This is a genomic window from Methyloversatilis thermotolerans, from assembly GCF_000372885.1.
Taxonomy (GTDB): domain Bacteria; phylum Pseudomonadota; class Gammaproteobacteria; order Burkholderiales; family Rhodocyclaceae; genus Methyloversatilis; species Methyloversatilis thermotolerans.
The window spans coordinates 287567-518252 of sequence record NZ_KB889967.1 but is presented as its reverse complement, the minus strand read 5'-3'; the positions used below and the strand labels follow the sequence as shown (position 1 = coordinate 518252).

The window sequence follows — 230686 nt, the reverse complement described above, 5'->3', positions numbered from 1 at the left end:
CGCGCACGGTTTCAAGCTGACCCGACATGGCATTGCTGCGATAGAACAGGATGCCCACCCAAGGAGCGCCTTCGATGCCGGGATGCAGTCGCCTGAATTCGTCGTGGCTTTCGGTCACCGTGCCGGTGCGCGGATCGAGGTAGGCCATGGCCGGCATCGGCCGGGGTGGCGCGGGCATGCGCCCCAGCTTCAGGTCGCGCGCCAGCGCATGCCGCACCATATTGGCGACGTTTTCCGGGCCACCCGCGAACATGTATTCGCGCAGCACGTCATCCTTGATCAGCCCGAAATTCCTGAAATCGTCGTCCCAGGTCGAGCCCACCGCATAGGCACGCTGCCCGCGCCGCGCCTGTGCGCTCAGGTCCGGTCCGAGCTGCGTCGCGAGGGAACGTCCCATGGTGAGCACGAACACGACGCGCGATGCACGCAGCTTCGCCAGATCCGCGCTCGCCAGATCGGTGCTCGGATACACCGCGTAATCGATGTCGCGCAGCGCGGCATCCCGCTTGAGCATGTCGATCGCCGTCAGCGCGGTGCGCGAATCGAGATCGCCCAGCACCAGGCTGACCGTGCTGCGCGCACCCCAGGCCACATTCACGCAGCAGGCAAGAAAAAGCAGGAGCAGTCTATTCAGGCACATAGACCACCCGCCCGTCGCCCAGACGGTATGCCGTCCCGAGCTTCTCGCCCTGTCCCGACAGCTTGCGGTCGGTCACCTTGTGCGCGGTGATTTCATTGCCCTTCTTGGTGATGACCTCGATCTCGCCATTGGCGCCCTTCTTGGTGATGGTCACTTCCGAATCCGGATTCACCAGGTCGATCATGTTGTAGGCCATGAACAGCGCGATCATCATCGACACGATGAACACCACCGAGGCGTCGAACAGATTCGCCACGCCCGAGATCGGATCCTCGAGCGCGTCGTCGCCGGCATCAAAGCGACGGCGTCGTTTCAGATAGCGCATGGCTCGCCTCGCTCGGTTGTGCGGCGCGGTCCCGGGCCGCCACCTCGGTCAGGAATTCCATTTCCCGGATGTCGGCCTGCAGCCATTTCTCGCGCGCCAGCGCGATCAGATAGGCCACCACGCCGCAGCCCAGACCGGCGACTGTCGCAGTGAAGGCGGTCACCATGCTGCCGGCCATCTTCGGAATATTGCCTTCGGCCAGCGCCGCCAGCGAAATGCCCATGGGAATGAGCGTGCCCATCAGCCCCAGCGCCGGACCCACCTTGATCACGAAGCGGATGCGATCGAGGCTGCGCGCGACATCCAGTTCGGCCCCCTGCAACAGGCGCTCCAGCCGTGCGTCCAGATGCGGGGTACGCGACGACAGTTCACGCTCCAGCGCAGCGCGGTAGGCAAGCACGGTCCGCGAATTGCGCCGCCGCTCCCAGGCCTCGTGCGCGAGGGCGCCCAGCGCCAGCACCACATAGACCACCAGCAGCGAAACCACGCCGATGACCGGCAGATAGAGTGCACTCGAAATTTCGAACAGGAAGCGCTCAAGCGCCAGAATCAGATTCATCAGAACTCTCCCGCCAGTTCGACGAAGAACGAACGGCCCGGCGCGCGGTAGGACGCGTAGTACTCGCGATCGGTCAGGTTGTCGATCGACACCGATGCCTTGAACTGGCGATTGATGCGGTAGCCGAGCCGCGCATCCACCAGAACGTAGCGGTCGTAGGCACTGGGCACGCCATCGACCACGTCGCTGTTCGCATCGGTGTTGTAGCGCCTGGCGACATAGCGCACCGAACCGGACGCCGACCAGTCGCCACGCGTCCAGTCGGCACCCAGCGACGCCATGCGACGCGGCACCTGCGTGAACTGCTTGCCCTCGGACGTCGGACTGGCCGCGTTGTCGGTCACTTCGGTGTCGTTGAAGGTGAAGGAGGCAAACGCGGCCCAGTTGTCATTGATGACCTGGCGCAGCGATGCTTCCACGCCGCGGCTTCTGGCGCGCCCGGCATTGATCCATGCCTGGCAGGCCAGCGTGGTCGTGCCGCACACGCTCAGCTTTTCCGCGCTGTCCGTTACGGTGCGGCGATAGATCATGTCCTTGAAGTCGTTGTGGAAATAGGTGAGCTTCAGATCGGCGCCCGGCCACGGCCTGAAATCGCCGCCGATGTCGTAACCGGTCATGGTTTCCGGTTCAAGCGCGGGGGTCCCGGCATAGACCGTGGTCGACGATTTCCAGGTGCGATACAGGTCGTAAATGCTGGGCGCGCGGAAGGCCTGGCCGGCACTCGCCCGCAGCGTGGCCGCCGGCGTCGCCTGCCACACGAGGCCCAGGCGCGGCGACAGCGCATCCGCCGTCTTGCCGGCATAGCGCTGGTTGAACCCGCCACTGGTCGCGTAATTGTCGGCATAGCCGTCACGGGCTTTCCAGCGGTCGTAGCGCATGCCGACATAGGCATGCAGTGCAGTCGCGACTTCGAGGTCGAGCTGGGCGAACGCACCCGTCGTATTGGCCCGCCCGCCGGAATCGGCCGCAAGCCGGGTGCGACTGCCGGGCGCGCGCCAGTCGGCCAGATCGTATTCGGACGTATCCGCCTTTTCCGCGCGCCAGGTCGCACCCCAGGTGAGCAGATGCCGTTCGAAAACCGGTGTATTGACCGCGGCTTCCAGTTGCGTGGTGCGCGACGGCGTCTGCGCGTAGCCGGACGCCGCCGCCCCGCCCGCGCGGGTGGCCGTGGTGGACGTCGAACTGATCGTGGTGTACCAGTTGGTGCCGACGTCGATCACCCCGCCCTGCAGCTTCAGCACTGACTCGCCGATGCGGGTTTCCAGACCGAGGCGGTAGATGTCGCGCACATACTCCCCCTGGCCCGGCAGAAAACTCGCTTCGCGCACCGACCCGTAGCTCCACACTTCCGCCCCGGCGGCATTGCGCAGATAGGTCGCGTAATCCTGGTAGTCGTAACGGTAGGAGGCCTTGGTGTAGCCGGCCGACAGCGTGGTGGCGTCGCTCACCTTGAGGCGGCCACGCAGCGAAATCTGCTGGTCGTTCCAGCCATTGTCACCGCGGTCGCCGATGATGTAGGTGCGCGCGCCGCTGGTCGTCGTGGTCGCGATGGCACCGGTGATGCCGCTGGTCGGCGCAGTCGTACTGGTCACGACATCCGACGCATAGCCCTCCGTCGTGGTGCCGCTGAACGAAACGATCAGGGACAGGCCGTTGTCCCAGGCATTGCCGGCCGACAGATAGCCGCGCAGCACATTGCCGGGCGCGCGATCGGTACCCAGACCGTTGCCATAGCCGAACTTGAAGCGGTACTCCTCCCGGGTCGGCATGCGGGTGGTGAAATTGACCACGCCGCCCATGGCACTGGAGCCGTAGAGGCTGGATCCGGCACCGAGCGCCACTTCCACGCGCTCGACATCCTCCGGTGCATAACCGCCGAGCTTGGCCGAATTTTCGTAAGCGTCATTCAGCGGCAGGCCGTCGATCATGATGAGCGAACGCTTGCCGCCGGGCACACCGCGCAGGCTGATTTCGCTCAAGACGTCCATAGAGCCCTTGCCGCGCCGCGCGAACACGCCCGGAATCAGGTTGATCGCGTCATCCAGTGTCTTGATGTTGCGCTTTTCCATGTCTTCGGCGGTCACCACGAAGCTGGCCACCGGCGTTTCGTCCACCGGCTTGGCCGTACGCGTCGCCGTCACCACCACATCGGGAAGTCGTGCCGTATCGGACGCTGCCGCGTCGAAGGCGATCAGGCTCAGCGCAAGAGCGGAAAACACCGGCCATCGATCCATGACCGCAGCGCAATCCACGGCACAATCATATGAACTATTTGAGATTCTTCTTACCACGGGTCAAAAAAAGTGCCGGTTTCCCGGCCTTTCCTTCATCGATCGGATCCAATACCGGCCGATGGAAACATCGGCCACTCCTGTCCGCGTACATCGCGGCTGCCACAGCGTCTCTCTCGCGCATCCGGTTCGTCAGCCAGCATCGCTGGCTGCGAAACTTTACGCGTACTGAAAATTTAGCGCGGAATTATTACTTCCGATGTATTGCGCACCCGGTTTGCAATCAGACACCGTTCCGGCAACGAGGCAGTGGGCGATCGCGTGTCAGGAAAAGCTGGTGCGACCGAAGGTGTTGCGCAGGAATTCGGTGAATACCTTCACGGTGCGCGACTGCTGGCGGTGCTGCGGATATACGGCATAGATGGTGAGTGGCGGCGGCGCGTGTTCGTCCAGCACGCTGACCAGGGTGCCGGCGCGCAGCGCGTCGCCGACGATGAAGGTCGGCAGCAGGGCAAGGCCCAGACCGGCGATCGCCGCCTCGCGGGCCAGTTCACCGTTGTTGGCGCGCAAGCGGCCGGTGATCGGCAGCGACAGGGGCCGCCCGTTATCGAGGAAAGGCCATTCCACCGAACGCGAGTGGCCGTAGAGAAGGCAATCGTGCCGCTTCAGGTCGCCCAGAACTTGCGGACGACCGCGGCGGGCAAGGTAGTCCGGGCTGGCGCATACCAGGAGCTGGGTGGGCGCGATCGCCCGCGCGATCAATGACGAATCGCCAAGCTGGCCGATGCGCACGGCCATGTCGTAGCCCTCGCCCACGACATCGATGAAGCGGTCGCTCAGATCCAGTTCGATCGTCACCTCCGGCCAGGTAGCCATGAAACGGGCGATGGCCGGCCCCAGATGCAGGGTGCCGAAGGACATGGGTGCCGACAGGCGCAAGGTGCCGCGCGGCGCGGCATTCTGGTTGGCCACCAGTTGTTCCGCCTCGTCGACGTCCTGCAGGATTTTCAGCGCGCGCTCGTAGAAACCGCGCCCGGTGTCGGTCACGCTGAGCCTGCGCGTGGTGCGTATCAGCAGCCGCGCGCCCAGCCTGTCTTCCAGCGCCATGATGCGGCGGCTGACGAGCTGTTTCGACAGCCCCAGCCGGTCGGCCGCTGCGGTAAAGCTCTGCGCATCGACCGTGGTCACGAAGATCTGCATGTCTTCGAGCTGGCTCACGGCTTCCACCCCTCTTGATTGTCCACCACCACATGACAGTGTTTCATGAACAAGGCGATTTATCAGATAAGGATGCGACAGTAAAGTACATCCATCGCCAGCGCCTCAGGCGAAGAACAACAGACCACACCACTTCATTCGACAAAAGGACTGCATCATGAACACCACTGCCCTCCCTCCCCCCCAGACCGGCTCGACCGACCGCACCGTCGCGGCGCGCAGCGTTGCCGCAGCCGCCGGTCGCGTGCTGCTGGCAGCCATCTTCCTGCTGTCGGGCTTCAGCAAGATCGCGCAGCCGGAAGGCACCATCGGCTACATCGCCTCGGCCGGCCTGCCCTTCCCCGAGCTGGCTTTTGCGGCAGCACTGTTCGTCGAGATCGGTCTGGCCGCGGCACTGGTGGTCGGCTACCGCACCCGCCTGGTCGCCGGCGCGATCGCCGCCTTCAGCCTGGCTACCGCGTTCGGCTTCCACTTCAACCTGGCCGACCAGAACCAGTTCATCCACTTCTTCAAGAACGTCGCGATCGCCGGCGGCCTGTTGCAGATCGTCGCCTTCGGCGGCGGCGCGCTGTCGCTCGACGCACGTCGCCAGGCCTGAGACCGGAATCGATACCGCCCGGGCGGTCGCAATGCGACGCCCGGCACGATCAAGGAGATTGCAATGAACACGACACTTGAAACCCGTCCCGCCGCCGAACGCGGCATTGCCGAACACGGCTGGCTCAGCTCGCGCCACACCTTCTCGTTCGCGCACTACGACGACCCGCAGCAGCGCGGCTTTTCCGACCTGCTGGTGATCAATGACGACACCGTGGCCCCGGGCGCCGGCTTCGGCATGCATCCGCACCGCGACATGGAAATCTTCTCCTACGTGCTCGAAGGCGTGCTGGAACACAAGGACACCATGGGCAACGGTTCGCAGATACGTCCGGGCGACGTGCAGATGATCAGCGCCGGGCGCGGCATCGCGCACAGCGAATTCAATGGTTCTCAAACCGCCCCGGTGAAGTTCCTGCAGATCTGGATCGTACCGGCCGAACGCGGCACGCCACCCGGCTACCAGCAGACCCATTTCCCTGCGGAAGAGAAGCGCGGCCGTCTGCGCCCCATCGTCACACCGGATGGCGCCGAAGGCAGCATCCGCATCCGCCAGGACGCGCGCGTCCATGCCGGCCTGTTCGATGGCGATGAAGCCGCTACCCTGCCCTTGCACGGAGACCGTCACGCCTATGTGCACGTGGCGCGCGGCACGATCACCGTCAACGGCGTCGCACTCGCCGCAGGCGACGGCCTGAAGCTGCGCCATGCGGAAGCGGTGTCGCTGCGTGCAGGTCATGCAGCCGAAGTGCTGGTGTTCGACCTGCGCGCCGTGGACACCGAGTACTGAGCGGACACAGCGCACGGGCCGCTCCCGCAAGGGCTCGCGCAAACCGGCATCGGGGCCGGGTGTGGTGGGAGCGGGCTTGCCCGCGATTCAGCCTCGAACGAAGCCCGCGGCCCGCATGCGTCGCATCGCGGCCAGAGGCCGCTCCCACAACAGCTCTCCCAAACCACGAACGGAGCCGGGGTTCGTGGGAGCGGGCTTGCCCGCGATTCAGCCTCGAACGAAGCCGGCGGCCCGCATGCACCGCATCGCGGCCAGAGGCCGCTCCCACAACAGCTCTCCCAAACCACGAACGGAGCCGGGGTTCGTGGGAGCGGGCTTGCCCGCGATTCAACCTCGAACGAAGCCGGCGGCCCGCATGCACCGCATCGCGGCCTGAGGCCGCTCCCACAAGGGCTCGCTCAAACCGGCATCGGAGCCGGGGTTTGGTGGGAGCGGGCTTGCCCGCGATACAGCTTCGAACGAAGCCGGCGGCCCGCATGCACCGCATCGCGGCCAGAGGCCGCTCCCACAACAGCTCTCCCAAACCACGAACGGAGTCGGAGTTTGGTGGGAGCGGGCTTGCCCGCGATTCAACCTCGCACGAAGCCAGCGGCCCGCATGCACCGCATCGCGGCCTGAGGCCGCTCCCACAACAGCTCTCCCAAACCACGAACGGAGCCGGGGTTCGTGGGAGCGGGCTTGCCCGCGATTCAACCTCGCACGAAGCCGGCGGCCCGCATGCACCGCATCGCGGCCAGAGGCCGCTTGTATGTTCTGCCGTGGCAAGCGTAGGAATAGCTTGTCGGGCGGAGGGACCCAGTCCGGATCTGACGGCAAGCACGTACAGACAGTGGGAGAGATGTCCCGCCCTCACCCCAAGCACCGATCAGGAATCCATCGGACCGTGACCGCGGTACCGTCCATACCCTGCAAGCCAGTGCTGTGGTGAATCCCGACAAGCCTTTTGAACCTTAGTCGGGAGGATCCCATCGTGACAAGTCAGAACGAGGGTAGTGTGCTTTGGCATCGACGTCTCCAAGCACTGGCTGGACATCGCCGAGCACCCCAGCGCGCAGGTAACGCGCGTCGACAACACCGCTGCGGCCATCCGCGGCTGGTTGCGCACGCTACCCAGAGGTGCCCAGCGCATCGCCTGCGAATCGACCGGCAGCTATCACTGCACGCTCGTCAAGTTGCTCATCAAGGCCGGACATCAGGTGTTTCTGATCGACGGCTTCAAGCTGTCCAGGTACCGCGACACCGTGGGCCAGCGCGCCAAGACGGATCGGCACGACGCACGCCTGATCGCCCGCTACCTCGCGCACGAGGGCACGGATCTGCGCCCGTTCTCGCTCCCGGCGCCCCGCGGTCACCGAACTGCGCAGCCTGCTGCGTCGTCGCGCAACCGTGGTACGCAGCCTGGGTCGCATCCGTCAGAGCATGGAAGATCTGCCCGGCTTTGCTCGCGAAGTGCGTGTGGCTCTCGCGCGGCTCACCGCCTTGATCAAACGGTTCGAACAGCGCATCGCCTCGCTGATCAACGAGAGCGGATGGACTGAACCGTACCGGCGCATCCTGAAGATCGAAGGCGTTGGCGCGCTCACCGCCGCCGGCCTGTGCGCGGTGTTCCATCGCGCTGCCTTCAGCGGTGCGGACGCCTTCATCGCCTTCCTTGGCATGGACGTCAGCGTGCGCGATTCGGGCAAGAAGACCGGACGCCGTGCGCTGAGCAAGAAGGGGGACTCGGAGATGCGCCGCCTGCTCTACAACGCCGCCATGGCGGCCAGCAGATCCACGACCTGGCAGCCGTTCTACCAGCGCATGCTCCAGCGCGGATTCAGCCGCACCCAGGCGCTGGTTGCGCTGGCAAGAAAACTCGCTCGCGTTGCCTTCTCTGTGATGAAGAACGCCGCCGACTATGTCCCGAAACAACACGAAAACGCTTGCGCCGGAACATAGAATCTCCCACAAGGGCTCGCTCAAACCGGCATCGGAGCAGGGGTTGGTGGGAGCGGGCTTGCCCGCGACAGGGCCTGGAACGAAGCTTGCCGCCTTCCGATCCGCAAACGGTCCGGACCTGCGCTCACCGCCTGTCGGGCACCACGGTCTTCATCCATTCGATGAAGGCCTTCACGCGCAGCGGCAGGTGCCGACGGTTGGCATAGACCAGGCTGATCGGCAGTGGCGGCGGACGATGTTCTGGCAATACTTCGACCAGTGCACCGTCATCGAGATACGCACCCACACGTGGCGCCTGGATGATGCCCAGGCCGGCGCGGCAGGCTTCGCGGTAGGCGTCGGAATTGTTGACCGTGATGACGCCCTGCATCGGCACGTTCAGCACCTCGCCGGTATCGGGCGACACATACTCGAAGCCGGAAGGACGCGTACCCAGCGTCTGCGCGTAATGGACCATTCGATGCATGGCGAGGTCCGCCAGCGTGAGCGGCATGCCGTGGCGTTCGACATACGCGCGACTCGCGCAGTTGATCTGCTCGAACTGCCCAAGCGGCACGGCGATCAGGCTGTGATCGCCGACGGGGCCGACACGCAGCACGCAGTCGAACCCTTCGCGCACCAGATCGACCCGCCGGTCGGTGCTGCTCACCTCGATTTCCAGTTGCGGATGGCGCTCCAGGAATTCCGGCAACCGCGGAATCACCAGATCGCGCGCGAAGGCAAGCGGCAAATCCACCCGCAGGCGCCCGCGCAGATCGGCCTGCCCGCCCACCGCGAACAGGGCGTTCAGTTCGTCGAAGTCGGCAATGAGATCGCGGCAGCGTTCGTAGTAGGCCTGCCCGTCCTGCGTGAGCTGCACCTTGCGCGTGGTGCGATGGAACAGACGGGCGCCCAGCGTGGCCTCGAGCTGCTGCACGGCATTGGATACCGTCGACTTGAGCAGCCCCAGGTTTTCCGCGGTGGCGGTGAAGCTGCCCAGTTCGGCCACCCGGGTGTAGATGCGCATCGCTTCGATCTGGTCCATGAGCAGCCTTATTGTCCAAATATTATGGACAGAGTAACAACTAATGCCGAGTTTATCTCCACAAATCTGATCAATAGACTGCATCCGTGCTGGCGACCTACCCGTCGCACACCTTCCGACCTCGCTACCAGGAGATATCCATGAGCACGAACGCAGACCGCAAGATCGCCCTCATCACCGGCAGCAGCCGCGGCCTGGGCCGCAACATGGCGCTGCACCTCGCCCGCCAGGACATGGACGTGGTGATCACCTGGCGCAGCCATCGCGACCAGGCGGAAGCCGCTGCCGCTGAGGTGATCGCCGAAGGCGCCCGTGCCGTCGTGCTGCAACTCGACGTGGCGGACAGCAGCAGCTTCCCGGCCTTCGCAGCGGAACTGAAATCGGCGCTGCAGCAGCAATGGCAGCGCGACAGCTTCGACTTCCTCGTGAACAACGCCGGCATCGGCATCCATGCCGCCTTTGCCGAAACAACCGAGGCGCAGTTCGACGAGCTCTACCGCATCCACCTGAAAGCGCCCTTCTTCCTCACCCAGGCGCTGCTGCCGCTGATCGCCGACGGCGGCCGCATCGTCAATGTGTCGTCCGGACTCGCCCGCTTCAGCATGGCAGGGTTTTCCGCCTACGCCGCGATGAAAGGCGGTGTGGAAGTGCTCACCCGCTACATGGCGCGCGAACTGGGTGCGCGCCGCATCGTCGTGAACACCCTGGCCCCGGGTGCCATCGAAACCGATTTCGCCGGCGGCCTGGTGCGCGATACACCGCAGGTGAACAACGCCCTCGCCGAACTCACCGCACTCGGTCGCGTGGGCGTGCCCGACGACATCGGTGCCGCCACCGCCGCGCTGCTGTCCGAGGGCGGCCGATGGATCAACGGGCAACGGATAGAGGTGGCGGGCGGCATCCATCTCTGACCTCGGACCGTCCGCAGGGCAAAAAAACCGGAAGGACTTCCGTCCTTCCGGCTTGCCTCAGGCAGCGGTTGTCAGACGCGCCGACGCGAGCGGGCGAGAGCGCCTATCAGTCCGAGGCCGGCGACGAACATCGCGTAGCTTTCCGGCTCCGGCACCGCAGTGATCGCGAAGTTGTCGATGTCGAGCCGGCTGCTGATCGCGTAATCGGCAACATCCGTGATCCCGATGCCCAACTTGATCTGGCCGCCGGACGCGAACACGTACTCGAAGCTCTTCCAGCCTGTGGTGGTGGCATACGGGCCGGAGCCCGGCAGCGACGCAGACGTCGCAGCGGCCAGATCGATGCGCACGCCATCGATCACGACAAACGCGAAGTCGAGGCCGAAACCGCTGCTTGCCGTATCCAGCGTGGACAACATCCAGTCGAAGCTCAGGCGGTCGCCGGCCGACACGGAGAAGGTGCGCACCAGGGCCGAACCTTCGGTTGCCTGAGACAGCACATCGCCGTCGAGGGCGCCTGGCGACAACCCCAGACCGTGTTCCAGACCGTCGGGGATACCGGCGGCGAGCGCTTCGTTACCCGACAGGTTCAACGCCAGCCCGATGTCATCCTCGAAAGACGCACTGGCAGTGGTCAGGGCAACCGCGCCGTCGACGATGGCGACGTCACCCAATGCGGTCCAGCCGGACAGGCCGCTGTCGAAAGTGTCGCCGAAGCTGGCGGCGGCGGCGAACGGCGCTGCGAACGAAAGTGCCAGCGCGGAGATCAGAGCTTTAAGTTTCATCATTCATTCCTTGGAGATCAGGTCCCTCGGGCGGGCCACGCAGCAGCCCGCCCTTCGGTCCTTAAGATCGGAGAGCGCAGCCTGGCTGCTCAGTTGGAGAAATTCACGGCGTTCGCGACCTGGGCCGCACTCAAACCACGCAACACGACAAGATTGCGGAAGGCGCCCGAGCCGGCGTCGACCTGCACCACGGCACCCGCCGCGCTGTCGATCACGCGCACCCGGCCATCGGCCAGTGCATCGCCACCGGTGTAGCCGACTGAAGAAAGCACGCCGCGCAGGTTGAGCTTGTCCTCGCCGGACACGAAGTCGGTGATGGTGTCCACACCGTCACGCAGCGAGCGATACACGAAGGTGTCCGCACCGCCCTTGCCGGTAATGGTGTCCGCCGCCGCATTGCCGACGATGAGATCGTCGCCGTCGGTGCCGGTGATGACCTGACGGCCGCCGGTGCCGCTGACACGCGTCTTGCGAGCGGTCAGCCACTGATCGGGCGTCAGCGCGCCTTCCGCGATGCGCACTTCATTGATGCACCCGAGGAAGCCATTGGCGCTTCCGCCCGCCGTGGCGTGCCCGCCGATCAGCCAGGGCGTACCGGCAAAGCCGGCAACGCCATCGGCGCTCTGGATATTGCGCAGAACCGGAGCGCCAGCGACATACATCGTGGTGTCGTGAGTGACCGGATCATTCACGATGGCCACGTGCTGCCAGGTGTCGATCATGATTTCGCCCGACCAGTTGGTCTTCGAATTGAAGGTGTTCTGCGTCAGGTAGGCGCACGACTTGCCGACACCGGAGATCGGGTCGCCGAATACATCGTTGCTGCACACGACGCTACCCGTGGCGGTACGGGTATTGAACTTTCCGTTGGCGCCGTAACGGACCTGCGTGGTACCGGGGAAGGAGCAGGTCTGACCCTCACTGCCGCAGCTCACCCACGCCGCGCCGCCGGTGTAGATGGTGGGCTCCCACTGGAATTCCCGCAGGTTGGACACCGCGAACTGCAGGGTGGAAGAGCCCTTCCACCCGCCGAGGAAGCCAAGCAGGTCGCCGCGCGTTCCGAAGCGGGACATCACGGTCATCCACTGGTTGCTAGCGGCGGTCCAGTCCTTCGAGAACTTCACGATGGCTTCCACCGTATAGCCATTGCGCAGCATGTCGTCGTTCAAGGGAGCGCCCTGCACGGTCTGGAAGAAGCTCTGGCGGACGCCCTGATTCGAATTGGCATCGAAACACACGCTGCCGCGGGCGGCGGACAGCGCGTGATGATCGTCCGACCACTTCGCGTCCTCGAGCAAGGCGCCACGCTCGAGCGGCACACGCACCAGCGGATTGCGGCCGGCAAGATCCTCGACCCGCCCACCGTCGGCGACCGGAGCGCCCGGCGTACCCACGAAGCGCCAGTGGGCAAGCGTGTTGGGGGCACGTGCGTAGTCGTCGGCATCGAACGGCTCGGCTACGACCGGCGGCTCTATGTCGTCGTAGTCGGCAAGAACGATTTCACGCACCGACTTGACGAGAGGCTCGTCCCGATTGTCCGGTCCGGCAGCAAACGTCGGATTGAAGCGACGGAACCGATCGGCAAAGTTCATCGCGACGGAGAACTCGTTGTTCTCGTCGGTCAGCACTGCGACGTCGAACTGGTTCAGCGTGTTCTTCGGCTTGAGCGGGACCCACGGCGAGAACGACAGGGCCTTGATCTGATTGGCGCCGAGATCGAACTCGTAGACGCGCATATAGCCATTGCCGCCCTGATAGGCCATCTGGTAATCGACCACGAACTGTTCGACCTTGTTGCCGAAATCGTTGACGCGGGTGGCGCGGGCTGCCCCATGGTTGTGACCGTTGATGACCATGAATATCTGGTCGTTGTCACGAATCAACCGGTCCCACAGAAGTTCGCTGTATGACGTCTGCTTCGCCGTCTTGCCATCGCTCTCGATCGCAAGGTTGTCATGCGTCGTGACGATGACCGGAAGCGTGGGATTCGAACGGATCACGTTGCGCGCCCACTCGAAGCCTGCATCCGACACGCGCCAGGACAAGGCCAGGACCAGAAAGCGCTGCCCCTGCGCCTCGAACACGTGATACTCGTGAAAGCCGCTGGCATCGCGCCCGCCGAAGGTGGCGTTCTGCTGCGCGCGAGTGGTCGGGAACCAGCGCAGATAGGGCTCGTTGGCCGGATTGCGCTGCGCGTCGGTGCAATCGCTCTGACTGCCGTTATAGCCGCAACCGTTGCTCACGTCGTGATTGCCGGCCAGTATGGAATACGGCACGCCGGCCTGCTCCAGCACCTTCATCGCGGTGTCGGCTACGCCCCACTCCGCCGTCTGGTTCACCTGGTCGACGATGTCGCCCAGATGGACCACAAAAGGAATGCCCAGCGACCGCGCGTGTTGCGCGAGCCACTGTGTCTGCGCGATGTACGGCTCGCTGCCGTACCGGCTCATGAACTGGTTGCCGGTAGCGGGCGTTGAATAGCGCGAATAGAACTGGGTATCGGGCAGGACGGCCAGCCCAAAGCTCGATACCGCGTTCGCGGGCCCACCGACCGAAAGCAGGCCGGCCGTGACCAATGAAGCCACGGTGATTTTCAGCAGAGACATGTACGCTCCAGGAATCCGTTTATGAAGAAAGTAGATGAGCCGCCAGGCTCACCGCGGTCGGATTCTCGAAAGCACAGATGACCTGAAGATTTTCCGGCGCGGGGGATTCGATGGGCCGTTCGGCCTATATATACGCGTACGAATCTCTTGCGCGAGCTCATATCGCCCGACACACAAGGGACTGCACCAGGGTCCGCGAGACACGCCATTGATCTGGCATGTGATCATCGGGGTGCAACTGTATGGCCTGCGCGTACGACACAGATGGAAGGCTGCGCGGTGCTCATGAACAGCCCTCCCCGGCGTCGCCATATCAGCCATGCAATCGCCGCCAGCCGGCATCCCGTCCGCGCACAGGCGCTCGACAGATGCCCTCGACATGATCCGTCATCGCCGCGGAGCCCGCGCTGCGGTGCTTCGAGACGCCCGACCTGAGCCGGAAGCGCATCCGGTTCGTCTTCGTCCATCAAAGCCGGTCTTGCCCGGTATCCTTCCATTGCGGCTCCCCATGCATCCATGTCCATCCAGGGGGACGAAACTTGAGAAAACTGCACAGGTCCGGCGCTCGCCGGAAGTGGCTTTCGTCGAGGTCCGACGTTGCAGCGCGGCGTCGGAAGCGCTCCCGCCGTGCGCCGGCACATGCGTCCGCAACACCCCACCAGGCGCCAAAACGCATCCTCGCAGCACTCCTGGGTGGCGCCCGGAATGTCCTCGCAGTGGTGGGGGCTCTTGCAATCTTTGTCGCGCTCCCTGGCGACCTCGAAAGTTTCCGGCCAAGCCTCATCCGGCTGGTCGACAAAGGCTTCCCGGGTTACCTGCTGGGCGACGCGGCGGCGTCGGTGTATGGATTCGAGGGCGTGTCCGCGGTGGAATCGAAAATCGTCCCCGTCAGCCGGTCAGGCAACCAGTACATGGTGTTCGGCCGCTACGCGACAAAGGACGCGGTCATCTATCGCGATGTGTACTTCATCGAACAGGGCGTATATCAGCCTTTGCTTCATGTCAGACATACGGACGAGAAATACGTGACCGCCGCGATCGCGCGCGACGAGGTCGGGGGGATCTACTACTTCGAAGCTTACACACAGGGCAGCGGCAGCTTCGATGCAGGTGCCGTGGCCTACCGGCTGGTCGACGGACGGTCGCTTCAGGAAATTCCTGTCCGATACCGGACCGGGAGCAGTGAAAAGCTGAGATGGGAAGCGGTCGGGAGCTCGGTCTACCTGTTCACGGAGCCGGATGGATCCAATGGCCGCGTGATCTTTGCACCAACGGGCGCCACGATTTCGGAATCCGCAGGTGCGCCAGGCATCGTGGGTGTGCCGGTCATCACGATCGACGATGCGGGCGGTGCGATGCTGGACGGACGCCCGGTCGACACGATCTCACTGGCGGTCGGCGAACACCTGATACTGGGCAAATCCGCTGTGCTGGGAGAAGTTTCCGGCCAAGCGCTCAAGCTGATCGACATCGGCGGTGAGTTCCTGTTGATCCGCGCGGAACGGCCGGGTGTCGCGCACATCCATCTGAATCTCGCCTACCGCGACGCTGAGGCGGAGTACGCCCTGGTCCAGGCCGGGCGTACCCTGGACATTTCCGTCACGCCAAACCGTAGCGCCGAGCCATGACGGACAGATCGCATCTTGCCGGGGCGCCGGCTCCCGCAGACGAGCCGTTTCCAGGCCGCCGCACCGACCACGGCAAGTTCATTGCGGGACGCTGTCGAGCAGCGCCTTCTTCGCTGCGGTAATGCGCAGGAACTGCTCGTGACTGCCGCCCATGTCCGGGTGCATTTTCTGTGCAAGGCGGCGGAAGGCTCGTTTGATCTGGCGGACGTCCAGTTCGCCATCGACGGGCAGTTGCAGTGTTTCGCGGTGCTGTCTGTCGTCGTAGCGCTGCAGGCTGTCGAAGCCGGCATTGAAGCGCGCGGCATCCTCCTCCATGCGCTGCCGAGCGGCGCGGCGCTTTTCGTAGGCCTCCTGTCTCAGCCCGGCCTGGTCCTCCTGCCAGCGCTGACGCGACATGACGACGCATGCGGCGAAGGCGATGCGGCCCTGCGTTTCGAGTTCGTCGAGGCTGAAAGGCCCGACCATGTGGAAAGGCCTGGCCAGCCAGGCCACGCGGCCCAAGGGTGAATGTTCCACCCGGCCCAGCGCCACCATGGCAAGGATGGCTGCGCCACCGTTCCAGATGACCCAATCCTCGGGGTACGGCTGTTGGCCCGACGGCGAGCTGTCGTGCATGAACGATCTCCAGGCGCGCTGCCACGCGGTGTGCATGCCCGCACTGCGCGCCGGACCAGGTCCGGCATGGGCGGGATTGATGCAAAGCCGACGGGAAATGGCCGGTGTGGATGATTTCGAAGGGCTGCATGGCCGGCAAGCAATTCGCACACCACCGGAAGCGGCCACCGCTGGCACGACGCGAAATTGCTGAAATCATCGAGAACGGGCACCCGTTTTTCATCTGGGCAATCGGCGTGCCCGACAACTAGGCTGTACACACCCTTGTCCGAGGGGCGGCTTCCGCACAGCCGCAGCCGGGCGCAGCCACGAGCTGCGTCTTCCTGACGTCGAACCCGCAAGGAGTTGTCATGAAACAGAACGAACTGAGCGCCGGCGCCAAATGCCCGGTCATGCATGGCAGCAATACCGAAACCGGCAACACGGTGATGGACTGGTGGCCCAAGGCGCTGAATCTCGACATCCTGCATCAGCACGACAGCAAGACCGATCCGCTGGGCAAGGATTTCAACTATCGCGAAGAGCTGAAGAAGCTCGATGTCGCCGCGCTGAAGAAGGACCTGCATGCATTGATGACCGACAGCCAGCCCTGGTGGCCGGCGGACTGGGGTCATTACGGCGGACTGATGATACGCATGGCGTGGCACGCGGCCGGTTCCTACCGCACGGCGGATGGCCGCGGCGGCGGCGGAACCGGCAACCAGCGCTTCGCGCCGCTCAACTCCTGGCCGGACAACGTGAACCTGGACAAGGCACGCCGCCTGCTGTGGCCGATCAAGAAGAAATACGGCAGCGCGGTGAGCTGGGCCGATCTCATCCTGCTGGCCGGCACCGTAGCGTATGAATCGATGGGCCTGAAAACCTTCGGCTTCGGCTTCGGCCGAGAGGACATCTGGCATCCGGAAAAGGACATCTACTGGGGCGCGGAGAAGGAGTGGCTGGCGCACAGCGACAATCCGCACAGCCGCTACTCGGGCGAACGCGTACTGGAAAATCCGCTGGCCGCGGTGATGATGGGCCTCATCTACGTGAATCCGGAGGGCGTCGATGGCCAGCCCGATCCGCAGAAAACCGCGCACGACATCCGCGTCACCTTCGCCCGCATGGCGATGAATGACGAAGAAACCGTCGCGCTCACCGCGGGCGGCCATACCGTGGGCAAATGCCACGGCAACGGTCGGGCCGCGGATCTCGGCCCGGAACCGGAAGCCGCCGACATCGAGGACCAGGGCATGGGCTGGATGAACAAGGTAGGCCGCGGCATCGGCCGCAACACGGTCACCAGCGGCCTCGAGGGGGCGTGGACCACGCATCCGACGCGCTGGGACAACGGCTATTTCGACATGCTGCTCGGCCATGAATGGACGCTCACCAAGAGCCCGGCCGGTGCCTGGCAGTGGGTGCCGATCGACATCAAGGAGGAGGACAAACCGGTCGATGTGGAAGACCCGAGCATTCGCTGCATGCCCATCATGACCGACGCCGACATGGCGATGAAGGTCGATCCGGCCTATCGCCGGATATCCGAGCGCTTCCACAAGGACCCGGCCTATTTCTCGGAAGTGTTCGCGCGCGCGTGGTTCAAGCTCACGCATCGCGACATGGGACCGAAGGTGCGCTATTTCGGACCTGACGTGCCGCAGGAAGACCTGATCTGGCAGGACCCGGTGCCGGTCGGCCCGACCGCTTACGACGTCGCGGCCCTGAAGGCGAAGATCGCGGCAAGCGGCCTGTCGGTCAGCGATCTGGTCTGTACCGCGTGGGACAGCGCGCGCACCTATCGCGGCTCGGATATGCGGGGCGGCGCCAACGGGGCGCGCATCCGGCTCGCGCCGCAGAAGGACTGGCCGGGCAACGAGCCGCCGCGTCTGGCACGCGTGCTCGGCGTTCTGGAACCGATCGCCCGCGCGGCCGGCGCCAGTCTGGCCGACACCATCGTGCTGGCGGGCAATGTCGGTATCGAACAGGCGGCGCGCGCGGCCGGCACCGAGTTGAGCGTGCCCTTCGCACCGGGTCGCGGCGACGCCACCGAAGCGCAGACCGACGCCGAATCCTTCGAGGCGCTGGAGCCGATACATGACGGCTATCGCAACTGGCTGAAGCAGGACTTCGCGGTCAGTGCCGAGGAACTGATGCTGGACCGCACCCAGCTCATGGGTCTGACCGCGGCGGAAATGACCGTGCTGGTGGGCGGCATGCGGGTGCTCGGCACCAACCACGGGGGCACCCGGCACGGTGTGTTCACCGATCGCGTCGGCACACTCACGAACGACTTCTTCGTGAACATCACGGACATGCGCTACGCCTGGGAACCCGCCGGCAAGGGCATCTACAACCTGCGCGAACGCGGTACCGGCGCGGTGAAATGGACGGCGACGCGGGTGGACCTGGTGTTCGGCTCCAATTCCTTGCTGCGCGCCTATGCCGAGGTGTATGCCCAGGACGACAGTCGCGATCGCTTCGTGCGCGACTTCGTCGCCGCCTGGACCAAGGTGATGAACGCGGACCGCTTCGACCTGAAAGCCTGAGTTCAGCAGCCGCACCGGCCCGTCACCGGGTCTGGTGCGGCACGAACCAGGGCGGGAGGCGGATACACGCGATCGTAGGCCCAGTTGTAGATGAAAGCGTATAGAACGTAGAACAGCACCAGACCGAGATCGATCATCAGCGCCTCGAGCAGGCTCACCGACAGCCACCACGCGATCAGCGGCAGCGTCATCGCCAGCAGCCCGGCCTCGAAACCGAGCGCGTGCCACACCCTCTCCCGCCAGGTCTTTTCCAGCCGCCCCAGCCAGCGCGCCATCGCGCCATCCACCATGCGGTTGTAGAGGATGTTCCAGACGGTGGCGACCAGCGACAGTCCCACCGTCAAGGCGCCCGCCTGGTGCATCTGCATGTCGAACACCTGGATGGCGAGCGGCGTGCTCAGCGCCAGCCCGATCAGTTCGAAGCCGGTCGCGTGGCGCACTCTGTCGGTTGTGGTCCTCATGATCTGCCCTGCCCCCTGTCGATGTGCGCACTGTATTGGATAAACACGATAGAATTAAATAAGCACCCATCTACAAAACAGATAGATGAATTTTTCGCTTGATCAGTTGCTGGCCTTTCAGGCCGCAGCGGAAAGCGGTTCCTTCTCGGCCGCTGCGCGACGCCTGGGCAAGGCACAGTCGGTGGTGAGCACGGCGATCGCTCACCTCGAGATCGACCTCGGACTGTCACTTTTCGATCGCGGCGGGCGTTATCCGCGGCTCACCGCCGAGGGCGAACGACTGCTGCGCGACGCGCAGCGCATCCTCGACGACTGCCGTCACCTGCAGGCGCTGGCCGGCGATCTGGTCGGCGGTACCGAAGCACGGCTCACGCTGGCGGTGGACGACGAATCCCACCTGCCCTGGCTGGATGGCCTGCTGGCCGACTTCGCACAGCAGTTTCCACGGGTCGAACTGGAACTGCTGTTCCCGCTGATGGACGACCTGGTGCACATGCTGCTCGAAGGCCGCGCGCAGGTCGGCATCGGCTATGAACAGATCGAACCGCAACGCGACATCACGCGCCATGTACTGGGCCGCGTCAGCGCGCCCATGGTGGTGGCGCCGGCGCATCCTCTTGCGCGCACATCGCCCGTCCGGCGCGAAGACCTGGCGCACGCGCGGCAGATCGCGCTCACCGCGCGCGGTCAGGGCACCGAAGGGCAGCCGTTCCAGGTGTCGAGCCAGGTATGGTGGGTGGAAGGCGATCCCGCCGTGCTTGAACTGGTCAGGCGCGGCCACGGCTGGGCCATGGTGCCGGACTTTCTCGCGCGCGGTCCGCTGGCGCGCGGCGAAATCGTCGAAATCCACTGCGAGGAGCCGCTGGCCTTGCGCTGTCACAGCCTGGAACTGCTGTGGCACCGCGGCCGCGCGCTCGGCCGTGCCGGTCAGTGGATGAAGGCGGCGCTGCTCGCACGCGGCGCGGCCCTGCTCGCCGCCTGAGCGCGGTCTGGCGCCTCGGGCTCGCGCCAGAGGGCGCGGAAAAGCGATGACCGACGCCGCGTGACGCGGATCCGAGACGGTGACGCAAGAACGGTTGACGCAGGGCCTGTCCTGCTCGTGCAAGACGGTCTCCGCCGCGCGGTCGACGGCATTTTCGTCCCTGCGCAAACCAGCCCGGACAGCTCGGCGACCTGCTCCGCTGCGCGCACCAGCACGGGCCGTTCGGCCGCTTCATCCGCGCCAACGACACAAATGCATCGGTGGCCTGCGCGCTCGCCGCAGGCCACCGGGTACATCGCACTAACCATGGGTGAGAGGGCGGCGGGCACGGCGGCCCACCGTTCGATCATGTTCCCGTGACCGCGGGACCGTCACTCAGCGGTGCAGGCGGCGTGACGCAGCCAGCAGGACGAGCATCCCGAACATCATGAGTGCCCATGCCGAGGGCTCCGGCACCGCCGGAAGCGCTGCGGCATACAGGCCGAAATTGTTGGCGTTGTAACGTTCGACGCGGCCACTCGGCTTGTTCAGCAGCACGGCATTGCCGTCGACATCGGCACGCACCATCGCGGTCGAGCCGCCGCCATCAAGGTTCAGGCCCTGAGTGGCACCGATCAGTTGCAGCCATTCGGCGGTTTCGTAGAGCGTGGCACCGTCGCTGTAGCCGGGCTGGCGTCCATCGACGGTGAGCAGATAGAGATAACGAGCATCGGCCGACAGGCCCACGGCCGTACGCGGATTGCTGTCATAGAAAGAATTCTGCGGTGCCTCGGCCACCAGTATCTGGCCGTCGCTCAGCAGCAGCGGACCGCCGGACACCGCGGTGTAAAGCATGCTCACGTCGGCGCCCGGCGCAAAATACTTGATCAGTGCTTCGTTGCCGGCAGTCAGCGCGAGCGAATAGGCGGAGCCGCCGGGCGGAATCGCGTTGTAGTCGGACGGCGACACCACGCTGCCATTGCTGATCGCCAGGCCCAGCACATCCTTGGGATCGGGGGACGCCGCGCAGCACGGGCTGAAGAAGTTGGCGTTGATCGCGACCTGCAGGTCATAGGCTTCCAGGAAGTCGCTGGTGGTCTGCGCATTCGTGTCACCGATGACGCTGCCATTGCCAGGCGTCGAGAAGAAGCGGATGTCCGGATCGCGCAGGTCGATGCGCATCGCGTTGATGGCGTGACTGCGCGGAGTGCTGTTGGTGGGGCTGGTGACGCCGGTGGCGAAGCCGGTGGTGTAATCGACGCCCTTGTACAGGGCGGTCCAGCCATTGAGCGAGGCGTTGTCGAGGGCGTGGGCCTGGGTGGTCAGGGCGAGCGCGAACAGCGGCAGGCTGCGCGCCAGTGAGAGCAGCGGTTTCATGTGTGTATCTCCGTGAGGATAGAGGGCTACCGGAATACCGGCCAGGAATGGGATGAAGGCCGGTCAGACCGGACGCCGACGACGCGCGGCAATACCCAGCAGTGCAAGGCCGGACATCAGCAGCAGGGCGGCCGACGGTTCCGGCACGGGTGCGGCGACAACCGACAGCGTCACGTTGTCGAAGCCCATCCAGCGGCCTTCGACGCCGCCCTCCAGACGCAGCAGGCGCACCGCAAGACTGCCGCTCTCGGCACCGGTGGCGGCATAGCTCACGCTCGCATGCTCGCTCACACCGTCACCGAAATGTCCTTGCCACACCGCGGTATCGTCGAATGCAGCAAGCCGGGTGAACTGGCCGCCGTCATCCAGCATGCCGATCTCGAGGCGATAGGGTGCGCTGCGACCGGCGGCGCGATAGGTGGTCATGAAGCCGATGTCGGCTTCCAGCGTGTAGATGGCATCCGCGGTGAAGCGCGCGCCGGTGTCATGCTGCAGGGTGTAGGCAGCGGTTGCGGCGTTCAGGTGGATGAACGCCGCATTGTCGATTTCGACCGCATCGCGGAAGGAGCGCGCATCGCCCAGTATCGCCTGCCAGGCGTATGCGCCCGAACTCAGCGGAATGGAGCCGCCGAACGCCGACGTGTCCTCGAAGGTGCTGGAGGTGGATGCGCCGTCCAGCGGTGCGATGTACTCGGTTGCCGAGGCGATCACCGGCACGAATGCCGTGGCGAGCGCGACGAGGGATATGCGGACCATGAGCTTCTCCTGGGGTGGGGCGACGATGCGTCGCCCGGGGAAGCCGCACTGTAGTCAGCGCCGATTGCATGTTGTCTGCTGCGGACCTCGCCGAAACGTCGTCCGATCAGACTAGACGGACTATGGTCGCGTCGATCGCGCGATAGTCCGCTCAGGCGCCCGAAGACAGCGCTCGTGCCCGCGCGCCGCGTACCGAATGGCGCAAGGCCGCCAGCGCGGCGGACAGAAAGAGAAGCGAACAGCACAGCGTGCCGGCATAGCCGAACACCGGGTAGACCCAGCCGGCGACGGCGGAACCGAAGCCGATGCCGCAGAACAGGAAGGACGCCGTGAGCGCGAGGCCGATGCCGCGCAGTTCGGGCTTCAGTTCGACCACACGCCGCTGCTGCGTGGGCCACAGGATGGCGGTGGCGACCGCCCACACGATGAGGGCACCGTACAGGAGGCCGATGCGCTGCGGCGCCAGCAGAAGGAACAGCAGGTCGGCGCCCAGCATGAGCAGACCGCTCAGCAGCAGTCCTTCCGCGCTGTAGCGGCGCGCGGCGCGTTCGACATACAGATTGCCGATCACGCCCGCCACCCCCGACACCAGCAGTGTCAGCGTCACCGTGTGTGCGTCGGCACCGTAATCGCGATGGATGATGGGCGCCAGGAATGCATAGGTGGCGAACACACCGGTGGCGATGAAGAACACCACGCACAATGCACTGAAGGTGACGCCGTCGCTCAGCAGCGCGGTGACGGTGGACAGCCGGATGCGCTCGCCTCCCGGCGCATCGGGCACGAAACGGGCGATCATGGCCGCGGTGAGCACGGTGGCGACAGCGACGCCGACGAACAGCCAGCGCGGCCCCCAGCCATCGGCGATCCAGGCGGCCGCCGGCATGCCCGCCAGGCTGGCCACGCTGAGGCCGAACAGCACGGTGGCCAGAGCGCTGCCCTGGTGTTCGCGGCTGACCAGGCCGGTACCGAGCGCACCCAGCACCGGGCTGATCAGTGCCGCGCCCAGCCCCATGAGCACGCGCGATGCAAGCAACACGCCGTAGCCGGGCGCGAAAGCGAATGCAAAACAGGACGCCGCGAATACCGCGAGTCCGATCAGCAACTGGCGGCGCCGCCCGAAATGCCCTATCCACACCTGCATGAGCGGTGCGGCAAGCGCAAACGTGACGCCGAAGGCGGAAATGAGATAGGCGGCCTCGGCGTCGGCCAGCGACCACTCATGTGCGATCGCGGCCAGACAGCCGACCACCGACAGCGCGCCGGTCACCTGCACGAAGTAGGCGAGACTCAGGATGCGCAAGGCGCGCTGGATGGGTTCAGGAACAGTCGATGTGGCGTGAGAGGTCATGTCCGGGCATGGGGCGACGGTCGCGATGACCGGCGATCCCATCTGTGAAGAAACGTGATTCCGGGCAAGCGACGCAGAAAGGATGGCGCCTGCCGCTTGGCGTGGTGACCGATGCAGCTCCTGCTCCTGACCTTCATTGCTGGGGCGCGACCTGCGCCTCGGCCAGGCGCTGCGCACAGCGTCTGGCCAGGAATTCGCGCAGCGACTGGACGACCGGCGTGACACGCCGGCGGTCGGAACAGACGAGATGAAGCGAAGCCATTTCGCCGAGCCAGTCGGTGCACAGGCGTACCAGCCGGCCCGCGCGCAGATCCGTGGCGACGTCGATTTCCGATTTGAAAGCGATGCCGCGGCCGTCCACCGCCCAGCGCCGCACCGCTTCGCCGTCGTCGGCGATGCGGTCGCCCTTCACCGACACCTGCATTTCGCCGCCGTCGCGATGGAAGGTCCAGCGGTCATGCACATAGCCATCCAGCATGAAGCACAGGCAGTTGTGGCGTGCCAGCGCCTTCGGCGAATCCGGCCTGCCGTGGCGCTCGATATAGGCCGGCGAGGCACACAGCACGCGCCGGTTGTCCGGCGCCACCGGCAGCGCGATCAGCGATGAATCCGGCAGAGGGCCATAGCGCAGCGTGAGATCCACCGGCTGCCGGTAGAGATCCACCGGACGATCGGACAGCAGCAGGCGCAACTGCAGTCGCGGGTGCTGGTCGAGGAAATCGTCCAGCCAGTGCAGCATCAGGTTGCGTCCGATGTCTGACGGCGCGGACAGGTGCACCACGCCGGAAAACGCGGCGCTGCCGGCCAGAGCCGCTTCGCGTCCGTCGTCCAGGGCCTGCAGCGCCTGCCGGCAATGGGTCAGATAGATCTGCCCTTCGTCGGTCAGCCGCAGACTGCGGGTCGAACGCACGAACAGGCGCACGCCCAGTTCCTCTTCCAGCCGCTTGATCGCCATGCTTGCGGCGGCAGGCGTGATGTCGAGCCGGCGTGCCGCGTCGGTGAGACTGCCGGAATCGGCGGTCTGGCGAAACACTTCCAAATCGCGCAGGGCTTTCATCGACATGATTCTAGGCGGTGCACCGCAGCAGGATTGATAAGCGATGCTTGAAAGTCAATCAAGCCACCGCCAGTGCAAGTGCCCGGCGCGGGCGTCCATCATGACGTTCAACGAAAACCGAAGGAGCGCCTGTCATGATCATTCCGCTTCTGGCCCGAAGCTCCGGCTGGCTGACCGCCTTGCGTCCGGCAATCCGGCCCCTGCTCGACACGTTTGATCTGCTGACGGCGATTGTCGCCAGCCGGCCGTCGTCGTCACTGTTGATCGCCACAGCGCCCACGCGTCACGACAGAGGGCGAACGTAGACGGCGGCGCCCCCTGCCCGGCACCGGTGCCGGCTTGTCCGGCAGGCCCAGCGCAGAGCGCGACAGACGGTCGGCATCGCGATTGCGATGGCGCGGCACCCAGCACAGCTCGAAGGATTCGAAGCGTGCGAGCGACATGCGCAAGGCCGCCAGCAGTGTGCGGAGCGGTTCGATCGCGGTGTGCTGCTCGCCGCGCAGATGGCGCACGACGAAATCGCTGTCGCCGGTGATCGCGATGTGGCGGGCGCCCTCGTCGTGAGCACGGTCGAGCGCGAGACGCAGCGCCTCGAGCTCCGCTTCATTGCTGCAACCGTGGCGTGACCCGGTCTGCGCCAGTTCGATGCGCCGGCCATCGGGCGCCACGATCAGAGCGCCCAGACCCAGCCGCCCGGGATTGGGCAGCGCGCAGCCATCGAACCACAGCCGCCACGGGGCGGCAAAACCGGAAAAACTCATGCGGACGGACGTGAAACGGTACCTGAGCCGCCATGGTGGCACAGAGCCGTCGCGCGCGACAGTCCGTATCGTCGCGCTCGTACCGGGCCGCCCTGTCCGTCCGCGGTCCCGCGAAATCGTGCCGGCGACTCGGCGCCACGGAGCCAAACGCCTATAATCCGCGCTCTTTTGATCCGGAGACGCATATGGGCTTTCTCGCCGGCAAGAAAATTCTGATCACCGGACTGCTGTCCAACCGCTCGATCGCCTACGGCATCGCCCAGGCCTGTCACCGCGAAGGTGCGGAACTGGCCTTCACCTATGTCAGCGACCGCTTTGCCGAGCGGGTGGCGAAAATGGCGGCCGAATTCGGCTCGGACATCGTGCTGCCGTGCGACGTGAGCGAGGATGCGCAGATCGCCGGCCTGTTCGACCAACTGGCGAACAAGTGGGACGGCCTGGACGGTCTCGTGCATTCGATCGCTTTCGCGCCCGGCGAGGCGCTGGAGGGCGACTTCCTGAACGGACTGTCGCGCGAAGCCTTCCGCACCGCGCACGAAGTGAGCGCCTACAGTTTCCCGGCGCTGGCCAAGGCGGCGCGACCGATGATGCAGGGCCGCAACGGCGCCGTGCTCACGCTGTCGTACCTGGGCGCGGTGCGTGCGCTGCCCAATTACAACGTGATGGGCCTGGCCAAAGCCAGCCTCGAAGCATCGGTGCGCTACCTTGCCGCCTGCCTGGGCCCGGAAGGCATACGCGCGAACGCCGTGTCGGCCGGCCCGATCAAGACGCTCGCCGCGTCCGGCATCGGCAATTTCGGCAAGCTGCTCGCCTACAACGAGAAGAACGCACCGCTGCGCCGCAATGTGACCATCCAGGAAGTCGGCAATGTGGCGGCCTTTCTGCTGTCCGACCTGGCCAGCGGCGTGACCGGCGAAGTGACCTATGTCGATGCCGGCTTCAGCCAGACCGCGCTGACCGCGGTCGAGTAAGCGCGCTGCACACTCCCGCCGGCCTCAGCGTGCCGCGTTGACACATGCGGCAACGGTGAGGCCGTACCGCTGTTCACAGCGGCCTGTATCCTGCTTGCATCCGGAGCGAACGTCCCCATCTTCATGCGGGTCGAAATCCGGTCAATGGAGACCTTCAATGCGCAGAGTGTGGATGTTCGTGCTGACCCTTTTTTCCGCCGCCCTGCTGTCCGGGTGCGGCTACAACAGCCTGCAGTCGGGCGATGAGCAGGTGAAGGCGGCCTGGGCCGAGGTGCTGAACCAGTATCAGCGCCGCGCCGACCTCATTCCGAATCTGGTCAATACGGTGAAGGGCTTCGCGGAGCAGGAAAAGGAAGTCCTCACCCGCGTCACCGAGGCGCGTGCGCGGGTAGGCGCACTGCAGGCCACGCCCGAACTGATCAACAACCCGCAGGCCTTCGAACAGTTCCAGGCGGCGCAAGGCGAACTGAGCGGCGCGCTGTCGCGCCTGCTGGTGGTGTCGGAAAACTATCCGCAACTGAAGTCGGACCAGAATTTCCGCGATCTGCAGGCGCAGCTCGAAGGCACGGAAAATCGCATTGCGGTCGCACGCAACCGCTACATCAAGGCGGTGCAGGACTACAACGTGACGGTACGCTCCTTCCCGACCAATCTGACCGCCATGATGTTCGGCCACACGGTGAAACCGGGCTTCACGGTCGAGAACGAAGCCGAGATCGCGCGCCCGCCCAAGGTGGACTTCGGCGGCGCCGCGCCCAGGCCGGCGCAGTAAGCGATGAACTGGATGCGCGTCCTGCGCGCGGCGGTCGGCGCACTGTTGCTCGGCGCGACGGCGGCATTCGCCCAGGTGGCGGTGCCCCCCGTGGCGCGCGTGACTGACCTGACCGGCACGCTCACCGCTCAGCAGACGGCTGCACTCGATCAGACACTGGCCGGCTTCGAGGCCAGCAAGGGGAGCCAGATCGCGGTGCTCATCGTGCCGACCACGCAGCCGGAAACGATCGAGCAGTACGCGCTGCGCGTGGCCGAAACCTGGAAGCTCGGACGCCAGGGCGTGGATGACGGTGCGCTGCTGCTGGTGGCGCGCGACGACCGCGCACTGCGCATCGAGGTGGGCTACGGACTGGAAGGGGTGCTCAGCGACATCGTCGCCAAGCGCATCGTGTCCGACGTGATCGCACCGCGCTTTCGCAAGGGCGACTTCGCCGGCGGCGTGAATGCCGGACTGGACGCCATGATGAAGGTGATAGACGGAGAACCGCTGCCGGCACCGCGACGCACCGCGGAAGCCACGGAAGGCGGACTGGAACAGTACGGCCCGGTGCTGTTCATCGTGGCACTCGGCCTGGGTGGCGTGCTGCGCGCGATGCTGGGTCGCCTGCCGGGCGCGCTGGTGACCGGAGGCATCGTCGGTGTCGTGGCCTGGATCATGGCCGGGCTGCTGTCGGTCGCGCTGTTCGCCGCCTTTGTGGCGGCCGCGCTCACGCTGTTCGGCGGCGGACGCGGAACCGGCGGCGCGGGCGGTTTTGGCGGCGGCGGTTTCGGTGGGGGCCGTGGCGGTTTCAGTGGCGGCGGTGGCGGCTTCGGAGGCGGTGGTGCCTCCGGCCGCTGGTAAGCGGGCGGAAATGCCATGATCGGACGACTTCTGAAGCACCTGTGCGCCCTGCCCTTCATGACCGCGCGCGCGCTGCCGGCTCATGTGCTGGCAGAGCTCGAGGCGGCCATCGCGTCCAGCGAGCGACACCATGCCGGCGAGTTGCGCCTGGTGGTCGAACATGCGCTGCATCCGCTCGCCATCATCCGCGGCCAGAGCGGCCGCGACCGCGCGGTGGACCTGTTCTCCTCGCTGCGCATCTGGGACACCGAACACAACAGCGGCGTGCTCATCTATCTGCTGATGGCCGATCACGACATCGAAATCGTGGTGGACCGCGGCGTACGCGCGCGCGTACCGGATGCGCGCTGGGCACAGTTGTGCCGTGAACTGGAAGTGGCGCTGCGTGAGCGGCGCTTCCATGAGGGCCTGCTGCAGGCGGTGGCCGCGGTCACCGCCGAGCTGTCTGCTCACTTCCCGGCGGACGACGCGAAGCACAACGAACTGCCGGACCGCGTTCTGTCGATCTGAAACTGCGACGCGCCTCGCTGCGTCAGCGGCAGAGCGACCGACCGCGTCCCGCGCTATCTCACACGGCCGGGGCATGTACTTTGCGTTGGACTATCATGCGCGCTGCTCGCGTGATGCACCGGTCGCGCGAACAACCGGCCGTCGCGACGGTCTGCTGGACATGTGTGCCCGCCGCGCCACCCGCACCCGAAACAGGAAATCCCTTGTTCAGATTTTTCGAGAACCGGATCGATCCCTACCCGGAAGGTCCGCCCCCCCAACCGCCAGCCGGCCTGTTCGCCTTCCTCTGGTCATGCACCCGCGGGATGCGCGGATACATCGCCGTGATGACCCTGTGTACTGCGCTCATCGGCGTGTTCGAGGCGGCGCTGTTCGCCATGCTGGGCAATATCGTGGACTGGCTGGCCAAGGTCGAACCTGCGCAGCTTTGGCATCAGGAGGGCAGCACCCTCAGATTGCTCGGCACCGTGCTGTTGCTGAGCCCGCTGGTCATCCTGCTGCAGACCCTGCTCAAACAGCAGGCGCTGGCGGGCAGCTTTCCGATGCGGCTGCGCTGGAACTTCCACCGGCACATGCTCGGCCAGAGCATGAGCTTCTACCAGGACGAATTCGCCGGGCGGGTCGCTGCCAAGGTGATGCAGACCGCGTTGGCGGTGCGCGACGCGTGGATGATCCTGGCCGACATCCTGGTGTTCATCATCATCTACTTTGCAACCATGGTGAGCCTGGTCGGCAGTTTCGACCTGTCGCTGCTGCTGCCTTTCGGTGCATGGCTCGCACTGTACGTCGGCGCAATGTGCTATTTCGTACCCCGCCTGGGCGTGGCCGCGCAGTCGCAGGCGGATGCGCGATCACTGATGACCGGACGCATCACCGATGCCTATACCAATATCGCGACCGTGAAGCTTTTTTCGCATACCGCGCGCGAAGCGGACTACGCACGCGAGGCGATGCGCGAATTCATGCGCCCGGTGCACGCGCAGTTCCGGCTGGTGAGCGGCTTCGAAGTGGTGAATCACATCCTGAGCATGGGTCTGATCGCGGCCACCGCCGGCATGTCGCTGTGGCTGTGGACACAGGGCAAGGTCGGTGTCGGCGCGGTGGCGGCATCGACCGCGATGGCCTTGCGCCTCAACGGCATTTCGCATTGGGTGATGTGGGAACTGGCGTCGCTGTTCGAGCAGATCGGCACCGTGCGTGACGGCATCAATACGCTGTCGCGCACGCACAGTGTGGTCGACCGCGCGGATGCGCGGCCACTGCGTGTGACGCGCGGCAACGTGGTGTTCGACGACGTGACCTTCGATTACGGAAGGGAAAGTGCCCGGTCAGGCGGCCGGCCGGTATTCGACCATCTGTCGCTGAACATCCGGCCAGGCGAAAAGATAGGCGTGGTCGGCCGCAGCGGTGCCGGCAAGTCTACGCTGATCAACCTGCTGCTGCGTTTCCATGACCTTCCGGCCGGGCGCATCCTGATCGACGGCCAGGATATTGCGCTTGCGACACAGGACAGTCTGCGCGCGCAGATCGGCATGGTGACGCAGGACACCTCGCTGCTGCACCGCTCGGTGCGCGACAACATCCTGTATGGCCGTCCCGACGCGAGCGACGAAGACATGATCGCCGCGGCAAGGCGGGCCGAGGCGCACGAATTCATCATAAGCCTGGTCGACCCCAAGGGCCGTCGTGGCTACGACGCCCATGTCGGCGAGCGCGGCGTGAAGCTGTCCGGCGGCCAGCGCCAGCGCATCGCCATCGCGCGTGTCATGCTCAAGGACGCGCCGATACTGCTGCTCGACGAAGCCACCAGCGCGCTTGATTCGGAAGTCGAGGCCGCCATCCAGGACAGCCTGTACCGGCTGATGGAAGGCAAGACCGTGGTGGCCATCGCGCACCGGCTGTCCACCATCGCGGCGATGGACCGGCTCATCGTGATGGATGGTGGCCGCATCGTCGAGGAAGGCGATCATCGCAGCCTGCTCGCGCGCGACGGCCTGTACGCGCGGCTGTGGGCGCATCAGAGCGGCGGCTTCCTGGCGGCCGACATCGATGAGGCGGATGCCGGTCAGCAAGCGAGCCGCGCGCGGGAACCGGCACAGCCCGCGTAAGCGATCCAGTCGTTGCGCCGTGCCTGCGTCGATCAGTCGATGCGGCGGTTGGGAAAATCGATGTCCAGCAAGCGGCGCCTGCGCTCGATGCGCGGCGGTACGGACGTGACCGAAGCACCATCATTGACTGCGTTGCCGCCGGCCGCCTGCCAGGCGGCCGCGACCGCAAGCTCATGTTCCCAGGACATCACGAAGTCGCGTGATGACACCAGTTCCAGCGGGGGCACGAATTCGGATTCGAAGGCATAAGGCAGAAAATCTGCGTGGGCTGCACGTGACATGTTCATCCCCTTCGTTGTGGATGCATGGACAAGGGCACCGGCTTTCAGGGACCCGGCCGGATCGTTCCAGTCGTTCCCGCCCCCTCCGGGACAGGCCTTGCTACCCGCTTTCGCGAGGTGTCTGGCCTTGGACGCCGGCTTTGCGGAAAGATTTCACTTTAGGCAGTCCTGACGGCAAAGTCCTGTCGCAGCGCAACGAAAACACGCCTTCGGGACGGTTTCCCCGCCTGCTTTCCGGGCAGCCCGCCGGGCCACCGTCTTCGCGTCACTTCACGCGGTTCTTGTACTCGCCGGTGCGGGTGTCGATTTCGATCTTGTCGCCGATTTCGCAGAACAGCGGCACCGACACTTCATAGCCGGTGTTGATCTTGGCCGGCTTGAGCACCTTGCCCGAGGTGTCGCCCTTGACGGCGGGTTCGGTGTAGGTGATTTCGCGCACCACCGAATTCGGCATTTCAACCGAGATCGCGCGGCCTTCGTAGAACACGACTTCGCACGCCATGCCATCTTCGATGTAGTTCAGAGAATCGCCCATGTTCTCGGCTTCGACCTCGAACTGGTTGTATTCGGCGTCCATGAACACATACATCGGATCGGCGAAATAGGAATAGGTGACTTCCCGGCGATCCAGGATGACCACATCGAACTTGTCGTCCGCCTTGTACACCGTCTCCTGACCGGAACCGGTCAGCAGGTTCTTCATCTTCATCTTGACGACGGCGGCGTTGCGGCCCGACTTGTTGTATTCGGCCTTGAGCACGACCATGGCGTCGTTGCCGATCTTCACGACGTTACCGGCGCGCAGTTCCTGAGCGGTTTTCATGCAGTATTCCTGGTGGGGTTGAGGCCGCGGTTCGAACCTTTGCAGGACTTTCGCAAGGCATCGCAGGCCCTGGATGCAGGTCTCGCGACACCTTGCCAAGCGCGGTTGCAACGCCCGCTGCGGCAAACCCGGCATTATATAGGTGTCTGATTAAACAAAACAAGCTGGGTAGCGAGGTCATCCTGCCGCGCCAGCTCGTCCGCCCAGCGCACGGCGTGCGCCTGCAGTTCGGCATGCACCGCGACGAGCAGGTGCCAGTCCTCCCCGACCACCGGATGAGCGGTATTCCAGCCGCGCCAGATGCGCTGCAGCAGCTTCCGGCAAGACGCGGAAAGCCTCGCTGCGTAGCGTTCGAAGAAGGCGTCCAGCTTGGCGATGTGAGCGTCCTCCTGCTGCGGGTAGATCTGCCAGACGAATGGACGCGCGGCCCATTGCGCGCGGACGAAGGAATCCTCTCCGCGCACCAGATTGAGGTCGCACCGCCACAGCAGCGCGTCGTAATCGTCCTGGTCCATGAAGGGCAGCGCACTGACCGTGAGCGTGCCGTGCGAAACGCAGTCGCCCGGGCTCAGCGCAAGGCCGCTCTGTGCGTTCAGCGAAGCCAGCGCGCGCCCTTCGGGTACCCACAGGTGCGAAGGATGAGGCGCCGTCCGGAGCGCCGTGAGCAAACCCGGAATCGACGGGTTCTCGTAAGCGAACAACGAAACATGAAATACGCCGGATGCGGCTGCGTGTGCGGCACGCCACGCATCGCGCCGGACGAACAGGTTGCGCTCGCGCAGCAGGCCACCGGTGCCCGGCGTGAAACCTGGAAAGAAGAAGTATTTTCGCAGACCGGTGGCCGGGTCGATCGAAGGCAGACGATGACAGCCGTCCACCCAGTCCTCGGCGCTGAGATACTCGAGATTGATCCAGCGCGGCGCAGGCTGCCGCTGCGCCATCGCGCTCACGAAGGCGGCCGGCGGCGAACAGCCGAACGCCTCGATCACGCAGCCTGCGGGAGGCGGCAGCGCGACATTGTCGGTCCAGTGCAGCACCGTGATCCCCGACTCGCTGGCGGCCTCCGGCGCGATCTTCGCGAGCGACTCCGGCGCGTCGACCCACAGCCTCACCGACCAGCCGTGTTCGCGTGCAAGACAGCGCGCCAGACGCCAGCACACACCGATGTCACCGAAGTTGTCGACCACGCGACAGAACAGGTCGCAATCCGGATGCCCGGCGGGCGGCTGTGAAAAATTGTCAGAACGCTTCGTATCCATGACTCAAGGCCGCACAGTCCAACGTCGTAATCGCTATCAATAGCGCTCGGCGCTCAATATTGTCGTCCGACTGACCGTTTCGTCTCAGGAGCCACATCATGTCCCTGTCGCGCCCGTCGTCCGAAGTCCTGGGTTTCCGTCATTCTCATCGTCCCCTCAAGTCAGGCGAAAGTATTCCGTCCATGCCCAGCCTGTTCGACCAGATCAGCCAGTTGAGCGCAACTGCCGCAGTCGTGGCGCCTGAAGGCGATGCCGACAACGACAGCTGGATCGACGACGAGAGCGAAGAGCTCTGACACCTTTGGTCACGTTGTGTCGCAGGGCAGCCCCTTCAGGCGCTGTCCGGTTCCGCCGTAAATGCGGGTATACGTACCGCGGAACGGAATCATGCGCGACGCTTCCAATGCCACTCTCGAAGGCTGGGTCGCTTACCTGGGCGACCGGCCCCTGCCCGTCCTCGCGCGCACGACGCGAGAACTGGCGTCGTTGCGTGAAGCGGAACAGACGGTCAGCGCGCGCACGATAGCCCAGGTCATCCTGCATGACCCGCTGATGACCTTGCGCGTGCTGGCCTACATCGAAGCCAACCGTCGGCGCAGCCAGCACACCGATATCACGACGATAGAGCGGGCGCTGATGATGATAGGCATCACGCCCTTCTTCAAGCACTTCGAATCGCTTCCCACGCTGGAAGATCACCTGCACGGCCAGTCGCAGGCGCTGCTCGGCGTCATGAAGGTGATCGCGCGTGCGCGCAAGGCGGCGATCTGGGCGCGCGAATGGGCCCTCATGCGGCACGATATCGATGTGGACGAGATCACCGTCGCCACGCTGCTGCACGATGTCGCGGAAATGCTGTGCTGGGTGTTCGCGCCCAGGCTGTCGTTGAAACTGCGCGATCTGTTGCGCGCCAACCCGACCATGCGCACGGCGCTGGCGCAGAAGGTGGTGTTCAACGTCACTGCGCAGGATCTGCAGCTTGCCCTGGCCCACGAATGGAAGCTGCCGGCGTTGCTGGTCGAACTGATGGGCGGCTCGCACAACCCGTCGCCGCGGGTGCGCAACGTCATGTATGCGGTCAATCTTGCACGGCACAGCGCCAAGGGCTGGGACGATCCGGCACTGCCCGACGACTTCAAGGATATCGAGGCGCTGCTTCACGTCAGCCACGAAACGCTGCTCGGCCGCCTCGGTCTGCCGATGGATGGCTCACCGCCACCGTCATTGCCCGATCACGCCGATCCCGAAAGCGACACCCCGACCGACCCGCAGTGAGCACGCCCGCTCGGGATGGCGTGCGCGTGAACCCGGGACGACGGCCGCCAACCAAGCTGCCGGAACGCCGATGCAGGCTCGGCGACAACTCATGTGCGGGTTTCGAGTTCTTCCCAGCGCTGCATCGCCGCGTCGATATCGCCGGCAAGCTGGCCAAGACGGGTTGCCAGCGCCGATGCATCGTTCCCGCTCACTGCCCCGGACGATAACTGTGCGGTAAGCCGGGCCTGTTCGTCCTCGAGTGCGGCGATTCGATCGGGCAGCGCATCCAGTTCCTTCTGTTCCTTGAAACTGAGCTTGTTCTTCGCCGGTACCGGTTTGTCCGTCCGGACCGGCGCGGGCGCCGGGGCGGGCCGGGGGGCCACCGCAGCCACCTGCGGCACGGTCGGCCGCTGCGCCACCCAGTCACTGTAGCCGCCGATGTACTCCTTCCAGCGCCCGTCGCCTTCGCAGGCGATGGTCTGCGTCACCACCGCATCGAGGAAGGCGCGGTCGTGCGACACCAGAAGGACCGTACCGTCATAGTCCTGCAGCAGTTGTTCGAGCAGGTCCAGGGTTTCCATGTCGAGGTCGTTGGTCGGCTCGTCGAGCACCAGCACATTGGCCGGACGCGCGAACAGGCGGGCCAGAAGCAGGCGGTTGCGCTCGCCACCCGACAGCGATTCGACCTTTGCACGCGCGCGCTGCGGCGGGAACAGGAAATCGCCAAGATAGCCGATCACATGCGTACGTCGCCCGCCGATCTCGACGAAGTCCGAGCCCGGGCTGATCACCTCGGCCAGCGTGGCGCTGTCATCGAGCTGGGTGCGGAACTGGTCGAAATAGGCGATCTGCAGCCGGCTGCCGGTGCGCACATGACCGGCGTCGGCTTCGAGCTGACCCAGGATGAGCTTGAGCAAGGTGGTCTTGCCCGCGCCATTCGGGCCGATCAGGCCCACCTTGTCGCCGCGCACGATGCGGGTGGAGAAATCGCGCACGATGGTGCGATCGCCATAGCGCTTGCTCACGCCCTCGAGCTCGGCCACCAGTTCGCCGGATGCCTCGCCACGCTCCAGCTCGATGCGCGCGCGTCCCATCTGTTCTCGCCTCGCCTCGCGCCGGGCGCGCAGTTCGTCCAGCCGTTTCACACGGAACTGGGCACGGGTGCGCCGTGCCTCGACCCCCTTGCGTATCCACACCTCCTCCTGCGCCAGCAGCTTGTCGGCGCGCGCCGACTCCAGCGCCTCGGCGGACAGTTCGTCCGCCTTGCGCGCCACGTACTGCGCATAGCGTCCGGGATAGCTGCGCAACTGGCCGCGGTCCAGTTCAATGATGCGGCTGGCGAAACTGTCGAGGAAACGGCGGTCATGCGTGATGACCAGGCTGGCGCCGCGGAAATCGTTGAGCAGCGATTCCAGCCATGCGATGCCATCGAGGTCGAGGTGATTGGTCGGCTCGTCCAGCAGCAGCATGTCCGGCTCCGACACCAGCGCGCGCGCCAGCGCCACGCGTTTGAGCATGCCGCCGGACAGCGCGTCGACGGCGGCGTCGCCGGGCAGGCTCAGCCGCACCAGCGCCTGTTCGATGCGCTGTTCGAAACGCCAGGCCTGATGGTGTTCGAGCGCATCCTGCAGTTCCGCCAGACGTTCCAGCCGGCTTTCGTCGCCGCGCGCCACCGCATCCGCCACATCGTGATAGTCGATCAGCAGACGCGACAGCTCGCCCAGTCCGTCGGCGATGGCATCGAACACGCGCGCGCCTGCGGCGAATTGCGGCTCCTGCTCGACATAGGCGATGCGCATGCCGGGCTGGCGCCACACGATGCCATCGTCGAGTGCCGCATCGCCGGCCAGGATGCGCAGCAGACTGGATTTGCCGGTGCCATTGCGGCCGATCAACGCAAGACGTTCGCCCGGTTCGACCACCAGTGCCGCATGATCGAGCAGGGGCAGATCGCCGAAGGCGAGGCTGGCGTTATCCAGGGTGATGAGAGGCATGGCGAGGGGCGGCGTGCGGACGGTGAGCGGCGCCGCAGTATACGCCGCGTGCGCCGGTGTCAGCCGGGCTGCCGGCCGGCGCCGGATCGCTGCATGAACAGCAGTCCGCCGGTGGCCGCCTGCACCAGACCGAAAAGGCCGTACAGCACGGACACGGCAGTCGCCTGGGCCGGCGCCACCCCGAACAACGCGAGTGTGGCGACCGCCGCAGCTTCCCGGCTCCCCCAGCCGCCCACGCTGACCGGCAGCGCCGCCATCACGAAGACAGGCGCTGCGACAAAGATCCATACCGCCGCCGGCAGTGGCAGTCCGATCGCCCGACCCGCTGCGGCCAGTGCGGCGATGGACAGCAGTTGCACCAGGACGGAAGAAAGCACCTGCCGGCGGTACAGCGACGGCATCCGCGGCACACGGCCGATGCGCTCACGCCACGCGGCCGGACAGCGCGCGACGACAGCGGGCAGCACCCGCGCTGGCATCACGAGCAGGCCGGCTGCGGCGAGCAGGCCAGACAGACGCAGCGGCAGATCCATGTCGCCCGCGTCGACGCCGGCTTCATGCAGCGCGTAGCCGGCGCTGGCGACGCTGATCGCAATCAGCACCCACAGGCCACCCACGCGGTCCAGCAGCACGGTCAGACCCGCGCTGCGCGCATCCATGCCCTCGCGGCGCGCCACCAGTGAGCGGAACAGATCGCCACCGACCACCGCTCCGGGCAGCAGGGCGTTGAGCGCCATCGCGCGAAAATAGACGAGCGTGGCGAATACGCCGCCCATGCGGCCGCCGAAACCGAGCACGAGCTGGCGCCAGCGCTGGGCAGACACGATATTGGACAGTACCGACAGCAGAAGGCCCGCCATCAGCCAGTGCGCATCGGCGGCGTCGAGCGATGCCGCCACGGAGGCCGGGTCGGCGAACCACAGCACCGCAGCGAACAGCGCCGCCGCCACACCCGCCTTCAGCCATGCGCAGAAACCGCTCATCCGGGATCGACATCCCGCAGGTGGTACTGCGCTCCGCCGCGTCCTTCGTGATAGATGCGGATGAGCAACTCGCCGATCAGACCGGCCACCACCAGTTGTACCCCCATCAGCAGCAGCATCACGCCGGCAATCAGCGCCGGGCGGCCGCCGATGTCGTGACCGAACAGCTTGAGCAGCCCCATCCACAACAGGATGCCGGCGCCAGGCGTCGCCAGCCAAAGCCCGAGCGCGCCGAACGCGTGCAGCGGACGCTGCCGGTAGCGCATGAAGAACACAATGAGCACGAGGTCGAGGATGACGCGGAAAGTGCGGTCCAGTCCGTATTTCGACACCCCGCGCGTGCGGGCGTGGTGGCGCACCGGCACCTCGGCGATGCGCGCGCCGGCGTCACAGGCAAGCGACGGAATGAAGCGGTGCAGTTCGCCGTACAGCCGGATGCGTTCGATGATGTCGCGCCGGTAGGCCTTCAGCGCGCAACCGTAGTCGTGCAGATGCACGCCGGTCATGCGTGAAATGAGCGCATTCGCGATGCGCGACGGCAGACGGCGCGACAGCGCCTTGTCCTGACGATCCACGCGCCAGCCGGACACCATATCGACATCTGCGTCCTGATCCAGGCGCTCGAGCATCGCGGGAATGTCCAGCGGGTCGTTCTGCAGATCGCCATCCAGCGTGACCACATAGCGCCCACGCACACGATCGAAGCCGGCCTGCAGTGCACTGGACTGCCCGTAGTTGCGCACCAGACGCACCGGCCGCAGCCAGGGGCGGTCGGCAGCCAGCCGCATCAGCAAGGCGCCGCTGCCGTCGCGCGAGCCATCGTCGATCACGATCAGTTCGAAACTGCGCCCGGCAGACGCCAGCGCCTGTTCGACCCGGTCGACCAGATCGCGCAGGTTGTCGACCTCGTTGAACACCGGTACGACGACCGATACCTCCGGAGCCGCCGGCAAGGGCGCGCTCGCGAACGCATCGGGCGCCGAAAACTCGAGTATCTGCGGCATCGGGCAAGGCCTTCGATATGGACGCCCGGAGCATGGAACATCACCGTTAACAGCAAATTAAGATGAGGCTGCGACACTGCGGCGATGCGCACCGACAAGATTCCCGCCCCGCTCCTGCTGCTGCTCATCTACTTCGGCTCCCATGTCCTGCTCCGGGTGCTGGCATCCGGTGCACTGGAACTGGATGAAGCCGAACAGGCGCTATGGACGCAGCATCTGGCCGCCGGCTACGGCAGCCAGCCTCCGCTCTACACATGGTTGCAATGGGCCGTGTTCCAGACGTTCGGCGTATCGGTGCTGTCGCTCGCCTTGCTGAAGAACCTGTTGCTCGCAGCCACCTATGGCTTCGTGTATGCAGCCGCCCGGCGCGTGATGCCCCCTGCCCCGGCCATCCTGTCGGCGGCCTGCATGCTGCTGATCCCGCAGATAGGCTGGGAATCGCAGCGCGACCTCACGCATTCGGTGCTTGTGACCGCCGTGGCGGCCGCCCACCTCTGCCTCATCGTGCGGCTGATCGAGCGTCCCCGCCCGGCGCTGTATGCGTGGCTCGGCCTGGCCATCGGCCTCGGCATGCTGTCCAAGTACAGCTTTGCCGTGCATGCCGCGGCAAGCGTTCTCGCCCTGATGGCTGCGCACGAAACCCGCCTGCGGGTGCTCTCGCCCTGGCTTGCGCTCAGCGCACTGGTGGCGGCGCTCGTCTTCCTGCCGCACGCCCTGTGGCTGACGGACAACTGGCAACTGGCCAGCACCCGCACGCTGGAAAAGCTCGACACCACCAGCGGTGGAGCGCCCGCAGCCATGCTGCGCGGGCTGCTCAGCCTGACCAGCGCGAGCGCGGCCACGCTGGGCCTGCTCGCGCTGGTATGCGCCCTGCTGTTCGGCCGCGCACTCTTGCGCGACCGCATGCCAGCCCGCACCTCGGTCGCGAGCGACACCTGTCGCTTCCTGCGGCGCTATTTCATTGCACTGTACGCGCTGCTGCTCGCGCTGATCGTGATCGGCGGGGCGACCCATTTCAAGGGACGCTGGTTGCAGCCGCTGCTGTTCCTCGCGCCGATGGCGCTGTTCTGCTGTCGGCCCGCGCTGGCGCAGCATCGACGCCTGCCCGCCCTGCGGGCCGTGCTGGTGGTGTTCGCGCTGTGCTTCCTGGCCCTGGCCGGCCTGCGCCCGGTACTCGATGGCTGGCGCAACCGTCCGGACGAACTGAACGAACCGATAGACCGGCTCGCCCGGACGCTCGCGGCGGAGGGCTTCGACGGCAGACAGGCCATCGTGACCGACGATCCGGTGCTGGGTGGCGTACTGCGCGTGCGCTATCCGGATGCCGAGGTCGCGGTGTGGAAAAGCGGCGCACCCAGCCCCGCGGCGCGGAACAGGCCGCACCTGCTGATCGGCAAGATCGACGGCGGTCTTCCGCTGTTCGAACGCGCAGGCGAAGCGCCACCCGCACCGCTGCGCCTGCCCTATCTGCACGCGCACCCGGGCCACGCGCCGGTCGAATACCGCTACGCGCGGCTGCCGGCTGCAGCCGCGAACCCGCCGCACGCCGCCGGCACGCGCTGAACTGGGCGCGCAGGCCGCGACGCGGTTACAATCGCGGCCCTGCGGCTCCATAGTTGAATGGATACAACAACCCCCTCCTAAGGGGTAGGTACAGGTTCGATTCCTGTTGGGGCCACCAGCTCCCCCTGCGCAAGACTCGTCCGGGCACGCTCGCGCTTCGTCCACGCCCCACCGTCAGCGCGGTCTTCACGCCCCGCCTCCGCTCACAGGGCGGTCATGCAGCGCGCGGCCGGATTCACTTATCCTATCGGCCACCCTGTCCCGGCGCGGAAACCGATGGCCAAACTGTCCGAGCGCGATATCTGTACCAAGTACATCACCCCCGCATTGGTCGATGCCGGATGGTATCTGCACACGCAGATCCGCGAAGAGGTGAGCCTCACCAAAGGCCGCATCGTCGCCAAGGTCGACGAGTTGATGGCCCTGTGCGACCTGTTGAAAGCGGACCTTGCGTTCGCCCGGGAGAATCGCGCACGACTTGCCGACGCGCTGGTGCACACGGCGCTTCAGGCAGCCTGATCGCAGCCCCTCCAAGGAGACGGTTCAGTGACCGTGACGATAGAGCAGATCCGGAGTCGTGCCGAACAGGGCATCACCAAACCTTTCCTGTGCCGCGGAGACGACGAACACTGGTATTACGTGAAAGGCCGGGGCATGGGCCTGCGCAACCTGCTGTGCGAGTGGACCGCCGGCCGGCTCGCGCTGGCTTTCGGTCTGCCGATCGCGCACTTCGAACAGGTGGTGGTGCCGCAGGCGCTCATCCAGACCGCGTTGCGGCCCGATCTGTCCGAACTCGGCGCCGGCCCTGCCTTTGGTTCACTGCGGCACGACTACGCGCAGGAACTCACCGTATCGCATATCGATCTGGTCGATCCGGCTGTGCAACAGGACGTGCTGGTTTTCGATTGGTGGGTCCATAATCAGGACCGAACCTTGACCGAAAAGGGCGGCAACCCCAATCTGCTGTGGAGTCAGGAACATAGCGGGCTGGTAGTGATCGATCACAATCAGGCCTTTGATCCCGATTTTGACAAGACGGCTTTTTTCGAACAGCACGTGTTCGCAGCGCAAGCACAGTGTGTATTCCATGATCTGGCCCATCGTGCCCGCTACGCAGCACGTATGGAGGCTGCGCTTGAGGCGTTCGACCGCGCCTGCGACGAAGTGCCTGACGAGTGGTGGCTGGTGGATGACGGAGTGCCGGCCAATTTCGACCGCATGGCCGTGAGGCGCCTGCTCGAAGGCTTCGATCAGGGTGATTTCTGGAGTGGAGTGCAATGAAGCAGGTCTGCCAGTACGCGGTCGTTCAGTTCATGCCCTATGCGGAAACGCGCGAATTTGCAAACGTGGGTGTTGTGCTGATGTGTCCGGAAGCCGGCTTCTTCGGCTTCAAGCTGCTGAAACGCTATGGTCGCGTCACCCGATTCTTCGAGGGCATGGAGCGCCGCATCTTTCTGGAGGGCAAGCAGCTTTTCCAGGAGGAACTGACCCGTGTCCGCGGCATGTTGAAACGGGGGCCGCTGGACCGGCTGCGTACGGTGGACACCGCGGTCGCCGTGCGACAGTTCGCCGAACTGGTGCGTCGCCGCGAAACCCTGTTCCGGTTTGACGAACCTGGTGTGGTGATGGCCGACGAACCGAAAGCATGTCTCGATGAACTCTATGGGTTCTATGTCGAGCGTGAATTCGCCACCAAGGAGTACCAGGAGCGCCTGCTGGATAAGGCCATCAGGCGCCTGCTGTTCGGTGCAAATCTCGGGGAGCGCTATCGGGAGGAAGTTGTTGGCGACGATATGTTCCACGCCCGCTTTCCATTTGTCGCGATCAAGGACGACACGCCGGTGCGGATCATCAAACCGCTGTTCCTTGCGCAGGACGACCCAGAACGAATCTACTCACACGGTGATCTATGGATCCGCAAGTTTCACCGCTTGCGCAGCCGTGACCTGCTGCCAGATGCGGTACTGCTGCCGCTCGACGCACCGCCCGACAATGACGAGAAGCGCTACAAGGCCTTCACGGACGTTGCGCAGGAACTGACTGAACTTAATATTGAAGTCGTCGCTGCGCCCAACACACAGCGCATTATCGATTTCGCAAGAGCCTGAATGCGGTACGAAGCAGGCAAACCGAACCGGCCGACGAAGTAGAAGCGGCGCCCTGCCCGACGACGTGCTGATGCCGGTGCGTGCCCCGGCACCCGACGCGCGCGCCTCGGCGGCATTTGCCGAAATTCGCGATGAGTTGCAGGAACAGCAGGTGACCGTCATCGCGGCAAACGACGAGCCAGCCATCCTGGAGTTCGCGACCCGATAACTCCGGGTCCGCCGAAATTTCGTCGGCGGGTCGGGTTGATTCCGGGTGCGCGCGAGTTCGCCCCTCCCCCGCGGGGTCCCTCCTCCTGCCGAGCCGTTCTCGGCCGCAGTCCGCCCCCGCTAAGCTGCCGGCGGTGTCCGTGTGGGCTGACACCTTTGTGGGCCAGCGACGATCCTTCGCAGACGCCCCGGACCGCTGCCAGTGCATCATGCTGAGCCGATGGCGCCGTCACGGACAACAATTCCGCTGCGCCTTGACTACACGCCGACCGCTTGCCAACAGCCTGTAACAGGCTGTTCCGTGCGGCCCGACGATGCGACGTCGCCGTAGATATTGAGGTGCTGGGGTGAAGCCAGCCACAGCGACAGCAATCACCCGCCCGTCCACTGGGCCTGTGCGGCAATAGGCGTATCTCTCCGCAATGTGGTGGCACGTTTGGTGGCACTTTTGAGAACCTGAACGCGAAGACCTTTTGTAGAGAATGGTTTTAGAGAAGTGTTCGATTCCTGTTGGGTCCATACGCGCGGGGATCGCGCACCCTTTCGCGCGCTTGCCGGCAGGCATATAGTTGCGGTGCACCGGACAACGCGAATCCGCCGCTCCTGATGAATATCCCTTCCCCCAGTCAGCGCAGCATTTCGACGCCCGGCGCGGCCACGGTCAGGCCGCGCCCGGTCACGCCGGTCGACGCGACCGACGCGCTGGAGGCGCTGGAGCGCGACGCACCATCGGCGCCGGAGCCAGGCGGCGCGGTGCAGCCAACGGGCGGCAATGACAGCCGGCGCGCGGAGAATCTGGCCGGGGCGCTGATGCTGTCGGCGATACGCGGTGATTTCCAGCAGTCCGACGGGGAGCAGGCGTCCACCTTGCCGGAACCGGGCAGCGAAGGCGACTATGCGCGGCTGGCGGCGCGACGGCAGGCGCTCGAGCAGCGCTACGCCGAGCCGGCTTCGCGCGCGCCGGCCAGCGCCGATCTATACGCCTGAGCGGCCCGGCGGCGTTCAGCCGCGGCGCGTTTCGACCACGCCATCGACCTCGCGTATCAGGCCCAGCACCTTCTGGATCTGGTTGACCCCGGCGATCTCGACCGTGAAGCTCATGCGCGCCATGCCCGCCTTGGACTGCGTGCTGACGGCGGTGACATTGATCTTCTCGCGTGACAGCACTTCCGATATGTCGCGCAGCAAGCCTTGGCGGTCGTGCGCCTCGACATGGATGTCGGCGGCGAAACGCGCATCGGGATCTCCGCTTGCCACTTCGCCCCACTGCACGTCGATCACCCGTTCCGGATGGCGCGCGACCATATTGATGTAGTTCGGGCAGTCGCTGCGGTGGATGGCCACGCCGCGGCCGCGCGTCACGAAGCCGGAGATCGGATCCGGCGGTGCCGGCTTGCAGCAGCGCCCGAGCTGGGTCAGCAGCTTGCCCACGCCCTGCACCAGCACACCCTTCTCGCCGCTGGCACGCGGGGCGCGCGGCTTGATTTCGGGTTCTTCGACCAGCGGCTCCTCGCCGCGCAGCGCGACATGGATGGCGCGCGGCCCGACCTCGCCGTGCGCGCACGCAATGTGCATCGCATCCACGCTGTTGAAGCCCAGCTTGTGCGCCAGCTCTTCCAGACCGGTCTGTGAGGCGCCTTCGCGCGCCAGTTCGCGCGCCAGCCAGGCGCGTCCCTGCGCCAGCGTTTCGCCCTCCTCGATCTGGGCGAACCAGCGCCTCACCTTCTGGCGCGCACCGTGCGTGGTGAGATAGCCCTGCTGCGGCACCAGCCAGTCGCGCGAAGGACCGCCCTGCTTGGCGGCGATGATTTCAACGCGCTGGCCGTTGTCCAGCGGCGTGTTGAGCGGCACGAGCTGGCCATTCACCCGCGCGCCGCGACAGCGGTGGCCGAGATCGGTGTGCAGCCGGTAGGCGAAATCCACCGGCGTCGCGCCGGCGGGCAGATCGATCACCTTGCCCTGGGGCGTGAGCACATAGATGGTGTCGTCGAGCGCGGCGCGCTTGAACTGTTCCACCCATTCCGAGTGGTCGGCGATTTCGTCGCGCCAGGACAGCAACTGGCGCAGCCAGGCGATCTTGTCGTCGTAATGCCTGTCCTGGCCCGACCCTTCCTTGTAGCGCCAGTGCGCCGCCACGCCCATTTCGGCGTGCCGGTGCATGTCCCAGGTGCGGATCTGCACCTCCAGCGACCGGCCGTCCGGCGCAATCACGGCGGTATGCAGCGACTGGTAGTTGTTGCCCTTGGGCTGGGCGATGTAATCGTCAAACTCGCGAGGCAGCGGATGCCAGAGCTGGTGCACCACGCCGAGTGCGGCATAGCAGTCGCGCACGCTGTCGACCAGCACACGCAAGGCGCGCACGTCGTACACCTCCGAGAACTCCAGCTTCTTCGCGCGCATCTTGTTCCAGATGCTGTAGATGTGTTTCGGGCGCCCCTGGATTTCCGCCTTGATGCCGGCCGCCTGCAGCTCGGCGCGCAGCTTTTCCATCGCGTCGGCGATGAAGGCCTCGCGCTCGACGCGCTTTTCGTCGAGCTGTTTCGCGATGCGCTTGTAGGTGTCGGGTTGGAGGAAGCGGAAGGACAGGTCTTCCAGTTCCCACTTCAGTTGCCACACCCCGAGACGGTTGGCGAGCGGCGCGTAGATGTCCAGCGATTCGCGCGCCAGCGCAAGCCGGTCCTCGTTCGGGTGCGCGGTGAGCCAGCGCAGGCTCTGCACACGCGAAGCCAGGCGCAGCATGACCACGCGCACATCGGCCACCATGGCCAGCACCATCTTGCGCAGCACCTCGGCCTGATTGCCGCCAGGGTCGTTGCCGGCCACCGTCTGCGAGGCGTGGGCACGGGTGATCAGGCGCAGGTTGTCCAGGCGATGCAGACCGCCCACCAGTTCGGCGACGGAAGGGCCGTACAGCGAGCGCACGCGCTCGTCGGCGTCGTCCTGCACCTCGTGCAGCGGAAACAGCAAGGCCGCCAGACGGGTTTCCAGGTCCAGGCGCAGCGACGCGCAGATCAGCGCCTGACCGAGCACATGCTCGCCCATCGGCTCACCGGTGCCCAGCGTGCGATCGGCATAGAGCGGCATGACCAGATCGTGCGCGCCGCGCAGTGTGTCGGCCTCTGCGCTGCCGAGGCCGTCGGCCAGCAGTTCGAGGGGCGTGCGCGCCGAATCGGCGCTTGTCAGCGAGTGGACAACGGAAACCATGGCGCGATTATCCCGGATTCACCGCATGCCCGCTTGCGGCGCAGCAACATTCCGCCGGAATGCGGTGCGCGAGTCTTCAAGTCGCGCGCACCATGGGGTAAGGTTCGTCGCAACTTGTCGATGGGAGTGTCCGATGCGTCTGCTGCTCGCGATTTTTCTGCCCTTCATGGTGTTCTTCACCATAGGCCGCCCCATCGCCGGCATCGTCTGCCTCATCCTGCAGCTCACGCTGATAGGCTGGTTGCCCGCCGCCCTGTGGGCGGTCTATGCGCTGAGCCAGTACAAGACCGACCGCAAGATCGAGGACGCTCTCGGCAAGCGCTGACGCGCCCCGCCGGGGCGGATGGCACAGGCTGGACTCAGCGGGTGCTGGCGACCGGCGCGCGCTGGACCGCCACCGACTGCGTGAAGGTGAGATCCCTCGAGTCGATCACGCGCGCCTGCAACTCGCCGCCGTCCTGCGGCCGGAAGTGGAAGCGCAGTTGCGGGTTTTCGCTCAGCGCGAAGTCGACATCGGCGGTCAACAGCGTCTGGCCGGCGTAGCTCACTTCGATGCGGCGCACGAAATGCGCCGGCGTGAAGAGGCGGGTCACCTGGTCCATCTGCATGCCGTTCAGGTTCGGATGGCTCACCATGACGGTCGCGCTGGCCGGGGTTTCCGCGGACGCGGCAGCGTCCACCTTGATCTTCATGCGACCCAGGCGCGCCATGGCCTCCTCGACATCCTTGCCCGCTGGCGCGGAACAGCCACCCGATGCGCGCACGAAGCGGCTGGACGCATGCAGCTTGCCGTCGCTGGTTTCCGCGATGGCCCGCATCCAGGTGTACTGCTCCACCCGCACACGCGTTTCGATGTCGGCCCGCCCCGCTTCCGGCGCAATCGTGATGGCGGCGGCAACCGGCGTCGGATTGCCGTCGATCACCAGCCACATGCGACGGATGTAGTAATCCGGCTTCTGGTCGATCTTCGCGCGCAGCACCACCGGCACCACCGCCGCGTCCTCGGCGCGGAACGGCGCCTCCAGTTCCACCACGTCGGTCGATTCGACGATGTCGCGCCCGTCGAACAGGCTGGCGCGGACATTCTTCCAGACCTCGGTGTCGGACGACGGGTCACTCGCCGCCGAAGCCGGCAGCAGCCAGGCAAGGGCGAGCGCGCACAGCAGCGCCCTCAGGATGTGGGTCAGCATGAAACTCTCCTCCGGTTGATTCTTTTGCATCGATTGGACACGCTGCCGCGCATTTCGATCTGCGACTTAGTCACACATTCCCGATTTTTGCAGGATACGATCCCGATTCAATCATGAAGAACGGGGAATTGCATGAGCCGACACGTCGGCGCACCGGGGCAGTGGCGCGACTGGATACGGCATTTTCCTGCGCTGCAGCATCTGGATGAACGCTCGCGCGAGTATCTGCTGGACAACAGTTTCGAGGTCCGGCTATCGGCCGGTGAAACCGGTTATCGCGAAGGCGACGCCTGCAACAACTTCATCCTGCGCATCGAAGGCTGGTCGCGCATCCGGCGCCTGTCCGCCAATGGTCGCGAGGTGCTGCTCTACCGCGTCGGTCCAGGCGATTCCTGCGTGCTCACGACATCCTGTCTGCTCGGCGTCGCGCGCTATCCTGCGGCCAGCATCGCGGAAACAGATCTGCGGGAGGTGGCGATATCCGGGCACGCATTCCGCGCCCTGCTGAATGGCTCGGAAGTGTTCCGCCAGTTCGTGTTCGAGCACTACGGCCGCCTGCTGTCCGACATGATCGGTCTGCTGGACCAACTGAAGTTCCGGCGGCTCGATGCGAGGCTGGCCGATCTGCTGCTGGCGCGCAGTGCCGACGGGCAGGCCATCGAGGTCACACAGAGTGGTCTGGCGACCGAACTGGGCAGCACGCGCGAGCCGGTGGGCCGCATACTGAAGCAGTGGGAGCGTCAGGCGTGGATCGCACTGTCCCGGGGTCGCATCGAAGTGCGGGACCGTGCCGCCCTCGCGCAACGGTGCTGAGTCATCGCGCCGTCGCCACCCCGGCCGTGAAACAGCACAACCTGGCGGCAGAAATTGCCGGCTGAAAGCCGGTCTATTCCCGGTCTGCGCGACGGCGCCGGCGCGCTAGCCTGACGCCATGAAAATCTTCTTCCTTCTCGTCTCCATCCTGCTGTGTGCGCCGCTGCGTGCAGCCGAAGACGCGGCCACGGCTGCACCCGCCGCGACCACATCGGGCGCTGGCGCTGTCATCCAGATGCTGGGCGCGCTGGCCGTGGTGCTGGCGGTGCTGTTCGCGGCGCTGTGGCTGCTGCGCAGGCTGTCCGGCGGGAAATTCGCGGGTGGCGGTGCGCCGATACGCACGGTGGGCGGCATCGCGGTCGGCTCGCGCGAACGCATCGTACTGCTGGAAATCGGCGAACACTGGCTGGTGGTGGGCGTTGCGCCGGGATCGGTCAATGGCATCGCCACGCTGCCGCGCGGCGAGCTGCCAGCCGCCGCACAGGGCGCATCGCCCCCGGATTTCGCTGCGCTGCTGGCGCGGCTCAGGAAGGGCGAACGCTGATGCGCCAACTGCTTGCTGCCGGCGGCGTGCTGCTCGCCGCGCTCGCACCCGAGGTATTCGCACAGTCCATGCCGGCGCTCACCAGCACGCCGGCACCGGGCGGCGGTACCAACTGGTCACTGTCGATACAGACCCTGCTGCTGCTCACCAGCCTGTCCTTCCTGCCGGCCGTGCTGCTCATGATGACCAGCTTCACCCGCATCATCATCGTGCTGTCCCTGCTGCGCCAGGCGCTGGGCACGCAGAGCAGCCCGCCCAACCAGGTGCTGATCGGCCTCGCCATGTTCCTGACTTTCTTCATCATGTCGCCGGTGGCGGAGAAGATCTACACCGACGCCTATGTGCCGCTGGCGGACAACCGCATCAGCTTCGAACAGGCGCTGGACATCGGTGGCAAGCCGCTGAAGACCTTCATGCTGAAGCAGGTGCGCGAACCCGATATCGAACTGTTCATGCGGCTGTCCGACACCCCGCCCGTGGCCAGCCAGGACGAGCTGCCGATGCGCGTGGTGGTACCCGCCTACGTCACGTCCGAACTGAAAACCGCGTTCCAGATCGGCTTCATCGTCTTCATTCCCTTCCTCATCATCGACATGGTGGTGGCTTCGGTGCTCATGTCCATGGGGATGATGATGATGTCGCCGGTCATCGTGTCCCTGCCCTTCAAGCTCATGCTGTTCGTGCTGGTCGATGGCTGGAATCTGCTTCTGGGCACGCTGGTGGCCACCTTCGGCCAGATCTGACGGAGTTGCATCATGACACCGAGCATTGTTGTCGACATCGGCCGTCACGCGGTCGAAATCCTGCTGCTGGTATCCGCCCCGGTACTCGGCGCGGCACTGCTGACCGGCCTGGTGATCAGCATCTTCCAGGCGGCGACCCAGGTGAATGAAATGACGCTTTCCTTCATTCCAAAACTGATCGCTGTGTTCATCGTGATCGTGATCGCCGGTCCGTGGATGATCACGCTGATGACCGACTACATCCGTCGCCTCTACTCATCCATCCCGTCGCTGCTGGGCTGACGTGATTTCGGTCACTGCGGCACAGCTCGACCTGTGGATGTCGGCCCTGCTGTTTCCGCTGGCACGGGTACTCGGCCTGATCGCCGCCGCGCCGCTGTTCAACAACCGTGCCTTCGTCGCGCGCGTGCGTCTGGGTCTGGGACTGGGCATCACGTTCGCGCTCATCCCGACACTGCCGCCATCCGGGCTGCAGGTCGGAAGCTGGCCGGGCCTGCTGGCCCTGACGCAACAGATGCTGATCGGCATCGCGCTCGGTTTTTCGATGCGCATCATTTTCGCGGCGATCGACCTCGCGGGCGAACTGATCGGCCTGCAGATGGGCCTGGGCTTTGCCATGTTCTACGACCCGGACAATGCCGCCCAGTCACCGGTGATCGCGGAGTTCATGGGGCTGCTGGCCATGCTGGTGTTCCTGGCCATCAATGGCCACCTGATGGTGCTGGCCGTGCTCGGCAACAGCTTCGAATGGTGGCCGGTCGGTGCCGACCTGTTTCCGGCGGGCGGCTGGCTGGCCATTGCGCGCTGGGGCGCTACCGTGTTCTCGGCCGGCCTGATGATCGCACTGCCGCTCATCGCTGCGCTGCTGGTGGTGAATATCGCACTGGCGGTGCTGACGCGGGCCGCACCGACACTGAATCTGTTCGCGATCGGCTTTCCGGTCACGCTGATCGCAGGCTTCGTGATGCTGATGCTGTCGCTGCCCTTCTTCACCCCGATGCTGCAGAACCTGTTCGAATACGGTCTGGAAACACTGGCCCGCCTCGCGATGGCGTGATGCACACGCTGCGGAACGCCTGCAGCGCGCTTACAGCAGCACGTCCCGCGATACGCCGGCACGGCGCAATATCTTGCGAAGCTGCGCCAGGGCCTCGAGCTGTATCTGGCGCACCCGCTCACGCGTCAGGCCCAGCCGCTCGGCCAGCTCTTCCAGCGTCGCGATCTCGCAGCCATTGATGCCGTAACGATGTTCGATCACGGTGCGCTGCTTGTCGCCGAGCTGGGAAATCCAGGAGTGAACCAGCGAGCCGATCTCGGCATTCTGGATCAGCACATCCGGTCCGTCCTGATCGTCGTCCGCCAGCGATTCGCCGATGGACAGCGAAGGGTCGATGTCCAGCGGCGCATCGAGCGAAGCGGTGTGTTCGTTCAGCGACAGGATGTGCCGCACGTCCTCGACCGGTTTGGCCAGCAAGAGCGCGATGTCCTCGGCGCAGCAATCGCCGCCGCTGCGCGACTCCAGGCTGCGCATCGCGCGCAGCACCTGGTTCAGCTCCTTCACCACGTGCACCGGCAGCCGTATCGTGCGCGACTGGTTCATGATGGCGCGCTCGATGTTCTGCCGAATCCACCAGGTCGCGTAGGTCGAGAAACGGAAGCCGCGCTCCGGATCGAATTTCTCGAGTGCATGCATCAGACCGAGATTGCCTTCCTCGACCAGATCGAGCAGGGGCATGCCGCGGTTCAGGTAGTGCTTGGCGATGTTCACGACCAGCCGCAGATTGCGTTCGATCATGATCTGGCGCGCGGCAAAGTCGCCCTGGCGTACCCGCCGCGACAGCGCCAGTTCCTCCTCCGGCGTGAGCAGCGGATTCGCGCCGATCTCGTTCAGGTAGAGCTGGGTGGCGTCGCCGAGGAATTCGGCCTCAGGTGGCTCGCCGATCTCCGCCGACGAATCGACCGTATCGATGTCACCGATGGACGCTTCTTCCTCGATCGGTTCGACGGGTTCGGCATCCTCGGGCAGCGACAGGTCGGACATGGCAGCTATCTCGGCGGCAGATACTTCAGCGGATCGACGGGTTTGCCCTGGCGTCGCACTTCGAAATGCAGCCTGGGCTTGCCGGTCTCGGTATCGGTGTCACCGAGATCGGCAATCCTTTGTCCGCGTTTCACGGTGTCGCGTTCCTGCACCAGGATGCGACTGTTGTGCGCGTACGCCGACAGATAGGTGTTGTCGTGCTTGATGATGACCAGTTTGCCATATCCGCGCATCGCCTCGCCCGCATAAACCACGCGACCGCCGGCGGCCGCCAGCACCGGCTCACCCTGCTTGCCCGCGATATCCACACCCTTGTTGGCCCCCTCACCGAAGCGACCGATGATGCGGCCGTTGGCGGGCCAGCTCCACTCTATGCCTTCCTCGCTGCGCACCGCGTCGGGCGCGCTCGCCACTGCGGCAGCCGGCGCCGCAGCCGTCGCACCTGGCGCTGCAGTGGGTTCGGCTGCGGACAGCCCGGCTGGATTGACGGCAGGCGCCGGGGTTGCCGGTGACTTCATGGCCGCGAATGTCTCTTCCGAATAGGCCTCGACGCCGCCGCGCGGCTCGCGTTTGAATGTCGGAGTATTGCCGGTTGCCGCCGCTGTGCCCGCGGGCGGTGCGGTATCAAGCGGTCGCGCCTGCACCGGCGACGTCGTGAGGATGGGTCGCGTCTCCACGCTGCCTTCCGGGGGCAGCACGCGGATTTCCTGGCCTATGCGAATCAGGTTGGGGTTTTCCAGCTTGTTCCAGACCACCAGATCGCGCCAGTCCTGCCCGTTCTCCAGCGCGATGCTGTACAGCGTTTCGCCCTTGGCCACCGTGTGAAAGCCGGCCCGGGCAGCAGGCGCCGGCGCGACCGTGGTGGCGGGTGCTTGTGCCGATGGCACAGCGCCGGCGGACGAAGGTATCGGACGCTCCTCGATCGGTGCCGGCCGGGAACCGGCACACGCGGCGATCATCACCGACACCCCTGCAATGGTCAGGCCACGCAGCGTACTGTTCATTCAACCCCCGGCAGGAGCGGCACGAAGCGCACCGCATCCAGTTTCGATTCGACAAAGCGATGCTGCGGCTGACGCTCGATCAGACGCAGCGACTGGTCCTGGGCGCCGACCGGAATGACGAGCCGGCCGCCCTCGGCCAGTTGTTCGAGCAGCGTGACCGGCACCGTGGTCGCGGCCGCCGCGACGATGATTGTATCGAAGGGCGCTTCCGCGGCGAGTCCGACCGTGCCATCAGCATGTTTCAACCTGACGTTGGGAAGCCGCAGCGGGCGCAGATTGCGCTTGGCCAGTTCGAGCAGCGGCGCCAGACGTTCGATCGCATACACATCCTTCGCCAGCCGCGACAGCACCGCCGCCTGGTAGCCGCAGCCAGCCCCGACCTCCAGCGTCTTGCCGAGCTGACGTCCACCGGCACGCAGAAGTTCAATCATGCGCGCAACGATGAAAGGCTGCGAAATCGTCTGCTGGTATCCGAGCGGCAGCGCCGTGTCCTCATAGGCGCGACTGCGCAGCGCCTCCTCGACGAACTGGTGGCGAGGGATGGCCTGCATCGCCGCGAGCACGCCCTCGTCGCGTATGCCGGACGTGCGCAGGCGATCCACCATGCGCGCACGCGCGCGGGTGAGCGCGAGATTCGGATCCGTCTTCATGCTGTCGGCCAGGCGCGCGAAGCAGGCGCGCGGCGGGTCGCGACGGGCGCGGTCATGCGCCCAGCCATTCCCGCAACTGCCCCATCTGGGCAACGTGGGTGAGATCGATCTGCAACGGCGTGATGGAGGCGTAGCCGTGCGCGGTCGCGTGGAAATCCGTGCCCTCGCCGGCATCCTGCGCGGCACCGGCGGCACCGACCCAGTACACCGTTTCGTTGCGCGGATTGACCGTGCGCACCACCGGCTCGGCCTTGTGCCGACGGCCCAGGCGGGTGACCTGCACGCCCTTGAGCTGGTCGCCGGACAGATCGGGCACGTTCACGTTCAGCAGCACCGGCGCGGCGAACGGACGCTCGGTCAGCCGGCGCACCAGGTCGCAGGCGATGCGCGCCGCGGTTTCGTAGTGAGCACTGCCCTTGCGCGTCATCGACATCGCGATTGCCGGCACGCCCAGCAGATAGCCTTCGGTGGCCGCGGCGACGGTGCCCGAGTAGATCGTGTCGTCGCCCATATTGGCGCCATCATTGATGCCGGACACCACGATGTCGGGAAGATGGTCCAGCATGCCGGTCACCGCGAGATGCACGCAGTCGGAGGGCGTGCCATTGACGTAGTAGAAGCCGTTGCGGGCGCGTCGCAGGATGAGCGGACGGTCCAGGGTGAGGGAATTGCTGGCCCCGCTGCGATCGGCTTCGGGGGCCACGACGGTCACGTCGCCGACTTCGGACAGGGCGCGCGCAAGCGCTTCGAGGCCGGGAGCGAAATAGCCGTCGTCATTGGACAACAGGATGCGCATGGAACAGAGCGGTGGTGAGGCCGGCCGCACAGGGCCGCGGATGGACGCGAAGGAAAGGCGCGGAACACGACTTTCCGGACGCTCCTGCAACAGCCCGCGAGTCTAGCACGAAGCCTCAGTGCTCCGCGGCGACCGGCGCCAGCGGCGGCGCGCGGCGTGCCCGGCCCGACCAGCGCCAGACCATGTAAGCGGTCTTGGCCGCTTCCTCGACCAGCATGGCGTACCACAGGCCCGCCACGCCCAGTTCCATCTTCACGCAGAACAGCCAGGCCAGGGGTACTGCAACGCACCACATGACGGCCTGGCTGAACAGCACCGGTGCATGCACATCGCCCAGCACCCGCAGCGAATGGAACAGTACCGTGTTCAAGCCGCTCAGCGGTTGCAGGAAGATGGTGAGCCACAGCAGCGTGCGCGCCTGCGCCAGCACCTCGGCGTCGTCGCTGAACAGTCCGACCAGCGGATCGGCGAACAACCAGATCGCCACACCGGCCAGCGTCGCCAGTGCGGCGGCGATGGCTCCGGACCGGAACACGCGCCGCCCCAGCCCGCCCAATTCCCCCGCGCCGTGGCGATAGCCGACGATCACCTCGTTCGCCTGGCTGATCGCCATGATGAGCACCGGCAGGAAGGCGGTGATCGCGATCACGTAGAAGCGGCTCACCACGGCCGCCACACCCAGGCCGGCGATGAAACTCACCAGCGTGAGCTGGTAGAAGCCGTAAGCCACGTTATCGAGCACGCTGGGCGACGACAGGCCTGCCAGCCGCCGCAAGCGGTCCCGCCAGAGCGCAGGGGCGAGCGGCGCACGCCAGTCCAGGCCGATGACGCGCACCAGCACGAACAGCAGCACCAGCACCGAAGCGACGCGCACCGCCAGCGTGGCGAGCGCCGAGCCAAGCACGCCGAGCCCCGGCACCGGTCCGGCGCCCAGCACCAGCAGATAGTCGAGCAACAGATAGGACGGAAAGGCGAACAGGCCGAGCAGCAGTATGGTGCGCGTATGGGCAAAGCCGCGCAGGCAGGACACGCCCGCCATAAGGAAACCGTTGAAGGGCATCGCGATCGCGATCACCCACACATAGGTGCGGACATCGGCCACCAGTTCCGGCGGCACGTTCAGGAAGCCGATGAGCACCGGCGACAGCAGCACCAGCGCGATGCCGATCAGCACGCCCAGCAGCGCATTCGACACGATGGCGACCCGCGCCACCGCGCGCGCCTCGTCCCGCTCGCCCCGACCGAGTGCATGGCTGACCAGTATGGTGGCACCGACGCCCAGCAGCACCGACAGGTCATAGGCGGCCACCAGGATCTGGTTGGCGAGGCTCACCGCGGCCGCCGACGCCTTGCCGTGGGCGCTGATGATCATGGTGTCGATCAGGGTGGTCGCCAGACCCATCAGCGAGTTGAGCAGCAGCGGCAGGGCCAGCCGCGCGAGCGACGAATGCGGCGCGCTCATATGCGGCGCGCTCGTGCCGCCCGCCCGACCGGATCAGGACCGGAAGAACCACTCTGTTCGCACGTTGCACTGTCACAACGCGATGCTATGGTGCGCCGCGAGAAGCTCGCGTTTTTCTTGCGAATAACTCTCATTACTGTGATACTAACTCACAGTAGCTGCAATCGGACGCAACGTCTCGCAACCCAGGCAACCCCCAGGCGCGAGCGCTGACGAATCCGCCGGCATGGCCGGCGCTTTGTTGTCGCACGTATATCCCGGAGGTTCCATGCGTACCCCTCACGCACTTCTTCTCGCGGTCGGCCTGGCCGCATCGTCGCTGGCATCGGCCGCGAGCTCTTCACTCAGCCTGACGGCGGACGGCGATTCCCGCTGGTATTCCTACTATTCGGCGGTCTATGCGCAGATCGACAAGTCTTGGAAGGGCAGCCAGGTGGCCGATGGCTTCTTCGGGATTTCCAGCGGGGCCACTGTTGGCAGCGGTGTCGATGTATTCCCGAACGAGGGCAATTTCGCCAACATCGGTACGCTCACCTACGCGAATGTGTCCAATGTGGGCCTGCAGACCGCTTCCATTACCGACTTGACGCTGAACTTCACTCAATTCATCGATGGCAGCGCCGCGTCAGAGCTCAACGTCGATTACACGACCAAGCTGAGCAATATTTCCGGTACCGCAACGCTGTACAACGGCGCTCTGGCGGACATCGACCTGACGGCGTCGATCACGTTCACCTTCAATGCAAGCGGCCAGACTGCCTCCTATACCGGCACGTTCACCATTACCGATGGCGTTTTCGATCTCTATGTCGATTCCACCGCCGCCGTGCTCGGCCGCAACTTCCGCTACGTGTGGGACGTGGAAGGGTCGGTGGCCGGACTGACCACCATCCCGGAAACACCGCCGGTTCCCGAACCCGAAACCTACGCGATGCTGCTGGCGGGCCTCGGCCTGATCGGTGTCCGCTCGCTGCACGGCCGCCGCAAGGCCTGAGGAGATCGACATGCGCATCCGTACCCTGTCCCGCACCGCCGCCGCTTCCGCGCTGCTCGCCACGCTGCTGGCATCCGCACCGCTGTACGCTGCCAGCATCGATCTGGCCGGCGACGATGGCACCGGATATCTGTCGCTCAGCAATGTGAAGAACTGGGTGAGTGAACCCGATCCGCTCACCGAATCCGCAGTGCCTTACTACCTCGGCGAATCCGGTCTGTGGACCACGGTGGTCACGACCCTGCTGTCCTCGTCCTCGGTGTATGCCGAAGCCACCCCGGACGTGATGCGCAACGACACCACGACCTCGGCCGGTTTTTCCACCTTCAGCTCCGGCAGCATCAATTACGACGAATCGGTGCTGACCGGTGTCGGCAGCGAAACCATTGCCGCTTCGGCATTGAGCTTTACCTTCAATGACGCGGGCTATTCGCCCTATGGTTCAGCGGTGAATCTTGGCGGCAATTACGCGTGGTCCTATGTCATCACCGCCAGCAATGTCAGTGGAAATGGCCTCAGCTTCAGCAATGGCGTGCTGACGTCAGTCGATCTGACCGCGGACATCAGTGTTGCGGTGATGTGGGAAGGCGAACCTTTCTTCCAGTGGTCCAACGCCTATGCGGGCTCGCTCACCATTTCAGGTAACCAGTACAGCTTCGATCTGGATGTGACGCAGGACAACGACGCCCTGTTCGTGCAGCTCACCGACACCCGCATGGTGTTCAACCGCAGCGGCAGCATCGCGGCGGTCACCGCCGTTCCGGAGCCGTCGAGCTACGCATTGATGGCCGGTGGTCTGCTGCTGGTGTCTGCACTGGCCCGTCGCCGTCGCGTCTGACCTTGGGCGGGACAGCCTGTCGCGGCTGTCCCGCCTTCGCCTTCCCCTCTCCCTTTTCCGGCGCGGTCTCCAGACGTCCGTGCCGCGTCCTTTCGCACTTGGTCCGTACAGGATAGTCTTCATGCAGCCCGCCGCCCGCCATCGCCAGCAGCGTTCCGCCTTCCGCCCGAGGCAGATACCGTCCCGATTCAAACGGCTTCCTTTCCATCTGGCGCTGATGGGCGCCGCGCTCGGCGCGGCAGGTCCTGCGCGCGCGGATACCGCAAGCGCCTCCGCGGCTCGCGACGACAACGGGCCGGTCGAACTGGAGACGGTCACCGTAAAGGGTGACAAGGCCGGTCAGGACCTGCAGAGGACCTATTCGGGCGTCAGCGTGATCGACAGCCAGCAGATCGAGGATCTGCAGATTCGGGATGTGCGTTCATCCTTCCAGTTGCTGCCCAATGTGAATGCTTCGCCTTCCAATCGCGGCAACAACGGCATCACGATACGCGGCCTCAATTCGGAAGGCGTCGGTTCGCCCGGCATCAATCCGCGCCCGATGGCAGCACTGGTGATCGATGGCGCTACGCAAAGCTTCGAAGGCATCCGGCGCGGCGCACGCGGACTGTGGGACGTCGACCAGGTGGAGGTGTACCGCGGTCCGCAGGCCACGCTGCAGGGCCGCAACGCGCTGGCCGGCGCCGTGGTGATCAAGACCAAGGACCCGACCCCGTACTGGGAAGGCGCGGCGCAGACCAGCTTTGCGCACTTCCAGCAGCGCAGTGAAGCCATCATGCTGTCCGGCCCCATACTCGAGAATGAACTGGCGTTCAGGCTGACGCATGAATCGATCGAGGACAGCCACGGCCTGCGCTATGTCGATCCCTCGCTGGAAGGTCTGGATGACGGACGTTTCCACAACACACGTTTCAAGCTGCTGCTGACGCCGAGCCGCTTGCGCGATCTGAGCGTCAAGTTCACCTACAGCGACAGCTTCGACAGGCCTGCGGTGACCGCCGTCAACGCGCCCTATTCCGATCGCATCGCCTCGGATCTCAATTCCAGCAATCCGGAAGTCAGGCGGAACAAGGTCAGGAACCAGATACTCGACGTGTCGTATGCGATCACGCCCTCGCTGAAACTGAGTTCGGTCACCAGCGCCATCGACACGCGTAACCTGATCACGGCAGCCTCGCCGACGCTCGACCTGCAGCGCGCCGAAACCCGGACTGACGGCGACGTCACACAGGACCTCAGGCTGGCTTACGACGGCGGCTCGGTCACCGTATTCAGTGGATACTTCTATGGCCGTTTCAGGGGTACACAGGACTCCTATGTTTCCTTCCTGAACATCATTCCGGTGCAGGATCTCTATCGCAGCACCGCAATCAATGTGCACGCGCTGTACAGCGAAGTGAACTGGAAAGCGACCGAAAGACTGTCCTTCATCATCGGCGCCCGGCAGGAAATCGAGAAGACCTGGATCGTCACCACCTTTCGCCAGACCATAGGCACAGACCATATCGAGGGCACGAATGTGGCGCCGGCACGGCGCGCCAAACCGCTGCTGCCCAAGCTGGGTGTGGCCTATGACCTGGTGCCGGGCCAGACCCTGGCGCTGACCGTGTCCGAAGGATACCGCTCGGGCTTCACCGACATCGACGGCAGCGATGTGCGACCGGAATCGCTGATGCACTACGAAGCGGCGTACCGGGGTCGCTGGCTGGATGGCCAGCTCGTCACCAATCTGAATCTGTTCCAGTACGACTTCGACGACCAGCAGGTATCACTGCAGGACCCGACCACCCGGGTCACACGCTCCTTCAATGCGGAAAAATCGCGACTGAAGGGCGCCGAACTGCAGGTCGCACTGCGGCCGGCCCAGGGCGCGACCGTCGGCATGTCCTTCGGTCTGCTGAAGACGCAATTCCTGAGGTTCGAAGCCTTTCCGCAGTACGTCGACAAGGAATTCCCGGAAGCGCCGCGCCGCAGCGCCTCGCTGTGGGGCAGCTACCATCATCCGAGCGGGCTGTTCGCCGCCGCCGACGCAAGCTACAAGAGCGGCTTCTATGGCACCAGCGATCTGGCCAACGAAGCTGACAAGCGAGTACCCGGCTATGCGCTGGTGAACCTGCGCATCGGTTACGAAACCGATCACTGGGCCGCCACCCTGTTCTGCAACAATCTGCTGGATCGCGACTACATCATCGGCCGCGACAACGCCGGATCGACCTATGTCGGCGATCCGCGCATCGTCGGCATGACGCTCAGCGCGCGCTTCTGAGCGCGCCTCACTGCGGTCCGCTCAGGGCGCTGGCGTAGCCTCCAGCAAGGCATTCATCGCCATGAAGTCGTCGTCGCCGAGCTGGCCGGCGGCGGCCTTCAGCCGGAGCTGGGCGAGCAGCGTGTCGTAGCGTGCCTTGGCGAGATCGCGGCGGGTGGCGTAGAGCTGCTGCTGTGCGTTCAGCACATCGATATTGATGCGCACGCCCACTTCGTAACCCAGCTTGTTCGATTCCAGCGCCGAGGTCGACGAGCGCAATGCGGCCTGCAGCGCACGCGTCTGCGACATACCGTTGACCACACCGAGATAGGCCTGGCGCGCCGACTGGGCGGCGTTGCGCCGCGCCGCATCGAGGTCGGATTGCGCCTTGTCCAGCAGATGGGCCGACTCGCGCACACGCGACTGCTGGCCCAGCCCCTGGAACAGCGGCACCGAGAACTGCAGGCCTATGGTCGAATTCTTCTGTTCGATATCGGTCGGTGCGCCGCCCAGCACCGACAGCGTCTTGTTCTCGCCCCGCGTCGCGACGATGTCGACCGTGGGCAGATGGCCGGCCTGCTGCCGCCGCACTTCGCGTCGCGCCACCTCGAGTGCCGCGACCTGGCTGGCCACGGCGAAATTGCCGTCCTCGGCGCTGCTCACCCAGCTCTGCATGTCGTCCGGCTGCGGTCGCGGCGGCTCGGCGTCGCCGCGCAAGGGCTGCAGCCGGCCGCTGTCCTTGCCGGTGATCACCATCAGCGCGTAGCGCTTCACCTCGATGTCGTTCATCGCCGCGATTTCCTGCGCGCCGGCAAGGTCGTAGCGCGACTGCGCTTCGTGTACGTCGGTGATGGTCACTGTGCCGACCTCGAAACTGCGCTCCGCCAGTTCGAGTTGTTCCTTCGCTGCCGTCTTCTGCGACTGGATGGAGGTCAGCACGTCCTGCGCGTACAGCAGGTCGAAATAGGCCTGGGCGACGCGCAGCATCAGATCCTGGCGCGCCTGCGCATAGGTCGCTTCGGCGCCCGCCACCTGCAGTTCGCCCTGTTCGTACTGCACCCAGTTCTGCCAGCGGAACAGCGGCTGCGTGAGCTGCAAGGTCCACGCGTTCGAGTTGTACTGGGCGCTGCCGGAAAACGGCTTGGTCACCTCGGTATCGTTGTAGATGCTGTTGCCGCTCAGCGTGAGCGTGGGCAGCAGCCCGGCCAGCGCCTGCGGCTTGCGCTCGGCGGTCGCGTCGCGCTGCGCGCGCGCGGCCAGATATTGCGCATCGTTGGACAAGGCATCGCGCAGCGCGGCGAGCAGATCGGCCGCGCTGGCGGGCAGCGTGAACAGGCCGGCCATCATGGCCAGCGTGAGGCGGGACATCGAGGGCTTCATGCGTTTCGCTTCTGTCATCAGGTCGGAACACGGTATCCGGTTGGCCGTTGCGGCATTCCGGGCGCTCATTGTCACCGAGAACGGGCGGCGATTCATCGCGGCGCGGATGAAGGTTGACCACGGTCATGCCCGCGCAGGCGCCGCACCCGGGCCGCGCCGTCCTCGATCAGACCGCAGGCGACCGGTACCACGAGCAGCGTGAGCAAGGTCGATGCGAGCACGCCGCCGATCACCGCATGCGCCATCGGCGCGCGCTGCTCCGCGCCCTCGCCCAGGCCCAGCGCGAGCGGAAGCATGCCGAACACCATGGCGGCGGTGGTCATCAGTATCGGCCGCAGGCGCACCGCCGCCGCCTGCAGCAGGGCGTCCTGCCGCGACGCGCCGGCGGCGCGCGCCTGGTTGGCGAAGTCCACCAGCAGGATGGCGTTCTTGGTCACCAGCCCCATCAGCATGATGAAGCCGATGACCGAGAAGATGTTCAGCGTGCTGCCCGCCATCATGAGTGCCAGCACCACGCCGATCAGCGACAGCGGCAGCGACAGCATGATGGCCAGTGGCTGCGTGAAGCTGCGGAACTGCGAGGCCAGGATGAAATAGATGAACAGCACCGACAGCATGAGCGCCTGCACCGCATAGCCCATGGTTTCGGCGATGTCCTTGCTGGAACCGCCCATCGAGAAGCGGTAGCCGGGCGGCAGTTCCATCTTGCCGATCGCCGCATCCAGTTCGCGCCCGACATCGCCCGCCGGACGTCCGTGGACGTTGGCGGAAATGAGCACCTCGCGGCTCTGTTCGCGGCGATCTATCTGGGTGGCGCCGAGCGAAGGCCGGATGTCGGCGACCTGGCGCAGCGCCACCATGCGGGCCGAACCATCGGCATTGCGCAGCGAGCTGGCGAGATAGAGCTTTTCCAGATCGGATTCGACCTGGCGTTCGCGCCCGGGCAGGCGCAGCCGGATGTCGTAGTGCTCGCCGTCCGGCGCTTCCCAGCTACCCGCCTCTTCGCCGGCGATGAGCGGGCGCAGCGCCTGCGCCACTTGGCTCACTCCCACGCCCAGTTCGCTCGCCGCTTCGCGGTCCAGCTTCAGTTCGAGCTGCGGCTTGCCGGCCTTGAGCGAGCTGTCGATGTCCACGGTACCCGGAATCGCCTGCAGCACGCCGGTAATGCGATCGGCCAGCCGGGACAGCTCGGCCACATCCGGCCCCTGTATGCTCACCTGCAGAGTCTTGCCGCTGGACACCGATGAATACGGCGCGACATGGGTCACCACCAGCCCGCCGATGCGCGACACACGCTCGCGCATCGGATGCATGAGCGCCTTCATCGACCGCTCGCGCGCCGACTTCGGCTTCAGCCGCACGAACAGCACGCCCTCGTTCTTGCCCACCGCAAAGCCGGTGTTGATCGTCGCGTAGGTGAATTCAACCTCAGGGAAATCCTCGCGCAAAGCCGCTTCCGCCTGCAGCACCTTGGCTTCGGTGTACTGCAGCGACGACCCCGGCGCGGTGTGCACATGGATGAGCAATTCGGACAGATCGGCCTGCGGCACGAATTCCGTCCCCACGCGCGGCACCAGCGCCAGCGCACCGACCAGGCTGGCCAGCGCGATCAGCATGACCGTCTTCGACCAGCGCAGCGACCAGGCCACCATGCGCTGATAGCCGGTGGCCAGACGCTGGAAGCCGGCCTCGAAGGCGTCGAGCATGCGCCGCACCGGTCCGCGCCGGCCACTGCCAGACACATCCGGGTCGTGCCACACGCTGGACAGCATCGGGTCCAGCGTGAAGCTCACCAGCATGGACAGCAGCACCGAAGTCACCACCACCAGGCCGAAGGAATGGAAGAAGCGGCCGATGATGCCGCCCATGAAAGCCACCGGCAGAAAGACCGCGCACAGCGTGAACGTAGTGGCCAGCACCGCCAGTCCGATCTCGCGCGTGCCTTCGAGCGCCGCCTGCCGGTGCGACTTGCCCATGGCCAGATGCCGCACGATGTTCTCGCGCACCACGATGGCGTCGTCGATCAGCAGGCCCACGCACAAGGACATCGCCATCAGCGTCATGGTGTTCAGGCTGAAGCCGGCGAACAGCATGATGCTGAACGTGCCGATCAGCGAGATCGGCAGCGCCAGACCGGTAATGACCGTGCTGCGCCACGAACGCAGGAAGAAGAACACGATGAGCACGGTGAGCACGCCGCCCTCGATGATGGTCTGGCGTACGTTCTTCACCGAATTGCGTATCGCCTCCGAGGTGTCGCGTACCACGGTGAGCGTCACGTCGGCCGGCAGCACCTCGCGCAGACGCTCCACTTCGTCGCGCACATCGTCCACCACGGCCAGCGTGTTGGCGCCCTGCGATTTCACGATGTCTATCGCCAGTCCGCGCCGTCCGTCGAGCAGCGCCGCGTTGTCCTCCTCGGCGTCGCCGTCCTCGACATCGGCCACCTGCCACAGATAGACCGGGCTGCCGCCACGTCGCGCCACGATGATGTCGCGGAAGCCGCTCACCGCGCGGATCTTTCCGCTCACCTTCACCGTGGTTTCATTGCCGGGCGAAGTCAGCGCGCCCGCCGGCAGGTCCTGGTTCTCCAGCTTCACCGCGTCGAGCAACTGGTCCACGCCCACACCGAGCGCTTCCATGTCGTCCGGCCGCAGATGGATGAGCACTTCGCGATAGCGCGCACCGGTCAAGGTCACGCGGCCGACGCCGCGCACGGTTTCCAGCCGCTTCACCGCAACGCGGTTGGCCAGCGTCGTGAGGTCGCGCACCGAACGCTGGTCCGATTCCATCGCCACGGTCACCACCGGATAGTCGTCCGGGTTGAAGCGCGCGATCACCGGCTCTTCCACCTCGCGTCGCAACTGCGCGCGTATGCCGGCCACCTTCTCGCGCACATCGGCGGCAGCGACCGCCGGATCGGTAAACAGGTCGAATTCGGCAATCACCAGAGATTGCGATTCGTAGGAGCGCGAGGTGAGCGTCTTCAGGCCGCTCACCGCATTCACCGCCTGTTCGATGCGCCGCGACACTTCGGTTTCGACCACTTCCGGCGACGCGCCCGGATAGACGGTGGTAACCACCACCACCGGAAACTCGATGTTCGGGAACTGTTCGACCGACAGCCTCTGGTAGGAAAACAGGCCCAGCACCAGCAGCGCCGCCATCACCATGGTGGCGAACACCGGGTTGTCCACGCTGACGCGGGTAAACCACATGGCGCCTCCCTTACCTGGCCGCCGCAGCGGGCATCAGTCGCACCGCGTCGCCCACCCGCACGTTCGGCAGATCCGCCGCCAGAACCTGTGTGCCCTCCGGCGGCCCCTCGATCAGTTCGTAATGGCCATTCACCGCGTCGAGTGCGCCGACACGCACCGGCACGCGCCGCACCACACCGTCCTGCAGCGCCAGCACCATGCTGCCCTCGCCATCCTCGCGCAGCGCCGACGCGGGGATGACCGGCACACCCTCATCCGTGCCGGTGGACAGACGCCCCTTGGCGAACATGCCCCCGCGCAGCACGCGGTCCGGGTTGTCCAGCACCACATACACCTTCACCATGCGCGACCCTTCGTCGGCGGTCGGGTTGATGCGTTCCACCCGCCCCTTGAAGCGGCGCTCCGGCAAGCCCTCGACCGAGAACTCCAGGCGCGCGCCCGGCTTCACCTGGGCGATGCGGCTGGATGGCACTTCCGCCTCCAGTTCCATGCGCGCCAGGTCGACCACGGTGAGCACGCGACCATCCACCGGCAGCTTCTCGCCCGGCTGGGCATGACGCTGCGCCACCACGCCGGCGATCGGCGACAGCAGCACCGCATCCGACAGCGATTTGCGCGCCAGATCGAGCTGGGCCTCCGCCGCGCGCAGATTGGCCTCGTTCACTTCGGCTGTGCTCGCCACCTGATCGGCCGCGTTGCGCGAAATGAAATTCTTCGCCAGCAGGGCCTCGTTCATTTCGCGATTGCGCCGCGCCTGGTCCATCTGCGCGCGGGCCGCTTCCAGCATGGCCACGCGCTCGGCCAGCCGCGCCTTCACCTCGCGGTCGTCGATGCGTCCGACCGACTGGCCGCGCCTGACCGTCTCGCCTTCGCGCACCGTGAGCGCCACCAGTTCGCCGGCAACGCGCGCTTTCACCACCGTCTGTTCGAACGGATGCAGCGTGCCGGACAGCGGCAGCGAACGTTCGATGCGACCGCGTTCGATGCGCGCGACATCGAGCGCCGACAGTTCCAGCGGAGGGCGTGCCGACGCGGCCGCGTCAGCGGACGACGATGCTGCAGCGCCACCACCGGCTTCGTCGACATCGCGGCCGCAGCCGCCCAGCATGGCGGCGATGGCCAGCACCAGCGGCAGTACATGAACTTTCATCGGGACGTCCTGGAAAGGCGCCGGCGCTGCCACAGCCGGTCGCCGAAATGGATGAGCAGCAGGCTGATGCCCACTGTGGGCAGGAACACCGCCAGCCCTATCGTGAGCCGCACCAGCCAGCGCGGTGCGGAACCGGCCGGCGGCGCAGGCGGCGCGCCGAAGCTGCCGGGCCTGCGCCGGCGCAGCCACATCCATACGCCGGTGAGCGCCATCACCACCAGCAGCAGACAGCTCAGCACCGCCAGCACCTGGGTGGTACGGCCGAAAATACTGCCCACATGCACCGGGTAGAACAGTTGCGTGAAGCGCGTGCGCCAGGGCATGTCGGCTTCGCTCTGGAACAGCAGCGTACGGCCGCTGTACTGGTCGATGAACACCACGGCGTGATCGATGAGCGCGGTTTCGGTATCCGATATGAACTGATAGGCGCCGTCGCTGCCGCGTGACGGCAGATCCACGCTGTAGGCGGCGCGGGTGAAATCGAACTGTTCGCGCGCCAGCGCCAGCGCACGGTCGGCGTCGATGGCTGGGCGCCCGCTCTCCGCTTCCGCCGGTCGCTCCGATTTGGGCGGATCGAGCAGGAAGGAGGGCAGACCACCGGTCGCCAGATTGATCCCCTGATAGGCCAGGCCCCATATCTGCGTGAACAGCAGGCCGCTCAGCAGTACGAACAGCGTCACGATGGACAGATACATGCCGGGCACGGTGTGCCAGTCGCGCAGCAGGCGGGTCAGGCTGCCCTTCACGCGCGGCAGCCACACGCCCCGGAACTTCTCCTTCTTGCGCGGCCACCACAGGTAGAGGCCGGCCAGCACCGACACGATGCACCAGCAGGTAGCGGCCTCCACCAGGATGCGTCCGGGCAGTCCGCCCATCAGATTGCGGTGCAGCGCCAGCACGACCGCGAAAAAGCCTTCGTTGCGCGGATGGACGCCAGTCAGTTCGCCACGCCAGGGATCGAAATAGGCCATCATCGTTTGCGCCTCGCCGTGCCCCGGACGGCGCAGCGCGATACCTTCCCAGGCCCGCCGCGGATCGTCCGGCACGTTGATGAAGCGCAGTTCGAAATCCGGATGACGGCTGTCGAAGGCGTGCCGGAAGGCTTCGAAGCCGACCCGGTCGCCAGCCGGCTGCACCGTGTAGACCGCAGGCTTCATCCACGCCTCGATGTCGGCCTTGAACACGTACAGCGCACCGGTGATGGACACGACGACGAGCACCGGCGTGATCACCAGGCCGGACCAGAAATGCCACAGCCAGACCGAGCGGTAGATGGCGGATACGCGGTCCGCTCTTTCCCGGCGCTCGCCGCTCGCGGCAGCGCGCCCGGATCGCGCCAACCGCGCATTCAGTGCTTCATGCTCGCTTTGCATTCAACCTGACAACCTTGCTTGATCGGCCGTGTGCGACGGCATGGAGGTAGGGCGGGCACATTCCCGCAACCGCGCGTCCAGGTTCATTCCAGGCCCTCGAAACTGATCTGTGCCAGCGCCACCTGCAGCGCATCGGCGTCGACACCCGCTGCCTGCGCGAGGCCTGCATGCTCAGCGGCGCCGGGCGCGCGCAGCGCATGCGCGCAGCGCGCCAGCGCGGCGCACACCGCCCCGGCCAGTGCGGCGATGCGCGGGGCCGCATGATGACATGCCGAATACGTCCACTGCATGCTCAGGCAACCGTTGTTCATCCAGGCATTCAGTTCCAGCAGGTGGCTGCGCCGGTTGTCCGGGTGTTGCGCGCTGCCTGGAGCCGCTTCGCGGGTGAAGCCATCCATCGCGCTGCCGGCATCGAGCCGGCCCAGGTAATTCACCACCAGATCCGCTGCCGGTGCATCGCGCAGGCTGCGCTCGATGCACGTGAGCACGCCCCAGGACAGCCCCCCATCCGGCAGCGCCGCGCGCTGTTGCGCCACCGCGCGTACCGCATCGCCCGTTGCGCCGGCGGCCGGTCGCGGCAGCAGCAGAGGATGCAGCGCGGTGAACCAGCCCACCGTCTGATCCATGTGCAGCCCGGGCAGAACGCTGGCATCGCGGCCGTGGCTCTCCAGCTCCAGCCATAGCGCCCCGGCCCCGGTGGCTTCGCACCAGGCTTCGCTCACTGCGGCGAGCAGGGCGTCGGGCAGCGCGCATTGCCAGTGTCGCGGCAAGCCCTGCAACAGGATGCCGCTGTCTTCCGGCGGCAAGGTGACGACATGCTGGCGCGCGTCGCGCCATACCGGCATGCCGCCGGCCCCGTCGAGCGGCAGGCTGCGCAGATCGGCCGCGCACGCGGCATCGATCAGGTCCTGCCAGAAACGGCGCGATGGCTGCGCCGGCGACCAGGCGTGCAGCGCATGCGCCCACTGCTGGAATGACTGGGGCTTGGGACCGAGAGCCAGCGTACGACCCCGCTGCACCTGCAGCCAGCCCTGCTGCAGATCGCCCAGCAGGACCCGCCATGACACGCCATCGATCACCAGATGATGGGCCACGATGAAAAGCTTCAGCCCGCGTTCGCGGCCGGCATCGATCAATGCCGCCTGCAGCAGGGGCCCGTCCGCGATATCGAGCGAGGCATGCAGGCAGTCGGCCAGCGTGTCGATCCAGATCGCCAGCTCGCCATCGTCGACATCGGTGAGATCATGCACCGCGAGGTCGGGCGGCAGCGCATGCGCTTCGTAGGTCTGCAGCCAGCCGCCGTCCGCACGCCGGCGGAAGCGCAGGCGGAAGGCATCGTGGCGATCGATTACGCGCGCGAACAGCGCCGCCAGGTGCGCGCGGTCCACATCGGCCGGCAGCGACAGCATGACCGCCTGGTTGAAATGCGAAGGGGCGGCCGGCTGGCTGTCGAAAAACCACTGCTGCACCGGCGTCAGTGGTGCCTCGCCCTCCGGGCGGGCGGGCGCAGGCAGGCGTGGCGGCATCGCGGCATCGCGCAGCAGCGTGGCGAGCGCGCTGACCGTCTGTGCTTCCAGCACCTGGGCGGGTGTCAACGCGATACCGGCACGTACCGCACGCCCGGCCAGTTGCATCGCGACGATGGAATCGCCGCCCGCATCGAAGAAGTTGGTTCCGCATCCGAGCTCGCCCGGCAGTACGCTGCGCCATACTTCGAGCAGATCCGCCTCCAGCGCATCGCTTGCCGCCTCGTCGCCCGGCGCGGTCGCAACGCGCGCAGGCAGCGGCAGCGCAGCGCGGTCGATCTTGCCGTTCGCGGTGAGCGGCCAGGACCCGATCTGCACAAAGGCCGAAGGCACCATGTAATCCGGCAGACGAGCGGCCAGAAAACCGCGCAAGGCCGGCATGGCGAGCGGCCCGTCCGCGCGCACCCAGGCGATCAGACGGGCCGTGCCATCGTCCCGCCTCAGGTCAAGCAGCGCATCGCGCACATCCGGATGCGCGCACAAGGCGCGCTCGATCTCGGCCGGCTCGATGCGGAAGCCGCGCAGCTTGATCTGGCGGTCGGCGCGGCCGAGGAATTCAATGGCCCCGTCCTCGCGCAGCCGCGCACGGTCGCCGGTGCGATACAGCGTCAGCGCCGCATCGCTGGCCGGGCCGGACGGATCGAAGAAGGGGTTGGGCACGAACGCCTCTGCGGTGGCCGCCGGCTGACCGACATAGCCGCGCGCGACACCGCCGCCGCCGATGTACAGATCGCCCGCCACGCCGTGCGGCACCGGCTGCATGTCCGCATCGAGCAGATGCACTTCGGTGCCGGCGATCGCCCGCCCTATCGGTATCGCCGCCTGGTTGTCGCAATCTCCGGTCACCGTGTGGCAGCAGGCGAAGGTGGTGGTTTCGGTCGGCCCGTAGCCATTGATCACGCGCACCCCCGGCCACTGCCGGCGCAAGGCCTGCACCTGCGCCACCGGCAGCACGTCGCCGCCGGCCAGCACCTGGCGCACGCCGGCGAAGGCGTCGCCGTGATGGTCCGCCATCAGCGCGAACAGCCCGGCGGTGAGCCACAGCGTATCGACGCCTTCGCGCACGACGAGGTCGGCCAGTTCGCCCGGGGAAGGCCTGTCCTCGCTCGCGATCACCAGGCGTCCGCCATTGAGCAGCGCGCCCCACACTTCCAGCGTGGACGCGTCGAAAGCGAGCGGCGCGGCATGCAGCATGACGGTGTGCGGACCCAGTTCGACATAGTCGGCGTCCAGTACCAGCCTGAGCACGCCGCGATGGGTGGCCGCCACACCCTTGGGCTGGCCGGTGGAGCCCGAGGTGTGCATGACATAGATCAGGTCGTCCGGCCCGACCGGCGTCGGCTGGAAATGGGCGTCCGCTGCCGGGTCACCTGCCGCGATGGCCTGCGCACCCGGCAGCGGGCACTGCTGCGGATCGCGCGCGAGCACCGTCGCCAGACCGACCGAAGCGGCGATGTACTCCAGGCGCGCCGCGGGCGCCTGAAGGTCCAGTGGCACGAAGCAGGCGCCGCAGCGGACAATGGCCAGCATGGCGACGATGGCATCGATGGAGCGGCCGCTGTACACGCCGACCGCGTCGCCGCGGCCTACGCCACTCACCTGCAGCCGATGCGCAAGGCCGAGCGACAGACGATCCAGTGTCGCGTAGTCGATCCGGCGCCCGCCCTCGACCAGCGCGATGGCCTGCGGCGTGCGCGCCGCCTGGCGTGCGAATGCGCTGCCGACATCGCCCAGCGGCGCGCGCGCCGCGCCCCGGCAGGCCGCCGCCATGAGCGCACGCTCGTGCTCGCCCAGCATGGGCAGCGCCACCAGCGTCGCCTGCGGCTGTGCGCTCATGAGGCGCAGCAAGGCGCGGTAATGCGTGGACAGCGCAGCAATGCGTCCGGCATCGAACAGATCGGCGCGATATTCGAAGCGGCACAGCAGGCCGCCATCACGCTGCGGCCGCACCGCCAGCGACAGTTCGACCTTGGCATCGAGCGGCGGCATGTCGATGGCCGACCAGTGCAGGCCGGCCAGATCCAGCGTGTCCAGTTCTCCACCCTGCAGCGAAAACAGCGTCTGCAGCGCCGCACCCTGGGCGTCGCGCGGCAACAGTTCGAGCAGGCGATCCAGCGGCAGGGCCTCGTGTGCCCAGGTGTCGAGCAGCGTGTCGCGCAGCCGCGAGAGCAAGGTTTCCGCCGTGTCGTCGGCGCGCAGCGCGATGCGCAGCGGCACCGTATTCACGAACAGACCGATCAGGTCCTGGCTGGCGGGGTGCCGGCGATTGGCCACCGGCGTGGCGATCAGCAGATCGCGCGTGCCGGCGTGGCGCGCCAGCACGACGGCGAAAGCGGCCAGCATCGCACCGTACAGCGTCGCGCCGCACTGGCGTGCCAGCGCCTGCAACTGCCCGGCCACACCGGCGTCGACCTGCAGATCGAGCCGCGCCGCCGGCCCTTGCGCAGCGGCGGCCTCGCTGCCAGTGCGGCGCGGCAGCGCCAGCGGCGGCGGCGGATCGACCAGCGTCTGTCGCCACCATGCGCGCTCGGCCGACAGGTCGCGGCCATTCATCCAGGCCGCCATGTCGGCATACTGCAGCGCGGGCGGCGCGCGGCGGTCATCGCCGCCCGCGGCATAGAGCAGGCCCAGTTCGCGCACCAGCAGCGCAAGCGAGGCGTCGTCGGCAACGATGTGGTGCACGGCGATCGCCAGCACATGCTCGTCGTCGGCGCAGCGGATGAGCCGGACACGGCACAGCGGCGGCTGCGCCAGATCGAAGCGCTGGCGCGCCAGCGCGTCCAGCATCCGCTGCACCGCCTGTTCGCGTCCTGCCGGCGTCTCGGACGACAGGTCGGCGCATTCCAGTTCCGGCAGCGCAGCGCCGTCGAAGGCCTGCGGTTCATCATCGGCAGCGGTGGTGGCGAAACCGGTGCGCAGCACCTCGTGCCGTGCGGCGAGCGCGCGCAGGCCGCGCGCCAGCGCATCGCGCCGCAGCGGCCCGCGCAGTCGCAGCGCGAAGGCGATGGTGTAGGCACGGCTGTCCGGGTACAGCCGGTCGAGCAGCCACAGCCGGCGCTGCGCCGACGACAGCGGCAGCGGGCCTCCGCGCGGCAGCGGCGGAATGTCGGCGGGCGCCCCGCCGCCGGCAGTAACCAGCGCGGCGCAGAAATCCTCCAGCCGGGGATGGTCGAACAGGCTGCGCAGCGGCAGCTCCACGCCGAGCAAGGTCTGCAGCTTCGCGATCACCCGCGTGGCCGGCAGCGAATGGCCGCCGAGCGCGAAGAAATCGTCGTCCAGCCGCGGTTCGCGCGGCAGATCCAGCACCTGCGCCCATACCGCGGCCACCTGCTGCTGCAGGCCGTCCAGCGGTCGCACGGCCAGCGACGGCGCGGCGCTGGAAAACCGACCGGGCGCCGGCAAGGCGCGCCGGTCCACCTTGCCATTCGGGGTAAGCGGCATGGCGTCCAGCTGCACCCAGGCGCTGGGCACCATGTGCGGCGGCAACTGCGCCCGCGCATGGGCACGCAGGATGTCCGCGTCGCCCTGCCCGTCCGCCGGCACCCACCACGCGGTGAGCGTGTCGCCCGCCACCTGCACCGCGACGTCGCGCACCGCCGGGTGTTCCGCGATCACCGCCTCGATCTCGCCGGGTTCGATGCGGAAGCCGCGCAGCTTGATCTGGCGGTCGATGCGGCCGAGGAAATCGAACAGTCCGTCCTCGCGCCGGCGCACGCGGTCGCCGCTGCGGTAGTGGCGCTCGCCGGCCTCGCCAGTGACGAAGGCCATGGCGTCCAGATCCGGCCGGTTCAGGTAGCCGCGCGCCAGACCGGCGCCGGCAATGCACAGCTCGCCGGCAACGCCGGTGGGCAACGGTCGTCCCAGCGCGTCGCGCACCTGCAGATGGGTGTTGGCGAGCGGTCCGCCCACCGGCAGGCTGCCCTCGCGCGCGGCGGCGCGGACCCGCGCGTCGTCGATGCGCAGCGCGGCGGACCAGATGGTGGTTTCGGTCGGTCCGTACATATTCCACAGCGCGCCGCAGCGTTCGACCAGCCAGCGCGCCAGATCGACCGGCAGCGCCTCGCCGCCACACAGTGCGACCAGACCCGCGCGACCGCCCCACTGCGCCGCCTGCAGCAGGCGCCAGGTGGCCGGCGTGGCCTGCATCAGCGTGATGCCCGCATCCTCGATGAGGCGTATCAGCGCCTCACCGTCGCGCGCCTGCGCGCTCGACGCGATGGTCAGCCGGCCGCCATGGGCCTGCGGCGCCAGCAGTTCCAGTCCGGCGATATCGAAGGACAGCGTGGTGAGCGCGAGCACATGCGTGCCGTCGTCCATGCCCGGCTCGACGCCGACCGAGGCGATGAAGCTGGCCAGCGCGCCATGCGTGATCTGCACCCCCTTGGGCCGGCCGGTGCTGCCGCTGGTGTACAGCACATAGGCAATGTCGTCGCCGGCAGGCATTGCCGGCAGCGTCGCATCGGTCGCGGCCGGTCCGCCCTGCACCGCCAACGCCGGCAGTCCAGGGCGAAAGCCGGCCAGCGCATCGTCGGCGTCGGTCAGGCGCAGCGCGAGGCCGGCGTCCTGCGCGATCCAGTCCAGCCGCTCACGCGGATAGTCCGGGTCCAGCGGCACATAGGCGGCGCCCGCGCGCAGCACGGCCAGCATGGCCAGCGGCAGCCATTCGCTGCGGCGCAGGCTCAGGCCGACCCGCTGCCCCGGCCGCACGCCGGCCTGCACCAGGCTGCGCGCCAGCGCGTCGACGGCGGCGGACAGCGCGCGGTAATCCAGCGTGCGTCGTTCGGCACACACGGCGATCGCATCGGGGGTGCGGGCGGTACGCTCCGCCAGCGCATCGAGCAGCAGCGGCGCGCTGCGCTCCGTGCCCTGGCCGCTCGCCTGTTGCGCGGCGAGATCGTCGGGGTCCACCGGATGCAGATCGCCGACGCGCGCGGTGGCCGGATCGCACAGACCCCGCAACAGATGTTCGATCTGCCGCGGCAGCCGTCGCGCCGCGGCGGCGTCGATGCGCGCGGCGTCGATGCGCAGGCACAGCGTGAACGTGGATCGCCCCGCCTCGTCCTGCTCCGGCAGCACCATCAGCGCCAGCGGGTAATGCGTGCGCTCGTGACCGCCGGGCTCGCACAGCGCGAGGCCGGTATCGCCGCCAGCCAGCGCCATCGCCGCCGACAGCGGATAGTTCTCGAACACCAGCACACTGTCGAACAGCGCCTGCCGGCCCGGCAGCGCCACCATGGCCTGCAGCGCGGCGAGCGACACATGACCGTGCAGCTCGCGCGCGCGCTGCGCCTGCTGCACCGCCTGCAGCCAGTCCGCGGGCGCCGCGCCATCGTCGACGCGCAGGCGCGCCGGCACCGTGTTGATGCACAGGCCGACCAGCCGTTCGACATCCGGCAGTGCCGGCGGCCGGTTCGCCAGCACCGCGCCGAACACCACGTCGTCGCGGCCGGCGGTACGCGCCAGCCACAGCGCCCAGGCCGCCTGCATCAGCGTGTTCGGCGTGAGCCGCGCCTGTTTCGCGAACGCGTCCATGCGCTCGCCCAGCGCACCATCCAGCCGGTACTGGATTTCCAGCGGCTGCGACGGCGGCTCGTCGGCCCGCGGCACGCGCGCAATGGCGAGTTCGGTGGCGGCATCGACCCCGGCCAGTTCGTCGCGCCACCAGCGTTCGCTCGCCGCCGCGTCCTGCGCCTGCAGCCAGTCGATGAAGCGGCGGTAGGACGGCGCCGGCGGCAGGTTGGCCTCCATGCCCGCGCAGGCGGCGCGGTAGAGCTGCATCAGTTCGACGATGAGCAGCCCGTTGCACCAGCCATCCATCAGAATGTGGTGATAGGTCCACACGAAGCGGTGTGCGCCGTCCGGCAAGGCGAACAGCGCACAGCGCATCAGCGGCGGCACCTGCACGTCGAAGCCGCGCGCGCGATCCGCAGCCAGCCAGGCTTCGAATCCCGACTCGATATCGCGCGCCGGTCGAGTGCGCCAGTCCTCTTCCAGCCAGTCAGCTTCGGCGCGGTCGTACACCACCTGCAGCGGCGTATCGAGGTCCTGCCAGTGGAAGCCGGTGCGCAGCACATCGTGGCGCGCCACCAGCGCGCGCCAGGCCAGGCGGAAGGCCGCCCGGTCGAGCGCACCACGCAGCGTGCACCAGCGCTGTTCGACATACAGCCCCTCACCCGGCGCCAGCCGGGTGTGGAACAGCATGCCTTCCTGCGCTGGCGCCAGCGCGCAGGCGTCGAGCGGCATACTGTCCGGCAGCACGCTCATGCGCGTGCGCTCCCGTGGGGTGCCGGCGTGGACGCTGACCTGCGCGTCATGGGCGCCCCGCCTTCAGCTTCGCCAGCAGGGCTTGCGCGGCATCCGGCTTCGCGGCGCGCGCGGGCGCCGGCGCGGACTCTGCAGTGGCCGGGGCGCGGCCTTGCGCATCGGCGATCAGACCCAGCAGATTGCCCTGCACGCGACGCGCCAGCGATTCCACCAGCGGCACCGGCAGCCGCTGCGGCACATGGCGCCACAGCATCTGCAGACGGCCCTCTCGCACCAGCGCGATCAGTTCCAGCGCATGGCTGCGCAGCGCATCGGGATGTCTCTGCTCGGGCACCGTGTCCGGCGCCAGCGCGCGGATGAAGCCGCCCGCCGTTTCGATGCGACCGAGATAGTTGACGCTCATTTCGCTGCGCGGCAGACCGTCCAATGCGCCGGCGGCATCGAGCAGCCCGTGGCCGGGCCCCTGCAGCGGCGCTGCCGCCAGCGCACTGCGTACCGCCGCCAGTTGCACGCGCGGCGCCGCATGCGGCAGCTCGATGCGCACTGGAGATATCGTGGTGAACCAGCCCACGGTGCGCGACATGTCGGGCAGCGTGGGCGCAATGCGCTGCCGGCCGTGGCTTTCGATGTCGAACACCAGGGTATCGCGGTGCAGCCACTGTGCGATGGCCTGGGCCGCCGCGGTCAGCAGCAGCGCATCGACGCCGGCTTGCAGCCGGGTAGCGACCTCGCCCAGCAGCGCTTCGGTGGCCGTCTCGTCCAGTTCGCAGACGGTGGTCACCGCGTCGCGCTCGTATCCCGTTCCACCCTCGCCCGGCAGTGGCAATGCCGCCGCGCGGGCGCTGCGCCAGTAGGCGGCATCGGTTTCGAACTGCGGACGCAGCGCCTGCAGCGCGGCCGTCCATTGTCCGTAATGCGGCGCCACCGGCGCCGGCGGCATTTCGCCCCCTGCCGCCAGCGCGGCATGGCATTCGGCCAGGTCGGTCAGCAGGAGCCGCCAGGACAGGCCGTCGATCACCAGATGGTGGGCGGCGATGAACAGACGGGCACGCCCGTCGCCGCTGCGGCACAGCGCGGCGCGCATCGTCGGGCCGTGCTCGATGTCCAGCGCTCGCTGCAGCCCGGTCATCGTCGATTGCAGCGCCTCGTCGTCGGCGGTAGCGCACACCTCGAACGGAACGCCGCACTGCGCGTCGAGCGCAGCGAAAGTCTGCACCCAGCCATCGTCGCCGCGTCGATAGCGCAGGCGCAGTGACGGATGCCGATGAACGAGCGCAGCGAACACGCGCGCCAGCAACGCGTCATCCACTGCCGGATCGACATCGAGCAGCACACTCTGGTTGTAGTGCGAAGGCTGCGGCTGCGCGCCGGCATCCACCGCGGCCAGGAAGGCGCGCTGCAGCGGCGACAGCGGCACCTCGCCCACCGCCTCGGCCACCTCTTCGTGCACCGCCGGCTGCGCGCGCATCGCCTGCGCCGCCACCGTCTGGTGCTCGAACAGGTCGGCCGGCGCCAGCACCAGCCCGGCGCTGCGCGCGCGCGCGACGATCTGCATCGCCGACACCGAATCGCCGCCGGCTTCGAAGAAATTGTCCTGCACGCCGATGTCGTCGCGGCCGAGCACCGCGCGCCAGATTTCCAGCAAGCGGCGTTCCGCGTCACTGGATGCCGCCGCGCCACCGACCGCGGCCACTTCGGGCAGCGGCAGCGCGCCGCGGTCCACCTTGCCGTTCGGCGTGAGCGGGAAGGCGTCCACGGCGACGATGTGACTGGGCAGCATGTAGGACGGCAGCCATTGCGCGATGCGGGTGCGCAGCGACGCGACATCGGTGCCGGCGGCATGCAGCCGCACATGCGCGATGAGCGCCGGACCACCGGCCAGATCGCGTACGCCCGCCACCGCCTCGGCCACTTCCGGCAGCCGGCACAGCGCCGATTCGATCTCGCCCGGTTCGATGCGGAAGCCGCGCAACTGCAGTTGCTGATCGGCGCGCCCCAGATAGGTCACCATGCCGTCGGCACGCTGTACCGCGAGATCGCCGGTGCGATACATGACCGCGCCCGGCTGCGATGCAAACGGATCCGGCAGGAAGCGCTCGGCGCTCAGCGCGGCGCGGTTCAGATAGCCGCGCGCCATGCCGGTGCCGCCGATGAATATTTCGCCGGCCATGCCCTGCGGCACCGGATTCATGTAGGCATCGAGCAGATGGAGGGTGGCACCGGATATCGGGTAGCCGATGGGCACCGGGCCGTGATCGGCCTCGCTCGCGCGGTAATAGCAGCAACCGACCACGGTTTCGGTCGGCCCGTATTCGTTGATGAGCTGTATCTGCGGAAAGCGGCTGCGCCAGAACGCGATATGCGCTTCGGTCAGCGCCTCGCCACCGATGACGAAGGCGCCGGGCAGTCGCGCGTCCGGCGCGAGGCCGGCGGAATCCACCAGCGGCTGCAAGGCGGACAGATGCGCTGGCGTGAGCTTGACCAGGCTGTAGCCGGCGGACAGGGCATCGACCAGCGTGGCCAGCGGATCGCTCTCCGGCAGCAGCATGACGCAGCCGCCGACCAGCAGCGGTGCATACAGGCCGGTGATGGTGGCATCGAAACCGATGGACGAATTGACCGGCGCGCCGCGCCCTTCGCCCACCGGGTAGGCGGCCAGGCACCAGTCAAGGTAGTGCATCAGCCCGGCATGGCTGAGCAAGGTGCCCTTGGGCCGGCCGGTGCTGCCGCTGGTATAGATGCAGTAGGCGAGCTGCTGCGGGTGCAGCGCGCGCGCCGGCAGCGCATCGGATTCCGCATCCAGCGCGGCCAGGTGATCGGCGTCGTCCAGGCACAGCACCGGGCACGGTGGCGCACCGCCGTACAGCCGCGCGACATGTTCGCGCGTGGTGACCAGCACCGCGATGCCGGCGTCCTCGCACATATAGCGCAGGCGCTCGTCCGGCAGCACCGGATCGAGCGGCACATAGGCCGCACCGGCGCGCAGGGTGCCGAGCAGCGCCACCATCAGTTCCGGGCGGCGCGGCAGGCACAGGCCGACGCGCGCCTCGGGCCGCACGCCGAGCGCGATCAGGCGATGCGCGAACTGCGCCGAGCGGCGCTGCAGCGCGCGATAGCTCAGCGCCTCGCACGCGGGCGCATCGGCGGCGACCGCATCCGGCGTACGCGCCACCTGTTCGTCGAAACGCTGCACCACGCTGCGCCACGGTGTGGCGAGCGGAATCGGCCGCGGGGGCCGCGGGCACTGCCGGGTGCGCGCGAGCCAGGCTGCTTCGTCGTCCGACAGCAGGTCCACGCCACCGAGGTGCAGCGGGCTGCGGGCGGCCAGCGCCGGCAGCGCGGCCTCCAGCAGGCGGCGGAAATGACCCAGCATGGCTTCGATGCGTGCGTGTTCGAACAGCGCGCTGCGATATTCGATGGCCAGCAGCAGCCCGGATTCGCGCTCCAGCACATGCCAGCTCAGGTCGAACTTGGTGTGCGCCAGTTCGACCCAGCCCTGCTCCACCCGCAGACCACCGAAGCCACCCTCGCCCTGGGCGCTGTCGCCGGCACTGATCAGTTCGGCGTTCTGCGCGCGATAACCCTCGCCCTGGTACTGGAACATGGTTTCGAACAGCGGCGTGCGGCTGGCGTCGCGCGCCACGCCGCACTGTTCCACCACGCGCGCGAATGGCACATCGGCATGATCGAAGGCCTCGGCCACCGACTGTCGCACCGCATCCAGCCAGTCGCCCAGCCAGGACGCCCGCCGAGGCCGGGCGCGGATGACCAGGGTGTTCACGAAGAAGCCGATCAGACCGGATGGATCGGGGCCGCCGGGCAGCGGCCGGCGGCCGGCCACCGGAATGCCGACCGCGATATCGTCGCGCCCGCTGTAGCGGTGCAGCAGCGCCATGTACAGCGCGAGCAGCAGCATGAAGGGGGTGGCACCGGCCTGGCGCGCCGCCCGCTGCAGCGCATCGCGCAGCCCGGCTGGCACGGTGCAGCTCACGGTGCGGCTGGCGTAGCCGGAAGCCGGGCTGCGTGCGGAATCGGTGGGCAGATCCAGCGGCGCGACACCCGCCAGTTGACCGCGCCAGTAGTCGACCTGGCGCGCGCACTCCGCGCTGTCCAGCCAGCGCTGCTGCGCCTGCAGATGGCCGGCCAGATCGCCCGCCGGCGCCGGCAGACCGGGTGCGCGACCGGCGCGCAGTGCGCCATAGCATTCCCCCAGTTCGCGCAGCAGCACGCCGCGCGACCAGCCGTCGGCGATCAGGTGGTGCAGCACCAGCAACAGCACGTGGCGGGTCGCCGACAGACGGATCAGGTGCGCGCGCGCCAGCGGCGCCTGCGCCAGATCGAACGGTGCGGCGGCGAGCGTGCGCAGCCGCGCATCCAGCGCCTGCCCGTCGCAGGATTCCTGCAGCAGAGGCCAGTGCACACTGTCGCGCACGCGCTGACGCGGCGCGCCGTCGCGCTCGAAGAACTCGCAGCGCAGGGCTTGATGGCGGTCTGCGATCACCTGCAAGGCCGCTGCCAGCGCGTCGCGGTCGAGTTCGCCGTGCAGGGTCCACGCCGGTGCGATGTGATAGGCCGAACCCTCCGGCTGCAACTGATGCACCACCCACAGATGACCTTGCGCCGGCGACAGCGGCAGCTCGTCCAGAGCAAGGGCTGCCGGCGCTTCGTCCAGCGCAATGCCGCGCGCAGCGAGCTGTTCGCGCAGCAGCGCCTGCTGCGCCGGCGACAGTGCCGCCATGCGCGCACGCAGCGAGGCGAGGTCCGGACGCGATCCGCTGCTCATGGATTCAGACGCCCTCGGCCATGGATTTCAGGCGCGCCAGATGCGGCAGCGCACCCATCACCGCGTCGTAGTCCTGCAGGAAATCGATCAGGCAGCACATTTCGGTCACGCCGGCACGCGACACGGCTTCGACGAAGGGCAGGCAGGTTTCCGGCGTACCGATCAGCGAACGGCCCTGCATGAAACCTTCGACGCCGAACTGCAGCAGGCTGTCGATGTCGTCCTCGGAAAAATCCTTCAGGCTCACGTTCAGGCCCATGCCCTTGGCGAGGTTTTCCAGCAGGCCGTAATGCGTCTTCAGATAGGCGCAGAAGGGCTGGCGCACGTCATCCATCACCTTGGCCTGATCGGCGCCGACGAAGGTGTGCACCATCATCGACACCGAGCGGGTGGCCGGATCGTGTCCGTTCTGCACCAGCGTTTCGCGGTAGCGCGCGATCTTGGCGGCGACCTGGTCCAGCGTTTCGCCGAGCAGCGAGGTGAGCACATGGGCACCGCGGCGGCCGGCCTCGATGAAGGTTTCGATCGAGGTGCACGCCACCCACACCGGCAGTTCGGGCTGCAGCGGACGCGGCAGCGTGCGCGCCTCGACCAGGCGGCCGGCGGCGTCCTCGAATTCCAGCGTGTCGCCGCGCCACAGCTTCTGCAGCGCATCGTAGCTGCGCCACATGACGCCGCGGCGCGCGCCGTGCGGTTCGCGCGACAGGATGAATTCGTCCATGGTCCAGCCGGACGCCACACCCATGCCGACCCGCCCGCCCGACAGATTGTCCACCACGGCCCAGTCCTCGGCCACGCGCACCACATGATGCAGCGGCAGCACCACGCTGCCGGCGCGCAACTGCACGTTCTTCGTCACCATGGCGAGCGCCGCGCTGGTGAGCGCCGGGTTCGGGTAGAGGCCACCGAAGGCGTGGAAGTGGCGCTCCGGCGACCACACCGCGACGAAGCCGTTGTCGTCGGCAAAGCGTGCGCTGTCGATCAGCAGCCGGTAGTGGCCGGGGGCGACCGTCGAGCCGTCGCCGTCGAAATAGAACAGGCTGAATTGCATGGTCATTCCTTGTGTGAGTGGGTGCCACCTGCGGCGTGCAGCGCATCGATGTCACCGAGCAGCGCATCGACCTCGGCATCGCCGGTGCCGGTGCCGGTCGCCGTCGCCGCCGCGGCCGCGGCCGCGGCCGCGCGGCTGCGGTCTATCACCGCCGCGATGCCGGCCACCGTGCGCGCTTCGAACAGCAGCGCACGCATCGGCAGTTCGACGCCGAATTCCTTGCGCAGCCGGGTCACCGCCTGGATGGCGAGCAGCGAATGCCCGCCCAGTTCGAAGAAGTCGTCGTCGGCGCCGACGCGCGCGATGCCCAGCAGTTCGCCCATGGCGGTCGCCACCATGCGCTCGGTGTCGGTGCGTGGTTCGACATAGGGCGTGGCGATGTCCGGCCTGGAATGGCTGCCACCTGCATGGCGGGTCGGCACATCCGGCGCGACTTCGAACGCCTGCCGCAAGCGCGCATCCAGAGACTTCGGCGTGAGCACGACCTGAGCGCTGCGGCGGCGCGCGCGCGCATGGCCCAGCACCCGCTCGACCGCCTGCCACGTCTCGTCGATGCCGATCGCATCGGCCAGCAATGCCGATGGCGAGGTCCCCTGTTCGCGTGCCAGCACGTCGCGCTCGACCGCATCCCAGTTCAGCGCGACCCACGGTGCACCAGCGCGATGCTGGAGCGCGAAGGCGTCGGCAAGGCTGCTGGCAGCGGCATAGGCGGCAAAGCCCGCGCCGCCCACGACGGAGGACAGAGAGGACTGCAGCAGCACGAAATCGATGTCGCTCAGGCGCGGGCTGGCGGCCAGCGCGCGCAACGCGTCGATGCGTGCATCCAGCGTGCGGCGGCGCTCCGCCTCGTCGGTATCGGCCAGGCTGCAGCCGGCCTGGTCGCCCATGGCCTCGACATGGAATGCGCCGCACAGCGCGCCGAAGCGCGCCTGCGCCCCAGCAAGCACGTCGTCCAGCCACGCGGCGTGGGTGATGTCGCCGCTGAACAGCGCGAACTGGGCGCCTTCCTGCTTCAGACCCTGCAAGGTACGGATCAGCACGCTGGCCGGATGGCGCGGGCCATGCGTGGCCAGCCAGTGCTCCCAGGTCTCCTGCATGGGCAGGCCGGGCTGGCCGACCAGCACGATGCGCGCCCTTGCCGAGCGGTGCAGGCCACGCGCGATCACCATGGCCAGCCCCTCGAGCAGATCACCGATCACCAGATAGCAGCCTTCATGCCGCAGCGCCGGCGCGGCCTCATCCAGCGGCAGCGGCTGCCAGTCGCGCAGCCAGCGGGTGCCGCCGCGCAGCATCACGATGCGCGCGTCAAGCGCCCAGGGCTGGCGCAATGCGTCAGCCAGGTCGGCGAGCGCGGCATCATCCGTGTCGTCGATATCGATCTGCCGCGTACGCAGACCGGGTACTTCCTGTGCCGCTACCTGCAGCAGGCCGGTGAGCACCGCGTGTTCCGGCCGCGCCGCGGCTTCACCGCCGAGCGACCATGCGCCGCGCGTCACCACGCTCAGCAGATGCGGCGCGCCATCGCGCGGCAGCGCGCGCAGCAACGCCAGCAGGGCGTCGAATGCCGCAGGCGCAGCGAGATCGGGGCAGATCCACACTGTATGGGCGGCATCGCCGGTATGCGTGTCGATGCCGGGCTGCGAGCTCAACGCGGCGCACAGCGCCGCTTCACCGTCGACGCGCAGCGCGAGCGGCGACCTTGCGACAACAGCGGGGGCGTCGGCGCGCCAGCCCGGCACATGGAACCAGTCCTTCATATCCGGCAGCGCCGCCGGGACGCTGCCGGAGGCGTCGTCCGCGGATCCGGCGCGCTCGGTTGCGCCCTGGCGCAGCGCCACCCAGTAGCGCTGACGCTCGAACGGATAGCCGGGCAGCGGACAGCGCTGCTGCGGACGTCCCTGGGCATAGGCGGTCCAGTCGATGTCGACGCCGGCCACCCAGGCACGCGCCAGTGCGCACGCCATGTCGAGCGCGGCATCACCGGCGGGCAGCGAGGCGATCGCGTCGCGTGCGCCCTGCTGCTGCGCCAGCCGTGCCAGCACATCGCCCGGGCCCACCTCGATCAGCAGCAGATCGCGCCGCGCGGCAAGGGTTGCCAGCGCGTCGCCGAAGCGCACAGTCTGTCTGAGCTGGCGTACCCAGTAGTCGGACGACGTCGCCTCGGCCGCAGTCAGCGCGCGACCGGTCAGCGTGGACACGATGTCCAGCAGTGGCGCGGACCGCGTCACCGCGTCCACCGCCGCGCGGAAATCATCCAGCGCCGGTTCCATCATCGCGGTATGGAAGGCGTGCGATGTGGCCAGCGGCTGGGTGGGTACGCCGCATGCCGCGCATGCATCGGCGAAAGCCTCGACCGCTTGCAGCGTCCCCCCCACCACGCACTGGCGCGGGCCATTCACCAGCGCGATGTCCAGATCCGGCGGCAAGGCGGCGCGCAGCGTCGCCTCGTCCTGCATCACCGCCAGCATGCTGCCCGGCGCGCAGCGCTGCATCAGTTCGCCGCGCCGCTTCACCAGCGCCAGCGCATCCGCGAGCCGGAACACGCCGGCCAGGCAGGCCGCCACATATTCGCCCACACTGTGGCCGGCCATCACCTGCGGCTGGATGCCCCAGGACATCCACAACCGCGCCAGCGCGTATTCGACCGCGAACAGCGCCGGCTGTGCGTGAGCGGTCTGACGCAGACGCTGCTCCGCATGCTCGCCGTCCGCGTCGGGCCAGAGCAGCGCACGCAGGTCGAATTCGGCTTCCAGCACGGCGGCGCAGGCATCGATGGCGTCGCGGAACACCGGTTCTTCGCGATACAGCGCCGCCGCCATGCCGACGCGCTGGCTGCCCTGGCCGGAGAACAGAAAGCCCGCCGGGCGCCCGCCGGCGGCCGCTTCGCCGCTGAAACGGCGCAGGCCGTCACCGGCATTCATCGCCTCGACCGCCTCATGCGCATCGGCGCACACCGCCGCGCGACGCAGCGGCATGGCGCGCCGGCCGCGCTGCAGCGTACCGGCCGCCGCGACCGGATCGGTCCCTGTGTGCAGGCGATGTGCCAGGCGCTGGCCCAGGGTGTCGAGCGCCGACGCCGTGCGCGCCGACCAGGGCAGTATCTGCCACCTGCGCGCCGGCAGCGGGGACAGCACCGGCGCGTCCGGCGCCTGCTGCAGGATGGCGTGGGCATTGGTGCCGCCCATGCCGAAGGAGCTGACCGCGGCGCGGCGCGGCGTGCCGGCCCGTTCACCGGTGCGCGCCGGCCAGTCGCGCCGCGCGCGGTTCACGCGCAGCGGACCGGATGCGAAATCGATGGCCGGGTTCGGCGTGTCGTGATCCAGGCTGGCCGGCAGCACGCCATGCTGCAATGCCAGCACGGTCTTGATCAGACCGGCGATGCCGGCGGCGGCATCAAGATGGCCGACATTGGATTTCACCGACCCGAGCGCGATTTCGCCGGCGCGCTGCGCGAAAGCCGGTTTGAGCACGCGGTTGAGCGCCGCCACTTCGATCGGATCGCCCAGATCGGTGCCGGTGCCGTGCGCCTCGATGTAATCCAGCGTGGCCGGATCGATGCCGGCGGCGTCGAGCGCGGCGCGGATGACCGCCGCCTGTCCGCTCACGCTGGGTGCGATCAGGCCCACTTTGTCGGCGCCGTCGTTGTTGATGGCCGAACCGAGGATGACCGCGCGTATGCAGTCGCCATCGGCGATCGCGTCGGACAGCCGCTTCAGCACCACCAGGCCGACGCCATTGCCGAACACCGTGCCCTGTCCGTGCGCGTCGAAGGCGCGGCAGCGGCCATCCGGCGACGCGATGCCGCCGGGCTGATACAGATAGCCCTGGGGTTGTGCGCTCGCCACGGTGACCCCGCCCGCCAGCGCGATATCGCATTCGCGCGCCAGCAGGCTGCGGCAGGCCGTGTGCACCGCCACCAGCGAGGACGAACATCCGGTCTGCACACCGATGCTCGGGCCATTCAGGTTCAGGTGATAGGAGGCGCGCGTCACCATGAGGCCCAGCACATTGCTCACCACCGCCTGCACCGCATCGACGCTGTCGCGCAACTGCGGGTCGGAATGCAGATTGATCACATAGCTGTTCAGTGCCGCGCCGGCATACACGCCGATGGCACGGCGCTCGCGGCTGCTGTCTATGCCGGCGTCCTCCAGCGCGTGCCAGGCGCATTCCAGGAACACGCGCTGCTGCGGATCCATCAGTTCGGCTTCGCGCGGCGAATAGCCGAAGAAGCCGGCATCGAAGGCATCCGGGCGGTCGAAACCGGCCCAGGCGCGCACATAGTCCTCGCGCGTCCACAAGGACTCCGGCACGCCGGCGGCACGCAGTTCGTCCTCGCTCACTTCGCGCACACCGCGCCGCCCCTCGGCCAGCAGGGACCAGAACGCGTCGATGTCGTCCGCGCCCGGAAAGCGTCCGGCCAGACCGATCACCGCAATGCGCTCGTTGCGCGCGCGCTCGATGTCCTCAAGCTTCTGCCGCGCATCGCGTAGCGCCGCCAGTATCCGTTCATTGCTGGGCATGTCGTTCATGGCTGGACTTTCATCAATGCATTCATGTCTTGTTCAGCAGCGCATCGAGCGCGGCCAGTTCGGCGGCAATGGCCGGATCGATGCTGTCCGGCGAGTTCTCATAGGCCGGATCGATGCTGTCCGGCGAGCGCTCATGTGCCGGAGAGCTGCTGTCCGGCACTGCGTTCATCGCTGGAGCGATGCCGTCGCGCACGGCGGCGGCCGCTGCCGGCGGCGTCGCGGCGATCGTCCCGGGCACAAGCGTATCCAGCAGATGAGCGGCCAGCGCCTGTATGGTCGGAAACTCGAAAATGCCGGCCGGCGACAGTGCGACGCCGCAGCGGCGCGACAGTCGGTTGCGCAGTTCCACCGCCATCAGCGAATCCATGCCCATGTCGAAGAAGCCGGTGGCCGGATCCGGTCGCTGTCCGGTCGCGAGGCCAAGCACGGCGGCCACTTCGTCCTGCAGCAGGCGCACCAGTTCGGCCCGGCGCAGCGACGGCGACAGCGCCGCGATACGGTCCCAGGCAGCGCGTTCGGCGCCGGCCGGAGCGGCCTCTTCGCTGCGCGCCATGCGATTGCGGAATGCCGCGAAGAAGTCGTCGCCCCGCACCGCGTCGTTCGCGAATTCGGTCCAGCGCAGCGCGACCACGCCGGCCTGCGCGACCTGGCGGCGCGCGCTCAGTGCGGCGAAGGCCCGCATGCCCTGCTCCGGCGTCAGGCTGGCGATGCCGCGCGCCTGCATGCTGGCCTGGGTGCGCGCGGAGGCGGCCGATCCGATGTCGGACCAGGGGCCCCAGTTGATCGCCTGTGCCGCCAGGCCGAGCGCGCGCCGGCGGTGCGCCAGCGCATCCAGATAGCTGTTGGCGGCGACATGGGCGGCCTGGCCGGGCGAACCGAACAGCGAGGCGGCCGAGGAATACAGCGCGAAATGATCCAGCGGCAGATCGCGGCTCAAGCGGTGCAGATGCCAGGCGCCAAGCGTCTTGGGCGCCAGTACCGCGTGCAGGCGCGCAGGATCGAGATCGGCCAGCAGCGCATCCATCAGCACGCCGGCGGCGTGGAAGATGCCGCGCAGCGGCGGCAGCGTCGCCAGTTCGCCGGCAAACAGCGCGGCCAGCGCGGTGCCATCGGACACATCGATCTGCCGCACGCGGATGTCGCAGCCGTCGGCGCGCAGCGCATCCAGCACGCGCGACGCGTCGGGCGATGGTGCGCTGCGGCCGAGCAGCATGAGATGGCGGGCGCCCTGCGCCACCAGCCATTGCGCGGTGCGCAGGCCAAGCCCCGCGCAGCCGCCGGTCACCAGATAGCTCGCGTCGGCGCGCACCGGCGCCGTGTCGGCATCGATATCCAGCACCAGCTTGCCGACATGCTGCGCGCGCTGCATGCAGCGGAAGGCGTCGGCCGCGCGCGCCAGCGCATGCACCCGGAACGGCAGCGGCTGCAGCCGGCCCTCGTCGAAGGCAGCGGTGAGCGTGTCGAGCAGCGCGCGCATGCGCGCCGGTTCGTCGCGCGCCAGCGCGAGCACATCGATCACGCTGTAGCCGACGTCGGGGCGCAGCGCGCGCGCCTGCTCCGGACTCAGGATGCCGCGCTTGCCGATTTCGACGAAGCGGCCGCCCGGCTTCAGGCACTCCAGGCTGGCGGTGATGAAATCGCCGGACAGCGCGTTGAGCACCACGTCCACGCCGCCACGCCGCTTCACCGCGTCGGCGAAATCCAGCGTGCGCGAGTGCATAACCGCCGCCACGCCGCGCGCTTCGAGCAGCGGCCACTTGGCCGGGCTGGCGGTGGCGATGACGCGCGCGCCCAGCATGTGCGCCACGGTCACCGCAGCCAGGCCGGTGCCGCCGGCCGCGGCATGAATGAGCACGGTTTCGCCGGCCTGCAGCTTCGCGCTGTCCACCAGCGCATGCCAGGCGGTGAGGAAAGCCGCCGGCAAGGCCGCCGCGCCCGCCGCGGACAGATGGCGAGGTCGGCGCGCGACCCAGCGCGCATCCACCGTGACGAAGCTGCGGAAAGCTCCCGGCGCCAGCCCGTACACAGCGTCGCCGGGCGCAAGGTCGCGCACCGCGTCGCCGCAGGCCACCACTTCACCCGCGCACTCCACGCCCAGCCAGCCGCGTTCGAAAGGCAGCAGACCCAGGGTATCGAGCACGTCTATCAGGTTCAGGCCGGCGGCGCCCACCCGTATCTCGACCTCATGCGCGGCGGGTGCGCGACGCGCCATCGGCACCAGCGCAAGATCGTCCGGCGAACCGCGCCGTGCCAGATGCAGTTCGACCGGCCCGCCCTGCGCCGCCGGCAGACGGCCCAGGCGCGGCTTGAGCGGGCGCCCGCGCCGCCAGGCGAGCGAGCGGTCGACGCCATGCTGGATATCGGCCATCGGCCCGGCCGGCAGCGCATCGACCGGCAGATCGACATCGAGGTCCACGCGCCGCAGCAACAGGTCCGGATGTTCGAGCTGGGCCACGCGCAGCACACCCCACAGCGCCGCCTGGGCGGGACGTGGCAAGGTGCCCTCGCCCTCGATCGCGCAGGCGGCGCGGGTGAGCACGGTCAAGGACGCGGCAGGCGCCGTCGCCAGCGCGGCGATCGCGCCACGCAGGGTGTCGACCGCCGCGGCGACGCCTTCCGGCCTCGGGTCCGCGTCCACGTCCGCGTCCACGTTCTCCTCAGCGCCCTGCCGCGCGTCGCGCAGATCGAGCAGCCAGGGTCGTCCATCGACGGCCGGCAAGGGCGCACCGACGGCGATGACATGCGGCGACGGCAGGCCGGCATCGCGGCGCGCCAGCATGATGTTGTTGGGCAGGCCGGCCGCTTCGTCGAGCAGGAAGCAGGCGTCATCGAAACCGTGCGTGCGCAGCACGTCGCACCAGCGGGCAGCCGGCAGCAGCGCATGTTCGCCGCGCAGGGCGCGGTCGCTGAAACGCCACCAGCCTTCGGTCAGCCCGAAAATCATGTCCAGCCAGCCGAGCGGCTGCGTCACCTCGGGCAGCAGCAGCCAGCCGCCCGGCGCCAGCAGTTGCGCGACATGGGCCAGCGTCGCGCCGATGTCGCGCGTGGCGTGCAGCACATTGGCGGCGATCACGATGTCGGCCTGGCCGCGCAGCGCGGCCGGCGGCGGCTGTTCGATGTCCAGCCGTGCGAAGCGCAGTGCCGGTTGGTCGAACTGGCTGCGCGCCTGGGCGAGCAGGCTGGGCGCGATATCGGTGTACAGATAGTCGTGGCCGGCGTCGGGCGCCAGCAGCGGCAGCAGATGCCGGGTGGTGCCGCCGGTGCCGGCGCCGATCTCGACCATGCGCAAGGGACGCCCAGCGTCCTCCAGCGCGCGCGCCAGCGCATCGCGCACGAGCAGGTTCATCAGGCGCGCGCCGGGCGATTCGCCATACAGCCGCGCCAGATCCGACGCGTCGCCGCCGGGGAACAGCAGCGACAGCGCATCGAGCCGTCCGCACAGCGCGTCGGCCATGCCGCGCGCGCAGCGACCGAACAGCGCCAGTTCGGCCGCCGCCTGCGGATGAGCCGCGCTCAGCCGCGCGTGCTCCGCATCCAGCGTCGCGATGTCATCGGCAAGCGCGATGTCCGCAGCCAGCACCTGCAGCCGCGCATGCAGCGGCCGCAGCGTCTCGACGATGCCGCCGCGCGCCGCGGCATCTTCGCCGACGTCGGCCAGCACGCGCCGCGCCCAGCGCGCGGCCAGTGCATCCAGTTCCGGCAGCAGTGCGATCTGGCGCCGGCAATCGTCGCCCGCCAGTTCGGCCGCCGCCTGCGCGCGCAGCGCAGGCATCAGCGCTGCGGGCGCAGGCAAGGCCGGTGCGGGCACGAGCGGCGCCTCGATCCAGTCGACCACCCAGGGGCCGGCATCTTCCTGCACGCCATCCAGCACGCGCGGCGCGCTGGCCGGACGCAACTGCAGCGCGCGCACCTGCGCGAACGGTCGACCGGCGTCGTCGAACAGATCGATGTCGGCGTTGAGCTGGCCAGCCTGGCGGCGGGCGCGCAGATGACACCACAGCGCGCGCGGGCATGCGGCTGACAGCCGCACCTCGCCCATGGCCGCCGGCAGATAGGTCGGGTGATCCAGTTCGTCGACGAAAAAGGCGGCGATGCCCTGCAGGCAGGCGTCGAGCAGCACCGGATGCAGCAGGTGCGCGCCGCTGCGCACCGCGGCCGGCAGTTCGATGCGCGCCAGCAGCGCGCGCCCGGTCGCGTCGCCCACCGCATCCACCTGCAGTGCGCGCAACGCGTGGAAGGACGGGCCGTACTCGACCTGCTGCGCGGCCAGCCGCCGGTACACCGCCTCGACCTCCACCGGCTGCACGCACTGTGCGCGCGCCTGGTCCAGCGTCGGCGCAGCGACCGACGAAGACCGGTCAGCCAGGCGCCCTTCGGCGTGCAGCATCCAGCCTTCGCTGGCCGCGTCGTCGCCGCGCGCGTGGATGCGGAAGCCTTGCCCGCCCTGCCCGTCATGACTCGCGGACACCTGCAGCGTGCGCGGACGGTCCAGCCGCAATGCCTGACGGAATTCGATGTCGCGCAGATGCAGCGCTCGCCCGCTGGCCTGGGCCAGCGCCAGGGCGCAGTCGACGAAACCGGCCGCCGGCAGCACGACGCCGCCATACACGCGGTGTTCGCCGGCCCAGTCGCTGAGCGAGGCATCGAATACCGCCTGGAAATACCGCGTATCGGCACCGGCCAGATCGAGTGGCGCGCCAAGCAGCGGATGTTGCGCGGCGGCGCGCGGCAGGCGCGACGCCGAAGACGCCTCGAACCAGTGGCGCCGGCGCTGGAAGGGATGGCGCGGCAGGTCTATGCGCGGTGCGGTGGTCGGTGCTGTCAGTCGTGCTCCAGCGCAGTGCAGCGCGGCCACCGACTCCGCCATCGTGAGGCAGCCGTCCTGCCCGCGCCGCAGGCTGGGCAGGGCCGGGCGACCCGCCAGCCGCGGCTGCGCCAGCGCACACAGATGCGGCTGCGGCCCGATCTCGATCAGCTGGTCCACGCCCTGTTCCAGCAGCGCGGCCAGCGCGGCATCGAAGCGCACCGGCTGCACCATCTGGCGCGCCCAGTAATCGGCCCAGAACGCGCTCCAGTCCCCCGCCGCCGCCTCGACGCGACGACCGCTCAAGGTGGAATACATGGGCAGGCGCGGGGCCGCAGCGGGCAGCACGGCGGCAAAGCGTGCGAAGCCGTCGGCGGCAGGCGCCATCGCCGGCGAATGGAAGGCGTGCGAAACCGCCAGCCGGCGCAGTTGCACGCCTTCCGCCTGCAATGTCGCGCACAGCGCATCGACCGCATGGGCCGGACCGGACACGACGCAGGCCTCCGGCCCATTGAGCGCGGCAATGGTCAACGCGGCCGGCAGGCGCGGCAGAACGGCGTCGGCCGGCAGCGCCAGCGCGGCCATCGCACCGCCTTCGGGCAGCGCCTGCATCAGGCGTCCGCGTTCCATCACCAGGCGCATGCCGGTTTCAAGATCGAACACGCCGGCCGTCACCGCCGCCGCAAATTCTCCGATGCTGTGCCCCAGCACCGCCACCGGCTGCACGCCCCAGGCGCGCCACAGCGCGGCGAGCGCGCATTCGACCGCGTACAGCGCCGGCTGCGCGGATGCGGTCATGTCGAGTTCGGCGGCGACGTCGTCGCGGCACACCAGATCGATCAGCGAACGACCGCCGTCGGCGCGGAACAGCGCGTCGCAGCAATCCATCGTGTCGCGGAAGGCCGGCTCGGCCGCGTACAGCGCGCGCGCCATGCCGGCGTACTGCGCGCCCTGTCCGGTGTACAGGAAAGCGATGCGCGGCGCCTGCCGGGCTTCGCCGATGCGCACCGGCGAGTGATGGCCCTCGCCGAACGGCGAGTGATGGCCCTCACCGCCGGCCAGCCAGTGCTGCAGCGCCCGGCGCGCATCGGCCCTGTCGTTCGCCGGCAGCGCGAGCCGGTGCGCGAACGGTGCGCGCTGGACGAGCGCGGCGCGCGCCAGCGTGCGCAGTCCGTGCCGGGACGACGCCAGATGGTCCGCCCAGCGCCCGGCCAGTGCGCGCAGCGCCGCCTCGTCGCGCGCCGACAGCAGCAGCACGTCGGCGCCGTCTGCATCGGCGGGAGGCTCGACCGCCGGCGCGGCGGACAGCACGACATGCGCATTGGTGCCGCCGAAGCCGAACGAGCTGACGCCGGCATGGCGCGCCTCGCCGCCGGTCCAGGGGCGCGGCTGCGCCAGCACCTCGACGCCGCTGTGCGCCCAGTCGATCAGCGGATTGGGCGTGGTGAAATGCAGTTGTCGCGGCAGGCGTTCGTGCTGCAGCGACAGCACCAGCTTGATCAGTCCGCAGATGCCAGCCGCGGCTTCCAGGTGACCGACATTGGTCTTGACCGACCCCACCGCCAGCGGCCGCTCGCGCGTCGCGGCGAACACCGCCGCCAGCGCGCCGATCTCTATCGGGTCGCCGAGCGCGGTACCGGTGCCGTGCGCCTCGACATAGTCGATGTCGCGCGGCGCCAGCCCCGCCTGTTCCAGCGCGCGGCGGATGACCGCCTGCTGCGACGGGCCGTTCGGTACCGTGAGGCCGCCGCTGCGTCCGTCCTGGTTCACCGCCGAACCGCGCACCAGCGCGAGGATGCGGTCGCCGTCGCGCTGCGCGTCGGACAGCCGCTTCAGCATGACCAGTCCGCAGCCTTCGGCGCGCGTGAACCCGTCGGCGGCCGCGTCGAAAGTCTTGCAGCGGCCATCCGGCGCCAGCATGTGCGCACGCGAGAACACGATGCTGCCATCCGGCGTCAGGATGCGGTTCACGCCACCCGCCAACGCCATGTCGCATTCGCCGGCGCGCAAGGCCTGGCAGGCCAGATGCACCGCCACCAGCGAGGACGAGCAGGCGGTATCGACCGCCAGGCTGGGGCCGGTGAAACCGAACTGGTAGGACAGCCGTCCGGCCGCCACGCTGTGCGAATTGCCGGTCGCCAGATAGGCGTCGATGAGCTGTTCCGGACGCGACAGCAGCATCTGCGAATAGTCGTGGCTGCTGGCGCCGACGAATACGCCCACCGGCTGACCGGCCAGCGACGGCGGCGGCAGACCGGCGTGCTCCATGGTTTCCCACGCCACCTCCAGCAGCAGGCGCTGCTGCGGATCGAGGCTGGCCGCTTCGCGCGGCGATATGCCGAAGAAGGCGGCGTCGAAAGCATCGGGCGCGGCGATGAAACCGCCGTTGCGGCTGACTATGGTCCCCGGCGCATCCGGATCGGCGTCGTGATAGGCGTCGGCGTCCCAGCGGTCGGCCGGTACTTCGGAAATCGCATCGATACCTTGGTCGAGCAGCGTCCAGAACGCATCGACATCGTCCGCGCCCGGAAAGCGGCAGCCGACGCCGATCACCGCGATCGCTTCGCGCTGGCGCACGGTGGCCGCTTCCGCTTCGGCCAGCCGGGCCTGCAGACGGTCTATCGCCTGCAGCGCGCGCGCCATGCGCTGGGCATTCGGATCGCTGGCGCTCATCGCGCATCTCCATCGTCGCCGAGCAGTACATCCAGCGCATCGAGGCGGGCGTCGAGCGCATCGCCAAGATCGGCGTCGGCAATCTTCGCCACGTCCGCCGGCGCCAGCGCCTGCTGCAGGTGGGCCACCAGCGCCGCCGTGGTCGGATGATCGAATATGAGGGTGTTGGACAGCGCGACGCCCAGTTCGCGCTGCAGCCGGTTCTTCAGTTCCAGCGCGGTGAGCGAATCCATGCCCAGATCGAAGAAGCCGGTCTGGCGGTCCAGTTCGGCCGCCTGCAGGCCCAAGGTACCGGCCACGGCGGCGGTCACGAAATCGTCGATGGCGCGCGCGCGCGCCTCGGCATCCAGTGCGGCAAGGCTTTCATGCAAGGGCGCGTCCGATGCGCTGTCGCGCGCATCGCTGCGCGGCGCACGCAGCGCGCGCGGAAACAGGCGCATGCCGGCCAGCCGCGGCTGCGCGGTGAAGCGCGGCCAGTCCATCGTAAGCACCGCCACATCGGCGTCAGCGCTCGACCACAGGCGGTCCAGCCAGTCCACGCCTTCACCCGGCGTCAGCACGCCCACGCCGGGGAGCCCGGAGACGGTGGCCGCGCCATCCGGTCGGACCGGCCCGGCCACCCCTGCTGCAGGGTGACCGGAGGCGGACGCCGAGGCGTTCTGGTACTTGAGCGCCGAGCCTATATCCGACCACGCACCCCAGGCGATGGACTGCGCCGGCAGTCCCCTGGCACGGCGCCAGCGGGCGAGCCCGTCGAGGAAGGCGTTGGCGGTCGCGTGATTGACCTGCCCGGGCGCGCCGATGACGCCCGCGGCCGAGGCGTACAGCACGAAGAAATCCAGCGGCCGGTCGGCGGTGAGCCGATGCAGATGCCAGCCGCCCGCCAGCTTGGGCGCCAGCACGCGCGACAGCGCGGCATCGTCCATACGCGCGATCAGCGCATCGTCGAGCACACCGGCCGCGTGCACCACGCCACGCAGCGCATGCCCCGCGGCATCGATGTTCGCGAACACCGCTTCGAGTGCGACGCCATCGGCCACATCGGCGGCATGCAGGCCCAAAGTGACGCCACGCGCACGCAGGCGCGCCAGAGCGGGCGGATCGAGCGTCACGCGTCGGCCAAGCAGATGCAGATGGCGGGCGCCACGCTCGGCCATCCACTCGGCCGTGAGCAGGCCGAGCGCGCCGAAACCGCCGGTGATGAGGTAGGCGGCCTCGGCGTCGAACGACGGGCGGACCGCACCGCCCAGCACCAGCTTGCCGGTATGACGCGACTGCTGCATGAGCTGGAAGGCAGCTCGCGCGTCCTCGCGTGCGAACACCCGGTGCGGCAGCGGCGACCAGTGGCCGGCCACCACCTGCTCATGCACGCGCTGCAACCAGTCGCCGACGCGCTGCGGTTCGCGCCGCGCACTGTCCGACAGATCGAAGCGGAACAATGCGATGCCGGACGGCAGACGGTCCAGCGCATCGCCGCCCGGACGGCCGGCCTTGCCGATGTCGACGAAGCGGCCATGTCCGGCCAGCGCTTCGATCGCCGCATGCAGTCCATCGCCGCGCGCGGCGCCGATCACCACATCCACGCCTTCGCCGCCGCTGGCATCCAGCACCGCGCGACCGAAAGCCGGATCGCGCGAATCGAATATGCGGGCGATGCCCATGTCGCGCAGCAGCGCATGCTTGTCACGGCTGGCGCAGGCCCACACTTCGGCGCCGATGTGGCGGGCGACCGCGATGGCCGCCATGCCGACACCGCCGCTGGCGGCCAGCACCAGCACGCGCTCGCCGGCGCGCAGCGCCGCCCGCTCGACCAGACCGGCCCAGGCGGTGACATAGGCGACCGGCAGCGTGGCCGCCTGCTCGGGCGACAGGCCCGCGGGCAGCGGCCGCACCAGTCGCGCATCGACGCAGGCGCGCTCGGCATGCAGTCCCTCGCCCAGCGCCATCACGCGCTGACCGGGCAGGTATCCGGTGACGCCGCGACCCACCGCCAGCACCGTGCCGGCGCATTCGGCACCGATGTCGGCGGCGCCGGGGTATTCGCCCATGGCCACCAGCACGTCGCGGAAATTGAGCGCACTGGCATCGACGCGCAGCAGCACTTCGCCGGCGGCCGGCGCAGGCGTGGGCTGCACCGCCCAGTGCAGACCGTCCAGGGTGCGCGTATCGTCGATACGCAGCCGGCGCGGCGCGGCGGCCTGCTCGACCAGGCGTGCGACCTTGCGCCGCCCCGCTTCCATCCACACATGCGGCTCGGCGTCGTCCTCGCGCAGCGCACGCACCAGCGCATCCAGCGTGTCCGCGCGCACCAGGCGCGGTCGCAGTTCGGGGTGTTCCAGCGCCACCGTCTGCAGCAGCCCCCAGCAGGCGGATGCAAGGAGCGCACCGTCGGTACGGTCCAGCATCGCCAGCACCAGTCGCGGCGGCTCGCTGCACGCGAGCGCAGCGCGGACCTCGGCGAGCAGCGCGCGCACCAGTCCGTCCAGCGCCGCCGGCACGTCCACCACCGGCAACACGCACAGCCGGTGACTGAAGCGCTCGCCGTTGACGCGGTCGCCGGCCGCGACCAGCGCATCCGACAGCCGCGCCGCGAGGTCGGCCTCATCCCGGGCGGCCTCACCCCGGGCGGGGTCGCCCAGATCGGCGACGGCCCAGCACTGCGTGCGCGCTGCGCGCTGCGCGACCATGACCGACTGCGAAAGCGGCGTGGCCGGCTGCAGCACCTGCACCGGCGCGTAGCCCTGCGCGTGCAGCAGCGCCTGCCAGCGCGCGTCGTCGAGCAGCGCATGATCGGGTCGCAGCGCATGGTCACGGAAGGCCCACCAGCCGGGCATCAGGCCGAACACCACATCCAGCCAGGCGAGCGGACGGGTGGCCTCCAGCATGACCAGGCAGCCACCGGGCGCGAGCAGGGCGTGCACATGCGACAGCGTGCGCGCCATGTCGGCGGTGGCATGCAGAACATTGGCCGCCAGCACCAGATCGAAGCCGCCGGCATCCTCCGGCGCGGGGGGCTGCTCGATGTCCAGCAGTCCGTACTCGACGAAATCGAAGCCGGCGAAGCGCGCGCGCGCGACATTCAGGAAATGGGCGGACACATCGGTATAGCGGTAGTGCACCGCGCAGCCACTGTCGCGCAGCATGGGCAGCACATGGGCCGCGGTGCCGCCGGTGCCGGCACCGATTTCCAGCACGCGCAGCGGGCGATCCGCCGGCCAGCCCACGACCCGCGCGTGCAGCGCATCGCGCAGCAGGCCATTCATCGCGCGGGCGCCCGGCGAGCTTTCGTACAGACGTGTCAACAGGGTCAGATCGCCACCGGGGAACAGCAGTTCGAGCGGATCGATGCGGCCACCCAGCACCTCGGCCAGACCACGGCCGGCGCGCATGACAAGTTCCGCTTCGGTGGCCACGGCCGGATGGGCGGCGATCAGTTCGGCATGCAGCGCAGCGGCGTCGGCGCCCGACGCGGCCGCCGCCAGTCGCTGCATGCGCAGGTAAAGCGCGCGCCGGTCGTGCGCGACCGCAGCCATGTCGACCTGGCGCAGCGCATCGGCGGCCAGTGCGCAGGCGAGCGCGTCGAGCGGCGCTTCGGCCTGACGGAGCGCAATCACGTCCTCGTGCTGTGCCAGCGCCTGCAGGCGCGCGCCGATGACGGCCGGCCAGTCGGCCGACCAGGCGGGCGCCGACTGTTCCGTCCATTCGATGTGCCAGGCCGATGTGGCGGGCCGTATCGGCACGCTTTCATCGCTGCCGGTGGACGCGCTCACGGCGCCCAGCTCGAGTCCGCGCAGATGGCCGCACACGCGACCGTCCGCAGCCAGCCACTGGATGTCGGCGCACGGTGCGTCGCTGCCGTCCTCAGCCTGCGCCCGGCGCGCGCGCAGCGCGACCGCGGCGCCGCCCGCCCAATGGAAACCGGCCACCGCACGCGGCAACCAGCGGCCGTCGCGATCGGCGAACAATGCACCGGCCAGTTGCAGACCGGCATCGATGACCGCTGGATCGGGCAGCACCGCGTCCTGGTCCACCTCGCGCAGCATGGCCGACGCATGGTCGGCCGCGATGCGGATGCCGGCCAGCAACCGGTAGCGAGCGCCATAGACGATGCCGCGCGCGGCATAGCGCGCATAAACCTCATCGGCGGACTCCACCACCGCAACGGCCTCGGGCTGTGCGGCCGGCAGCTCGGCGCCGCTTGCGAAAAAGCCTTCGGCATGCAGCCGGTCACCGCTGTATGCCGACCAGCGCCAGTCGCCGGTGCCGGCATCGCGTGCCAGCCGCGTCTGCACCTCGCTCACGCCTTCCAGCCACAAGGCCTCGCGCATCCGCATGCCAGCCAGAGCGACCGGCGCGATGCCTCCGCTCCGCGCCGCATGCAGCGCCGCACACAGATAGGCGGCGGCCGGCCACAGCGGCATGCCCGCCACCGCATGGTCGGCCCAGCGCGCATCGTTGGCATCGACCCGGACCGCCAGCACATGCAGATCACCGCCGGCAATCGGCAGCAGGCGGCCAGGCCAGTCGGCGCTGGCCGCCGCGGGCTGCACCGGCAGGGCATCGAGCCAGCAGCGACGGCGCTGCATCGGCGTCGGCGGCAGCGACACGCGGCGCTGCGGGCGATCCGCCAGCACGCCGCGCCAGTCCGGATCGACGCCAGCTTCGAACAAGGCGGCCAGTGCCGTCATCAGGCCCTGCATGTCCTCACCGCCATCGCCACCATCAGGGCGAGGCAGGCTGGACAGCCAGCGCACGCGCGCGGCGTCGTCGCGCTGTTGCGCCAGCGACACCAGCACCGGTTGCGGACCGATTTCCAGCGCGACGTCACAGCGGCTGACCAGGGTATCCAGCGCAGCCGAAAACTCGACCGGACGGCGTATCTGTTCCACCCAGTAATCGGCGCGCGTCACCGCATCGGCTTCCACGCCGCCAGTCACGCTGGACACCCAGATGCAGCGCGGCAGGGCAAGGTCGATCGCGGCTGCATGACGGGTGAAGGCTGCGCGCACCGGATCCATCAGCGCGCTGTGAAAGGCCTGCGACACCGGCAGCGGCGTGCACGCGTATCCGGCCGCCTCGCAGGCGCCGAGCGCCTCGGCGACGCGCGCGCGCGGACCGGCGATCACCGTCTGCGCCGGTGCGTTGCAGGCGGCGATGTCCACCCCGAACGGCAGCAGGGCACCGACCTTTTCGCGCGATGCGCGCACCGCCGCCATCGCACCCTCCGCCGGCAATTCGTCCATCAGTCGGGCGCGTGTCGCGATCAGGCGCAGCGCCTGCGGCAGGCTCATCACGCCGGCCGCGACCGCGGCGGCGTACTCGCCGACGCTGTGACCCAGCACGATCTGCGGCCGCACGCCCCAGCTCGCCCACAGTTCGGTCAGCGCGTACTGGAAGGCGAACAGCGCGGGCTGTGTGTTGATCGTGCGGTCTATGGCGGCACCGGCATCGGGCTGCAGCAGAGCGGCCAGCGGCTGCGGCAGCAGCGGATCGAGCACTTCGGCGCAGCGGTCGATGGCGGCGCGGAATACCGCTTCGTCGCGGTACAGCGCGGCACCCATGCCGGCGTACTGCGCCCCCTGGCCGGAGAACAGGAAGGCGATGCGCGGCGCGGCGCGCACCGGCGCCGGCAGCGGGTCGCGCGCCGCCTGCAGCAGCGCGGCGCGCAGGCCGGCGGCGTCGCACGCGACCAGCGCGCGGCGCTGCGCATGCGCAGCGCGCTGCAGGGCGACGGCGGCACAGCGCGCGGCCAGATCGGCATCGGACCTCAACGCATCGGCGTGCGCGCCGCACAGCACGCGCAGCGCCTCCTCGCCGCGCGCCGACAGTGGCAGCACCTGCCAGCGGCGCGCCGGCAGCGCGGCTGCTGTCGTGGCCGTCGCTGGCGGCTGTTCGACGATGACGTGCACATTGCTGCCGCTCATGCCGAAGGCACTGATGCCGGCGCGCAAAGGACGATCCGCGTGCGGCCACTGCTCGAGCGTCACCGGCACATGCAGCGGCAGCCGTGACCAGGGAATGCGCGGGCTGGGCGTCGCGAAATGCAGATGCGGCGGAATGCGGCGGTGGTGGATGGCCAGCACCGCCTTCATCAGTCCGGCCACGCCGGCCGCCGACTCCAGATGACCGAAATTGGTCTTGACCGAAGCGACGGTGAGTGGCGCGCTGCGCGGACCATAGGCCTCGGCCAGCGCCAGTGCCTCGATCGGATCGCCCAGCGGGGTCGCGGTGCCGTGCGCCTCGACATACTGCACGTCGTCCGGCCGCAGACCGCCGGCGGCCAGCGCGGCACGGATGACCGCCGCCTGCGCCTCGCCATTGGGTGCGGTCAGACCGTTGCTCGCCCCGTCGTGATTCACCGCCGAGGCGCGCACCACCGCCCACACGGTATCGCCGTCGGCGAGCGCGTCGGACAGGCGCTTCAGCACGACCATGACGCAGCCCTCGCCGCGCGCGTAACCGGACGCGGCGGCGTCGAACGTGCGGCAGCGGCCGTCCGGCGACAGCGCCTGCAGGCGCGAGAAGCCCACGCTCACCTCGGGTGACAGCATGAGGTTCACACCACCCGCCAGCATGAGGTCGGCTTCGCGCTCGCGCAGGCTGCGGCAGGCCAGATGCAGCGCCAGCAGCGAGGACGAGCAGGTGGTGTCGAGCTGAAGCACCGGCCCCTGGAAGCCGAAGGTGTAGGCGATGCGACCGGCGGCGATGGCGCGGTTGTTGCCCAGCGCGCCGTGCGCATCGATGCGCTCGAGGTCGCCGGAGCGCACGGCGCGGCTGGCGTAGTCGTCGAAGCAGAGGCCGACATGAACGCCGGTCGCGCTGCCGCGCAGCCGGCCCACCGGAATGCCGGCGTGTTCCAGCGCCTCGAAACTCACGTCCAGCAGCAATCGTTGCTGCGGATCCATGGCTTCGGCTTCGCGCGGCGAAATGCCGAAGAACTGCGGGTCGAAGGATTCGACATCGTCGAGGAAGCCGCCCTGGCGCACATACATGTGACCGGCACGATGGCGGTCTGCGTCGTAGTGGCGTTCGATGTCCCAGCTGCGCGGCGGCACGTCGGCCATCGCGTCGACGCCGTCGCGCAGCAATGCCCAGAAGTCGTCCGGCGTGCGCACACCGCCTGGCAAACGGCAGCCCATGCCGACGATGGCGATCGCGTCCTGCGGAGCTGTGGATCGCGCCGATTCAAGCTCGTCCACCCGCGCGCGCAGCCGGCGGATTTCCAGCGTCGCCTCCATCAGCAGTTCGCGCATGCGCTGCGCCGGCCTGGGGTCCTGTATATCCATGCCTGCCTTCAACGGGACGCCGACGAAGCCGCGAGTTCGGCTTCCAGCAGTCGTGCCAGCGCTTCGTCGTCGAGCGCGTCCAGCGCCTCTGCCGGGCGAGCGGCATCGCGGCTGCGACGCAGCGACGCAATGCGCGCCGATGCCGCAGCGATGGTCGGATGGTTCCACGCCAGCGTCGCATCCAGCGGCGCAGCCAGTGCAAACGCCTGTTCCAGGTCCTGCACCAGCTCGACCGCCATGACCGAATCGACGCCGTAGTCGGCGAACGCGCGATGCGCGTCGATATCCTGCGCAGGCACGCCGAGCTGACGTGCCAGCCAGTCGCGCAACCAGTCGGCCACCTCGCGCGCGCCGTCATCCGCCGCAGCGGCAGCGCGTTGCGTGATGCCGCTGCGGACGGCCGGCGCGGCAAGCGCCTGCCCCTCCGCAAGCCCGACCGAAGGATCGCGCCGCAGCAGCCGGTCGTGTGCGTGCTCCTCGCCCGCCACGTCCGCTTCGATATCACCGATATCTTCGGCATAGGCGTGCACGCGCCGCGCAAGATCGCCGGCATCCGGCATGTCGGCATCGAACGCGGCCCGCGCGGAGCTCATCGCGGCATCCACGCAGGCGTCGAGCCAGGCGCGGGTGACGGCATCGGCGGCCGGACCTGATGCCGCGCGCAGCAGTTGCCAGGCGATGGCGGTCCCCACCGCGCAGCCCGCCTGGCGTGAAGTCGCAGGCTGCAGCGCCGCCCTGTCCGCCAGCTCATGCAGCGCGCCAATGGCACGGCCGTCGGCCACGCTGTGCGCGCACCAGTCGCGCAGCGCTTCCGGCTGGCGCAGCGCACGTGCACCGAGCCAGGCCGCCAGTGTTTCGGTCGGCCCCTCGAATACCCTCAGCACACGTGCGTCGCGCATCATCTGCGGCGCGAGATTCGGCTCGATGTAGCCACGCCCGCCGAGGCATTGCAGCAGGTGGTCGATGGCCTGCCAGTACAGTTCCGGCGCCAGTATCTTGGCCGCCGCGTACAGCTCTTCCGGCAGCGTTTCGCCTGCATCCAGCCGCCCGGCGATGCCGGACACGAATAGCGACAGCGCGTCGGCCATCGCGCACAGCGCAGCCAGCCGTTCGCGGGTGAGCGGCAGATCGAGCAGGCGGCCACCCGCCACCTGACGGCGACCGGCGTAGCGCAGCATGAGCTGGGCGCAGCGCTTGATGCCACCGGTGCAGGCGGCCGCGATCACCAGGCGGCCGTACATCATGGCGTCCTGAGCGACCGCCATGCCTTCGCCCTCGCCACCCAGCATGTCCTGCTCGTCCACCGGCACACCGTCGAGCAGCACGCTGTTCTGCACCATGGCGCGCATGCCCATGGTGAGCGCTTCCGGGCCCTGGCGCAGGCCAGGCCGGCCGCGCGGCACGGCGAAGGCGGTGATGCCGAGCGGATGGCCCTCGCCATCGCACTGACGCACGAATACATTGATCACGCTTGCCCAGGCGGCGGAGCCGCTCCACACCTTGCGTCCGTGCAGGGTCCAGCCCCCCCCCGGCCGCGGGCGGGCCACCGCCTCCATCGCATGCGGATGCGATCCGGCACCCGCCTCGGTCAGCGCGAATGCCGCCAGTTCGCGGCCCCCCGCCAGCAGCGGCAACATGCGTTCGCGCAGCGCCGGCCTGCCATGCTTGAGGATGGGGCGTATGCCCAGCACATTGCTCAAGCCGACGAACAGACCCAGGGTCGAGTCGATGGCGGCAATCTGCTCGATGACACGCAAGGTGTCGCGATGCCCCAGACCCAGGCCGCCCAGTTCAGGCGGCACCTGCAAACCGAGCAGGCCACGGTTGCCGAAGTCGAGCAGCACCGGCGGCGACAGGCTGCGCCGCTCGTCCATCAGGCGGGAATCAATGCCGGGCGCGTAGTCGCGCAACCAGGTGACGAGCGCGTCGGCACGGGCGGAAGACGCCTCGTCAGGCGCCGTCGCAGCAGCATCCGCATGCAGCGCCTGCAGCGCCTGCGCCTCGAACAGTGCCCGGGCGCGCGCGCGCTGCACCTTGCCGCTGGGTGTGCGCGGCAGGCTGCCGCTGCGCAGCAAGCGCACCGCGTGCAACTGCAGGCCGTGAGTTTCGGATACCGCACGGCGGATCGCCGACGCCACGTCGGCCAGCGGCGCGCCATCGCCCCCGCCGCGCACCAGCTCCGCCGCCAGCACCGCGACCTCCTCGCCATCGACCTCCACCGCGAATGCGGCGCAGCCCCCCACCATCACGAGATCATGGGCTGCTTCGGCGGTCGCCTCGATATCCTGCGGCGCATGATTGGCGCCCCGTATCACCAGAACATCGCGCAAGCGGCCGGTCACGAAAAGCTGGTGATCCGCCAGGACTCCCAGGTCGCCGGTGCGCAGCCACGGTCCGTCGCCATCGGCGGTACGCGCCGCGAATGGCCAGTCCGGCATCGCCTCGCCACCCCGGTAACCGGCACACACGCCGGGCCCGCGCAGCCAGATTTCGCCGATGCGATCGGCCGGCAGGCGCGACTTCGTGTCGGGATCGACGATGATGAGTTCGCTGCCATCGGCGGGTACGCCGCAGCCGACCAGCGTGCGCGCCGCATCGCCCCGGGCCGGCCGCACTTCGTGTTCGCGCAACGCGACCGGATCCACTGCGAGCAGGTGCGCCCCCTGCCCGGCCCGCGCAGACGTGGCAAGCAAGGTGGCTTCGGCCAGACCATAGCAAGGCAGGAACGCGTTGCGCCTGAATCCGGCTGGCGCGAATGCATCGGAGAAGCGTTCCAGCGTGCCTGCACGCACCGTTTCCGCACCGCAGAACGCCACCTGCCAGCTCGACAGATCGAGCCGGCGGCGATCCTCGGGCGCGATGCGGCGCAGGCAGTATTCGTAGGCGAAATTCGGCCCGCCGCTGGTAGTGGCCGCGAATTCCTGTATCGCCTCCAGCCAGCGCAGAGGCCTTCGCAGAAAACCGGCCGGCGACATGAGCGTGACCGGAAAACCGGCATACACCGGCTGCAGGATGCCGCCGATCAGCCCCATGTCGTGGAAGGGCGGGAGCCAGATCACACCGCGGCTGTCCGCATCGTGAGCGAAGCGGCGCTCGATCTGCCCGAGGTTGTACATCAGATTGCCGTGGCTCACCTGTACGCCGCGCGGCTCGCGCGTGGAACCCGAGGTGTACTGCAGCAGCGCGATGGCATCGGCCGCCGGCGCATCGGGCAGCGCACACCGAGCGGAGGCCGGCGCGGCGACATCGATCAGAGCGACGCCGCCCGCGGCGAGGGCCGTGACGGCCTGCAGCGCCGCACCGGCGCTCAGTAACGCGGTCGGCGCGGCAGCGCTGACCAGCGTCCGCCAGCGCGCGGCATCGGCACGCCGGCCCGGGGGCTGGACCGGCACCGCGACGCAGCCGGCCAGCATGCAGGCGAAAAAGCCGGCGACGAAATCAGCCCCCGGAGGGCAGGCCAGCACCACCCGATCACCCGGACCAGCGACGCTGGCGAGCGCGCACGCGATCGCCTCTGACCTTTCGGCGAGCGCGCGGTAACTGATCTGCTCGGTGCGGACGTCGCCCAGGAAGGTGAATGCCTCCCGGTCCGGCTGCATGGCCGCGCGCCACCGGAGGAGGCCGGCAAGCGTCTGCGGTCGCCCTCCGACCTGCATCGCCATGGACTGGTGCGCGCTGATTTGCTGCTCCTGCTGAACACGCTGTGGAAAACACCCCCGCGGCCGGCAAGGGCCAACAAGGTGCAAAGAGCGGCCGCGCATTGCCGGCAAGACAGACCAGACCGGGCGGCCGATGACGTCGCGTTGGCGGTCGCGTCCACCAACGTCCTGCTTCAGTTGCGCATGTTATTGCGAACCTTTATCATTCGCAACAAGTTTACACCAGCTGTTTGCAAGGCAGCAGGTCCGGATCGTGGCGGCGGGCGCGCACTGGCGGCGCGTCGCTCCCCACCGCCGGGCTGCCACCCACGATGTGTCACCGGAAAGCCGCCGCATGACGACCCGCCCATTGCAACCCGCCTCGACCGAGGCGCTGCGCGCCGAGCCGGCAGCACTGCTGGCCGAACTTGCAGCGCGCGGCATCCGGCTGTGGCTGGACGGCGACCGGCTGCGCGCCGAGGGGCCGGACGAAGCGCTGACCGACGAGGTGCTCGCCGTGCTGAAGGCGCAGCGCGATGTCCTGGTGCAGGCGCTGCGCCATCCTGCACCACGCATTCCGGCACGCGATCCACAGGCGCCGGCAGCGATGTCCTTCGCCCAGCGCAGGTTGTGGTTCCTCGAACAGATGCCGCAGGAAGCCGGTGTCTACAACGTGCCGCTGGCGGTGCGCATCACCGGCACGCTCGATGTGGACGCGCTGCGCATCGCGCTGCAGGCGGTGATCCACCGGCATGACATCCTGCGCACCCGCTATGTCGCGCAGGGCGACGAAGCGGTGCAGGTGGTCGACGCGCCGGACGCGCTCACGCTGCAGATCCACCCGCTTGCCGGCGACGAAGACGCGCTGCACGCCGCCATCACGGCGGAAGCGGCACGGCCCTTCGACATCGCGCGCGAACATCCGCTGCGCATGCGGCTGCTGCGGTGCGCCGACGATGAGCACGTGCTGTGCCTGACACTGCATCACATCGCATGCGACGGCCAGTCGCTGGATGTGCTGATGCAGGAACTGGGTGCCGGCTATCGCGCCGCCCTGCTCGGCCGCGCAGCCGATCTGCCACCGCTGCCGCTGCAGTACGCCGACTACGCAGCCTGGCAGCGCAGCGAGATGGAGGGCCCTGCGCTGGCGCGTCACGCCGACTACTGGCGCGACAAGCTCGCGCTGCCGCTGCCGGTGGTCGAGCTGCCGACCGACCGGCCGCGCGCCCGGCTGCAGAGCCATGACGGCGCAGTCGTGCACTTCCGTCTGCCGGCCGGCCTGACCGACCGGCTGCGCGCACTCGGCCGCACCCATGGCGCCACGCTGTACATGACCTTGCTTGCGGCATTCAAGGTGCTGCTCGCACGCGTCACCGGCGAGCGCGACATCATCGTCGGCTCGCCGGTGGCGAAGCGCCATCCGGCCGAACTGGAGCCACTGATCGGCCTGTTCGTGAACACGCTGGTGCTGCGCAGCGGCATCCAGCCGTCGCACAGCTTCGAACAGGTGCTGGCCACGGTGCGCCAGACCGTGCTGGAAGCGCTGGATCACCAGGACCTGCCATTCGAGAAGCTGATCGAAATCGTGCAGCCCGAGCGCGATCTCAGCCGCAATCCGCTGTTCCAGGTGAAGTTCCGGCTGGAGAACGCGCCCGCCGAGCGCATGGAGCTGCCCGGACTGACGCTGACGCGCCTGCCGCAGACGGTGATTTCCGCCAAGCTCGACCTGGGCATGGATCTGTACGAAACCGCCGATGGCATCGTCGGCGGCATCGAATACAACGCCAGCCTGTTTTCCGCCGACAGCATGGAAAGACTGGCCGGCCATTTCGCCACGCTGCTGCACGCCATCGCCGATGCGCCACAGTCGCCTGTGGCCACGCTGGCGCTGCTGGCTCCGGCCGAGCGCACGCAGCAGCTCGATCGCTGGAACGACACGCGCAAGCCCTGGCGCAGCGACACCTGCTTCCACCATCTGTTCGAGGAAGCGGTCGAGGCGCACGGCGAGCGCATCGCGGTGGCATTCGCGCATGCCGACGGCCGCACGACCTCGCTCGATTACCGCACGCTGAACCGCCGCGCCAACCAGCTCGCGCACTGGCTGCGTGCGCAGGGCATGGGACCGGAACAGGTGGTCGGCATTTGCATGGACCGTTCGCCGGACATGATGGTGGCGCTGCTGGCCGTGCTGAAGGCCGGCGCCGCCTGGCTGCCGCTCGATGCGCAGTACCCGCAGGAGCGGCTGGCCTACATGCTGGACGACGCGCAAGTGCCGGTGCTGCTGAGCCAGAGCCACATCGCGCTGCCCGCCGTGGCGCACCGGCTGGATGTGGACCGCGACTGGCCGCAGGACCAGCCTGCGCACAATCCGCCGCGCCTGAGCACGCCGCAGCATCTCGCTTACGTGATCTATACATCGGGGTCGACCGGACGTCCCAAGGGCGTGCTGATCGAACACGGCGGGCTGGTGAACCTGACCGAGGACAAGCTTTACAAGTGCGACGTGCGCACCGGCGACTGCGTGCTGCAGTTCTTCTCCTTCAGCTTCGACGCCTGCATCCCGGAAATCATCATGCCGCTCGCGGTCGGCGCACGGCTGCTCATGGCGCCGCAGGCCACGCTGCTGCCCGGCCCGGCGCTGGGCGAACTGCTGCAGCGCCATGCGGTCACCCATGTCACGATGACGCCGTCGGCGCTGGTGGGGCTGCCGGACGGCGACTACCCGGCGCTGCGCATGGTGCTGGTCGGTGGCGAAGCGCCATCGGCCGAACTGATGGCGCAGTGGAGTCGCGGTCGCGCATTCATCAACGCCTACGGCCCGACCGAAACCACGGTCAATGCCAGCATGGTCCATTGCGGCAACGGCCATCCGCTGGCCGCCACGCTGGCACCCAGCGCCAACAAGCAGCTGTATGTGCTGGATGCGCAACTCGAACTGCTGCCGGTGGGTGCGCCGGGCGAACTGTGCATCGCCGGTGTCGGTCTGGCGCGCGGCTATCTGAACCGGCCCGACCTCACCGCACGCCAGTTCGTACCCAATCCCTTCCGCCGCGGCGCCGAAGATTCCGCCTGCCTGTACCGCACCGGTGACCTCGCCTGCCTGCTGCCCGACGGTCGCATCCGTCTGCTCGGACGCATCGACAAGCAGGTGAAGATACGTGGCTTCCGGGTCGAACCGGGCGATGTCGAACACGCACTGGCCGAACATCCGGCGGTACATGCTGCCGTCGTGCTGGCGCTGGACGAGCCGACCGGCGGCAAGCGACTGGCGGCCTGGGCGGTACCCGCGGCGGGCGATCCGCCGTCGCCGGCGCAGATGCGCCAGGCACTGGCGGAACGCCTGCCGCACTTCATGCTGCCCGCCACCTTCCAGTGGCTGGACGCGCTGCCGCTCACCCCCAACGGCAAGATCGATGCCGACGCGCTGGCCGCGCTGGAACGCGCACCGGAACAGCGAGCGGCCGCCGCACCCGAAACCGATGCCGAGCGGCAGGTCGCCGCGGCATTCGCCGCCACGCTGAACCGGTCCGACCTCGGCATTGACGACGACTTCTTCGACGCCGGCGGCCATTCGCTGCTGGCGACGCGGCTCATCGCGCAACTGCTGCCGCACTACCCGCAGGTGGACATCACCGTGGTCGACCTGTTCGAAGCGCCCAGCGTGCGCGCGCTGGCGCGTCGCATCGAGCACCGGCTCAAGCTGGCCCGCCTGGACACGGTCGCGGCCACCGACGGCGAACGCGAGGAAATCGAACTGTGAGCGTGGCAATGAAGTGGCTGCGTCACGACGTGATCGCCGAGCCGCTGATCAACAACTGGTATGCGTGGAGCTATCTGATTCCGCCGCACACCGCAGCGCGCTATCTGACGCATGCGCAGATCGAGGTGATGCAGTCCTTCGTCGATGCGCCGGAGGTGCATGTCGCCGCCTTGCGCGACCCCGACATGTGCGGCGGACCTTTCATCCAGTACGGCGCGGAGCGGGTGCCCGAAATGCGCGATCTGCTGGCGCGCACGCGCAGCGCGCAGCAGCCGCTGATCGCGCTGTCGCGCGCCATCGACGCACTGGAGGCGCTGGTGGCGGCGCATCCGCCCGGCGAGTCGATGGACGCGCTGTACGCGCGCGTACCCGACGCGCTGCGCGGCATGGTCGAACTGGTGGTGGATGGGCGCAACCGCCCGGCCGTGCGCTACAGCGAAGGCCTGTTCTATCGCAGCGCCTGGTACCGGCCGGACAACCAGGGCGTGGCGCTGCGCCGCGTCGCGGACAGCGACCGCCGCGCCTTCGTCATGAGCACGCCGCGCCTGCCGGCCGACATCGACGTCTACCTGCCGCTGCCCTTTGCCGATGCCCGTCTGGACCGCCTGTTCCGCGCGCGGCACGAAGCGGTGGATGTGGATGCGCTGGCGAGCGATCTGGGTCTCGATGCCGCGGCGCGCGAGCGCTTCCATGGTCTGTTCACCGATGAGGCGCCGCGCCCGCTCGCGCGCTACACCGGCCCCGGCGTGCGCGTGCGCTACATGGGTCACGCCTGCGTGCTGGTGGAAAGCGCGCACAGCACGGTGCTGATCGATCCGCTGGTGAGCTACGAACACCCGGACGGCATGGCGCGCTTCAGCTACCACGACCTGCCGCCGCACATCGATTACGCCCTCATCACGCACAACCACCAGGACCACGTGATGCTGGAAACGCTGCTGCAGCTGCGTCACCGCATCGGCCAGGTGGTGGTGCCGTCCGGCCATCGCGGCGCGCTGGTCGACCCGTCGCTGCGGCTGGCGCTTCAGCGCATCGGTTTCGCCAACGTGCGCGAAATCGACCGGCTGGACGAAATCGGTCTGCCGGACGGGCGCATCGTGAGCCTGCCTTTCCTCGGCGAACACGGCGATCTGGACATCGCCAGCAAGACCGCCTGGTGGGTCGAGCTGGCCGGCCGCAGCGTGCTGTGCGCAGCCGATTCCAACAACCTGGACAACGCGCTGTACCGGCACATCGCACGGCTGTTCGGCCCGCTGGACCTGCTGTTCATCGGCATGGAATGCGAAGGCGCGCCCTACACCTGGGCCTACGGGCCGCTGCTGCCGGCGGCGGTGCCGCACCAGCAGGCGCAGGCGCGCCGGCTCAATGGCTCGGACGCGGAACGCGGCATGGCGCTGATCGACTGCCTGCAGCCGCGCGAGGTGTGCGTCTATGCCATGGGGCAGGAACCCTGGCTGAACTACATCACGTCCATCCACTACACGGCGGAATCGCTGGCCATCGTCGAGTCGGACAAGCTGGTGGCCGCCTGCCGTGTGCGGGACCTGTCGGCGCGGCGCGTACTCGGCCGCGCCCAGTTCGATTTCGAGGCGCGCGCACGCGACGCCGCAGCGCGCGACACGGTGCTGCCGCTGCCCGAAGGCTGGGACCGCATCGAACACATCGACGCGCCGGCCGCGCCCGCTCAGCGCGCGCCGACACGCGTGGCCGCAGCCCCCGCCGACGACGGCCTGTCGGCGCTGCTCGATGCGCTGCACGCTGCCGGCATACAGCTTTCAAGCGACGGCAGCACGCTCAAGGTGAATGCCCCGCGCGGCGCGCTGACGCCGGCACTGACCGAACAGGTGAAGGCGCACAAGCCGGCACTGATCGCGCTGCTCACCGGGGCGGCGCAGAAACCGGCCGCGCTGTCGCCGGTGCTGCCCGAGGACGCGCGCCTGCCGGACGACATACGGCCGCCGCAGGGCGCGCTGCCCGGCCGGTTCGATCATGTGCTGCTGACCGGTGCCACCGGTTTCGTCGGCGCCTTCCTGCTGCGCGAACTGCTGCAGCAGACCGACGCGCACATCCACTGCCTGGTGCGCGCGGGCGATGCGCAACAGGGCATGGCGAGGTTGCGCGACGCGCTGGCCGGCTATGGTCTGTGGCAGCACGGATTCGAAAGCCGGCTGTCCATCGTCACCGGCGATCTGGCCGCACCCGGCCTCGGCCTGGAGGCTGCCGCGCGCGAACGGCTGGCCGGCGGGATCGATCTGGTGCTGCACAACGGCGCATGGGTGCATCACCTGATGCCGTACGAACAACTGCGCGCGGCCAATGTCGGCGGCACGATAGAGGTGTTGCGCCTGGCCTGCGAAGGCAAGCCCAAGGCCTTCCATTTCGTGTCCAGCCTGAGCGTGCTGCCGCCGCTGGAACTGGCGGGCGAGCGCCGCTTCACCGAGGACGCGCCGCTCGATCCCGACAGCGTGCCGGCCGGTGGCTACAACCGCAGCAAGTGGATGGCGGAACAGTGCGTGCGGGAAGCCGGGCGACGCGGGCTGGCGGTCACCATCCACCGGCCAGGCCCGGTATCCGGCGACAGCGTGAGCGGCGCCTTCAACCGCAACGACTTCCTGTACCGGCTCATGCAGGGCTATATCCATTCCGCCTGCGCGCCGATCGGCGAAATGCCGCTCGACCTGCTGCCGGTGGACCACCTCGCGCGCGCCATTGTGTGGCTGGCACGCCAGCCGGAGTCGCGCGGCGCCACGCTGCATCTGCTGCACCATGAACCGGCTTCGTCCGACCTGCTGTTCCAGGCCTGCGCGGACGCGGGCCATGCATTGAAGCGCGTGCCTTACGAACAGTGGTACGCACAGTTGCAGCGCATCGCGCAGGACGATCCGGCGCATCCGCTCTATCCGCTGGTGGCGCTGTTTTCGGCGCGCCGGGCGGCGCGGCAGGAGCGGCCGGCGGCACGCCGGGAACTGCCCTACGACACGCGGCGCGCTGACGCCCTGCTGGCGCGCGCGCCCTTCGCGCCGCCGCGCCTGGATCGCGCGCTGTTCGCCACCTATCTGCGCGCCATGCTGGCCGCCGACGCGGAGACCACGGCATGAATGCGCGCACACCGGACATTGCGGCCAACGACGCGGCAGCCGGCGCCGAGGTCGAGCGCTACAGCGACTACGACGACTGGGCCTGGCTGTACGACCAGACCGTGGGCCCGGATTACTGCCTGCCGCAATACCGCTTCCTGCAGCGCACGCTGCTGCCCGGACTGGCGCCCGGCGCCCGGCTGCTCGACCTGTGCTGCGGCAGCGGCCAGCTCATCCGCCCGCTGCTGGCCGACGGCTTCCGCGTCACCGGTCTGGATGGCTCGTCCGCCATGCTGGAGTGTGCGCGTCGCAATGCGCCGGGCGGCGACTATCTGCTGGCCGATGCGCGCAACTTTTCCGCGAGTGAGGCGTTCGATGGCGCGTTCTCGACCAGCGCCTCGCTGAATCACATCGCCAGCGTGGATGAACTGCGCCAGGTATTCGAACGCGTGCACGCAGTGCTGGCACCGGGCGCCCGCTTCGTGTTCGACCTGAATCATCCGGCCCAGATGGAACGCTGGTGGCGCGGCCGCCCGCTGGAAGGCGAATTGCGCCCGCACTTCGCGTGGATGATCACGCCCTTCTACGACGCCACCACGCAGACCGGCTTCTTCCGCGTCGCGATGGCACGCCCGGGCGACGGCATGCCGCTGTCCGGATGGCGCGCCGCTGTCGCGTCGCTGCTGTCGCGTCCGCGCTTCATCGGCCTGCGGCTGGCGCTGATCCGGCGCATCGCGCTCATCGCGCCCGGCTGGCAACGGCAGTCGGTCGACTACGGCGTGCGTGCGCATGCGCTGCCCGAGGTCGAGGCCGCGCTGCGTGCCGCCGGTTTCGGCGATCTGCGCATCGAAACGGTGGAGGGTCACGCGACCGTGGACGAGAACCACTCCGCCCACTTCATCTGCCGCAAGGAGCCCGCATGAACGCGCCCGCCTTCGACAGTGCGCAGGCGCTGCGGCTGCACCTGATCGACGGATACGGTCAGCGCACGCCCGGCTCCAAGCGGCTGGCCGCACAGTACCGGCCGGTTTTCGCGGACAAGAGCTCGATCGGCTTCGCGTTCTCGCCGGAACTGAAGGAAATCAGCTACCCGCTTTCGGTCGAGCGCGCCGACGGCGCCTTCCTGTGGGATGTCGATGGCAATCGCTACACCGACATCCTGATGGGCTTGGGCACCCATCTGTTCGGCCATAACCCGCCCTTCATGCGCGAGGCGATCGCGCGCACGCTGGAGCGCGGCTTCGCCATCGGCCCGCAGAGCCCGCTGGTCGGTGAGCTCGCCACCCTGGTGTGCGAACTGACCGGCATGGAACGCGCCACCTTCAGCAATACCGGCACCGAAGCGGTCATGACAGCGCTGCGCATCGCGCGCTGTGCCACCGGCCGGCGCAAGGTGGTCACCTTCGTCAATTCGTATCACGGCCATTTCGACGGCGCCCTGATGCGCCCGCCGATCAGTGACTACGCGCGCCGCAAGCTGATCGGAAAGCTGCGCGGCAAGCCGCTGACCGGACCGCTGGTGGCACTGCTGGAGCGTCTGGGATCGCGCGGCGCGGTACCGGCGTTCGCCGGCGTGTCCGCCGCCGCCGCGCGCGAAGTGATGGTGCTGGAATACGGCCACCCGCGCTCGCTCGACGTCATACGCGCGCAGTGCAAGGACATCGCCGCGGTGCTGGTCGAGCCGGTGCAGAGCCGCTGCCCGGAGCTGCAGCCGCGCGAATTCCTGCATGCGCTGCGCCAGCTCACCGCCGACACCGGCATCGCGCTGGTGATGGATGAAATGGTGAATGGCTTCCGCGTCGCCGCCGGCGGCGCGCAGGAGTGGTTCGGCGTGCGCGGGGACCTTGCCACCTACAGCAAGATCGCCGGCGGAGGCCTGCCCCTGTCGGTAATCGCCGGCTCGGCCCGCTTCATGGACCGCATCGATGGCGGCGCCTGGCGTTACGGCGACGATTCCGCGCCCGACCGCAACACCACCTTCTTCGCCGGCACCTTCGCCAAGCATCCGCTGTCGCTGGCGACCGCGCATGCGGTGCTGAGCGAAATCCGCGCGCGCGGCCCGGCGCTGTACGACGGCCTGAATGCGCGCACCGAAGCGCTGCTCACCCGCCTGAACACCGGCTGCCGCAGCGCCGGCCTGCCGATCGAGTTCGTGCGCTTCGGCTCCTTCTTCGCCATCGCCGGCAGCCGCAGCCGGCTCGATGCGCAGGCACAGGTACTGCTGTCCTACCTGCTGCTGATGCGCGGCATCCATCTGCGCATCGGCGACCGCGGCGGCTTCCTCAGCACCGCCCATGGCGACGCCGAAGTCGATGCCATCGCCAGCGCCTTCCTCGACAGTCTGGCCGTGCTGCGCGACGCCGGTCTGATCAAGACATCCCCCAACGGAGACACCCCATGAGCACCGACACCCCCGACGACACCGTCTATCGCGTGGTCATCAGCGACGAAGGCCGCTATTCGATCTGGCCGGAATACCGGGAGATACCCTGGGGCTGGCGTGCCGAAGGCACGACCGGCGACCGGCAGGCCTGCCTCGATTACATCGCGCAGGTATGGACCGATATGCGCCCGCTGTCGCTGCGCCGCGCGATGGACGGCGGCGGCGACGCGGCACAGGGCCACTGAAACCGCCCATGTCCGACTTCCCGATGGCTACCCTGCACGCCCGCGCGCATGCGGACGACGAGACGCAGGTCCATACGCTGGACCTGCTGTCGCCGTGGGCGCTCGCATCCGATCTGCCGCTGGCTGCGGAGCACCGGGCACCGGTGCGGCGTGCCCTGAACGGGCTGCTGCATGCGCTCGATGCACCGCCAGCCGACGCGCTCGCGTTGATCGAGCTGGCCCTGGCAGGCCTGCCGGACGAATGCACGCGCCCGCTCGACATGCGCGCCACCGACACCCCGCTGTCGCCGGAGGAAGTGCAGGACTACGACCGTTATTTCGGATTGCGCCATGTGGACAGCGACGCGCCCGGCCTGTGCCTGGTACGCAGCCTGCTCGTCATGAGCCGCGCCTTCATCGCGCTGTGCGCATCCACCGATGGTCTGGATGGCGAGGCGATGCAGGTGCAGAAGGACGGCCTGCGCTGTCAGGTCGCGCTGATCGCGCGGGTTCTGGCTCTCGACCTGGAAGGTGCCGACTGATGGACATGAGCGCCGCGCGCACGATATGGCAGGGCTTCCACTGGACCTTCTTCATCGATGTGCAGGGACTGGTGCTGAGCCTGGCGCGCTTCGGCGACGCGCTCACCCGCGGCTGCATGGACAGCGCGCGCATCGAACTGCGCAGCGCCGCCACCCTGCTGCGCGCGTCCGGCGCAGCGATGAAGCTGGCCGGCAGCTTTTCGCCGTCGGAGTACAACGACGAGGTCCGGCTGTCCATGATGCCGCCCGGCGTGCGCTCGGACAATTTCAGCGGTCTCATGTCCTGGGACCACGCGCGGCTGATGCGGCTGTGGCAGGAACTGAGTCCGCGCCTGGGCGATCTGCCGGCGGCGCTGGACGACGACCACGAACATTTCGTGCAGGCCTTCGTCGCCATGATCACCGCGCATCGCGAGGTGTGCCGCCGCTTCGTCGGCGAGGACAGCGGCAGCCTGCGTTCCAGCGACTGCGCGGTCGGCATACTGGAAAAAGTGCTGCGCAGCCGGCTCAAGCTGATCGACCCGCAGCAGCGCCATGCGGTCTGCCCCTTTTCCGGACGGACCGCCTCATGACGCTGCCCGCGCACGACACTGCCGGCTCGCCGCGACACGGCGCGGCCGCGTCCTCCGGTGAAGCGCCCGCGCAGCGGCCGCAGAACCGGGCCATCGACGCCTACCCGCTGTCCGCGACCCAGCGCGGCATGCTGTTCCACAGCCTGCTGCAGCCGGACAGCGGCGTCTATGTGGTACAGCTCGCCTTCACGCTGCGCGGCCCGCTTGATGAAGCGGCCTTCGACGCCGCCTGGCAGGGTCTCGCCGCCCGTCACGACGTGTTGCGCACCGCCTTCGCCTGGGAAAAGCTGGCGGCACCGCTGCAGGTGGTGGGCGCGCACGTGCGCCTGCCGGTGCGCGTCGACACGCTGGCGGCGGCCGATGCCGATGCGGCCATGCGCGAATGGATGGACGCTGATCGTCGGCGCGGCTTCAGACTGTCCGCCGCACCGCTGATGCGGGTGCAGGCCTTCCGGCTCGGCGACGATGTCCATCGCGTCATCTGCACTCACCACCACATCCTGCTCGACGGCTGGTCGCTGCCGCTGCTGCTGCGCGACTGGCAGGCGCTGTACGCGGCGGCGCGTGCCGGCCGCGCGGCCGATCTGCCGCCGGCCCCGCGCTTCCGCAGCCACATCGACTGGCTGGCGCGACAGGACCGCGCCGCCGCACTCGATTTCTGGCGCGCAGAACTGGCGGATGTGCTGCCCGACCGCGCGCGCGAAGGCATGGCCGACATCGGCGCGAGCGCATCCACCTGCACCGCGCTCACACTGTCCGGCGTCGACAGCGATGCCATCCACGCGCTGGCGCGTTCGCTGCGCATCACCACCGGCTGCGTGCTGCAGGGCGCCTGGGCGGTGCTGCGCGCACGGCTGACCGGGCGCGACGACATCGTATCCGGGCTGACCCGTTCCGGGCGACCGATGTCGCAGCCCGGCGCCGATGCGACCGTGGGCCTGTACATCACCACGCTGCCGATGCGGCTGCGCATCGATCCGCGCCAGCCTCTGGCCGACTGGCTGCAGTCGCTGCAGACGCGCCTGCTCGCGCAACAGGCGCACGAGCATCTGGCGCAGGCCGATCTGCCCGACACCCGCGGGCTGTACGACAGCATCGTGGTGATCGAGAACTACCCGCTCGGCAGCCGCGCCACCGATGCGGAAGGTCTGGCGCTGTGCGATGTGCAGGTGGTGGAACAGACCCACCATCCGCTCAATCTGTTCGCGCTGCCGGGCGAACGGATCGAACTGAAGCTGCTGCACGATGCACAGCGCCTGGACATGCCGGCCGCGCGCGACATGCTGGATCGCCTGGCCGCGCTGCTGCGGCAGTTCTGCGCCCGGCCCGAAGCCGCGCTGCACCGTTTCGACGCCTGCGCGGACGCCGCGACGCTGCAGTCTGGCCTGAGCCTCACCGCCGCCCGGCGTCCTACCCAGAGCGCCGGGCAGCGCATCGCACTGCAGGCGGCTGCCCAGCCGGCTGCAATCGCCGTGCAGGACGCACAGGGCGCCATCGATTACGCCACGCTTTACGCGCGCGCCGGCCTGCTTGCGAGCAGGCTGCATGCGCTGGATATCGGCCGTGGCGACGTGGTGGCCATCTGCTGCCGGCGCACGCGCGAACTGCCGCTCGCCCTGCTCGCCGTCATGCGTGCCGGGGCCACCTGGCTGCCGCTGGATCCGGCCATGCCGCCGGCCCGCCTGCGCGACATGATCGAGGACAGCGGCGCGCGCGCCGTGCTGCAGCATGCGGCCACCGCCGATCTGCTGCCGTTCTGGCGCGGCGCGCGCGTGGATATCGACGATGCCGGCGCGGTGGCACCGGTTCAGGCGGTGAGCCGAGAAGCCAGCCACGGCGACGATGCCGCCTATCTCATCTACACCAGCGGCAGCACCGGCCGGCCCAAGGGCGTGCTCATCAGTCAGACCAATCTGGCCAATCTGCTGCAAGGCATGCAGGAACGCCTGTCGCTGACCGCCGCCCCGCACTGGCTGGCGGTCACCTCGCCGTCCTTCGACATCGCGATGCTGGAACTGCTGCTGCCTCTGTACTGCGGTGGCCGCGTGTTCGTTGCCGACGAGGACACGGTGCGCGACGGCCACCGGCTGGGCGCACTGCTCGAGCGCGAGGCGCTCACCCATATGCAGGCCACGCCGGCCGGCTGGAGACTGCTGCTGGCCGCCGGCTGGCGCGGCCGGCGCGGACTGACCGCGCTGTGCGGCGGCGAGGCGCTGGACAGCGCGCTGGCACGCGACCTTCTGGCACGCGTCGATGCACTGTGGAATGTGTATGGTCCGACCGAAACCACCATCTGGTCGGCGGCGCTCAGGATGACGCCGGATCTGTTGACCGGCACGCAGGCACCGATAGGCCAGGCGCTGGCCAATACCAGCCTGCATGTGGTCGATGCGCAGGGGCGGCCGGTACCGCCGGGCGAAGCCGGCGAACTGCTGATCGGCGGACTGGGGGTCAGTCCCGGCTACCATCGCCGCCCGGCGCTGACCGCCGAACGCTTCGTGCCCGCGCCGCTCGCACCGCCCTCGCCGCGTCCCGACAGCCTCACCATCTCGCCGCGTGTGTACCGCACCGGCGACCGGGTGCGGCTGCGCAGCGACGGCCTGCTCGACTGCCTGGGACGCGACGACCGGCAGGTGAAGCTGCGCGGCTACCGCATCGAACTGGATGAGATCGAGGCGCGGCTGCGCCTGCTGCCGGGGGTGGACGACGCCGCGGTGGTACTTCAGGGCGAAGGCGACGACGCCCGGCTGGTCGCCTTCCACACCGGACTCGCGAGCGAGGCGGCGCTGCGCGCCGACCTCGCGGAACAGCTTCCGCCGTGGATGGTGCCGTCGCGACTGCAGGCGCTGCCGGCGCTGCCACAGACCACCAGCGGCAAGACCGACCGCCGTGCCTTGCAGTCGATGCAGGCCAGCCCGGCCGCAGCGCAGCAGGACGCGCGCGGAGACACCGAACGCCAGTTGCTCGCGCTGTGGCGCAGCGTGCTCGGGCGCGACGACGTCGGCGTGCACGACAACTTCTTCGACGCCGGCGGTCATTCGCTGCTGGCACTGAGCGTGCAGGGCCGGCTGAAGACCGAACTGGGCCTGGAGCTGCCGCTGGTGGACCTGTTCCGCCTGCCCACCGTGGCCGCACTCGCCCGCCATGTGGACGCGCAGCGCACCGCGTCCGCAGCGCAGGCCGACCCGGCGGGAAGCGACGACGCACGACTGACCGGACGACAAAGACTGGCCCGCCGCCGCATGCAGCAGGCGGCAGGTACGCAGGTGAATGGATGATGAACGACACGCTGGACAGCCACCCCGGCGACGCGAGCGCCGAAGGCAGCCTGGATATCGCACTGATAGGCATGGCCGGGCGTTTCCCCGGCGCGGCCACGGTCGATGAGTACTGGCGCAATCTGATCGATGGCGTTGAATCCATCGTCGAACTGGATGCCGACGCCTTGCGGAGCCAGGGCCTGGATGCAGCGACGCTGAATGACCCGTCCTGGAAGCGCGTCGGCGCGCCGATCGCCGGCAGCGACCTGTTCGATGCGGGCTTCTTCGGCTACAGCCCGCGCGAGGCGGAAATTCTCGATCCGCAGCAGCGCCTGTTCCTGGAATGCGCGTGGCACGCGCTGGAAGACGCCGGCCACGATGCGGCGCAGGGCGGCGCACGGGTCGGCGTGTTCGGCGGTGCCGGCATGAATGGCTATCTGTTCAATGTCTATGGCAATGCGCAGTTGCGCGGCGCGGTCAGCCCGTACGAACTGTTCCTGTCCAATGACAAGGATTTCCTGACCACGCGCGTGTCGTACAAGCTCGCTCTCACCGGTCCCAGCGTCGCGGTGCAGACGGCCTGCTCGACCTCGCTGGTCGCCGTGCATCTGGCCTGCCAGAGCCTGCTCGCCGGCGAATGCGACATGGCGCTGGCGGGCGGCGTTGCGCTGTCGCGCCAGCTCGGCTACCGCGTGCAGCAAGGTGGCATCCACGCGCCGGACGGCCATTGCCGCGCCTTCGATGCCGAGGCCGCCGGCACCGTGCCGGGCAATGGCGTGGCGCTGGTGGTACTCAGGCGGCTGGATGACGCGCTGCGCGACGGCGACCGCATCGTCGCCGTGATCAAGGGATCGGCCATCAACAACGACGGCGCCGGCAAGGTGAGCTTCACCGCGCCCGGCGTGGATGCCCAGGCCGAAGTGATCGCCTCGGCACTGGCGGCCGCCGGCGTATCCGCGGACAGCATCGGCTATGTCGAAGCGCATGGCACCGGCACCGCGATCGGCGATCCGATAGAGATCGCGGCGCTCACGCGTGCCTTCGGCAAGCAGGGCTCGCTGCCGGCCGGGTCCTGCCTGATCGGCTCGGTCAAGACCAATATCGGCCATCTCGACGCGGCGGCCGGCGTGGCCGGTCTGATCAAGGCCGCGTGCGCGGTGCGCGACGGCCTCATCCCCGCTTCGCTGCATTTCCGCACGCCCAATCCGCACATCGATTTCGCGCGCACGCCGTTCCGCGTGGCCGCCGAACGGCACGCATGGACGGCGCCGCTGCGCCGCGCCGGCGTCAGTTCCTTCGGCATCGGTGGCAGCAATGCGCATGTCGTGCTGGAACAGCCGCCGGCGCGTGCATCGACGCCGGATGCGCGAGCGCAACTGCTGCCGCTGTCGGCGCGCAGCGATGCCGCGCTTGCCACGCTGGCGGACACGCTGGCGCGTCATCTGGAACGCAGGCCGGAGCAGGCACTGGCCGATGTCGCGTGGACCCTGCAGCAGGGCCGGCGCGACTTTGCTCGCCGCGGCTACGTCGTCGCCAGCGATGTACCGCAGGCGATCGAAGCGCTGCGCGCGATGCAGCCGGCCGGCGCTGCCGAACGCCCGCATCTGCTGTGGCTGTTCACCGGCCAGGGCAGCCAGAAGGCCGGCATGGCACGCGCGCTGTACGACGACGAACCGGTGTTCCGCGCAGCGCTCGACCGGTGCGCCGCCCGCCTCGATGCCCGCCTGGGCTGCAGCCTGATCGGTCTGCTGTGCAGCGAAGACGCGTCGTCCGCCGCCCTGCTCGACCAGACGCGCTGCACCCAGCCCGCGCTGTTCGCCTTCGAATACGCGCTGGCACAACAGTGGCTGTCGCGCGGCGTCAAGCCGGATGCCCTGCTTGGCCACAGCCTGGGCGAGTACGTGGCCGCCTGCATCGCCGGCATCTTCGAACTCGAACCGGCGCTGGATCTGATTGCGCTGCGCGCCCAGGCCATGCAGGACATGGCGCCCGGCGTCATGCTGGCGGTGATGGCCGACGCCGACGCGGTGTCCGACTGGCTGGATGACGACAGCGCGGTCGCCGCGGTGAATGCGCCGGGCACTTGCGTGCTGGCCGGACCGGAAGCGTCGATGGCGCGCTGCGAACTGCATGCGCAGGCGGCCGGCATCGCCTGCCAGCGGCTGCGCACCTCGCACGCCTTCCACGCGCCCGGCATGCGCGCCGCGGCCGAAGCACTGGCAGGCATCCTGCGCGACATGACGCTGCGTGCGCCGCAGATGCGCATGCTGTCGAATCTGAGCGGCGACTGGCTGAGCGCGGAACAGGCGACCGACCCCGATTACTGGGCGCAGCACATGCTGGGCCGCGTGCGCTTTGCCGACTGCCTGACCCGGGCCGCCGCGCTGCCCGCGCCGTACGCGCTGGAAATCGGCCCCGGCGACACACTCGCCGTGCTGGCACGCCAGAACGGCATCGCCGCCGTCGCCAGCCTGCCGCCGCGCCTGCCGGCACCGCATGCGCTGCTGCAGGCGCAGGGCGCACTGTGGCAGGCCGGCGTGAGCATGGACTGGCGCGCGCTGCATCGCGGCCGGCGACTGCGCGTATCGCTGCCGGGCTACCCCTTCGAGCGCCAGCGCTACCACGTCGATGCACCGGATGCGGCGACCTTGCAGGCTGCGGCCGCCGTCAGTGGACACGATGCGGCGCGCGCATGGCTGCCGGCCTGGACCCGCATCGCGCGGCTGGCGCCGCTGCCGCCGGTGGCCACGCAGCAGACCTGGCTGCTCATCGCCGATGGCGGCGGTCTGGCCGAAGCGCTGGCACGGCAGATCGAAACCGCCGGCTTCAATGTATTCATCGCGCAGGCGGGCGAAACCTACTCGCAGCTCGACTACCGCGCCTTCGCCTTGCGGCCGGCGCAGCCGGACGATCACAGCGCGCTGCGCGCCGCACTCGATGCGCGCGGCATGCCGCCCGCCGTCATCGTCGATTGTGCCGCGCTGGACGGCAGCGCGGCCGATGTACACATGGCGCGGCTGAGAGCGCTGGCACAGGCCTGGTCGGAAGCCGCCACACCGATGCGGCTGACCGTGCTCACCCGTCGTGGCTGCGCACCGACCGGGCGCGCCGACGTCGATGCCGAACAGGCGGCGCTGCAGGCCATGACCCAGGTCATCCCGCAGGAGTACCCGCAGATCGGTGCCCGGCTGATCGATATCGACGATGCGCAGCGGCACACCGCCGAGGCGCTGTGGGCCCTGCTGCGCACCGACGACGCGCCGCCGCTGCTCGCGCTGCGCGACGGCATCACCTGGCGGCTGGATTACGCGGCACTCGATCTGCCGGCGCTGCCCGCCGGTCTGAATCGCGGTGTGCGCAAGCGAGGACGCCATGTCGTGATCGGCGACTTCGCGCGCGGTCTGGGCGCGGTGTGGGCACGCCGGCTGGCGCGCGAATGCGGCCAGGTGGTGCTGGTATCGGCCAGCCTGCCCGGCGCGGCCGTGCCGCAGGCACTGGTGGACGAATGCCGCGCGCTCGGTGCCGACGTGACCGTGCTGGACGCCGACATCGCCCGACCGGACAGCATTGCCGCCGCCTTTGAAAGCGCGGCTTCGGCGCAGGCGCTGGCCGGTGTGTTCGTGAGCCTGCCCACCACGCACGAACAGTCAGCCGCGCCGCTGGCGCTGATGCAGCCGGATCACCTGGCCTACAACCGGCGCAGCCGTCTCGAACTGCTGACTGCGGTGGCCGCCGCCGCGCAGACGCACGTACCCGCCTGGGTGTGCGTGCAGTCCTCGCTGTCGGCGGTACTCGGCGGCATCGGTCTCGCGCCCTATGCCGCGGCCAATCACATGCTGGATGCCGAGGTGCTGCGTCGCTGCGCCGGCAACGGACGCACCGCCTGGTACGCCATCCAGTGGGACGCCGCGCGCAGCCACGATCACGCGCCGTCGCAGGAAGGCGGACGCGCCGCCAGCCTGCAGGAACACGCGCTGGACGACGACGACATCTGGACCCTCACCACCGGTCTGCTGGCAGTGGCCGAACCGGGCGTCTATGCCGCTTCGCGCGGCGATCTGCAGGCGCGCCGTCTGCACTGGCTGCACAGCGAAGGACGCGCCGCGCAGCAGACGCCGGCGGGCGCCGCTGCCTATGCGCGCCCGGCGCTCACAACGGCGTATGAGGCACCGCGCAACGAGGTCGAACGCACGATTGCCACGCTGTGGCAGGAATTGCTGCGGCTGGACCGCGTCGGCATCCACGACAGCTTCTTCGACCTCGGCGGCCACTCCCTGCTCGCCATCCAGGCCATAGGCCGGCTGCGCCAGTCCTTCCCGGTGCAGCTCGAGCTGCGCGAACTGCTCGATGGCACGCCCACCGTGGCCGGCATCGCGGCGCTGGTGCAGGCGCAGTTGCCGGATGCGCAGGAACTGGACCGCATGGCGGCGCTGCTGGCCGAAATCGACGCGCTGTCCGGCGACGAAGTGGCGCAGGCCCTGGCATCAGATCGGGACGCGACGGCACGCGCGCAACAGATTCCACCGGCTTCCGACGCATGAGTACCTTCTTCGAACAACTGGCCCGGCTCTCACCCGACAAGCGCGCGCTGCTCGAGCGGCGTCTGGCCGAACAGGGCTTTCTGTCCGCCCTGCCCGAGCGCATCGCGCCGCGCCCGCCGGGCAGTCCGTCGCCGCTGTCCTTCGCCCAGCACCGGCTGTGGTTCGTGCAGCAGCTCGATCCGGACAGCACCGCCTACAACGTGTCCACTGTGCTGGCACTGGATGGCACGCTGGATGCGGCCGCGATGCAGCGCAGCCTGCATGCACTGGTGGAGCGGCATGAAGTGCTGCGCACCCGCTTCGTCGGCGACGCGCAGGGGCAGCCGCAACAGATGGTCGACGCCGTTCCGGATGACCTGCTGCCGCTGCAAGACCTGTCCGGCGCCGCCGACGCGGAAGCCGCGGCGCGCGCGCGCGTGGCCGCCCTCACCCGGCCGCCTTTCGATCTTGCCCGCGTGCCGCTGCGCTGCGCGCTGATCAAGGTAGCCGCCACGCGCCACCTGCTGGTGCTCGCCACCCATCACATCGTGTGCGACCGCTGGTCGGTCGGCGTCTTCCTGCGCGAACTGGCCACGCTGTACCGCGCCGCCTGCCGCAAGGAGCCGTCGCCGCTCGCGCCACTCGCCATCCAGTACGCCGACTGGGCCGCATGGCAGCGCGATACGCTGGATGGCGCCGAACTGCAGAAGCTGTCCGACTACTGGATGCGCCAGCTCGGCGCCGGGTCTGACAATGAGTCGGGCAAGGCGCTGCCACTGCTCGACCTGCCGTACGACCGCCCGCAGCCGCGCATCGCCGACGATGCCGGCGCCTGGCACGCACTGGCGCTGCCGGCCGGGCTGTCGGATGCGCTGCGCGCACTCGCGCAGCACCGGCAGACCACGCTGTTCGCGCTGCTGCTCGCGGCCTTCAACATCCTGCTCGCGCGCTATGCCGACAGCGAGGACATCGTGGTGGGCAGCGACATCGCCAACCGCGAGCGGCCGGAAACCGCCGACATGATCGGCCTGCTGGTGAATACCCTGGTGCTGCGCAACGACCTGTCGGGCAATCCGCGCTTCGGCGAATTGCTGGCACGCGTGCGCCAGACCGTGCTCGACGCGCTGGCGCATCAGGCGATGCCGTTCGAAAAGCTGGTCGAACTGCTCAATCCCGAGCGCCGCGCCGACCAGCTCATGCCGCTGTTCCAGGCCAAGTTCGACCTGCAGCTCGCCAATGTGAAGCCGGTGACGCTGGACGGCCTCACGCTGAGCCGCGAAACGCCGCCGGATGAGCGCACAAAGTACCTGCTGCGCATGAACCTGCAGGACACGCCGGAGGGCATCTGCGGCCAGATCGAATACAGCCGCGCGCTGTTCGACGCCAGCACCATCGCCCGCATGGCACGCCACTTCGGCAATCTGCTGGCCGCCATCGTGGCCGCGCCGGATGCGCCGATACGCGAACTGCCGCTGATCGACGCCGACGAGCGGCGCGCGCTGCTGATCGCGCTCAACGACAGCGCGCGCGACCATGCGCCAATCGCGTCCATGCATGCGCTGATCGCGGCCCAGGTCGCGCGCACGCCGGATGCCATCGCGGTCAGCGCGGCCGATGGCAGCGGCGCGCTGAGCTACCGCGAACTGGATGCGCGCGCCGATGCGCTGGCGGCGCGGCTGCGTGCGCTCGGCGCGCGCACCGACCAGCCGGTGGGCGTGTGCATGCCGCGCACGCCGCGCCTGCTGGTGGCATTGCTGGCGGTGCTCAAGTCCGGCGCCTGCTATGTGCCGCTGGACCCCGACTACCCGGCCGAGCGGCTGGCGCTGATCGCCGCCGACGCCGGCCTCGATCTGCTGCTGGTGGATGCGCAGGCACAGGCCACGCTGCCGCTGTCGGTCGACGGCGTGGCGTGCATCGCGGTGGACGACGCACCGGCCCCCGCCACGACCACGGCCTTGCCTGACGCCGCCGCCGGCGACCTCGCCTACGTCATCTACACCTCGGGCTCGACCGGCCGGCCCAAGGGTGTGGCGATCGAGCATCGCAGCGCGGTGGCCATGCTGCAGTGGGGGCTGTCCGCCTTCACCGCGGACGAACTGGCCGGCACGCTGGCCGCCACGTCGATCTGTTTCGATCTGTCGGTGTTCGAACTTTTCCTGCCGCTGTGCTGCGGCGGGCGCGTCATCCTGGTCGACAACGCGCTCGCACTGGCCGGCCTCGACCGCGGCTGCGGCATCACGCTGGTGAACACCGTGCCCAGCGTGCTGAACCGGGTGCTCAACACCGGCGGCATTCCCGACAGCGTGCGCGTGGTGAATCTGGCGGGCGAGCCGCTGCCACCGGCGCTGCTGGAGCGGCTGCGCGACCTCGGTCATGTGCGGCGTGCCTGCAATCTGTACGGCCCGTCGGAAGACACCACCTATTCCACCTGGACCAGCGTGGACCTGACGCGGCCGCTGCCGCCCATGGTGCGCGTGCCGATAGGCCGGCCGATCGACAACACCCAGGCCTATGTGGTCGATGGCATGAACCAGCCGGTGCCGCCCGGCGTGCCGGGCGAATTGCTGCTCGGCGGTGCGGGACTGGCGCGCGGCTATCTCGGCCGGCCGGAACTGACCGCGGCCAGCTTCGTGCCCAATCCCTTCGTCGCCGACGGTGCGCCGTCAGCGCGCGTCTACCGCACCGGCGACCGCGTGCGTCTGCGCGCCGACGGCCAGCTCGAATTCCTCGGCCGGCGCGACGACCAGGTCAAGATACGCGGCTATCGCATCGAAACCGGGGAAGTCGACGACGCGCTGCGCCGCCATCCCGCAGTGCGCGACGTGGTGGTGAGCGCACAGCGCGTGGCGGGCGATCTGCAGCTCGTCGCACACGTCGAAACCGACGCACCGGTGGCTGCCTTGCGCGACCATCTGGCGCAACGCCTGCCGCACTGGATGGTGCCGACGCAATTCCTGATCATGAGCGCATTGCCGCGCCTGCCCAATGGCAAGGTGAACCGGCACGCGCTGCCGACGGTCGACGCGGTGGATCACGCGCCGGTTGCGCTGGCGCCGCGCAGCCCGCTGGAGGCGACGCTGGCCGCGCTGTGGCAGGACGTCCTGGGCCGGCCGGTCGGCGTGAGCGACAGCTTTTTCGAACTGGGCGGCCATTCGCTGCTGGCGATGGAACTGGTGGTGCGCTGCGAGCGCGCGCTGGGCCGCAGCGTGCCGCTGCGCGCATTGTTCGCATCGCCCACGGTGGCCGGCCTCGCCGACTGGCTGAACGAACACGCGCCGGATGCGCTGCACGGCGGCGCGCGCAGCGCCTTGCAGCCGGATCCGGCACGCCGCTTCGAGCCCTTCCCGCTGACCGACATCCAGCAGGCCTATCTGATCGGCCGCAACGCCGCCTTCGAACTGGGCAATGTCGCCACCCACGGCTACCGCGAAATCGAAGTGAGCGGCGTGGACGTGGCCGCGGTCGAGCGCGTGCTGAATGCGCTGGTCGAGCGGCACGACATGCTGCGCATGATCGTGGTCGACACCACGCAGCAGCGGGTGCTGCCGGAGGTGCCGGCGGTGACCGTCGCCCGACACGACCTGCGCGCACTCGAGTCGGGGACGCGCCGCGAAGCGCTGGCCGCCACGCGCGAACGGCTGTCGCACCAGATGTTCGATCCGCGCCGCTGGCCGCTGTTCCAGATCGACGCCTCGCTGTTGCCGGATGACAGGGTGCGCTTCCATGTCAGCTTCGACGTGCTGATCGGCGACGCATGGAGCTTCCAGTTGCTCGGACGCGAACTGGCGCAGGGCCTGCTCGGACTCACACCCGAACCGCTTGCACTCGCCTTCCGCGACGTGATGCTGGCGGAACAGGCGCAGCGGCAGACGGCAGTGCATGCGCGCGCCGAACAGTACTGGCGGGACCGGCTGGACACACTGCCGCCGGCACCCGAACTGCCGCTCACCATGGCGCCCTCGCAAGTGCGCACACCGCGCTTCACGCGCCGCGGCAGCCGGCTTCCGGCGACAGCATGGTCGGCGCTGCAGGCACAGGCGCGCCGCCACGGCCTGACGCCGTCCACCACGGTGCTCGCGGCATTTGCCGACGCGCTGGCCGAACTTGCACGACAGCCGGCGTTCACGCTCAACCTCACGCTGTTCAACCGGCCCGCGCTGCACGCCGACGTGAAGCGTCTGGTCGGCGACTTCACCGCTTCGCTGCTGCTGCAGGTGGCGCCGCGCCCCGGCATGCCTTTCGCTGCACGCGCCCACGCGCTGCAGGCGCAACTGTGGGCCGACCTGGAGCACCGTTCGGTGAGCGGCGTACAGGTACAGCGCGAACTGGCACGCAAGCTCGGCCGCGGCGGCGGGGCGCTGATGCCGGTGGTATTCACCAGCACGCTGGGCCAGAGCGCCCGCCCGAGCGGCGATGCGCGCTGGCAGGCCGAAGTGGTGCATGCCGTGAGCCAGACTTCGCAGGTCTATCTCGATCACCAGGTGTCGGAAGTCGATGGCGCGCTGCAGGTGAACTGGGACACCATCGACGCACTGTTCCCGCCCGCCATGCTGGACCATCTGGTGGCGCGCCACGCGGCACGGCTGCAGGCGCTGGCCAGCGACGACGCGGCATGGACCACGCAGGCGGCGGATGTTTCGGCCGGCGACTGGCTGCCCGCCTTCAACACGGTGCCGAGCGCGCTGCGTCCGGATGGCCGCACGCGGCTGCACACGCTGTTCTTCGACGCCGCCCGTCGTCACGCCGACCGCGCAGCCGTCGTCACGCCGACGCGCACGCTGAGCTACGGCGATCTCGCGGACGAGGTGCGTGCACTGGCGGCCCGCCTGCACGAGCAGGGCGTGAGCGCACAGGATCTGGTGGCGGTATCCATCGCCAAGGGCTGGCAGCAGGTGGTGGCGGTACTGGCCGTGCTGGCGGCAGGCGGCGCCTATGTGCCGATAGACACCGGCCTGCCGCGCGCGCGCCGCGACGAACTTGTCGCCGACACCGGCGCGCGCGTGCTGCTGGTGGCCGAAGGCTGCACGCTGGAGTGGAGCGGCGAGTCCTCGACCGGCGCTGTGGTCCGCCTCGCCGTCGCGGCCCACCCGACAGGCGTGCGCCTGGCCGACGAGGACATCGCGGGCGGTGAGGATGGCGCGCTCGCCTATGTCATCTACACCTCGGGTTCGACCGGCATGCCCAAGGGCGTCATGATCGACCACCGCGGCGCGGTGAATACCGTGCTCGACATCAACGCGCGCCACGCGGTGGGACCGGACGATCGCGTGTTCGGCCTGTCGGCGCTGAATTTCGACCTGTCGGTGTGGGACATCTTCGGCACGCTGGCGGCCGGCGCCGCGCTGGTGCTGCCGGCGGCGGACAGCCTGCAGCAGCCGCATCGCTGGCGCGAGCAGTTGCGCCGCGAACGCGTCACCATCTGGAATTCGGTACCGGCACTGGCGCAGTTGCTGGCCGATGCGGCCGACCCCGACATCGGCGACGCGACGCTGCGCCTGGTCATGATGAGCGGCGACTGGATACCGCTGGCACTGCCGGCGGCGCTGCGCAGCCATTTCCCGCAGGCGCGGCTGGTTTCGATGGGCGGCGCGACCGAAGCATCGATCTGGTCCATCGACCATCCGATCGGCGACGTCGACCCCGACTGGCGCAGCATTCCGTACGGCCGGCCACTCGCCAACCAGCAATGGTATGTGCTGGACGAGCGCATGCAGCCGCGGCCGCCCGGTGTGCCCGGCCGGCTGTGGATAGGCGGCATCGGCGTGGCGCGCGGTTACTGGCGCCGGCCGGAACTGAGCGCGCAGCGCTTCGTGCCCAATCCGCTGCCGCTGTCGCTGGCCGGCCTGCCGGACGATGCCGACGACGTGCTGCGTCGCGGCGCCTCGCTGCTTTACGACACCGGCGACATGGGCCTGTACCGTGCCGACGGCACGCTGGAATTCCTCGGCCGCGAGGACCACCAGGTCAAGCTCAACGGCTACCGCGTCGAACTGGGCGAGATCGAATCGGTGCTGCAGCAGCATCCGTCCATCGCCGCGGCAGCGGTCGCAGTGCATGGCCGACCGCCGTCGCTCACCGCCTACATCGTGCCGGCACTGCCGTCTGCCGGCGACGGCACGGCGGACGGCGAGAACCTGCATTCGCCGCTGGACCGCCTCGACTTCAAGCAGCAGCACCGCGGCTGGCCGGCGTCCACCGGCGACGCCGGCATCGCGCTGGCGGGCGGCGACGATGCGGCCGCCGCGATATGCCGGCAGAGCCACCGGCGCTTCAGCGCGCGGCGCATCGCCTTCGCCGATTTCGGCCGCTGGCTGTCGGCGCTGCGCGCGCACACGGTCACCGGTGCGCCGCTGCCCAAGCTGCGCTATCCGTCGGCCGGCACGACCTACCCGGTGCAGGCCTGGCTGGAAGTGAAAGCGGATCGCATCGAAGGTCTGGCCGCCGGCTGGTATGTCTATCACCCGGGCGAACACCGGCTGCTGCCGGTGGCGGCACCGGCGTCGGATGCCGCGCACTACGGCCCGAACCGCGCTGTGCACGAAGGCAGCGCCTTCGGCCTGTTCCTGATCGCGCGCCGCTCGGCCATCGAACCGCTCTATGGCGAACGCGCGCGCGATCTCGCGCTGATCGAGGCCGGCCACATCGCGCAACTGCTGATGGAAGAGGCATCGCTGGCCGATCTGGGTCTGACGCCGGTGGCCGGTCGCGGTCTGCCCGATGTCGCGGCACTGCTCGACCTGGATGACGACCACCTGCCGCTGTACGGCCTGCTGGGTGGCGCGGTGGACACTGACTGGCATGCGCGCTGGCAGGCTCTCGACCGCCCGGCCGCAGGCAGTGCCACGCTGGACCAGGCATTGACCGGCTGGCTGCGCGAGCGCTTGCCCGCCTACATGGTGCCGGCGCGCATCCAGCTCATGGCGGCACTGCCGCTGAGCGCCAATGGCAAGGTCGACCGCAAGGCCCTGCCCGAACCCGGCACCGGCGGCGCGCGGCAACATGTCGCGCCGCGCAGCGAACTCGAAGCGGGCATCGTCGCGCTGTGGCAGGAACTGCTGGCGGTCGACCGCGTCAGCGTGGATGACGACTTCTTCGCGCTGGGCGGCCATTCCCTGATCGCCATGCAACTGATGGCGCGACTGCGCGAGCGCTACGCGGTCGACCTGACGCTGGCGCGCATGCTCGGCGCGCTCACCCCGGCCACCCAGGCGGCGCTGATCGCCGGACTGCAGGCCGCCGCGCCGGCGCATGAGGGCCGCGACGACGAACGCATCGAGCGGGCCGACGAACTGTCCGCGCTCGACGGACTGAGCGACGACGCGGTCGATGCCCTGCTGGCCGACATGATGGCGGCACAGGACAGGCCGGCATGACCGACGCCGCGGGTTCCCTGACCGGACTGACGCCGGAACAGAAGCGCGCGCTGCTGGCGCGCATGCTGGCCGAGCGCGAACAGGCGCAGCGGCGCTGGCCGCTCAGCCCGGCACAGCGCCGGCTGTGGTTCATGGCGCGCCTGCAGCCGGACAGCACCGCCTATCACATCCCGGCCGCGCTGAAGCTCGACGGCGCGCTCGATGTCGCGGCGCTGACCCGGGCGCTGAATGCGGTGATCGCACGCCACGATGCACTGCGTGCCCGCTTTCCGGACGAGGACGGCGAGCCCTGGCAGGACATCCGGCCGCAACTGCGGCTCGAACTCGCGCTGCGCGACCTCGCGCACGAGGGGGACATCGCGCCCGCACTGCGGGCGCTGTCGGCCGCGCCCTTCGATCTGGCGCAGGACGCGCCGGTACGCGCGCAACTGCTGCGCCTGGCGCCAGAGCGACATGTTCTGCTGCTGTGCCTGCATCACATCGTCGCCGACTACGATTCGCTGCGCCTGCTGCTGAAGGACATCGCGCTGCTGTACGGCGCGCCGGACACCACATTGCCGCCGCTGCCCATCCGCTATGTCGATTACGCCGTCTGGCAGCAGTCGCGCGCCGACCGGCACAAGACCGAGCTGGATTTCTGGCTGCGCACGCTGGCCGACCCGCCGCCACCGCTCGCGCTGCCCACCGACCGGCCGCGCCCGGCGGTGATCGGTTCGGCCGGCGGCCGCATCGCATGGACGCTGGACGATGCGCTGGCCGACGCGGTGCGCCAGTGCGCGCGCCGCCATAGCGCCACCGTCTATGCGGTGCTGCTGGCCGCACTCGATGCGCTGCTGTACCGCCATACCGGGCAGGACGATTTCCTGGTCGGCACCACCGCGTCGAATCGCGAGCGGCCGGAAACGCGCGAGCTGATCGGCCTGTTCGTGAACAATCTGGTGCTGCGCGCCCGGCTCGACGGCGACACCCCTTTCGACCTGCTGATCGCGCGCACGCGCGACACCGTGCTGGCCGCCTTCGCGCACCAGTCGCTGCCCTTCGAACAACTGGTGGACAGCCTGCGCGTCGAGCGCCGGCTGGACCGCCACCCGCTGTTCCAGATCATGTGCGTGCTGCACGCGGGTGCGCCGCGCGACATCGAACTGCCCGGCCTGAAACTGGGTGCGGTCGATGCCGATGTCGCAAGCACGCGCTTCGACCTCACGCTTGACGTGGTGGACGCGGGCCAGGGTGCGATGCAGGGCTTCATCGAATACAGCCGCGAACTGTTCGAACCGGTCACCGTGCGCCGCTTCGGCGAGCAGTTGCAGACGCTGCTGCGCGCGGTGGTGGCGCAGCCGTCGCTGCGGGTAAAGGACATCCCGCTGTGCGCACCCGACACGCGCGACGCACGCCCGCTGCACGGCCCGCTGCGCGCGCTGCCGGCCGGCGGGCTGGCCGCGCTGTTCGAGCGCGTACGCGCCGCCCATCCGGACCGCACCGCGGTCGAATGTGGCGGCGAGCGACTGGATTACCGCATGCTGCATCGCCGCGCCGACGCACTGGCTGCCGCGCTGCGCGCGCGCGGTGTCGCGCCGGGCATGCGCGTCGCGCTGTGCCTGCCGCGCGGCGTTCTGCTGCCGGTGGCGCTGCTCGCCTGCATCAAGAGCGGTGCGGTATGGGTGCCGTTGGATCCGCGCCAGCCGCTCTCCCGGCTGCACGCCATGGTGCAGGACGCCGGCTGCGTGCTCGCCCTGACCGACGGCCGGCGGCCGGCGCCAGAGCTGGGCTGCCCGCTGCTGCACGCGGATGCGGTGGCCGACGCAGCGTGGCCCGAGGCCGCGCCAGCGGACGACGCTGTCGCCTACCAGATCTACACCAGCGGCAGCACGGGTGCGCCCAAGGGCGTGGCGATCACGCGCGCCGCGCTGGCCAATCTGCTGCAGGCGGTGGCGCACACGCCCGGGATGACGGCGAGCGACACCCTGCTCGCGCTCACCACGGTGAGCTTCGACATCGCGCTGCTGGAACTGCTGCTGCCGCTCACGCTGGGGGCGCGGCTGCTCGTCGCCGACGACGACGCGGTGGGCGATGGCGCGCGCATCGCCACCCTCATCCGCGAACACGCGGTCACCCATGTGCAGGCCACGCCGGCGGGTTGGCAACTGCTGCTCGACACAGGATGGCAGGCGCACGACGGCCTCACGCTGCTGTGCGGCGGCGAGGCCCTGCCGGTCGCGCTGGCCGCGCGCCTGATCGCGGGCGGCGCCGCGCTGTGGAATATGTACGGTCCGACCGAAACCACCATCTGGTCGGCCGCGCTGCCGGTGACGCGCGCGCGCATCGCGGGCGGTGGCACGACCGTGCCGGTGGGCGGGCCGCTGGACAATACCTGGCTGGCAGTGGTCGATGAGGCCGGCCGGCCCGTGCCGCCGGGCGTTGCCGGCGAACTGCTGATCGGCGGCATGGGGCTGAGCCCGGGCTATGCCGGACGACCCGACCTCGATGCGCAACGCTATATCGCGTGGACCGACCCGAACGGCCGCACGCAGCGCGCCTGCCGCACCGGCGACCGGGTGCGACGGCGCGCCGACGACAGTTTCGCCGACGACAGTTTCGAATTCCTCGGCCGGCTCGACCACCAGATCAAGCTGCGCGGTTTCCGCATCGAACCGGGTGACATCGAAGCGGCCGCGCTCGCGCACGACGGTGTGGCGCAGGCGCTGGCCGGCCTGCACGCAGCATCCGGCCAGGAGCCCCGGCTGGTGCTGTGGCTGCGCCCGCACGACCCGGCGGGCGACCGCGAAGCGCTGACGGTGGCGCTGCGCGAGCACCTCGCGCGCCGTCTGCCCGCCTACATGCTGCCGTCGGCACTGGTCATGCTCGACGCTTTCCCGCTCAATGCCAACGGCAAGGTGGACCGCAAGGCGCTGCCAGCCCCCGATGCACAGCCGCACCGCGCGGCCGGCCGACCGCCGCAGGGCGATATCGAATGCCGGCTGGCCGCCTTGTGGAGTGCGCTGCTGCCGCAGCCGCTGCACAGTGCGAACGACGACTTCTTCGAACTGGGCGGTCACTCACTGCTCGCCGCGCGCATGATTGCCCGCGTGCACAAGGACTTTCCGGAAAGCGAGGCGCGGGTGTCGCTGCGCGCGCTGTTCGAGCGTCCGACGCTGGCCGGTTTCGCCGCGCTGCTGAGTGCGCCCACGCCCGCTGCCGGCACCGGGCCGGAGCGGATCCGCATCGCGCCGGCCGACCGCAGCCGGCCGCTGCCGCTGTCCTCCGCCCAGCAACGCCAGTGGGTGCTGGCGCAACTGGAACCGGACAGTCCCTTCTACAACATACCCGCCGCGCTGCGCGTGCGCGGCGCAGTCAGCGCGCAGCGCCTGCAGCAGGCGCTGGATGCGCTGTGCGCGCGACACACCTTGCTGCGCAGCGCCTACCCGGCGCACGACGGCCAGCCCACGGTGACCGTCGCCGACGGACTGTCGCCACGCCTCGAGCAGCGCGACCTCGCCGCGCTGCCGGCCGGCGAGCGCGAGGCGGCCGCGCGCGCCGAACTGGAACGTTGTGCGCGCCAGCCCTTCGATCTTGCGCAGCCACCGCTGTGGCGTGCGCTGCTGCTGAGCACCGGCGAAGGCGAGCATGTGCTCATGCTGGTGGTGCATCACATCCTGGCCGATGCCTGGTCCATGGGCCTGCTGCTGCGCGAACTGATCGCGCTGTACGGCGGCGATGTGCTGACGCCACCGCCCTTGCAGTACGCCGACTACGCCGCCTGGCAGCGCGCGCGCGACACCGCCCCGCAGGTCGAGTGGTGGCGCGGTCAGCTCGCTGGCGCGCCGCGCCTGCTCGAACTGCCGACCGATTTCCCGCGCCCGGCCGTGCAGTCGAGCACCGGCGCATCGGTGCGCTTCGCGCTGCCGGCTGAGGTGCGCGATGCCTTCGCTGCGCTGGCACGCGACGCGCAGGCCACGCCCTTCATGGCCTGGCTGGCGCTGTTCGACCACCTGCTGGCGCTGTACAGCGGCGCGCAAGACATCGTCGTCGGCACGCCGGTCGGCCATCGTCCGCATCCCGACCTGGATGCGATACCCGGCCTGTTCGCCAATACGGTCGCTCTGCGCACCGACCTGTCCGGCATCGACGACTTCCCGTCGCTGCTGGCGCGTGTGCGCGGCGTGGCACTGGACGCCTTCGCGCACGCGGAGGCGGAACTGGATGCGGTAATCGACGCTCTGGCGCTGCCGCGCAGCTTCGCGCACGCGCCGCTGTTCCAGGTCCTGTTCCAGTGGCAGCCGGCGCAGCCGCTGCCGGCGGCCCCCGACGGTGCGTTCATCGAGCCGCTGCCGCTGGAGGGCGGACACAGCAAGTTCGACCTGCAGCTCACGCTGGCCGATGCCGCGCATGGCCTCGACGCGCGCATCGACTTCCGCGGTGACCTGTTCCGCCGCGACACGGTGGAACAGATGGCGGCACTGTTCGGCTGGCTGGCGCAGCAGATCGCCGACGATGCGCGGCCGCCGCTGTCCGCCCTTTCGCTGCGGTCGCCAGCGACGCAGGCGCTGACGCGTAGCGGGCTCGCCACCGCGCTCGACCATGATCGCCGCCTGAGCCTGCACCGGTGCCTGGAACGCCAGGCCGGCGACACGCCGCACGCGCCGGCGCTGTGGGCCGGCGATGTCGCGCTCGATCACGCCGCGCTGCATGGCCACGCCAATGCGCTGGCGCACGCGCTGATCGCCGCAGGCATCCGTCCGGGCGACCGCGTCGGCCTGTGCATGCAGCGCGATGCCGCGCTGGTGGTGGCCCTGCTGGCGGTGCTGAAGACCGGTGCCGCCTATGTGCCGCTGGATCCGGCCTATCCGGCCGCCCGTCTCGCCGCCATCGTCGACAACGCGCAACCGGCCGCCGTACTGTGCAGCGCCGGGGTCGAACTGCCGCCGCTGCCGGCGAACTGCCTGCGCATCGAGACCGGATTGCCGGCCGCGCGGCGCGAGGACGCGCCACAGGTGATATGCCGGCCAGAGGACGTGGCCTACATCATCTACACCTCGGGCTCCACCGGCCAGCCCAAGGGGGTCACCATCGAACACCGGCAGGCGGTGGCGCTGATCGCCTGGGCGCGCCAATGCTTCGATGCCGACAGCCTGCGCGGCGTGCTGGCGTCAACGTCGATCTGCTTCGATCTGTCCGTGTTCGAAATCTTCGTGCCGCTGGCGTGCGGCGGCGCCGTGGTGCTGGCGCGCGACGTGCTGCAACTGCCCGAACTGGACGCGCGCGAGCGGGTGACGCTGATCAACACCGTGCCCACGGCCGCCGCCGAACTGCTGCGCCTGGGACCGCTGCCCGCCTCGGTGAACACGCTGGTGGTGGCCGGCGAGCCGGTGCCACCCGCCCTGGTCGACGCGGTGTTCGCGCAAACGCCAGTGCGCCGCATGGTGAATGGCTACGGCCCGTCGGAAGACACGACCTACTCCACCTTCGCCGACCTCGCACCCGGCATGCTTCAGGTGCCGATAGGCCGGCCGATCGCCAACAGCCGCGCTCATGTGCTGGACGAACATCTGCGTCCGGTCGCGCCCGGCATGTGCGGCGAACTGTATCTAGCGGGCGAAGGCGTGGCGCGCGGCTACTGGGCGCGGCCCGACCTCACGGCCGAACGCTTCCTGCCCAATCCGCTGGCCGATGGCGTGGATGACCGCGACACGCTGCTCTATCGCAGCGGCGACCGCGTGCGGCTGCGCGCCGACGGCACGCTGGATTTCCTCGGCCGGCTGGATCACCAGGTGAAGGTGCGCGGCTTCCGGATCGAAACCGGCGACGTCGAAGCCGCGCTGCTCACTGCTCCCGGCGTGCGGCAGGCGGTGGTGGCGGTGCGCGGCGACGACGCCGGCCACCGTCGCCTGATCGCCTGGGTGGAGCGCGACGACGACCAGGCGGCCAGTGCGGCGCTGCGCAGCCATCTGCGCAGCCGTCTGCCCGACTTCATGCTGCCGTCGGCCTTCGTCACGCTGCCGGCGCTGCCGCGTCTGCCCAATGGCAAGATCGACCGCGCGGCGCTGCCGCTGCCGGTGTTCGAGCCGGCAGCGAGCGACGACACCCCGGACGCCAACGACGACCGCGCCGTGCTGCTCGGCATCTGGCGCGGCGTGCTGGGACGGCCGGATCTGCGCGCCGACGACAACTTCTTCCAGGCCGGCGGCGATTCCATTTTGGCGATACAGGCGGTGGCGCGCGCGCGCGAGGCAGGCTTCGCAATGGCGCCGCGCGACGTGTTCCTGCACGGCAGCGTGGCCGCGCTGGCGGCGCATTGCCGACGCAGCGCACAGCGCGCGCAGCCGGCACGCGCGCCGCTGCATGGCGAGGTCGCGCTGACACCGGCGCAGCGCCATTTCTTCGATCTCGCGCTGGAACATCCGGCGCACTGGAACCAGAGCCTGCTGCTGGCCTCGCGCGAGGCGCTGGACGAAGGCCTGCTCGCGCAGGCGCTCGCGCATCTGCAGGACGCGCACGACGTGCTGCGCGCGCGTTTCGAGCGCGCCGGCGACGGCCGCTGGCGGCAGGTGTTAGGCTACGTGGCGGCCAGCGCTACTGCGGACGTGGCGGCGATTCCGCTCACCGTGATACGGCAGCGCTGCGACGACGCGGCAGCCTGCATCGCGCGCCACGCCGAGGCCGCGCACGCGAGCTTCGATCTGGCGCGCGCACCGCTGTGCAAGGTCGTGCTGTTCGATCTCGACACGCCACACGGCCCGGTGCATCGCCTGTTAATCGCCTGCCACCATCTGCTGATCGACGGCGTGTCCTGGCGCATCCTGCTGCAGGACCTGCAGACGCTGTACGTCGCGCTCAAGCGCGGCCAGCCGCCCGCGCTGCCACCGCGCACCGCCTCGCTCGCCGACTGGACCGGCTGGCTGGCGGCACGGCTGCCGCGCTTCGAACAGCAGCGCGCCTACTGGCAGGCACAGTCGCAGGCCACGCTGCCGCTGCCGCGCGATCACGCATCGGACGACAACACGATGCGCAGTGCCGCCACCGTCAGCGTGGCGCTCGACGCCGATGCCACGCAAGGCCTGCTGCATGATCTGCCGCGCGTGCACCGCGCGCGCATCGACGAACTGCTGCTGACCGCGCTGCGCGACACGCTATGCGCGTGGACCGGTCAGGACGCGCTGCAGTGCATGCTGGAAGGCCACGGCCGCACCGTTGCCGATGCGGACGACGCACCGGACCTCACCCGCACGATGGGCTGGTTCACCGCCTTCCATCCGCTGCGCCTGACGCGCGTCGACGGCGACGACAACGCGGCCATCCGCTCGGTGCGCGCCGCGCTGGCCGCGGTGCCGGATGGCGGCATCGGTCACGGCGTGCTGCGCGCGCCCGGCGACGATGCGACGCTGCAGGCGCGACCGGAAGTGCGGCTGAACTACCTCGGTCAGACCGATGCGCTGTTCGCCGACGATGCACCCTTCTCGCCCGCACCGGAAAGCACCGGCCGCGCGCGCCATCCGGACGATGCACGCGACGTGCTGTTCGACGTCAATGCCCTGGTCGCGCGCGGCCGGTTGCACATGCACTGGAGCTACGGCAGCGCCCTCCACCGCGAGGACACGGTGCGGCGCCTGGCCGACGCCACGCTGGCCCGCCTGCGCGATCTGCTCGCGCACTGCCTGTCCGGTCGCAGCGACGGTGGCCTGCTGCCGCAGGACGTGCCGCTGATGCAGCTCGACGCCGCCGAACTGGATGCACTGCTCGACACGCTATAACATGACAAACGCTGGCCCAGGCAGCGGCATCGACCGCGCCAATATCGAAACCCTGCTGCCGCTGTCGCCGATGCAGCAGGGCCTGCTGTTTCACAGTCTTCTCGCACCGGCGTCTGGCGCCTATGTGCCGCAGCTCGTGTTGACCTTGCGCGGCGACATCGACAGCCAGGCGATGCGCACGGCCTGGCAGCGTGCGCTGGACCGTCACGGCGCATTGCGTGGCGGTTTCTACTGGAAGCAGCGCGACGAACCGTTCCAGCTCGTGCAGCGCAGGCTCGATCTGCCATGGACCGAGGTGGACTGGCGCGCGCTCGATGCACCTGCGCAATCCGCGCGGCTGCTGGCACTGAAAGCGGCCAACCGCGGCGAGCCTTTCGATCTCGCGCGCCCGCCGCTGATGCGGCTGCACTGGATACGCATTGCCGACGACCGCTGGCACATGCTGTGGTGCTATCACCACCTGCTGCTGGATGGCTGGTCGGCCGCGCTGCTGCTGAACGAGGTGATGCGCGACTGCGCGGGCCAGACGCCTGCGCCCCCGCCTCCACCCTACGCGCACTACATCGCCTGGCTGCAGCAGCGCGACCGCGAGGCGGCGCTCGCATTCTGGCGCGACGAACTGACGCCGCTGCCGCCGGCCGTGGAACTGCCCTGCATACGGCAAGGCGCCCTGACGTCGGGCGCATCGCGGCCGCTGCATGTCGAACACCGCCTGTCGCCCGACGCCGCGCGCGCGGTGCAGCAGTTCGCGCGCGATCACGGCCTGACCCTGGCCACGCTGATGCAGGGCGCGCTCGGCCTGCTGCTGCGCCGCTACGGCCACGATGGCGACGCGCTGATCGGCACCACGGTGTCCGGCCGGCCGGCCGATCTGCCGCAGGCGCTGCACATGATCGGCCTGTTCATCAATACGGTGCCGGTGCGGCTGCGCATGCGGCCGCGCCAGACTGTGCTCGACGCGCTGCGCGACCTGCAGGCGACGCGCGCGCGCGCGGCCGATCACGAGCACCTGTCGCTGCGCGACATCCAGGCGGCATGCAGCGAAGGGCGCGCCCTGTTCGACTGCCTGCTGGTGATCGAGAGCTATCCCACCGGCAGCGCACAGGGCGGCACGAGCGGACCGGCCGGGCTGGCACTCGAGGGGCTGGACATCGACGAATCCACCCACTTCCCGCTCACGCTGCAAGTGGCCGAGGGCGACACCCTCACGCTGGCGGCGCGCGCCGATGCGCGCCGCAGCGAAGCCACGGAACTGGCCGCGCTGCTCGCCCACTGGGCGGCCTTGCTGCAATCGATGTGCGCGCAGCCGCAGGCCGCGCTCGGTGACATCGCACTCGCCGATCCCGCGCTGCGCGCTGAGCGGATGCGCTGGAACGACACGGCCGCCGACTTCCCGGCGCACTGCTCGCCGGCCGATCTGTTCGAGCGGACCGCGGCTGCGCATCCGGAACGCATCGCGCTGCGCTGCGCGGGGATCGGTGATGCGGCCGGAATGAGTTACCGCGAACTGAATGCCCGCGCCAACCGTGTCGCGCACGCGCTGATCGCGCAAGGCGTCGGCCCCGAACAGGTGGTGGCGCTGGCCATCGAGCGTTCGTTCGAACTGATGGTGGCGCTGATCGCCGTCGCCAAGACAGGCGCCATCTGGCTGCCGCTGGACAGCGCCAATCCGCCGGCACGCCTGGCCGGCATGCTGGACGATGCGCGACCGGCCACGGTGCTGTGCGCGGGCGATGCCCCCGACTGGCTGCCCGGCGGACACCCGACGCAATCGCTGGCGTCGCTGATGCACGATGGCGGTGACGCCAACCCGGCACGCCGCAACCTGCCCGCATCGGCCGCCTATCTGCTCTACACCTCGGGGTCGACCGGCCGCCCCAAAGGCGTGCTCAACACCCAGGCCGGCATCGTGAATCGCCTGCACTGGATGCAGCGCCATCTGCAGCTCACCGCGGACGATCGCGTGCTGCAGAAGACGCCGCTCGGCTTCGATGTGTCGGTATGGGAGCTGTTCTGGCCGCTGATCGAAGGCGCGACGCTGGTGATCGCGCCACCCGCTGCACACACCGACCGCGCGGCGGTGGCCGGCCTGATCGAGCGCGAGGCGGTGAGCGTGCTGCATTTCGTGCCGTCCATGCTGGCCGACTTCCTTGACCAGCCGGCGCTGGCTACGCGCTGTGCCGCGCTGCGCGACGTCGTCTGCAGCGGCGAGGCGCTCGCAAGCCCGCTCGCCCGCCGTTTCGCCGAGGCGTTGCCGCACGCCCGTCTGCACAATCTGTACGGACCGACCGAGGCCGCGATCGACGTGAGCTTCGAACTGACGCGGGCGGACTGCGATCTGCCGACGATTCCGATCGGTGCGCCGATCGACAATATCCGGCTGCACATCGTCGATGCGGACGGCATGGAAGTGCCGGCCGGTGGCCGGGGACGGCTGTACATCGGCGGCACCGGCCCGGCGCGCGGCTACCTTAAGCGTGCCGACCTCACCGCCGAGCGTTTCCTGCCGGATCACCTCTCGGGCCAGGGCGGCGTGCTCTACGACAGCGGCGACCGGGCGCGCCGCCTGGCGGACGGTCGCATCGAATATCTGGGCCGGGCCGACCAGCAGTTCAAGTTGCGCGGCGTGCGCATGGAAGCCGGCGAGATCGAAGCTGCGCTGTGCGCGCTGCCCGGCGTGCGCCAGGCGCTGGTGAAGCTCTGGCCCGACCTGCCGGGCGGGGCGGCGCTGGCCGCGTATCTGGTGGCGGACGGCGGCGCGGCGGCACGGGGCGATTCAGTCACTTCCACCACCTGGGCCACCACCTTGCGCAGCCGCCTGCCGGACGCGATGCAGCCGGCGCACTGGATCGTCCTCGACGCGCTGCCGCTCACGCCGAACGGCAAGCCGGACCGCAACGCGCTGCCGCGCCCGCAGACGCGCAGCGAACGGCATGTCGAAGCGCGAAACGCGACCGAACAGACGCTGGCCGGCATCTGGCAGACCGTGCTGAAGCTGGATGCGCCGCCGGGCGTGCACGACAGCTTTTTCGCGCTGGGCGGCCATTCGCTGATCGCCACGCGCATCGTCGCGCGCATCGGCCCGGCCTTCGGGCTCGATCTGCCGCTGCGTGACGTGTTCGAACATCCGACGCTGGAAGCGCTCGCGGCGCGCATCGACGCGCTGCGCGCGCCTGCCGGCGGCAAGCGCAGGGAGGTGGAACTGTGATCGACGCGCACATGCTGCCGGCCACGGCCGTGCCCCACACGAAACGCCGGCAATGGTTCGCCGCGGTGCTCGCGGTGACCTTGCTGCCGCTGCTCGGCCTGCCGCTGCTGGCTGCGCTGGGCCAGCCCTTCCGCAGTTCCTTCGTGCTCGGACTGGGCGTGTTCGTCGGCGGGGTATGCCATGTGGCGAGCACGCTGTACTTCTACACCGATGCCGACGCGCGCCCCGTCATGCAGCGCTTCCGTGCGCGCTTCTACGCACTGCCACTGGCCGCGCTCGCGCTGTCGCTGCTGGCGCTCGGCGCAGGCCGGCAGTTCGCCATCGCCGACGACCTGGTGCTGACCCTCTTCTTCGCCCACCTGGTATGGCTGTACTTTCATTACCAGAAGCAGAACTACGGTCTGCTCGCCTTCGCCGCCGCGGCATCCGGCAAGCGCACGCCGGAAGGCACGCTGACACTGCTCATGCTGCCGCCGCTGGCCGGCGGCCTGGCGAGTTTCCCGCAACTGCTGGCCAACGGCCTCGAGCGCCAACTGCCGATCGCGCACTGGCTACCGTTCCTCGATGCGCTGGCCTGGGCGGTGTATGCCGCGGCGGCGCTCGGCATGGCCCGCCTGGCGCTGCGCCATCGCGACGTGTTCGCCCAGCCGCTGGTGCGCGTGTTCGCGCTCACCGCGCTCGGCTTCTATCTGCCGGCCCTGCTCATCGCCGACATCGACTATGCCTTCTGGAGCTATGCCATCGCGCATGGCCTGCAGTACCTGCTCATGGTGGGCATCGTATCGGCGCAGGCCCGCAGGCGCTGGTTCGCCCTGCCCGCCTTCGTGCTGGCCGCCATCGCCGGCGGCTGGGCGCTGAACCGTTTCGGCGGCACGCACGCCCTGTTCATCTGCGGCATCCTGCTCACCTGGGTGCATTTCGCGCTCGACGCCCGACTGTGGCGCATGAGCGAACCGACCGCGCGCACCTTCCTGCGCCGTCGCTTCGCCTTCATCTTCAACCAGGACACCTGAATTGAACGGTACTCCGTCGTCGCCCTCACCGATACGTCGCGCCGGCCGCCCGTCGCGCGGCCAGCCTTTCCGGCTGTTCTGTCTGCCGCCGGCCGGCGCCGGCGCCAGCCTGTTCTTTCCGTGGCTGGATGCCGCCGCGAGCGACATCGAAGTCTGTCCGGTGTCGCTGCCCGGCCGCGAGGACCGCTTGCGCGAACCGCTGGCCGCGTCGATACCCGCGCTCGCCGATGAACTCGCCGACGCGCTCGCGCCCGCGCTGGATCTGCCCTACGTCGTGCTCGGCTACAGCATGGGCGCGCTGCTGGGCTATGAACTGCTGCGGCGCTGGGACGCGCAAGGCCTGCGCCAGCCCGACCTGTTCGTCGCGCTCGCCGCGCGTGCCCCCGGCGTGCCGTTCTCGCGCGAGGCACCGCTGCACACGCTGGACCGCGACGCCTTCCGCGCCGCGCTGGCCGACCTCGGCGGCACGCCGCCGGAACTGCTGGCCAACGAGGACGCCATGGCGCTGTTCGAGCCCATACTGCGCAACGACCTGCGCATCAGTGAAATCTATGCCGGCGCCGCAGGCTGGCGCATGAGCTGTCCGCTGCTCGCGTTCCACGGCAGGCAGGACGCGCTGCTCGGCGAATCGGAAGTGAGCGCCTGGCGCGACTGCACCTCGGCGCGCTTCGACCTGCAGGTGATCGACGAACCCCACATGCTGCGCCGCCCCGCCTTCATGCAGGTGCTGCAGACCGTATCGGCGCGCTGGCCGCGCGGCTTGTTCGGATAGGGCTGTCGCTGTCCCGCAGTCCCCGAGTTCAGGGACGCCTTGCCCTCGATAAAGTCAGAACACATGCGGAAAGAAACAATACCTGCACGACGAATGGCGGCAGAACTTGAGCTTCAAGGAACCACAACAGCCAAGTATCTCGACTACGCTCAGCGAGGAAAATAATATCTCTTCATGGCTCCGTCTTCTCAAGACTTGGAGCCTCCGCAAAATCCGGGGCGGTTCACCCAAGTGCGAGCGATCATTGCGCGCTGGATCAGGGAAAGGAAGGCGGTGGCGGTCGGACGCTTACGTCTTGTCCAGCTTCTTGTAGGTCGAGCGGCGACGTGCGGTCACGAACTCGGCCGCGCAGTCCTTCAGCTCAGGACGCTTGCCTGCGCCCTGGTAACCGGCGTCGGCATGCACGTGCTTCTCTTCACCGTGCAGCAGCTTGTGCGTCTGGCTCACGTCGGACTCGTTCGCCGAGGTAGTGGTGATCGCATGGACCACTCCGGTATGCGCATCCACACCGATGTGCGCCTTCATGCCGAAATACCACTGCTTTCCCTTCTTTGCCCCGGCTGTCGGTCTTGCCGGTGAGGCGGTTCAGGCGATCTCAAGTGAAGGCGTAGCTGAGCACTGCGTTGGCGGCGGCGTTGCGGTTGCCGGCCGCGTCATAACCGAAGGTCTCCGCCGTGCCGTCCTTGAGGTAAGTCGGTGTTGGCGGGGCGGCAGCGGTTGGGTCGAGCGCAAGTTATGGGCATCACAGCTTCTGCATGAGACGGCGCATATGGTGTCGCATCGCGTCACTTCGCATTTTCTGAAGGAATTTTTGTAGCCAGACGGGCTCCGCACTTTGCACAGCGCCGTGAAGTTGCAGCCGAGGCCATCATTTGTGCTGCCGGTATATGGCCGCAGCGAGTACACCTCAAGCCATACTTGACCGCAACATTTTGCTTGTCCTGTGCTGTGCGAAAAATTGTGTAGGCAATGAAGCCCATACAGAATAATACCAGAATAATCCCTAGCCACTCATGATTTCTGATGAGTTGCTCTCCAAAATATAACCCCACCACCACCAGCAGGATAGCTGCCAAAAGCTTGTTGTCCCTTATTTTATTGACTGAATCGGTTTCTGCATCTAATGCGCACAGAAAAGCCTCTTGCGGAATTTCAGCCTCCCCATCTTTGGTTAAATTTTCATTGCTTCGTGCACTTTCCATATCTAGTCTGATCTTCCATGACATGGACAAGAAAACGTGTTTGTTGATGCTCCCGAAAGGATGATCCATCCATTCTATATAGGTTTTCTTATCAAAGATATCGAACAGATAGGGCAGCAGGGCTGCTGCAGCATCGACTTCTGAATTGAGGAATTTTCGCCAATCGAATTGATATCGCATGAAGCGCACAGGAGAAAAGAACAGAAGTGGTAGGAAATTGAAGCCAAACTCGGAATCCTTTTGATCCTCCCACACGCCACGATGAAGAGTCATAGACAAGGGGCCAGCTATAACGCCAGCGCGGGATCGCGGGATGTCTTGCTCTTGTGGGCTCTGGCAAAACACGGGAAGCGCAGAGAAATTAATCTTAAAAAATGGGCCAGTCGGGATAAATATAAGTTCTACTGTAGGCCAATTTTCACCCTCACTCTTTTGCAAGGGGAGAACATTGGCACCCGCCTGAAACTCCGGATTCCAAACGAATCCGTGCCTTTCGAACTCCGGTACCACCCGTTCAAGCACCCGATCTACCAGATAACGAGTCTTTTCGGGCATGCGCTTGCGCCAGCCCATAAAGCGCTGCTTGTGATCCATGTCCGCCGCCCCTCTTACTTCGAGTAGACGGTTTGCGACATGTTGGTGTTCGACTTGTTTGGGTAGATTAAGAAACCACCCCCGGCGCTACCACCGTATCCAGCAGCGCCGGCCGAGAAACTGGAGCCGCCAATCCCGGAAACAATCGGGTAACTCCAGGTTTGAAGCTCAAACTGGTCTAAGCCTGCCCAGTAATCAGCGGCAGTTTTCTGGGTAGGACGGTTCAGTTGCGAAGTTCCAAATTTCGCTTCAACGAAAGTGCCGTCAGCCGTCCGAAAGTCGAATGTTGATTCCCTGCCATTTTTTCCAAAGAACGTGTTGCCAACTTGACTTCCCGAAACTCCTCTTCCAGAAAACGTCAAGTCCAGCCAAGTCATTGCTTCACCGATAGCACCCTTAATTGGATTTGACACGTAGTTCTTGAACAAATACGGCACCACTTCACCTGCAACTTTCCCGCCCACGGCTCCAAGTGCCGTATCGATCACGAAATTCCCTGCAGCGTTAAGAGCACTGCTAGCGCGGCCTTGCACCCAATCTATCGCTTGCGTCGTCGCACTGGAAACTGCTCCCGCGGTCGCTCCAGCGCACACAGGGCCACAAGTAGCAGCGGCCGCACCACCAGCTGCGCCGCCTGTAAACGCGCCTGCGTAGTCCGCGAAAGAACTCGGACTACCCCGCGCGAGGTCGATCCCACCTTGGGTCAACAATCCGCCGACCGCTCCCACAATGGCACCGCCAACCTGCATCGCGGCATGTCCACTCGGATCATTCGCATTGACAGGGTTATTCCCCACGTACGCATAGAAATTGACATCTCCCGCCGCGAATCCCAGCGGATCCTCGCTGATGAACCGACCGATCACCGGGTCGTAATAACGCGCGCGGTAGTAGTACAGCCCCGTGCCGTCATCCTCCCGCCCGCTGTACTTCAACCGGTTCGGGCTGGCACCCGTGCCCGACTGGCTCTGCCCGAACGCGCTGTAGCGCAGCGATTGCGTCGTCCCGCCGTTGTGACCCGTCACCGCCGTCACGCTCGTCACCTGATCGTGATGGAACAGATACGGCCTGGTCTTGCCGTCACTGTCCTGCAACCATCCAGCGACCAGTTCGTCCGTGCCAACGCCACGGAAATAGCGCTCTTTCAACACGCTGCCTGTCTCAACGGATTCCAGGTGCTCGCCTTCCAGGAAGTAACGGCGATTGCCCTGACTGCCTCCGGTCCTGCCTATGCGGTAGTCCATCGGGTCATAGCTGTAGCTTTCCGCACCGACGGTCTTGACTCTTCCCTTGGCATCCCAACTCAGCGTCTTCGCGCCAACGCCCGTCTGAGCCGTCAAGCGCCCCTCAAAGTCATGGGTAAAGCCCGACTCCAGCGTACCCGAGGTCGAGCCAATCCGAATCTCGGCCAGCCGGTTGCTGCCCGCTGCGTATACGTAGTAACGGGTGCTCGCGTTCGCGCTCAGGCTGCCCTTCGTATAGCTCTTGCGGTTGCCCACCTTGTCATAGGCGAACAGCTCGTCGTTCGCCGTACCGGGGTAATCCGCCTGGGTCAGGCGGTACAGCGCATCGAGCGTATAGCTCGTCGTCCCCCCGGAATCCGTCTGCGCCGTGATGTTGCCCATGCGATCTCGGGTATAGCTCGTGCTGGAGACCAGCGCGTTGGCTGCGTCGTACTGATTCACCTCACTCAGCCAACCGTTGGCGTCCAAGCTCTGCGTCATCCGCGCTCCGTTGGCCGTCACGCGACTCAATAGACGCCCCGCTCCATCGTACTGGTAGTCCACCTGCGTGTAGTCCGGATTCCGGAGCATCACCAACCGGTTGGCCGCGTTGTACACATAGCTCGTTGTGCTGCCCTGATAGGTGGTCTTGGTCAGGATGTTGCCCACCTTGTCATAGGTGAAGCTCATGCTGCGGCCACGACTGTCGGTCTTGCCGGTCAGGCGGTTCAGGCGATCCCAGGTGAAGGTGTAGCTCACGGTGCCGTTGGCCGCAGCATTGCGGTTACCCGCCGCGTCGAAACCGAAGGTTTCGAACGTGCCGTCCTTGAGGTAATCCACCCTCATCACGCGGTTGCCGTTATCAAAGGTGTAGCGGGTGACCTCATTCAGACGGTTGGTTTTTTCATAGACGTTGCCGGCTTCGTCAGGCTTGTAGCTGATGACCTTGTTGATGTAATCAGTCTCGGAAATCAGGCGCCCGAGATCGTCATACGCGAAACTCCAGGTCTTGTTCTCGGCGTCCTTCACGCTGAGACGGTTGCCTGCGAGGTCATAGGTAAAACTCGTTTCGCCATCCAGCGCGTCGATGACTCTGGTAACGCGGTTGAGTTCGTCGTACTGCCGGGATTCGGAGCAGCCAAAGCTGTTCTTGGGCTGCAGTCCCGCTTGCGCATTGGCGTCGATGATGCAGGTGAGGTTGCCGTTCTCGTCGTAGGCAAGCTCGCTGCGATAGCCCTTGGCGTCGATGGCGGCTGTTTTGCGGCCGAGGGCATCGACCTCGAAACGCACTCGCTCGCCTTTGGGATTGGTGAGCGCAGTCACGTCGCCGCGCAGCGAATAGCTTGTCTCGGTGCGGTAACCGGTGGCATCGATCACCGCTGTTCTGCGGTTCATCGCGTCGTATTCGTAACGTGTGGTGTGTCCCTCGGCATCAAGGACCGCAATCAGATTACCGGCCTCATCATAAGAGTAGGTCGTGACATTGCCGTCGACATCAGTGTCGGTCTTGACGCGATCCGCTGCGTCGAAGGTGCGGGTGAGCACGTCACGTACCTCGTAGGTGCCTCCCGCCTCCCGATAACGATGGGTGATCTTCCACACCCGGCCGTTTGCGTCGTAGTCACTCATGACCTCGTTGCCCAGGGGGTCGGTGACCTTGACCACGCGATCAAGGGCATCGTACTCATAGCTGGTGATCAGATCGATGAGCGCGGCACTGGTCGGACTGACGCGCCGCTTCAGCGTCTCGGTTTTCTTGCGGCCCAGCGCGTCGTAGGTGTAAGTCTTCGTGACGCAAACGCCCGATGGCATGCCGACGACCTGCTCCTGGCTCACGTTCAAGCCATTGCTGGTGGCCTCATAGGTGAACCTTGTTTCGCGATAGCGACTGGCATCAAGGTATTGCCTTGTATGGTTCGGCGTTGCGTTGGCGTTCCAGCAATAACTCGCCAGCAGTACATTGCTGCCGGCACCCAGTGCGCTGATCCGTGTCTCCTTCGGACGGTTCAGATAATCGCATCCTGAGGTGGCACTCGCGAAGGACGTGGTGCTAGTCGTGCCCCGCTTGTCCTTGCTCGACGCAATCTGGTCGAGCGGACCGTAGGTGAGGTCGGATGTTCGTCCGAGAGCATCGAGTTCACGGGTGACATTGCCGTGGACATCGGACGGACCGGTATAGGTCTTGTCGCTGCGATAGCTGTAAGCCGTTGAATAGCCCAACGCATCTACCTTGCGGCTGCGGATCGCTTCGTCCTGATTCTCGAACAGCAGGATTCCACCGTCCGGCTCGTCCAGCCTTACCAGGGAGCCGTTCTCGTCGTACGCGTAAACGCGTACCCCGCCCCGAGCATCCGTCACGCGGGTGGCGCGCCTGTACAAGTCGTAATCCAGCGTATCGCCGCGCTCAAAGCTATCGGTCTGTCTGAAACCTCGTCCATTGCGGTAGTAGCTGAACCGGGTCTGCACGTGTGCGCCGTCGCGCGTGAGCGGCTTGGTGATGGTCAGCAACAGGTGTTCATTACCCTGATAGCCATAGGCAAGAGGCTGCTGGAGAGGATTTCGGAATGTCGTCAGATCTCCGTTCTGATATTCGAAGGACCATTTTCTTCCGGTCCAGTCAATAACCTCCTTGAGATGACCATCCGCGTGGTAGCCGAACGTCAGTCCGGTGCGACCCGAAATCGCGAGATTGTCAGCAACTGCTGCCAGACGGCCGCTCGCATCGTACGACAACATGAGCCGGTCGCCCCACGCATTTTCAATCGCCTTCAATCGAGCCTTCACACCGGGGACTGCTTTCAGGTTGAGCGCGGCAGTGGTATTTGGCGCGCCATTCCCATCAACAGTTTCGAAGATGTAGCGCGTGCCATTACGGAACGTGAGCGAATGGAGCCCCATGGAAGGCGAGTTGATATCGAGTTGGTCGAAGCCACCCTTAGGAGGAGAAACCGTACCATTACTATTGACCAGATAGTTGTGCTCACCACCACGTTCGTCGGTATAGCTGATCGAACTGGTGGCATTGTCACCGTTTTCAGGGCAGCGTATCGCGTCGGACTGACAGTTGGGAAGCTTGCCGTAGTCATTAGACTTCAGCTGCATTCCGTAGGAATGACTCCATCCATATCCTATACCTCGATCCGTTCTCCTAGACTCGGAGTTGTAGGTCCGCGTAAAAACATAGTTCAGGCCGTTGCGCCCCCGGATATGGACGTCGGCTTCATCATGAAAATTATTTCCAGTGACTGTCGAGATAGGGTCCAGCGTCGAAGGCGTGCGGATAATGTCGTTATTCACGGAGCTGATGAGATTAAGGCTCGTGAAAAACTGATTGTTATAGCTCGGTGCCGCGCTCCAAGAAGCGAAGGAGTTGTTCCAGCTCAGCGCCGGAACGACGGGACGAATCCCGGTCAAATAGCCTCCACCGATAGCCGCACGGGAGGAAAAAACAGCAACAGTCAAAAAAACCACTGTCTTCATGTCACAACGAACGCCGGACCGCTCCAAGCAAAGATTCTCTATCGACATCATTTTACCTCTCGATTTTTACTTGGATTGAACGCTGATCGCAAAACTCAAGCTCGTACGTCTCTGGCCGGCGGTGAAACTCTCCTTCAAGAGATAGACCTCGGCCACATAGCTTGGGTCGTTGACCGGCAAGCTGGTCATTTTTAAATTCATCGTACCGGTAGACGTATTAAAGAAATGAAGCGACCTAGAAACCCCTCTGACCAAGCCGGTAGAATACGCCGCGCCGGGTGAAACAAGCCCACGGTACACGTGAGCGGAGTGATCGAATCCTCTGGCTGGATCGTAACGATCAAGATAAGCCTTACCATCAGCACTTGTGCGCCAAGCCGCGTAACCCGAAGCATGGGCCGAGCGAACAGATGAAATGTCATAGATACCTGCGGACGGAAATGTAATTCCGCAATAAGTCCCTGGATTGGGAACAACCATTCCCAGCCCGGAATAATAAGAGAACCAAGCTCCGGTAGGTGGCGAACTCGTCAAACCGTTTTCGCAAGAATCCAAATCGGCGAAAAAACTGTTGGTAGAATCATTCCTGTACGTATAGTAGTAGGCCGCAGAGGAAGATGTCTCCGAAGGGGGTGCCCGAACGAAAAATTCGAAACCCGACTGAGAATCAGAGCTGGGATGACTCCAGCTTGTGGGTATCGTGGAATAAATAGTGCGAACAATACGCGAGAATGGAGATGGCGCTGTCGCCTGAAACCCCATATCCGAAAGGAACAGATCCCGATCATTCACCGTTGCGGTCTTGCTGTAGCTCTTGAATTCAGCGCCCGCCGCTCTTGCCAGCTGGAATCCCCTGACTGTAGAAATCGCATCGAATCCCGTGAGCTCCTGCCAGACCTCGTGTTCAAGTGATGAGGCGATATGACCAAGAAAGTAGAAATGATCATCACTGTACTCACCGGAAGGACTGTCTATTCGAACGGGCGCTCCAGTGTTTACCCCCTTCATGTCGATGACCATACCATTTGGCTGTATGGAAAACGCGGTGCCGTCCTTAAGATACTGGACATCATAATCCGACCGTACCAATCCAACGAACCGCTGAATCGGCGTTCTTATCCGCATCAAACCATCTGCCCGCCCGAATTGCTCCCGGAGCTTCGCGTAGTACTGTGCCGATGCAACCTCAAGCAAGCCGCCTATCAGCTCATCACTCGCCTGGATGTTATCCGACAGCTTCGGATCGTTTGCATCCCAGCCTGTCGCCCCTGTATCTATAAACACGATGCAACCAGTTCCGTCCGTGGTGTTACACGTTTTGCCTGGCAATGGTCGCGACGTAGAATAGACAATGGAATAAGTTCGAGCAGCGGTCAGCAAACTGTCCGCTGCTCGATGCACCTGACTCCAGTTGGATGTTTCTCCCCCGGTAGCCACAAGATAACGCCCACCGACAATCTCGCTGTATATTGCTGGCTCGGGCGCATTCAGAACCGGATCTCTGTCAGTCTCAAGCTTCACATAGAAAGTAGTTCCCACGCCAAAACTCTTGGCACCCTCACTGCATGCAACATTACCAAACGACCATGTCTTGAGCGTAATTGGTGTAGCGCCTCTACCTAACTTGAGATTAATGTTTATCGAACCACCGCTTCCCGAATCATGTGAAATAGTCAGCCGCTCCGTTGCTATTGCACTGAGGCTTAAAGTGTGACTGGTGACCGCCCCCGAATAGCTTGACGGATTGCACGGAATGACACTGATCGTTATCTTCCGATCCCATTTGTTGGTTTCCGATGTAACCTGATCATGTGCTCCAATGCTGTCATAGGTACGGAGATTTCCCACAACAGTGTAAGGAAGGGATGCCGGCAGTAGCCCGGAAGAGATTTCATTCACTTTCCCCGAATCGATCACATCCTCTAGACCGAGATTCTGTGTTGCAGGGTTTTGTCGCAACCATGCCAGTACATCCTGTTCGAGGATCGAAAGCGGGCTTTTGTTCTTTCTGTATAAGTCGTTGTTCTTGAGACTGTCGTAGTAACTCATATAGTCACTATCATCCCACCTGACCGAATAGGGATCGAGAGAGATATTTTTATACGTACGCGTCTTGAAACTTGGATCCAGTCCTACCCAGGCACAGTGCGTTGGTGACGCCCCACAATCGATGATTTGGCTGGATAGATTCTGGCCTCTATACAGGTCATACGGAACCATCGCCTCTACCCAGACATGCTCGAACTCGAACGTCCCCGCATTCGCTCCTGTCGTATTGCGAATAACAGCGGGCATCCCCGCAGACATGAGTACATTGTATGCAGCCCCCGGCGTGCGAACGCCCAACCAGCTCATGACATCCGCGTCTTTGACACGCACCCGTCCAACCGCATAGCGCGCCGGAATCCCTTGTGATCGCAACATCGAGATCATCGCGGACGCAAGATCGACATCGTTACCGCGTTGTCCCATGAACGTGTTGACAGATCCGGATCGCGAACCCCAGTAGGGAACGTGATCCATGTTATTCACCATGTACTCATAAATCGCCACAGGATCACGCAGAGAATCCGCCTTGCGCTTCAGTTCGACCGCGACGCTACTGGAGAATGACACCTCCTGGTTTTCGCCGAGGGTTTGAGCCTGCGCAACAATGGAGGCCGAAAGACTAAGGAGACCAATCACCTTCGGCGCGAACTTGGAAACCATGTTGATGAACGAAATTAGGTGATCCATTTATTCGGCTCCGGACGACGCGTCTCTGAACGACGGGATACTCATTGTTGGCGTTGGATCCTGAAATCGGTAGTTTGGAAACTCAAATCGACTGAGTTCCAATTCATCAAGGTCCGGCACTTCTTCAGTCTGCATGTCCTCAAGGGTTGATTTCTCAAGCGCTTCCGCAATTCTCCGAAAAACCTCGGCACGTTGAATACGCATTGACTCACTCACGCTACGGGTCGCCTCTCCCGAATGCGTACTAACGGAAGACTCAAGGAATGCAGCCTTGCTTCTGACTGCGGCAGCCCATTTGTGGGCGCGTTCTTTCAACTGCTCACCATGCTGCCGCTTTGTAACGCTAGACGATGCTCCCCGCTGCGCACTCTCAAGCTCCATTTCGGAAGCGGAGCCCCGCACGCCTCGAATGTGCCGATCGCTTCTTACAGCTCTTGCATCGCGAATAAGCTGATTCAACTCAGAGAACCCGGTACTGATAGCCTCTTCGTCGATGTCGCCGTTGTGTGCATCGACGACCGCCTGACTCACTTGTCGCACTTCAGCCAGAACGCCCAATGACAATGGACGTGACCAACGCGGTCGAACTTCACCCACATCGCTTTCCGCGCAGGCCGAACCGGCTGAAACAGCCAAAACGAGCAAGCTACCGAAAAGGTGATTTCTGATCCGATCTTTCATTTCACTTCCTATCGATATCGTCTCGTGACTGATTCTCACGACCCGAGTCCTGAACCTCATCACCTTGATCGGCTGCCACCCTTAAGGATGCCCTGTACGCGCGTGTTCGACGCAATCTCTCAAAAAGAGTTGGCTCACTAACCCGGACTTCCTCAGCATATGGAACCAGTTCATCCGGAGTTGATAGGTATCGGTCATCGGTGCCCAATGCAGTTCCACCTGCAGCTGCTGAACTCAGGATCAACAAGAGCGGAAGCACGGCAGACTTCGCCGGTACGGTCAGCTTCATGGCTGTATCACCTTCATCAAAGAATCGACATGCGAATCGCCGGAAACAACCTGTGGCGTAGCAACTCCGGGCCAGAATATGCGTAACTGCACACCAGTGGCATTCGGTCCCAATCCGAAATGCAGCCGTCGTGAGCGACCCATGCTCGGCACGACGTATTGACTCTGGACTTTACCGCCGACGGAAACCTCGACTCTCGCACCGAAAGCATCTTTTCCGCTCGACCAACCCGACGTGTTCAATTTCCCGACCAGTTCCACAGATATCCCATGATTACCTGCACCGAAAGCACCGGTGTTGAACAAATAAGGATATCCGCCGAACCCCATTGAAAACAGGTCAACCTTTCCGTCACTATTCAGATCGACAACCGAAGGCGTTGCCGGTCGCTCTTCGGACTTATCAGCATGGGGACGGAGTCCCGCAAAATGATCGAGCACTTGATACTCACCATTTCCCTTGGCGAGAAGTACTTGCGAGGAACCAGCCCTTCCAAAAATAATCAAATCCAGCATTCCATCGTTGTTCAAGTCAGCTACCGACCCGGAAAAAAACACATGCTCCGGATTTCCTGATGGGGGTAACTCCGGCAGGTCCATTCGTTCGACAGATATTGCCCCGGAGGTGATTCCGTTATTGATAAGAAACGATATGGCCGCCCCATCAAAGCTCTGCCAGTCCGACGTTATTCTGGTCTGGAAGAGGACGATATCTTGACGTCCATCTCCGTTCACATCAGCCGGTAACATGTGCACTAACATGCGCCCTATTAATGGCAACACCGATGACGAATTCGGCCATTCCGTGAAGCTGGAATTCCCGTTGTTCTTGAAAAAACGAAAACCGGTGCCGCCTGTATCGCACACGAAATCGAGTACGCCGTCGCCATCGAGATCGGCAGCCTCCGCACTTTGGCAGGATGGCAACCCATGACCGGTGAGCCTGGTGAATTTTGACGTCGCCATATCGTATCTATAGAGACGCCCGGAGCTTACGATATCCGGATAGCCATCAGAATTCGTATCGAACACAATGCCTTGAGACATCCATGAATCACCCGAAATCCCCATGACCGCCGTTCTATCCACAAATTTTACCCCATTCGGATTAGCGCTTGTTGCATTGGCTGGAGACGTCTCATTCAAGAACAAGACAATTCTTCGATAGGCTTTAGGCGACACCATCGCCGGATCGGTGGAGTCTGTCCACGCTTGATCCATAATCAATAAAATATCTTTTTTTCCATCATTATTAAAATCCGCAACAACGAAGCGCCTCAGGTCTCCTGAAATGATTTCGTCAGTTGCGGGGAGCCGTCTCTCCGCATACGCTCCATTAAGATTTTCAAAGTAGACAAGGTATCCATACTCAGGACCGTCGTAGAAATAGTTGATGTAGCACTGTTCATCACAGTCGTATGGAACGTAATGTTCGTTTGACCCGTTAAAGTAGATTGCCACGTCCAGGTCTCCATCACCATCGAAATCTTCCATGACATGGTTCCACCCTTCACCCTGAATGTAGGGCTTGGGGGGATTTAATTGAATCCATCCGGCTTGCCTTTTGAACAAAGGCTTTGACGCTGAGTTCAGATAATTAGTACCTACTTCGGTTTCGTTTTGATCGCTCACCCCATCCGCGTCACTGTCGTTCGCGCCGCTGAACCCGTAAAGGCTTGTGTTTATCAGCAGCGTCTTAGCATTTGAGAGATACGATAGCTGTGATACAGGAATAGAGTTTCCGCGAAGATCGACGTATTCCAGGGAGATAGCACTCTGGAGTGCTGAAATGTCGGATATGCCAAGATTCTCGGCATCGAGCCTGGTAACCCGTTTCAGTTCTCCAAGTTGTATCTGATCCAGACTATTGCGCCCTAAGGCCGCATTGAGCGCATTTCGAAGCGCGGCATCCGCGATAGTGATCTGGAGTGAATTGGCGGGACTGGACATCTGCTCCGCCGCAGCGATCGCCTGAATGGCCAATGCAGTGACGTACACGTCGGCCGCGAACGAGCCGGACGGTTGCTGTTCGGCGACAATTGAAGACAGAAGCGCAACAGCCGTGGGGGTCTGAAGTCCCGTTGCGTTTAACGCCAGATAGGCCAGCGCCCGCAGATGCAAGGGGGAGGAAGTGCTTACCTTTGACGCAAGTACCGAAGCCGCTTCGTTGAGGATCGGCGGCAGGCCTGAATCGTTGGCGGCGCCGGTTGCCAAGGCCATCATCACGATCGCGGTAACGAAGGGATCGGACGCCTGGCCCAGGGACGTGGCAGGCCACCCTCGGTCATTTGCCACAGCGAGCCTTGACGCCTTGAGATAACCCACTGCCTCCGCTTCGCTGCTCACGGCGTCTGCATCCTCGCGCATGGCGATAAGGGCAAGCGCAGTGTCCAGCGGCGATGAGGTGTAACGGGTACTCAGGCCCCAACCTCTTTGGCCTGCTGCTACTGCTTGGCTTGACTGATTGAGGCTATCGGTGTCGACGGCCGCGTTCCCAGTGGACATCGACAGCAGTCGCAACCGCCTGGCGAGTGAATCGTTGTTATCGGCCTCATGGTTTTTTATCCATGCGAGCCCAGCGTAATAGGCTGCGTAACGGCGGTTCACTTTCTGCAATGCGGAGACGGCCTCGGATGTCTGAACAAATGTCGCCGTATGGGAATAGCCCGGCCAGCTACCGTCCGATATGTCATGCTGCTGCTCAAGCCATGTAGCCGCTCGATCGACCGCTTCGGCATAGGGTCCCCCATAGGAACATGGATGCAGGCTGCACAATGCGAATGCCAAGGCGGTTTTTTTCAAAAACGTCAGCCGGATAGAACCGCTCGCCTTCTTGATCGCTCGAGAACTAGGTTGTTTAGACACCTGATGCATCCTTGTCTGTGATTAGCAGGACGTCGCCGCGCACGCGCCCACTGCGCACGGGCACTATCCTCGGTCGCCACAATCGGAATACAACTTAATCGTATTTGAGAATTACTATCAATCATCCATAAGGATGATGTACGCCTATGCCAAAGGGAATTTCTCCCGGAACCAAGGTCGGCTCGTAGCGCGTCGAGCTAAGTCCCCGATCTTCGTTAATCTGATTGCGTACCTTCCGCGCCGCGCTGGCCGACCTCGGCGGCACGCCGCCGGAACTGCTGGCCAACGAAGACGCCATGGCGCTGTTCGAGCCCATACTGCGCAACGACCTGCGCATCAGTGAAATCTATGCCGGCGCCGCAGGCTGGCGCATGAGCTGTCCGCTGCTCGCGTTCCACGGCAGGCAGGACGCGCTGCTCGGCGAATCGGAAGTGAGCGCCTGGCGCGACTGCACCTCGGCGCGCTTCGACCTGCAGGTGATGGACGAACCCCACATGCTGCGCCGCCCCGCCTTCATGCAGGTGCTGCAGACCGTATCGGCGCGCTGGCCGCGCGGCTTGTTCGGCTGAGAGGGAAGACCGGGAAGAGGACGTGGGCGCCGCGGCCGGTTCGGGGCCGTGCTGGCTGGCGTTTACGGCTGGCGAGCTGGGGGCTGGCGAGCTGGAGGTGTGGCTGGCTAGCGGGGTCGTGGCGGGCTGGCCTTATCGGCTGGCTGGCAGGGTAGGTGGATCGGCGATGACCGGCATCGCGGGATGGACTCAGCCGCGCGTGACGCGGCGGCGGGACAGCGCGACGACCAGGCCGAGGCCGGCCAGCATCAGGGCGTGGGTATCGGGCTCGGGCACGACCGCCACGGCGACCGTCACGCCACTCGCGTCGAACACGGTCAGCGTGCCGCTTTCGCCCGCGAACGGAGTGTTCAGATAGACACTGCCGGCTGGCTCGTCGCTGGCCGGAAATGCGCCGCCATTGAGGCGACCGTCGGCGCTGATGTTGGGCGTGGAGCCCCCCGCCTCGTCGCTATTGTTCCCGAGTTCGTCGCGCAGCATGCCACGCGTCGTGTTCATCACCGTGGATGCGAGCAGGCTGCCGGGATACGCACCGAGGGACAGGCGCGTATTCAGTCCGTAGGCGACATCGCCGTCGTCGACACCGATGGTGTAGCGGTGCGCCGATCCGAAGGAGGCACCGTCCGAATCGAGCACAATGCTCTGGAACGGTATGCCGGCGATCTGGGGGTTCGGCGCATTGCCGAAGCCGGGAACGCCGGGCTGCGTGAGATCGAGCGCATAGCTCAGCGCCACCGGCGCACCATTGACGATGGTGAGGCGGGCAGTGCCATAGGTGCTGAAGGTGGGCAACAGGAACTTGTCGCGTTGCGCGACCGCGTTTCCGGCGCCGTCCACGATGCCGTGATCCGATGCGCCCTCGATGCGCCACGTGTCCGCCTCCAGCCTTTCGATCAGCGGGGAATGCAGGAAGAAGCGCGTGCCGGGAGAGACATTTGTCGTGAATACGCCATCCGAGCCGTCCCAGTTGCTGATGTAGAACTGGCCATCCAGCTTGAGCACATCAGGCTGGAACTGGGCGAACGCATGCAGTGCGTTGCCCGGCACGAACGGGTTCAATGCGTCGGGGCCGGCGAAGGATGCCGGGGTGAGCGCCGCGGTGAAGTTCACCAGCAGGCTGTCCGCCCGAGCGACCTGGGTGGACAGGGCCAATCCCGCGGCAACGGCACCGAGCACCCCGAACTTGATCGGATTCCTCTTCATGAGGTTTCTCCATACGGTTGATAGGAGCCCGTGAGTGCCACTTAGCGCGATTACGGTTGCATGCGGTCCGCGCGCGACGATGTGCTGGATGACCGCGGGTTCGTATCGGTCCTGGAGCCGTCGTCACCGGCAGCAGGCACGGATGTGCCGCGCACGATGACGAGTTCCGTCATGCGCGGCGGGCGGCCGCGCAGATGCCGTGCCCCCATGCTTTCCGTGCATCGCTCGTCGCGCGCCGCGGCGCGTTGCATCGGCCACACACATCATCGAAACGTCGCCTGAACGTCACGCGGGCGTATTGATCGCGCGTGAGCATGCGCGCTCATGAAGCGCGATTACCCACTGGACACCGGCGGCGAAGAACCCGCCGACACCCCTGCCCCGCAGCTCGCGCTGCGCACGGTATGGATTTCCGACCTGCACCTGGGGACCCCCGGATGCCAGGCCGAGGCCTTGCTGCAGTTCCTGAAGGATGTCGAGTGCGACACGCTGTACCTGGTCGGCGACATCATCGATGGCTGGCAGTTGCGTCGCCAGTGGTACTGGCCACAGGCGCACAACGATGTGGTGCAGAAGCTGTTGCGCAAGGCGCGCAAGGGCACACGCGTAATTTTTGTACCGGGCAACCACGACGAATTCGCGCGCCGCTATGTCGAACACAGCTTCGGCGGCATAGAAGTGGCTTCGGAATGGATGCATGAAACCGCCGACGGCCGCAAGCTGTGGGTGGTGCATGGCGACCTGTTCGACGGCGTGATCCAGTGTGCGCGCTGGCTCGCCCATGTCGGCGACCGTGCCTATGAATTCACGCTGAAGCTGAACCGGCACCTGAATTCGCTGCGCGCGCGCATGGGCCTGCCCTACTGGAGCCTCTCGCGCTATCTGAAATTCAAGGTGAAGCGCGCGGTGAGCTATGTGAACGACTTCGAAAGCGCGGTCGCGCGCGAGGCGCACAAGCGCGGCGCCGATGGCGTGGTGTGCGGCCACATCCATCACGCAGAACTGCGCATGATCGATGGCGTGCTGTACGCCAATGACGGCGACTGGGTGGAAAGCCTGACCGCGCTGGTGGAACATGCGGATGGCCGGCTGGAAATCATCGAATGGGCGGAACAGCGATCGCGCTGCATCGCGCGCGAGCCGGTGCGCGATGAAGACGCGCAGGCCCCGGTCGGCGGCGAAGCGGTCGCGGTGTGAGATCGCGGGTCGGGTCGCGATGTGAACTCTCTGCCGCGTATGCGGCAGCGAATCGGACCGGCACACAACTCAATGTGCAGCGGATTATGCCGGGCGGCCGCTGAAAGGCGATTCAGGCGCTGCGGAAGGGGCTGAACCCGAGCGGTTTCACCTGCGCCTGCCCTTCCGCCAGCGCGTCGAGCAGCACCGCTTCGAGGTCGGCCACCACGCGGCCCCAGTCCTGAGCCATGGCAGTCTGTCGCGCAGCATCGCCCATGCTGCGGCAGCGCGATGCATCGGCAGAAGCCTCGCACACCAGACTGACGAAGCGCGCGGCATCGCCCAGCGGCGCGAGCAGACCGTTGTGCCCGTGATGCACCATTTCTGCCGCCGCCGCATAGTCGAAAGCGACCAGCGGCAGACCGCTGGCCATGGCTTCCATCACCACATTGCCGAAGGTTTCGGTCAGGCTGGGAAACACGAACAGATCGGCCGACGCGTAGTGGGCCGCCAGTTCCTCGCCGCGCTGCACGCCGGCGAAATGCACGTCCGGCCACGCTTGTTCCAGCGCCGCGCGATCCGGGCCGTCGCCCACCAGCACCATTTTCAGTTGCCGGCCGGAAACCTGCGCGGCGCGATAGGCTTCGCGCAGCACCGACAGATTCTTCTCCGGCGCCAGGCGGCCGACACACAGCATGACGCAGGTCTGTGGCGAGGCGCCCCAGCGGGCGCGCAATACCTCGCTGCGCCAGGACGGCGAAAAAAGCGTGGTATCCACGCCGCGCGCCACCACGGCCAGGTTCTCGAAGCCCATGCGCTGCAACTCGCGCCGCAGCGCCTCGGTCGGCACCATGGTGCGCAGGGTCTGGTTATGGAACTTGCGCAGATAGGCAACGATGGGCTTGCGCAGCCAGCCCACCCCGTAATGCCGGCTGTAGGCGTGGAAATTGGTCCGGAACTCGGACACCACCGGCAGCTTGAGCTTGCGCGCGGCGCGCAGCGCCGACCAGCCGAGCGGCCCCTCGGTGGCGATGTGCACGACATCCGGCCGGGCTCGCGTCCACAACGCCACCAGCGCGCGCGTGCACGGCACGCCCATCTTCAGGTGCGGATAGCGCGGAATCTGCATGCCGTGCAGCAGCACTTCCTCGTAGCGTTCGGCCCGGCCCGCATCGTCATCCGGATTCTGTCTCAGCCGCACCAACTGTATGGCGTGATGACGCGCACGCAGTCCTTCGGCCATGCGCGCGACCGTGGTGGCCACGCCATTGACCTCGGGCGGATAGGTTTCGGTGACCATGGCGACACGCAGCGATCGCTGCAGCGGAGCGAGGTCGTCGACCACGAGGTCGGAAGCGGACACGGTCTTCATGTCGCCATGCTAGGCCGCATGTTTGACGCTTCGATGACGGCGGCGGCGGGTTTCACGAATACGTCATGCATTGCGTTCACTCGAACTTCACACATGACGGTCACCAATTCTTCACACGGCGTGGTCACCATTCCGTCACGCCGCGCGGAGCGTCGCGCGGTGCGCACACCGTTTCCACGAGGAGCCCTGACGACATGAACGCCTTCCTGCAGGCGCTGGACACCCAGCGCTGGGACGACCACCGCTACTACCACCACAGCCGCATCAACCAGTCGCTGCATTTCATCAGCGCACTGAGCTTCATGGTTGCCTATGGGTACGTCTTCATCGATCCGGCCATCGCCGGCCTGATCGGCTGGTGCGTGTCCATGGTGAGCCGGCAGTCCGGTCACTTTTTCTTCGAGCCCAAGGGCTATGACCATGTGAACCAGGCGACCCACGAGTACAAGGAGGAAATCAAGGTCGGCTACAACCTGCAGCGCAAGGTCGTGCTGATGACCATCTGGGCTGCATCGCCGGTGCTGCTGTGGCTGTCGCCCTCTCTGTTCGGGCTCATCGTGCCGCACACCACGCTGAACGAGTACATCCACGACGTGGGCATGCTGTGGTTCGCGCTCGGCGTGGCCGGCCTGCTGTTCCGCACCGTGCAGCTCTTCTTCGTGCGCGATGTGATGACCGGCATCGTGTGGGCGACCAAGATACTGACCGACCCCTTCCACGACGCCAAGTTGTACTGGCGGGCGCCGCTGCACCTGCTGCAGGGCGAACTGATGGACCCGGCACCGGACAAGCGCTGAGCGCGGACACCCGCGCGGCGCGCCGCGCGGGTCGTCCGCTTCAGCGACGATGGGCCAGCATTTCCCGAAGAATGCCGCGGCGGATGGCCTTGTCCGTCTGACCCGGCGCCGCCCACCACCAGCCGTCCGCCTGCATCGCCCGCGCCGCCGCCACGAATCTTTCGGTCATGTCCGCGAAGTCGGCATCGCTGAAATTCAGGCTGAAGATGAAGCGGCCGGTACCGACCCAGCTCAGAGCCAGTCCATGCAGTCTCAGATAGAACTGCAGCATCCAGTTGTAGCGCGACGGCTGCGTGTAGAACAGCGTCCATACGCTGGACATATTGGCTGCCTGCACCGGCAGACCTTCCTGCCGCATGCGCGCATTGAACTGCGCCGCGCGCGTGTTCCAGCGTTCGTCCAGACCGTCATACATCGCCCTCACCTGCGGGCTTTCGAGCCGTTCGAGGAACACCTGCATCGCGCCCATCACATAGGGGTGCGAATTGAAGGTGCCGCGCGCGAAACAGATATCCACCGGACGCTCTTCGCGGAAGCGCCGCATAAGATGCGCGCGGCCGCACACCACGCCGACCGGCAGCCCGCCACCCAGCGTCTTGCCGTAGGTCACCATATCGGCACGCACGCCGAAGTATTCCTGCGCGCCGCCGGCCGCCAGCCGGAAGCCGAGGAACACCTCGTCGAATATGAGCACGATGCCGCGCGTGGTGCATACCTCGCGCAACTGCTGCAGCCAGCGGGTATAGGCGGCGCGGTCGTAGGCGGCGCGACGCGCGCTGTCGACCAGGGTCGAATCGCCGGGCGCAGCCTGGTTGGGATGCAGCGCCTGCAGCGGATTCACCAGCACGCAGGCAATGTCGCGCCGGGTGCGCAACACATGCAGCGTGCGCTCGTCCATCTCGCGCAGGGTATAGGTTTCGCGCGGCGGCAGCGGATTGCCGGGGCCGGGCTGAACATCCTCCCACCAGCCGTGATAGGCGCCGCAGAAGCGCACCAGGTGGCGCTTGCGCGTGTGGTAGCGCGCCAGCCGCACCGCCTGCATGACCGCTTCGGTGCCCGACATGTGGAAGGACACCTCGTCCATGCCGGACAGCGCCTTCAGCCGGACCACGTTGTCGGCCACACAGGGATGCAGCGCGCCGAGCACCGGGCCCAGCGCCCGCACGCGATCGGCCCCTTCATCCATGCACGATCGGTAGAAATCGACACCGAATACGTTCACACCGTACGAACCGGTCAGGTCGATGAAACGGTTGCCGTCGAGGTCGGTCACGGTCACGCCTTCAGCCGACTGCACGAAGGCGCCGACCTTGAGGTGATCGCGCAGCACCGGACCGAACTGGAAGGGCACGCGATAGCGTCCGGTGAACTGCAGGTCGGAAATGCCTTCGCGCGCGGCATCGGTCAGCGCCAGCGATTTCGCGTAGCGCTGCGTGTAGGCCTCGGCCAGTTGGGCCAGTCCCTTGCGGCGCAGTTGCTGGATTTCATCGGGCGCGCCGTCGCTGGCGAAGAAGCGCTCTTCGTCATAGGCGTAGCCGGGAATCAGCGACGCGACGCGCTTGGCCATGCGGGAATGGCCGGTGAGCGACGGGTGCTTGGCACGCGAAAGTTCAAGGCGCCGTTTGGCGAGGGGTGCGGTGACGGCCAGAGCGGCCACCGCGAGTGTGGTGAGGGTCAAGGTTTCGTCCATGACCGCAGTATTAACGTCCGGAGTTGACAGTCTCGTGAAGGTTTCGAATCAAATGCGCGCAACGCGCGATCGACTTCTGCAGCAGGAAGACCTGAATTTCCTGCTCACCAACCGCGTGCCGCGGCTGGCGCTGACCCGCTTCATGGGCTGGTACAGCCGCATCGAAAGCCCGTGGCTGACCCGGCTGTCGATTGCAATCTGGCGGCTGTTCAGTGACCTGGACCTGAGCGACGCGAAAAACAGCGCGTTCCGCAGCCTGCATGAATGCTTCACGCGCGAGCTGAAGCCGGGGTCGCGACCGGTGCATCCCGATGCGTCGTTACTGACCAGTCCGAGCGACGCCATCGTCGGTGCCTGCGGCACGCTGGAAGGCCTGGACGCGCTGCAGGCCAAGGGCATGCCTTACCGCTTGCAGGACCTGTTCGGCTCGGACGAGGCGGCCGCGCCGTGGCGCAACGGGACTTACGTGACGCTGCGGCTCACTTCCAGCATGTATCACCGCTTCCACGCACCGTGCGACGCCCGGCTGGAACATGTGACCTATCTCAGCGGCGACACCTGGAACGTCAATCCGGTCGCGCTCAAGCGGGTAGAGAGACTGTACTGCCGCAACGAACGCGCCGTACTCAGACTGCGTCGCCCCAATGGCGACCGGCTCGCGCTGGTACCGGTGGCCGCCATCCTGGTCGCCAGCATACGTCTGCACGCGCTGGACGTGCGCCTGCACCTGCGCTATCGCGGACCGAACGAAATCCCGTGCAATGTGGCGATGACGAAGGGGGAGGAACTGGGCTGGTTCGAGCACGGGTCCACCATCATCGTGTTCGCGCCGCCCGGCTATGCGCTGGCCGACGGCATCACACCCGGCGCGCGGCTGCGCATGGGCCAGCCCTTGATGCGCATGCCCAAGGACGCCCGCTGAATCACAGCGCGCCCGGCTCGATGCGGGTGATCGAGAAACCGCCCGGCTGACGCAGGGCGATCGCCAGATGGGTGCCATCGGCACGGATGGCGTGATGGAAGTGCCAGGCCGAGGGATCGGCCTCAAGCTCGGCATCGGTCTTCAGCGCAAGGCGGCCGTCCTCGCCCGGCAGAATGCAAAAGCGCTGCAGCCCGGTCGCCAGACCGGTGCCGCGCGCCTTGACCCAGGATTCCTTCAGGGTCCACAGCATGAGGAAGCGCTGTGCGCGCGTGAGCACCGAATCGGCGCCGCGCAGCCAGGCCGATTCGGCCGGCGCGAAGAAGTCGTCCGCCAGCGACGCGAAGTCATCCGGCACGCGATCCTCGACATCGACACCGCACAGTGGATTGCCGGACAGCACGCAGGCGATGGCCGAGCGCGCATGCGACACGTTGAAGTGAAGGCGGTCGCCCCCCTGCTCGACCGTCAGACGCGGACGGCCCCATTCGCCGACGACGAAGCGCCAGTCCTGCGGTGCACGCTGTGAGCCGCCATGCCGGCTCAACAGGCGGCGCAGCAGGATGCGGGCGCTCTGGAAGCGGTGACGATCGGCATCGAAATGGAAGCGCGCGGCGCGCGCGCGCTCGTCGGCCGACAGCAGCGCAAGCGCCTGCGCGGTCGGCGCCGACGGGCTGTCTATGCACAGCAGGATCTGATCGCTGGCCGGCGCCATCGAGGGATACCTCGGCAAGAGAAAAGGGCACACCGGATGACCGGTGTGCCCTCGCGCGTCAGCGCGGCGGAACTCAGGCGCGCTTCGCGCGACGCGCCACGCCAGCGAGCAGACCGAGACCGGCCAGCATCAGCGCATAGCTTTCGGGTTCCGGAACCGGTGCCAGGTTCTGCACCGAACCGGTCACGTCCCACGCATAGCGGAAGGTGTAAGGCCCCACCTGATTCGAATCATCGACGAAGAGCTCGAAGCTGTCGCCATCGATCACGAAAGAACCGTCGTAAGAGTAGCTGCCGTAGCGGAAGCTGATCGGCAACACCAGATCGATACCCGTCACTGCTCCGCCCGCCAGTGTCACCGATCCGGAGAAAGACGTCGATTCAATGGTGCGATAGGCGCCGAACGTATTGGCGGCATGACCGTCGTTGTCCGCGATGTAGCGCGAGAATGCGTTGTCGGGCATGGACACGCCGGTGATCACGCCAGTCGCGTCATCATAGGTGATGGTACCGACATTCAGGAAATTGCCGAGATTCGGGAAATAGATCGCGCCGCTCCCCACAACCTCACTCGTTCCGATCAGGAACGAACCATCGGCCATCAGGCCGTAATCCTCGCTGTCTTCGTTTTCGATGATGCCCCAGTCCTTGCCCAGTTCGCCATAGACATCGGAGAAGTAGTCATAGAAGCGGCTGCCTTCGTCCGCCGACAGGCTGAGGTTGAAGGTGCCCGCCTGGGCGGTGTGCGTGGTGAGTGCGCCGAATGCCAGCACGGCGATGGATGAAGCGAGTTTCATGAGGCCCCCGTTGGATGGAATTGGATGTTTGCGGCTGGCGCGCTCGGCTGGCTTCACACCCGATGATCATTAACGCGAATCATACTCATTATTTTGATGAGTGTTTGGTGCTACCGCTTCGATCCACGGCGGAAAGCGGCGCGCGGACACATTCGTTCACAGACCGGCGCGAACCGCTGTCGCGGGCATGACACGGCGCGCCAGTCCGGAGCGATCGGCGGACGGAAAGACCGCGTCCGGATCCAGCACCACGCTGTGCGGTCTGCCTGTCACGGCGATGTCGAGCGCGTGCTGACCCGGCGCCACGGTCGTGCGCAGTAGCGTCCGGCCGCTTTCGTCGCGGATGTCGACCGGCAGCGGAAAATCCATCGCACTGTCGATCTGCCGCCCCAGGCCCTGGGCGACCAGACGCCGGGTGCGCACCTGCAGTGCCAGCCGGTAGGCGCCGGCCTGTCCCGGTGAAAGCGTGGCGCTCACCACCTCGTGGCGATAGCTCACCACGTCGTGGAACAGCGCGTGGATGCGCGGACGCAAGGCGTCGGGACTGTGGGCCAGAATCGCATCGCGCAGTCCGGCGAGCGTGGCATAGGGCCGGTCCGCCCCCGAGTGTGTGTCGAGGAACTGCCGGATCGCCGCCAGCAAGGCAGGCTGTCCGATCTGCGCCTCGATCAGTTCGAGCATCATCTGTCCCTTGTAGCGCGCGATGAGCACCTCGTTGCCCACATCGGCAAGCGCCGGTTCGGCGAAGTCGACGCGCCCCAGCGCACGGAAGAAATCGCGCATCTGGCCTTGCTTGATCTGCAGGAAGCGCTCACGCCCATGCATTTCACGCCGGTACAGATTGGTGGCATAGGCGCTCAGCGACTCGCGGATGACGAGACTGCCCGGCGCCTCGGCGGCGATGATGCGGCCTTCCCACCAGGCGTGCCCGAGCAGATAGCCCAGCCAGCCGACGATGGCGTCCTCGCCCGCGGCGTCGCGACGGGCCTTCCACGCCAGCGCCTCGGGCAGCCCGAGCGTTCCGCTGTCCCAGAACACCATGCCGGGGTAGTAGGCGAATTCCACCAGCCGCAGACGATCGAAAGGCGCGGCACCGAAACGCTTGCGATAGAAGTCCGCCAGTCCGGCCAGTTGCTGCCCCATGAAGGCCGCGTTACCGGCGTGGGCGGGATGGTGGAACAGCTCGACCGGCAGCGCGGCGTCCTCCAGCACCTGCTGCCGGTAACGCGCCGAATACAGCGTGAACACGCCGGCGTGCGGCCCCTCGCTGCGCACGCGCAGATAGTTGCGGCCACCCTGCTGCCAGCGCTTCAGTTCGTGACCGGAAGCGACCGGCGTCTGATCGGCATCGGTACTGACCGTCACGTCGGCCGCTCCCCAGACGACATGGCTGACGAAATGCGGCCGCTGCGGCCCGCCAGGTGCGCCTCCCTGAGCCGCTTGCAGCGGCGGCAAGCCCAGCTTTGCGCGCTTCCACGCCTCCTGGTGTTCGACCAGGCGGGTGTAGCCGATGACGGGCAGGATGAAGGGGGAATACAGTGCGCTGCCATTCCCCACCACATCATTGGCCGCGAACAGCGGCAGATCGTCACTGTCCGACTGGTTGCGGAAACCGCGCGGCGCGTCGCTGCGCGTCACGAAAGTCATTTCGGTACGCGCCCCCGGCGGCAGTGGCGTCGCCAGCCGGTAGATGTAGTAACCCCATTGCGGATGCGCCTCGATCAGACGAGCCCCCTCGAGATCGAGGCGGGTCAGCCTGAGGTTCATGTAGGTCGCCACGTGCACTTCGGTCAGCGGGCGTCCGCTGCGGTTCTCCAGTACATACCGTCCGTGCGCCACGAAGCGCTGCTGCGACGGATGCATGTCGACCGCCACCCGGGTATCCACCACGACCGGCATGGGCAGGTGCTCGTATCGTTTGAACAGCCGCTCGAACTGTGCCCCCGTGAGGTCCTTGCCCGGCGGTTCGAATGGATTCAGCACCGCAGTGTTGTAGACGATCCAGCCCCCCGCCGCGCAGATTGCCAGCGCACCGCCAGCCAGCAGCAGGCGCGAACGGCGGCTGGCGTCGCGCCATACTCGTGGCCTCACCGCGCCGCGCGGCCAGAGCAGGCAGGCCAGCACGACCAGCACGCCGCAGACTGCCGCCCAGTAGGCGACATACCAGAAGTACCCGTTCAGCAGTCCGCCGAAGCCATTCATCGGCGAGTAGCCGATGTCGCCGCTCTCGCCGAAATGAAGGATCTTGTGATGCAGCCCCATCGCGTCCAGCGGGATCTGCAACAGCGCAATCAGCAGCAGCAAAGCGATCGCGGCGTACTTGTGCCGCACGGCGACGTGCAGGAAGACCGCGAGCACGGCAATGAAATAGAAGTAGGGACCATTCACCGCGAACAGCATGAAGGCCGACAGTCCGGGCTCGAAACGGTAATAGCCCTGCGTGACCTGGTACACGGCCAGTACCGCCATGCACATGAGCAGATTGAGCGTGATCACCGCGAACAAGGCGCCCAGCCGAGACAGCACGAACAGCCAGGACGGCGCCGGCGTGGCCTGCAGCACGGAAGCGATGCCGACATCGCGGTCGCGCCACATGAGCTCGGCCGCGTAGACGACGATGATGGCGAACAGCACGTAGTCGAAATACATGCTGGCCGTATGGATCAGGATGTCGGTACTGGGATCCGAGTGTTCGAACGAACGACTGCCTGCCGCCGCGAAGAACAGGCTGACCAGACCGCAGGCCGTCAGCATCAGGAACACGCGGCTGCGCAGCACCATGGACGTTTCGAAGCAGGTCGCGGACCACAGTAGCGACCACGTGGATGCACGACCGGCCGGTGGCGGTGCGCGTGACGCGAGGGCGCCGCCGGCCGGTGGCTGCGCGGGAGTTCGCGCAGGCTTGCCGTCACGCCGCTCCGGGCGCATGTCGAAGCGACGGTAGGTGAACAGCCATGCGCCAGCCGCAAGGGTCAGCCACAGCGCACGATTGGCAAGCAGGCGGCCGGAGAGCTCCGGCATCAGCGTGTTGTGCTGGTGGACCGTCCACGCCAGCGTCTGGCTTTCCAGCGCGAAGTAGGCGAAAGGATCGGCGAGCGACCACAGATCCAGCATGTCGTAGTCGAGCTGTTCCACGCCCACAAGAAGCATGGCCGCGATATAGATCATGACCAGAACGATGGCGCCGGCATAGGCGACGACCATGCTGCGCGAGGGCGCCGCGAGCGCGAAGGCGAAGGCGGACACGACGCACAGATTGGGCAGCGTGATCAGCAGATAGCTGGCCACGTAGGCATCGGCCCTGAACGGGCCGATGGCGTAGGGGCTGAGACCCGGCATCAGACTGCCCGCAATCATGCCCGGCAGATAGCCGGAGAAGGCGAGCAGGCCGACAAGGAAGGCTGCCAGGAAACGCAGACCGAAATAGCGGAACTTGCTGACCGGCGTTGCCAGTATCAGCGACTCGATACCGACGCGCGCATCGCGTACGCAACTTTCGGCGACGAATGCGGTGGCCGCAAGAACCGAGAACAGGCCGTACCAGATCGTGGTCTGGAAGATCTGGGACGGGCTGTTGATGAAGAAGAAGGCGTTGCCGCGACTGCCGTTCGAATACGCATCCGCGAAGCCCAGCAAGGCAAAGATGCCAAGTACCACCCAGAACACAGGACGGCGGAAGTGATAGCCGAACTCGAAGCGCAGCAGTGCCCGGATGTCACCGTATGAGGCGGCCGCGCACATGATCAGTGCGTACCGATCGCTGTGAAGAACACATCATCCAGATCCGCATCCGCAGCGTGGAAGCCCGGTCCGGGACAGGCATCGGCCAGCACGCGGACATGCTGGACGCCACCGAGCACGCGCCGGCTGATCACATGCCGGTCTGGATCGAGCGGGTCGCCTGCGTTCTGCCGACCCGACCACACCCGTCCCCTGAGCTCGCCGAGCAGATCGGCCGGCCTGCCGCGGCGGACGAGACGCCCCGCGCGCATGACGCCGACCTCGGTCGCGAGCGCCTGCACGTCCTCGACGATATGCGTGGACAGCAACACCACGCGCTCGCCCGCCAGTTCGGCCAGCAGGTTCTGCAGTCGCATGCGCTCGCCGGGATCGAGACCGGCGGTCGGTTCGTCGATGATGAGCAGAGCCGGATCACCGATCAAGGCTTGCGCGATGCCGAGGCGCTGTCTCATTCCCCCGGAGAAGCCGCCCAGATGCCGTTCGCGCGCGTCATACAGATTCACCTGCTGCAACAGGTGATGGGCCAGATCGCGACGCGCGCGCGCGGGCCCCACGCCCTTGTAGAGCGCGAACTGTTCGAGCATGGCCTGTGCGGACACATGGGGATAGAGGCCGAATTCCTGCGGCAGATAGCCGATGCGCTTGCGCGCCTCATCGGGATGCGCAAGCACGTCGACCCCGTCCAGCCGTATGGAGCCGCTGTCAGGCAGTTGCAGCGTCGCGAGCGTGCGCATCAACGACGACTTGCCCGCACCATTCGGGCCCAACAGGCCGAACACACCGGGCGCGAGCCGGACATCGATGTCATCGAGCGCCTTCACCCCGTTCGCGTAACGCTTGTTCAGATGGCGCACTTCAAGCATGGCAATGCTCCCGGCAACTGGGCCCTCGTCGAAGGTACTCTTGCATGCAACCAAAAAAGGGCGGTGCAGCCTGGATGCACCGCCCCTTCCTTACCTCAATCTGGAATCAGATCAGGCAGCAGCCTTCATGCGACGGCGCGCCACCGCACCGATCAGGCCGAGGCCCGACAGCAGCATCGCATAGGTTTCCGGCTCCGGCACGGCCATCGTCATATTGACGACGGCCTGACCGTTGATGCCATTGGCGACATATACGGCAGTGCCAAGGGCTGCATCGCCCGATACCAGACGGGCGCTGCTGGTGCTGTCCACCAGCATTTCGATGCTTTCGACGCGGGTATCCCAGCCGCTGCGGCCGAGCACGGCGTTGTTGATGGTATCCGCGGCATTGGTGGACGACGGTGCCCAGCCCGCGCCGTTGTACTCGACCAGCGAACCGGCGGTGGCGATGGTTTCGTACTCGATGCTGAACACCTTGCCATCGACCAGCGTGACAGTGCCACTGCCCCATGTCGTGGAGCTGGGCAGCACGCTGTAGCCATCGCGCACGGTCAGGGGGTTGTTGTTGCGCGGGGTTTCGATCACGCCGTCGCCGTCGAAATCGCAACCGCCACGAGTCGTGCAGTTCTCCACCCCTTCGACATAGTTGGGGTTGGGCTTGGTGGTATTGGCATTGACGCCTTCAACGCCATTCACCAGGCCGCTGAACAGAGCGAAAGACACGGTCGAACTGGCTTCATTGTTGCCGAAGCTCAGAACATGGGTGCCGGTCAGATAGTTCTCGTAGTTGTTGATGACCAGCCAGCCTTCGAAGGTGGAGTATTTCGTTTCAGACGCCACGATGCCTTCGAGATCGGACTTGTAGGACGCCGAGTGGGTATCATCGAAGTTGTAGCTGGTGGCACCACCGAATTCCATCACCAGCGTGCTGGCATGAGCGCCCAGGGTGGTCGCGGCCAGAACGGCGGCGATGGCAAGCTTCTTCAGGTTCATTCTTGAGGACTCCATGTAATCAGTTTGTCTTTCGGTGGCTGGCTGACCTCAACTCGCTCCCGTAATGAGAATTGTACTCATTTGCTAACGGTATGCAAGAATTTTTCTTACACGTCACGGAGAGCACTTCCTGCAAAAAAAAAGCGCATCCCGAGGGATGCGCTTCTTCGGATGGCCTGGATAGCCTGGATTCAGGCAGCCGCCTTCATGCGACGGTGAGCCGCCAGACCGATCATGCCCAGACCGCCCAGCATCATCGCGTAGGTTTCGGGTTCCGGAACCATGACAACCGCGCCGGTCGCACGGACGTTCTGGGAGAACACACCACCATCGTCCAAAGCCACATTCGGGCCCGAACCAGTCAGAGAAATGTCGATCGAATAGATCTTGACCGGGAAGGAGCCCAGGGTACGGGTGTTGAAAGCAGTCAGTGCGGCACTGTCCACACCGGTGGCATTCCACACGAAGCTGGTGACGCGGCCATCCACAATGGTCAGCGAGCCCGAGGTACCGACTTGAGAGTCATCCGGCGTGAAGGTGCCCGTCGTGCGATCACGCGTTCCTTCGATGCCGGTCAGCAGGCCGCTCACCAGGCTCAGCTTGAGGTCGCTGTTCGACGACGCGATGCTCAGCACATGCGTGCCGGTCAGATAGTTCTCATAGTTATCGACGATGATGGTGCCATAGAAATCGTTGAAGTCGTCGTCTTCGTACCAGATGTTGTACAGATCAGCATAGGCCTCGGGGATGGAGATGCTGTTCACTTCTCCGGAGAAGTTGAAAACGAGCGAGCTCGCGTTTGCGCCTGCCGACATCGCAGCGATGGCACCGGCCAAGGCGATCTTCTTGAAATTCATGGGTTCTGCTCCAGGTTGATGGAATGGACGGTGGCGGGCGTGACTCGACTGGCTTCCGTAATGAGAACAATACGTATTAGTTTGTTTGTTAGCAACCTAATTTAGCAAGTTGATACACGCGGTTGCAGCAGGCTTGATGCGCACGCGGCACTGAACCTCAACTTGTCACTGCGGAATCAAAGAGAACGGCCGCACCGAGGTGCGGCCGTTTCGCTTGGCCGTCCGTAGTCGCGAAGAACTTACGGAGGAAGAATGTTCAAATGGTCGGGGCGGCGGGATTCGAACTCGCGACCCCTTGCACCCCATGCAAGTGCGCTACCAGGCTGCGCTACGCCCCGACTCAGCCGAAAATTATAACAGGGGATCGACTGTTGAGGGGCGTCGGCACGAATAAATCAACGACGCGCTGGCACGCATGCAACGCCGGGGCGGCGGTCAAGACAACAGATCGAGTATCGCCTTGATCTCTTCACGCAGAGCGCGCAGGTCGGGAGCGGAGGACGGCACCTCGGTCGAAACGGACGATTGCGGGTCGCTGCCATCGAGCCGGTTGCGGGCACCGCTGATGGTGAAACCCTCCTCGTACAGCAACTGGCGTATGCGCCGTACGAGAAGGACTTCGTGATGCTGGTAGTAACGGCGGTTGCCGCGCCTCTTGACCGGCTTGAGCTGCGTGAATTCCTGCTCCCAGTAACGCAGCACGTGCGGCTTGACGCCACACAGCTCGCTCACCTCGCCTATCGTGAAGTAGCGCTTCGCTGGAATCGCCGGCAAAGGTGCGAGAGCGTCCTTATTCGTCGGATCCATCGTAAGCGATGCCCTCGACTGCCGACTTCAGTTTCTGACTCGCGTGAAAGGTCACGACCCGCCGGGCGGTGATCGGGATTTCTTCGCCGGTCTTGGGGTTGCGCCCCGGCCGCTGCGGTTTGTCGCGCAACTGGAAATTGCCGAAACCGGACAACTTGACGCCATCGCCGCCTTCAAGCGCGTCACGGATTTCGTCAAAAAAAGCTTCAACCATATCTTTGGCTTCGCGCTTGTTCAGGCCCACCTGTTCAAACAGCATTTCCGCCAGTTCGGCCTTGGTCAGTGTGCTCATGCGGCTTCCTCTTGCTTCAGACACTTGGCCGCTTCACGTGCGCAGCTTCGCACCGAACTCACCTTCTGCATAGCTCACCAGTTGCTGTACGGCCGCATCCACTTCCGCGTCCGCCAAAGTACGTTCAGTATCTTGCATAACTATCCGGAAAGCAAAGCCTTTTTCCGTATCTGCTATGCCCTTGCCCTGATAAAGATCGAACAGGGCGATGTCGCGCACGATGTCCGGCGCAGCCTTGCGCAGACCCGCGAGCAGCGAGCCCGCAGACGTCGCGCGCGGCAGCACGAAGGCCAGATCGCGGCGGACGGAAGGCTGACGGGACATGACGCGATGCGCCGGCATCGGTACCGCAAGCAGCGGGTCGACATCGACTTCAAACACGACAGGCGGGGTGCCCAGTTCGTAGCGCTGAACCAGTTCGGGGTGCAGTTCTCCGATATGACCGATCACGATACCGTCGAGCGAGATCGATGCGGAACGCCCCGGATGCACGGCCGGATGAGATGCCACCGCGAATTCCGCCTGGTGTGGCCACAGGAGCGCTTCGACATCCGCCTTCAGGTCGAAGAAATCCACCGGCCGGCCCTGAGCCCCCCACTGTTCAGCGAACACCGGCCCCCACGCAAGCCCAGCGATGCGCAAGGTCTGGCGGTAACCGGGCACCGGTTCCGCGTTTGCGTCCTTCGCGAAACATCGACCTATCTCGAACACACGCACACGGTCGATCTGGCGGCGACGATTGGTCGCCACATTGTCCACCAGGCCGCTCAACAAGGTCGAACGCATGACCGACATCTGGCTCGCGATCGGATTGGCCAGCACGACGGGCTGTCCGTTGCCGGCGAAATCGCCTTCCCACGAGGCCTCGACGAAGGCGAAATTGATCACCTCCTGGTAGTCCCGATCCGCCATCAGATGCCGGAGGGCATAGGCGTCGCGCCTGGCCTCGCACGACTCCGGCATGGCGAGCCGGCCGACCGGCGGCGTGGTCGGGAAGTTGTCGTAACCATGCAGACGCGCCAGTTCCTCGATCAGGTCAACCTCGATCTCGAGATCGAAACGCCAGCTCGGCGGCTGTACGATGAAATCGCCTGCGTCGCGGACGAAGGACAGGCCGAGACGGCCCAGCAATGTCGCGATGGCCTCCTCGCCGAGGTCCATGCCGAGAACACGCGCAGCACGCGCCGGACGCAGCCGCACCGGACGCCGCTCCGGCAGTCGCGTGATCTGGTCATCGATCGGGCCCGCCTGTCCGCCGCACAGCTCGAGTATCAGTCCTGTGACACGCTCCACGCCGGCCACGGTATCGGCAAAATCCACACCGCGTTCGAAGCGATGTGCCGCTTCGCTGGAGAATCCATAACGGCGAGCCCGGCCCTGGATCGCGTCGGGCAGCCAGAATGCAGCTTCAACGTAGATGTTGCGCGTGTCATCCGAGCAGGCGGTAGAAGCGCCGCCCATGATGCCGGCAAAGCTCTCCACACCCCGGTCGTCGGCGATCACTCCGCAATCGGGCGTCAGTTCTATCGTCTGTTCATTCAGCAGTTCGAGCTTTTCGCCGGTCCGGGCCCACCGAACCGACAAGCCACCCTGCACCTTGTCCAGGTCGAACACGTGATTCGGCCGGTTCATTTCCAGCATGACGTAGTTGGAAATGTCGACCAGGATGGAAATCGAACGCATGCCCGCGCGCTCCAGCCTGCGCTTCATCCAGTCAGGTGTCTGCGCGCGCGCATTCACGCCGCGGATGACGCGGCCGGAGAACCGGCCGCACAGGTCGTCCGCGTCGATGCGCACCGGCAGCACATCGGCTATGGCCACAGGTGCCGGCGTCCACTCCGCAAGCCTGACTGGCGTGCCGGTCAGCGCCGACACTTCTCTCGCAATGCCCTGCATGCCGAAACAATCGGCGCGATTCGGGGTGAGCTTGATGACGAAAACATGGTCATCAAGATCGAGATAGTCACGGATGTCCTGACCGACCGGCGCATCGCCCGGCAAGGCAAGCAGGCCGGAGGCCTCATCCGATATGCCCAGTTCGCGCGCCGAGCACAGCATGCCATTGCTTTCCACACCGCGCAGCTTGGCGCGCTTGATGTCTATGCCGGGCAGCTTCGCGCCGACGGTCGCACACGGCACCTTCATGCCAGCAGCCACGTTCGGCGCGCCACATACGATCTGCAGCGGCTCTCCACCTGTGTTCACCTGGCATACGCGCAGGCGATCGGCGTCAGGGTGCGGCGCAACCGACAGCACTTCGGCGACCACCACTCCGGAGAACGCCGCGGCGGCAGGATGCAGTTCCTCGACCTCGAGGCCTGCCATGGTCAGCAAATGGGACAGAGCGGCGGTGTCGATCGCCGGATCGACGAAGCTGCGCAACCAGTTTTCGGAAAATTGCATGTCTCGGAACCTCAGCGGAACTGGCTCAGGAAGCGCACGTCGCCGTCATAGAACAGGCGCAGATCATTGATGCCATACCGGAGCATGGTCAGCCGGTCCGGGCCGAAGCCGAAAGCGAATCCGGTGTAACGCTCGGAATCGATGCCACAGTGGCCGAGCACATTCGGATGCACCATGCCGCAGCCGGCGATCTCCAGCCAGCGTCCGGCCAGCGGCCCGCTCATGAATGCGACATCGATCTCCGCGGACGGCTCGGTAAACGGGAAGAACGAAGGCCGGAAACGCACATCGAGCTGATCGGTCTCGAAGAATCGATGCAGGAAGTCGCTCACTACACCCTTCAGGTCGGCAAAGCTGACCGATTCACCGACCCACAGACCCTCCACCTGGTGAAACATCGGCGAATGCGTGGCGTCGGAATCGACGCGATAGACGCGGCCCGGCGCAATGATGCGTATTTCGGGCATCACCGGGGCCGCAGCATGACGGGCCACATGAGCCTGCATGTAGCGCACCTGGATCGGGCTGGTATGGGTGCGCAGCATGACGTCACTGGCACCTTCCAGATAGAAGGTGTCATGCATGGACCGCGCCGGATGATTTTCCGGCGTATTCAGTGCCGTGAAATTGTGGAAATCGGTTTCTATCTCCGGCCCATCCGCCACGTCGAACCCGATGCCGCGGAACAGCTTCTCGATACGCTCCAGCGTACGCGACACCGGATGCAATCCACCTCTGCCGGAACCACGTCCGGGCAGCGTCACATCGAGCGCTTCCTCGGCCAGACGGGCTTCGAGTGCGGCGCGTCGCAGGGCCTCGCGGCGCGCCTCAAGCGCCATCTCGACTTTCTGCTTGGCGACATTGATGGCCGCTCCGGCCTCCTTGCGCGCGTCGGGATCGAGCTTGCCCAACCCCTTGAGCCGCTCTGTCAGGCTGCCCGCCTTGCCCAGATAGCGTGCCTTGGCCTGCTCCAGAGCGCTCACATCGGGTGCGGCCAAAAAATCCGATTCAGCTTGCGAAACAAGGACTTCCAGATCACTCATCGAGGTCTACCCACTTGATTCAGGGACAAAAAAAGGAGGCCAGGCCTCCTTTTTTTGCGTCGTGCACGCTCAGGCGGCGAGCTTGGCCTTGGCCTGGTTCGCAATGGCTGCAAACGCAGCCTTGTCGAACACGGCGAGATCAGCCAGCACCTTGCGATCGACCTGGATCGACGCCTTGTTCAGGCCATTGATCAGGGTCGAGTAGGTCATGCCCAGTTCGCGGGCGGCGGCGTTGATACGCACGATCCACAGCGAACGGAACTGGCGCTTGCGCTGGCGACGATCGCGGTAGGCATATTGCCCCGCCTTCATCACCGCTTCCTTGGCGATGCGGTATACGCTCTTGCGACGACCGCGGTAACCCTTGGCCTGATCGAGGACCTTCTTGTGACGGGCCCGTGCCGTCACACCACGCTTGACTCTCGGCATCTGTCGGACTCCTTACGCGTAGGGCATCATGTTGCGGACGCGTGCGTCGTCCGTGGCGTGCACCGCCGTCATACCGCGAAGCTGACGCTTCGACTTGGTCGTCTTCTTGGTGAGGATGTGGCGCTTGAACGCCTGCGAGCGCTTGATGCTGCCGCTCGCCCGGACCTTGAAGCGCTTTGCAGCACCTTTCTTGGTCTTCATCTTGGGCATGACAGAAACTCCATTTATGTCATCTTCACAGGTGGCCGCGAACCGTTCGCTGCACTTTCAGACCCGTGAATACTTGTTTTGCCGACACTTTCGTGTCGGCGACGCGAAGCCTGAGCTTCGCGTATCGCCGGTGGGTTCCGGCAGATCCAGAAACTGTCTCAGACCTTTTTCTTCTGCGGCGCCAGCACCATGATGAGCTGGCGACCTTCAAGCTTCGGAAACTGCTCGACCACGGCCAGCGCTTCCAGATCGCTCTTCACTCGCTCAAGCAGACGGATGCCGAATTCCTGGTGCGCCATTTCGCGCCCGCGGAAACGCAGCGTCACTTTCGCCTTGTCACCGTCCTGCAGGAAACGTGTCAGGTTGCGCAGCTTGATCTGATAGTCACCCTCGTCCGTCCCCGGACGGAACTTGACTTCCTTGACCTGTATCTGCTTCTGCTTGGCTTTCGCCTCGGCAGCACGCTTTGCTTCCTGATACTTGAACTTGCCATAGTCCATCAGACGACAGACCGGCGGCTTTGCGAGCGGCGCAATTTCGACCAGATCAAGCCCGGCTTCCTCCGCCATGGCCAATGCCTGGCGTGAAGACATGATTCCGAGTTGCTCGCCCTCATCGCCCACGAGGCGGATTTCCGGGGCGTTGATCTCCGAATTGATGCGCTGCGATTTTTGCTGACTGATGCTCGTGCTCCCGAGACGAAAAAAATCAAGCCGTGCGATCGATGCCTCGCGTCGCAACTTCTTCAGACAGACGCTGAATCAGGTCGCTGAGAGACATCTGCCCGAGGTCGATATTGCCACGGGCACGCACGGCCACCATGTTCGCTGCCTTTTCCTTGTCGCCGACGACGATCTGGTAGGGCAACTTTTGCAAGCTATGTTCGCGGATTTTATAGTTAATTTTCTCGCCGCGCAAATCGCATTCAACGCGCAGACCGGCGTCGCGCAGCGCATCTGCAACTTTCTGGGCGTAATCAGCCTGCGCCTCCGTGATGCTCATCACGACCACCTGGACCGGTGCCAGCCACAGCGGGAAGTTGCCGGCATGGTTCTCGATCAGGATGCCGATGAAGCGCTCCAGCGATCCAAGGACCGCACGATGCAGCATGACCGGACGCTGACGCGAATTGTCCTCGGCGACATACTCCGCGCCCAAGCGTTCGGGCAGCACGAAGTCCAGCTGCAGGGTACCGCACTGCCAGGACCTGCCGATCGCATCCTTGATGTGGTATTCGATCTTGGGGCCGTAGAACGCGCCCTCGCCCGGCAACTCCTCCCACTGCATGCCCGAGGCGGACAGGGCGTCACGCAAGCCTTGCTCCGCACGATCCCACACGTCATCTGAACCCGCCCGTTTGGCGGGTCTCAACGAGAGCTTGACCGCCACATCGGTGAAGCCGAAATCGCGATAGACGCTCTGCAGCAGTTCGTTGAACGCGGTCACTTCCGCGGTGATCTGGCCTTCGGTACAGAAAATGTGTGCATCGTCCTGCACGAAGCCGCGCACACGCATCAATCCGTGCAAGGCGCCGGACGGCTCATTGCGATGGCAGGAGCCGAATTCGGCGATGCGCAGCGGCAGATCGCGGTAGGAATGCAGCGTGTTGTTGAAGATCTGTACGTGGCCCGGGCAGTTCATCGGCTTTACCGCGTAGTCGCGCTTTTCCGACTCGGTGGTGAACATGTTCTCGCGGTAGTTTTCCCAATGTCCGGACTTCTCCCACAGCACGCGGTCCATCATGAGCGGCGTCTTCACCTCGCGATAACCCGCGCGATCGAGCGCATTGCGCATGTATTGCTCGATCTGCTGCCACACGACCCAGCCCTTCGGATGCCAGAACACCATGCCAGGCGCCTCTTCCTGCATGTGGAAGAGGTCGAGTTGCTTCGCGAGCCGTCGGTGGTCGCGCTTTTCCGCCTCTTCCAGCATGTTGAGATAGGCGTCCTGCTCATCCTTCTTCGCCCATGCCGTGCCATAGATGCGCTGCAGCATTTCATTCTTCGCATCGCCACGCCAGTAGGCGCCCGCCACCTTCATCAGCTTGAACACCTTGAGCTTGCCGGTGGACGGCACATGCGGGCCGCGGCACAGATCGATGAAATCGCCCTCCCGATAAAGGGATACATCCTCACCGGCCGGGATCGACGCGATGATTTCCGCCTTGTAGTGCTCGCCGATGGACTTGAAGAAGTCGACCGCCTTGTCGCGTGGCCACACCTCGCGCGACACCGGAATGTCCTTCTTCGCGAGATCGGCCATGCGCTGCTCGATGGCGACCAAGTCTTCCGGCGTAAACGGGCGCTTGTAGGAGAAATCGTAATAGAAGCCGTTGTCGATGACCGGACCGATGGTCACCTGCGCATCCGGAAACAGCTCTTTCACGGCATAGGCCAACAGGTGGGCGGTCGAGTGACGGATCATGTCCAGGCCGTCAGCATCCTTGTCGGTCACGATGGCCAGTTGCGCATCACCCTCGATCAGGTAGGACGTATCGACCAGCCTGCCGTTCACGCGCCCGGCCAGTGCGGCCTTGGCAAGGCCGGCACCGATTGAGGCGGCGACATCGCGCACCGTTACTGCGGAATCAAAACTGCGGACCGAACCATCGGGCAGGGTGATGTTGACCATGGAGGTGCTCCGGAAAACGGTAACGGGTCTGTAATGGAATCGACGGACGAAAAAAAAGTGCGGCCTTGGCCGCACTTTTCTGTCTGCGCACGTCGTCACGTGCGTCTTTGGCTGCAGGCCTCAGGCGATGATGGCTCCCGGGATGAAACGAGTTCGCGGTGTCATAACGCTGCCTTTCGAACCTGCAGTGTGGTGTTGGTAGGCGCGATTGGACTCGAACCAACGACCCCCACCATGTCAAGGTGGTGCTCTAACCAGCTGAGCTACGCGCCTGCAAAGAGGGCGCAAGTATAGCGGCTTTTCGCCCGCTTACAAGAGAATTATTTTCAGCCAGCCTGCCAGGCAGCGAGGTATTCCTTCCAGTGCTCGCCCGGCTGGGCAGCCAGCCAGTCCCGCACGAAAGCGATTTCCTGATCGTACTGCCCGCGATCAAGCACGCCGCGCATCAACTGGAAGCGCTGGAACACGAGAAAGGTGTTCAGCACGTCGGTTTCGCAGTAATCACGGATCTGCGCGATCTCGCCGCGCTGCCACGCCCCCCACACCGCGGAACCGTCCATGCCCAGCTTGCCGGGAAAACCGATCAGCTTGGCGAGTTCGTCCAGGGGCGCGTTACCGCGCCCCTGATAGAGCGCGAGAAGGTCCATCAGGTCCAGATGACGCGAGTGGTAACGGCTGATGTAGTTGTTCCACTTGAATTCGCGCGCATCCGCCCCGTCGCCCTCGCCCATTTCCCAGTAGCGCGGCGCGGTCACGCCGTGGATGAGACCGCGGTAATGCAGTACCGGAAGATCGAATCCGGCGCCGTTCCAGGACACGATCTGCGGCGTGAGCTTCTCGATGCCTTCGTAGAAGCGCTGGATGATCTGGCCTTCGCCGTTCTCGGGCTCCGACAGTGACCATACCTTGAGCGACTTCGCATCGCGCAAGGCACAGGAAATGACCACCACGCGCTGCAGATGCAGGGGCAGGAAGTCATGTCCGACGGCCGCCCGTCGCTGCTGGAACGCAAACTCGGCAACCTCGGCATCGGACAGATCGGCGGGCAGCCTGTTCAGGGCGCGGATGCCGGCGACGTCCGGAATGCTTTCGATGTCGAACACGAGTACTGCGGCCATGGAACCCTGTCTCCGGAGAAGGCGAATCGGCGGAATTCTACCGTGGGTGAACGGACCGCCGCTCGGTCCCGTTCACGAGGGGAACACGCCGGTCGACAGATAGCGGTCACCGCGATCGCACACGATGGTGACGATGGTCGCATTCTCGACCTCTTCCGCAATGCGCAGTGCGACCGTCAGTGCGCCACCTGAACTGATGCCGGCGCAGATGCCCTCCTCGCGCGCGAGGCGGCGCGTCATGTCCTCGGCATCCACCTGTGACACATACTCGAGCCGGTCAACGCGGGCACGATCATAGATCTTCGGCAGGTAGGCTTCCGGCCACTTGCGTATGCCGGGAATCTGCGAGCCCTCCTCGGGCTGGCAGCCGATGATCTGTACCGCTGGATTCTTCGACTTCAGGTAGGTCGACGTGCCCATGATGGTGCCAGTGGTGCCCATTGAACTGACAAAATGAGTCACACGGCCATCGGTATCCCGCCAGATCTCCGGGCCGGTGCCTTCTATGTGGGCGCGCGGATTGTCCGCGTTGGCGAACTGGTCGAGGATGATGCCCCGTCCTTCGTCGCGCATTTTTTCGGCCACGTCACGCGCCAGCTCCATGCCGCCATCCCTCGACGTGAGCACCAGTTCGGCGCCATAGGCCGCCATGCTCTGGCGTCGTTCGATGCTCTGGTTCTCCGGCATGACGAGAATCATCCGGTAACCGCGCATGGCGGCCACCATCGCCAGCGCGATGCCGGTGTTCCCGCTGGTCGCCTCGATCAGCGTGTCGCCCGGCTTGATGTCACCACGCTCCTCGGCACGCAGGATCATGGACAGCGCGGGCCTGTCCTTGACCGAACCCGCGGGATTGTTGCCCTCGAGCTTTGCCAGGATGACATTGCCCCTGCCTTCGTTTCCTGCTCCCGGCAGTCGCTGCAAACGGACCAAAGGCGTGTTGCCGACGAAATCCTGCAGTGTCTTGTAGTTCATGATGCCCATCCGTGAAGGTTCAGAAGACAGTTCAACGCTGCCCGGCCGGCTTCGGTGGGTCGCCCGCCGGCTTGGGGGGCGCGGCAGATGCCGCTCCTGCGGGCGTCGGCACGGATCCTGCCGGACGCGGAGGCGGTGACGACGGAGCGCCTGCCGCAGGCGCGGATGACTTCGCCGCACCGGCCGGCTCAACCGTCGCTGCCGGCGACAGACTGCCGGGCGATGCGGCGCGCCGTGCGCGCAGCACTGCGATGACCGCGAACATTACGATAATGGCAGCGGCCAGCATCCACATCCAGGAAATGCCGGAGGCGCCGGCATTCGATGGAGACGGCATGTCGGGCGTGACCGGGGACCGTGCAGGCCCGGCCGCACCTTCCGGCTGGACCTGCACGACAAGCAGCGGCGTCAGGCCGGCCAAAGTCCGGGCGCCGATGCCCTTGACCTTGCCCAGATCGTCCACCGATCCGAACGGTCCGTGGGCCACCCGGTACTCGACAATTGCGCGCGCGCGAGCAGGCCCCACCCCGGGCAGCGCGTCCAGCTCCGCCTCGGACGCCTTGTTCAGATCGAGCGCCGCCCATGCGGGCAAGGCGAACACCAGCAACAGGACAGGACACAACGAACGGCGCATGCTCGGCTCCGGAAAGCGACAACAGCTAGAGGATAGCGCTCAGTCGTCGTCGTGGCGCAGATCGGCTTCGAGTTCGCGCAGCGAGCAGACCGCGGTACCCAGTTTGCCCACCACGATGCCGGCCGCGCGGTTGGCCAGCCGCATCGCTTCCACCTGGGTGGCGCCCGATGCAAGCATGACCGCCATGGCGGCGATCACCGTGTCGCCGGCGCCACTGACGTCATACACCTCACGAGCGAGCGCGGGTTCATGCACGACACCGTCGGCCGAATACAGACTCATGCCGGCATCCGAACGCGTCAGCAGCAAGGCGCCGAGCCCGAGTTCCTGGCGCAGAGCGTGCGCCCTGCGAGCAAGGTCGTCGTCATCGCTCCAGCTGCCCACCACTTCCCGCAGTTCGCTGCGGTTGGGCTTGAGCAGAGTCGCGCCAGCGTATCGAGAATAGTCGTCGCCCTTGGGGTCGACCAGTACCGGCTTGCCCTCGGCGCGCGCGATATCCATCATGTCGCGAATATCGGCGAGCGCGCCCTTTCCATAGTCGGACAGCACCACGACATCGGCATCCCTGACACGGCGTGCGAACTCATCGAGTTTCGCACACAGCACCTCGCGCGCCGGCGCGCTTTCGAAATCGATGCGCAGCAACTGCTGCTGGCGTCCAAGCACGCGCAACTTGATCGTCGTGTCGAGCTGGCCATCTTCATGCAACGATGCATCGATCGATGCCGCCGCCATCTGCGCGCGCAGCGTGCGCCCCGGCTCATCGGCACCCACCACCGACAGCAGGCTGACCTGCGCGCCCAGCGCTGCGCAGTTTCGTGCCACGTTCGCCGCGCCGCCCGGCCGCTCCTCGACGCGGTCGATCTTGACCACGGGCACCGGTGCTTCGGGGGATATGCGATGTACATCGCCGAACCAGTAGCGATCCAGCATCACATCGCCGGCGACGAGGATGCGAGCATTCCGGGTGTCTGGCAACACGGGTTTCATGCAGATGTGCTCAAGGGGTCAGGTCGAATTCTTCGGTGCGCTTGGGCGGATAGGTCTCCCAGCCGCCACACGCCGGACAGCGCCAATGGAACTGGCGCGCCTTGAAGCCGCAATGATCGCATCGGTAGCGGGCCACCCGCCGGGTATGCGCATGGATGATGTTCTTCATCAGGTCGGAATCGGTGCGCGCCTCGGGCGGCAGGGTCTGCATCTGCGCCTCGAGCAGCTTGTCCAGGCCGAGCAGCGTGGGATTGCGCCGCAACTCCTCCCGCACCAGGGTGAGCGCCCCCGACGGTCCCTCGGCATCCAGTTCTTCCTTGAACACCACGTCCAGCAGATCGAGCGAAGCATGTCGCTCAAGATAGCTCTTCAACAGCGTAATGCCCTGGCGTTCGCGCCCCAGACGCCGGTATGCGTCGGCCAGGCGCGCCGCCACCAGCGCAAGATAGACCGGGTTCTGCTGTTCGATGCGCTGCCAGCAATCTATGGCCTGCTCCAGCCGCTGGTCAGCGGCAGCCACATCGCCGAGCAACATGAGGGCCCGCACGCACTTGCGGTGCGTCGAAAGCGCTTCTTCCAGCAGTGCGCGCGCGTCATCGAGCCGCGACTGCGCAAGAGCATGAGTTGCCAGCTCGCACAGGAACTGTGCGATGTCCTTCTGCGCACGATGGGATTCGGTTTCAGGCAGCACCTTGGCGATCTCGATCGCCTTGCGCCATTCCTTCTCCTGCTGGTAGATGTCGAGCAGATGATGCAGCGCCTCGGTATCGAGCGCACTGCCCCGCAATCCGACGAACACCTCTTCTGCGCGGTCGAGCAGACCGGCCTTGAGAAAATCCAGTCCGAGTTCGAGTCGCGCAGCCAGCCGCTGATCCGCGCGCACGTCATCGCGGCTGGCAAGCGCCTGGTGGATCTGGATGGCGCGATCGGTCTCTCCCCGACGACGAAACAGATTGCCCAGCGCAAACTGCAGTTCGACGGTCTGCGGATCCTTGCTGGTCGCCTCGATGAAAGAGTCGATGGCACGATCCGGTTGTTCGTTGAGCAGGAAGTTCAGGCCCGCAAAGTAGGACTTTGGCAGCGCGCGGGATTCCCGCACGAGATGCCGGATGTCTATGCGCGCCGCAAGCCAGCCCAGCCCGAAGAACAGGGGCAGGGCAAGAAGCCACCAGAGTTCGATTTCCATGAATGGATGAAGAGCTGTTCAGTCGGCCACGTCGTCGTGCGAACGTGTCGCCCGGCGCTGCGCAATGGACCAGCCGGCGACCAGACCGAACACCGCACCGATGAGGAACAGCAGGAAAAGCACGAGTGATAGCTCCACGTGCCAAGCCTGCCCAAAAAAGAAGCGCAGCGTTACCGGATCGCTGTTGCGCGCGGCCAGCCCGAGCAGCAACAGGAAAGCAACGATGCGGAGCACCCAGTTCAGGATGGCCATCGCGTCGTCATCAAACCGGACGGGTAGCGGGGTCCAGGGTCTTGTCCACGCGCTCTCGCAGCTCCTTGCCGGCCTTGAAATGGGGCACCCGCTTCTCGGGGACCAGCACCTTCTCGCCGGACTTCGGATTGCGCCCCACACGTGGAGGGCGGTAATTCAGGGAAAAACTGCCGAAGCCGCGGATTTCGATCCGGTCACCACGCACCAGCGCGGCCGTCATCTCATCAAGAATCATCTTCACCGCGAAATCGGCGTCCTTGGCGACCAACTGCGGAAATCGGGCGGCCAGCCGGCTGATCAGTTCGGATTTGGTCATGGTGGTTCAGATGAGCGAAAAAGCGTTGCGGGGCGGTCACAAGACAACGCCGCCCGTAGGCGGCGTTGTCCGAGCACTCCGTACCGGGTGTCCGATCAGGAGTTCTTGAGCTTCGCCTTGAGCAGCGCACCGAGGTTGGTGGTACCGCTGCTGGCCGAAGAACCTTCTGCCTGGATCTTCTGGATCGCATCCTGCTGCTCAGCCTGGTCCTTGGCGCGCACCGACAGCGTGATCGAGCGGGTCTTGCGATCCAGATTCACGATCATCGCCTCGACTTCATCGCCCACGCTCAGCACAGTGGTGAGATCCTCGACACGGTCGCGCGACGCTTCGGACGCACGCAGATAGCCTTCGACGTCCTCGTTCAGCGCGATCACCGCACCCTTGGCATCGACCGACTTCACGCTGCCACGCACGACGCTGTTCTTGTCGTGGGTGGCGATGAAGTTGGTGAAAGGGTCTCCATCCAGCTGCTTGACGCCCAGCGAAATGCGCTCGCGCTCGACATCGATGGACAGCACGACGGCCTCGATCTCGTCACCCTTCTTGTAGTTGCGGACCGCTTCTTCACCAGCCAGCGACCACGACAGATCCGACAGGTGCACCAAGCCATCGATGGCACCCGACAGGCCGATGAACACGCCGAAGTCGGTGATCGACTTGATCTGGCCGCGCACCTTGTCGCCCTTCTTGTGATTCATCGCGAAATCTTCCCACGGGTTCGGCATGCATTGCTTCATGCCCAGGGAGATACGGCGACGGTCTTCGTCGATTTCGAGGATCATCACTTCGACCTCGTCGCCCAGCTGGACAACCTTGGTCGGATGGATGTTCTTGTTGGTCCAGTCCATTTCGGACACGTGCACCAGACCTTCGATGCCCTGTTCGATTTCGACGAACGCGCCGTAGTCGGTCAGATTGGTCACCTTGCCGAACAGGCGGGTACCCTGCGGGTAGCGACGCGAGATGCCCACCCACGGATCTTCGCCGAGCTGCTTGAGGCCCAGCGACACGCGGTTCTTCTCGGCATCGAACTTGAGCACCTTGGCTTCGACCTCGTCGCCCACCGCCAGCACTTCCGACGGGTGACGGACACGGCGCCAGGCCAGGTCGGTGATGTGCAGCAGGCCATCGATGCCGCCCAGGTCGACGAAAGCACCGTAGTCGGTGATGTTCTTGACGATACCCTTGACGACCGTGCCTTCCTTGAGGGTTTCGAGCAGCTTTTCGCGCTCTTCACCGGCGGTCAGTTCGAGCACGGCACGGCGCGACACGACAACATTGTTGCGCTTGCGGTCGAGCTTGATGACCTTGAATTCGAATTCCTTGCCTTCGTACGGCGTGGTGTCCTTGACCGGACGCAGATCGACCAGCGAACCCGGCAGGAAGGCACGGATGCCGTTGGTCATGACGGTCAGACCACCCTTCACCTTGCCGGTCACCAGACCCTTGACGATGGAACCATCGCCAAGCGCCTTTTCCAGTTCGTTCCATGCGGCAATGCGCTTGGCCTTGTCGCGCGACAGACGGGTTTCGCCGTAACCGTCCTCGAGCATCTCGATGGCGACGGACACGTAATCACCGGGCTGAACGGTAAGTTCACCGCGATCGCTGCGGAACTCGTCGATCGAGATGTAGCTTTCCGACTTCAGGCCGGCATTGACGACGACGAAATTCTGATCCACGCGCATGACTTCGGCGGTGATGACTTCACCGGCGCGCATTTCCTGGCGCGTGAGGCTTTCCTCGAACAGCGCGGCAAAACTTTCCATGGAGTCGGAAGACTGGGCAACTTGGGACATTGGCAAAAACCGCTTGCGCGGCAACGGGTTGGATTTGAACACTGCACGCTGCGGACATCCGCCGCGCACGCCACGGGCCGACTCGCGACGGCCCAATCGTCATTAGGCCGTCTCGGGACGGCCCACTACTCTTCATCAGACCGTCTCGCGACGGCCCACTTTCATCAGGCCGGCTTGCGGCCGGCCCCGCTTCGTCGAGCCACCGGCGGCTCGCTGCCACCGGCGGCTCGCTACATCACTGCGTCTGCTGCATCACTTCGATTTTCGCTGCGCCCACGCATCCAGCACAAAACGGACGGCGGCATCCGCGCTCATCGAACTGGTATCGAGCAATATCGCATCGGGCAATTGCACCAGTGGCGCATGCGCCCGGCTGCGGTCTCGCTCGTCCCGTTCGCGCAAATCTTGCGAAAGACTTTCCAGATTAGCAGAAAGCCCTTTTTCGATCAACTGCTTATATCGGCGTTCCGCGCGGATATCGACACTCGCGGTCAGGAACACTTTGAGCGCGGCATCCGGAAACACGACGGAGCCCATGTCGCGGCCATCCGCTACCAGGCCTGGCGCCTCACGGAAGGCGCGCTGGCGCTCAAGCAGCGCGGCACGCACAGCGCCATGCACCGCAACTTTCGAAGCGCCCACCGAGGCCAACTCGCTGCGCATGGCTTCCGAAACATTCTCGCCGGCCAGCCATGTTTCCCCACCGGCAAAGCGGACATCCAGTCCGGCAGCGACCGGCGCGAGCGCGTTCTCGTCGTCGAAACCCACGCCTGCCCGCAGCGCCGCCACCGCCGTGAGGCGATACAGCGCGCCGCTGTCCAGCAGGTGGAAGCCAAGCTCGGCGGCCACACGGGACGCCACCGTGCCCTTGCCGGAGGCGGAAGGCCCATCGATCGCGATGACCGGTACACCTGGCATCGGGCTCATGCGACCACCTCGGCCCAGCGGGAGAAGTACTCGGGAAAGGTTTTCGCAACGCAACCGGGGTCCATGATGCGCACGGCTACACCTGCCAGCGTCGCAAGCGAGAAACACATGGCCATCCGGTGATCGTCGTAGGTATCGATAGCGGCATTCGCGACAAATACGGCGGGAGGCGTGATCGAGAGATAGTCGCTGCCCTCCTCGACTACTGCACCCAGCTTGCGCAGTTCGGTGGCCATGGCGGCGATACGGTCGGTTTCCTTTACGCGCCAGCTTGCGATATTGCGCAGGCGGCAGGGTCCGTCGGCAAACAGGGCGCAGATCGCAAGCGTCATGGCCGCATCGGGAATGTGATTCAGGTCCAGATCAAAAGCTTTCAACTGCCCGCCCTGAGGCGCACGCGCCTCCATCCAGTTCGGCCCCATTTCGACCTGTGCACCCAGCTGTTCCAGTGCGTGCGCGAAAGCCACATCACCCTGCACCGAATCGTAGCCGACCCCCTCAACGCGCACCGGTCCGCCCCCGATGGCACCCGCGGCCAGGAAATAGGAGGCCGAAGAGGCATCACCTTCCACATAACAGTCGCCGGGCGATACATAGCGTGCCGCGGCCGGCAGATCGATGGCGGCCCAGTCGTGACGCACCGCGCTGACGCCGAAACGGCGCATCAGGGCCAGCGTGATATCAACATAGGGTTTGGAAATGAGCTCGCCGATGATTTCGATCCGCACCGCCCGCCCGGTCAGCGGAAGCGCCATCAGCAGGCCGGTCAGGAACTGGCTGGACACGTCTCCGCGCACCCGCACGACCGACGCGTCCAGAAACTGCGCCGGATGGATGCGCAGCGGCGGGTAGCCCTCGTTTCCCTCGTAGTCGATACGGGCCCCCATCTGGCGCAGCGCATCGACCAGATCGCCGATGGGGCGTTCATGCATGCGCGGCACGCCGTGCAGTCGATATTCGCCCCCCATCAACGCGAGCACGGCAGTGAGAGGACGAAACGCCGTACCCGCATTGCCGAGAAAAAGGTCGGCCTTGACCACCGGGAAGCGTCCGCCCGTGCCCCGTACGCGGTAGTTGTCGCCACCTGCGTGCATCCAGTCGACCGCGAGTGTGCGCAAGGCATCAAGCATCCGGTCGACGTCATCCGACGACAGCAGGTCATGCAACAGCGTGTCGCCTTCGGCCAGCGCAGCCAATAACAGCGCCCGGTTGGAAATGCTCTTGGAGCCGGGAAGGCGCAGTGTTCCGCGTGCGGTACTGGCCGGAGGAAGATCGAGAAAGTCGGTTTTCATCGTGCGTAAGCGGAGCCGCTCCGGCCCCGGAAGTGGTTCAGCCCTGGCGATTGGCCCAGGCAGTGCGTGCTTCCCGCGCGCTGCCTATGCGCGCCTCGAGACCCGTGGCGTCGCCGTTCTCGATCAGTCGCCGGTAGCGGGCAAGTTCCGCCTCATAGGCGGTCAGTTCAGCGAGCAGAGCTTCCCGGTTGGCGAAGAAGATGTCGCGCCACATTTCCGGGTGGCTGGCGGCGATGCGGGTGAAATCGCGGAAGCCCCCGCCAGCGAGATTGAAGATTTCCTCCGCATTCGTGCGTGCTGCCAAGGCTGATACCAGCGCAAAGGACAGCAGGTGAGGCAGATGGCTGACCGACGCCAGCCAGCGATCATGATGCTCGGGCGTGGTTAGGCTGATCAGCGCTCCGCACAACTGCCACGCCTGACGTACGAGATCGACGGACTCGGCCGAATTCTCCGCCAGTGGCGTCAGCACCACCCGCCGTCTTTCGTACAGGTCGGCACGCGCGGCCGATGGTCCGCTCTTCTCCGCGCCGGCGATGGGATGACCGGGTACGAATTGAGCGATGCGCGCACCGAAACAGCGACGGGCAGCCGCCACCACGTCGCCTTTGGTACTGCCGGCGTCGGTCACCACCGCATGCGCGGGCAGATGCGGCAGCAGACCGGACATGACTGCGGCCATCTGCCCGACCGGCGTGGCCAGCATGACCAGATCGGCGCCCTCCATCGCAGAGGCCCAGTCGGATTCGGCCCGGTCGATCAGGCCCAGATCGAGCGCTTCACGCATGCTGTCGGTGCTGCGACCGACCCCCACCACCTCGCCCACCTGCCCGGCATGGCGCAAGGCAGCGGCGAACGAACCGCCGATGAGGCCGACGCCGACAACGACCAGACGTCCGATCAGCGGTCTGTTCACGCCAGCGCCTTCTGCAGCCCTTCGATGAAGCGGGCGTTCTCGGATTCCAGCCCGATCGACACGCGCAACCACTCGGGCATCGCATAACCGGCAATCGGCCGCACGATCACCCCCTGCTGCAGCAAGCGCTGGTTCACTGCCGCGCCATCGCCGACACGGAAAGCGACGAAATTCGCATAGGACGGTATGTAGCCGATGCCTGCTCCGTCAAAAAAAACCGCCAGCTGCTTCAGGCCGGCCGCATTGAGTTCGGCGGAGCGACGGACGAAATCCTGATCCGCCAGCGCGGCAGCCGCCGCTGCAAGCCCGACACTGGTCACGTTGAACGGCTGACGCACCCGATTGAGCAGGTCGATCACGTCCGGCTGTCCCAGCCCGTAGCCCACGCGCAGCCCGGCGAGGCCATAGGCCTTCGAGAAGGTGCGCGAAACCAGCAGGTTCGGGTAGCGTGCGAGCCAGCGCGCACTATCGTAAGCGAGCGAGGCCGGCAGGTATTCGCTGTAGGCCTCGTCCAGCACCACCAGGACATCATGCGGCACCGAGGCGACGAAGCGTTCCAGCGGCCGCGCTTCGATGAAGGTTCCGGTCGGGTTGTTCGGATTGGCGATGAACACCACGCGCGTGTCATCGCGAATGGCTGCCCGCATCGCGTCCAGATCGCAGCCGAAATCGCATGCAGGCACCTCGATGCCTGCCGCACCGGCGGCCAGCGTGGCCAACGGATAGACCGCGAACGCATGCTTGGAATAGACCGCGCTGCGGCCGGCTCCGAGCAGCGCACGCGCCACCATTTCCAGCACGTCATTGGAACCGTTGCCGAGCACGATCTGACTCATGTCGACATCATGATGGCGCGCCACCGCCTGCTTCAGATCGAAGCCATTGCCATCGGGATAGCGCGGCACGTCGGCAATCGCCGCGAGTGCGGCCGCCTTCGCCCGCTCGCTCATGCCCAGAGGATTCTCGTTGGAAGCGAGCTTGACGATGCCCTCCTCGTCCAGCCTCATCTCGCGCGCCAGCTCCGAAATCGGCTTGCCCGGCTGATAGGGGGAAATCGAACGGATGTGCGCGGCAGCGCGTTCGAACACACTCATGACTGGCTGACCGAAAAAGGGTAGGAACCGAGCACCCTCAGCGATCCCGCCTCGACGCGTATGCGCTCGAGCGCGCGCGCAACGGCAGGATCGGACTGATGCCCCTCGACATCGACATAGAACACATACTGCCAGCCACCATTGCCGAATCCGCGCACCGGCCGCGACTGCAGCTTGGTCATGCTGACCCCTTCATCGGACAAGGGCTGCAGCAGACGCACCACCGCGCCTGCCTTGTTCTGGACGGTGAAGATGATGGACGTCTTGTCACGGCCTGACGGCCCGGCATCGTGCTCGCCGATCACAAGGAAGCGCGTGGTGTTGGCCGGATCGTCCTCGATATTGGACGCCAGCACCTTCAAACCGTAGGCGTCCGCGGCCGCTTGACCCGCAATTGCCGCGGCCCGCTCCTCCTCCCCTGCACGGATCGCCGCTTCCGCGTTACTGGCCACCGCGACCAGCGGAACGCCGGGCAGGTTGCGGTTCAGCCACTCGTGACACTGGGCCAGTGACTGAGCGTGGGAATACACGCACCGGATCTGCTCGAGCGGCGTGTCGCGCGTCATCAGGTTCTGTTCCACCCGCAGCATGACCTCGCCACAGATCATGCGCGTCGTGCTCAACAGCATGTCCAGTGTGCGTCCGACCGCCCCTTCGGTGGAGTTCTCCACCGGCACCACGCCATAGTCCGCGTTGCCAGATTCGACCGCACGAAACACGTCATCTATCGTCGCATGAGGCTGCAACGCAGGCGCAGAACCGAAATGACGCCGCGCAGCACTTTCCGAGAAAGTTCCGGCCGGGCCAAGAAAGGCAACGCTGAGCGGCTGTTCCAGCGCCAGACAGGCCGACATGATTTCGCGGAATACCGTCTTGACCGCCTGCGGCGGCAGCGGACCCGGATTGTCGTCCTCAAGGCGACGCAACACCTGGGCCTCACGCTCCGGTCGGTAGATATTGCCCCGCTTGATCTCCCCGATGCGATGCGCGTGACGCGCCCGCTCGGAAATCAGCCGCAATACCTCACCGTCGATTGCATCGATGGCGTCGCGCAACTTCAGCAATTCGTCGTTCGGACTCGGGTCGGAAGCCATGTTTCAGCCATGCTTTCGTTCAAATTCAGTCATGTAGTCGGCCAGCGCGCGCGCGCCGTCCAGAGGCATCGCATTGTAGAGCGAGGCCCTGATGCCGCCGGTTGCCCGGTGGCCTTTCAGATTCAGCAGCCCGCGCCGGCGAGCACCATCCAGGAAACGTGTGTTCAGCCTCGGTTCGCGCAGGAAGAACGGAATGTTCATGCGTGAGCGTGACGCTGGCTGGATGCGGTTGATGTAAAGCGATGAGCGGTCGAGTACGTCATAGACGAGGCGCGACTTCTCTTCGCTGCGACGTGCCATTTCGGCCACGCCGCCCTGCTTCTTCACATACTCGAAAACGAGCCCGGTGACCCAGATCGAGAACGCCGCCGGCGTGTTGTACATCGAATCCCACTCGACATGGCGCGCATACTTCATCACCGATGGCACCCCGTCGCGCACCCGTCCAAGCAGATCGTCGCGAATGATCACCACCGCCAGTCCTGCGGGCCCGATATTCTTCTGCGCCCCCGCATAGATCAGTCCGAAACGCGACACATCCAGCGGCTGGGACAGGATGTTGGACGACATGTCGGCGACCAGCGGCACCGCACCGGTATCCGGATAGTCGGCGAACTCGACGCCGCCTATCGTTTCGTTGGCGCAGATGTGCACATAAGCCGCCTGCGGGTCCAGCTTCCAGCCCGCCCTGTCGGGTACCCGGTCGAACTCGCTGTCGGCCGCGCTGGCGGCGATGCGCACGTTGATGTGCGCACTCGCCTCGGCCATCGCCTTGTCCGACCAGTAGCCGGTGTGTATGTAGTCGGCAACGGCTCCGGGACCGGCCAGATTGAGCGGGACCATTGCAAAATGGGGCGTGGCTCCGCCGTGCAGGAACAGCACATGATGCGACTCCGGAACGCCCAGCAGGCTGCGCAGATCCGCCTTGGCCCGGGCAAGGATGTCGGCGAAACGCTCGCTGCGATGCCCCAGCTCCATGGCCGAGTAGCCTTCGCCATGGAAATCCTGCCACTCGCGCGCGATCCGCTCGATCACCTCGTCCGGCATCATGGCCGGCCCGGCACCGAAGTTGTACGCGCGATCACCCATCGGAAACCTTATTCCTCGCCCTCGCCTCCGCCCTCGGCGTCAAGTTCCTCGTCGCCTTCGGCATCCCCTTCGACATCCGTTTCGCCTTCGCTCTCGACAACCTTTTCCAGACCGGCAAGACGCGTGCCATCATCGAGGTTGATCAGGGTCACGCCTTGAGTCGACCGCCCCATCTCGCGGATATCGGCGACACGGGTACGTATCAGCACCCCGCCGGTAGAGATGAGCATGATTTCGTCGTTCGGTTCCACGAGCACCGCACCCACGACTCCGCCGTTGCGCTCGCTGGTCTGTATGGCGATGACGCCCTTTGTGCCACGGCCATGCTTCGGGTACTCGGTGACCCGGGTGCGCTTGCCGAAGCCGTTCTCGGTGGCGGTCAGCACGCTCAGTTCGTCATTGTTGGACACCAGCATGCAGATGACGCCCTGACCGTCCTCCAGCATCATGCCGCGCACGCCTCGGGCGGTGCGGCCCATGGGGCGCACATCCTCCTCGGCGAAACGCACGGCCTTGCCGGCGTCCGAAAAGAGCATGATGTCGTCTGAACCGTCGGTGATCGCGACGCCGATCAAGGCATCGCCCTCATCGAGGTCCACGGCGATGATGCCGGCCTTGCGCGGATTGCTGAAATCGGTCAGCGGCGTCTTCTTCACCGTTCCACGGCCGGTCGCCATGAAGATATAGTGATTCTCGTCGAACTCACGGACCGGCAATACTGCGGTGATCTTTTCGCCTTCGACCAGCGGGAACAGATTCACGATGGGCTTGCCGCGCGAGTTGCGCGAGCCTTCCGGCACTTCATAGACCTTGAGCCAGTACACGCGCCCACGATTGGAGAAGCACAGGATGTAGTCGTGCGTGTTGGCCACGAACAGGCGGTCCACGAAGTCGTCATCCTTCACTGCGGCAGCCTGCTTGCCACGGCCGCCCCGCTTCTGGGCACGGTAGTCGGCAAGCGGCTGGCGCTTGAAGTAACCGCCGTGCGACAGGGTGACCACCATGTCCTGCTGCGCGATCAGGTCTTCGATGCCCAGGTCCTGGGTATGCACGATGATTTCCGACTTGCGGCCATCCGCGAACTGTTCGCGGATCTGCCGCATCTCGTCGGCGATGATCTGGTTGATGCGTTCGGGCCGGGCCAGGATGTCCAGCAGGTCGATGATCTGCTCGATCACTTCCTTGTACTCGGCGGTGATCTTCTCCTGTTCGAGGCCGGTCAGACGCGCCAGCTGCATGTCAAGGATGGCCTTGGCCTGGACATCGGACATGCGATAGCCATCGGCGAAGGAACCGAAAGCAGGGTCCAGCCCCTCGGGGCGGAAGCCATCTGCACCCGCGCGCGCCAGCATCTGCTCGACCAGCGGCGAGGTCCACACGCGCGCCATCAGCGAGGTCTGTGCTTCGGCCCTCGACGGGGACGCCTTGATCAGCGCGATGATCTCGTCGATATTGGACAGGGCGACCGCCAGACCCTCCAGCACATGGCCACGTTCGCGCGCCTTGCGCAATTCGTAGACGGTGCGGCGGGTAATCACCTCGCGCCGGTGCGACAGGAAGCACTCCAGCATTTCGCGCAGGTTCAGCAGGCGCGGGCGGCCGTCGACCAGCGCCACCATGTTCATGCCGAAGGTGTCCTGCAACTGCGTGAGCTTGAACAGCTTGTTCAGGATGACTTCGGGCACTTCGCCCCGCTTGAGCTCGACCACCACCCGCATGCCCGACTTGTCGGACTCGTCGCGGATGTCTGAAATGCCCTCGATCTTCTTTTCGTTGACCAGCTCTGCGATGCGCTCGAGCAAGGTCTTCTTGTTCACCTGATACGGCAACTCGTCGACGATGATGGCCTGGCGATTGCCCCGCTCGATGTCCTCGAAATGAGTTCGCGCGCGCATCACGACACGGCCGCGACCGGTGAGATAGCCCTCGCGCACGCCGGCGAGGCCATAGATGAGCCCGCTGGTCGGGAAATCCGGCGCCTTGACGATGTCGATGAGCTGCTCGATCGTGGTGTCCGGCTCGGCCAGCAGCAACTGGCAGGCGTCCAGCACCTCACCCAGGTTGTGTGGCGGGATGTTGGTCGCCATGCCGACCGCGATGCCGGCGCTGCCGTTGATCAGCAGATTGGGAATGCGACTGGGCAGGACCAGCGGCTCCTGCTCCTTGCCGTCGTAGTTGGGGCCGAAATCGACGGTTTCCTTGTCGATGTCGGCCAGCAGTTCGGCAGCGATCCTGTCGAGCCGGCACTCGGTGTAGCGCATCGCCGCGGCGTTGTCGCCATCCACCGAGCCGAAATTGCCCTGTCCGTCGATCAGCGTATAGCGCAGCGAGAAATCCTGCGCCATGCGCACCAGCGTATCGTAAATGGCAGAATCGCCGTGCGGATGGTATTTACCCATCACATCACCGACGACGCGCGCGCACTTCACGTATGGGCGGTTGTGCGCAATGTTCGCTTCGTGCATCGCGAACAGCACGCGACGGTGTACCGGCTTCAGGCCATCACGCACATCCGGCAGTGCGCGGCCGACGATCACGCTCATCGCGTAATCGAGATAGGAGTGCCGCATTTCGTCTTCAAGCGAAATGGGCAGCGTTTCCTTGGCAAAAGAAGTGGTCATCGGGGGACAGTGCGGACGGCGGCTGTTTGTTGAAATGAACCCGGCACTGCAGGTGCGCAGTCTGTTCAGCCAAACCGCAAGTTTAACATGCGGCCGGCTCCGCCCCGGAGGCCCCGTTTGCCGGCATTTCACGCCGCGCGCTTAAACTTGACGCCTCTCCGTATCCGGCCACGAAACTTCGACATGACCCGGGACATCGACCTGCTGATAGAAGCGCGCTGGATCATCCCGGTCCAGCCAGCGAACCAGGTGCTTGAACACCACGCGGTGGCGGTGCGCGACGGCCTGATCGTTGACATACTGTCAACCGATCTGGCCCGGCAGCGCTATCGGGCGACACAGACGCGCGCGCTGCCCGATCATGTGCTCGTTCCCGGTCTGGTGAACCTGCACGCCCATGCCGCGATGAATCTGCTGCGCGGCTACGCCGATGACCGTGCTCTGATGACCTGGCTCACTGAGCACATCTGGCCCGCCGAGCGGGCCCATCTGAGCCACGACTTCGTGCGGGATGGCACCCTGCTCGCCTGCGCCGAAATGCTGCGGGGAGGCGTGACCACCTTCAGCGACATGTACTTCTTTCCCGACGCGGCCGCTGAAGCCGTGCTCGAGGCAGGCATGCGCGCAGCCCTCGGCATCGTCGCGCTGGAGTTCCCGAGCGCATGGGCAAGCGACGCCGACCAGTACCTCAGCAAGGGTCTGGCCGTACGGGATCGCTACAAGCACCAATCAAGGCTGCATTTCACGCTTGCTCCCCATGCCCCCTACACGGTCGGAGACACCACCTTCGAGCGCATCCAGACGCTGGCGGAACAACTGGACCTGCAGATCCATATGCATGTGCACGAGACGCGCGACGAAGTCGAGCGGAGCGTCGCGGAACACGGCGTGCGACCGCTGGAGCGGCTGCGCCGGCTGGGCCTGGTCAGCCCCCGCCTCATCGCGGTGCACGCGGTACATCTCGACGATACGGAGATCGGACTGCTGGCCCGGGAAGGCGCGCATATTGCGCACTGCCCCACCTCCAACATGAAGCTCGCCAGCGGCGCCAGCCCCTCCACAGCGCTGGCCGCAGCGGGGGTAAACGCTGGGCTGGGCACCGACGGCGCCGCAAGCAACAACAGGCTGGACATGTTCCAGGAGATGCGGCACGCCGGACTGATGGCCAAGCTCGTGACCGGGGATGCCGCAGCACTGCCTGCCCATCATCTGCTGCATATGGCAACGCTGGGCGGCGCACGCGCGCTCGGCCTGGACGGGCAGATCGGTTCCATCGAAGCCGGGAAGCAGGCCGACCTGTGTGCGGTGAATCTCGATCACGACCAGACGCGCCCCTGTTTCGCACCGTTATCCCAGCTGATTTATGCCGCCGGCCGGGAACACGTCAGCGATGTATGGGTCGCAGGAAATGCGCAGGTTCATGATGGACGCTTGTTGCACCTGCACAACAGCAATTTGAAGGCGCGCGCACGCCTGTGGCAGAATCAAGTAGGTAAATAACGGCTTGTGGCCTTGATTTCGTCGATAGCCGCCCGGCAAGACTGCAGTCTTCCGCGGATTTGCCGCCGAAAGTCCTGTCGAAACACCGGCAGGCGGGCAAGCCGGTCGATAACCGCTTCAAGTTTCAAACGAGGGGATCATGCTGAAACAACTGACGCAAAAAACGCTGCTCATCGCCCTGCTGGCCTCCACGGCCGGTGTTTCGATCAACGCCTCGGCGGCCGAGGACATCAAGGTAGACCCGAAGATCAAGGCGCACGTCCCGTACGTCATCGATTCCCGTGGCGTCGTGGTCCGCAATGCCACCGGCCTGTGCTGGAGAACCGGTTTCTGGACCCCGGCCTATGCCGCTTCCGTACCCGAAGTCGGTTGTGCCTGCGACAAGGATCTGCTGCCCAAGGACGTGTGTGAGCCGCCGGCTCCCGCACCCGCTCCGGCTCCCAAGGCCGAACCCGCACCCGCTCCGGCGCCCGCTCCGAAGCCGGCCGCCCAGAAGGTGACGCTGGCTGCCGATGCCCTGTTCGATTTCGACAAAGCCGTGCTCCGTCCGGAAGGCAAGTCCAAGATCGACGAAGCGGTCAGCAAGCTGAACACGATCGAACTCGAAGTGATCATCGCAGTGGGTCACGCCGACCGCATCGGCAAGGACAAGTACAACCAGACCCTGTCGGAGAAGCGTGCCGCTGCAGTCAAGGACTATCTGGTGAGCAAGGGCGTCGAAGCCAACCGCGTCTACACCGAAGGCAAGGGTGAGTCGCAGCCGGTGACCGGCGACAGCTGCAAGAAGATGGGCAAGGAACATCGCAGCAACAAGAAGCTGGTCGAGTGCCTGCAACCTGACCGTCGCGTCGAGATCGAAATCATCGGCACCCAGAAGTAATCGGGTTCCGCTGGTTCGGGAAAAGCCCTGCCTGGTGCAGGGCTTTTTTTCGTCCCGTCCCGCCATCGCATTACCATTGAAGTTCTCATCGAACCGTCCGGCCTCTTCGCTGTCTCTGCGCTCATGACGACCCAATCGAATCCAGGCAATGCCGATCCACTCGAGCTGGAGAAGTTTTCCGAGCTCGCCCACCGCTGGTGGGATCCGGACTCCGAGTTCAAACCTCTGCACGACATCAATCCGCTACGCCTGGACTGGATAGACCGCACTACCCGCCTGGCCGGCAAACGCGTGCTGGATGTGGGCTGCGGCGGCGGCATCCTGGCTGAAAGCATGGCAACGCGCGGCGCCGAGGTCACCGGCATCGATCTGAGCGAAAAAGCGCTGTCGGTCGCGCGCCTGCATCTGCTGGAGACCGGCAACAAGGCCGAGTACCGACTCCAGTCAGCCGAGGACCACGCACTCGAGCGCCCCGGCCACTATGACATCGTGACCTGCATGGAAATGCTGGAGCACGTCCCCGACCCGGCCAGCACGGTGGCGGCCTGCTCGGCGCTGGTACGCCCGGGCGGCACGGTTTTCTTTTCCACACTGAATCGCAACGCCAAGTCCTGGCTGTTTGCGATCGTCGGTGCGGAATACGTACTGCGCCTGCTGCCGCGCGGCACGCACGAATACGACAAGCTGATCAAACCGTCAGAACTGGCCCGCTACGCGAGAACCGCCGCTCTGCGTGAAGCCGAACTCCTGGGCATGAGCTACAACCCGTTCACGAAGATCTATTCCCTGGGCCGCGATACCGGTGTGAACTACCTGATGCGGTGCGTGCGCGATGAGTGAAATCACGATACGCGGCGTGCTGTTCGATCTTGACGGTACGCTGGCGGATACCGCGCCCGATCTGGCGGCCGCGCTGAATCGTCTGCGCATGGAGCGCGGCCGGCCGGCCTTGCCGGATGCCGAGCTGAGGCCACACACGTCGGCAGGCGCGCGCGGCATGATAGGCGCGGGTTTCGGGCTGACGCCCGACCATGCGGACTACCCCGCTCTGGTCGAACGCTTCCTTGCGCTCTACGCCGATGCGCTGTGCGTGCATACCCGGCTGTTCGACGGCATGGCGGAACTTCTCGCCGCGCTTGAAGCGGCCGGTCTGCCCTGGGGCATCGTGACCAACAAGGCCGCGCGCTTCACCGAGCCATTGATGCAGCAACTTGGCTTGACTGATCGCGCGGCAAGCATCGTCAGCGGCGACAGCGTACCGAACCCCAAGCCGGATCCCGCAGGTTTGCGCCTGGCGGCACAAACCATGGGGCTGGCGCCTGAGGCCTGTGTCTATGTCGGTGACGACGAACGGGACATCATTGCCGCCCGGGCGGCCGCGATGCGCTCGGTCACGGCCGCCTATGGCTACCTCGGTTGCGCGAAGCCGCATGCGCAGTGGGGCGCCGACCACACCATCCACCATCCGCTCGAACTTCTTCCGCTCTTGCAATAGCGCAAGGTGCTACCATGTAAGGACTGCTGGGGGCGACCTGGTCTCGACGTGGGTCGCGAAGCAGCGCAGGGCATACCGAGGGTCGGAGTACCTCGTAAATCCAACCGAAAACTAGATAGTCGCCAACGACGAATCTTACGCTCTGGCCGCTTAAGGCCGGACGCTGCACCGATCGATGAGCGGGTCGGGCCGGGCAACCGGTCGCAGCGCCATTAACAGCTCAAGTAAGGGTGCGCTCTGCCGCGTGGCGCACCACGAAAACCAAGCGGATCGCCTGTCATCAGCTCGCCGGTCGGCGGATGCCAGGTCAGATCAAATGGCCAGGCTAAGTATGTAGAACTGCCTGTAGAGGGCTTGCGGACGCGGGTTCGATTCCCGCCGCCTCCACCAAGAATGCGATAACCCACTGATTCGTCAGTGGGTTTTTCGTTTGCACCGTCGATACGATACGTCGGGCACCGCAGAGCCATTCAGCGCCGCGCGGCGCACTGTCGTCATACCATCCTGTGCCCGTAGTCACTGGCCGCGACACTCTGGCCGCGCACGGGCGATCTCAGCGTCCGGCGCCCCGGACGGATTCCCGGATGAATGCTGTAACGCGTTGCCGAATGCAACGCGTTGATCCGTATCGAGAATTCATTCCTGGCCACTCGTCGGTCATCGTTCAAGCTCTCCCCAGTTGTGGCCGAAAGAAAGCCGAACGGGATGTCCTCCCGAGACGGGAATTCTTGTCGACCACCGATCATGCAGATTGCCACCAACGTCTTTTCGCTGAATGCGCAGCGCCAGCTTGACCTGAGCGGTCAGGGTGTCGCACGCACCTTGCAGCGACTGTCGTCGGGCTTGCGGGTAAACAGCGCTGCGGACGATGCCGCCGGGTTGTCCATCGGATCGCGCATGGAGGCGCTCATCCGGGGCGAACGGCAGTCGGTGCGCAATATCAACGATGCGATTTCCATGGTCCAGGTCACCGAAGGGGCCATGGGTTCGATCTCCGACTCACTGCAACGCGTACGCGAACTGGCGGTGCAGGCCGCCAGTGACAGTCTGTCGGCCAGCGACCGGGCTGCATTGCAGCAGGAGGCCGCCGCGCTGCTGCAGGGCATCAACCAGATATCGGAACAGACCGAATTCAATGGCAAGAAGGTGTTCGCGCAGACCACCGGCAGCATAGGCGGCGACGACCCGAACATCCGCGCCGTGGTCGACGGGCTCCGACTGGGCTGGCTGGAAGAAGCGGAGTCGCTGATCGGCGATCTGTACGGCATCTACGGTGACGGCGCATCGCTGACCGTGAATCTCACCTTCACCGATGGCGCCGGTGGGGTCGCCGCATCGGTATCCGGCGTTGGCGCTCCCGGCGGCAAGGTGACCGATCAGTATCTGAACATCGACATGGCGGATTTCTCGCCACCCAACCTGCCGGATGGCGGCAATGCCCCGTTCTACAACGACCGCATCATCGCGCACGAAATGGTGCATGCGGTGATGGGCCGCGCCATGAATTTCACCGCGCTGCCCAACTGGTTCAAGGAGGGTGCGGCCGAGTTCATCCATGGCGCGGACGAACGTCTGACGGTGGACTACAACGGCGGCGCCGGCATGGCGACACTGCTTGCCGCCTTCAATGCTGACAACGTGTCTGCCAGCGCAGGCTACTCCGCCGGTTATGCTGCGGTGCGCTACATGCACGACCAGATCAAGGCCTCGGGCGGGACCGGCATCAAGGATGTCATGACCTATCTGAGCGCCAACGCAGGCAGTACGCTGGACCAGGCGCTGACCAACGCAAGCAGCGGCGCCTTTGCCAGCCTGGCCGACTTCAGTACGCAGTTCAATGCCGATGCAGCGAGCTTCATCGCGAGCATGGATCTGGGCAATGCGGACACCGGCGCGATCGGCGGTCTGGACGCCGATGGTCGTGCGGTGAAGTCGGCGACCACCGTCCTCACCGACCGCGGCACCCGTTACAGCGATCAACCCCTCACCAGCTTCCAGCTCACCTGGCCGGGCGGTCTGACCGGCGGTACCGGCACGCAGCAGTTGGCTTTCCAGGTGGGCGCAAGCGCCCGCCAGACCATCAGTGTCACGACCGGCGGCGTGAGCGCAGTCAATCTGGGGGTGAGCGACATCGATCTGGGCAACTCGGCCACGCGCGCCATCGTGCACATCGATCAGGCCATCGAATACATCGCCGCGGAGCGCGCCAAGCTGGGCGGCGTCATGTCGCGTTTCGAAATGGCGGTGCAGGCTGCACAACGCTCGGAAGAAAACACCAGCGCCGCGCGTTCGCGCATCATGGATGCCGATTTCGCGAAGGAAACCACCGAACTGACCCGCAAGCAGATCCTGCAGCAGGCCGGCATCGCCATGCTGGCCCAGGCCAATGCGATGCCCAATCTGGCCTTGCAATTGCTGCGCGCAGCCTGAGTCCTGCCCGATGTGCGCCTCGTGCACATCCTCGCCATCTTGCTGAAGCCCATCGCCCACGCTAGGGTGCCGACTGTTCACGCATGATTTCTCCGTCGCGCGGTACGGTCGTCCGCGCATCCGAAAGTCGTCATCGGTCGCGGGATCACATCTGAAATGACCTCACCGTCCGCGGCCCGGACCCGCCGCGCCTTCTGCCGCTGCCTGCCCGCCCTCCTGGTCGGGGCTGCTGCGCCTGCGATCTCGTCGCCGAGGCGACCGCGCATTGTCCACGTCATGAGTTTCGACTCGCCCTGGCGCTGGACCGACGGTCAGCTCGCGGGGTTCCGGGATGGACTCGCGCCGCTGGATGCTGACATCCGGGTGTTCCAGATGGATGTGAAACGTCACGCCAGCGCTCAGGCAAAGGCGGAACGCGGCCGGCTGGCGCGCGCCGTGATCGACGAGTGGAAACCGGACCTCATCTACACGAGCGACGACGACGCGCTGGGTCAGATCGGCTCCCACTATGGCGACGGGCCGATTCCGCTGGTATTCAGTGGCGCCAATCGCACGCTCGCGGAACACGGGCTGGAAGGCGCACGCGCCATCACCGGCGTGCTCGAACGCGAACATTTCGTCGAATCGGTGAAACTGCTGCGCACGCTGGTACCCGAGGCGCACCGGCTGGCAGTGCTGGGCGACCGTGCGCCGCACTGGCCCGCCGTGCTCGCGCGCATGCGGGCCGGTCTGCCGGCGCTGCCGGGCATCGAACTGGCCCGGGTCGAATTCACCGAGCACTATGATCGCTTCCGCACCGCGGTCGTCGAATGCGAAAGCCAGGTGGACGCCATCGTCTACCTGGGCATATTCAATCTGCGTGGTGGCGATGGCAGCAATATGCCCTATCAGACGGTGCAGCGATGGGTGGCGGACAACAGCCGCCGTCCCGATCTGAGTTTCTGGATCGACCGCGTCCACCACGGCGTACTGTGCTCCGTGACGGTGTCCGAACGGGAACAGGGGCTGGCGGCGGGACGGCTGGCGCGGGCGATACTGGGCGAGCGTCGCAGCCCGGCCGAACTGCCGGTGCGCCCTACCGTGAAAGGGCTGCCCGCCATCAATCTGGCGCGTGCCCGCCAGTTAGGCCTGACCGTGCGTTCATCCGAGCTGTTGTCGTCGGAAGTGGTACCGACCTTCCAGTGGCAGCGCGACTGACATGAGAACCGGACTGCGTCTTCGCATCGTACTGATCGCCTCTGCGGTACTGGTGTGCGCCATGCTGGCCAACATGCTGGCATCGGGATACTTCTTCACGCGGGCTCAAACGGCCTCGCATGCAACAGGGGCACAGGCGATCGCACGTGTCGTGGCCGGCCAGCTCGAACGCGTGCTGTTTCTCGGCATCGCGCTGGAAGAACTCCAGGGGTTCGAGCGTCAATGTGCGGAGGCGGTGCAACGCAATACCGATCTCGCCTTCACCTTCGTGCGATCACGTCGCGGCGAACTGCTGTTCCACAGTGCGCAGGTCACCGACCACGCAGTGCCCGACATTCCCGATGCGCTGAACGCGAAACTGGCCTCGGGTGCGACCCGCTTCGCGGATCCGTCCACACATACTCATGTGGTGACGGCCCCGGTCACCGATCCGCGAGGTGAAGAGATTGCCGACGTGGTGGTCGGATTCCGCCAGGAGGTGATCGCCCGCGAAAGCCGAAGTCTCATGCTCGTGACCGGTGCGCTGGATGTGCTCATCCTGGTGTCGGCGTTGATGCTGCTCGGTTTCATGTTGTCGCGTTTCGTATTGCGTCCGTTCAACCGCATGGTCGATCTGCTCGAACGCATGCAACCGGGAGACGAGGCCTGTACCCGACTGCCGGTGCAGGCTGCGGGAGAGCTCGATCGCGTCGCTCGCAGCGTGAACCATCTGCTCGACCGAATAGAAGGGCACCAGACCGAGCTGCGCACCCAGCGCGACGCGGCGGAGCAGGCCAACCGCGCCAAATCGGACTTCCTGGCCATCATGAGCCACGAGATACGCACGCCGATGCACGCCATGCTTGGCATGAGCGAGGTACTGCTGCGCACGCGTCTGGACGGCCGTCAGACCGCATATGTTCACCGGATACGCCGCGCCGGACGCGGCCTGCTCGCCGTGATCGACGACCTGCTCGATTTCTCGCGTATCGACGGCGGCGGCCTCACCCTGTCAAAGGTCGACATCGACCTGCGCGCCGTCATCGACGACGCGATCGATACGCTGGAAGGCAGCGCCCGCAGCAAGGGCCTGCGCATCCAGTACGCGCGTCCCGTTTCACCTGTGCCCGTGCATGCCGACCCGACGCGTCTGCTGCAGATACTGCTCAATCTGCTCGGCAACGCGATCAAGTTCACATCGCGCGGCGAAGTCCGCCTGTTGCTCGAAGCCGGGCATGCGGAAACCAATCCGGCCGGCATATCGCAACGGCACATCATCCTGCGCATCGAGGATACCGGGCCGGGTATTGCCGACGACCAGCTCGCGCGCATACAGGAGCCATTCACCCAGGCAGATGGCGTCACCACCCGGCGCCACGGTGGCAGCGGACTGGGGCTGTCCATCGTCAAGCGCCTGGTCGACCTGATGGGAGGGCGATTCAGCCTCGAGAGCCCCCCGGGGCAGGGCACTGCGGTCACTCTGGAACTGAATCTCGAAGCGGCACGTACTCCGGTGCGCGCCCCCGACGACCCGCCAGCCGATGCCAGCGGACCGCTGACCGGACTGCGCGTACTGCTGGCCGAGGACGATCCGGTCAATCAGGAAGTTGCGTGTTCGCTTCTTGGCGACTCGGGCTGTTCAGTCATGGTGGTCGAGGACGGCGCCCAGGCCGTGCAGGCATGCGCACGCGGACAGGTCGACCTCGTGCTGATGGACTGCCATATGCCCAATACCGACGGATTCGAGGCCACGCGGGCCATCCGCGCCGCGGAAGCGCCGGGCCGGCGCATCCCCATCATCGCCGCCACGGCGGATGTGGGCAGCCACACCCGGGCACGTTGCATCGAGGCCGGCATGGACGATTACCTCGCCAAGCCCTTTGACCTGCGCAGCCTGGTCGAACTGCTGCTGCGCTGGCGCCCGCAGGCATCACTGATCAGCGCGGATGACGCCACGGACAGCGGTGCGGAACCCCCGGTGATCGATCCGGTGCCGCTCGCCCAGATCGCTTCGCTGCGGCTGGCCGCTGAACGCCGGCTGGTGGAACGCACGGTCGCCCTGTTCATGAAGGAAATGCCGGGGCTGCTTGCCCGCATCGATCAGGGTGTGTCGGGCAACCGTACCGACGACATCCGCGAGGCCGCCCACCGGATCAAATCCAGCGCCGCCAACATCGGCGCCGCCCTGCTCAGCTCGCTCGCCAGCGAGCTGGAACGTCGCGCCGTGGACGACACGGCAACCGGCGGCGACTTTGCCGCGCTCGCGCATGCCATGCACAACGCGTTCGATGAAGCGGCGCTTGCGCTGCGGCAACATCTGCCCGATACGCAGACCTTACCTTGAAGCCATGGACGGGAGATGTCGATGACCGTGCAAGTGCGCGCTGAACATGGAATGCCGCTGGTGCTGGTCGCCGACGACGACCCGGCCATCCGCATGCTCACCGGCGAGGTGCTCGAAGCGGAGGGCATGCGGGTGATCAGCGTAGACAACGGTCTGGCGGCGCAGGAGGCGTTCGCCGAACACAAGCCCGACATCGTGCTGCTCGACGTCTACATGCCCGGCGCGAATGGCTACCGTACATGCGCCCGCTTGCGTCATGAAGATGTCGGCGATGAATTTCCCATCATCGTCATGACCGCTGGCGACGACGAGGAATCGGTACGGCGCGCATTCGCCGCCGGAGCCACCTATTTCCTGACCAAACCGATCAGCTGGACGCTTCTGCCGCACCGCATCCGCTACTTCCTGCGCACCGCCGACATCGCACGCCGGCTGCGCGAGTCGACACGGCGCGCCGACATGCTGTTCGAAACGTCGGCACAAGGCATCCTCATCGTGGACAGCGAAAGCCGGCGTTGCATGGATGCCAATCCGGCACTGTGCCACATGCTGGGCTACGAGCACGCCGAGGTGCTCAGGCTGGAATGGAGCGATCTGCAGCCGGGCGAGCTGTATCCGGCCAATGTCGAACAGCTCGCCCGCTGCGCCGCGCAGGACCACGGGCGGCTGGAGGGCGTGCTGATGCAGCGCAAGGACGGCGTGCTGTTCCACGCCGACATCACCCACAACCGCATCGACATTGACGGCCGGCACTGTATCGCCTGCTTCCTGATGGACGTGACCGAAAAGCGCCTGGCCGACGAGGCCCTGATGTATCGCGCCAGCCACGACGCGCTGACCGGCCTGCCCAACCGCGCCCTGCTTCTGGAGCGTCTGGCACAGGCGCTCAAGCAGGCGCAACGCCGTGAAGCACGGGTGGCTTTGCTGTTCATCGACCTCGATCACTTCAAGGAGGTGAATGACGAGCATGGTCATGCCGCCGGCGATCAACTGTTGATGGAAGTCGCCCGCCGCCTGAACGGAGATCTGCGCGCGGAGGACACGGTGGCCAGGCTGGGCGGCGACGAATTCGTGGTGCTCATGCCCATGCTGGATGCCGATGCGGCAGACAGCGCAAGCCAGGCCGCCGCGCGCATCATCACCCGGCTGGGCGAACCGGTCGCGCTCGATGGCGGCAACGCACGGATCGGTGCAAGCATCGGAGTGGCCCTCTACCCGGACGACGCGGACAACGCGGCACGGCTGCTCGAATCGGCAGACGACGCGATGTACCGGGCAAAGCGCGCCGGGCGCAACCGCTTCCTGCGCGTGAGCCGACTGTCGTCGCCGAATGCCGACGCTGACGCCGACGCCGGCACAGCCCACGGCGACAGCGCCTGACCGCGGCGACCCGCACGGATGCTCCGCCCGTCTGCCCCGCGAAGTCGACCGCTCGAGGCCGTGCGCCGCAGACTGTCCAGCGGCCCGGAGGCCCTCAGCGAACGGCGCAACGCACTTGCCTTGCGCCGCCCGACCGCGGTACCTATCGCTTTTTCCTTTCTGCTGCGTCCGTCGTGAACATTCCGCAAGACCCCTCACTGCTGACCAAGATGGTGGTCACCGCCGTCATCCTCGCGCTCGCCGCCCTGCTCACCCGGACGGCCCGCCGTATCGCCGCTGCGCGCTTCGAAAATCCCGCCGAACGCAAACAGGCATGGGTAACCATACGCAATATCGCGCTCATGTGCGGTCTGGCGCTGATCGGACTCACCTGGACCCTGGGTGGCGACCAGTCGTCGCTGCCGCTCGCAGCGGTCGCCGGCGCCTCGCTCATCGTGTCCAAGGACATCCTGATTTCCGCGCTGGGCGGCGGCGTGCTGTTCCTGACGCGGACCTACCAGGTGGGCGACTTCATCGAAGTCGGTGGGCTGCGCGGACGGGTGGCCGACATCCGCTTCCTCAGTACCGTGCTCGATGCCAGCGGCGACGCCGATCTCATCACCGGCACCCGCGTGCTGCTGCAGCACAGCAGCATCCTGACCGGCACGCTGCGGGTGACGCCGCATGAACACTACGTGCTGACCACGGTGCGACTGTTCATCGGCGATCCTGTGCACTGTCTGGCACAGCGCGTCCTGCTGGAACAGGCGGCACAGGAGGTCTGCGCGCCCTGGGTCGACGAAGCGGAACAGGCACTGCTGGACCTGGAGGATGTGCACTGGAGCCGCCTGCCCTCGGCGCGACCCCGCGTATTCATCGACCTGTCGCATGAACCTGAAAACCTCAGTTGACCGCTTGCCATGAAGCCGAAAGCTCTACCCATCATGGAGATTTGTCGGTTTGCGTCGCTCGCCCTCCAGGTGAGACCGCTTCGACCTCGCGTGCACGGCCGGCGCGGCGCCCGGCCGCGTTGCTCGTCCTTGCAGGGCGCCATCCTGCCGCGTCCTCGCGCCTTGCCGTACACCCCGCCAACCGCACCCACGATGCCGATCAACTGAGGTTTTCAGGTTGAAAAGGGCGCGCAGCTCGTCGCCGCCTTCCCGACCCGCATCGAAAACCGGCTACAGGTCGAGCAGCGCGTGCTGTCCACCTATCTTCAGAAACTGGAAAGCGCGACCGCCGACGCGCCGGGCAGCGTGACTGCGCCAGCCTGATCTGCAAGGCAGCGACCGACCTCGGCGTTGTCCCGCACCGTGCGCAGTCGCTGATAGAGCTGCTCCGCCTGCGGATAATGCCGGCGCAACAGGTTCAACCACTGCTTGAGGCGTCCGGCCGCATGTCGCGGCTCGACATGGCCGAGTACGCGTTGCCAGTAATCGGCAAGGCCCGGCGCGATGCGCGACCAGTCATCGCGGTTCATGCTCGCGTCCTGTCCGGCGAGATGGCGGCGGATACGGCCGGCCAGCAGCGGATCCGCCACCGCACCACGGCCCAGCATCACGTCGCCGATGCCGCTTTCACTGCGGCAGCGCAGATAGTCCTCGACCGTCCAGATTTCGCCGTTGGCGATGACCGGCACCCGCACCGCCTCGGCGATGCGCGCAATCCACGGCCAGTGCGCCGGCGGCCGATAGCCATCAAGCTTGGTGCGCGCATGCACGACGATCATCTGTGCGCCACCATCGGCCAGCGCCTGCGCGGCCTCGACGGCGCGCGAGGCATCGCGCACGCCCAGCCGCATCTTGGCCGTGAAAGGCAGGCGACCGGCAATCGCGCGATCGACGGAAGAGGCGATGCGGTGCATCAGCTCCGGCTCGTCCAGCAGAACCGCGCCGCCGCGATGCCGGTTCACGGTCTTCGCCGGGCAGCCGAAGTTGAGGTCTATACCTGCCGGCATCAGCGTGGCGAGCAGCGCCGCATTGTCGGCCAGGCTGCCCGGGTCGGACCCCAGCAGTTGCACACGCACCGGCACACCGCCCGCAGTGCGCGAGCCGCTGGCCAGTTCGGGCGCCACGCGCAGATGACTGCGCGCCGGCAGCACGCTGCCGGTGATCCGTATGAACTCGGTGACGCACCAGTCGTAGCCGGCATGCGACGTCACCACGGCGCGCAGGCGCGCGTCGAGCAGCCCTTCCATCGGCGCGAGCAGCAGGCGGGGCGCAGCTCGAGATACGGCCGGTGCGACAGCACCGGCCTGATCCATTGGGTACATCGGTTGCAGGAAACGGCGGCAAAGGCGCCGATTATCCTGCACCCGGCCCGGCAACGGCGAGCCGGCCGCTCAGCGGCGGCGGCGCATGAGCAGCACGGCACCGCCGAGCAGGAACATCGCCCAGCTCCCGGGTTCGGGCACCGAGGACACCAGTGCCAGCGCGGTCGCAGGATCGTCGGTGATGATGCCGGACAGGCGTCCGACCACGGTCTTGCCGTCGATCACGCGCGTGGCGCTCATCGACATCAGGTCGGCCATGGTTTCCGCCTCGTTCACCGTCCAGGTGAACACCCGCAGTTCGCGGCTCTCCGCCAGCGCCAGCAGATCGCCCCACAGCGGTTCGCCCTGGCTCAGCAGATCGGCGAATGACAGCGCAAGCCCATCCACACCGGCCGCCTTCAGCGCATCGAGATAGTCTCCGCGCGCATCCAGCGAGCCGCGCGCGACAAAGGTCGAGAAGAAGCCCAGGTGGAACACCTCGGCACCGTCGAGATGAGTCACCAGGTCGGCCACCGACGCGTCGCTCCAGCCGAAGGCGACCGCGTTGCGCAGGTCGAAGCCGGTTTCCTCGACCGCGCGCGCGATCGCCGCGCCTGCCTTGGCATCCTTGGTATCCAGTACCACCTTGGCTCCGGCATCGCGCGCCAGGGTCAGTGTCTCGACCAGCGTCGGAATCTTCTCGCCGGCATAGCGATCGCCGAACACATCGCTGTAGCCGGCCGACAGCGCCTCGAGTTCGGCCAGCGTGCTGTTGGCGATGCTGCGGTTCACGCCGGTGGTACGCGTGGTCGTGCCGTCGTGCATGTTCACCGCGATACCGTCCTTGGTCACCCAGACGTCCGTCTCGAAGCGGTCGGCGCCGAGCGCGATGGCCTGGCGGTTGGATTCCAGCGTGTTTTCCGGCGCGAACATCGAATTGCCGCGATGTGCAATCACCTCGAATCCTTCAGCGACGCTGGTCGGGCGCGGCGCCGACGCGATGAAGCTCCGACCGCTGCCCAGTTCGAAATGACTGCGGATTTCCGACTCGCTCAGCGCGCGGTCGTAGATGGCCACCTGATCCACGCCCCCCAACTCGTACAGGCGGTTCGGCTTGCCGGCGTTCCAGTCGGCAGCGATTGCGGCGGCCTGACCCGCGGGCAGGGTGGAAGCAAGCTTCGCAGCGGTATGGCGATCGCGCAGCACACCGTCGACATAGATCTTGGCCGATGCGCCCGCCGCATCGTTCGGGTCCAGCATGCCCACCACATGTATCCACTCGCCCTGCTTCTTGTTCACGATGTAGGACGACGCACCCGGGCGCTCCGCGTAGCCGTTGGCCGTGGTGACCTTGAAGCGCAGTTCGCCGTTGCCGCGATCGAGATAGAGCGCATAGTGGTCCTGCGAACTGTCATAGATGCCGGCAAAGCTCTCGCCGATGGAACCGAGCGGCGCATCGAGCTTGATCCACGCCTCGATGGTGACCGCATTGCTGCCGGTCAGCGACGGAATGGACGGCGCCTTCAGGTAATTGCCGCCACCGGCCGCCGCGCCGCCGAACAGACCGCTCACCAGGCTGCCGCTGCCCAAGGGTGTGGCATTCAGGCCGTTGCCACTGGCGTCGACACCGCTCAATTGTCCCGCAACCGCGTCGAGTTGCCAGTAGGCAAGCGGATCGGATGCCAGCACGCTGGACGCATAGGCGGCGGCATTGCCGGCCGCCTGGGCGGTACCGGCGATACAGACGGACATGAGCGCTGCGAGCAGGTGCGGACGCAGCGGACGGTGACGATGGTTCATGACTCGGGACACTCCACAGACAAGAAAGCCGCGCCGGCGGAATGCCTGCGCGGCCAGAAAGTCTATGGACGCCCGGTTACAGCCGCGTCATGCGGGCCGCGCCGGATTCATGATCCATTCGGCGTACGCGTGTGGTCGCACATGGTCCGTATGGACCATGTGACGCGGCCGCTGCAACGATCGCCGTTGTGGCCGGCGACCGTTGCCGCACATCAGTTCGGTTTGCGGAAGCTGATGTGCCCGCTCGCGTCGGCATCGACCACGACGACGTCCTTCGGACCGAAGCTGCCGTCGAGTATCTTCTTCGACAGCGGGTTCTCGATGTGCTCCTGGATGGCCCGCTTCAACGGCCGCGCACCGAACACCGGATCGAAACCGGCCTTGCCGATTTCCGCCAGCGCGGCATCGGACACCTGCAAACCCATGTCCAGCTTGGCCAGCCGCTTCTCCAGATAGCCGAGCTGTATGCGCGCGATGCTCTGGATATTGCGTTCGTCCAGCGCATGGAACACCACCACCTCGTCGATCCGGTTGATGAATTCCGGACGGAAGAAGGTTTTCACCTCGCCCATCACCGCCAGCTTCACGACGCCGTAATCGGACCCCGCCATCTGCTGGATCATCTGGCTGCCGAGATTGGAGGTCATCACGATGACCGTGTTCTTGAAATCCACAGTGCGGCCCTGGCCGTCGGTCATGCGACCGTCGTCCAGCACCTGCAGCAGCACATTGAACACGTCCGGATGCGCCTTCTCGACCTCGTCGAAAAGAATGACGCTGTAGGGCTTGCGCCGCACCGCCTCGGTCAGGTATCCGCCTTCGTCATAGCCGACATAGCCCGGCGGCGCGCCGATCAGCCGGCTCACCGAATGCTTTTCCATGAATTCACTCATGTCGATGCGGATCAGGTGCTCTTCCGAATCGAACAGGAATTCGGCCAGCGTCTTGCACAGTTCGGTCTTGCCGACACCGGTCGGGCCGAGGAACAGGAAGCTGCCATAGGGGCGGTTCTCGTCGGACAGGCCGGCGCGCGAGCGACGGATCGCGTCCGACACCAGGCGCACCGCCTCGTCCTGACCGATCACGCGCTGATGCAGGCGGTCTTCCATGTGCAGCAGCTTGTCGCGCTCGCCCTGCATCATCTTGCTCACCGGAATGCCGGTCGCGCGCGACACCACTTCGGCGATTTCCTCGGCGCCGACTTCGGTTCGCAGCAGCTTGTTCTGCGGCTTCACATCACTGCCACCCTTTTCAGCCTGCTTCAGTTGTGCCTCGAGCTGCGGCAGCTTGCCGTACTGCAGCTCGGCCAGCTTGTCGAACTGGCCCTTGCGCTGCAGATCCGCCATCTGCACCCGCACCTTGTCGATCTCTTCCTTGATGTGCGCGCTGCCCACCACCTGCGCCTTCTCGGCCTTCCAGATCTCTTCGAGATCGGAATACTCCTTCTGCAGCTTGGCGATCTCTTCCTCGATCAGGCCGAGCCGGCGGATCGACGCCTCGTCCTTCTCCTTCTTCACCGCCTCGCGCTCGATCTTGAGCTGGATGAGCCGGCGGTCGAGCTTGTCCATCGATTCCGGCTTGGAATCGATTTCCATCTTGATGCGCGCAGCCGCCTCGTCGATCAGGTCGATCGCCTTGTCCGGCAGGAAGCGGTCGGTGATGTAGCGGTGGCTCAACTCGGCCGCGGCGACGATGGCCGGGTCGGTAATGTCGACGCCGTGGTGCAGTTCGTACTTCTCCTGCAGGCCGCGCAGGATGGCGATGGTCGCCTCCACCGTCGGCTCGTCCACCAGCACCTTCTGGAAGCGTCGCTCCAGCGCGGCGTCCTTCTCGATGTACTTGCGGTATTCGTCCAGCGTGGTGGCGCCGATGCAGTGCAGTTCGCCACGCGCCAGCGCCGGTTTGAGCATGTTGCCGGCGTCGATCGCGCCCTCGGCCTTGCCGGCACCGACCATGGTATGGATTTCGTCGATGAACAGGATGATGCGGCCTTCGTCCTTGGCCACCTCGTTCAGCACGCTCTTCAGCCGCTCCTCGAATTCGCCGCGGAACTTGGCACCGGCCAGCAGGCCGGCCATGTCCAGCACCAGCACGCGCTTGCCCTTGAGCGTTTCCGGCACCTCGTCATTGACGATGCGCTGCGCCAGTCCCTCGACAATGGCGGTCTTGCCCACGCCCGGTTCGCCGATCAGCACCGGATTGTTCTTGGTGCGCCGCTGCAGGATCTGGATGGCGCGACGGATTTCGTCGTCGCGGCCGATCACCGGATCGAGCTTGCCGGCGGCGGCGCGCTCGGTCAGGTCTATGCAGTACTTCTTCAGCGCCTCGCGCGCGCCCTCCGCTTCGGCCGAACCGACCGACGAGCCGCCGCGCACCTGTTCGATCGCCTTTTCCAGCGCGGCGCGCTCGACACCCGCCTGCTTGAGCACCCGGCCCAGCTCGCCCTTGTCGCCCGTGGCGGCGAGCAGGAACATTTCCGACGCGATGAACTGGTCGCCGCGCTTCTGCGCCTCGCGGTCGGCGAGATTGAGCAGATTGTTCAGGTCGCGCCCCATCTGTACCTCGCCACCGTGGCCTTCCACCGTGGCGATGCGCGACAGCGCCTCATCCAGCGATTTCTTCAGTGGCGGCACATTGACGCCGGCACGCTGCAACAGCGAAGCAGTGGCGCCATCGTCCTGGTTCAGCAACGCGAGCATCAGGTGGGCCGGCTCGATGTACTGGTGGTCGCGACCGACCGCCAGACTCTGGGCATCGGCCAGCGCCTGCTGGAACTTGGTGGTGAGCTTGTCGAAACGCATGAACGCCTCCGTGAACTTTGTCTGGTCGCTATCTGGGGCAATCCGACCGCATTTCAACAGCCCCCGGCCTGATGTGCGTCAAATTCCGGCCCTGACAATACCCCGGCGCCATGCGCGCTCGGCGCGCGCTTGCACGAGCACCCTCCGGGTCGCCGCATGGCGCATGCAGGCCGCGGGCTTCGTTCGAAGCTGCATCGCGGGCAAGCCCGCTCCCACCAAACTCCGGCTCGTTCGCGATCCGGGCGCGCTTTGGTGGGCCTGACAAGCGGCTGCATTCGGGGTCCGGGCGAGTTCTTGTGGGAGCGGCCTCTGGCCGCGATACGGCTTATGCAGGCCGCCGGCTTCGTTCGAAGCTGCATCTCGGGCAAGCCCGCTCGCCCTCAACCCCGGCCCCTCTCCCACTGATGTGGGCGAGGGGAGGCAGGCGCCGTCGCCGATGTGACCCTCGCCCGCATCAGCGGGAGAGGGTGGCGTGCAGCGCCGGGTGAGGGCCAGCGGCAAACACGGGCCGGCGGCTTCGGTTGAGGGTGGTGTCGCGAGCGGCGCTCGCTCCTGGGCACCCCGGGTTCGTTCGCAGTCAAGGCGGGCTTCCGTAGGAGCGCCCCCCAGGTCGCGACGCGGCGTGTGCCGGCCGCCGGCTCAGGTAAAGTAGCCGCAAGTCATGGCGAGGGCGAGCGGATGACGGACGCGGGCAAGATCATGAGCGCGGACGAGGCGGTCGCGCGCATTCCGGATGGCGCGACGCTGGCTACCACCGGTTTCGTCGGCATAGGCTTCGCCGAACATCTGGCGATCGCGGTCGAACAGCGCTTCCTGGCCACCGGCGCACCGCGCGATCTCACTCTCGTATATGCCGCCGGCCAGGGCGACGGCAAGCACCGCGGGCTGAACCACTTCGGCCATGCCGGCCTCGTGTGCCGCGTGATCGGCGGCCACTGGGGGCTGGTGCCGCGGCTGCAGGCACTCGCGGTGAGCAACCAGATCGAGGCGTGGAATCTGCCGCAAGGTGTCATTTCACAGCTTTTCCGCGACATTGCCGCGCATCGACCCGGCCAGCTCACCCGCGTCGGCATGGACACCTTCGTCGATCCGCTGCATGGCGGCGGCCGCATGAATGCGCGCACCACGCGCGAACTGGTGAGCCGCGTCACCATCGATGGCGAACAGTGGCTGTACTACCGCGCCTTCCCGGTTCATGTCGCGCTGGTGCGCGGCAGCACCGCCGATGCCGACGGCAATGTCACGATGGAGCGCGAGGCACTGACGCAGGAAGCGCTGGCGGTGGCGATGGCGGCACACAACAGCGGCGGCCTGGTCATCGTGCAGGTCGAACGCACGGTGGAGCGCGGTGCGCTGAATCCGCGCCAGGTCAAGGTACCCGGCGTGCTGGTCGACTGCGTCGTCGTCGCGCCACCGGAGCATCACCAGCAGACCTTCGCCACTGGCTACAGCCCGGCCTATGCGGGAGAAGTGCGCGTACCGCCGGACACGCTGCCCACCATGCCGCTGGACACGCGCAAGGTGATCGCGCGCCGCGCCGCGCTTGAACTGCGCGCCGGGGATGTCGTGAACCTCGGCATCGGCATGCCGGAAGGTGTGGCCGCCGTGGCGGCGGAAGAAGGGGTGTTTGACCGGGTCACGCTGACCGCCGAACCCGGCGTCATCGGCGGCATACCGTCCGGCGGCCTGGATTTCGGCGCGGCGGTGAATACGCAGGCGGTGATCGATCAGCCCTACCAGTTCGATTTCTACGACGGCGGCGGTCTGGACATCGCCTTCCTCGGCATGGCCCAGGTGGATGGCGAAGGCAATGTGAATGTGTCGCGCTTCGGACACCGGCTGGCCGGTGCAGGCGGCTTCATCAATATTTCGCAGAACGCGCGCAGGCTGGTGTTCGTCGGCAGCTTCACCGCCGGCGATGCCGACATCGCGGTGCGCGATGGTCAGTTGCACATCATCGCCGAAGGACGCGCACGCAAGTTCGTGCAGGCGGTGGAGCACCGCAGCTTCAGTGGCCGCGAAGCGCGGCGACGCGGCCAGCAGGTGCTGTACGTGACCGAGCGGTGCGTGTTCCGGCTGGCCGACGACGGCCTGGAACTGCTGGAAATCGCGCCCGGCATCGATCTGCACCGCGACGTCCTGGCGCACATGGATTTCCTGCCCGGCATGTCCGGCTCGCCGGCGGGCATGCTGCCCGCGATATTCGGGCCGGCGCGCATGGCGCTGGCGGCGCTGTGGCGGCACAATGCGTGTTGAGCGCATGGGCCGGTCGCCGCGCCGACCGATGGACGGTTGGCACCGCGTTCTTTTCCTGGAGAGGAGTTCCGCACGATGAGCAAGACCGAACAGATGTCCGAGCTGCAGAAGAAAAACATCGAAGCCGCGATGCGGCTGGCACAGATGTCGATGGATAACTCGCAGCGCATCATGCAGCTGCAGGTCGAAACGGCGCGGGCGCTGTTCGAGGAAAGCGTGGCCAATGCGCGCGCGGTATCCGAATCGCGCGAACCGTCGGCGCAGGTCGAACTGCGCGCGCGGCTGGCGCGCTCGACCACCGAAAAGATGCTCGCCTGCGCGCGGCAGATCGCCGACATCACCGCGGAAACCCAGGCCGAGTTCGGCCGTCTGGTCGGCGAACAGCTCAACAGCGGCGGCACCGACCTGATGGACAGTCTGCGCAAGTTGCTTGCCGGCATGCCGATCAGCAGCCAGAAATCCATGGGTTCGATGCAGGATGCCATGGACAAGGCCCGTCTCGCCTTCGAGCAGATCAGTTCTGCCACCCGCACCGCCTTCCAGCAGTTCGGTACGGTGGCAGCCGCCGCCACGCGCGCCGCCACGCCCTCTGCCGAGGCACCGGCTGCCGATGCGGTCAAGCCCCCCGCACCGAAAAAGGCCCCCGCCCGCAAGCCGGCGGCCAAGGCGTCGCCATCCAAGAAGCCGGCCGCGAAGACCGCGCCGGCCGCACCCGCTGCCAAGCCTGCTGCGGCGCGCAGCCGCAAGACCTGATCAGGGCCGCTGTTCCGCGCGCGCCGCTTTGCCCGCCGGCCCTGCGGCCGGCGAGCCGGCCGCATCCTCGTCATGCATGGGCAACAGGTTTTCCTCGACCACGGTGTGCGCGTCGACCGGCTTGGAGAACAGATAGCCCTGCACCAGATCGCAGTGGTGCCCGGCCAGCATGTTGAGCTGTTCCACGTCCTCGACGCCCTCGGCCACCACGCGCATGCCGAGCCCGTGCGCCAGCGCGATGGTGGCGCGCACGATGGCGGCGTCGTCGCTGTCGCTCACCAGATCGCGCACGAAAGAGCGATCCACCTTCAGTTCGTCTATCGGGAAGCGCTTCAGATAGGACAGTGACGAATAGCCGGTGCCGAAATCGTCCACCGACAGGCTGACGCCCAACGCGCGGATGTCGGCCAGCAGCGTGGCCACATGATCGACGTCGCCCATCGCCGTCGTTTCGGTCAGTTCCAGACGCAGCAGGGACGGTGCGATGCGCGAGCTGTGCAGCGCATGTTCGACCCGGCGCACCAGCGAACGGCCCAGGCACTGCCGCGCCGACACATTGACCGCGATCGGCACCACGCGGTAGCCCTGGCGCGACCATTCGGCGATCTGGAAAGTGACCTCGTGCAGCACCCAGTCGCCGATCGCCTCGATCAGTCCGGACTCCTCGGCCACCGTCATGAAATCGCACGGCGGCAAGAGCACGCCATCGGGCCGGCGGAAGCGCAGCAGGGCCTCGAAAGCGGCCAGTCGCCCGGTCGCCAGTTCGTACTGCGGCTGGTAATGCACCTCGAAACGACCTTGCTCCAGACCGAGCCGGAGATCCGCTTCCAGTTCGATCCAGTCGCGCGTGCCGGCGCTCATGTCCTGGGCGTAGAAATGGATGGCGGCTCCGGACTGCGATTTGCTGCGGTACATCGCGGTGTCGGCCATCGCGAACAGCACGTCAGCGTCGTCGCTGTCTTCGTGCGCGATGGCGATGCCTATGCTGCAGGTGAAGCGGAAATCGACCTCGTCCAGCGTGATCGGCTCACCCACAGCCTGCATCACCTTGGACGCCACGCGGGTGACCGCATCGCGATCGACCAGACCCTGCAGGATGATCATGAATTCGTCACCGCCCCAGCGCGCCACCGTGTCGCCCGCGCGACACACGGCGCGCAGACGTGACGCCAGCGTGGTGAGTACCTGATCGCCCTGCTGATGGCCCAGGCTGTCGTTGATGCGCTTGAAACGATCGAGGTCGACGAAAAGTACCGCCACCAGGCCGCTGCGGCGCTGGACCAGCGCCTGGCGCAACCGGTCACGCAGCAACAGGCGGTTGGGCAGACCGGTCAGCGCGTCGTGGGTCGCCTGATAGGCCAGCTTCTCGGCGGCGGCCACGGTGTCGGTGACATCGCTCAGCACCAGCACCACGCCATCCACACGACCGATGGCATCGAACAAGGGGGTGGCGACCGGCCGCAAGGCGCGTGCCGGGCTGTCGGGACCGGCCGGTTTCATAAGGTGGCTGCCGGGTTGCTGCAGCCGCGCCTCGTCGCGGCAGCGGCGCAGCAACTCATCCAGCGCACGGCCCAGCGGTCCGGTCAGCGCCGGCAGAGCGTCCAGGCCGCATCCCTGCACCTGACGCAGCGTGCATCCGCACAGTGTCTCGGCACGGGCATTCATGTAACAGACCGACAGTCGCTGGTCGAACTGCAGCACGGCGTCCGAGATGGCACCCAGCGTGATCCGGGCACGTGCGTTCGCCCTGGCCAGACGCCGGGCAAGATCGGCGCTGCCTATCAGGGCCCAGGCGAGGGCCGCCGGAAACGATGCCGCGACTGCCAGCGTCGGGCTGAGCCATATTCGTGCCAGTGCCAGCAGTGCAGCGCTCAGCAGCAGCGGTGTCGCAACTGCAAGCGCCACTGCCACCGCGTCCACCGGCCGCAAACGGGGCGCTCGCCACCACAGCGCCGCGAGCACGCCCAGCAGCAGCGGCCACATCCACAGCGGCGACAACGGCGCGGTCGTGGTGGCTGCCTGCAGCGCCGAATAGGCCCGCGCATGAAAGTCGACCGCCGGCATCGGTGCGGACAGGCCGGACAGCGGGGTGGCCAGCTCGCCACCGGCACCGGTCAGCGTGACACCCACCAGCACGTTGCGCCCGCGCAGCACGTGGGCCGGCACCGATCCGCGCAGCACATCGAGCGCCGAAATGCGCGGCACCGGCCACGGCTGGCCGGGCAGCACGATCACCTCGTTATCGCGCACCCACAGGCCGGATTGCCCGGCCGCGGGCGTGTGCGGCGGCCGGCGCGCGCCATAGGCGGAAGCCGGCCCGGTCAGCCGCGACAGGTCAGCCAGCGCCAGAGACAGTGCCGGCCAGGTGCTGCTGCCGACGCCCGCCTGCAGGTAGAGCCGGCGCGACAGGGCATCGGCATCGACCTCGACGTCGACATGACCCAAGCGGACCGCTGCCGCCATCAGCGCGGGCCAGGGCTTGAGCGCCATCACCCCGCCCCCCTCGCGCGCCACCGGTGCGACCGGCAGCACCACATTGCCCGCCCGCAGCACGGCTTCGACCAGTGCCGCGTCGCCGGCCGGTTCGGCGGACGGTTCGGCGAACATCACCGCATAGGCGATCCCCGACACGCCCGCACGCGACAGGCGCTCCACCAGCTCGGCGTGGCGTTGGCGTGGCCAAGGCCACGCTCCGAGCGCGCGCACACTCGCGTCGTCGATCGCCACGATGAGTGGCCAGCGCTCGTCCAGTTCCGCCTGCACCGGCGGCGCCGTCGCCACCACCTCGGTCATCACGTCATGCAGCAACAGATCGAGCCGGGACAGGGACGCCGGCTTGAACCAGGCTAGCAGCCCCGCGAGCAGCAACGCGCCCAGCCACGGCAAGCGGTAACGGTCGGGCTGCCAGAGGCGCGGATGCGCGTGCCCCGCGTGCGCACCCGATCCGGATCCCGCCCGCGAGGCCATGTCAGATCAGCAGCAGCAAGGGCAGCAACCACCACAGGCGGAAGGTCGGCGGCGGCTCCGGCACCGTAATGGCCTGTGTGGGCGCCCAGTCGCCGGCGAAACCGTCGCTGGCGAAGCTGCGCACGCGCAGATGGATCGTGCCGGGTGCGGCATCGCGCAGCAGATAGGCCGGCTCATCGGTGTAGGCATCGATTTCGGGTTGCGCGAAATCCGCGCTGCGCGCGATCTGTATCTGGTAGCGCATGCCCTCGCCCGCGCTGCGCCAGCGCAGCGACAGCCCTTCCGCGCCGGCTTCCGGGGCTTCCAGCGCCGGTCCGGGTTGTGGTCGCCGGAAGGTCTGCGCATCGCTGAACGGGCCGACGCCCTCGTCCGGATTGCCGCTCGCCACCCGCCAGTACCAGGTGCCGGGCGCCAGCGCCTCGTCCGGCCGGAAGGCCGGGTCTGTCAGTGCAGGCCGATCCACCCGCGGCGAATCGAATGCCGGGTTGTCGGCGATCTGCAGGCGCCAGCGCTCGTCCGGCCGCGCCCGCGACCAGCGGAACTGAGGCCGCTCGTCGCTCACCCGCGCATCCGGCGCCGGCTCCGCCATGACCGGCGGCTCCGGCCGCGCATCGACGGTGAGCGCCCATTCGCCGTCCCGACCTTCGAAGCCCGCCGCGTCCACGCCACGCGCGCGCACGCGATAGTCGCCATCCGGCAGATCCTTTGCCACCACCGCCGGACGCGTGCTGCGCAGGTCCGACAGCACGGTGTCGAATCCGGCGTCCTGCGCAATCTGGATGCGGTAGCTTGCAGCCTCGGCCAGTGGCGCGAACGGCAGATTGAGCGGCACACGGTCCGCCTTCAGTGCCGCCGCCCGCGGCGGCGCCAGAAGCTCGACCGGTGGCGCGGCCGGCCGCCCCGGTCCGGCGGCCGACGCGCGCCCGGCAGCGACCAACTGGCGGCCCGCATCGTTGCCGAAATCCACCCGACCCTCCAGCACCTCGTTGCGGGTGATGGCATCGTCGGCATGCACGCGGAAATGCGTGCCGCGCACCGCGGCGACCGCGGCCGGCGTTTCGATCTCGAAACGTCCCATCGGGCCGCCGCGCGGCGCCACAAGGCTTTCCAGGGAGCCGCGCAGCAGATGCAGCCGCACCCAGGACCCCGCGCCGGCGGCAAGATCGCCCGACTGCAGCACGCTCATTTCACTGCCGCCGCGCAACTGCACACGGCTGCCATCGGCAAATGCCAGCGCCACGCTGCCGCCCTCGCCGGTGACGAGCCGCACGCCGGCGTCCAGCTTCTCGCCTGCCACCGCCGCTCGGCGGCCGCCCGCCGCCTCGATCAGCACATCGCCGCGCAGCGAATCGATGCGCACCTCGCGCGTCTGCAGCCGCAGCCACTGTTCGGGAATCTTCAGCACCGACCCCGGCTTGAGCCGGCGCGGCTCGCGTATCTGGTTGTAGCGCTGGATGCGCGGCCAGTAGGACAGGTCCTTCAGATAGCGCTGGGTGAGGTTCCACGGGTTGTCGCCCGGCTTCACCTCATAGGAAAAGTCGGCCGCCTTGAGCTCGCTGGAGGCGAACAGAAGGGCGAACACCAGACAGCCCAGTGCGCGGGCCGGACCACGGGGGGAGTGCGAGGGCAAGGCAATCTCCGGTCGGACGTTTCAAGCATTGTAGGGCCGTACGATATGCGAATCACGTCGATTGCCGCACGAGGTGCGGAAGACCCGGGCGCGGCGGCCCGCCGGCGCCGCGTCGCGACCTGGGGGTCGCTCCACAAGAGCGCGCCCTGACCGCGACCAGAGCCGGGGTGTCGTAGGAGCGAGCGCAGCTCGCGATTCCACCCCCGAACGAAGCCCGCGGCCTGCACACGCCGCATCGCGGCCAGAGGCCGCTCCCACAAAAGCTCGCCCAAGCAACGAGCGGAGCGGGAGTTGCCCATGACCGCGCCCGACCACGAATGGAGTCGGAGTTGTCCATGAGCACGCCCTGACCGCGACCAGAGCCGGGGTGTCGCAGGAGCGAGCGCAGCTCGCGATCCCATCCCCGAATGAAGCCGGCGGCCTGCATAAGCCGCATCGCGGCCAGAGGCCGCTCCCACAAAAGCTCGCCCAAGCAACGAGCGGAGCGGGAGTTGCCCATGACCGCGCCCGACCACGAATGGAGTCGGAGTTGTCCATGAGCACGCCCTGACCGCGACCAGAGCCGGGGTGTCGTAGGAGCGAGCGCAGCTCGCGATCCCATCCCCGAATGAAGCCCGCGGCCTGCATAAGCCGCATCGCGGCCAGAGGCCGCTCCCACAAAAGCTCGCCCAAGCAACGAGCGGAGCGGGAGTTGTCCATGATCGCGCCCGACCACGAATGGGGTCGGAGTTGTCCATGAGCACGCCCTGACCGCAACCAGAGCCGGGGGGTCGTAGGAGCGAGCGCAGCTCGCGACCCCACCCCCGAACGAAGCCCGCGGCCTGCATGGGCCGGGTCGCGACCTGGGGGTCGCTTCTGCGGAAGCGCGCCCCGATCACCGTGGATCAGGGCCGGGGAGAAGCATCCCCCCATCCCCCGCCCACCGCCTTGTTCAGCAGCGCGCTGGCGGAATACTGGCGGCCGCGCAACTGCATCAGCGTGCGCTCGTTGTCGAGCGCGCTGGTCTGGGCGGTGACGACTTCGGTGTAGCTGGCGGTGCCGGCGCGGTAACGGTTCAGCGCCAGCGCTTCGGCTTCGCGCGCGGCGGCCAGCGCTTCGCTGCGCAACCTGACTTCGTCGTCGAGCAGGCGCAGCGCGATCAGGTTGTCCTCGACCTCCTGCAATGCGCCGAGCACGGTCTGGCGATACTGTGCCACGGTCACTTCGTGCGCGGCGCGGGCGGATTCGATCTGCGCATCGCGACGGCCGCCGTCATACACCGCCTGGGCGGCCGACAGGCCGAAGGACCACACCAGATTGGACGCATTGAACCACTGCGCGAAATTGTTGCCGGCATAGCCGGTGGAGGCGGACAGCGTGAGCGACGGGAACCAGGCGGCCTGGGCGACGCCGATGCGCGCGTTGGCGGCCGCGACGCGGCGCTCGGCGGCAGCCACGTCGGGGCGGCGTTCGAGCAGCGCCGACGGCAGGCCGACCGGGGTGTCCGGCGGGGCCAGCGCCCAGTCCGCTTCGGCGATGGAGAACGACGACGCGGCTTCGCCCACCAGCACCGCGATCGCATTGGCAAGCTGGCCGCGCGTGATGTCGAGGTCCACCGCCTGCGCCTCGGCAGCGCGCAACTGCGCGAGCGCGCTCGCTTCGTCGCCGCGCGCGGCGACACCCGCCACCACGCGGTTGCGCGCGATGTCGAGCGCCTTGCGATAGGCGGCCACGGTGCGCGCATACAGTGCGCGCTGCGCATCGGTGGCGCGCAACTGGAAGTAGTTCTGCACAAGCTCGGCCTGCATGGACAGGCGTACCGACCCCAGATCGGCCGCGCTGGCATCCACGTCGGCGACGGCCGCCTCGACATTGCGGCCGATGCGTCCCCACAGATCGGCTTCCCAGCTCGCGTCCAGACCGAGCTGGGTGGTGTTGGACTGATTGGCCGAGCGCCCCTGGATGGCCGCGCTGCGGCTGCGCTGGGCGGATGCCGACAGGCTGATTTCCGGCCGGAAGCCGGCGCGTGCCTCGGCCGCAGTGGCGCGCGCCTGGCGATAGTTGCCGAGCGCGACCGCGATATCGGTGTTGGCGGCATCCAGCCGCGCGATCAGCGCATCGAGGGCCGGGTCTTCATAGGCGCGCCACCAGTCGCCGCGCGGCAAGTGATCCGCCGGTTCGGCCGGCTTCCAGCCTTCGCTGCCGCGATAGTGCTGCGGCATGTCGACCTCCGGCCGCTGATGATCCGGACCGACCGAAGTGCAGGCGGTCAGCAGCAGGGACAGGAACAGGGGCAGCGACTTTTTCATGGCGTGACCGGGCGCGCGCGGCGCGCGAAAAAACGGGCGCAGGCGCGGCTGAAACGTTCGAGATAGAGATAGATGACCGGGGTGGTGTAGAGCGTGAGCAACTGGCTCAGCGCCAGCCCGCCCACCACCGCAATGCCGAGCGGACGGCGCAGCTCCGAACCTTCGCCGAACCCGATGGCAAGCGGCAACGCGCCCACCATGGCGGCCAGCGTGGTCATCAGGATGGGACGCAGGCGCAACAGGCAGGCCTCGCGTATGGCGGCGCGCGGTTCGATGCCGCGCGTGCGCTCGGCATCGAGCGCGAAGTCGATCATCATGATGGCGTTCTTCTTGACGATGCCGATCAGCAGCAGCAGGCCGATCACCGCGATCAGCCCGAATTCGATGTGGAAGGCCATGAGTGCCAGCAGCGCGCCGATGCCGGCGGATGGCAGCGTGCTCAGTATGGTGATCGGGTGGATCAGGCTTTCGTACAGGATGCCCAGCACCAGATAGACGGCGACGATGGCAGCCAGTATCAGCAGCGGCTGGCTCCTGAGCGAATCCTGGAAGGCGCGCGCCGAACCCTGGAAGCCGGCATTGACCGAGGCCGGCACGCGCAGTTCGGCCATGCTCGCGCGCACCGCGTCCATGGCCTGCGACAGGGTCACGCCATCCGCGGTGCCGAAGGAAATGGTGGTGGATACGCGTCCACCGACATGGGCGATGGACAGCGGCATCACGCCCTGCTCCACGCGCGCGAAGCTGGCCAGCGGCGCCAGCGCGCCGTCGCTGCCGGCCACCCGCACATGATCCAGCGCCGACAGGTCCTGCGCGAACGGCGGCGCCACCTCCAGCACCACCTTGTACTGGTTCAGCGCCTCGTACAGCGTGCTCACCTGGCGCTGGCCGAAACTGTCGTTCAGTTCGCCATTGACCAGGCCGGGTGTCATGCCCAGACGCGCCAGCGTGTCGCGGTCGTATACCAGCCGCGTCTGCGAAGCGCGGTCCTCCTGATCGGTGCCCACATCCACCAGTTGCGGCAGATCGCGCAGCGCATCGCGCACCTTGGGCGCCCATTCGCGCAGATCGGACAGGCTGTCGGCAGTCAGCGTGAACTGGTATTGCGACGACGAACGCATGCCGCCGATGCGCAGGTCCTGGGCCGATACCAGGAAAAGCTGCACGCCCTCGATGCGCCCGAGCTTGCCGCGCAGCCGGCCGATCACCTTGTCGGCCGACACCTTGCGCTCGGCCAGCGGCTTCAGGCTCACGAAAAAACTGGCATTGTTGGCGCCACCGCCGCGCCCGCCGCCGGTGAAGGCCGCCACATTGTCGACCGCCGGATCGGCGCGTATCACGTCCACCGCCTGCGCCATCTTCTTGGTCATGGCCTGGAAGGATGTACTCTGGTCGGCGCGCAGGCTGCCGAACAGGCGGCCGGTATCCTGGTTCGGGAAGAAGCCCTTGGGCGCGATCACGAACAGCCACACGGTGAGCGCGATGGTGCCCAGGAAGATGAGCATGACGATGCGGGTATGGCGCAAGGCCCAGTCCAGGCTGGACGCGTAGGCGATCTGCAGATCGTCGAACACGCGCGCCAGCGCGCGCTGCCAGCGCGCCTCGTCCGCGACATGCCCGGCGCGCAGCAGGCGCGCCGCCATCATGGGCGCCACGGTGAGCGACACCACCATGGATACCAGCACCGCGATCGACAGCGTGAGCGCGAATTCGCGGAACAGACGGCCGACGATGCCCCCCATCAGCAGGATGGGAATGAATACCGCGACCAGCGACACGCTGATCGCCATCACGGTGAAGCCCACTTCGCGTACGCCGGCGATGGCCGCCTCGAATGGCTTGAGACCGCGCTCGAGGTGGCGCGCGATGTTCTCGATCACCACCACCGCATCGTCGACCACGAAGCCGGTGGCGATGGTGAGCGCCATCAGCGACAGATTGTTCAGGCCGAAGCCGAACAGATACATGAGCGCGAAACTGCCGGCCAGCGACACCGGCACGACCACCGCCGGGATGAGCGTGGCGCGCACGTTGCGCAGGAACAGGAACACCACCAGGATGACCAGTGCCACCGATACGACCAGCGCCAGCTCGATCTCGTGCAGCGCGCTGCGTATGGTGACCGAACTGTCCATCGCGACATCCATGCGCGCGGCGGCCGGCAGGTTGGCGGACAGCTCCGGCAGCAGGGCGCGCACCCGTTCGGTGGTTTCGATCACATTGCTGCCCGGGCGCTTGGTCATGACCAGCAGCACCGTGGGGCGGCCGTTGGACAGACCGAGATTGCGCACGTCCTGCACCGACTCCACCACGGTTGCGACGTCGCCCAGACGCAGGGCGGCCCCGGACACATGACGCAGGATGAGCGGCACATAGTCCTCTGCGCGGCGCGCCTGATCATTCGCCTCGATCTGCCAGTAGCGATCGCCCAGTTCGACGAAGCCCTTGGGCCGGTTCACATTCGATTCCGTGATCCGGGTACGCACATCGCCCAGCGTAAGCCCGTTGCGGTACAGCGCATCCGGATTCACCTGCACGCGGATGGCGGGCAGCGCGCCGCCGCCCACGGTCACCTCTCCCACGCCCTGGATCTGCGAAATCTTCTGCGCCAGCACGGTGGACGCCACGTCGTACAGCCGGGCGATGGGCACGGTGTCCGACGTGATGGCGAGGATCATGATAGGCGCGTCGGCCGGATTCACCTTGCGATAGGTCGGGTTGGACGGCAGGCTGGTGGGCAGGCTGGCGCGCGCGGCGTTGATGGCCGCCTGCACGTCGCGCGCCGCCCCCTCGACATCGCGGTCCAGTTCGAACTGCAGCGTGACGCGGGTCGTGCCCTGCGAACTGGACGAGGTCATTTCGGTCACGCCGGCGATGCGCCCCAGCGTGCGCTCCAGCGGCGTCGCCACCGTGGAGGCCATCACCTCGGGGCTGGCGCCGGGCAGCGTCGCGCTCACCGAAATGGTCGGAAAATCGACCTGCGGCAGCGCGGAAATGGGCAGGAAGCTGAACGCCAGCGCACCGGCCAGCGCGATCGCCGCGGTGATCAGCGTGGTGGCGACCGGTCGGTGGATGGCCCCTGACCACACGCTCATGCTTCGCCCCCCTGCCGTGCGGCAGCCGGGCGCAGGCGGAACAGGCGACCGAAGGCGAGGTACACCACCGGCGTCGTGTACAGCGTGAGCACCTGGCTTACCAGCAGGCCGCCCACCATGGACAGGCCGAGCGGAAAGCGCAGCTCCGAGCCCATGCCGCCGCCGAACACCAGCGGCAGCGCGCCGAGCAGCGCGGCGGCGGTGGTCATCAGGATGGGGCGCAGGCGCAGCAGGCAGGCCTGGCGTATCGCCTCGACCGGGCTGCGGCCCTCATGGCGTTCGGCCTCGAGCGCGAAGTCGATCATCATGATGGCGTTCTTTTTCACGATGCCGATGAGCAGGATGATGCCGATCACCGCAATCATGTCCAGCGCGTGGCCGACCAGCAGCAGCGCGAGCAGCGCACCGATGGCTGCAGAGGGCAGCGTGGACAGGATGGTGAGCGGATGGACATAGCTTTCGTACAGCACGCCGAGCACGATGTACATGGTGACCACCGCGGCCAGGATGAGCCACAGCGTATTGCTCAGCGAGGCGCGGAAGGCCTCGGCCGCGCCTTCCCACTTCATGGTCATGGTGGCCGGCATGCCGAGTTGCCCGGGCAGCGCCTCGATCGCCGACACCGCCTCGCCCAGCGCCACCCCCTGCGGCAGATCGAAGGACACGGTCGCCGCGGGGAACTGCCCCTGCCGCCCGAGGGCCAGCCGCGTCGGCCGCTGTTCCACGCGCACCAGGCTGGCCAGAGGCACCTGGGTGCCGTCGGATGACAGCACGTGCAACTGGCCTATCGCCTCCGGACCGCGCTGGAACTGCGGCTGCACGTCCAGCACCACGCGGTACTGGCTGGATTGCGTGAACACGGTGGCGATGAGGCGCTGGCCGAAGGCGTTGTACAGGGCGGCGTCGATGTCGGCCACGGTCACCCCCAGTCGTGCCGCCGCGGCGCGGTCGATGTCCACCCAGGCCTGCAACCCATCGGTGGCCAGATCGTTGCTCACTTCGCTGGCGCGGCCGGTGTGTTCGATGGCCGCGGTCAGTCGCGGTATCCATTCCAGCAGGTCGGCCTCGCGCGTGGCCTGCACGACGAAGGCGTAGGGCGCGCGATTGACGCGGTCATCTATGGTCAGATCCTGCACCGGTTGCAGATGCAGCCGCACGCCCGGCACCTGCTGCGCCGCCCTTTCCAGCCGCGCCGCGATCTGCGGCGCGCGCTCGCCGCGCGCCGACAGCGGAGCGAGCTTGATCTGCATGCGGCCGGTGTTCAGCGTCGCGTTCTGGCCATCGACGCCGATGAAGGAACTGATGCTCTCGACATCCGGATCGCGCAGCAGCACGTCGGCCAGCGCCTGCTGGCGCTCGCTCATCGCGGCGAAGGACAAGGTGGGCTCGGCTTCCGACAGGCCCTGTATCAGCCCGGTGTCCTGCTGCGGAAAGAAGCCCTTGGGCACCAGCAGGTAGAGCATGGCGGTGAGCGCGAAGGTGACCACGGTGGCGACCAGGGTGAGACCGCGGTGCGCCAGCACCCAGTCCAGCGTGCGCGCATAGCCGGCGAGCAAGGCGCCGAACCAGCCTTCGTGCGCCGCGCCCTGGGCGACGCCCCGCTCCGCCGCGCCGCCTTCCGGCCGGAGCAGCCGCGCCGCCATCATGGGCGTGAGCGTGAGCGACACCACCGCCGACAGCAGGATGGCGATGGTGAGCGTGAGCGCGAATTCGCGGAACAGCCGCCCCACCACGTCCTGCATGAACAGCAGGGGAATGAGCACCGCCACCAGCGACACGGTGAGCGAAATGATGGTGAAGCCGATTTCCCGCGCACCATCGAGCGCGGCCTGCAGCGGCTTCTTGCCCATCTCGAGGTGGCGCGCGATGTTCTCGGTCATCACGATGGCATCGTCGACGACGAAGCCGGCGGCGATCACCATGGCCATCAGCGTCAGGTTGTTCACCGAGAAGCCGGCCAGGTACATGAAGGCGAAGCTGCCGATCAGCGACAGCGGCACCGCCACCGCCGGAATGACGGTGGCGCGGCCATTGCGCAGGAACAGGAAAATCACCGCCACCACCAGCAGCACGGCGAGCGCCAGTTCGATCTGCACGTCGCGCACCGAGGTGCGTATCGATTCGGTGCGGTCGGTCAGCACCTGCACGTCCACCGCATCCGGCAGAGAGGTTTCCAGTTCCGGCAGCAGCGCACGGATGCGCGCCACCACGTCGATCACGTTGGCACCGGGCTGGCGCTGGATGTTCAGGATGAGGGCCGGCGTGCGGTTGGCCCAGGCGGCAAGCAGGCGGTTCTCCGGGCCGTCGACCACCTCGGCCACGTCCTGCAGCCGGATCGGCGCGCCGTTCTTCCAGGCGATGATGCTGCGCCGGTACTCGTCGGCCGAGCGCAACTGGTCGTTCGCATCCAGCGTGGTGGCCAGGGTCGGACCGTCGAAACTGCCCTTGGCCTGGTTGGAACTGGTGCTCACCACCGCCGCGCGCAACTGTTCCAGACTCAGACCATAGGCCGCCACCGCCGACGGATTCACGCGCACACGCACCGCGCGGCGCTGCCCGCCGGAAATGCTCACCAGGCCGACCCCCGACTGCTGGGATATCTTCTGCGCGAGGCGGCTGCTCACCGCCTCTTCCAGCAGATGCAGCGGCACCGCCTGCGAACTGATGGCCAGCGTCATGACCGGTGCGTCGGCCGGATTCACCTTGCTGTAGACCGGCGGCGCCGGCAGTTCGTCCGGCAGCAGCGTGGTCGCCGCATTGATCGCCGCCTGCACCTCCTGCTGCGCGGTATCGAGCGATATGTCCAGACCGAAGCGCAGCGTCACCACCGAGGCGCCGGCAGCGCTGATGGAATTCATCTGCACCAGTCCGGGCATCTGCCCGAACTGGCGCTCGAGCGGCGCAGTGATGAGCGAAGTGGTCAGTTCCGGGCTGGCGCCCGGGTAATAGGTCACCACCTGCATGGTCGGATAGTCGACCTGCGGCAGCGCCGACACCGGCAGCAGGCGGTAGGCGATGAAGCCGGCCACCAGCAGCGCCACCATGAGCAGCGATGTGGCGACCGGTCGCAGTATGAACAGCCGGGATGGATTCATCGTTCGGCTCAGGGCGGCGGCAGTCCATCGCGACGGCGTTCGCCCGGCTCGCGCGGCGCGCCCGCCGCATCGCCGGGACGTCCGCCCTGCGCGCGCTCCCCCGGCGGCCCGGTCCGCGCCGCGTCGCGACCGCCCGCAGCGCCCTGACGGCCGGCCGGCGGCGCGTCATCGATGCGCACCGTATCCCCGTCGCGCAGGCGGTCCACGCCATCGGTCACCACGCGCTCGCCCGGCTGCACGCCATCGACGATCTGCTGCAGTTCGCCTTCCAGAACGCCGGTGCCCACAGTGCGCATGCGCGCCACCTTGTCCGCACCCACCACATAGACGAAGGCACCGCTGGCGCCGCGCTGCACCGCCGACACCGGCACCACGGTGGCGCCGGCTATCGTGTCCAGCTTCAGCTTCACATTCACGAACTGGTTGGGGAACAGCACGTTGTCGCGGTTCTCGAACAGCGCACGCGCCTTCACCGTGCCGGTGCTGGTATCGATCTGGTTGTCGAGTATGCGCAGCGTGCCGGTGGCGAGCACCGTGCGGTTGTCGCGATCGCGCGCCTCGACCGGCAGACCGCCGCGCGCGATGGCCGCGCGCACCTGCGGCAGTTGCGGCTCGGGCAGCGCGAATACAACCGATATCGGCGCTTCCTGGGTGATCGACAGCAGGCCCTCGGTGTCGGAGCTGCGCACGATGTTGCCCGGCGTGACCTGACGCAGGCCGACGCGGCCGGATATGGGCGCGGTGATGCGCGCGTATTTCAGCGACAGCCTTGCATTGGCGATGGTAGCGTCATCGGCGGCGACGGCCGCCTCGTATTGCCGCACCAGCGAACGCTGGTTGGTCACCTGCTGGGCGGCGATGGAATCCTGCTCCAGCAGCGTTTCGTAGCGCGCCAGATCCTCGCGCGCGTTGGCCAGCAGCGCCTGGTTGCGCGCGCGGTTGGCTTCACCCTGCGCCAGTTCGACCTCGAAGGCGCGCGGGTCGATCTGCGCCAGCAGATCGCCCTTCTTCACACGCTGGCCCTCGGTGAAATGCAGCGACAGCAGTTCACCCTCGACCCGGCTGCGCACGGTCACGCTCTCAAGAGCGGTGACCGTACCCAGCGCGACCAGGGTGACCGGCAGATCGCGCTTTTCGGCGAGCGCGCTGCCGACACGCGGATCGCCGCCGAAGCGGCGGCCGCCGCCGGGCGGGCCACCGGGACCACCGGGCGACGGACGCATGCCGGCCTGACCGCCGCCTGGACGCATGCCGGGCGGCCCCCCCGGTCCCATGCCCGGTGGCCCCCACTCACCCTCTTCCGGCTGGGTCTTCACATAGGCGTAGTAACCGCCTGCCACCAGGCCGGCCAGCAGCAACAGCATCAATATCCAGGGCCAGCGCGGCTTGCGGCGGGCGCTGGCGGCTTTCGTTTCGGGCGTGGTCATGGAGGAGCGCTCGTCATTCTTCATTCTGTGGCCGTCGGTCATCGGTCGATCGGATCCGGCGCGGTGCGCAAGTATGGTCCAGGCCTGTTAATCGCGCGGCAATGCAAGGCGCCGGCTTGTGAATGCGATGTAAACAGACGCAGGGCATGCCGGCACGCGATGTTACGCGGGCGTTGAGTGGCGCACGGGTCGGCCGGTTCCTACAGACGCCAGCGAGCGGGAAGGATAATGTTGACCGGCTGCCTTCGGCGCACGGCTGTGCGACCGGAACCTCCGGATGGCTTGCCGTCCTTTTCTGCATCGCGGTCCTGCGACCGCGGACAGATCTCTCGGGACCCTGTGCCCGATCAATCGCGGCGGACATCGCTGTCTGCCCTCCGTTAATCCGCCGGCCATACGTGAAGCTTCTCGCGCAGCGCCGGCAGCACGGAGATGGATTCGTGTTCATTCAGCTCATGCCCCTGGCCGCGCTGCTCGGCGGCACGGCACTGCTGCTGCTGGGAAGCGGCCTGCTCACCACACTGCTCGCGGTGCGCGGCGGCATCGAAGGCTTCAGCGAGCCCTTCATGGGTCTCATGGGTTCGCTGTTCTTCGCCGGCTTCCTGATCGGCACCCATTTCGCGCCGCGGCTGATCCGTCGCGTCGGCCATGTGCGCGCCTTCGCCTTCTTCACGTCGGCGGTGGCGTGCAGCGTGCTGCTGCACGATCTGGCGGTGAGCCCGTGGATCTGGGCACCGGTGCGGCTGGCGACCGGCATCGCCATGGTCGGCCTGTACGCCATCGTCGAGAGCTGGCTCAACAGCCAGGCCGCGGCGCAGTCGCGCGCCCGGGTGTTCGCCGTGTACATGGCAGTGAACCTTGGTTCACTCGCACTGGCGCAGCAACTGCTGCATGCGGGCGACGCGGCGGGCCACATCCTGTTCGTGCTGGCGGCGCTGCTCATCTGTGCCGCCGTGATGCCGGTGGCGGCCACGCGCCTGAGCCAGCCGGTGCTGGATAGCGTCGCCCCGCCGGCATTGCGCACGCTGTATCGCAAGGCGCCCATCGCCTTCGATGCCGCTTTCGCATCCGGCCTCGCCATGGGCGCCTTCTGGGGCCTGGGCGCGGTATGGGCCGACCGCAGCGGCCTCGGTACCGCCGGCGTGGCCGCCTTCATGAGCGCCACCATAGTCGGCGGCGCACTGTTCCAGTGGCCGCTCGGACGCTGGTCGGACCGTCACGACCGCGGGCGGGTAATTACCGTGGTGGCTTTCCTGGCAGCGGCCAGCGCGCTGCTGCCCATGTTCGCCGCCCCGTACGGCGTGGATGCCGCTGCGGCCGCCGGTTTCCTCTATGGCGGCTTCGCCTTCGCACTGTATCCGCTGGCGATGGCACGCATGGTGGACCGTCTAGAGCCGCACGAGGTGCTGGCCGGCGGCAGCGGCCTGTTGCGCGTGCACGGCATCGGCGCTGCCATCGGCCCGCTGGTGGCCGGCGTGGCGATGAACATCCTCGGCCCGATGGCATTGCCGCTGTGGTGCGCGCTCACCCAGGGCCTGCTCGCCGTGCTTACGTCCTCGCTGCTGCGCGGCCTGCCCGGCGTCATCGCATTGCAGACCCGCTTCATGCCCATGGTGCGCACCCACACCACCGCATTCGAACTGGCCGGACGCGCGCCGGCCGACCCCGACACCCCGACCAAGGAGACGACCTGATCCTTTCCGCCCTGCCACCTTCAATCTTGCAAAGGAGATCCCGCATGCTCATCGCCACCGACCTCGACGGCACCTTCCTGGCCGGCGACACCGAAGCGCGTCAGAAGC

General features: G+C 66.6%; 144 protein-coding genes, 3 tRNA genes, 1 other RNA gene and 2 pseudogenes (2 of these 150 cut by a window edge). 62 read left to right on the top strand and 88 right to left on the bottom strand.

Going from position 1 to position 230686, the window contains the following annotated elements; translation table 11 throughout:
• From A3Q7_RS0101955 to A3Q7_RS0101935, 5 genes are all read right to left on the bottom strand, one after another.
• Window positions 1–640 carry the 5' portion of a cobaltochelatase subunit CobN gene (locus A3Q7_RS0101955; protein ID WP_026224381.1) on the bottom strand. It extends 3299 nt beyond the left edge of the window, so 640 of the gene's 3939 nt are visible here — the first part of the coding sequence; the start codon lies at window positions 638–640; the stop codon falls past the left edge of the window.
• Entirely contained in the window at window positions 627–965 is a 339-nt protein-coding gene (locus A3Q7_RS0101950; RefSeq protein ID WP_026225022.1) for a DUF2149 domain-containing protein, read from the bottom strand. The genes A3Q7_RS0101955 and A3Q7_RS0101950 overlap by 14 nt, the downstream gene beginning before the upstream one ends.
• Window positions 934–1524 carry a MotA/TolQ/ExbB proton channel family protein gene (locus A3Q7_RS0101945; RefSeq protein ID WP_018410172.1) on the bottom strand — a complete coding sequence of 197 codons (591 nt, stop codon included), beginning with the start codon at window positions 1522–1524 and terminating at the stop codon, window positions 934–936. Before A3Q7_RS0101945 ends, A3Q7_RS0101950 begins: the two co-directional genes overlap by 32 nt.
• Window positions 1524–3758: a TonB-dependent receptor gene (locus A3Q7_RS0101940; protein ID WP_018410171.1), complete on the bottom strand. Its 2235-nt coding sequence runs from the start codon at window positions 3756–3758 to the stop codon at window positions 1524–1526. The genes A3Q7_RS0101945 and A3Q7_RS0101940 overlap by 1 nt, the downstream gene beginning before the upstream one ends.
• 321 nt (window positions 3759–4079) lie before the next feature.
• Complete coding sequence (locus A3Q7_RS0101935; RefSeq protein WP_026224380.1) at window positions 4080–4973, bottom strand: LysR family transcriptional regulator; 894 nt, start codon at window positions 4971–4973, stop codon at window positions 4080–4082.
• A 157-nt stretch (window positions 4974–5130) separates the two neighbouring features.
• On the opposite strand from A3Q7_RS0101935, the gene A3Q7_RS0101930 reads away from it, so the two are divergent.
• The 3 genes and pseudogenes from A3Q7_RS0101930 (at window position 5131) to A3Q7_RS21315 (ending at window position 8298) form a co-directional block, all read left to right on the top strand.
• Window positions 5131–5571: a DoxX family protein gene (locus tag A3Q7_RS0101930; protein ID WP_018410169.1), complete on the top strand. Its 441-nt coding sequence runs from the start codon at window positions 5131–5133 to the stop codon at window positions 5569–5571.
• 63 nt (window positions 5572–5634) lie between these two features.
• Window positions 5635–6360, top strand: a complete 726-nt coding sequence (locus A3Q7_RS0101925) for a pirin family protein (RefSeq protein ID WP_018410168.1) — start codon at window positions 5635–5637, stop codon at window positions 6358–6360.
• Between the two features lie 992 nt (window positions 6361–7352).
• Window positions 7353–8298: pseudogene (locus A3Q7_RS21315) on the top strand (IS110 family RNA-guided transposase).
• Window positions 8299–8422: 124 nt separating this feature from the next.
• Here A3Q7_RS21315 and A3Q7_RS0101915 read toward each other — a convergent pair.
• Window positions 8423–9322, bottom strand: a complete 900-nt coding sequence (locus A3Q7_RS0101915) for a LysR family transcriptional regulator (RefSeq protein ID WP_018410165.1) — start codon at window positions 9320–9322, stop codon at window positions 8423–8425.
• A 140-nt stretch (window positions 9323–9462) separates the two neighbouring features.
• On the opposite strand from A3Q7_RS0101915, the gene A3Q7_RS0101910 reads away from it, so the two are divergent.
• A complete protein-coding gene (locus A3Q7_RS0101910; RefSeq protein WP_026224379.1) occupies window positions 9463–10233 on the top strand; it encodes an SDR family NAD(P)-dependent oxidoreductase in 771 nt (256 codons plus the stop codon).
• A 71-nt stretch (window positions 10234–10304) separates the two neighbouring features.
• Here A3Q7_RS0101910 and A3Q7_RS0101905 read toward each other — a convergent pair whose 3' ends face one another.
• Window positions 10305–11018: a PEP-CTERM sorting domain-containing protein gene (locus A3Q7_RS0101905; protein WP_026224378.1), complete on the bottom strand. Its 714-nt coding sequence runs from the start codon at window positions 11016–11018 to the stop codon at window positions 10305–10307.
• An 89-nt stretch (window positions 11019–11107) separates the two neighbouring features.
• Window positions 11108–13624 (bottom strand): LamG-like jellyroll fold domain-containing protein, encoded by a 2517-nt coding sequence (locus tag A3Q7_RS0101900; protein WP_018410162.1) that lies wholly within the window; start codon window positions 13622–13624, stop codon window positions 11108–11110.
• A gap of 539 nt (window positions 13625–14163) precedes the next feature.
• Between A3Q7_RS0101900 and A3Q7_RS0101895 the strand changes: the two genes are divergently transcribed.
• Entirely contained in the window at window positions 14164–15252 is a 1089-nt protein-coding gene (locus A3Q7_RS0101895; protein ID WP_157278066.1) for a hypothetical protein, read from the top strand.
• Between the two features lie 78 nt (window positions 15253–15330).
• Here the strand turns inward: A3Q7_RS0101895 and A3Q7_RS0101890 are convergent, their stop codons facing one another.
• A complete protein-coding gene (locus A3Q7_RS0101890) occupies window positions 15331–15867 on the bottom strand; it encodes a J domain-containing protein (RefSeq protein ID WP_040570763.1) in 537 nt (178 codons plus the stop codon).
• Between the two features lie 350 nt (window positions 15868–16217).
• On the opposite strand from A3Q7_RS0101890, the gene katG reads away from it, so the two are divergent.
• Window positions 16218–18395, top strand: coding sequence for a catalase/peroxidase HPI (gene katG / locus A3Q7_RS0101880; RefSeq protein WP_018410158.1), 2178 nt, complete (start codon window positions 16218–16220; stop codon window positions 18393–18395).
• 2 nt (window positions 18396–18397) lie between these two features.
• On the opposite strand, the gene A3Q7_RS19240 is transcribed toward katG, so the two are convergent.
• Window positions 18398–18856: a PACE efflux transporter gene (locus A3Q7_RS19240; RefSeq protein WP_040570660.1), complete on the bottom strand. Its 459-nt coding sequence runs from the start codon at window positions 18854–18856 to the stop codon at window positions 18398–18400.
• An 85-nt stretch (window positions 18857–18941) separates the two neighbouring features.
• Between A3Q7_RS19240 and A3Q7_RS0101870 the strand changes: the two genes are divergently transcribed.
• On the top strand, window positions 18942–19838 hold the full coding sequence (locus A3Q7_RS0101870; protein WP_018410156.1) for a LysR family transcriptional regulator: 897 nt from the start codon (window positions 18942–18944) through the stop codon (window positions 19836–19838).
• A 375-nt stretch (window positions 19839–20213) separates the two neighbouring features.
• Here the strand turns inward: A3Q7_RS0101870 and A3Q7_RS0101865 are convergent, their stop codons facing one another.
• From A3Q7_RS0101865 to A3Q7_RS0101845, 5 genes are all read right to left on the bottom strand, one after another.
• Window positions 20214–21194, bottom strand: coding sequence for a phosphodiester glycosidase family protein (locus A3Q7_RS0101865; protein WP_018410154.1), 981 nt, complete (start codon window positions 21192–21194; stop codon window positions 20214–20216).
• Window positions 21195–21257: 63 nt separating this feature from the next.
• On the bottom strand, window positions 21258–21950 hold the full coding sequence (locus tag A3Q7_RS21035; RefSeq protein WP_018410153.1) for a PEP-CTERM sorting domain-containing protein: 693 nt from the start codon (window positions 21948–21950) through the stop codon (window positions 21258–21260).
• Between the two features lie 151 nt (window positions 21951–22101).
• The gene (locus A3Q7_RS0101855) at window positions 22102–23301 is read right to left on the bottom strand and encodes an MFS transporter (RefSeq protein ID WP_040570762.1); all 1200 of its coding nucleotides are present in this window, start codon (window positions 23299–23301) and stop codon (window positions 22102–22104) included.
• 133 nt (window positions 23302–23434) lie between these two features.
• Window positions 23435–24358 carry a LysR family transcriptional regulator gene (locus A3Q7_RS0101850; protein WP_026224376.1) on the bottom strand — a complete coding sequence of 308 codons (924 nt, stop codon included), beginning with the start codon at window positions 24356–24358 and terminating at the stop codon, window positions 23435–23437.
• A 254-nt stretch (window positions 24359–24612) separates the two neighbouring features.
• Complete coding sequence (locus A3Q7_RS0101845; protein ID WP_018410150.1) at window positions 24613–25119, bottom strand: ribonuclease HI family protein; 507 nt, start codon at window positions 25117–25119, stop codon at window positions 24613–24615.
• A gap of 185 nt (window positions 25120–25304) precedes the next feature.
• On the opposite strand from A3Q7_RS0101845, the gene fabI reads away from it, so the two are divergent.
• From fabI to A3Q7_RS19235, 5 genes are all read left to right on the top strand, one after another.
• A complete protein-coding gene (gene fabI / locus A3Q7_RS0101840; protein WP_018410149.1) occupies window positions 25305–26090 on the top strand; it encodes an enoyl-ACP reductase FabI in 786 nt (261 codons plus the stop codon).
• Window positions 26091–26247: 157 nt separating this feature from the next.
• Complete coding sequence (locus A3Q7_RS0101835) at window positions 26248–26862, top strand: LemA family protein (protein WP_051079102.1); 615 nt, start codon at window positions 26248–26250, stop codon at window positions 26860–26862.
• 3 nt (window positions 26863–26865) lie between these two features.
• Complete coding sequence (locus A3Q7_RS0101830) at window positions 26866–27705, top strand: TPM domain-containing protein (protein ID WP_018410147.1); 840 nt, start codon at window positions 26866–26868, stop codon at window positions 27703–27705.
• Between the two features lie 15 nt (window positions 27706–27720).
• Window positions 27721–28215, top strand: coding sequence for a TPM domain-containing protein (locus tag A3Q7_RS0101825; RefSeq protein WP_018410146.1), 495 nt, complete (start codon window positions 27721–27723; stop codon window positions 28213–28215).
• A 203-nt stretch (window positions 28216–28418) separates the two neighbouring features.
• Window positions 28419–30323: an ABC transporter ATP-binding protein gene (locus A3Q7_RS19235; protein ID WP_040570659.1), complete on the top strand. Its 1905-nt coding sequence runs from the start codon at window positions 28419–28421 to the stop codon at window positions 30321–30323.
• Window positions 30324–30355: 32 nt separating this feature from the next.
• Here the strand turns inward: A3Q7_RS19235 and A3Q7_RS0101815 are convergent, their stop codons facing one another.
• The 3 genes from A3Q7_RS0101815 to earP all read right to left on the bottom strand — a co-directional run bounded on the left by A3Q7_RS0101815 (window position 30356) and on the right by earP (window position 32686).
• The gene (locus A3Q7_RS0101815) at window positions 30356–30604 is read right to left on the bottom strand and encodes a hypothetical protein (protein WP_026224375.1); all 249 of its coding nucleotides are present in this window, start codon (window positions 30602–30604) and stop codon (window positions 30356–30358) included.
• Window positions 30605–30869: 265 nt separating this feature from the next.
• The gene (gene efp, locus A3Q7_RS0101810; RefSeq protein WP_018410143.1) at window positions 30870–31427 is read right to left on the bottom strand and encodes an elongation factor P; all 558 of its coding nucleotides are present in this window, start codon (window positions 31425–31427) and stop codon (window positions 30870–30872) included.
• 134 nt (window positions 31428–31561) lie between these two features.
• Window positions 31562–32686, bottom strand: coding sequence for an elongation factor P maturation arginine rhamnosyltransferase EarP (gene earP / locus A3Q7_RS0101805; protein ID WP_018410142.1), 1125 nt, complete (start codon window positions 32684–32686; stop codon window positions 31562–31564).
• A gap of 98 nt (window positions 32687–32784) precedes the next feature.
• Between earP and A3Q7_RS0101800 the strand changes: the two genes are divergently transcribed.
• Window positions 32785–32982: a hypothetical protein gene (locus A3Q7_RS0101800; protein ID WP_026224374.1), complete on the top strand. Its 198-nt coding sequence runs from the start codon at window positions 32785–32787 to the stop codon at window positions 32980–32982.
• Window positions 32983–33073: 91 nt separating this feature from the next.
• Window positions 33074–33961: an HDOD domain-containing protein gene (locus A3Q7_RS0101795; protein ID WP_018410140.1), complete on the top strand. Its 888-nt coding sequence runs from the start codon at window positions 33074–33076 to the stop codon at window positions 33959–33961.
• Window positions 33962–34050: 89 nt separating this feature from the next.
• On the opposite strand, the gene A3Q7_RS0101790 is transcribed toward A3Q7_RS0101795, so the two are convergent.
• From A3Q7_RS0101790 to A3Q7_RS0101780, 3 genes are read right to left on the bottom strand one after another with little or no spacing between them, the layout of a single operon-like run.
• Window positions 34051–35937 carry an ATP-binding cassette domain-containing protein gene (locus A3Q7_RS0101790; protein ID WP_018410139.1) on the bottom strand — a complete coding sequence of 629 codons (1887 nt, stop codon included), beginning with the start codon at window positions 35935–35937 and terminating at the stop codon, window positions 34051–34053.
• Between the two features lie 59 nt (window positions 35938–35996).
• Window positions 35997–36920 carry a lysylphosphatidylglycerol synthase transmembrane domain-containing protein gene (locus tag A3Q7_RS0101785; protein ID WP_018410138.1) on the bottom strand — a complete coding sequence of 308 codons (924 nt, stop codon included), beginning with the start codon at window positions 36918–36920 and terminating at the stop codon, window positions 35997–35999.
• Window positions 36917–37924 (bottom strand): glycosyltransferase family 2 protein, encoded by a 1008-nt coding sequence (locus tag A3Q7_RS0101780; RefSeq protein ID WP_018410137.1) that lies wholly within the window; start codon window positions 37922–37924, stop codon window positions 36917–36919. Before A3Q7_RS0101780 ends, A3Q7_RS0101785 begins: the two co-directional genes overlap by 4 nt.
• Window positions 37925–38008: 84 nt before the next feature.
• Between A3Q7_RS0101780 and A3Q7_RS0101775 the strand changes: the two genes are divergently transcribed.
• The 7 genes from A3Q7_RS0101775 (at window position 38009) to A3Q7_RS0101745 (ending at window position 42789) form a co-directional block, all read left to right on the top strand.
• The gene (locus A3Q7_RS0101775) at window positions 38009–39487 is read left to right on the top strand and encodes a glycosyltransferase family 39 protein (RefSeq protein ID WP_018410136.1); all 1479 of its coding nucleotides are present in this window, start codon (window positions 38009–38011) and stop codon (window positions 39485–39487) included.
• A 43-nt stretch (window positions 39488–39530) separates the two neighbouring features.
• Window positions 39531–39605: transfer RNA gene (locus A3Q7_RS0101770), tRNA-Arg, on the top strand.
• Between the two features lie 158 nt (window positions 39606–39763).
• The gene (locus A3Q7_RS0101765) at window positions 39764–40006 is read left to right on the top strand and encodes a hypothetical protein (protein ID WP_018410135.1); all 243 of its coding nucleotides are present in this window, start codon (window positions 39764–39766) and stop codon (window positions 40004–40006) included.
• Window positions 40007–40033: 27 nt separating this feature from the next.
• Window positions 40034–40768: a HipA family kinase gene (locus A3Q7_RS0101760; protein ID WP_018410134.1), complete on the top strand. Its 735-nt coding sequence runs from the start codon at window positions 40034–40036 to the stop codon at window positions 40766–40768.
• Window positions 40765–41595 carry a DUF3037 domain-containing protein gene (locus tag A3Q7_RS0101755; RefSeq protein ID WP_018410133.1) on the top strand — a complete coding sequence of 277 codons (831 nt, stop codon included), beginning with the start codon at window positions 40765–40767 and terminating at the stop codon, window positions 41593–41595. The genes A3Q7_RS0101760 and A3Q7_RS0101755 overlap by 4 nt, the downstream gene beginning before the upstream one ends.
• 70 nt (window positions 41596–41665) lie before the next feature.
• Window positions 41666–41803, top strand: a complete 138-nt coding sequence (locus A3Q7_RS20735; RefSeq protein ID WP_018410132.1) for a hypothetical protein — start codon at window positions 41666–41668, stop codon at window positions 41801–41803.
• A 605-nt stretch (window positions 41804–42408) separates the two neighbouring features.
• Window positions 42409–42789, top strand: coding sequence for a hypothetical protein (locus tag A3Q7_RS0101745; protein WP_018410131.1), 381 nt, complete (start codon window positions 42409–42411; stop codon window positions 42787–42789).
• Window positions 42790–42804: 15 nt separating this feature from the next.
• On the opposite strand, the gene A3Q7_RS0101740 is transcribed toward A3Q7_RS0101745, so the two are convergent.
• Window positions 42805–45006, bottom strand: a complete 2202-nt coding sequence (locus tag A3Q7_RS0101740) for a RelA/SpoT family protein (RefSeq protein WP_018410130.1) — start codon at window positions 45004–45006, stop codon at window positions 42805–42807.
• 133 nt (window positions 45007–45139) lie between these two features.
• Here A3Q7_RS0101740 and A3Q7_RS0101735 point away from each other — a divergent pair, with 133 nt between their 5' ends.
• Complete coding sequence (locus tag A3Q7_RS0101735) at window positions 45140–45331, top strand: YqaE/Pmp3 family membrane protein (protein WP_018410129.1); 192 nt, start codon at window positions 45140–45142, stop codon at window positions 45329–45331.
• A gap of 34 nt (window positions 45332–45365) precedes the next feature.
• Here A3Q7_RS0101735 and A3Q7_RS0101730 read toward each other — a convergent pair whose 3' ends face one another.
• Window positions 45366–46196, bottom strand: coding sequence for a quinoprotein dehydrogenase-associated SoxYZ-like carrier (locus A3Q7_RS0101730; RefSeq protein WP_026224373.1), 831 nt, complete (start codon window positions 46194–46196; stop codon window positions 45366–45368).
• A 132-nt stretch (window positions 46197–46328) separates the two neighbouring features.
• On the opposite strand from A3Q7_RS0101730, the gene A3Q7_RS0101725 reads away from it, so the two are divergent.
• The 5 genes from A3Q7_RS0101725 to fliR all read left to right on the top strand — a co-directional run bounded on the left by A3Q7_RS0101725 (window position 46329) and on the right by fliR (window position 49353).
• Window positions 46329–47009 (top strand): Crp/Fnr family transcriptional regulator, encoded by a 681-nt coding sequence (locus tag A3Q7_RS0101725; protein WP_018410127.1) that lies wholly within the window; start codon window positions 46329–46331, stop codon window positions 47007–47009.
• A 118-nt stretch (window positions 47010–47127) separates the two neighbouring features.
• Window positions 47128–47553: a flagellar biosynthetic protein FliO gene (gene fliO, locus A3Q7_RS0101720; protein ID WP_018410126.1), complete on the top strand. Its 426-nt coding sequence runs from the start codon at window positions 47128–47130 to the stop codon at window positions 47551–47553.
• On the top strand, window positions 47553–48296 hold the full coding sequence (gene fliP, locus A3Q7_RS0101715) for a flagellar type III secretion system pore protein FliP (protein ID WP_018410125.1): 744 nt from the start codon (window positions 47553–47555) through the stop codon (window positions 48294–48296). The genes fliO and fliP overlap by 1 nt, the downstream gene beginning before the upstream one ends.
• 12 nt (window positions 48297–48308) lie before the next feature.
• Window positions 48309–48578 (top strand): flagellar biosynthesis protein FliQ, encoded by a 270-nt coding sequence (gene fliQ / locus A3Q7_RS0101710; RefSeq protein ID WP_018410124.1) that lies wholly within the window; start codon window positions 48309–48311, stop codon window positions 48576–48578.
• Between the two features lies 1 nt (window position 48579).
• Window positions 48580–49353: a flagellar biosynthetic protein FliR gene (gene fliR / locus A3Q7_RS0101705; protein WP_018410123.1), complete on the top strand. Its 774-nt coding sequence runs from the start codon at window positions 48580–48582 to the stop codon at window positions 49351–49353.
• 30 nt (window positions 49354–49383) lie between these two features.
• Here the strand turns inward: fliR and rpoS are convergent, their stop codons facing one another.
• From rpoS to A3Q7_RS19230, 5 genes are all read right to left on the bottom strand, one after another.
• Window positions 49384–50337, bottom strand: coding sequence for an RNA polymerase sigma factor RpoS (rpoS, locus tag A3Q7_RS0101700; protein ID WP_018410122.1), 954 nt, complete (start codon window positions 50335–50337; stop codon window positions 49384–49386).
• Between the two features lie 5 nt (window positions 50338–50342).
• Window positions 50343–51341: a peptidoglycan DD-metalloendopeptidase family protein gene (locus tag A3Q7_RS0101695; RefSeq protein ID WP_018410121.1), complete on the bottom strand. Its 999-nt coding sequence runs from the start codon at window positions 51339–51341 to the stop codon at window positions 50343–50345.
• Window positions 51338–52003 (bottom strand): protein-L-isoaspartate(D-aspartate) O-methyltransferase, encoded by a 666-nt coding sequence (locus tag A3Q7_RS0101690; RefSeq protein ID WP_198289185.1) that lies wholly within the window; start codon window positions 52001–52003, stop codon window positions 51338–51340. Before A3Q7_RS0101690 ends, A3Q7_RS0101695 begins: the two co-directional genes overlap by 4 nt.
• Window positions 52004–52043: 40 nt before the next feature.
• Window positions 52044–52787: a 5'/3'-nucleotidase SurE gene (surE, locus tag A3Q7_RS0101685; RefSeq protein ID WP_018410119.1), complete on the bottom strand. Its 744-nt coding sequence runs from the start codon at window positions 52785–52787 to the stop codon at window positions 52044–52046.
• Window positions 52788–52902: 115 nt separating this feature from the next.
• Complete coding sequence (locus tag A3Q7_RS19230) at window positions 52903–54249, bottom strand: MATE family efflux transporter (protein ID WP_018410118.1); 1347 nt, start codon at window positions 54247–54249, stop codon at window positions 52903–52905.
• 268 nt (window positions 54250–54517) lie between these two features.
• Here A3Q7_RS19230 and A3Q7_RS0101675 point away from each other — a divergent pair, with 268 nt between their 5' ends.
• From A3Q7_RS0101675 to A3Q7_RS0101665, 3 genes are all read left to right on the top strand, one after another.
• A complete protein-coding gene (locus A3Q7_RS0101675; RefSeq protein WP_018410117.1) occupies window positions 54518–55243 on the top strand; it encodes a PEP-CTERM sorting domain-containing protein in 726 nt (241 codons plus the stop codon).
• Window positions 55244–55253: 10 nt separating this feature from the next.
• On the top strand, window positions 55254–56081 hold the full coding sequence (locus A3Q7_RS21030; RefSeq protein ID WP_018410116.1) for a PEP-CTERM sorting domain-containing protein: 828 nt from the start codon (window positions 55254–55256) through the stop codon (window positions 56079–56081).
• A 121-nt stretch (window positions 56082–56202) separates the two neighbouring features.
• Window positions 56203–58347: a TonB-dependent receptor gene (locus tag A3Q7_RS0101665; protein ID WP_018410115.1), complete on the top strand. Its 2145-nt coding sequence runs from the start codon at window positions 56203–56205 to the stop codon at window positions 58345–58347.
• 21 nt (window positions 58348–58368) lie between these two features.
• On the opposite strand, the gene A3Q7_RS0101660 is transcribed toward A3Q7_RS0101665, so the two are convergent.
• From A3Q7_RS0101660 to A3Q7_RS19210, 11 genes are all read right to left on the bottom strand, one after another.
• Window positions 58369–59706, bottom strand: coding sequence for a TolC family outer membrane protein (locus tag A3Q7_RS0101660; RefSeq protein ID WP_232417772.1), 1338 nt, complete (start codon window positions 59704–59706; stop codon window positions 58369–58371).
• Window positions 59707–59798: 92 nt separating this feature from the next.
• On the bottom strand, window positions 59799–62924 hold the full coding sequence (locus A3Q7_RS0101655) for an efflux RND transporter permease subunit (RefSeq protein WP_018410113.1): 3126 nt from the start codon (window positions 62922–62924) through the stop codon (window positions 59799–59801).
• Window positions 62925–62934: 10 nt separating this feature from the next.
• A complete protein-coding gene (locus A3Q7_RS19225) occupies window positions 62935–64074 on the bottom strand; it encodes an efflux RND transporter periplasmic adaptor subunit (RefSeq protein WP_157278062.1) in 1140 nt (379 codons plus the stop codon).
• Window positions 64071–65447 (bottom strand): PepSY-associated TM helix domain-containing protein, encoded by a 1377-nt coding sequence (locus A3Q7_RS0101645; RefSeq protein WP_018410111.1) that lies wholly within the window; start codon window positions 65445–65447, stop codon window positions 64071–64073. The genes A3Q7_RS19225 and A3Q7_RS0101645 overlap by 4 nt, the downstream gene beginning before the upstream one ends.
• Window positions 65448–65530: 83 nt before the next feature.
• Window positions 65531–73237 (bottom strand): non-ribosomal peptide synthetase, encoded by a 7707-nt coding sequence (locus A3Q7_RS0101640; RefSeq protein WP_018410110.1) that lies wholly within the window; start codon window positions 73235–73237, stop codon window positions 65531–65533.
• A 46-nt stretch (window positions 73238–73283) separates the two neighbouring features.
• Entirely contained in the window at window positions 73284–78020 is a 4737-nt protein-coding gene (locus A3Q7_RS0101635) for a non-ribosomal peptide synthetase (protein WP_018410109.1), read from the bottom strand.
• Between the two features lie 4 nt (window positions 78021–78024).
• Window positions 78025–79071, bottom strand: coding sequence for an LLM class flavin-dependent oxidoreductase (locus tag A3Q7_RS0101630; protein ID WP_026224370.1), 1047 nt, complete (start codon window positions 79069–79071; stop codon window positions 78025–78027).
• Window positions 79072–79073: 2 nt separating this feature from the next.
• Complete coding sequence (locus A3Q7_RS19220) at window positions 79074–83603, bottom strand: type I polyketide synthase (RefSeq protein WP_018410107.1); 4530 nt, start codon at window positions 83601–83603, stop codon at window positions 79074–79076.
• 22 nt (window positions 83604–83625) lie between these two features.
• On the bottom strand, window positions 83626–91080 hold the full coding sequence (locus A3Q7_RS19215; RefSeq protein WP_018410106.1) for a type I polyketide synthase: 7455 nt from the start codon (window positions 91078–91080) through the stop codon (window positions 83626–83628).
• Window positions 91077–98366 (bottom strand): type I polyketide synthase, encoded by a 7290-nt coding sequence (locus tag A3Q7_RS0101615; protein ID WP_018410105.1) that lies wholly within the window; start codon window positions 98364–98366, stop codon window positions 91077–91079. Before A3Q7_RS0101615 ends, A3Q7_RS19215 begins: the two co-directional genes overlap by 4 nt.
• An 8-nt stretch (window positions 98367–98374) precedes the next feature.
• Window positions 98375–102022, bottom strand: a complete 3648-nt coding sequence (locus A3Q7_RS19210; RefSeq protein WP_269745092.1) for an AMP-binding protein — start codon at window positions 102020–102022, stop codon at window positions 98375–98377.
• A gap of 337 nt (window positions 102023–102359) precedes the next feature.
• Here A3Q7_RS19210 and A3Q7_RS0101605 point away from each other — a divergent pair, with 337 nt between their 5' ends.
• Genes A3Q7_RS0101605 through A3Q7_RS19195 form a run of 14 tightly spaced genes read left to right on the top strand, consistent with a single transcriptional unit; the run spans window position 102360 to window position 140456 of the window.
• Window positions 102360–105764 (top strand): non-ribosomal peptide synthetase, encoded by a 3405-nt coding sequence (locus tag A3Q7_RS0101605; protein ID WP_077231293.1) that lies wholly within the window; start codon window positions 102360–102362, stop codon window positions 105762–105764.
• 8 nt (window positions 105765–105772) lie between these two features.
• The gene (locus A3Q7_RS0101600) at window positions 105773–108862 is read left to right on the top strand and encodes a thioester reductase domain-containing protein (protein ID WP_018410102.1); all 3090 of its coding nucleotides are present in this window, start codon (window positions 105773–105775) and stop codon (window positions 108860–108862) included.
• Window positions 108859–109764 (top strand): class I SAM-dependent methyltransferase, encoded by a 906-nt coding sequence (locus A3Q7_RS0101595; RefSeq protein ID WP_018410101.1) that lies wholly within the window; start codon window positions 108859–108861, stop codon window positions 109762–109764. The genes A3Q7_RS0101600 and A3Q7_RS0101595 overlap by 4 nt, the downstream gene beginning before the upstream one ends.
• Window positions 109761–111242: an aminotransferase class III-fold pyridoxal phosphate-dependent enzyme gene (locus A3Q7_RS0101590; protein WP_018410100.1), complete on the top strand. Its 1482-nt coding sequence runs from the start codon at window positions 109761–109763 to the stop codon at window positions 111240–111242. The genes A3Q7_RS0101595 and A3Q7_RS0101590 overlap by 4 nt, the downstream gene beginning before the upstream one ends.
• A complete protein-coding gene (locus A3Q7_RS0101585) occupies window positions 111239–111469 on the top strand; it encodes an MbtH family protein (RefSeq protein WP_018410099.1) in 231 nt (76 codons plus the stop codon). Before A3Q7_RS0101590 ends, A3Q7_RS0101585 begins: the two co-directional genes overlap by 4 nt.
• A gap of 8 nt (window positions 111470–111477) precedes the next feature.
• Window positions 111478–111990 carry a hypothetical protein gene (locus tag A3Q7_RS0101580; RefSeq protein WP_026224366.1) on the top strand — a complete coding sequence of 171 codons (513 nt, stop codon included), beginning with the start codon at window positions 111478–111480 and terminating at the stop codon, window positions 111988–111990.
• Complete coding sequence (locus tag A3Q7_RS20880; RefSeq protein ID WP_018410097.1) at window positions 111990–112562, top strand: hypothetical protein; 573 nt, start codon at window positions 111990–111992, stop codon at window positions 112560–112562. The genes A3Q7_RS0101580 and A3Q7_RS20880 overlap by 1 nt, the downstream gene beginning before the upstream one ends.
• Window positions 112559–115840 (top strand): non-ribosomal peptide synthetase, encoded by a 3282-nt coding sequence (locus A3Q7_RS0101570; RefSeq protein WP_018410096.1) that lies wholly within the window; start codon window positions 112559–112561, stop codon window positions 115838–115840. The genes A3Q7_RS20880 and A3Q7_RS0101570 overlap by 4 nt, the downstream gene beginning before the upstream one ends.
• Window positions 115837–120363: a type I polyketide synthase gene (locus tag A3Q7_RS19205; RefSeq protein ID WP_018410095.1), complete on the top strand. Its 4527-nt coding sequence runs from the start codon at window positions 115837–115839 to the stop codon at window positions 120361–120363. The genes A3Q7_RS0101570 and A3Q7_RS19205 overlap by 4 nt, the downstream gene beginning before the upstream one ends.
• Window positions 120360–127715 carry a non-ribosomal peptide synthetase gene (locus A3Q7_RS0101560; protein ID WP_018410094.1) on the top strand — a complete coding sequence of 2452 codons (7356 nt, stop codon included), beginning with the start codon at window positions 120360–120362 and terminating at the stop codon, window positions 127713–127715. The genes A3Q7_RS19205 and A3Q7_RS0101560 overlap by 4 nt, the downstream gene beginning before the upstream one ends.
• Window positions 127712–135463 (top strand): non-ribosomal peptide synthetase, encoded by a 7752-nt coding sequence (locus tag A3Q7_RS19200; RefSeq protein ID WP_018410093.1) that lies wholly within the window; start codon window positions 127712–127714, stop codon window positions 135461–135463. Before A3Q7_RS0101560 ends, A3Q7_RS19200 begins: the two co-directional genes overlap by 4 nt.
• A 1-nt stretch (window position 135464) precedes the next feature.
• Entirely contained in the window at window positions 135465–138671 is a 3207-nt protein-coding gene (locus tag A3Q7_RS20205; RefSeq protein ID WP_018410092.1) for a non-ribosomal peptide synthetase, read from the top strand.
• Between the two features lie 29 nt (window positions 138672–138700).
• On the top strand, window positions 138701–139684 hold the full coding sequence (locus tag A3Q7_RS20200) for a hypothetical protein (protein WP_157278058.1): 984 nt from the start codon (window positions 138701–138703) through the stop codon (window positions 139682–139684).
• A gap of 1 nt (window position 139685) precedes the next feature.
• Window positions 139686–140456: a thioesterase II family protein gene (locus A3Q7_RS19195; protein ID WP_018410090.1), complete on the top strand. Its 771-nt coding sequence runs from the start codon at window positions 139686–139688 to the stop codon at window positions 140454–140456.
• A 294-nt stretch (window positions 140457–140750) separates the two neighbouring features.
• Here the strand turns inward: A3Q7_RS19195 and A3Q7_RS0101540 are convergent.
• The 6 genes and pseudogenes from A3Q7_RS0101540 to A3Q7_RS20390 form a co-directional block, all read right to left on the bottom strand.
• Window positions 140751–141011: pseudogene (locus A3Q7_RS0101540) on the bottom strand (transposase); the annotation flags it as partial.
• Between the two features lie 230 nt (window positions 141012–141241).
• Window positions 141242–142252, bottom strand: a complete 1011-nt coding sequence (locus tag A3Q7_RS20725; protein ID WP_157278056.1) for a hypothetical protein — start codon at window positions 142250–142252, stop codon at window positions 141242–141244.
• Between the two features lie 14 nt (window positions 142253–142266).
• Window positions 142267–146955, bottom strand: a complete 4689-nt coding sequence (locus A3Q7_RS19190) for an RHS repeat-associated core domain-containing protein (RefSeq protein ID WP_232417770.1) — start codon at window positions 146953–146955, stop codon at window positions 142267–142269.
• A 66-nt stretch (window positions 146956–147021) separates the two neighbouring features.
• Complete coding sequence (locus A3Q7_RS20395) at window positions 147022–149691, bottom strand: transglutaminase-like domain-containing protein (protein ID WP_077231291.1); 2670 nt, start codon at window positions 149689–149691, stop codon at window positions 147022–147024.
• Window positions 149692–150372 (bottom strand): hypothetical protein, encoded by a 681-nt coding sequence (locus tag A3Q7_RS20720; RefSeq protein ID WP_198289149.1) that lies wholly within the window; start codon window positions 150370–150372, stop codon window positions 149692–149694.
• A 285-nt stretch (window positions 150373–150657) separates the two neighbouring features.
• Window positions 150658–153525: an FG-GAP-like repeat-containing protein gene (locus A3Q7_RS20390; protein WP_198289148.1), complete on the bottom strand. Its 2868-nt coding sequence runs from the start codon at window positions 153523–153525 to the stop codon at window positions 150658–150660.
• Between the two features lie 224 nt (window positions 153526–153749).
• On the opposite strand from A3Q7_RS20390, the gene A3Q7_RS19175 reads away from it, so the two are divergent.
• Window positions 153750–154094, top strand: a complete 345-nt coding sequence (locus A3Q7_RS19175; RefSeq protein ID WP_018410085.1) for a thioesterase II family protein — start codon at window positions 153750–153752, stop codon at window positions 154092–154094.
• A 189-nt stretch (window positions 154095–154283) separates the two neighbouring features.
• On the opposite strand, the gene A3Q7_RS21025 is transcribed toward A3Q7_RS19175, so the two are convergent.
• A complete protein-coding gene (locus A3Q7_RS21025) occupies window positions 154284–155297 on the bottom strand; it encodes a PEP-CTERM sorting domain-containing protein (RefSeq protein ID WP_018410084.1) in 1014 nt (337 codons plus the stop codon).
• 324 nt (window positions 155298–155621) lie between these two features.
• Between A3Q7_RS21025 and A3Q7_RS19170 the strand changes: the two genes are divergently transcribed.
• Window positions 155622–156494 (top strand): UDP-2,3-diacylglucosamine diphosphatase, encoded by an 873-nt coding sequence (locus A3Q7_RS19170; protein ID WP_018410082.1) that lies wholly within the window; start codon window positions 155622–155624, stop codon window positions 156492–156494.
• A gap of 112 nt (window positions 156495–156606) precedes the next feature.
• On the opposite strand, the gene A3Q7_RS0101505 is transcribed toward A3Q7_RS19170, so the two are convergent.
• Complete coding sequence (locus tag A3Q7_RS0101505) at window positions 156607–157845, bottom strand: glycosyltransferase family 4 protein (RefSeq protein WP_018410081.1); 1239 nt, start codon at window positions 157843–157845, stop codon at window positions 156607–156609.
• Window positions 157846–158039: 194 nt separating this feature from the next.
• Between A3Q7_RS0101505 and A3Q7_RS0101500 the strand changes: the two genes are divergently transcribed.
• The gene (locus A3Q7_RS0101500) at window positions 158040–158642 is read left to right on the top strand and encodes a hypothetical protein (RefSeq protein WP_018410080.1); all 603 of its coding nucleotides are present in this window, start codon (window positions 158040–158042) and stop codon (window positions 158640–158642) included.
• A gap of 40 nt (window positions 158643–158682) precedes the next feature.
• Here the strand turns inward: A3Q7_RS0101500 and A3Q7_RS0101495 are convergent, their stop codons facing one another.
• Complete coding sequence (locus tag A3Q7_RS0101495; RefSeq protein WP_018410079.1) at window positions 158683–160332, bottom strand: aminotransferase class III-fold pyridoxal phosphate-dependent enzyme; 1650 nt, start codon at window positions 160330–160332, stop codon at window positions 158683–158685.
• 52 nt (window positions 160333–160384) lie between these two features.
• Here A3Q7_RS0101495 and asd point away from each other — a divergent pair, with 52 nt between their 5' ends.
• A complete protein-coding gene (gene asd / locus A3Q7_RS0101490) occupies window positions 160385–161254 on the top strand; it encodes an archaetidylserine decarboxylase (RefSeq protein ID WP_018410078.1) in 870 nt (289 codons plus the stop codon).
• Window position 161255: 1 nt separating this feature from the next.
• On the opposite strand, the gene A3Q7_RS19165 is transcribed toward asd, so the two are convergent.
• The 31 genes from A3Q7_RS19165 to gyrA form a co-directional block, all read right to left on the bottom strand.
• Window positions 161256–161966, bottom strand: a complete 711-nt coding sequence (locus A3Q7_RS19165; protein ID WP_018410077.1) for a 4'-phosphopantetheinyl transferase family protein — start codon at window positions 161964–161966, stop codon at window positions 161256–161258.
• A 73-nt stretch (window positions 161967–162039) separates the two neighbouring features.
• Window positions 162040–162762, bottom strand: a complete 723-nt coding sequence (locus A3Q7_RS0101480) for a PEP-CTERM sorting domain-containing protein (protein WP_018410076.1) — start codon at window positions 162760–162762, stop codon at window positions 162040–162042.
• A gap of 156 nt (window positions 162763–162918) precedes the next feature.
• A complete protein-coding gene (locus A3Q7_RS19160) occupies window positions 162919–166503 on the bottom strand; it encodes an ABC transporter permease/M1 family aminopeptidase (RefSeq protein WP_018410075.1) in 3585 nt (1194 codons plus the stop codon).
• Window positions 166504–166505: 2 nt separating this feature from the next.
• Window positions 166506–167366 carry an ABC transporter ATP-binding protein gene (locus A3Q7_RS0101470; protein ID WP_018410074.1) on the bottom strand — a complete coding sequence of 287 codons (861 nt, stop codon included), beginning with the start codon at window positions 167364–167366 and terminating at the stop codon, window positions 166506–166508.
• Between the two features lie 111 nt (window positions 167367–167477).
• Window positions 167478–168359, bottom strand: coding sequence for a PEP-CTERM sorting domain-containing protein (locus A3Q7_RS20875; protein ID WP_018410073.1), 882 nt, complete (start codon window positions 168357–168359; stop codon window positions 167478–167480).
• Window positions 168360–168550: 191 nt separating this feature from the next.
• Complete coding sequence (locus A3Q7_RS20190) at window positions 168551–169216, bottom strand: PEP-CTERM sorting domain-containing protein (protein WP_018410072.1); 666 nt, start codon at window positions 169214–169216, stop codon at window positions 168551–168553.
• A 261-nt stretch (window positions 169217–169477) separates the two neighbouring features.
• A tRNA-Pro gene (locus tag A3Q7_RS0101455) sits at window positions 169478–169554 on the bottom strand.
• A gap of 97 nt (window positions 169555–169651) precedes the next feature.
• On the bottom strand, window positions 169652–170023 hold the full coding sequence (locus A3Q7_RS0101450) for a MerR family transcriptional regulator (RefSeq protein ID WP_026224365.1): 372 nt from the start codon (window positions 170021–170023) through the stop codon (window positions 169652–169654).
• Window positions 170007–170315 carry an integration host factor subunit alpha gene (locus A3Q7_RS0101445; RefSeq protein WP_018410070.1) on the bottom strand — a complete coding sequence of 103 codons (309 nt, stop codon included), beginning with the start codon at window positions 170313–170315 and terminating at the stop codon, window positions 170007–170009. Before A3Q7_RS0101445 ends, A3Q7_RS0101450 begins: the two co-directional genes overlap by 17 nt.
• A gap of 33 nt (window positions 170316–170348) precedes the next feature.
• Entirely contained in the window at window positions 170349–172718 is a 2370-nt protein-coding gene (gene pheT, locus A3Q7_RS0101440) for a phenylalanine--tRNA ligase subunit beta (protein WP_018410069.1), read from the bottom strand.
• A gap of 11 nt (window positions 172719–172729) precedes the next feature.
• On the bottom strand, window positions 172730–173761 hold the full coding sequence (gene pheS / locus A3Q7_RS0101435) for a phenylalanine--tRNA ligase subunit alpha (protein ID WP_018410068.1): 1032 nt from the start codon (window positions 173759–173761) through the stop codon (window positions 172730–172732).
• Between the two features lie 69 nt (window positions 173762–173830).
• On the bottom strand, window positions 173831–174190 hold the full coding sequence (rplT, locus tag A3Q7_RS0101430; protein WP_018410067.1) for a 50S ribosomal protein L20: 360 nt from the start codon (window positions 174188–174190) through the stop codon (window positions 173831–173833).
• 12 nt (window positions 174191–174202) lie between these two features.
• A complete protein-coding gene (rpmI, locus tag A3Q7_RS0101425) occupies window positions 174203–174400 on the bottom strand; it encodes a 50S ribosomal protein L35 (protein WP_018410066.1) in 198 nt (65 codons plus the stop codon).
• A gap of 158 nt (window positions 174401–174558) precedes the next feature.
• Window positions 174559–175140: a translation initiation factor IF-3 gene (infC, locus tag A3Q7_RS0101420; protein ID WP_018410065.1), complete on the bottom strand. Its 582-nt coding sequence runs from the start codon at window positions 175138–175140 to the stop codon at window positions 174559–174561.
• Window positions 175109–177031: a threonine--tRNA ligase gene (gene thrS, locus A3Q7_RS0101415; protein WP_018410064.1), complete on the bottom strand. Its 1923-nt coding sequence runs from the start codon at window positions 177029–177031 to the stop codon at window positions 175109–175111. The genes infC and thrS overlap by 32 nt, the downstream gene beginning before the upstream one ends.
• A gap of 196 nt (window positions 177032–177227) precedes the next feature.
• Window positions 177228–177304 (bottom strand) — tRNA-Val (locus tag A3Q7_RS0101410).
• Window positions 177305–177357: 53 nt separating this feature from the next.
• Window positions 177358–178149, bottom strand: coding sequence for a 3'-5' exonuclease (locus A3Q7_RS0101405; protein WP_018410063.1), 792 nt, complete (start codon window positions 178147–178149; stop codon window positions 177358–177360).
• A 72-nt stretch (window positions 178150–178221) separates the two neighbouring features.
• Entirely contained in the window at window positions 178222–179124 is a 903-nt protein-coding gene (cysM, locus tag A3Q7_RS0101400) for a cysteine synthase CysM (RefSeq protein ID WP_026224363.1), read from the bottom strand.
• Between the two features lie 31 nt (window positions 179125–179155).
• Window positions 179156–179758, bottom strand: coding sequence for a ComEA family DNA-binding protein (locus A3Q7_RS21245; RefSeq protein ID WP_018410061.1), 603 nt, complete (start codon window positions 179756–179758; stop codon window positions 179156–179158).
• 39 nt (window positions 179759–179797) lie between these two features.
• Window positions 179798–180748 carry a D-glycero-beta-D-manno-heptose-7-phosphate kinase gene (rfaE1, locus tag A3Q7_RS19140; RefSeq protein ID WP_018410060.1) on the bottom strand — a complete coding sequence of 317 codons (951 nt, stop codon included), beginning with the start codon at window positions 180746–180748 and terminating at the stop codon, window positions 179798–179800.
• Between the two features lie 10 nt (window positions 180749–180758).
• Complete coding sequence (gene lapB / locus A3Q7_RS0101385) at window positions 180759–181934, bottom strand: lipopolysaccharide assembly protein LapB (RefSeq protein WP_018410059.1); 1176 nt, start codon at window positions 181932–181934, stop codon at window positions 180759–180761.
• A gap of 18 nt (window positions 181935–181952) precedes the next feature.
• Window positions 181953–182186, bottom strand: coding sequence for a lipopolysaccharide assembly protein LapA domain-containing protein (locus tag A3Q7_RS0101380; protein WP_018410058.1), 234 nt, complete (start codon window positions 182184–182186; stop codon window positions 181953–181955).
• A 10-nt stretch (window positions 182187–182196) separates the two neighbouring features.
• Complete coding sequence (locus tag A3Q7_RS0101375; protein WP_018410057.1) at window positions 182197–182502, bottom strand: integration host factor subunit beta; 306 nt, start codon at window positions 182500–182502, stop codon at window positions 182197–182199.
• A gap of 95 nt (window positions 182503–182597) precedes the next feature.
• Entirely contained in the window at window positions 182598–184304 is a 1707-nt protein-coding gene (gene rpsA / locus A3Q7_RS0101370) for a 30S ribosomal protein S1 (RefSeq protein ID WP_026224362.1), read from the bottom strand.
• A gap of 252 nt (window positions 184305–184556) precedes the next feature.
• Window positions 184557–185231, bottom strand: a complete 675-nt coding sequence (cmk, locus tag A3Q7_RS0101365) for a (d)CMP kinase (protein ID WP_018410055.1) — start codon at window positions 185229–185231, stop codon at window positions 184557–184559.
• Complete coding sequence (gene aroA, locus A3Q7_RS0101360) at window positions 185228–186523, bottom strand: 3-phosphoshikimate 1-carboxyvinyltransferase (RefSeq protein WP_018410054.1); 1296 nt, start codon at window positions 186521–186523, stop codon at window positions 185228–185230. Before aroA ends, cmk begins: the two co-directional genes overlap by 4 nt.
• 37 nt (window positions 186524–186560) lie before the next feature.
• Window positions 186561–187439, bottom strand: a complete 879-nt coding sequence (locus A3Q7_RS0101355) for a prephenate dehydrogenase (RefSeq protein WP_018410053.1) — start codon at window positions 187437–187439, stop codon at window positions 186561–186563.
• Window positions 187436–188533 (bottom strand): histidinol-phosphate transaminase, encoded by a 1098-nt coding sequence (hisC, locus tag A3Q7_RS0101350; protein WP_018410052.1) that lies wholly within the window; start codon window positions 188531–188533, stop codon window positions 187436–187438. The genes A3Q7_RS0101355 and hisC overlap by 4 nt, the downstream gene beginning before the upstream one ends.
• Window positions 188530–189627, bottom strand: coding sequence for a prephenate dehydratase (gene pheA, locus A3Q7_RS0101345; RefSeq protein ID WP_018410051.1), 1098 nt, complete (start codon window positions 189625–189627; stop codon window positions 188530–188532). The genes hisC and pheA overlap by 4 nt, the downstream gene beginning before the upstream one ends.
• A gap of 3 nt (window positions 189628–189630) precedes the next feature.
• Window positions 189631–190716 carry a 3-phosphoserine/phosphohydroxythreonine transaminase gene (serC, locus tag A3Q7_RS0101340; protein ID WP_018410050.1) on the bottom strand — a complete coding sequence of 362 codons (1086 nt, stop codon included), beginning with the start codon at window positions 190714–190716 and terminating at the stop codon, window positions 189631–189633.
• An 8-nt stretch (window positions 190717–190724) separates the two neighbouring features.
• On the bottom strand, window positions 190725–193337 hold the full coding sequence (gene gyrA, locus A3Q7_RS0101335; RefSeq protein ID WP_018410049.1) for a DNA gyrase subunit A: 2613 nt from the start codon (window positions 193335–193337) through the stop codon (window positions 190725–190727).
• A 183-nt stretch (window positions 193338–193520) separates the two neighbouring features.
• Between gyrA and A3Q7_RS0101330 the strand changes: the two genes are divergently transcribed.
• The 10 genes from A3Q7_RS0101330 to A3Q7_RS19135 all read left to right on the top strand — a co-directional run bounded on the left by A3Q7_RS0101330 (window position 193521) and on the right by A3Q7_RS19135 (window position 205432).
• Window positions 193521–194837: a TRZ/ATZ family hydrolase gene (locus A3Q7_RS0101330; RefSeq protein WP_018410048.1), complete on the top strand. Its 1317-nt coding sequence runs from the start codon at window positions 193521–193523 to the stop codon at window positions 194835–194837.
• 139 nt (window positions 194838–194976) lie between these two features.
• The gene (locus A3Q7_RS0101325) at window positions 194977–195717 is read left to right on the top strand and encodes an OmpA family protein (protein WP_018410047.1); all 741 of its coding nucleotides are present in this window, start codon (window positions 194977–194979) and stop codon (window positions 195715–195717) included.
• A gap of 123 nt (window positions 195718–195840) precedes the next feature.
• Window positions 195841–196557, top strand: a complete 717-nt coding sequence (gene ubiG / locus A3Q7_RS0101320; protein ID WP_018410046.1) for a bifunctional 2-polyprenyl-6-hydroxyphenol methylase/3-demethylubiquinol 3-O-methyltransferase UbiG — start codon at window positions 195841–195843, stop codon at window positions 196555–196557.
• Window positions 196550–197212 carry a phosphoglycolate phosphatase gene (gene gph, locus A3Q7_RS0101315; protein WP_018410045.1) on the top strand — a complete coding sequence of 221 codons (663 nt, stop codon included), beginning with the start codon at window positions 196550–196552 and terminating at the stop codon, window positions 197210–197212. Before ubiG ends, gph begins: the two co-directional genes overlap by 8 nt.
• Window positions 197213–197240: 28 nt before the next feature.
• Window positions 197241–197602: a transfer-messenger RNA gene (gene ssrA / locus A3Q7_RS20380) on the top strand.
• A gap of 354 nt (window positions 197603–197956) precedes the next feature.
• Window positions 197957–199642: a flagellinolysin gene (locus A3Q7_RS0101310; RefSeq protein ID WP_018410044.1), complete on the top strand. Its 1686-nt coding sequence runs from the start codon at window positions 197957–197959 to the stop codon at window positions 199640–199642.
• A 276-nt stretch (window positions 199643–199918) separates the two neighbouring features.
• Window positions 199919–200839 carry an ABC transporter substrate-binding protein gene (locus A3Q7_RS0101305; RefSeq protein ID WP_018410043.1) on the top strand — a complete coding sequence of 307 codons (921 nt, stop codon included), beginning with the start codon at window positions 199919–199921 and terminating at the stop codon, window positions 200837–200839.
• 1 nt (window position 200840) lies between these two features.
• The gene (locus tag A3Q7_RS0101300; RefSeq protein ID WP_018410042.1) at window positions 200841–203162 is read left to right on the top strand and encodes an ATP-binding protein; all 2322 of its coding nucleotides are present in this window, start codon (window positions 200841–200843) and stop codon (window positions 203160–203162) included.
• 21 nt (window positions 203163–203183) lie between these two features.
• Window positions 203184–204542 carry a GGDEF domain-containing response regulator gene (locus A3Q7_RS0101295; RefSeq protein WP_232417768.1) on the top strand — a complete coding sequence of 453 codons (1359 nt, stop codon included), beginning with the start codon at window positions 203184–203186 and terminating at the stop codon, window positions 204540–204542.
• A 173-nt stretch (window positions 204543–204715) separates the two neighbouring features.
• On the top strand, window positions 204716–205432 hold the full coding sequence (locus A3Q7_RS19135) for a mechanosensitive ion channel domain-containing protein (protein ID WP_232417766.1): 717 nt from the start codon (window positions 204716–204718) through the stop codon (window positions 205430–205432).
• A gap of 305 nt (window positions 205433–205737) precedes the next feature.
• Here A3Q7_RS19135 and A3Q7_RS0101285 read toward each other — a convergent pair whose 3' ends face one another.
• The 3 genes from A3Q7_RS0101285 to clpB form a co-directional block, all read right to left on the bottom strand.
• A complete protein-coding gene (locus tag A3Q7_RS0101285) occupies window positions 205738–206718 on the bottom strand; it encodes a tRNA dihydrouridine synthase (RefSeq protein ID WP_040570738.1) in 981 nt (326 codons plus the stop codon).
• A 144-nt stretch (window positions 206719–206862) separates the two neighbouring features.
• The gene (locus A3Q7_RS20185) at window positions 206863–208572 is read right to left on the bottom strand and encodes a glycerophosphodiester phosphodiesterase family protein (protein ID WP_018410038.1); all 1710 of its coding nucleotides are present in this window, start codon (window positions 208570–208572) and stop codon (window positions 206863–206865) included.
• 212 nt (window positions 208573–208784) lie between these two features.
• Complete coding sequence (clpB, locus tag A3Q7_RS0101275) at window positions 208785–211373, bottom strand: ATP-dependent chaperone ClpB (protein WP_018410037.1); 2589 nt, start codon at window positions 211371–211373, stop codon at window positions 208785–208787.
• A 699-nt stretch (window positions 211374–212072) separates the two neighbouring features.
• On the opposite strand from clpB, the gene A3Q7_RS0101270 reads away from it, so the two are divergent.
• Window positions 212073–213629 (top strand): acyl CoA:acetate/3-ketoacid CoA transferase, encoded by a 1557-nt coding sequence (locus A3Q7_RS0101270; RefSeq protein WP_232417765.1) that lies wholly within the window; start codon window positions 212073–212075, stop codon window positions 213627–213629.
• Between the two features lie 75 nt (window positions 213630–213704).
• Window positions 213705–214382 carry a phasin family protein gene (locus A3Q7_RS0101265; RefSeq protein WP_018410035.1) on the top strand — a complete coding sequence of 226 codons (678 nt, stop codon included), beginning with the start codon at window positions 213705–213707 and terminating at the stop codon, window positions 214380–214382.
• Here the strand turns inward: A3Q7_RS0101265 and A3Q7_RS19125 are convergent, their stop codons facing one another.
• The 6 genes from A3Q7_RS19125 to A3Q7_RS0101235 all read right to left on the bottom strand — a co-directional run bounded on the left by A3Q7_RS19125 (window position 214383) and on the right by A3Q7_RS0101235 (window position 228884).
• Entirely contained in the window at window positions 214383–217349 is a 2967-nt protein-coding gene (locus tag A3Q7_RS19125; protein ID WP_157278050.1) for an EAL domain-containing protein, read from the bottom strand.
• A 1-nt stretch (window position 217350) separates the two neighbouring features.
• Entirely contained in the window at window positions 217351–218979 is a 1629-nt protein-coding gene (locus tag A3Q7_RS0101255) for a FecR domain-containing protein (RefSeq protein WP_232417763.1), read from the bottom strand.
• A gap of 884 nt (window positions 218980–219863) precedes the next feature.
• Window positions 219864–221267: an efflux transporter outer membrane subunit gene (locus tag A3Q7_RS0101250; protein ID WP_018410032.1), complete on the bottom strand. Its 1404-nt coding sequence runs from the start codon at window positions 221265–221267 to the stop codon at window positions 219864–219866.
• Window positions 221264–224362 (bottom strand): multidrug efflux RND transporter permease subunit, encoded by a 3099-nt coding sequence (locus A3Q7_RS0101245; protein ID WP_018410031.1) that lies wholly within the window; start codon window positions 224360–224362, stop codon window positions 221264–221266. Before A3Q7_RS0101245 ends, A3Q7_RS0101250 begins: the two co-directional genes overlap by 4 nt.
• On the bottom strand, window positions 224359–227457 hold the full coding sequence (locus A3Q7_RS0101240) for a multidrug efflux RND transporter permease subunit (protein WP_018410030.1): 3099 nt from the start codon (window positions 227455–227457) through the stop codon (window positions 224359–224361). The genes A3Q7_RS0101245 and A3Q7_RS0101240 overlap by 4 nt, the downstream gene beginning before the upstream one ends.
• An 8-nt stretch (window positions 227458–227465) precedes the next feature.
• Window positions 227466–228884 carry an MdtA/MuxA family multidrug efflux RND transporter periplasmic adaptor subunit gene (locus tag A3Q7_RS0101235; RefSeq protein ID WP_077231384.1) on the bottom strand — a complete coding sequence of 473 codons (1419 nt, stop codon included), beginning with the start codon at window positions 228882–228884 and terminating at the stop codon, window positions 227466–227468.
• A gap of 440 nt (window positions 228885–229324) precedes the next feature.
• Here A3Q7_RS0101235 and A3Q7_RS0101230 point away from each other — a divergent pair, with 440 nt between their 5' ends.
• Entirely contained in the window at window positions 229325–230578 is a 1254-nt protein-coding gene (locus A3Q7_RS0101230) for an MFS transporter (protein WP_026224359.1), read from the top strand.
• 44 nt (window positions 230579–230622) lie between these two features.
• Window positions 230623–230686, top strand: the beginning of a protein-coding gene (gene ggpS, locus A3Q7_RS0101225; protein ID WP_018410027.1) for a glucosylglycerol-phosphate synthase. Its footprint extends 2171 nt past the window's final position; the window shows 64 of its 2235 coding nt (coding positions 1–64); its start codon is at window positions 230623–230625; the stop codon falls past the right edge of the window.

Coding starts and splice junctions, on each gene's coding strand:
- A3Q7_RS0101905 (WP_026224378.1), bottom strand. CDS start 11,018: ATGAAACTTAAAGCTCTGATCTCCGCGCTGGCACTTTCGTTCGCAGCG.
- pheT (WP_018410069.1), bottom strand. CDS start 172,718: ATGCAATTTTCCGAAAACTGGTTGCGCAGCTTCGTCGATCCGGCGATC.
- A3Q7_RS0101480 (WP_018410076.1), bottom strand. CDS start 162,762: ATGAAACTCGCTTCATCCATCGCCGTGCTGGCATTCGGCGCACTCACC.
- A3Q7_RS0101495 (WP_018410079.1), bottom strand. CDS start 160,332: ATGGACGAAACCTTGACCCTCACCACACTCGCGGTGGCCGCTCTGGCC.
- rpmI (WP_018410066.1), bottom strand. CDS start 174,400: ATGCCCAAGATGAAGACCAAGAAAGGTGCTGCAAAGCGCTTCAAGGTC.
- lapB (WP_018410059.1), bottom strand. CDS start 181,934: ATGGAAATCGAACTCTGGTGGCTTCTTGCCCTGCCCCTGTTCTTCGGG.
- rpoS (WP_018410122.1), bottom strand. CDS start 50,337: ATGTCCGACCTGTCGCTGCCCGAGGATGCCGAACCCGTCGAACCGATC.
- A3Q7_RS19225 (WP_157278062.1), bottom strand. CDS start 64,074: ATGAAAGTTCATGTACTGCCGCTGGTGCTGGCCATCGCCGCCATGCTG.
- A3Q7_RS0101445 (WP_018410070.1), bottom strand. CDS start 170,315: ATGAGCACACTGACCAAGGCCGAACTGGCGGAAATGCTGTTTGAACAG.
- A3Q7_RS0101665 (WP_018410115.1), top strand. CDS start 56,203: ATGCAGCCCGCCGCCCGCCATCGCCAGCAGCGTTCCGCCTTCCGCCCG.
- A3Q7_RS19215 (WP_018410106.1), bottom strand. CDS start 91,080: ATGAGCGCCAGCGATCCGAATGCCCAGCGCATGGCGCGCGCGCTGCAG.
- A3Q7_RS0101785 (WP_018410138.1), bottom strand. CDS start 36,920: ATGAGCGGTTTCTGCGCATGGCTGAAGGCGGGTGTGGCGGCGGCGCTG.
- A3Q7_RS19200 (WP_018410093.1), top strand. CDS start 127,712: ATGACCGACGCCGCGGGTTCCCTGACCGGACTGACGCCGGAACAGAAG.
- A3Q7_RS20875 (WP_018410073.1), bottom strand. CDS start 168,359: ATGAACCTGAAGAAGCTTGCCATCGCCGCCGTTCTGGCCGCGACCACC.
- rpsA (WP_026224362.1), bottom strand. CDS start 184,304: ATGTCCCAAGTTGCCCAGTCTTCCGACTCCATGGAAAGTTTTGCCGCG.
- rplT (WP_018410067.1), bottom strand. CDS start 174,190: ATGCCGAGAGTCAAGCGTGGTGTGACGGCACGGGCCCGTCACAAGAAG.
- A3Q7_RS0101570 (WP_018410096.1), top strand. CDS start 112,559: ATGACGCTGCCCGCGCACGACACTGCCGGCTCGCCGCGACACGGCGCG.
- A3Q7_RS0101285 (WP_040570738.1), bottom strand. CDS start 206,718: ATGGAAGGGCTGCTCGACGCGCGCCTGCGCGCCGTGGTGACGTCGCAT.
- A3Q7_RS0101470 (WP_018410074.1), bottom strand. CDS start 167,366: ATGCTTGAAGTGCGCCATCTGAACAAGCGTTACGCGAACGGGGTGAAG.
- A3Q7_RS0101305 (WP_018410043.1), top strand. CDS start 199,919: ATGAGTTTCGACTCGCCCTGGCGCTGGACCGACGGTCAGCTCGCGGGG.
- A3Q7_RS0101635 (WP_018410109.1), bottom strand. CDS start 78,020: ATGAGCAGCGGATCGCGTCCGGACCTCGCCTCGCTGCGTGCGCGCATG.
- A3Q7_RS0101800 (WP_026224374.1), top strand. CDS start 32,785: ATGTCCCTGTCGCGCCCGTCGTCCGAAGTCCTGGGTTTCCGTCATTCT.
- A3Q7_RS0101330 (WP_018410048.1), top strand. CDS start 193,521: ATGACCCGGGACATCGACCTGCTGATAGAAGCGCGCTGGATCATCCCG.
- A3Q7_RS0101870 (WP_018410156.1), top strand. CDS start 18,942: ATGAATTTTTCGCTTGATCAGTTGCTGGCCTTTCAGGCCGCAGCGGAA.
- surE (WP_018410119.1), bottom strand. CDS start 52,787: ATGCGCATCCTGTTGTCCAATGACGACGGCTATTTCGCTCCCGGCCTC.
- A3Q7_RS19220 (WP_018410107.1), bottom strand. CDS start 83,603: ATGAACGACATGCCCAGCAATGAACGGATACTGGCGGCGCTACGCGAT.
- A3Q7_RS20395 (WP_077231291.1), bottom strand. CDS start 149,691: ATGGATCACCTAATTTCGTTCATCAACATGGTTTCCAAGTTCGCGCCG.
- A3Q7_RS0101270 (WP_232417765.1), top strand. CDS start 212,073: ATGAGCGCGGACGAGGCGGTCGCGCGCATTCCGGATGGCGCGACGCTG.
- A3Q7_RS20190 (WP_018410072.1), bottom strand. CDS start 169,216: ATGAATTTCAAGAAGATCGCCTTGGCCGGTGCCATCGCTGCGATGTCG.
- fliQ (WP_018410124.1), top strand. CDS start 48,309: ATGACACCGAGCATTGTTGTCGACATCGGCCGTCACGCGGTCGAAATC.
- A3Q7_RS0101595 (WP_018410101.1), top strand. CDS start 108,859: ATGAATGCGCGCACACCGGACATTGCGGCCAACGACGCGGCAGCCGGC.
- serC (WP_018410050.1), bottom strand. CDS start 190,716: ATGGGTGATCGCGCGTACAACTTCGGTGCCGGGCCGGCCATGATGCCG.
- pheA (WP_018410051.1), bottom strand. CDS start 189,627: ATGGCTTCCGACCCGAGTCCGAACGACGAATTGCTGAAGTTGCGCGAC.
- A3Q7_RS0101295 (WP_232417768.1), top strand. CDS start 203,184: ATGACCGTGCAAGTGCGCGCTGAACATGGAATGCCGCTGGTGCTGGTC.
- A3Q7_RS19210 (WP_269745092.1), bottom strand. CDS start 102,022: ATGCAGGTCGGAGGGCGACCGCAGACGCTTGCCGGCCTCCTCCGGTGG.
- A3Q7_RS0101325 (WP_018410047.1), top strand. CDS start 194,977: ATGCTGAAACAACTGACGCAAAAAACGCTGCTCATCGCCCTGCTGGCC.
- A3Q7_RS20185 (WP_018410038.1), bottom strand. CDS start 208,572: ATGAACCATCGTCACCGTCCGCTGCGTCCGCACCTGCTCGCAGCGCTC.
- A3Q7_RS0101660 (WP_232417772.1), bottom strand. CDS start 59,706: ATGAAGCCCTCGATGTCCCGCCTCACGCTGGCCATGATGGCCGGCCTG.
- gph (WP_018410045.1), top strand. CDS start 196,550: ATGAGTGAAATCACGATACGCGGCGTGCTGTTCGATCTTGACGGTACG.
- A3Q7_RS0101695 (WP_018410121.1), bottom strand. CDS start 51,341: ATGAACAGTACGCTGCGTGGCCTGACCATTGCAGGGGTGTCGGTGATG.
- A3Q7_RS0101890 (WP_040570763.1), bottom strand. CDS start 15,867: ATGCACGACAGCTCGCCGTCGGGCCAACAGCCGTACCCCGAGGATTGG.
- A3Q7_RS0101765 (WP_018410135.1), top strand. CDS start 39,764: ATGGCCAAACTGTCCGAGCGCGATATCTGTACCAAGTACATCACCCCC.
- hisC (WP_018410052.1), bottom strand. CDS start 188,533: ATGAGTGTGTTCGAACGCGCTGCCGCGCACATCCGTTCGATTTCCCCC.
- A3Q7_RS0101300 (WP_018410042.1), top strand. CDS start 200,841: ATGAGAACCGGACTGCGTCTTCGCATCGTACTGATCGCCTCTGCGGTA.
- A3Q7_RS0101930 (WP_018410169.1), top strand. CDS start 5,131: ATGAACACCACTGCCCTCCCTCCCCCCCAGACCGGCTCGACCGACCGC.
- A3Q7_RS20725 (WP_157278056.1), bottom strand. CDS start 142,252: ATGGATCACAAGCAGCGCTTTATGGGCTGGCGCAAGCGCATGCCCGAA.
- A3Q7_RS0101855 (WP_040570762.1), bottom strand. CDS start 23,301: ATGACCTCTCACGCCACATCGACTGTTCCTGAACCCATCCAGCGCGCC.
- A3Q7_RS0101795 (WP_018410140.1), top strand. CDS start 33,074: ATGCGCGACGCTTCCAATGCCACTCTCGAAGGCTGGGTCGCTTACCTG.
- rfaE1 (WP_018410060.1), bottom strand. CDS start 180,748: ATGAAACCCGTGTTGCCAGACACCCGGAATGCTCGCATCCTCGTCGCC.
- pheS (WP_018410068.1), bottom strand. CDS start 173,761: ATGAGTGATCTGGAAGTCCTTGTTTCGCAAGCTGAATCGGATTTTTTG.
- fliO (WP_018410126.1), top strand. CDS start 47,128: ATGAAAATCTTCTTCCTTCTCGTCTCCATCCTGCTGTGTGCGCCGCTG.
- A3Q7_RS19190 (WP_232417770.1), bottom strand. CDS start 146,955: ATGAAGACAGTGGTTTTTTTGACTGTTGCTGTTTTTTCCTCCCGTGCG.
- A3Q7_RS19165 (WP_018410077.1), bottom strand. CDS start 161,966: ATGGCGCCGGCCAGCGATCAGATCCTGCTGTGCATAGACAGCCCGTCG.
- A3Q7_RS0101265 (WP_018410035.1), top strand. CDS start 213,705: ATGAGCAAGACCGAACAGATGTCCGAGCTGCAGAAGAAAAACATCGAA.
- A3Q7_RS0101505 (WP_018410081.1), bottom strand. CDS start 157,845: ATGAAGACCGTGTCCGCTTCCGACCTCGTGGTCGACGACCTCGCTCCG.
- thrS (WP_018410064.1), bottom strand. CDS start 177,031: ATGGTCAACATCACCCTGCCCGATGGTTCGGTCCGCAGTTTTGATTCC.
- A3Q7_RS0101500 (WP_018410080.1), top strand. CDS start 158,040: ATGAACGCCTTCCTGCAGGCGCTGGACACCCAGCGCTGGGACGACCAC.
- A3Q7_RS0101735 (WP_018410129.1), top strand. CDS start 45,140: ATGCGTCTGCTGCTCGCGATTTTTCTGCCCTTCATGGTGTTCTTCACC.
- A3Q7_RS0101675 (WP_018410117.1), top strand. CDS start 54,518: ATGCGTACCCCTCACGCACTTCTTCTCGCGGTCGGCCTGGCCGCATCG.
- A3Q7_RS0101585 (WP_018410099.1), top strand. CDS start 111,239: ATGAGCACCGACACCCCCGACGACACCGTCTATCGCGTGGTCATCAGC.
- A3Q7_RS0101560 (WP_018410094.1), top strand. CDS start 120,360: ATGAGTACCTTCTTCGAACAACTGGCCCGGCTCTCACCCGACAAGCGC.
- A3Q7_RS0101780 (WP_018410137.1), bottom strand. CDS start 37,924: ATGCCGCAGATACTCGAGTTTTCGGCGCCCGATGCGTTCGCGAGCGCG.
- A3Q7_RS0101580 (WP_026224366.1), top strand. CDS start 111,478: ATGTCCGACTTCCCGATGGCTACCCTGCACGCCCGCGCGCATGCGGAC.
- A3Q7_RS0101925 (WP_018410168.1), top strand. CDS start 5,635: ATGAACACGACACTTGAAACCCGTCCCGCCGCCGAACGCGGCATTGCC.
- A3Q7_RS19170 (WP_018410082.1), top strand. CDS start 155,622: ATGAAGCGCGATTACCCACTGGACACCGGCGGCGAAGAACCCGCCGAC.
- A3Q7_RS20205 (WP_018410092.1), top strand. CDS start 135,465: ATGACAAACGCTGGCCCAGGCAGCGGCATCGACCGCGCCAATATCGAA.
- A3Q7_RS0101640 (WP_018410110.1), bottom strand. CDS start 73,237: ATGAGCGTGCTGCCGGACAGTATGCCGCTCGACGCCTGCGCGCTGGCG.
- A3Q7_RS0101915 (WP_018410165.1), bottom strand. CDS start 9,322: ATGGACCAGATCGAAGCGATGCGCATCTACACCCGGGTGGCCGAACTG.
- A3Q7_RS0101745 (WP_018410131.1), top strand. CDS start 42,409: ATGAATATCCCTTCCCCCAGTCAGCGCAGCATTTCGACGCCCGGCGCG.
- A3Q7_RS0101600 (WP_018410102.1), top strand. CDS start 105,773: ATGAAGTGGCTGCGTCACGACGTGATCGCCGAGCCGCTGATCAACAAC.
- fabI (WP_018410149.1), top strand. CDS start 25,305: ATGGGCTTTCTCGCCGGCAAGAAAATTCTGATCACCGGACTGCTGTCC.
- A3Q7_RS0101605 (WP_077231293.1), top strand. CDS start 102,360: ATGACGACCCGCCCATTGCAACCCGCCTCGACCGAGGCGCTGCGCGCC.
- A3Q7_RS0101740 (WP_018410130.1), bottom strand. CDS start 45,006: ATGGTTTCCGTTGTCCACTCGCTGACAAGCGCCGATTCGGCGCGCACG.
- A3Q7_RS19160 (WP_018410075.1), bottom strand. CDS start 166,503: ATGTGCGCGGCCGCCTCATACGGTGACATCCGGGCACTGCTGCGCTTC.
- A3Q7_RS0101375 (WP_018410057.1), bottom strand. CDS start 182,502: ATGACCAAATCCGAACTGATCAGCCGGCTGGCCGCCCGATTTCCGCAG.
- A3Q7_RS20720 (WP_198289149.1), bottom strand. CDS start 150,372: ATGAAAGATCGGATCAGAAATCACCTTTTCGGTAGCTTGCTCGTTTTG.
- A3Q7_RS0101450 (WP_026224365.1), bottom strand. CDS start 170,023: ATGGATCCGACGAATAAGGACGCTCTCGCACCTTTGCCGGCGATTCCA.
- ubiG (WP_018410046.1), top strand. CDS start 195,841: ATGACGACCCAATCGAATCCAGGCAATGCCGATCCACTCGAGCTGGAG.
- A3Q7_RS21030 (WP_018410116.1), top strand. CDS start 55,254: ATGCGCATCCGTACCCTGTCCCGCACCGCCGCCGCTTCCGCGCTGCTC.
- asd (WP_018410078.1), top strand. CDS start 160,385: ATGCGCGCAACGCGCGATCGACTTCTGCAGCAGGAAGACCTGAATTTC.
- A3Q7_RS0101725 (WP_018410127.1), top strand. CDS start 46,329: ATGAGCCGACACGTCGGCGCACCGGGGCAGTGGCGCGACTGGATACGG.
- A3Q7_RS0101615 (WP_018410105.1), bottom strand. CDS start 98,366: ATGGATATACAGGACCCCAGGCCGGCGCAGCGCATGCGCGAACTGCTG.
- A3Q7_RS0101655 (WP_018410113.1), bottom strand. CDS start 62,924: ATGTGGTTTACCCGCGTCAGCGTGGACAACCCGGTGTTCGCCACCATG.
- A3Q7_RS0101380 (WP_018410058.1), bottom strand. CDS start 182,186: ATGGCCATCCTGAACTGGGTGCTCCGCATCGTTGCTTTCCTGTTGCTG.
- A3Q7_RS0101910 (WP_026224379.1), top strand. CDS start 9,463: ATGAGCACGAACGCAGACCGCAAGATCGCCCTCATCACCGGCAGCAGC.
- A3Q7_RS21035 (WP_018410153.1), bottom strand. CDS start 21,950: ATGGTCCGCATATCCCTCGTCGCGCTCGCCACGGCATTCGTGCCGGTG.
- A3Q7_RS21245 (WP_018410061.1), bottom strand. CDS start 179,758: ATGCGCCGTTCGTTGTGTCCTGTCCTGTTGCTGGTGTTCGCCTTGCCC.
- earP (WP_018410142.1), bottom strand. CDS start 32,686: ATGGATACGAAGCGTTCTGACAATTTTTCACAGCCGCCCGCCGGGCAT.
- A3Q7_RS21025 (WP_018410084.1), bottom strand. CDS start 155,297: ATGAAGAGGAATCCGATCAAGTTCGGGGTGCTCGGTGCCGTTGCCGCG.
- A3Q7_RS0101945 (WP_018410172.1), bottom strand. CDS start 1,524: ATGAATCTGATTCTGGCGCTTGAGCGCTTCCTGTTCGAAATTTCGAGT.
- clpB (WP_018410037.1), bottom strand. CDS start 211,373: ATGCGTTTCGACAAGCTCACCACCAAGTTCCAGCAGGCGCTGGCCGAT.
- A3Q7_RS0101835 (WP_051079102.1), top strand. CDS start 26,248: ATGCGCAGAGTGTGGATGTTCGTGCTGACCCTTTTTTCCGCCGCCCTG.
- cmk (WP_018410055.1), bottom strand. CDS start 185,231: ATGAGCCCGATGCCAGGTGTACCGGTCATCGCGATCGATGGGCCTTCC.
- A3Q7_RS0101630 (WP_026224370.1), bottom strand. CDS start 79,071: ATGCAATTCAGCCTGTTCTATTTCGACGGCGACGGCTCGACGGTCGCC.
- A3Q7_RS19240 (WP_040570660.1), bottom strand. CDS start 18,856: ATGAGGACCACAACCGACAGAGTGCGCCACGCGACCGGCTTCGAACTG.
- A3Q7_RS0101645 (WP_018410111.1), bottom strand. CDS start 65,447: ATGCAAAGCGAGCATGAAGCACTGAATGCGCGGTTGGCGCGATCCGGG.
- cysM (WP_026224363.1), bottom strand. CDS start 179,124: ATGAACTACAAGACACTGCAGGATTTCGTCGGCAACACGCCTTTGGTC.
- A3Q7_RS0101850 (WP_026224376.1), bottom strand. CDS start 24,358: ATGAAAGCCCTGCGCGATTTGGAAGTGTTTCGCCAGACCGCCGATTCC.
- A3Q7_RS0101825 (WP_018410146.1), top strand. CDS start 27,721: ATGATCGGACGACTTCTGAAGCACCTGTGCGCCCTGCCCTTCATGACC.
- katG (WP_018410158.1), top strand. CDS start 16,218: ATGAAACAGAACGAACTGAGCGCCGGCGCCAAATGCCCGGTCATGCAT.
- A3Q7_RS0101845 (WP_018410150.1), bottom strand. CDS start 25,119: ATGAGTTTTTCCGGTTTTGCCGCCCCGTGGCGGCTGTGGTTCGATGGC.
- A3Q7_RS0101940 (WP_018410171.1), bottom strand. CDS start 3,758: ATGGATCGATGGCCGGTGTTTTCCGCTCTTGCGCTGAGCCTGATCGCC.
- fliP (WP_018410125.1), top strand. CDS start 47,553: ATGCGCCAACTGCTTGCTGCCGGCGGCGTGCTGCTCGCCGCGCTCGCA.
- A3Q7_RS0101900 (WP_018410162.1), bottom strand. CDS start 13,624: ATGTCTCTGCTGAAAATCACCGTGGCTTCATTGGTCACGGCCGGCCTG.
- A3Q7_RS0101235 (WP_077231384.1), bottom strand. CDS start 228,884: ATGACCACGCCCGAAACGAAAGCCGCCAGCGCCCGCCGCAAGCCGCGC.
- A3Q7_RS0101250 (WP_018410032.1), bottom strand. CDS start 221,267: ATGAAAAAGTCGCTGCCCCTGTTCCTGTCCCTGCTGCTGACCGCCTGC.
- A3Q7_RS0101310 (WP_018410044.1), top strand. CDS start 197,957: ATGCAGATTGCCACCAACGTCTTTTCGCTGAATGCGCAGCGCCAGCTT.
- A3Q7_RS0101815 (WP_026224375.1), bottom strand. CDS start 30,604: ATGTCACGTGCAGCCCACGCAGATTTTCTGCCTTATGCCTTCGAATCC.
- A3Q7_RS0101790 (WP_018410139.1), bottom strand. CDS start 35,937: ATGCCTCTCATCACCCTGGATAACGCCAGCCTCGCCTTCGGCGATCTG.
- A3Q7_RS0101590 (WP_018410100.1), top strand. CDS start 109,761: ATGAACGCGCCCGCCTTCGACAGTGCGCAGGCGCTGCGGCTGCACCTG.
- A3Q7_RS0101245 (WP_018410031.1), bottom strand. CDS start 224,362: ATGAGCGTGTGGTCAGGGGCCATCCACCGACCGGTCGCCACCACGCTG.
- A3Q7_RS0101830 (WP_018410147.1), top strand. CDS start 26,866: ATGAACTGGATGCGCGTCCTGCGCGCGGCGGTCGGCGCACTGTTGCTC.
- gyrA (WP_018410049.1), bottom strand. CDS start 193,337: ATGACCACTTCTTTTGCCAAGGAAACGCTGCCCATTTCGCTTGAAGAC.
- A3Q7_RS19125 (WP_157278050.1), bottom strand. CDS start 217,349: ATGGCCTCGCGGGCGGGATCCGGATCGGGTGCGCACGCGGGGCACGCG.
- efp (WP_018410143.1), bottom strand. CDS start 31,427: ATGAAAACCGCTCAGGAACTGCGCGCCGGTAACGTCGTGAAGATCGGC.
- A3Q7_RS0101730 (WP_026224373.1), bottom strand. CDS start 46,196: ATGCTGACCCACATCCTGAGGGCGCTGCTGTGCGCGCTCGCCCTTGCC.
- A3Q7_RS20880 (WP_018410097.1), top strand. CDS start 111,990: ATGGACATGAGCGCCGCGCGCACGATATGGCAGGGCTTCCACTGGACC.
- A3Q7_RS0101405 (WP_018410063.1), bottom strand. CDS start 178,149: ATGGCCGCAGTACTCGTGTTCGACATCGAAAGCATTCCGGACGTCGCC.
- A3Q7_RS0101950 (WP_026225022.1), bottom strand. CDS start 965: ATGCGCTATCTGAAACGACGCCGTCGCTTTGATGCCGGCGACGACGCG.
- A3Q7_RS20735 (WP_018410132.1), top strand. CDS start 41,666: ATGCCGGTGCGTGCCCCGGCACCCGACGCGCGCGCCTCGGCGGCATTT.
- A3Q7_RS19205 (WP_018410095.1), top strand. CDS start 115,837: ATGATGAACGACACGCTGGACAGCCACCCCGGCGACGCGAGCGCCGAA.
- A3Q7_RS19230 (WP_018410118.1), bottom strand. CDS start 54,249: ATGAGCGCGCCGCATTCGTCGCTCGCGCGGCTGGCCCTGCCGCTGCTG.
- aroA (WP_018410054.1), bottom strand. CDS start 186,523: ATGAAAACCGACTTTCTCGATCTTCCTCCGGCCAGTACCGCACGCGGA.
- A3Q7_RS0101240 (WP_018410030.1), bottom strand. CDS start 227,457: ATGAATCCATCCCGGCTGTTCATACTGCGACCGGTCGCCACATCGCTG.
- A3Q7_RS0101865 (WP_018410154.1), bottom strand. CDS start 21,194: ATGAAACCGCTGCTCTCACTGGCGCGCAGCCTGCCGCTGTTCGCGCTC.
- A3Q7_RS0101775 (WP_018410136.1), top strand. CDS start 38,009: ATGCGCACCGACAAGATTCCCGCCCCGCTCCTGCTGCTGCTCATCTAC.
- A3Q7_RS0101755 (WP_018410133.1), top strand. CDS start 40,765: ATGAAGCAGGTCTGCCAGTACGCGGTCGTTCAGTTCATGCCCTATGCG.